At 64.3% G+C, this 190,694-nt stretch carries 152 protein-coding genes, 25 pseudogenes and 1 other annotated feature; of the genes and pseudogenes, 88 read left to right on the forward strand and 89 right to left on the reverse strand.

Features of this window, described 5'->3' with window-relative positions:
* From ACSYG9_RS27095 to ACSYG9_RS27115, 5 genes and pseudogenes are all read right to left on the reverse strand, one after another.
* Positions 1-528 (reverse strand): annotated as a pseudogene (locus ACSYG9_RS27095) (Fic/DOC family protein); the annotation flags it as partial.
* A gap of 1 nt (position 529) precedes the next feature.
* Entirely contained in the window at positions 530-718 is a 189-nt protein-coding gene (locus tag ACSYG9_RS27100) for a hypothetical protein (protein WP_064061716.1), read from the reverse strand.
* Between the two features lie 84 nt (positions 719-802).
* A complete protein-coding gene (locus ACSYG9_RS27105; RefSeq protein ID WP_432793416.1) occupies positions 803-9,898 on the reverse strand; it encodes a helicase-related protein in 9,096 nt (3,031 codons plus the stop codon).
* Between the two features lie 95 nt (positions 9,899-9,993).
* A complete protein-coding gene (locus tag ACSYG9_RS27110) occupies positions 9,994-10,623 on the reverse strand; it encodes a hypothetical protein (RefSeq protein ID WP_220667247.1) in 630 nt (209 codons plus the stop codon).
* A 2,257-nt stretch (positions 10,624-12,880) separates the two neighbouring features.
* Positions 12,881-13,138 (reverse strand): hypothetical protein, encoded by a 258-nt coding sequence (locus tag ACSYG9_RS27115; protein WP_019287437.1) that lies wholly within the window; start codon positions 13,136-13,138, stop codon positions 12,881-12,883.
* Between the two features lie 737 nt (positions 13,139-13,875).
* Here ACSYG9_RS27115 and ACSYG9_RS27120 point away from each other — a divergent pair.
* Positions 13,876-14,373, forward strand: a complete 498-nt coding sequence (locus ACSYG9_RS27120) for a hypothetical protein (RefSeq protein ID WP_454843056.1) — start codon at positions 13,876-13,878, stop codon at positions 14,371-14,373.
* Between the two features lie 405 nt (positions 14,374-14,778).
* Complete coding sequence (locus tag ACSYG9_RS27125) at positions 14,779-17,793, forward strand: Tn3 family transposase (RefSeq protein WP_220667012.1); 3,015 nt, start codon at positions 14,779-14,781, stop codon at positions 17,791-17,793.
* Between the two features lie 395 nt (positions 17,794-18,188).
* On the opposite strand, the pseudogene ACSYG9_RS27130 reads toward ACSYG9_RS27125, so the two are convergent.
* From ACSYG9_RS27130 to ACSYG9_RS27140, 3 genes and pseudogenes are all read right to left on the reverse strand, one after another.
* Positions 18,189-19,710 (reverse strand): annotated as a pseudogene (locus ACSYG9_RS27130) (acyl-CoA synthetase).
* 119 nt (positions 19,711-19,829) lie between these two features.
* Positions 19,830-20,339, reverse strand: a complete 510-nt coding sequence (locus ACSYG9_RS27135) for a flavin reductase family protein (protein ID WP_220667014.1) — start codon at positions 20,337-20,339, stop codon at positions 19,830-19,832.
* Positions 20,336-21,649, reverse strand: coding sequence for a bifunctional 3,4-dihydroxy-2-butanone-4-phosphate synthase/GTP cyclohydrolase II (locus tag ACSYG9_RS27140; RefSeq protein WP_220667015.1), 1,314 nt, complete (start codon positions 21,647-21,649; stop codon positions 20,336-20,338). Before ACSYG9_RS27140 ends, ACSYG9_RS27135 begins: the two co-directional genes overlap by 4 nt.
* Before the next feature lie 324 nt (positions 21,650-21,973).
* On the opposite strand from ACSYG9_RS27140, the gene ACSYG9_RS27145 reads away from it, so the two are divergent.
* Positions 21,974-22,177: a hypothetical protein gene (locus ACSYG9_RS27145; protein ID WP_454843057.1), complete on the forward strand. Its 204-nt coding sequence runs from the start codon at positions 21,974-21,976 to the stop codon at positions 22,175-22,177.
* An 11-nt stretch (positions 22,178-22,188) separates the two neighbouring features.
* Here the strand turns inward: ACSYG9_RS27145 and ACSYG9_RS27150 are convergent, their stop codons facing one another.
* The 8 genes from ACSYG9_RS27150 to ACSYG9_RS27185 form a co-directional block, all read right to left on the reverse strand.
* Positions 22,189-22,812, reverse strand: a complete 624-nt coding sequence (locus ACSYG9_RS27150) for a TetR/AcrR family transcriptional regulator (protein WP_454843058.1) — start codon at positions 22,810-22,812, stop codon at positions 22,189-22,191.
* Positions 22,813-22,919: 107 nt separating this feature from the next.
* Complete coding sequence (locus tag ACSYG9_RS27155; RefSeq protein ID WP_220667017.1) at positions 22,920-23,297, reverse strand: nuclear transport factor 2 family protein; 378 nt, start codon at positions 23,295-23,297, stop codon at positions 22,920-22,922.
* Between the two features lie 198 nt (positions 23,298-23,495).
* Positions 23,496-23,846 carry a hypothetical protein gene (locus ACSYG9_RS27160; protein WP_432793417.1) on the reverse strand — a complete coding sequence of 117 codons (351 nt, stop codon included), beginning with the start codon at positions 23,844-23,846 and terminating at the stop codon, positions 23,496-23,498.
* Positions 23,847-23,955: 109 nt separating this feature from the next.
* Positions 23,956-25,107: an acyl-CoA dehydrogenase family protein gene (locus ACSYG9_RS27165; protein ID WP_432793418.1), complete on the reverse strand. Its 1,152-nt coding sequence runs from the start codon at positions 25,105-25,107 to the stop codon at positions 23,956-23,958.
* A 554-nt stretch (positions 25,108-25,661) separates the two neighbouring features.
* On the reverse strand, positions 25,662-26,864 hold the full coding sequence (locus ACSYG9_RS27170; protein ID WP_220667020.1) for an acyl-CoA dehydrogenase family protein: 1,203 nt from the start codon (positions 26,862-26,864) through the stop codon (positions 25,662-25,664).
* An 8-nt stretch (positions 26,865-26,872) separates the two neighbouring features.
* Positions 26,873-27,607, reverse strand: a complete 735-nt coding sequence (locus ACSYG9_RS27175) for an SDR family NAD(P)-dependent oxidoreductase (protein WP_220667021.1) — start codon at positions 27,605-27,607, stop codon at positions 26,873-26,875.
* The gene (locus tag ACSYG9_RS27180) at positions 27,595-28,626 is read right to left on the reverse strand and encodes a phosphotransferase family protein (RefSeq protein WP_220667022.1); all 1,032 of its coding nucleotides are present in this window, start codon (positions 28,624-28,626) and stop codon (positions 27,595-27,597) included. Before ACSYG9_RS27180 ends, ACSYG9_RS27175 begins: the two co-directional genes overlap by 13 nt.
* A 296-nt stretch (positions 28,627-28,922) precedes the next feature.
* The gene (locus ACSYG9_RS27185) at positions 28,923-29,678 is read right to left on the reverse strand and encodes a FadR/GntR family transcriptional regulator (protein ID WP_220667023.1); all 756 of its coding nucleotides are present in this window, start codon (positions 29,676-29,678) and stop codon (positions 28,923-28,925) included.
* A gap of 292 nt (positions 29,679-29,970) precedes the next feature.
* Here ACSYG9_RS27185 and ACSYG9_RS27190 point away from each other — a divergent pair, with 292 nt between their 5' ends.
* The 3 genes from ACSYG9_RS27190 (at position 29,971) to ACSYG9_RS27200 (ending at position 34,165) form a co-directional block, all read left to right on the forward strand.
* The gene (locus ACSYG9_RS27190; protein ID WP_220667024.1) at positions 29,971-31,209 is read left to right on the forward strand and encodes an iron-containing alcohol dehydrogenase; all 1,239 of its coding nucleotides are present in this window, start codon (positions 29,971-29,973) and stop codon (positions 31,207-31,209) included.
* Positions 31,209-32,813 (forward strand): acyl-CoA synthetase, encoded by a 1,605-nt coding sequence (locus tag ACSYG9_RS27195; protein ID WP_220667025.1) that lies wholly within the window; start codon positions 31,209-31,211, stop codon positions 32,811-32,813. Before ACSYG9_RS27190 ends, ACSYG9_RS27195 begins: the two co-directional genes overlap by 1 nt.
* A gap of 374 nt (positions 32,814-33,187) precedes the next feature.
* On the forward strand, positions 33,188-34,165 hold the full coding sequence (locus ACSYG9_RS27200; RefSeq protein ID WP_220667026.1) for an NADPH:quinone oxidoreductase family protein: 978 nt from the start codon (positions 33,188-33,190) through the stop codon (positions 34,163-34,165).
* A 7-nt stretch (positions 34,166-34,172) separates the two neighbouring features.
* Here the strand turns inward: ACSYG9_RS27200 and ACSYG9_RS27205 are convergent.
* A pseudogene (locus ACSYG9_RS27205) lies at positions 34,173-34,426 on the reverse strand (IS5/IS1182 family transposase); the annotation flags it as partial.
* 122 nt (positions 34,427-34,548) lie between these two features.
* Here ACSYG9_RS27205 and ACSYG9_RS27210 point away from each other — a divergent pair.
* From ACSYG9_RS27210 to ACSYG9_RS27225, 4 genes and pseudogenes are all read left to right on the forward strand, one after another.
* Positions 34,549-35,514 carry a recombinase family protein gene (locus ACSYG9_RS27210; protein WP_220667027.1) on the forward strand — a complete coding sequence of 322 codons (966 nt, stop codon included), beginning with the start codon at positions 34,549-34,551 and terminating at the stop codon, positions 35,512-35,514.
* Positions 35,515-35,692: 178 nt separating this feature from the next.
* Entirely contained in the window at positions 35,693-36,124 is a 432-nt protein-coding gene (locus ACSYG9_RS27215) for a MarR family winged helix-turn-helix transcriptional regulator (protein ID WP_432677216.1), read from the forward strand.
* Complete coding sequence (locus ACSYG9_RS27220) at positions 36,111-37,553, forward strand: MFS transporter (protein ID WP_432793421.1); 1,443 nt, start codon at positions 36,111-36,113, stop codon at positions 37,551-37,553. Before ACSYG9_RS27215 ends, ACSYG9_RS27220 begins: the two co-directional genes overlap by 14 nt.
* Positions 37,554-37,694: 141 nt before the next feature.
* A pseudogene (locus ACSYG9_RS27225) lies at positions 37,695-38,366 on the forward strand (IS701 family transposase); the annotation flags it as partial.
* Between the two features lie 82 nt (positions 38,367-38,448).
* Here the strand turns inward: ACSYG9_RS27225 and ACSYG9_RS27230 are convergent.
* Entirely contained in the window at positions 38,449-39,147 is a 699-nt protein-coding gene (locus tag ACSYG9_RS27230; RefSeq protein WP_220667229.1) for an IS6 family transposase, read from the reverse strand.
* Positions 39,148-39,308: 161 nt separating this feature from the next.
* Between ACSYG9_RS27230 and ACSYG9_RS27235 the strand changes: the two genes are divergently transcribed.
* Together ACSYG9_RS27235 and ACSYG9_RS27240 are read left to right on the forward strand one after the other, a co-directional pair.
* The gene (locus tag ACSYG9_RS27235; protein ID WP_192379002.1) at positions 39,309-40,463 is read left to right on the forward strand and encodes an acyl-CoA dehydrogenase family protein; all 1,155 of its coding nucleotides are present in this window, start codon (positions 39,309-39,311) and stop codon (positions 40,461-40,463) included.
* Positions 40,464-40,491: 28 nt separating this feature from the next.
* Complete coding sequence (locus tag ACSYG9_RS27240) at positions 40,492-41,259, forward strand: GntR family transcriptional regulator (protein WP_454843059.1); 768 nt, start codon at positions 40,492-40,494, stop codon at positions 41,257-41,259.
* Positions 41,260-41,360: 101 nt separating this feature from the next.
* On the opposite strand, the gene ACSYG9_RS27245 is transcribed toward ACSYG9_RS27240, so the two are convergent.
* Complete coding sequence (locus ACSYG9_RS27245; RefSeq protein ID WP_192379169.1) at positions 41,361-42,590, reverse strand: integrase catalytic domain-containing protein; 1,230 nt, start codon at positions 42,588-42,590, stop codon at positions 41,361-41,363.
* A 166-nt stretch (positions 42,591-42,756) separates the two neighbouring features.
* Here ACSYG9_RS27245 and ACSYG9_RS27250 point away from each other — a divergent pair, with 166 nt between their 5' ends.
* Entirely contained in the window at positions 42,757-43,977 is a 1,221-nt protein-coding gene (locus ACSYG9_RS27250) for a CaiB/BaiF CoA transferase family protein (protein ID WP_432677220.1), read from the forward strand.
* A 129-nt stretch (positions 43,978-44,106) separates the two neighbouring features.
* Positions 44,107-45,141: an AraC family transcriptional regulator gene (locus tag ACSYG9_RS27255; RefSeq protein ID WP_220667271.1), complete on the forward strand. Its 1,035-nt coding sequence runs from the start codon at positions 44,107-44,109 to the stop codon at positions 45,139-45,141.
* A 69-nt stretch (positions 45,142-45,210) separates the two neighbouring features.
* Here ACSYG9_RS27255 and ACSYG9_RS27260 read toward each other — a convergent pair.
* A protein-coding gene (locus ACSYG9_RS27260; protein ID WP_112320133.1) for an IS3 family transposase occupies positions 45,211-46,376 on the reverse strand; the annotation gives its coding sequence in 2 pieces (ribosomal slippage) (positions 45,211-46,101 and positions 46,104-46,376; 1,164 coding nt in all).
* 50 nt (positions 46,377-46,426) lie between these two features.
* Positions 46,427-46,618 (reverse strand): AMP-binding enzyme, encoded by a 192-nt coding sequence (locus ACSYG9_RS27265; RefSeq protein ID WP_454843060.1) that lies wholly within the window; start codon positions 46,616-46,618, stop codon positions 46,427-46,429.
* Between the two features lie 112 nt (positions 46,619-46,730).
* Between ACSYG9_RS27265 and ACSYG9_RS27270 the strand changes: the two genes are divergently transcribed.
* Together ACSYG9_RS27270 and ACSYG9_RS27275 are read left to right on the forward strand one after the other, a co-directional pair.
* Positions 46,731-47,869 (forward strand): IS3 family transposase gene (locus ACSYG9_RS27270; protein WP_085948638.1). Its coding sequence is split into 2 segments (ribosomal slippage): positions 46,731-47,001 and positions 47,001-47,869, totalling 1,140 coding nucleotides; the frame shifts between segments, so codons are not numbered across the junction.
* 30 nt (positions 47,870-47,899) lie between these two features.
* Positions 47,900-48,058, forward strand: a pseudogene (locus ACSYG9_RS27275) (transposase); the annotation flags it as partial.
* Between the two features lie 41 nt (positions 48,059-48,099).
* Here ACSYG9_RS27275 and ACSYG9_RS27280 read toward each other — a convergent pair.
* The gene (locus tag ACSYG9_RS27280) at positions 48,100-49,350 is read right to left on the reverse strand and encodes an IS256 family transposase (RefSeq protein ID WP_432793422.1); all 1,251 of its coding nucleotides are present in this window, start codon (positions 49,348-49,350) and stop codon (positions 48,100-48,102) included.
* 95 nt (positions 49,351-49,445) lie between these two features.
* Here ACSYG9_RS27280 and ACSYG9_RS27285 point away from each other — a divergent pair.
* The 5 genes and pseudogenes from ACSYG9_RS27285 to ACSYG9_RS27305 all read left to right on the forward strand — a co-directional run.
* Positions 49,446-49,976: pseudogene (locus ACSYG9_RS27285) on the forward strand (IS256 family transposase); the annotation flags it as partial.
* Positions 49,977-50,044: 68 nt separating this feature from the next.
* Positions 50,045-51,100: a tyrosine-type recombinase/integrase gene (locus ACSYG9_RS27290; RefSeq protein ID WP_064257805.1), complete on the forward strand. Its 1,056-nt coding sequence runs from the start codon at positions 50,045-50,047 to the stop codon at positions 51,098-51,100.
* Complete coding sequence (locus ACSYG9_RS27295) at positions 51,097-53,052, forward strand: tyrosine-type recombinase/integrase (protein ID WP_064257806.1); 1,956 nt, start codon at positions 51,097-51,099, stop codon at positions 53,050-53,052. Before ACSYG9_RS27290 ends, ACSYG9_RS27295 begins: the two co-directional genes overlap by 4 nt.
* Positions 53,053-53,099: 47 nt before the next feature.
* Positions 53,100-53,333, forward strand: a pseudogene (locus ACSYG9_RS27300) (transposase); the annotation flags it as partial.
* 204 nt (positions 53,334-53,537) lie between these two features.
* Positions 53,538-53,733: pseudogene (locus ACSYG9_RS27305) on the forward strand (transposase); the annotation flags it as partial.
* Between the two features lie 361 nt (positions 53,734-54,094).
* Here ACSYG9_RS27305 and ACSYG9_RS27310 read toward each other — a convergent pair.
* On the reverse strand, positions 54,095-54,889 hold the full coding sequence (locus tag ACSYG9_RS27310) for a citryl-CoA lyase (protein WP_220667252.1): 795 nt from the start codon (positions 54,887-54,889) through the stop codon (positions 54,095-54,097).
* A gap of 6 nt (positions 54,890-54,895) precedes the next feature.
* Complete coding sequence (locus ACSYG9_RS27315) at positions 54,896-55,474, reverse strand: VOC family protein (RefSeq protein ID WP_432677226.1); 579 nt, start codon at positions 55,472-55,474, stop codon at positions 54,896-54,898.
* A 162-nt stretch (positions 55,475-55,636) separates the two neighbouring features.
* Between ACSYG9_RS27315 and ACSYG9_RS27320 the strand changes: the two genes are divergently transcribed.
* On the forward strand, positions 55,637-56,866 hold the full coding sequence (locus ACSYG9_RS27320) for an integrase catalytic domain-containing protein (protein ID WP_192379169.1): 1,230 nt from the start codon (positions 55,637-55,639) through the stop codon (positions 56,864-56,866).
* A gap of 365 nt (positions 56,867-57,231) precedes the next feature.
* On the opposite strand, the gene ACSYG9_RS27325 is transcribed toward ACSYG9_RS27320, so the two are convergent.
* Together ACSYG9_RS27325 and ACSYG9_RS27330 are read right to left on the reverse strand one after the other, a co-directional pair.
* Positions 57,232-58,722 carry an IS1634 family transposase gene (locus ACSYG9_RS27325; protein WP_432677230.1) on the reverse strand — a complete coding sequence of 497 codons (1,491 nt, stop codon included), beginning with the start codon at positions 58,720-58,722 and terminating at the stop codon, positions 57,232-57,234.
* 109 nt (positions 58,723-58,831) lie between these two features.
* Positions 58,832-59,888 (reverse strand): annotated as a pseudogene (locus ACSYG9_RS27330) (ISL3 family transposase); the annotation flags it as partial.
* A gap of 34 nt (positions 59,889-59,922) precedes the next feature.
* On the opposite strand from ACSYG9_RS27330, the pseudogene ACSYG9_RS27335 reads away from it, so the two are divergent.
* Positions 59,923-60,186: pseudogene (locus ACSYG9_RS27335) on the forward strand (IS1634 family transposase); the annotation flags it as partial.
* Positions 60,187-60,207: 21 nt separating this feature from the next.
* On the opposite strand, the gene ACSYG9_RS27340 reads toward ACSYG9_RS27335, so the two are convergent.
* The 3 genes from ACSYG9_RS27340 to ACSYG9_RS27350 all read right to left on the reverse strand — a co-directional run bounded on the left by ACSYG9_RS27340 (position 60,208) and on the right by ACSYG9_RS27350 (position 62,542).
* The gene (locus ACSYG9_RS27340; RefSeq protein ID WP_220667149.1) at positions 60,208-60,858 is read right to left on the reverse strand and encodes a GntR family transcriptional regulator; all 651 of its coding nucleotides are present in this window, start codon (positions 60,856-60,858) and stop codon (positions 60,208-60,210) included.
* A 195-nt stretch (positions 60,859-61,053) separates the two neighbouring features.
* Positions 61,054-61,734 (reverse strand): 3,4-dihydroxy-2-butanone-4-phosphate synthase, encoded by a 681-nt coding sequence (locus tag ACSYG9_RS27345; RefSeq protein WP_454843061.1) that lies wholly within the window; start codon positions 61,732-61,734, stop codon positions 61,054-61,056.
* A gap of 151 nt (positions 61,735-61,885) precedes the next feature.
* Complete coding sequence (locus ACSYG9_RS27350) at positions 61,886-62,542, reverse strand: MBL fold metallo-hydrolase (RefSeq protein WP_432793391.1); 657 nt, start codon at positions 62,540-62,542, stop codon at positions 61,886-61,888.
* A gap of 451 nt (positions 62,543-62,993) precedes the next feature.
* Here ACSYG9_RS27350 and ACSYG9_RS27355 point away from each other — a divergent pair, with 451 nt between their 5' ends.
* The 8 genes and pseudogenes from ACSYG9_RS27355 (at position 62,994) to ACSYG9_RS27390 (ending at position 71,769) form a co-directional block, all read left to right on the forward strand.
* Complete coding sequence (locus ACSYG9_RS27355; RefSeq protein WP_220667147.1) at positions 62,994-63,548, forward strand: hypothetical protein; 555 nt, start codon at positions 62,994-62,996, stop codon at positions 63,546-63,548.
* Between the two features lie 72 nt (positions 63,549-63,620).
* On the forward strand, positions 63,621-64,469 hold the full coding sequence (locus tag ACSYG9_RS27360) for a maleylpyruvate isomerase family mycothiol-dependent enzyme (protein ID WP_220667146.1): 849 nt from the start codon (positions 63,621-63,623) through the stop codon (positions 64,467-64,469).
* Positions 64,470-64,581: 112 nt separating this feature from the next.
* Positions 64,582-66,078 (forward strand): AMP-binding protein, encoded by a 1,497-nt coding sequence (locus ACSYG9_RS27365; protein ID WP_220667145.1) that lies wholly within the window; start codon positions 64,582-64,584, stop codon positions 66,076-66,078.
* A 64-nt stretch (positions 66,079-66,142) separates the two neighbouring features.
* Positions 66,143-66,906 (forward strand): annotated as a pseudogene (locus ACSYG9_RS27370) (SDR family NAD(P)-dependent oxidoreductase).
* Positions 66,891-67,436 carry a flavin reductase family protein gene (locus tag ACSYG9_RS27375; RefSeq protein WP_374107784.1) on the forward strand — a complete coding sequence of 182 codons (546 nt, stop codon included), beginning with the start codon at positions 66,891-66,893 and terminating at the stop codon, positions 67,434-67,436. Before ACSYG9_RS27370 ends, ACSYG9_RS27375 begins: the two are co-directional and overlap by 16 nt.
* A gap of 205 nt (positions 67,437-67,641) precedes the next feature.
* Positions 67,642-69,585 (forward strand): aconitate hydratase, encoded by a 1,944-nt coding sequence (locus ACSYG9_RS27380; protein WP_220667141.1) that lies wholly within the window; start codon positions 67,642-67,644, stop codon positions 69,583-69,585.
* 64 nt (positions 69,586-69,649) lie between these two features.
* Positions 69,650-70,840 carry a CaiB/BaiF CoA transferase family protein gene (locus ACSYG9_RS27385; protein ID WP_374107783.1) on the forward strand — a complete coding sequence of 397 codons (1,191 nt, stop codon included), beginning with the start codon at positions 69,650-69,652 and terminating at the stop codon, positions 70,838-70,840.
* A complete protein-coding gene (locus ACSYG9_RS27390; protein WP_220667140.1) occupies positions 70,840-71,769 on the forward strand; it encodes a beta/alpha barrel domain-containing protein in 930 nt (309 codons plus the stop codon). Before ACSYG9_RS27385 ends, ACSYG9_RS27390 begins: the two co-directional genes overlap by 1 nt.
* Positions 71,770-71,837: 68 nt before the next feature.
* Here the strand turns inward: ACSYG9_RS27390 and ACSYG9_RS27395 are convergent.
* Positions 71,838-72,468 (reverse strand): annotated as a pseudogene (locus tag ACSYG9_RS27395) (transposase); the annotation flags it as partial.
* A 102-nt stretch (positions 72,469-72,570) separates the two neighbouring features.
* On the opposite strand from ACSYG9_RS27395, the pseudogene ACSYG9_RS27400 reads away from it, so the two are divergent.
* From ACSYG9_RS27400 to ACSYG9_RS27410, 3 genes and pseudogenes are all read left to right on the forward strand, one after another.
* A pseudogene (locus ACSYG9_RS27400) lies at positions 72,571-73,853 on the forward strand (IS3 family transposase).
* Positions 72,849-72,977, forward strand: a sequence feature (AL1L pseudoknot). It overlaps the preceding pseudogene by 129 nt.
* Positions 73,854-73,877: 24 nt before the next feature.
* Positions 73,878-74,447: pseudogene (locus tag ACSYG9_RS27405) on the forward strand (ISL3 family transposase); the annotation flags it as partial.
* Positions 74,447-74,668, forward strand: a complete 222-nt coding sequence (locus tag ACSYG9_RS27410; protein ID WP_432679646.1) for an integrase core domain-containing protein — start codon at positions 74,447-74,449, stop codon at positions 74,666-74,668. The pseudogene ACSYG9_RS27405 and the gene ACSYG9_RS27410, both read left to right, overlap by 1 nt.
* A gap of 98 nt (positions 74,669-74,766) precedes the next feature.
* Here ACSYG9_RS27410 and ACSYG9_RS27415 read toward each other — a convergent pair whose 3' ends face one another.
* Genes ACSYG9_RS27415 through ACSYG9_RS27425 form a run of 3 tightly spaced genes read right to left on the reverse strand, consistent with a single transcriptional unit; the run spans position 74,767 to position 75,649 of the window.
* Positions 74,767-75,045, reverse strand: a complete 279-nt coding sequence (locus ACSYG9_RS27415) for a hypothetical protein (RefSeq protein ID WP_220667262.1) — start codon at positions 75,043-75,045, stop codon at positions 74,767-74,769.
* Positions 75,046-75,086: 41 nt separating this feature from the next.
* Positions 75,087-75,377: a type II toxin-antitoxin system RelE family toxin gene (locus ACSYG9_RS27420; protein WP_220667261.1), complete on the reverse strand. Its 291-nt coding sequence runs from the start codon at positions 75,375-75,377 to the stop codon at positions 75,087-75,089.
* Positions 75,374-75,649 carry a type II toxin-antitoxin system Phd/YefM family antitoxin gene (locus ACSYG9_RS27425; protein WP_220667260.1) on the reverse strand — a complete coding sequence of 92 codons (276 nt, stop codon included), beginning with the start codon at positions 75,647-75,649 and terminating at the stop codon, positions 75,374-75,376. Before ACSYG9_RS27425 ends, ACSYG9_RS27420 begins: the two co-directional genes overlap by 4 nt.
* A gap of 316 nt (positions 75,650-75,965) precedes the next feature.
* On the opposite strand from ACSYG9_RS27425, the gene ACSYG9_RS27430 reads away from it, so the two are divergent.
* The gene (locus ACSYG9_RS27430; protein ID WP_259444483.1) at positions 75,966-77,069 is read left to right on the forward strand and encodes a tyrosine-type recombinase/integrase; all 1,104 of its coding nucleotides are present in this window, start codon (positions 75,966-75,968) and stop codon (positions 77,067-77,069) included.
* Here ACSYG9_RS27430 and ACSYG9_RS27435 read toward each other — a convergent pair.
* The 4 genes and pseudogenes from ACSYG9_RS27435 to ACSYG9_RS27450 form a co-directional block, all read right to left on the reverse strand.
* A protein-coding gene (locus ACSYG9_RS27435) for an IS3 family transposase (RefSeq protein WP_220667282.1) occupies positions 77,038-78,215 on the reverse strand; the annotation gives its coding sequence in 2 pieces (ribosomal slippage) (positions 77,038-77,928 and positions 77,931-78,215; 1,176 coding nt in all). The two genes, ACSYG9_RS27430 and ACSYG9_RS27435, sit on opposite strands and share 32 nt — an antisense overlap.
* 39 nt (positions 78,216-78,254) lie before the next feature.
* Positions 78,255-78,656, reverse strand: coding sequence for a 4-hydroxyphenylacetate 3-hydroxylase N-terminal domain-containing protein (locus ACSYG9_RS27440; RefSeq protein WP_432677237.1), 402 nt, complete (start codon positions 78,654-78,656; stop codon positions 78,255-78,257).
* Between the two features lie 50 nt (positions 78,657-78,706).
* Positions 78,707-79,216, reverse strand: coding sequence for a flavin reductase family protein (locus tag ACSYG9_RS27445; RefSeq protein WP_220667273.1), 510 nt, complete (start codon positions 79,214-79,216; stop codon positions 78,707-78,709).
* Positions 79,217-79,499: 283 nt separating this feature from the next.
* A pseudogene (locus ACSYG9_RS27450) lies at positions 79,500-80,835 on the reverse strand (IS1380 family transposase).
* Between the two features lie 186 nt (positions 80,836-81,021).
* On the opposite strand from ACSYG9_RS27450, the gene ACSYG9_RS27455 reads away from it, so the two are divergent.
* Both ACSYG9_RS27455 and ACSYG9_RS27460 read left to right on the forward strand, forming a co-directional pair.
* Entirely contained in the window at positions 81,022-82,422 is a 1,401-nt protein-coding gene (locus ACSYG9_RS27455) for an IS1380 family transposase (protein ID WP_308257126.1), read from the forward strand.
* Positions 82,423-82,607: 185 nt separating this feature from the next.
* Positions 82,608-83,371: pseudogene (locus ACSYG9_RS27460) on the forward strand (IS5 family transposase).
* Between the two features lie 43 nt (positions 83,372-83,414).
* On the opposite strand, the gene ACSYG9_RS27465 reads toward ACSYG9_RS27460, so the two are convergent.
* A protein-coding gene (locus ACSYG9_RS27465) for an IS3 family transposase (RefSeq protein ID WP_432793392.1) occupies positions 83,415-84,652 on the reverse strand; the annotation gives its coding sequence in 2 pieces (ribosomal slippage) (positions 83,415-84,340 and positions 84,340-84,652; 1,239 coding nt in all).
* Between the two features lie 254 nt (positions 84,653-84,906).
* On the opposite strand from ACSYG9_RS27465, the gene ACSYG9_RS27470 reads away from it, so the two are divergent.
* Positions 84,907-85,533 (forward strand): malonic semialdehyde reductase, encoded by a 627-nt coding sequence (locus tag ACSYG9_RS27470; protein ID WP_220667275.1) that lies wholly within the window; start codon positions 84,907-84,909, stop codon positions 85,531-85,533.
* Between the two features lie 11 nt (positions 85,534-85,544).
* Here the strand turns inward: ACSYG9_RS27470 and ACSYG9_RS27475 are convergent, their stop codons facing one another.
* The gene (locus ACSYG9_RS27475; protein WP_432679648.1) at positions 85,545-86,021 is read right to left on the reverse strand and encodes an Lrp/AsnC family transcriptional regulator; all 477 of its coding nucleotides are present in this window, start codon (positions 86,019-86,021) and stop codon (positions 85,545-85,547) included.
* A 269-nt stretch (positions 86,022-86,290) separates the two neighbouring features.
* Here ACSYG9_RS27475 and ACSYG9_RS27480 point away from each other — a divergent pair, with 269 nt between their 5' ends.
* From ACSYG9_RS27480 to ACSYG9_RS27510, 7 genes are all read left to right on the forward strand, one after another.
* Positions 86,291-88,642, forward strand: a complete 2,352-nt coding sequence (locus ACSYG9_RS27480; RefSeq protein WP_220667219.1) for a transketolase-like TK C-terminal-containing protein — start codon at positions 86,291-86,293, stop codon at positions 88,640-88,642.
* Between the two features lie 41 nt (positions 88,643-88,683).
* Positions 88,684-89,829: a 2-oxo acid dehydrogenase subunit E2 gene (locus tag ACSYG9_RS27485; protein WP_220667218.1), complete on the forward strand. Its 1,146-nt coding sequence runs from the start codon at positions 88,684-88,686 to the stop codon at positions 89,827-89,829.
* A gap of 32 nt (positions 89,830-89,861) precedes the next feature.
* Positions 89,862-90,158 (forward strand): DUF3263 domain-containing protein, encoded by a 297-nt coding sequence (locus ACSYG9_RS27490; protein WP_432793393.1) that lies wholly within the window; start codon positions 89,862-89,864, stop codon positions 90,156-90,158.
* A gap of 125 nt (positions 90,159-90,283) precedes the next feature.
* Complete coding sequence (locus ACSYG9_RS27495; RefSeq protein WP_308257122.1) at positions 90,284-92,002, forward strand: acetolactate synthase large subunit; 1,719 nt, start codon at positions 90,284-90,286, stop codon at positions 92,000-92,002.
* Between the two features lie 381 nt (positions 92,003-92,383).
* Entirely contained in the window at positions 92,384-94,006 is a 1,623-nt protein-coding gene (locus ACSYG9_RS27500) for an acyl-CoA carboxylase subunit beta (RefSeq protein ID WP_432677242.1), read from the forward strand.
* Positions 94,003-94,278, forward strand: coding sequence for an acyl-CoA carboxylase subunit epsilon (locus tag ACSYG9_RS27505; RefSeq protein WP_220667294.1), 276 nt, complete (start codon positions 94,003-94,005; stop codon positions 94,276-94,278). Before ACSYG9_RS27500 ends, ACSYG9_RS27505 begins: the two co-directional genes overlap by 4 nt.
* Before the next feature lie 10 nt (positions 94,279-94,288).
* Complete coding sequence (locus ACSYG9_RS27510) at positions 94,289-96,088, forward strand: acetyl/propionyl/methylcrotonyl-CoA carboxylase subunit alpha (RefSeq protein ID WP_432677245.1); 1,800 nt, start codon at positions 94,289-94,291, stop codon at positions 96,086-96,088.
* Positions 96,089-96,533: 445 nt separating this feature from the next.
* Here ACSYG9_RS27510 and catA read toward each other — a convergent pair whose 3' ends face one another.
* The 4 genes from catA to ACSYG9_RS27530 form a co-directional block, all read right to left on the reverse strand.
* Complete coding sequence (gene catA, locus ACSYG9_RS27515; RefSeq protein ID WP_432677247.1) at positions 96,534-97,385, reverse strand: catechol 1,2-dioxygenase; 852 nt, start codon at positions 97,383-97,385, stop codon at positions 96,534-96,536.
* 322 nt (positions 97,386-97,707) lie between these two features.
* A complete protein-coding gene (locus ACSYG9_RS27520) occupies positions 97,708-98,187 on the reverse strand; it encodes a flavin reductase family protein (protein WP_454843062.1) in 480 nt (159 codons plus the stop codon).
* A gap of 114 nt (positions 98,188-98,301) precedes the next feature.
* Positions 98,302-99,102 carry an alpha/beta fold hydrolase gene (locus ACSYG9_RS27525; RefSeq protein ID WP_220667249.1) on the reverse strand — a complete coding sequence of 267 codons (801 nt, stop codon included), beginning with the start codon at positions 99,100-99,102 and terminating at the stop codon, positions 98,302-98,304.
* Positions 99,099-100,364: an LLM class flavin-dependent oxidoreductase gene (locus ACSYG9_RS27530; protein WP_220667250.1), complete on the reverse strand. Its 1,266-nt coding sequence runs from the start codon at positions 100,362-100,364 to the stop codon at positions 99,099-99,101. Before ACSYG9_RS27530 ends, ACSYG9_RS27525 begins: the two co-directional genes overlap by 4 nt.
* Before the next feature lie 191 nt (positions 100,365-100,555).
* On the opposite strand from ACSYG9_RS27530, the gene ACSYG9_RS27535 reads away from it, so the two are divergent.
* The 4 genes and pseudogenes from ACSYG9_RS27535 to ACSYG9_RS27550 form a co-directional block, all read left to right on the forward strand.
* Positions 100,556-101,482, forward strand: a complete 927-nt coding sequence (locus tag ACSYG9_RS27535; RefSeq protein WP_245687711.1) for a LysR family transcriptional regulator — start codon at positions 100,556-100,558, stop codon at positions 101,480-101,482.
* 115 nt (positions 101,483-101,597) lie between these two features.
* Positions 101,598-102,314: pseudogene (locus tag ACSYG9_RS27540) on the forward strand (IS256 family transposase); the annotation flags it as partial.
* Between the two features lie 51 nt (positions 102,315-102,365).
* Positions 102,366-103,531 (forward strand): IS3 family transposase gene (locus ACSYG9_RS27545; protein ID WP_112320133.1). Its coding sequence is split into 2 segments (ribosomal slippage): positions 102,366-102,638 and positions 102,641-103,531, totalling 1,164 coding nucleotides; the frame shifts between segments, so codons are not numbered across the junction.
* Positions 103,532-103,563: 32 nt separating this feature from the next.
* A pseudogene (locus tag ACSYG9_RS27550) lies at positions 103,564-104,151 on the forward strand (IS256 family transposase); the annotation flags it as partial.
* A gap of 292 nt (positions 104,152-104,443) precedes the next feature.
* Here the strand turns inward: ACSYG9_RS27550 and ACSYG9_RS27555 are convergent.
* Both ACSYG9_RS27555 and ACSYG9_RS27560 read right to left on the reverse strand, forming a co-directional pair.
* Complete coding sequence (locus tag ACSYG9_RS27555; RefSeq protein ID WP_220667175.1) at positions 104,444-105,565, reverse strand: helix-turn-helix transcriptional regulator; 1,122 nt, start codon at positions 105,563-105,565, stop codon at positions 104,444-104,446.
* Positions 105,562-105,873: a hypothetical protein gene (locus tag ACSYG9_RS27560; protein ID WP_220667174.1), complete on the reverse strand. Its 312-nt coding sequence runs from the start codon at positions 105,871-105,873 to the stop codon at positions 105,562-105,564. Before ACSYG9_RS27560 ends, ACSYG9_RS27555 begins: the two co-directional genes overlap by 4 nt.
* Before the next feature lie 182 nt (positions 105,874-106,055).
* On the opposite strand from ACSYG9_RS27560, the gene ACSYG9_RS27565 reads away from it, so the two are divergent.
* The 6 genes and pseudogenes from ACSYG9_RS27565 to ACSYG9_RS27590 all read left to right on the forward strand — a co-directional run bounded on the left by ACSYG9_RS27565 (position 106,056) and on the right by ACSYG9_RS27590 (position 109,266).
* Positions 106,056-106,340: a multiubiquitin domain-containing protein gene (locus ACSYG9_RS27565; protein WP_220667173.1), complete on the forward strand. Its 285-nt coding sequence runs from the start codon at positions 106,056-106,058 to the stop codon at positions 106,338-106,340.
* The gene (locus ACSYG9_RS27570; protein WP_220667172.1) at positions 106,315-107,574 is read left to right on the forward strand and encodes a ThiF family adenylyltransferase; all 1,260 of its coding nucleotides are present in this window, start codon (positions 106,315-106,317) and stop codon (positions 107,572-107,574) included. Before ACSYG9_RS27565 ends, ACSYG9_RS27570 begins: the two co-directional genes overlap by 26 nt.
* A 38-nt stretch (positions 107,575-107,612) precedes the next feature.
* Positions 107,613-107,957, forward strand: a complete 345-nt coding sequence (locus ACSYG9_RS27575; protein WP_454843063.1) for a DUF6527 family protein — start codon at positions 107,613-107,615, stop codon at positions 107,955-107,957.
* Between the two features lie 25 nt (positions 107,958-107,982).
* Positions 107,983-108,154: pseudogene (locus tag ACSYG9_RS27580) on the forward strand (ATP-binding protein); the annotation flags it as partial.
* Between the two features lie 248 nt (positions 108,155-108,402).
* The gene (locus ACSYG9_RS27585; RefSeq protein WP_064060139.1) at positions 108,403-108,849 is read left to right on the forward strand and encodes a type II toxin-antitoxin system RelE/ParE family toxin; all 447 of its coding nucleotides are present in this window, start codon (positions 108,403-108,405) and stop codon (positions 108,847-108,849) included.
* A 90-nt stretch (positions 108,850-108,939) separates the two neighbouring features.
* On the forward strand, positions 108,940-109,266 hold the full coding sequence (locus ACSYG9_RS27590; RefSeq protein WP_064060138.1) for a helix-turn-helix domain-containing protein: 327 nt from the start codon (positions 108,940-108,942) through the stop codon (positions 109,264-109,266).
* A 13-nt stretch (positions 109,267-109,279) separates the two neighbouring features.
* Here the strand turns inward: ACSYG9_RS27590 and ACSYG9_RS27595 are convergent, their stop codons facing one another.
* The 3 genes and pseudogenes from ACSYG9_RS27595 to ACSYG9_RS27605 all read right to left on the reverse strand — a co-directional run.
* Positions 109,280-110,305: a hypothetical protein gene (locus ACSYG9_RS27595; protein ID WP_220667170.1), complete on the reverse strand. Its 1,026-nt coding sequence runs from the start codon at positions 110,303-110,305 to the stop codon at positions 109,280-109,282.
* A gap of 5 nt (positions 110,306-110,310) precedes the next feature.
* Complete coding sequence (locus ACSYG9_RS27600) at positions 110,311-111,489, reverse strand: site-specific integrase (protein WP_432793395.1); 1,179 nt, start codon at positions 111,487-111,489, stop codon at positions 110,311-110,313.
* Between the two features lie 660 nt (positions 111,490-112,149).
* Positions 112,150-112,580, reverse strand: a pseudogene (locus tag ACSYG9_RS27605) (DDE-type integrase/transposase/recombinase); the annotation flags it as partial.
* A gap of 215 nt (positions 112,581-112,795) precedes the next feature.
* Here ACSYG9_RS27605 and ACSYG9_RS27610 point away from each other — a divergent pair.
* From ACSYG9_RS27610 to ACSYG9_RS27630, 5 genes and pseudogenes are all read left to right on the forward strand, one after another.
* Positions 112,796-113,812: pseudogene (locus tag ACSYG9_RS27610) on the forward strand (IS256 family transposase); the annotation flags it as partial.
* A 116-nt stretch (positions 113,813-113,928) separates the two neighbouring features.
* A complete protein-coding gene (locus tag ACSYG9_RS27615) occupies positions 113,929-114,984 on the forward strand; it encodes a tyrosine-type recombinase/integrase (RefSeq protein WP_064257805.1) in 1,056 nt (351 codons plus the stop codon).
* A complete protein-coding gene (locus tag ACSYG9_RS27620) occupies positions 114,981-116,936 on the forward strand; it encodes a tyrosine-type recombinase/integrase (protein WP_064257806.1) in 1,956 nt (651 codons plus the stop codon). The genes ACSYG9_RS27615 and ACSYG9_RS27620 overlap by 4 nt, the downstream gene beginning before the upstream one ends.
* 47 nt (positions 116,937-116,983) lie before the next feature.
* Positions 116,984-117,217 (forward strand): annotated as a pseudogene (locus ACSYG9_RS27625) (transposase); the annotation flags it as partial.
* Between the two features lie 93 nt (positions 117,218-117,310).
* Entirely contained in the window at positions 117,311-118,276 is a 966-nt protein-coding gene (locus ACSYG9_RS27630) for a ScbA/BarX family gamma-butyrolactone biosynthesis protein (protein WP_121209511.1), read from the forward strand.
* A gap of 7 nt (positions 118,277-118,283) precedes the next feature.
* Here ACSYG9_RS27630 and ACSYG9_RS27635 read toward each other — a convergent pair whose 3' ends face one another.
* Positions 118,284-118,940 (reverse strand): ScbR family autoregulator-binding transcription factor, encoded by a 657-nt coding sequence (locus ACSYG9_RS27635; protein WP_033098746.1) that lies wholly within the window; start codon positions 118,938-118,940, stop codon positions 118,284-118,286.
* A gap of 42 nt (positions 118,941-118,982) precedes the next feature.
* Between ACSYG9_RS27635 and ACSYG9_RS27640 the strand changes: the two genes are divergently transcribed.
* Positions 118,983-119,975, forward strand: a complete 993-nt coding sequence (locus ACSYG9_RS27640) for an NAD-dependent epimerase/dehydratase family protein (protein ID WP_454843064.1) — start codon at positions 118,983-118,985, stop codon at positions 119,973-119,975.
* 637 nt (positions 119,976-120,612) lie between these two features.
* On the opposite strand, the gene ACSYG9_RS27645 is transcribed toward ACSYG9_RS27640, so the two are convergent.
* Positions 120,613-120,807 carry a hypothetical protein gene (locus tag ACSYG9_RS27645; RefSeq protein ID WP_121209512.1) on the reverse strand — a complete coding sequence of 65 codons (195 nt, stop codon included), beginning with the start codon at positions 120,805-120,807 and terminating at the stop codon, positions 120,613-120,615.
* 413 nt (positions 120,808-121,220) lie between these two features.
* Here ACSYG9_RS27645 and ACSYG9_RS27650 point away from each other — a divergent pair, with 413 nt between their 5' ends.
* A complete protein-coding gene (locus ACSYG9_RS27650; RefSeq protein ID WP_033098748.1) occupies positions 121,221-121,880 on the forward strand; it encodes a ScbR family autoregulator-binding transcription factor in 660 nt (219 codons plus the stop codon).
* A gap of 152 nt (positions 121,881-122,032) precedes the next feature.
* Here ACSYG9_RS27650 and ACSYG9_RS27655 read toward each other — a convergent pair whose 3' ends face one another.
* Positions 122,033-122,359: an LGFP repeat-containing protein gene (locus ACSYG9_RS27655; RefSeq protein ID WP_454843065.1), complete on the reverse strand. Its 327-nt coding sequence runs from the start codon at positions 122,357-122,359 to the stop codon at positions 122,033-122,035.
* A 225-nt stretch (positions 122,360-122,584) separates the two neighbouring features.
* Entirely contained in the window at positions 122,585-122,932 is a 348-nt protein-coding gene (locus tag ACSYG9_RS27660; protein ID WP_454843066.1) for a hypothetical protein, read from the reverse strand.
* A 166-nt stretch (positions 122,933-123,098) separates the two neighbouring features.
* Here ACSYG9_RS27660 and ACSYG9_RS27665 point away from each other — a divergent pair, with 166 nt between their 5' ends.
* From ACSYG9_RS27665 to ACSYG9_RS27685, 5 genes and pseudogenes are all read left to right on the forward strand, one after another.
* Positions 123,099-124,391 (forward strand): LGFP repeat-containing protein, encoded by a 1,293-nt coding sequence (locus ACSYG9_RS27665; RefSeq protein WP_454843067.1) that lies wholly within the window; start codon positions 123,099-123,101, stop codon positions 124,389-124,391.
* 47 nt (positions 124,392-124,438) lie between these two features.
* Complete coding sequence (locus ACSYG9_RS27670; protein WP_033098750.1) at positions 124,439-124,660, forward strand: cold-shock protein; 222 nt, start codon at positions 124,439-124,441, stop codon at positions 124,658-124,660.
* 806 nt (positions 124,661-125,466) lie between these two features.
* Complete coding sequence (locus ACSYG9_RS27675; RefSeq protein ID WP_147430477.1) at positions 125,467-125,670, forward strand: hypothetical protein; 204 nt, start codon at positions 125,467-125,469, stop codon at positions 125,668-125,670.
* Positions 125,671-125,956: 286 nt separating this feature from the next.
* A pseudogene (locus ACSYG9_RS27680) lies at positions 125,957-126,073 on the forward strand (recombinase family protein); the annotation flags it as partial.
* A gap of 838 nt (positions 126,074-126,911) precedes the next feature.
* Entirely contained in the window at positions 126,912-127,916 is a 1,005-nt protein-coding gene (locus tag ACSYG9_RS27685) for a DUF4192 domain-containing protein (protein WP_432793397.1), read from the forward strand.
* A 137-nt stretch (positions 127,917-128,053) separates the two neighbouring features.
* Here ACSYG9_RS27685 and ACSYG9_RS27690 read toward each other — a convergent pair whose 3' ends face one another.
* The 4 genes from ACSYG9_RS27690 to ACSYG9_RS27705 all read right to left on the reverse strand — a co-directional run bounded on the left by ACSYG9_RS27690 (position 128,054) and on the right by ACSYG9_RS27705 (position 130,188).
* Positions 128,054-128,224 carry a hypothetical protein gene (locus tag ACSYG9_RS27690; protein ID WP_432793398.1) on the reverse strand — a complete coding sequence of 57 codons (171 nt, stop codon included), beginning with the start codon at positions 128,222-128,224 and terminating at the stop codon, positions 128,054-128,056.
* A 227-nt stretch (positions 128,225-128,451) separates the two neighbouring features.
* Entirely contained in the window at positions 128,452-128,760 is a 309-nt protein-coding gene (locus ACSYG9_RS27695; RefSeq protein WP_229580932.1) for a hypothetical protein, read from the reverse strand.
* 284 nt (positions 128,761-129,044) lie between these two features.
* Positions 129,045-129,614, reverse strand: a complete 570-nt coding sequence (locus ACSYG9_RS27700; protein WP_432793399.1) for an HNH endonuclease — start codon at positions 129,612-129,614, stop codon at positions 129,045-129,047.
* A gap of 10 nt (positions 129,615-129,624) precedes the next feature.
* The gene (locus ACSYG9_RS27705; protein ID WP_432793401.1) at positions 129,625-130,188 is read right to left on the reverse strand and encodes a hypothetical protein; all 564 of its coding nucleotides are present in this window, start codon (positions 130,186-130,188) and stop codon (positions 129,625-129,627) included.
* A 249-nt stretch (positions 130,189-130,437) separates the two neighbouring features.
* Here ACSYG9_RS27705 and mobF point away from each other — a divergent pair, with 249 nt between their 5' ends.
* Together mobF and ACSYG9_RS27715 are read left to right on the forward strand one after the other, a co-directional pair.
* Positions 130,438-134,715, forward strand: coding sequence for a MobF family relaxase (gene mobF, locus ACSYG9_RS27710; protein WP_432793423.1), 4,278 nt, complete (start codon positions 130,438-130,440; stop codon positions 134,713-134,715).
* A 47-nt stretch (positions 134,716-134,762) separates the two neighbouring features.
* Positions 134,763-135,899: a hypothetical protein gene (locus ACSYG9_RS27715; RefSeq protein ID WP_454843068.1), complete on the forward strand. Its 1,137-nt coding sequence runs from the start codon at positions 134,763-134,765 to the stop codon at positions 135,897-135,899.
* 55 nt (positions 135,900-135,954) lie between these two features.
* Here the strand turns inward: ACSYG9_RS27715 and ACSYG9_RS27720 are convergent, their stop codons facing one another.
* From ACSYG9_RS27720 to ACSYG9_RS27810, 19 genes are all read right to left on the reverse strand, one after another.
* The gene (locus ACSYG9_RS27720; protein WP_033098637.1) at positions 135,955-136,548 is read right to left on the reverse strand and encodes a hypothetical protein; all 594 of its coding nucleotides are present in this window, start codon (positions 136,546-136,548) and stop codon (positions 135,955-135,957) included.
* Between the two features lie 77 nt (positions 136,549-136,625).
* Positions 136,626-137,096, reverse strand: coding sequence for a hypothetical protein (locus ACSYG9_RS27725; protein ID WP_247849818.1), 471 nt, complete (start codon positions 137,094-137,096; stop codon positions 136,626-136,628).
* A 9-nt stretch (positions 137,097-137,105) separates the two neighbouring features.
* A complete protein-coding gene (locus tag ACSYG9_RS27730) occupies positions 137,106-137,603 on the reverse strand; it encodes a DUF4913 domain-containing protein (protein WP_193904099.1) in 498 nt (165 codons plus the stop codon).
* Between the two features lie 2 nt (positions 137,604-137,605).
* On the reverse strand, positions 137,606-139,570 hold the full coding sequence (locus tag ACSYG9_RS27735) for a type IV secretory system conjugative DNA transfer family protein (protein WP_432793402.1): 1,965 nt from the start codon (positions 139,568-139,570) through the stop codon (positions 137,606-137,608).
* A 17-nt stretch (positions 139,571-139,587) separates the two neighbouring features.
* Positions 139,588-140,139, reverse strand: a complete 552-nt coding sequence (locus ACSYG9_RS27740) for a hypothetical protein (protein WP_432793403.1) — start codon at positions 140,137-140,139, stop codon at positions 139,588-139,590.
* Between the two features lie 14 nt (positions 140,140-140,153).
* Entirely contained in the window at positions 140,154-141,785 is a 1,632-nt protein-coding gene (locus tag ACSYG9_RS27745; RefSeq protein WP_432793404.1) for a peptidoglycan DD-metalloendopeptidase family protein, read from the reverse strand.
* Entirely contained in the window at positions 141,782-142,096 is a 315-nt protein-coding gene (locus tag ACSYG9_RS27750) for a hypothetical protein (protein WP_432793405.1), read from the reverse strand. Before ACSYG9_RS27750 ends, ACSYG9_RS27745 begins: the two co-directional genes overlap by 4 nt.
* Complete coding sequence (locus ACSYG9_RS27755) at positions 142,093-143,844, reverse strand: ATP-binding protein (RefSeq protein ID WP_432793408.1); 1,752 nt, start codon at positions 143,842-143,844, stop codon at positions 142,093-142,095. Before ACSYG9_RS27755 ends, ACSYG9_RS27750 begins: the two co-directional genes overlap by 4 nt.
* A 15-nt stretch (positions 143,845-143,859) precedes the next feature.
* Positions 143,860-145,365 carry an SCO6880 family protein gene (locus ACSYG9_RS27760; RefSeq protein WP_432793409.1) on the reverse strand — a complete coding sequence of 502 codons (1,506 nt, stop codon included), beginning with the start codon at positions 145,363-145,365 and terminating at the stop codon, positions 143,860-143,862.
* Positions 145,362-146,600: a hypothetical protein gene (locus tag ACSYG9_RS27765; protein WP_432793410.1), complete on the reverse strand. Its 1,239-nt coding sequence runs from the start codon at positions 146,598-146,600 to the stop codon at positions 145,362-145,364. Before ACSYG9_RS27765 ends, ACSYG9_RS27760 begins: the two co-directional genes overlap by 4 nt.
* A 299-nt stretch (positions 146,601-146,899) precedes the next feature.
* Entirely contained in the window at positions 146,900-147,745 is an 846-nt protein-coding gene (locus tag ACSYG9_RS27770; RefSeq protein ID WP_268965813.1) for a hypothetical protein, read from the reverse strand.
* Positions 147,742-148,347, reverse strand: a complete 606-nt coding sequence (locus ACSYG9_RS27775) for a hypothetical protein (protein WP_268965812.1) — start codon at positions 148,345-148,347, stop codon at positions 147,742-147,744. Before ACSYG9_RS27775 ends, ACSYG9_RS27770 begins: the two co-directional genes overlap by 4 nt.
* Positions 148,344-148,718 carry a hypothetical protein gene (locus tag ACSYG9_RS27780; RefSeq protein ID WP_006553222.1) on the reverse strand — a complete coding sequence of 125 codons (375 nt, stop codon included), beginning with the start codon at positions 148,716-148,718 and terminating at the stop codon, positions 148,344-148,346. Before ACSYG9_RS27780 ends, ACSYG9_RS27775 begins: the two co-directional genes overlap by 4 nt.
* Before the next feature lie 16 nt (positions 148,719-148,734).
* Positions 148,735-149,028, reverse strand: coding sequence for a hypothetical protein (locus ACSYG9_RS27785; protein ID WP_006553223.1), 294 nt, complete (start codon positions 149,026-149,028; stop codon positions 148,735-148,737).
* 18 nt (positions 149,029-149,046) lie between these two features.
* On the reverse strand, positions 149,047-149,619 hold the full coding sequence (locus ACSYG9_RS27790; RefSeq protein WP_268965811.1) for a hypothetical protein: 573 nt from the start codon (positions 149,617-149,619) through the stop codon (positions 149,047-149,049).
* Positions 149,616-150,389 carry a hypothetical protein gene (locus tag ACSYG9_RS27795; RefSeq protein ID WP_268965810.1) on the reverse strand — a complete coding sequence of 258 codons (774 nt, stop codon included), beginning with the start codon at positions 150,387-150,389 and terminating at the stop codon, positions 149,616-149,618. Before ACSYG9_RS27795 ends, ACSYG9_RS27790 begins: the two co-directional genes overlap by 4 nt.
* The gene (locus ACSYG9_RS27800; RefSeq protein WP_268965809.1) at positions 150,386-151,426 is read right to left on the reverse strand and encodes a hypothetical protein; all 1,041 of its coding nucleotides are present in this window, start codon (positions 151,424-151,426) and stop codon (positions 150,386-150,388) included. The genes ACSYG9_RS27795 and ACSYG9_RS27800 overlap by 4 nt, the downstream gene beginning before the upstream one ends.
* A gap of 105 nt (positions 151,427-151,531) precedes the next feature.
* On the reverse strand, positions 151,532-152,644 hold the full coding sequence (locus ACSYG9_RS27805) for an insoluble domain protein (RefSeq protein ID WP_432793411.1): 1,113 nt from the start codon (positions 152,642-152,644) through the stop codon (positions 151,532-151,534).
* Between the two features lie 33 nt (positions 152,645-152,677).
* A complete protein-coding gene (locus ACSYG9_RS27810) occupies positions 152,678-154,327 on the reverse strand; it encodes a cutinase family protein (protein WP_220667190.1) in 1,650 nt (549 codons plus the stop codon).
* A gap of 154 nt (positions 154,328-154,481) precedes the next feature.
* Between ACSYG9_RS27810 and ACSYG9_RS27815 the strand changes: the two genes are divergently transcribed.
* Together ACSYG9_RS27815 and ACSYG9_RS27820 are read left to right on the forward strand one after the other, a co-directional pair.
* Positions 154,482-154,928: a helix-turn-helix domain-containing protein gene (locus ACSYG9_RS27815; protein WP_432793413.1), complete on the forward strand. Its 447-nt coding sequence runs from the start codon at positions 154,482-154,484 to the stop codon at positions 154,926-154,928.
* Between the two features lie 218 nt (positions 154,929-155,146).
* Positions 155,147-155,494, forward strand: a complete 348-nt coding sequence (locus ACSYG9_RS27820) for a helix-turn-helix domain-containing protein (RefSeq protein ID WP_220667188.1) — start codon at positions 155,147-155,149, stop codon at positions 155,492-155,494.
* Here ACSYG9_RS27820 and ACSYG9_RS27825 read toward each other — a convergent pair.
* From ACSYG9_RS27825 to ACSYG9_RS27840, 4 genes are all read right to left on the reverse strand, one after another.
* On the reverse strand, positions 155,491-156,072 hold the full coding sequence (locus ACSYG9_RS27825; protein WP_308257119.1) for a hypothetical protein: 582 nt from the start codon (positions 156,070-156,072) through the stop codon (positions 155,491-155,493). The genes ACSYG9_RS27820 and ACSYG9_RS27825 overlap by 4 nt on opposite strands.
* Positions 156,069-157,151: a hypothetical protein gene (locus ACSYG9_RS27830; protein WP_220667187.1), complete on the reverse strand. Its 1,083-nt coding sequence runs from the start codon at positions 157,149-157,151 to the stop codon at positions 156,069-156,071. The genes ACSYG9_RS27825 and ACSYG9_RS27830 overlap by 4 nt, the downstream gene beginning before the upstream one ends.
* A 2-nt stretch (positions 157,152-157,153) precedes the next feature.
* Positions 157,154-157,642, reverse strand: a complete 489-nt coding sequence (locus tag ACSYG9_RS27835) for an ImmA/IrrE family metallo-endopeptidase (RefSeq protein WP_220667186.1) — start codon at positions 157,640-157,642, stop codon at positions 157,154-157,156.
* A 267-nt stretch (positions 157,643-157,909) separates the two neighbouring features.
* A complete protein-coding gene (locus ACSYG9_RS27840; RefSeq protein ID WP_454843069.1) occupies positions 157,910-158,854 on the reverse strand; it encodes a hypothetical protein in 945 nt (314 codons plus the stop codon).
* A gap of 30 nt (positions 158,855-158,884) precedes the next feature.
* Here ACSYG9_RS27840 and ACSYG9_RS27845 point away from each other — a divergent pair, with 30 nt between their 5' ends.
* From ACSYG9_RS27845 to ACSYG9_RS27870, 6 genes and pseudogenes are all read left to right on the forward strand, one after another.
* The gene (locus ACSYG9_RS27845; RefSeq protein WP_220667185.1) at positions 158,885-159,667 is read left to right on the forward strand and encodes a ParA family protein; all 783 of its coding nucleotides are present in this window, start codon (positions 158,885-158,887) and stop codon (positions 159,665-159,667) included.
* Complete coding sequence (locus ACSYG9_RS27850; RefSeq protein WP_006553234.1) at positions 159,664-159,984, forward strand: hypothetical protein; 321 nt, start codon at positions 159,664-159,666, stop codon at positions 159,982-159,984. Before ACSYG9_RS27845 ends, ACSYG9_RS27850 begins: the two co-directional genes overlap by 4 nt.
* A 135-nt stretch (positions 159,985-160,119) precedes the next feature.
* The gene (locus ACSYG9_RS27855) at positions 160,120-161,172 is read left to right on the forward strand and encodes a DUF2637 domain-containing protein (protein WP_454843070.1); all 1,053 of its coding nucleotides are present in this window, start codon (positions 160,120-160,122) and stop codon (positions 161,170-161,172) included.
* A 586-nt stretch (positions 161,173-161,758) separates the two neighbouring features.
* On the forward strand, positions 161,759-161,959 hold the full coding sequence (locus tag ACSYG9_RS27860) for a hypothetical protein (RefSeq protein ID WP_220667183.1): 201 nt from the start codon (positions 161,759-161,761) through the stop codon (positions 161,957-161,959).
* A 100-nt stretch (positions 161,960-162,059) separates the two neighbouring features.
* Positions 162,060-162,839 (forward strand): annotated as a pseudogene (locus ACSYG9_RS27865) (IS256 family transposase); the annotation flags it as partial.
* Positions 162,840-163,269: 430 nt separating this feature from the next.
* Positions 163,270-163,764 carry a MarR family transcriptional regulator gene (locus ACSYG9_RS27870; protein WP_138846301.1) on the forward strand — a complete coding sequence of 165 codons (495 nt, stop codon included), beginning with the start codon at positions 163,270-163,272 and terminating at the stop codon, positions 163,762-163,764.
* Between the two features lie 114 nt (positions 163,765-163,878).
* Here the strand turns inward: ACSYG9_RS27870 and ACSYG9_RS27875 are convergent, their stop codons facing one another.
* Positions 163,879-164,736 carry an IS5 family transposase gene (locus ACSYG9_RS27875; RefSeq protein ID WP_060655371.1) on the reverse strand — a complete coding sequence of 286 codons (858 nt, stop codon included), beginning with the start codon at positions 164,734-164,736 and terminating at the stop codon, positions 163,879-163,881.
* Positions 164,737-164,859: 123 nt separating this feature from the next.
* The gene (locus ACSYG9_RS27880; protein WP_220667115.1) at positions 164,860-165,858 is read right to left on the reverse strand and encodes a PIN domain-containing protein; all 999 of its coding nucleotides are present in this window, start codon (positions 165,856-165,858) and stop codon (positions 164,860-164,862) included.
* Between the two features lie 344 nt (positions 165,859-166,202).
* On the opposite strand from ACSYG9_RS27880, the gene ACSYG9_RS27885 reads away from it, so the two are divergent.
* Together ACSYG9_RS27885 and ACSYG9_RS27890 are read left to right on the forward strand one after the other, a co-directional pair.
* Positions 166,203-166,562: a hypothetical protein gene (locus ACSYG9_RS27885; RefSeq protein ID WP_039584627.1), complete on the forward strand. Its 360-nt coding sequence runs from the start codon at positions 166,203-166,205 to the stop codon at positions 166,560-166,562.
* Positions 166,563-166,648: 86 nt separating this feature from the next.
* The gene (locus ACSYG9_RS27890; RefSeq protein ID WP_308257117.1) at positions 166,649-167,104 is read left to right on the forward strand and encodes a hypothetical protein; all 456 of its coding nucleotides are present in this window, start codon (positions 166,649-166,651) and stop codon (positions 167,102-167,104) included.
* A 239-nt stretch (positions 167,105-167,343) separates the two neighbouring features.
* Here ACSYG9_RS27890 and ACSYG9_RS27895 read toward each other — a convergent pair whose 3' ends face one another.
* The 3 genes from ACSYG9_RS27895 to ACSYG9_RS27905 all read right to left on the reverse strand — a co-directional run bounded on the left by ACSYG9_RS27895 (position 167,344) and on the right by ACSYG9_RS27905 (position 177,171).
* Positions 167,344-170,772 carry a Swt1 family HEPN domain-containing protein gene (locus tag ACSYG9_RS27895; protein WP_220667114.1) on the reverse strand — a complete coding sequence of 1,143 codons (3,429 nt, stop codon included), beginning with the start codon at positions 170,770-170,772 and terminating at the stop codon, positions 167,344-167,346.
* Positions 170,773-170,784: 12 nt separating this feature from the next.
* Positions 170,785-173,577 (reverse strand): DUF1156 domain-containing protein, encoded by a 2,793-nt coding sequence (locus ACSYG9_RS27900; protein WP_220667113.1) that lies wholly within the window; start codon positions 173,575-173,577, stop codon positions 170,785-170,787.
* Between the two features lie 114 nt (positions 173,578-173,691).
* Entirely contained in the window at positions 173,692-177,171 is a 3,480-nt protein-coding gene (locus ACSYG9_RS27905) for a helicase-related protein (RefSeq protein WP_220667118.1), read from the reverse strand.
* 656 nt (positions 177,172-177,827) lie between these two features.
* Between ACSYG9_RS27905 and ACSYG9_RS27910 the strand changes: the two genes are divergently transcribed.
* The 7 genes from ACSYG9_RS27910 (at position 177,828) to ACSYG9_RS27940 (ending at position 184,476) form a co-directional block, all read left to right on the forward strand.
* Positions 177,828-179,300 carry an SIR2 family protein gene (locus tag ACSYG9_RS27910; protein ID WP_454843071.1) on the forward strand — a complete coding sequence of 491 codons (1,473 nt, stop codon included), beginning with the start codon at positions 177,828-177,830 and terminating at the stop codon, positions 179,298-179,300.
* A 33-nt stretch (positions 179,301-179,333) separates the two neighbouring features.
* Positions 179,334-180,242: a DNA-processing protein DprA gene (locus tag ACSYG9_RS27915; RefSeq protein ID WP_220667112.1), complete on the forward strand. Its 909-nt coding sequence runs from the start codon at positions 179,334-179,336 to the stop codon at positions 180,240-180,242.
* Between the two features lie 167 nt (positions 180,243-180,409).
* Complete coding sequence (locus tag ACSYG9_RS27920) at positions 180,410-181,012, forward strand: ComF family protein (RefSeq protein ID WP_454843072.1); 603 nt, start codon at positions 180,410-180,412, stop codon at positions 181,010-181,012.
* An 89-nt stretch (positions 181,013-181,101) separates the two neighbouring features.
* Positions 181,102-181,638: a hypothetical protein gene (locus tag ACSYG9_RS27925; protein WP_220667110.1), complete on the forward strand. Its 537-nt coding sequence runs from the start codon at positions 181,102-181,104 to the stop codon at positions 181,636-181,638.
* Positions 181,639-181,784: 146 nt separating this feature from the next.
* Positions 181,785-182,498 carry a DUF2510 domain-containing protein gene (locus ACSYG9_RS27930; protein WP_454843073.1) on the forward strand — a complete coding sequence of 238 codons (714 nt, stop codon included), beginning with the start codon at positions 181,785-181,787 and terminating at the stop codon, positions 182,496-182,498.
* Positions 182,499-182,806: 308 nt separating this feature from the next.
* Positions 182,807-183,439 (forward strand): BTB/POZ domain-containing protein, encoded by a 633-nt coding sequence (locus tag ACSYG9_RS27935; RefSeq protein WP_220667109.1) that lies wholly within the window; start codon positions 182,807-182,809, stop codon positions 183,437-183,439.
* A 263-nt stretch (positions 183,440-183,702) separates the two neighbouring features.
* A complete protein-coding gene (locus ACSYG9_RS27940; protein WP_220667108.1) occupies positions 183,703-184,476 on the forward strand; it encodes a hypothetical protein in 774 nt (257 codons plus the stop codon).
* 826 nt (positions 184,477-185,302) lie between these two features.
* Here the strand turns inward: ACSYG9_RS27940 and ACSYG9_RS27945 are convergent.
* Positions 185,303-186,468 (reverse strand): IS3 family transposase gene (locus tag ACSYG9_RS27945; RefSeq protein ID WP_112320133.1). Its coding sequence is split into 2 segments (ribosomal slippage): positions 185,303-186,193 and positions 186,196-186,468, totalling 1,164 coding nucleotides; the frame shifts between segments, so codons are not numbered across the junction.
* A gap of 119 nt (positions 186,469-186,587) precedes the next feature.
* Positions 186,588-187,409: a hypothetical protein gene (locus ACSYG9_RS27950; protein ID WP_220667221.1), complete on the reverse strand. Its 822-nt coding sequence runs from the start codon at positions 187,407-187,409 to the stop codon at positions 186,588-186,590.
* A 777-nt stretch (positions 187,410-188,186) separates the two neighbouring features.
* Between ACSYG9_RS27950 and ACSYG9_RS27955 the strand changes: the two genes are divergently transcribed.
* The gene (locus ACSYG9_RS27955) at positions 188,187-188,375 is read left to right on the forward strand and encodes a hypothetical protein (protein ID WP_220667224.1); all 189 of its coding nucleotides are present in this window, start codon (positions 188,187-188,189) and stop codon (positions 188,373-188,375) included.
* Between the two features lie 221 nt (positions 188,376-188,596).
* The gene (locus tag ACSYG9_RS27960; protein WP_220667225.1) at positions 188,597-188,785 is read left to right on the forward strand and encodes a hypothetical protein; all 189 of its coding nucleotides are present in this window, start codon (positions 188,597-188,599) and stop codon (positions 188,783-188,785) included.
* A gap of 88 nt (positions 188,786-188,873) precedes the next feature.
* On the opposite strand, the gene ACSYG9_RS27965 is transcribed toward ACSYG9_RS27960, so the two are convergent.
* The 3 genes and pseudogenes from ACSYG9_RS27965 to ACSYG9_RS27975 all read right to left on the reverse strand — a co-directional run.
* Positions 188,874-189,662 carry a hypothetical protein gene (locus ACSYG9_RS27965; protein ID WP_220667222.1) on the reverse strand — a complete coding sequence of 263 codons (789 nt, stop codon included), beginning with the start codon at positions 189,660-189,662 and terminating at the stop codon, positions 188,874-188,876.
* A complete protein-coding gene (locus ACSYG9_RS27970) occupies positions 189,659-190,009 on the reverse strand; it encodes a hypothetical protein (RefSeq protein ID WP_065996590.1) in 351 nt (116 codons plus the stop codon). Before ACSYG9_RS27970 ends, ACSYG9_RS27965 begins: the two co-directional genes overlap by 4 nt.
* Positions 190,010-190,268: 259 nt before the next feature.
* Positions 190,269-190,694: pseudogene (locus tag ACSYG9_RS27975) on the reverse strand (Fic/DOC family protein); the annotation flags it as partial.

Here is a 190,694-nt window from a genome sequence, read left to right on the forward strand (position 1 = left end):
GTTTATCCGCAGCCACACTGTGGCCAGTTCTCCGATGAAGTCGCTGCGGGCAAGTCCGCGCAAATTGTCTTTAACAGCGATGCGGTCGAGAACGACTTTAGCGGCCTGAGGGACTTCGCGGGCCTTGAAATACTTGTGCGGAATTTCGGTGACGTGGTTTTGCCCGTTGCGGATGGCGGCGACGTCCGGCCCCCACTTGACCATCGGCCAGTCCTGCGGGGCAGTGCGTAGTTGCCCGGCCCAAGGGTAGACGTCCTGAAACAGCTGGTAGTGAGTGCGCTGGAAGTGAGCCAGGTCGTAGCGGCCCGGAAGGGGTCGTTCGGTCAGTTCCCGCATTCGCTGGTAAGACGCGATGCCTTCGGCGCGGTGCACGGTCTGGGCGTCCGGGAAGCCGTGCGGCCACCGGTCTGATTGCAGGACCAGGTTCTTCATCACGGCGCGGCTGATGTCGGGCATCTCGTCCGGGGTCCATTCGATCGTGTCGGGAATGAAGTAGTCCAGCCACTCTTGTGAATATCGCGGGGTCATTTCAGTCGATCTCGTAGCCGGCTTCGCGGGCGAGTATTTTGCTGATCTCTTCGAAGGTCTTGGTTCCCCGGATCAGATCGACCAACAGTTCCTTGTCGCCGTCGCTCATCTGGCGACCTTCGATCGCCATGATCGGTTCCATGTCGGCAATATCTGCGCGGGCTTCAGCTTCGGTGATGTGCGGGTCCACGGTGCCTTCCCTGGGGTGTGCGGTGATGGGGCAGGACCGGGATCGGTCCCGCCCCATCTGTGGTGTCGAGTGTGACGGTCGTGGTCAGACGGCGCGACCGTCGTCGTAGCCGCCCTCGTAACCGGCCTCGTACTGCCGCATCGGGTCGGTGTACTGCGGGCGCTCCGTCCCGGTGCGCGGATCGACGGGACGTAGCGGTCGAATGTCACTGGCCGCCCTCAATCCCTCTTCGAGGGTCTCGTCGAGCACATAGGTGCCCTCGGTGGCTGTCACCGCGTCGGTCGGTTCCACCACGGCATCTATCGGTTGGATAACCGCCTCGGTCGGCTCGACGACAGCATTGACTTTCTCGGAGATCTTCCCAGGAGTCACTTCGTCAACCATGCTGGCGGTCCCGGTGACCGCTGTGACGTCGAGGCTGTCACGGCGGGCGAAGCCGGCCCGGTGGATGGCTTCGCGGCCGATGTTCTGCTCGGCGGCGAACTTCTCGACCGCCCGTGCAGCGATACCGAATGCTTCGCTGCGGGTGTTCACGGCGTCACGTTCGACGTTGCCGCCCCCGTCCCAGACTTCGAGGTGCCATTGCCGATCGTCCCAGCGCACTCGCGCACCGGGCCGGCCGCTGCCCGAGTCGAAGCCGTACTCCCAGATCGCTTCGGTGTCGTCGAGGGCCACCCACGGATCGGCCTTGCGGTTCTGTTCGCGCATCTCGGCGCCGCCCCGCCATGCTTGCCGGGCTGCGGCCATGCGCTCGGGTACCGAGACGATGAGCTCGGCCTTGCTCATGTTCCGGTGTTCGGCCCAGGCATCGGTCGGGTTCAGATCCAGAGTCCACTGCGGGTACTGCCCGTCCGCAGCCCGGCGCTGCTGGTCTTCGCGGGCACGGCGCAGTGCTTCGGGAGAGTTCTCGCGGGCGTTGACTTCGAGCCGCAGTTCCTCGGCCCGCAGCTTCGCGGTCTCGAGTTCGGCCGTGTGGGTGAAGTCGAGTTCCGGTTCGGCCTCGGCCTCGGCGAGTCGGCGACGGTTGTGTTCGATCCGCGACTCGATGGTGGTGGGGTGCCGGTCGGCGCGGTCGGCGATCTTGCGGATCGTGGACAGCATTCCCTGTGCTCCGGTGGAGCGTTCGAGGACGTTGAAGAACCGATCCCGCTCGTACCAGGCGGTTTCCTCACCGACGGTGACGGAGAACTGGCCGAGGGTCTGGCTGTAGCCCAGAGTCAGTGGCACCCCGCCGATGACACCGAAGACCTGCTCGTCGCTGCTGCGGGTCACCTCGTCTTTGAGCCGGATCAACGACCCTCGCAGGGCATCGGCCAGCTCCGCGGTCTGTGAGTCGGGGATCGTCCCGTCGGGGAAGGCCCACATCTTCCGGGCACGGTCCTCGACGGCGCTCCAGGCTGCGAGCTTGCCGGCGACCTCCCGGACCTCGGGCAGCCGTTTCTCGTCGGCGGTGATGGACCGGCTCAGTGCCCGGATCGCAGCGTTGCGGGCCGCGTTGGCACCCCGCACCGCATCGCGGCGGGCTTCGAGTTCGGCGACCTTCTGGTCGGCTTCGACCTGTTCGACGAAGACCGGATCACCGGTGGCGGCGGCCTTGCTCTGCGCCCAGGAGACCGTCAGGTCCCCGCCGAGGTCTTCCATCGTGGGCGGCACATCGGCCTTGCGGATCATCGCCACGAAGTTCGATTTGCGTGCCACGTACTGGTACATCATCGCGTCGTAGGAGCGGCGGGCGACCATGTTGACCACGCTGACGGTCTCGTGGACGTTGCCCTGGCGGATGATGCGGCCGAGGCGTTGTTCCATGTCCGCAGCCGTCCACGCCGGGTCGAGGTTGATCATCTGCTTGAGTGCCCGTTGGACGTTCAGGCCGGTGCCGCCCTTCTTGGTGGAGGTGATCAGCACCCTGATCCGCCCGTCGGCGCAGGCTTGCACCAGGCGGGCCTTGGCCTTGGGGTTGTCGTAGTCGTGCATGAACGCGATCTGCTCGGGTTTCATGCCTCGGGCCACCAGGGCGTCGCGCAGCTCGGTGTAGAGATTGCGGGTCTTGGGGCCGGCACCGGCTTTGGGGGTGCCGCGGTCGCAGAACACCAGCTGGAACACCCCGGTCATCTCGGGGCCGTACTTGTCGGCCGGGATGCGCAGGTCGGCGTGGTCGCGGTGGACCTGCCAGATCAGGTCGGCGGCGTGTTCGACCCGGCTGTGCTGCGGGTCCGGTGCGCCCAGGTTCGCCAGCGCGGGGTACATCGTCAGGTTCCGCCCGTCGGTGGCGATCTTGAGGCTGTTGTCCAGGTCCATCCGATCGCCCTGGATCTGGGACATGCGCACATCGAGGTCGGCCATCGCGTCGATCGCGTCCTGGCCCATGTCGAATTCCACGATCTTCGGGGATCCGCCGTCGAGGACGGGCAGGCGCACCGGGATCCGGTCGGAGGTCACCACGTCGCGGAACTGGTCGAGCATCGCCACCAACTGCGGCACGTTGGCGTATTCGGCCATGCGGGTTTTCATCTGGATGCGGGTGGCGGTGGTGTTCATCTCCGGCACCGACACCGGCTTGGCGAAGGTGCCCGCCCAGTTGTCGATCCGTCCCAGGCCGGCATTGTGCAGCAGGTCCGGGCGCAGGTACTTGGTCATCACCCAGATTTCCGACAGGGAGTTGCTGATCGGGGTGCCGGTGGCGAACGCGATCGCCTTGGCCGGCGCGTGCGCCATGCCCTGCTCGGCGCCCAGGGCGCGGGCCTTCTCCCGCAGGTACTTGGCCTTCATCTCCAGGTCGGTGGACCGCTGGGAGCCATTGGTGACCGCCAGATCGGCGCTGTTGGAGGGGCGGGTGAGGTTCTTGTAGTCGTGCGCCTCGTCGATGAACAGGAAGTCGGCCCCGGACTGTTCGAAGGTCAGTCCCTCGTCGGTGGCCTTGGCCGCGATGATCTTCTCGATACGTCCCTCGGCGTTTTTGATCGCCTGCTCGATCTGCTTGACCGTGAACTCCGCGCCCTGGCTGTTGGCGGCGTCGAGGGCTTCGCGCAGCTCACCGAGTTCGCCTTCGAGGTACTCGATCTGTGCTTCGCGGCGCATGGGGATGCGGCTGAACACACTCTGCGGCACGATCACCAGGTCCCAGTCCCCGACGGCGGTCTGTCCGACGAAGCGTTGCCGGTCGTCGCGCCCGTCGAGGTCGGCGGCGACGAGGATGTTCGCGTTCGGGTAGGCGTCGCGGGCCTCGACCGCCCACTGCCCGAGCAGATGGTTCGGGACCACGATCCACGGCTGGCGGATCTGCCCGAGCCGTGTGGCTTCCATGCACGAGGCGGTGATCGTCAAGGTCTTGCCGGCTCCGACGACGTGGTCGAGCAGGATCGTCTCGTCGTGCAGGAACCGCTGCACGGCGGCGGCCTGATAGTCGTACGGCACGTATTTGGGGTTCATGCCGGGAAACGCCTTGCCGGTCGCGTCGTGGACGGGTTTGACGTAGGAGTTGTAGCGCTCGTTGAAGGTCCGGGCCAGGCGCACATAGCGGTCGCCGTCCTCCCACAGCCATTTTTCGAACCGCTCCTGCAGGGCTGCGGCCGAGGCTTGGGCCTGCTCGGTGAGCTTGACGTGGAACCGCGGCTTCGGGGAGCGTTCGAGCTCGTCGCCGGTCTTGTTGACCTGGATCGGCTTGTTGTTGGCGAGCAGCTCGACCATCTTCACGCCCGGCAGCCGGGCACTGCCGTACTTGTCCGGGTAGCCACCGGAGAATTCGTGGCGGCTTTTCTGATCGGTTTTGATCTGCCAGCTTCCGCTGACCTGATCGTGTTCGACGGTCAGCCGGTCCGGGCGCAGCCCGAACTCCTCGACCAGGAACGCGCGGTAGTCCTCGATCGGCACCCAGGTCGCGCCGATGCGCACCCCGATCTCGGCGGGATCCACATCCGGCGGCACCACCTCGGTCAGCGCCTCCACCAGCGGCGCGTAGCGAGGATCGTCGCCGGCTGTGATCGTCGCCCGCGCCAGCTTGTCGCGCACCTGCCCGGACAGGGCCACGGTGGCCAATTCCCACCGGTCGGCGTCGTGCAGAGACGGATAGATCTTCCCCTGAGCCTGCTCGAGCGCGTCCTCGACGGACACCTTCAGCAGCTCGGCGACTCGCTGCGGCGAGATGTGCCCGAGCTCGTCGAAGCTGATCGCCAACGCTTCGTCGACGTCGGCGGCGCTGGCGGCCTTGTCCTTGAACGGGGTGGTGTCCTCGGTGAAGATCGCCGTCTTGGTCGCCACCGCATCGCTACCGTCGAAGCGCGACTGGAAGTTCTCGATGGCCAGCACCATGCCCAGGCGTGGATCCCGGGCGATCGCGCCTTGCAGATGCGCAGAATAGCGGCGCGGTTGCGGCTGCGCCGATGCCTGCTCGTACAGCTCCTCGTACACCTCGTCGGGGATCGACCCGGTATACGGGCCGGCCTCGGCCGGATCGAGACCATCAGCGAGCGCGTCCTCGCGGCCGGTCTTGATCCGCCACTCGGCGATCGCCTTGTCGAGGCGGGCGGCGATCTTGTCTTCCGACAGCGGGGTCGGTTCGGTGAGCTTGAAGCGGTTCAGCGGCCCCCATGTGCCGACGTAGCGGTCGTAGAGGCCGCCCAGGCGGGCGCGGATGACGTCGCGGTCGGCGACGGTGGCGGTGCGCGAGCGGCTGGCCTCGGCCAGCTCCATCACCGTCTCACCCAGAGCGATGAGGACCTTCCACTGCTCGGCCAGGTCCTTGCCGCGGCAGCCGGCCTCCGCCCAGCCGCGACCGAGGGTGAACTGCTCGAAGCGATCCTCGGCCTCGTTGAAGCGCATCGCACCGGGCAGCACCTCGTGGGAATCGAGGTCGGCTCCGGTGCGCAGCCCCGGCGTGGTGAACGCTTCGACCTGCGCCGGAGCGGGGGCCGGGGCGGTGAATCCGAGTCCGCGACCGAGGGCCTGGTCGATGATCGGGTCGAGCTGCTCGCGCAGCTGCGTCGCCAGCGGCTTTGTGGTGGTGGGGACAACGCGCAGCGACGACCCGGCGTACATGCCGTTGCCCACCGTCAGGGTGCCCAGCACCCGCTGCGGGTACTTCTTGAAGTATGGGTTGATCCAGGTGTGGGCGGCTTCGCCGGTCTTGGCGTCGATCGCTTCGACCTGGACGGCGGGCTGTGCCCATTCGAGAGTGTCCTCGGTGGGGGTGGCACCGTCGTCGCGGCGGCGGAACACCAGCACGTCGGTGACCACGTCGGTGCCGGCCTGCCGGTCGAATGCCCCGGTGGGCAGGCGCACCGCCCCGATCAGATCTCCCTTGGCGACGATCGCGGCGCGTTCTTCGGCGCGGCGGGCATCGGAGGTGAACATCGAGGTGACCACCGCGACGTAGCCACCGGGAACGGTCAACGCCAGCGATTTGGCGATGAAGTGGTTGTGGATGGACAGACCGTCCGCGTTGTGGATCGGGTCGACGGGTGCGAACTTGCCGAACGGGACGTTGCCGATAGCGCCGGTGAAGGTGTTCTCGGGGGCGAAGTTGCGCTCGAAGCCGTGGTTGCGGATCTGCTGCGAGGGATACAGGTAGTGCGCGATCTTCGCGCTGATCGGCTCGATCTCGACGCCGACCATGCGCACCGACTGAGGTGCGGTGCCGACGAAGTGGCCGGCCCCGCAGCCCGGCTCGAGCACCACGGCACCGTCGGGCAACCCCGCCCGCGCCGCCGCCCGCCACAGTTCCGCCACCACCGCAGGGTCGGTGTAGTGCGCGTTCAGGGTGGTCTGACGGGCCTGAGCGAAGCCCTTGTCCCCGAGCAGGTCGAGCAGTTCGTCGTGCTCGGTACCCCACTGGTGGCGAATCTTCGTCCGGTTGTCGAAGACCTCCGGGATCGCACCCCAGCCGGACCACTGCGCCAGCACCGCCTGCTCGTCGGCGGTGGCCGGTCGCTGCTGCTGGTCGAGGTGCTGCACCAGACGCAGAGCGGCGATGTTCGCCCGTGCCCGGGCCTTCGCCCCGCTGGGGACGAGCACCTCGGTTCCGAGGGCGAAGTCCTGCACCGCCGCGGCTGGGGCGGCAGGGCGGGCCACCGCGGCGTCGGCACCGTGTTCGGCGGCCGGCGCGCTTTCCTCGAGGCCGGTCTCCGCGACCATCTCGGGCGCGGTCGGCTGGTCCGCGGCCGCGGTGGCCGGTAGCTCGCTGCTGGCTGCGGCGGTGTACTTGGCGGCGGCGGTGCGGGAAACCCAGATGTGTGCGCCGGATTTCTTACGGACACGCACCAGCTGGCGCTTGTCCCGCCACAGGGGACTCGACAGCGCCTCGCCGTACTCGGTCTCGGGAACAACCAGCTCGTCGGTGTCCACAGGCCGGGTCCTGGGCGCCGCCTCATCGGTCGAGGCGGCAGCCTCCGGCTCGACGGTCGCCGCCGGAGGGGTCGCGGCGGGCGCGGCAGGTTCTTCCTGCTCCAGAACCGGCTCGGGGGCCGGATCGGTGATCGGCCTGGCGTGGCCGACCATCAGGTGTTCGGTGAGCACCCACGAGGTTGCGGACGTCTCGAGGGCAGGGTCGGTGACGGTCGGGGTCGACGGCTCGGTGGGAGCGGGGTCGACCTCGTCGAAGATCACCGCGCCTGCGTCGTCGATCGCAGGCGCTACGACTCGGGGGGACGGCGGTTCGGCCTCCTCGCGCTGCGGTTCTGCTCCCGCGTCGACATCGGCCTCGGCCTGTGGGCCGATCTCGGCGGTGTTCTGCGGGTCGAGCTGCTCGCCGTCGTGTTCGGCGGCGAGCACGGTGCGGGCTTCGGCGATCGCGTCCCGCAGGGTCAGCTCGGGTCGGGGCCGGCCGTCGACGGTGGTGATGCGTTCTTTGCTGCCCGGTGTCCGCCCCAAGCGGATCGTCACGTGCCGGCCGTCCGGGTCGCCGATGACCACATCTCCGGCCCCGGCGAAGGTCAGATCGGCCGGGGTGAGGCTGTAGAGGTCGTCCCCGGCTGCCCGAAGCTCGCGCAGAACCTTCGGGTCCACATCGTGATCGAGGGTCCAGTCCAGGTCGATGCCGTAGCGGTCGAGCAGGACGGTTTCGGCGGGGAAGTCGCTGCGCAGCTGGTCGATGATGCCGCGCCGCACATCCTTGATCAGTGCGTGGTCGGCAACCGCGGAACCGGATTGGCTGTAGCGCCACAGCAGGTCCGCATGGGCGGCAGCGTGGTAGAACTCGTTGTTGCGGGCGTAGGCGATCGCCCTGGTCAGCACGGTGGCGCGGGCCTGGGCGTAGGGCCGGTAGGCCCGCTCGATCCACTCCGGGAGCGCGATGTTGCGGGCTTCGAGCAGCGCACCGATTGCCGCCCGTGCGTTGCGGCCGCAGGTTACGGAGCTGCTATCGCCGCCGAGGGTGTAGTCCCAGCCCCGCATCGGGAAGTAGGCGACCTTGCTGTTCGGGCGGTCCTTCAACGTCAGGGCGCAGTAGGCCGCCCCGTCCTGGAACTGGGCGGACAGCTCCGACGGGTCGGGTGCGGGCAGGTTCGGGATGATGTTCCCGCGCATCTCCGCAGCGAGACGCTCGGTGGGAATGTCCGCGGTGGCGGCGATCAGATCGGGGCGCTCTTCGGCCATGACCTCGAAGGCGGTCTCGATACCGATCTCGATGATCGGGGTGCGCGGGTACATCGGCAGCCCGACCCACGATCCGAGCAGCGGGTCCCGTCTGGCGTGCATGGTCATCCATGCCGTCCACTGCGCGGCGGTGTCCTGATCCCAGGTCAGCTCGGGACCGTGCACACGTTCCCATTCGGTGTAGGCCCGCTCGTACAGCTCGTCCGGCAACCGGTGCTCGAGCAGTACCTTCGCTGCGGCCTGGCGCAGCGGGGGCGCTTCGCGGGCGGCCTCGGCGATCAGGCTCTTGACCTCGGAACGGGTCACGGCCGGCAGGTAGTCCGGGCGCCGGCCTTCGACCTGGGCGATCAGCCGAGGATCGACGGCGACCTCGGCGATCAGAGCCTGCCGTTCGCCAGCAGTGGCCTCGCGACGTGCCTGCTCGACACCGGCGAACCACTGGTGGCGGATCTCATCGCGGCCCGTGCGGCTGCGCACCTTGCCGATCGCGGCGGCGACCTGCGGATCGGTGTCCGGCTGCGGCAGCGTCAGCGGATCGGCCGGGTCATAGGCGGCGCGGCCTCGTGCCCACCACTGATCGACCTCGACCGTGGCGGCCTGGTCGATCCCGTCCTGCACTGCGGCGACGTGCTCGCCGCGCTGCTCGGCGGTGGCCGGTTCGGCCGGCTCCTGGGTGTCGAGTACAGCCTGGGTGGTGTCGAGGAAGTCCTCGGTGAACGGACGCTCGACGTCGGCGCGGGCCTCGACGATCGCGTCGGCGACCTCGGTGGTGACCGGATGCTGTGTCGGCTCGCCGGTGCGGGCCTGCCAGTACGCCTCGGCAGCGCGGTGCCCGAGTTCGCCCCAGCGTTTCGGGTCGGACAGCATCACTCGGCACACCAGGAACTGCTCGTCGGTGAGCGAGTCGCGATCGGCCATCAGATCCGCGAGGGCGACCTGGGCTTTGACCGTGAAATGCCCGTCGGCCCACGACAGGAACTGCGCTGCGGTGTTGACCTGCGGGTTGGCGGCAGTGTCGGCGTCGGTGTCCGGTTCGGCGAGGCGTTCGAGCACCCGGCGCTCGACGTCGGCCAGGGGGTCGATCCGCGGTCGCGGCCGCGGCTGCTCGACCTGCGGTTCTTCGTCCTGGGATGTCTCGGCAGCGGCTGGGGCAGGTGGTGTGGCCGGCTCGGCCGGTGTCGCGGCCGGGATGAACATCGGCCCTGCGGGACGGTCGGTGAACTGGGCGTTGGGCAGGTTGCCGGCGAGCATCGCCGCGATCAGATCGTGGGCTTGGCCTTTGGTGATGTCGTCGTCGAGGACGAACGGCACGTTCGTCTCCGCGGCCAGGCGCTCGAGGGTGCGCAACTGCCGCTCGGTTGCGGGATGCTCCCGCCAGGCCGGTTGTGCGGCGGCGACCTCGCGCACCGTCTGCTTGGGGACGGCCTCCGGGTCGATGCCCCAGGTGTGCAGCTCGGTGCGCAGCTGGTTTTCCTGCGCCCGCAGCTCACGCCAGCGTCCCCGCAGACGGTCGAGCCGTTCGGTCAGCGTGGTGACATGCTCGCTATTGGCCTCGATGCCACGCTCGAGACCACGTTCCTGCGCAGTCGCCAAGGCTCGATGCGCCGACTTGAGTGCACGTGCGACTGCCTTACCTTGTTTGCGCAGGTCAACCAGATCATCGCGGGTCTGCGCCCACTGTGCCTGGATCAGAACGGCAGATCCGGGTCCTCCGGCGGGTTGCGCCGCATCTCGTCCTCGATCAGCTCCGTCAGCTCCTCGGTCAGCCGGTCGCGGGAGGTCGCCGGCACCGGCTGGTTGTCCTCGATCCGCTGTGCGATCAGAGCTTCCGCCAGCGACAGGAACCATCCCGGCTTCGACACCCACACCCGCTCCACGACCCGCACCGCGGTCGGGTTCGGCCTGACGTTCTGCGTCCGCCACCGGTCGGGGTCCTGCGCTACCCGAGCCGCTTCCCAGTCCTTCTCGGCTTCCTGCTCGGCCCACTGCTCGAACTGCTCCCAGTCCTGTCGGATCTCGGGGGTCACCTGCGGATACAGTTCGTTCTCGAGCACCATCTCCCGTGCTGCCCGCCACGCCGTTTCCTTCGCGCGGACCGCGTCCTGGTACGTCGCGTCCGATGCCGGCGGGTTCGCCTGCTCGAACTGTTCGGCCGCGTCCTCGGTCAGCTGCTGCAGGCGCAGGGCCTGCCGGTCGATCCGTTCCTGCTCGGTCGCCGGATCGACGCCTAGCCACTCGGCCAGAATCCGCCTGGTCTCGGCCGCGATCGTCAGGTCGATCCCCTCGACCTGTGTCGTGAATTCCTCGCTCTGCGCCATTGCCCTGCCCTCCCTGATCCTCGGAACCGAATGCACCCTGCTGGGCGTTTTCGTCTGCCACGCGACCTCCTCGACTGCGCCCTTTCGGGCGTAGCGCCCTTCTCATCCGCAGGACTGTCGGGGATATTACAATAGTAATAGGAGAATCCGTTGCGGGGGAAAGCTCGGCTTCTCCAAGACTTATGCGGCCTTTCTGTTGGACGACGTCGCAGCAAGCGCTTCTGTGACGACCAGGCGCGCCGACCGGTAGTCCGCATGGCCATTGGCCCTGGCAGGAAATCGTCCGTATCGCATCCGAGCGCTTGCGTCCAGGGGGAGGGCCAGATTCGATGGGGGAGTCCTAGGGACGCCGTGCTTCTTACCGCGGCGGCTTCTCCACTCAAGTTCTTCGAGCCACCACCGATGCAGTTCACGGTCGACAAGGTGCCGATGAGCTCTCTGTGCTGCCACGCCTCTAACTCCGAGCGCGGCAGCCGCTCGGTCCATCTGTTGCGAATTTCTTGAAGTCGACAACTCCGGAAGCAGCCCCTTCTCATAGAGTTTTCCTACGATCCGGGACACTGTGCTCCGGGTGTAGCCGGTAAAGGACACAACCCAGGAAATCATGTCATTTCCGAGGGAAGCGGAAGTTGAGGTTTCCCCGAACTTGAGAACTGCCCAGTGGACACGAGCACCTGCACCACCGAGCCCTGCTCCATTCGACCAGACATCATGAGTGTGGTGATCCAACAGTTCTAGGGATAACCCCGAACAGGAGCCGGGGGCGGGTTCCCCTTGTGTTGCAGTAGAACACCGAATGTTCAGCTCCCAGGTGGAGGCTCGAGTCCCTGCTCCTGCTCGGACTCTGAAAATCCAGCCTTCCTGTGCAAGCACTCGCAGGCGTCGAGACACCGTGGAGGCATCAACGGCGGCTGCTTCGGCCAATCGGCGTACGTCTATGTCCAGCGTCCGCGTGCGGGCCGTACGGGCCAGGACGACTAGGGCATGCAGGATTCGTTCGTCGCTCGCTCCGCCGGCGCGTGCCCAACGGGTCGGGTCTGTTGTAATAGCGGCTTCGATTTGGTCGAGCTCGTCATCGATAACTTCGCGTTCGGTGACACTGGGCGGAGTAAACCGAGCGGCGGTATCGAGGGCGCGCCGCCACTGGCGGGCCGTCTCATCTCGTCCCCGGTCACGGTCTTCGCGTAAGCGGACAAGACCCGGGGCTGAACCGACAACTGCTTCGACATCTGCGAGGGTATGACCAGCTTTCGCCATCCCGAGCAGGATGCTGTGTGCGAGGGCCGATCTGTCGGTGCCTGGAGGGGGAGTCGTAGACAGAAGAGCGCTAGTTCGGGCGGTAAGTGGTCGGCGCGGGCGATCGAGATGCGGTCCGGCCTGGTCCTTGACAATGCGGACCATCTGAAGACGGGGGTCTCGCACATGAGATTCGGCGTGAGGATGCTGGGCGAGAAGCCATTGCACCACTTCGGGAGAAGCACCTGCATCCATGCGCACCAACGTGTCGAGCAGTGCTTTCCCACGAAGATGGGGGAGGGAACAGCCACCGTGACGATGGGGAGCGCCCGGAGGTCGCACCGCGCCAGTGGCGGAGTTGGTGAGCGGGGACGGATCGAGACTTGGGTAGTGCTGGCGTAATACGTGCGCTAGTCGGCGCACACTATCCGCAGAAGTGCCCGGTTCGGCGAGCCGGACCCATATGTGCTGGCCCTTTGTGGGACCGGAGACTGTCCGCAGATGTGCGACTCCCAGGTCATCGAGCACATTGCACAGGCGATCTGCATCACTGACGGCAGTCTCAGTACCGTGCCGACTGCTATCGAAGTCGAACGCGAGTAGCTGGAATCGTCGCTGTGTATCAGTGAGGTGAATAGCCCACGGCACGGCCGGTGCGGTCGCAGGCATCGCTGATGTGGCCAGGTAGTCATGCGTTTGCTGCACGTCGAGACGTACTCGGGATCGCGGTGACCATTTACGAGTACACACCTCGAACAAGCGCTCTATGAGACGCAGGTCACTTATCTGTGACGTGTTCGAACCGCAGCATTTAGTGGTTGTACTTAAATCGCTGGCGACACGCGGTGATTTGATTGAACCTTCTTCAGGGTGTGCGATACCCTGAGACCACTCAGGCAAGAGTGTCCCTTCGGGGAGGTAGAGGAACAAGAAGTTGGCGCTTCTCCTCTACGTGACTTATTTCGAAGCCCCTGGCCGGCACGCCGGGGGTTTCGTTTTTGTATAGGCCTGCTCTACGCGGTCAGGCGCTTCGTTGGATCTGGGTGTCCTCCTCTTCCTGCAGCCCTGCGGCGGTCAGGTCGGCGACTGTCGTCCCCATAGCGTCCGCAACGATCTCCATTAGCAGCGTGTTGGCGTTGAGCCCACGCCGTTCCGCTTCGGTATGAAGGAACCGACGCACGCTTGGGTGCACACGAAGGTTCATCTGCACAGGCGTATACGGCAGCGCGGGGCGGCCCACTCTGCGGCGACGGACACAATCGGACATGCCGACGATCATGACAGTTCGTCTTGTTCTTTCACTCTAGACACGCCGGACTTGCAGAAATTTTCTGCTACCTACGAAGTAGAGAGTTAGGTGCACGAGCTAAGCGTGCGCGGGCAGTGATCTTGCCATCGGACGCCGAAGCGACGGGAAACCGTCGAGTGGATGCTATGACAGTGCGTCATTGATACCAGATTCCACATCGAGGATTGCTGCGTATACCCGTCGCACGACAGCCTGTGTAGAACAGGTCCCAAGCGACATCACCGCAAGCCTGCGAGATTCCCTCGCAGCGAGAGTCCCGCAAATCTAGAGATAACAGCAAAGGCGCAGGTCACAGGATTGCCGATAACCTTCGTTATGTTAACTAGCAACGTTTCGGTGTTGCATGCGATGACCGATCCGCCTGTCCGTTCGTCGATATTCAGCGCGACGGCCGGTCCGACCCAGCCGCGGCCATGACTCCGCGAAGCCATCAGCGAGGGCGGCTTGAGCCACCGGTCCGATCACCGCGCATCCGCCGGCACTGAGGCGCAGCGACACGCGAATGCCGTGTCCGTTGCAGCAACGCCACACTGCCGAGGGCAACCGCGCCCATGCGCCACCATTGTCGTCCGACAGTGCGTTGGGCGGCGCGAATGGAGCGCGTCCCCGGCGGGTTCCTACGGCCCACCGGCCGCCACCACCCCATTCATTTTTGATGAATAATCGGGGTTATCCATCAATTTTGCAGCGGGAAGCCGCGGAGGCCGGTGCCAATCGCCGATGCCGGTATGGAGACCGTCGCTGCGGCCGACGCCACTTTCCACACCGCGCTGCTCGCCCGTGGTTATCGGCTGGTGACCGGCAACCACTACGAGGCACCCTCCGGAAATGACACTCCCTTGTCCGGGGATCTACTGGTTCCCGGCACCGGCGGTCACCGTCTCGAACGCATCGAATACGCCCGGGTGCGGCTTCGACGCCATCCCCACCTGACCCTCGCGCTCGCCTCCGATTCGGGTGCGGGTGCAGGCCCCCGACCACAGTCCCCAGGCCGCCCCGGCTTGGGGCTGGGAGCCCCGGCCATCCTCATTCGAGAGGAACCTCCGACCTCGCACGCTGTCCGCAACCCACTGTGCATGCGTGGCTCGCAATGCGTGCACGCATTGCGCCCATCGGCGACGACAGGGGGTTGTGTAGTCCAAGATCCGGGCGCTTATGCGGTCACCCTGTCATGCCTACTACAACTCACGACGGGAATAGCCTGAGGCTGGGTTGCGTTGCCGCTGGCTGGATCAGGTGCGTTTTCGTGTCCCCCGGGCTCAACCCTTTGCCTTCATGGAGTTCCGTTCGGCTGGAGCCGTGCTGCGCCTTTCGCCGAGAGGCGACCGAAGGCATCCGATCCTTCTTCGTCCACTCCGCGCCGGCATGCTGCGACGGCGTGGCCCTACCCACCTGCCTCGCGCAGCATTCGGCTGCCTCAGTAGAACCGGGCGGCCCGCGGACACCATTGACAGCACCGCGTCGAAAAGTCCCCGGGACCCAGCCCGCTGCTGCACATGCATGGACGGCGCCATACGGGGTCCCGGTAGTAATCGCCGAATTTCGGGCGGATTCGGCTGGGTAGGCTTCTGAGCTGCGGGGTTTCAGGTCCGGGCTGGGAGGTTGGTGGGTTGGCGACTCGGGTGTTCGCGGAGGAGGAACTCAAGGCGCTGCGACGGTTCCCGGAGATCTCCAGGGAGGAGTTGTTCCGGTTCTTCACGCTGACTCCGGCGGATGTGGCGTTCGTCGACCCGGGGCGTGGCCGCGGCCGGGCCGACCGGCTGGGGCTGGCGGTGGCGATGTGTTCACTGCCGTGGCTGGGGTTCGTGCCCGACGACGTCGCGTCCGCGCCGCGGGCGGCGGTGGCGCGTCTGGCCGAGCAGCTTCGGGTGAACCCGGACGTGATCGGCGCGTACGGCCGTAGGGCGAAAACCCGGACGGAGCATCTGCGGTTGGCGGCTCGCTATCTGGGATGGCGGGCCCCGACGTCGTTGGAACTCAAGGAACTCGACGAGTTTCTGTTGGCGCGGGCGCTCGAACACGACTCGCCGACGCTGCTGTTCCGGCTCGCCTGCGAATACCTGATCTCGGCGCGGGTGATCCGCCCCGGACCGGTGACGGTCGTCGAACGCGTCGCCCACGCCCGCGAAGAAGCCCGCAGGGAAACGTACGACCGGCTCGCCCACCTGCTCACCGAGCAGCGGCGGGCCGGGCTGGACGCGCTGCTCGAGGTCGACCCCGAGATCGGGATGACCCGGTTGCGGTGGCTGGGCACCGGACCGGTGGAGGCCTCCCCGGCGGCGGTCAAGGCCGAGGTCGCGAAGCTGGAGTTCCTCCGCACACTCGGCGCGGACAGCCTGGATTTGTCGATGCTGCCGGCCGAGCGGCGCCGGTTTCTGGCCACGCTGGGCCGACGCCTGACAGGACAGGCACTGTCGCGGCGTGGGCCGCAGCGCCGCTATCCGATCCTGTTGACCCTGCTGACGCAGTCGGTGACCGAGGTCCTCGACGAGGTCGTGCAACTGTTCGACCAGGCGATCTCGGCGCGCGAGTCGAAGTCGGCGTTCAAGATGCGCGACGCGCTGGCGGAGCGTGCGCGAGCCGGGGAGGACCGGCAAGCCCTGCTCGATGCGATCTTGGCGATCGCCGCCGACCCCGACGTCGCCGACGAGAACGTGGGTGCGTTGATCCGCGGCGAGACGATCGGCTGGGAACGGCTGCGCGCCGCCCAATCGACCGCGCCGCCGCGGCTGCCGCGCGATCACGGCCACCTCGCGGCTCTCGACGGCTCCTACGGGTATCTGCGCCAGTTCACCCCGCACGTGATCGCGGCGGTGCCGTTCGCCGGCGGCACCGCCGCGGCCGAACTGGTTGAGGCGGTGGGGATCCTGCGGGAACTCAACGCGACCGGTGCCCGCAAGGTCCCCGCCGGCGCCCCGACCGGCTTCGTCCCCGCCCGCTGGCGCGGCTATCTCGATGCCGCTACGAAGGCGGGTGATCACACCGGGTATCGGCACTATTGGGAGCTGTGCACGCTGCTCGCGTTGCGCGACGGGCTGCGCAGCGGGGACGTGTTCGTGCCGGGCTCGCGCCGCTACGCCGACCCTGCCGCCTACCTGCTCACCCCGGACTCGTGGCGCGATCAGCGGGCCGAGTACTGCCGTCTGGTCGGCAAACCCGCCGATCCTGCTGCCGCGTTGGGCCAGCTCGAGGCCGAGTTGACCGAGGCGCTCGGCGAGCTCGAGCGGGTGCTCGCCGAGGCCGGCGGGCCGGTGCGGCTCGACGCGGCCGGCGAGTTGGTGATCTCCCCGCTCACCGCGGAGGACCTGCCGGTGGAGGTGGCCGACCTCAAGGCCGAGCTGACCGAGATGCTGCCGTTCGCGCCGATCGTGTCACTGCTGATCGAGCTGGACACACGCACCGGATTCCTGGACTGCTTCACCCACGCCGGCGGCAAACAGGCCCGCCCCGGGGAGGTGAAACGCAACCTCATCGCGGTGCTGCTGGCGTATGCGACGAACCTCGGCCTGACCCGGATGGCTGGCGCCTGCGGCATCTCCTATGACGTGCTGTCCTGGACCAGCGAATGGTATGTACGGGAGGAGACGCTGCGGGCGGCGAACCTGACCCTGATCGACCACCACCACACGCTGCCGCTGGCCGCGGTGTTCGGCACCGGCACCCTGTCCTCGAGCGATGGGCAACGGTTCCCGACCCGCGGCAAATCGGTCACCGCCCGGGCACTCAGCCGCTACTTCGCCAGCGAGGGCCTGTCGACATACACGCACGTGACCGATCAGCACGCCACCTACGGCACGAAGATCATCGTCGCCACCCGGCGCGAGGCCCACTATGTGCTCGACGAGATCCTCGGCAACGCCGCCGACATCCCGATCACCGAACACGCCACCGACACCCACGGGGTCACCCTCGTCAATTTTGCGCTGTTCGACCTGCTCGGCCTGCAGCTCTCCCCGCGGATCCGGGATCTGGGCAAGATCACCCTGTACCGGACGGGGTCGAAAACCGCGGTGCAGGCGGAATTTCCGCTCGCCGGCCCGCTGCTGACGCGGCGGGCGAACCTCGAGTTGATCGCCGCACACTGGGATGACCTGCTGCGTTTGGCAGGGTCGCTGAAGTTCGGGCACGCCACCGCCTCCCTGCTGGTCGGCAAACTCTCCGCCTCCAGCCGGCAGAACACCCTCGCCGCGGCGCTGAAAGAGTACGGGGCGCTACGGCGCACGGTCTACGCCGCCCGCTACCTGACCGATGCGGCGTATCGCCGCCGGATCGCCCGGCAACTGAACAAGGGCGAATCGTTGCACGCGCTCAAACGCGACCTGCTCTACGCCCACGAGGGCACCATCGGCGCCCGGCACCTGCAGCAACAAACCGAACAGGCCTGGTGTCTGACGCTGGTCACCAACGCCGTCGTCGCGTGGACCACCGAGTACTACGGGCTCGCCGTCGACTCGATGCGCGCCGTCGGCCGGCGGATCGATGACGAAGTCCTCGCCCACATCTCCCCGGCGCACAGCGAGAACATCAACTTCTTCGGCTCCATCGACCTCGACATCGACGCCGAACTCGCCGCGCTCGGTCCCACCGGCTACCGACCGCTACGAGTGAGCGACACCCTCTTCTGAGTGGTCCCCAGGCGGAGCGGACGGGTCGGATGATCGCCGTGTCGGTTGCGAGCGGCGCGATGTCGCTGCGTGAACGAGCCACGCTCGTAGCCGTGACTTCTGGGGGCGTATCACCTCGGCGCTGCCCGATTGCCGATTTTGCCGCGACCACGAACCTCACCCGGACTGTGACTTTCAGTCTCGTTGGCAGGATCCTCGGGGAGGCAGGGTGCGGAGCGTTGCCGGAACCGGGAATGGTGTAGCGGTTGTTGTGGCCCGGACTTGATCGTCCTCGTCGCAGACGCGCCCCAGCCTGCTGGGTCGTCCGGGCTGGGGCGTTGGGAGTCTTCGGCATCGCGATGTGCTCCCGGGGGTCTTCCGCAGTGGTGCCGTGCCAGTGTCCCTTCTTGGTTCGGTCATGCCGTGCGCAGTTCGCGCTTGAGTAGCTTGCCGCTCTGGTTCCGTGGCAGCGTCTCGACGAACCGGATGGCTTTGGGCACCTTGAATGGCGCGAGCCGTTGTTTGACGTGGTCGATCAGCTCACCCTCGGTGACGGCCTGCCCGTCCTTGAGCACCACGACGGCGGTGACGGCTTCGATCCACTTCTCGTCCGGGGTTCCGATCACCGCGACCTCGGCCACCGCGGCGTGCGTGTAGAGGGCGTCTTCGACCTCCCGCGAGGCGACGAGAATGCCACCGGTGTTGATGACGTCCTTGATACGGTCGACGACGGTGATGTACCCCTCGGCGTCCCGTGTGACAAGGTCGCCGGAATGGAACCACCCGTCGCGAAACGCCTCCTCGGTGGCTTCCGGGTTGTCCCAGTAGCCCAGGCACAGTTGCGGCGACCGGTACAGCACCTCACCGGGTTCACCCTCGGGCACGTCGTTGCCCTCGTCGTCGACCACGCGGGTTTCGACGAACAGGATCGCCTTGCCGCACGACGACGGCCGCTCCTGATGTTCCTCGGGGCGCAGAACGCATGCGAGCGGCCCGATCTCGGATTGCCCGAAGCAGTTGTAGAACTGCAGATCCGGGTAGCGCTCGCGCAACCGGTTCAGCACCGTCACCGGCATGATCGATGCCCCGTACTGGGCCTTTCGCAGCGACGACAGGTCACGGGTGTCCAGGTCCGGGTGGTTCGCGAGCGGCACCCATACCGTCGGTGCAAGGAACAACGATCCGATGTGCTCGGCCTCGACGAGCCGCAGAATCTCCGGGATATCAGGAGCGGGCAGCAGCGTGATCGTCGCACCCACCGCGAGGTACGGAAGCATAAACACGTGCATGCCGGCCGAGTGATACAGCGGCATGCAGATCAACGGGTTGTCGTCCGCCGCGAGATCGAGAGCCACGATCGACGAGGTGTACTCGAACACCAGGGCACGATGGGTCATCATGGCGCCCTTGGGCTTCGATGTCGTCCCCGAGGTGTAGAGGAGCTGGACGAGTTCGGTGTCGGTCACGTCGAGTTCGAGCGTGGGCACCTCGCCGGTTGTGGCGATCGCCTGTAACGAGTCGTCGGTGTCGCGGAGCGGGAGCACGACCTCGGCGGGCACATCGGCGCGTACCTGATCGACGTTGCCTTGCAGGGCGGGGTCGACGAGCACCGCACGGGCGCCGGACTGCGCGAGCAGATAGCTCAGTTCCTCGCCGCGCAGCGCGTAGTTGATCGGCACGTGCACCAGGCCGGCGCGGGCCGCGGCGAGGTAGCCGATGACGTAGGCGTCGGAGTTGGTGCCGTATGCCGCGACGCGATCGCCCTGGTGCAGGCCGAATGAGCGCAGCCGCGCGGCCGCGCGGGTGACCGCGTCGTCGAGTTCGCGGTAGGTGAGGGTGCGGTCGCCGAACCGCAGGGCGGTGCGGTGGGGGAAGCCGGGCGGCGCTGCGGTGCAGCACGCCGTCGACGGTGTTCACCCGCGGGTTCGAGGTAGTCATGGCGCTCTCACTTTTCGGTCATTCGGATTGGTCACGATGCTGTGGGATCGGTTGCTGCGGACCCGAGTCGAAGCAGGTATTGCGCCGATCCCTTCCGATATACGCGGTGGGTGTGGTCACTAGGCGAGCATCCGGAAGGCGCGCTGGAAGTAGATCGCCGGTTCGGCCTCGCGCACACTGGTGTGCTCGACCCGGCCGACCAGGATGGTGTGGTCTCCGCCGGCGTGTCGAGCGGAGGCGGTGCAGTCCAAGGTGACACAGGCGTCGGTGAGGACGGGCAGACCGCGTTCGTCGGGGACGAACCCGGCATGGGTGAACTTGTCGGCACCGCGGGTGGCGAATCGTGTGGCGAGTTCGGCGTGGTCGGGGTGGATGACGTGGATCATCCATCGTTGCGCTGCGGTGAAGACAGGGTGGCACTCGGCGGTGTCGGCCAGGCACACCAGAACCAGAGGCGGGTCCATCGATACGGAGCAGAACGAGCTCGCCGTGAAGCCCCACCAGCGGCCGTCGGCATCGGTGGTCGTGACGATCGTGACGCCGCTGGGGAAGGACGCCATCGCGCTGCGGAACAGTTGTGTTTCGGTGGGCTGCGTCGGCGCGGAGGCAGTCGAGGTGTTCACGGTCATGACGCCTCAATCTCGGCTACCATGCGGCGCTCGCGCCCCTCGTGCGCGCCGTCGAGGGCGTGCCCCATGCGTGCGCGTTTGGTCTTCAGATACTCGAAGTTGTCGGCGTTGCCTTCCACGATAATCGGCTCCCTGTCGGTGATTTCGATTCCGTACCCGGCCAGGCCTCGATACTTGGCCGGGTTGTTGGTCATCAGCGTGATGGTCTGCACTCCGAGATCGCGCAAGATCTGGGCGCCGATCCCGTACTCGCGGCTGTCCACAGGCAGTCCCTGGGCCAGGTTGGCATCGACGGTGTCGAGTCCGGTGTCCTGCAGCGCGTAGGCCCGAAGTTTGTGGCTCAATCCGATCCCGCGCCCCTCGTGGCCGCGTAGATAGACGACGACTCCGCGGCCGGCCGCACCGATCCGCCGCATCGCCGCGTCGAGCTGTTCACCGCAGTCGCAGCGGCGTGAACCGAACACGTCACCGGTCAGGCACTCCGAATGCACGCGCACGAGAACGGGCTCCTCGTTCGGGTCCGCTCCGCTCTGGTCAACGTTGCCCGCAACCAGAGCTACATGCTCGGTGCCGTCGAGCGTCGATCGGTACGCGATAGCGGTGAAGTCGCCTGCGCACGCGGGAAGCCGGCCTTCCCCGTCCCGTGCCACCAGTGTTTCGGTGCGCTGGCGGTACCGCACGATGTCCGCCACCGTGACGACGGCGAGGCCGTGCTGGTGGGCGAAGCGGTGCAGCTGGGGTGCCCGCGCCATCGTGCCGTCGTCGTTGGTGACCTCGACCAGGACACCCGCCGGGGTCAGACCGGCCAGCCGGCACAGATCGACGGTGCTTTCGGTGTGGCCGGCACGCTGTAGGACTCCGCCGGGGCGCGCACGGAGGGGGAACACGTGCCCCGGTCGGCTCAGATCTTCCGGTTTTGTTGTGTTGTCGGCGAGCGCCCGGATCGTCAGCGTACGGTCCGCTGCGGATACTCCGGTGGTGGTCCCGGCCTTGAGGTCCACCGAGACGGTGAATGCGGTGCCGCGGGGGTCGTCGCTTGCGGCGACCATCAGCGGTAACCGCAGCGCGTCGGCCCGCTCGTCGGTCACGGCTACGCACAGCAGGCCGGTGCTGTGCCGGATCATGAACGCGATCGTTTCCGCAGTGGCGAATTGCGCGGCCATGACCAGGTCGCCTTCGTTTTCCCGATCCTCGTCATCGATGACCAGGACGGGGCGACCCCGTCGTAGTTCCTCGAACGCTGCTTCCACAGTCGAACCCGCGGAGGCATCGACTGGGTCTGGTGTCCACGGGTCTCGTTGCTGGACCATGACATCTCCTGTTTGTGTAGCGCGCCCACGAGGGACGTAATCACCATGGATCGGTAGGCGGGAGTACGGGCGACCTGCCGAATCGTTCGCGGTCGTGAGCGTCGATTTCCAAAGGACTGGTCGAAATCGTCTTTCTCGGCCCGGTCTAGTTGCTGTGGTGCGCGACACATACAGTCTGACACGTGTCAGATGATTCTGACAACTGTCAGTTCGAGTTTTTGATGCCTGTCCTCCCGCAACAGTGCGGATCGAATCGAGTGTGTACGCGTGAATATCGCGCTGTGAGGTCCGCAGAGCCTGATGGCCGGCGCGATGGTTGTGCGTGTGAATGGGGGACTATCGCTGTCCGCTCCCGTCGGTGCCCTCGTCGCGATCGGATGGTTCAGCACCTTGATCGTCGCTCCGCCCGGCATGGCTTCAGCGACGATGGATGGCGCCCACTTCGGGGAACTGATGACGCTTGCGGCCGTTCGGTTACCCGCAGGCTCGCTGCACTCGGCGGGGTTCTCTCCGGTGGCGCAATGTTGACCGCCGCCGCCCTACGGTCGGCGCTCTCCGAACAGGCCGGCGATCACCGTGTCCGCGAGTTGGTCGGCATATCGTTCGAGTTCGGCGATGTTCGGGGTGTCCGGACGGCCGAGCCGACGTGCCAGTGGGGTATGGGTCATCGCCATGGTGGGTCCGATGAAAGTGAAGAACAGCAGATTGCGTTGCATATCAGGGATGGCTCTCGCGGCGATCAGACGGTCTATCGGTCCCTGAATCTGCTCCAGGGTCGGCTCGATGTATCTGTCGAACAGGTAGTCCAGTCGCTCGGACTCGTGTGCAGCCTCGTCGGCAAGCAGTCGGTGCAAGTGCGGGCTGTGCACTGTCGTCCTGTAGAACGCCCGCAGCCACGCCATCAGCAATTCGTCGTCGGTGAGTTGTCCGTCCGGGATGGACGTCAACCCCGACTCCGCCCAGGCGAAGTCGACCACCGCGAACCAGAACGACAGCTTCGAACCGAACCGATCACCGATGAAGTTGTGGTTGACACCGACCCTGCGTGCGAGTTCTCGAACTGTCGTGTTGTCGTAGCCCAGCTCCGCGAACGCGGCCAGACCGCGGCGCAACACCTCCAGGTTCGACAGATCGATTCTGGTTGCCGACGCTGGTGTACTCACGGCCTTTACCGTAGGGGCCGTTCGAGGCGGCCGCCAATTGCCCCATCGATTGCTGGTGTACCGCATCACGGCCGCCTCCGGGGCCATCAGGCCGGCGGTGCCCGCGATCAGGACGCCGTCACGACGGGCGTCGGATCCATGTAGATCTGGTATTCGACGACCTTGCCGTGCTCGACTCGGGACCGACCGACTGCCGGTATCGTGAACGACGTTCCGCTGGCCATGGTGTAGGTCACATTCAGGCAGAGCACCGCGGTGTCTGCACCGGAGAACTCGTCGAGCACCTCGTGTCGCAAGCCGACCACCGAGCGCAGGTACCGGCTCGCCCACTCGATGATGTTGTCGCGGCCAATGACCGTCTCGTTGTTCCCCAGACGGAACACCGTCTCGTCGGTGAAGAAATCGAAGAACGCCGCGAGATCGGTGTCCGAGGCCTCGATCAATCGGCGAGCCACGGTCTGCGCTGGCGGGGTCGCGGTAGACACTCTTGTGCACCTTTCAAGTTGGGTCGAGCGCACGATCTGCCGATCGACGGGAGAGCTGGAACCGAGCCCCGGGACGGAACTCCGCGGCAGGTAGGCGGCTGTGTTGCCGCCTGCCTACCGGGCGGGAGTTCCGTCCCCGGGCATCGGAAGGATCGGGCCGGGGGTGCCGACTTGTCTGGCGAGGCCAGGGCCGAGCAGTCAGTCTTCGACCTTGACGGGCGGTTCGGGCCAGCTCACCTTCTCCCAGACCTCCTCATCGGTCATGGCCACCATGGCGTGCAGCAGCATCGAATCCTGGGCCAGGTGCATGTGCGGCTTCTCGAGATCCAACGGGGGCTGCGGTATGGCCCCGTTCCGGGACACGAACGCCGCGGGGCTCTTCATCGCGGCCAGTTCGGATTCCTTGATACCGCACACCGCAACCACTTCCGGATCGATCCAGGCGCGCTCGTCGATCGGCACGGCCGAGTGCGCCACTTCGAGGCTCAGATTCTCCGGGCCGCCGAAGTAGATCGAGTGACACATGCCGTGGTCGATCGGGCCGAGCACGCTGTATTGCCGAGAATGTGCTCTTCGCGTATCACTGAACCGCTCCTTCGCTGTGAGGTTTCCGGGACCTCACTGGTGTGTTCATCTTTGGGTGCCCTGCACAGAAGCCTCAGAGCATCGGGGTGTTCGGCTCGAGACCGAGAGCATGCCGTCCGCCAAGTTCGCGGACGCCTTCCCAGCTCCAGAACGCGTGGGTGGACAGCACGTTGATATCCCGGAAGAACCGCTGCAACGGCACATCGAGCGCGAAGCTCGAGGCCCCACCGTTGTGGGCCATGTCGTTGATCGCGTTGCGACAGTGCTCGACGATGCCGGCCGCCTGGGTCTTGAGCCGGATGCGGTCGTCGATACCGAAGGTGGTGCCGATCAGCGCCTGGGTCTGGCGGATCTGATCGGCGACCAGTCGCTCCGCGATGAGGGCATCGATGCCGGCCTCGCCGAGCTTGATGTGTGCATACCGGTTGTCTTTCATCGCCGCGCCGGAATGGGTGCTGACCCGGCGGCGGGTGATCGCCTCGAAGGCATCGGTCGCGCCCCGCAGTGCACCGGAGAACACCGGCATCGTCTCGCAGCAAATGAACGGCGCCAACGGAACATGGTAGAGCGGGTTGTCGTGCAGCAACGCACCCTCGGTCTCGCCGGCCCACACCTGTGCGCCCGCGACCGCCCGGTAGTCCGGCACGAACACGTCCTCGAACACGATGTCGTTGCTTCCGGTGCCGGCCACGCCGGCCATGTGCCAGACGTCGTTGACGACGGCATCCTCGATGGGGATCGCGAAGAACTGCATCTGGCCGTCGGTGTCGATCCCGGTGCACATGATCCAGTCCGCGTGCATGATGCCCGTACCCCACGGCACCCTGCCGGAGACGGTCCATCCGCCGTCAACCTGGGTGACGCGCAGGGTGGGGGCGGTCGTCGCCGGCGCGAGGATGTACGGCCGTTCGGCGAAGAATTCGGCTTGCGCCTTCTCGGAGTATTTCGTCGCGAACAGGCAATGCCCCATGTAGAAAGCGACCGTCCAGCCGGTGGACATGCATGCGCCGCTGATGATTTCGACCACGGCGCGGTGGGTGTCCAGGCCCAGTTCGTGTCCGCCCCAGCGTTTCGGGGTGAGAATCGACAGCAGTTCGGCGTCGATGATTTCCTTGATCGTCTCGTCGTGCGGGCGGCGTAGCTGTTCGGTTTCCTGTGCGCGGGCGGCGATCTTCGGGGCCAGGCTGTGTGCCCGTGCGACGGCTTCCTCGTGGGTCAGCGACATCTCGATTTCCTTTCGTTGGGGTCGGGGTCGTTTGTGCCCGGATCTGCACTTCCGGTGCGCAGGTGCCCGACCGACATGGGCGACTGCAGAACGGCGAAGGCGGCAGTGACCTCTCACGACCGACGCAGGTAGCGGGGTGTCCTCGCGTCGTCCAACATCCGATGTGGGGCAATTCCCGTCGTGGACTCTTACCCGCGGTGAGCTGTAAAAATCCCTGGTACCACTTCGCATTTGTGGTGTGCGACGCACTCAGTCTGACAGACGTCAGAACGTCTGACAAGTGTCAGTTTCAAGATTTTCGGTACAGCCGGGATGTCGGCGCCCACCCCGTTCCGGGTGCCGACCGCGCAGGCGAGGAAGAGTCATCAGCTGGTGCTCGGCGTCCAGGTGAGAGGCGTAGCAATGGAACGGGCCGAGGCCGGCTGCAGTGAAACGGCCGGCCTCGGCCGAGCACGAAAAGAGGCCCTCATGGGGTCCGTAAGTGGGGCAGTGCGTACCGCGCGGCCTCAAGTCTCACTGTCGAGTGCGACGTAGGCGCGGTGGGTGTTGCCCGGTCAGTTGCGGTGCGCCGCGAATTCCATGCGTGCGACGGTGCGAGCGTGAACTTCGTCGGGACCGTCGGCGATGCTGACCCATCGGGCCGTCCGGTACATCTCCGGTAGGCGGAAGTCGTCGGTGAGCCCGGCGGCACCGAACGCTTGAATGGCCTGGTCGATCACGCGGCGCGCCATCCGGGGGACGGCGACCTTGATCATCGCCACCTTCGCCATGGCGGCCTTGATGCCGGCGTTGTCGATGGTGTCCGCGGCATCGAGAGTGAGCAGGCGCGCCATGTCGATGTCGATTCGCGCCTCGGCAACCTTCTGTTGCCAGTGCTCGTTGTCGGCGAGCGTCCTGCCGAAGGCCGACCGTGAGAGCAACCGGTCGCACATCGCGTCGAGGGCGCGTTCGGCGAGCCCGATCGTACGCATGCAGTGGTGGATACGCCCCGGTCCCAGTCGGCCTTGGGCAATCTCGAAGCCGCGGCCTTCGCCGAGGATCACGTTCTCCGCGGGCACCCGCACGTGGTCGAATTCGACTTCGGCGTGTCCGGCATAGCCCTCGATCACACCCAGGACCGGCAGGGGCCGCACGATCGTGACTCCGGGTGTGCCGGGCTCGACGAGGATCTGGGTGTGTTGAGTGTGCCGGGGACCGTCACTGCTCGAGCGCCCCATCACGATCCAGATGGTGCACGCGGGGTTGAGCACCCCGGTGGCGAACCACTTGCGGCCGTTGACCACGTAGTGGTCGCCGTCCCGTTCGATCGTGGTCTCGATATTGGTGGCATCCGACGATGCCACGCCCGGCTCGGTCATCAGGTATGCCGACCGGATCTCTCCGGCGAGCAGCGGAGTCAGCCACTGCTGCTTCTGTTCGGGTGTGCCGTATTTCCACAGCAGTTCCATATTGCCGGTGTCGGGGGCGCTGCAGTTGAAGATTTCCGAGGCCCACGGGATGCGTCCCATTTCCTCGGCGAGCGGCGCGTACTGCCGGTTCGTCAGTCCGGCACCGGCAATGGGGTCGGGAAGGAAAAGGTTCCAGAGTCCGGCCTCGCGGGCCTGTGCTTTGAGCTCGGTGATGATCGGCGGGGTGGTGTTGCCGAATTCTCGGATCTGCTGGTCCCACTGCGATTCACGATCACGAACATGTTCGTCGATGAACGTGCGCAGGCGGGGCAGGAGAACCTCGGTGGAGGGAAGGTACTGTGTGGTCATGTCTGTCCTCAGCGAAGGGTTGTGCCACCGTCGACAAGGAGCATCTGGCCGGTGACGTAGGAGGATTGGGAGGAGGCGAGGAACAGGGCTGTAGCTCCCATATCCTCGGGGGTCCCCCACCGGCGGAGGGGGATCGCGGCGAGTGAGGCGGCGTAGACGTCGTCGCGTTCGCGGCTGGGCCGCGTCAGCCGGGTCTCCACAAGTCCGGGAGCGATGCCGTTCACGCGGATTCCGTCGCGGGCCCAGGCATCGGCGAGGGACTTGGTCAGGGTAACCAATGCGCCCTTGCTGGCACTGTAGGCGGGTTGTCCCGGGGTGGCGATGAACGAGGAGGTCGAGCCGACGTTGACGATGGTGCCGCCGGCCTCGGCGAGGTCGCCGTGGAATCGTACGCAGCACCGCATGACGCCGTTGAGGTTCACATCGACCACGCGCGCGAACGTGGCCGGTTCGTACTCGGCCCGGTTGTAGGCAACCGTGCCGACGCTGTTGACCAGGATCTCGACCGGTACACCCGGCGAAAAGCCTGCCACCGCTTCGGGATCGCCGACGTCGAGGCGATGGTAGGTCATGCCGTCGAGGTCGGCCCCGTCGACGTCGGTGTACTCCCCGGCATCGGACCGGGTGCCGGTCACGTGCACGGATGCACCCTGAGCGAGGAACGCGCGGGCAATGCCGTTGCCGATGCCGCTCGAACCGCCGGTTACCAGCACAGTCCGCCCGTCGAGGCCTAGATCGAGCATGCCGCCGCCTCGCGGTGTGCCTGTTCGATCAGTCCCACGGACGCCCGGTGGAACTGCCGACCGGCATCGGCGGGGGCCTCACCGCGGCTCGCCCGCACCGAGGTTCCCTCGAGCAGTACCCCCAGCCGGAACGCCGCCAACACCTTGTACCAGGGCAGCGCCTCGAGGTCCCGGCCGGTTCTTTCTGCGTAGTGCATGATGATCTCCTTCTCGGTGGCCAGTCCGGCAGTCGGTGCGACCGGCATGATTTCGGCGAAGGCGCTGTTGTCTTCGGCGCCGGGCCAACACACCAGAAACTGCGCGAGGTCGAGCAGGGGATCACCGATGGTGACCAGTTCCCAGTCGACAATCGCGGCAACCTCACCGGTGCCGTCCGCCAGCATGATGTTGCCCAGGTGGTAGTCGCCGTGCACGATGCCCGTCGACTCGGATGTCGGTCGATTGGCCTCGAGCCACTGCGCCACCGCCGCGACCCGGTGTTCCGGCAAGCCCGCGTAGTTCGGACCGGGCCGGTAGGAGTCGAGCTGCCACCGCCACCGGGAGACTTGGCGCTCGAGAAAGCTGCCGGGTCGCGCCAGGTCCGCGAGACCGAGTTTCTCGTGGTCCACCGCGGCGAGCACGGCCAGTGCCTCCGCCGCAGCCAGCCCGACACGCCGCATGCCGGAGGGTTCGGCCGCGAATCCGCGCGGCCACCCGGAGGGGGCGACGAAACCATCGACGGCCTCCATCAGGTAGAACGCACTGCCCATCACGGCGGTGTCGGTTTCGGCGGCGATGACGTGCGGGTGCGGCACCGGGGTCGTGCCCAGCGCCGTGAGCACCCGAGCTTCTCGCCGCATCGTGTCGTCACTGTTGGGTCGCTTGACCGGCGGAGGCATCCGCAAGACGTAACGGCGCCCCGCCCGCGAGAAGCTCATCAACACGTTCTGTGTCCCGCCGGTGAGCGACCTCATTTCGGTGACCGGGCCGGCGCCCACGCCGCGCTCGTCCATCCAGCGAGGTAACCAGTCGAAGTGCATTGTTATACAATAGTACATTACTGGAAGTGAGGAAACTCCGAGCCGAAGGAAGTCGTGCGCGGTGAGCATGAGAACGCCAGAACGCACAGGTCGCGGGGGCGGCAATCTCCGTCTGATCGGGGCGAATGGTCCGCAGCGCGATCCGTGGTACGAATCCGGGGGCATGCGAGCGGCCCGGATCGATCGGGCCAGCGGAGGTCCGGACGAGGCGTACGGGCTGCGGGCGCGCCGAAGGTGGGGCCGGTCGGGCCTGGGTGCCGCTGCCGTAGAGATAATCGCCGGCAGAACGGCCGTTCTCAGTCGGAGTGGGGCTTCTGTGGCGACGATGCCTTCACCGGAGTGGCCAGATCGAGCCCGGCCAACTCGAGGCCACGACGGAAGTCGACCAAGTGCTTGCTCATCCACTCCTCGGCGGTGGCCGCGTCACCGTCGCGCACGGCACTGAAGATTCGGCTGTGCGCCTCGAACAATCGACGACCTGGTCCGATTCTGCGAATTACCATCTCATATGCGGGAATCAATAAGTCCGCCAAGGGCTCTCGTGCAAGAAGCAGAGCATGATTACCGGCCGCTTGTGCCACCAGGTCGTGGAATTCGATGTCGGCCGAGACGAGGGCGCTCGGATCGTCGAGACAATCGGCGGTGCGCTGCAGATTCTCTCCGATCCGCGCGATCAGTGCAGCCCCGGCGTGCTCAGCGGCCAGTTTGGCGGCGAGCGGTTCCAAGGTGGAGTTGACCTCCCATAGCTCCCGATACGAGATGCCGTGCAGCACGATTGCCTCGTGCATCGCATTGGTGGTGACTTTCGCGTCGGGTGCAGTGATTGCCATCCGCCGACGGGGGCCCCGGGCGAGCAACCCGGAACTTTCGAGTGCGCGCAAGGCTTCGCGAACCGTCGGTCGCGTGACGCCGAGCTGCTCGGCCAGGTCGTGCTCCGGAGGAAGCAGTGATCCCGGGGCGAGGGTGCCGTCGAGGATCTTGGCCCGAATCGCCAGCTCGGCCGTCCGGTAGGCAGGTGGCCTCTTGAGTTCTTCGAACACGGCGCGTGGCATGTCGTCCCCTCCTCTTTGTCACACAAGATTACCTTTTCGGCGTATGGCATACGAGGGGCGCAGCGCCACCCGGCACGCCATCGCATTCATTCCACAGCCAATGTCTACCGGTGTGCAAATCCACACTTTAGTAGTATTGTATGACAATGCTTGACTGCTGCGCGAGGACAACTCCGCGTGCTAGAACCCCGGTCGGCGCAAGACGCGATTCGCTGGAAGCAGTCACCCGCAGGTGTCGGAAGGAGAAGCTGATGATTACGCGACGAGGGGCATTCCGCGTCGAGGGGATCGCATGACGGCCGAGGCTCAGACGTCGTCGAGGCAGCGAACCGGGTCGAGCGCGTATGAGTTCCTGCAGATCGACCGGGTGCGCTGGGCGAACCCGACTCATGGCGAGCCCCTCGCCGAGATGGTCGGCACCGAACTCGGCCGGCGATCGGCGCAGCGACCGCTCATCGTGACCTCCCGCAGTCTCAGGCGGGTCAGCCCCGTCATCGACGAATTGGTCGAGGCGCTGGGCGGGCGTTCGGCGGTCCGAGTGTTCGACGGTACCGAGCCGCACGTACCCCGACCTACGGTCCTCGCTTGCGTCGACGCGATTCGCGAGGCCGACGCCGACGTGGTGGTCACCGTCGGCGGTGGGACTCCCATCGACACGGTGAAAACAGCGCTGCTCGCACTCAGTGCCGGGATCGTCGATGACGCGGGCTTCGATCGTTACGCGGTGCGTACCGAGGCCGACGGCACACGCATCGTGCCGAGCTCGCCACCGCCGGCGCTACGGCAGATCGTGGTACCGACGACGTTGTCCGGGGCCGAGTTCAGCGATCTGGCCGGCTGCGTCGACCCGGCCACGCGGGTCAAGCAGCTGTTCACAGCCCCCTACATCGGAAGCGCCGCCGTGGTGCTCGATCCGGCTCTCACCGTGGCAACACCGGACGAGCTGTGGTTCTCCACCGGTATCCGCGCACTCGACCACGCGGTCGAATCGCTGTGCTCGACGGCGCCGAATCCGTTCACCGATGCCACAGCCGTGCACGCGGTGCAGATGCTCGCCCGCTCGCTGCGGCGCACCACACAGGTGCGCGACGATCTCGCCGCCCGACTCGAAAGCCAGCAGGCGGTGTGGTTGGCCTGCACGGGCCTCAACCGGGTCCCCTGGGGTGGCAGTCACGGCATCGCCCATCAGATCGGTGCGGTGGCGGCAGTTCCCCATGGATTCTGCTCCTGCATCATGCTTCCGCATGTAATGGCCTACAACGAGATAGCGACCACACAGCAGCAACACCAGCTTCGTGCCGTGCTCGGCGCCGAACTCGGCGACGCAACAGGTGCAGAGCTTTCCGCCGCTGAACTCGTTGCGCGGTTGGTAGCGGACCTCGGACTTCCCTCCCGCCTGCGCGACGTGGGTGTCAGCCGTGCTCAACTGCCACAGATCGCCGAATTGAGTGTGTCGAACATGTTCGTACGCCAAAACCCTCGGCCCCTGGACAGCGCAACTATTCTCGGCCTTCTCGAGGGGGCATTCTGATGAGCAAACTGCAGCAGCGTAGCTACCCGTCGATCTACCAATCCTTCTCGCTCAAGGTGCCGCCCCAGTTCAACTTCGGTACCGACGTCGTCGACCGCTGGGCCGAGGATCCCGACCGGCAAGCGCTGATCACCGTCGACGCGCACGGACACGAGCGCCGATACAGCTACCGCGATATTTCCCGGGCCTCGAACCGAGTCGCCGGCCTGCTGCGTGATCTCGGGGTCACCCAAGGCGACCGGGTGCTCGTCATGCTGCCCCGCATCGCCGAGTGGCAGATCGCGATCGTGGCGTGTCTCAAGCTGGGTGCAGTGGCGATCCCGTGCGTGACCATGCTCACCGCACACGACCTCGAATACCGCATCACCCATGCCGGCGTCCGCGCGGTCATCACCACGACCGAGCAGACCGGCAAGTTCGACGGCCTCGACATCGACGTACCGATCGCCGTGGGCGACGCACCACCGGGATGGACCCCCCTGGCTGCGGCGGACCGTGGAGACGAGCGCTTCGCCGCGGCGATCGTCGCAGCGGAGGACCCGGCCATCCTCTACTACACCTCCGGCTCGACCGGCATGCCCAAGGGCGTAACCCATGCCTCCCGCGCGTTGTACGCCTGGCGCACCTCGGCCGAGTATTGGCTCTCGCTCGATGAGGGCGACATCATGTGGTGCACCGCAGATACCGGGTGGTCGAAAGCCGGAACCAGCATCCTCTTCGGCCCGTGGAGCCGTGGCGCGACGGTGGTGTTCTACGACGGTCCTTTCGATCCCGAGGGTCGGCTCGATCTGCTCGAGCGGTACCGCGTCAACGTCTTCTGCGCGGCCGCCACCGAATTCCGCCAGCTCGTGCACCTGGACACCGGATCGCGAGACTTCAGTGCCTTGCGCCTGTCCGTCTCGGCGGGCGAATCCGTGAACCCGGACATCGTGGTGCGCTGGCAGGAACTCACCGGGTCGTTGCTACTGGACGGCTACGGCCAAACCGAGACCCTCATGACCGTGGTCAACTATCCGTTCCTACAGGTCAAGCCGGGATCGATGGGAAAACCGCTACCCGGAGTGGTGATGGGGGTCCGTACCGACACGGGCATCGGTATAGCCGGGCCGCTGAGCGGGGAACTGGTATTGCAGGCACCGAACCCACAATTGATGCTCGGCTATTGGAACGATCCGGACCGCACGGCAGCGAGTTTCGAACGCCACGACGGCGCGTTGTGGTTTCGTACCGGGGACCTGGTGACCATCGACGAAGAGGGGTACTTCACCTTCCAAGGGCGAGATGACGATGTGATCAACTCTTCCGGCTACCGGATCGGTCCGCAGGAAGTCGAGAACGCCTTGATCGAGCATCCCGCCGTCGCGGAGGCCGCGGTCGTCGGCGTCCCTGATACGTTGCGCGGTGAAGTCGTGAAAGCATTCGTAGTACTGCGTGCCGGACACGAGCCATCCGACGCTCTCGCCGCAATGTTGCAGCAGCACACCAAAGAACACACCGCGCCATACAAGTATCCGCGAGTCATCGAGTTCCTCGACGAACTACCGAAGACGGCCACCGGCAAGATCAGACGTAACTCGCTGCGCGACCGATCCTCCGGCAACTGAAGGGCAAACCCCACCCGCGAGGTCGCGGACCCACCAAGCTATCTCCGGCACGGTTCGGAAATGAGATCTGCTGGTACGAAGAACCCAGCGCAGAGTTTTTCTCCGGTGACGAACTCGCCGAGTGACTCGGAGCGATTCGACACCCCACGGGACACCCCCGGTACTCGACCGAATCCACGCCGCCCGCGATTCCGGTCCATGCTCCACGTTCGCGACTATCGCGGAGGAATCGGCCAGGTCAGCCGGACGGACGGAGAGTGCCATATCCATGCTCGTTGCCGACAGCCAGGATCGGCATCGATCTACCTCGCGGATGCCACACAGGACCACTGACAGGCCTCGGACATCATTCGAGACGGCACCAGGAGAGAAGAATGCAGGCATTTCAACTGAATGACTACACCGGCCCGAACGGACTCGTTCTCGCCGACATCGACACACCGCGCCCGAGCGAAGACGAAATCCTACTCCGTGTGAGCGCCGTGGGAATCAACTTTCCCGACCTGTTGATGACGAAGGGCCAATACCAGAACAAGCCCACACTCCCGGTGGTTCCCGGCTGCGAAGTGGCAGGCACGATCATCAGCGCACCGGCCAATTCGGATTGGCAGCCCGGCGACCGGGCCGCAGCCTTCGTCTGGCAAGGCGGATTCGCCGAGCAGGTCGCAGTACCGCTCAACTCCATTGTTCCGATCCCCGACTCGATCGACTTCGAATCCGCCGCCGCGATGGTCGTCAACTATCACACGGTGCATTTCGCCCTGGCCCGGCGCGGCGGTGTGCGCCCGGGGGAAACGGTGCTGGTCTTGGGCGCCGCAGGCGGAATCGGCACCGCAGCAGTCCAAGTCGCGAAGGGGCTCGGTGCACAAGTCATCGCCGGCGTCCGAACATTCGGTCAGGCAGATATCGCAACCGCGGCCGGGGCCCCCGAAACCATTATTTTGCAAGAGGGATTCGCCGAAACCGTCCGGGAGATGACAGGCGGGCGTGGTGTCGATGTCGTCCTCGACCCGCTCGGTGATTGGCTCTTCGACGAGGCGGTCCGCACGCTCGCTCCCGAAGGTCGACTTCTTGTCGTGGGCTTCGCCGCGGGCACGATCCCCCAGCTGAAGGTCAACCGCCTGCTACTCCGCAATATCAGCGTCGTCGGGGTCGCGTTCGGGGCATTTCTGGCACTCGACCACAAGCTCATGACACAGCAAGCAGCCTCGCTCGAGCAGATGGTTGCCGAGGGCGACATCAACCCTCAGATTGGTGCGCGATTCGGATTCGAAGAGTTGCCTCGAGCCCTCCACCGCCTCGACAAGGGTGAAATCAAGGGCAAGGCAGTCGTCGTCCCCCGCTGGACTTGAGTGCACCGACCACCCAGCGTCTTCCGGCCTGGATCGGCGCCGGTACCCCCTTGCGGGCAATCTCGTAGTCATAGCCCAACTCCTCGAGCAACGCCCTCGTCTTTGCCGAGTCGTAGCCACGATCGAGAGGCACACACGGCTGCTGCGGCAACGGCCCGACCATGTCCGGGACTGCCCGCAAAGTCGGTTCAAGCGACGGCGAATCGTGCCGGTCGACACCAATACCAACGGAATGCCGCCGCCGTCGCACACCGGCCGTCTGTCGAAAATCGACCGATTCTCGACACGCCGGTCGAAACAGCAAAACCGCAGTTGCAACCCTGTCGATAACCCGTGTCGTGAATCAATGTCGGATAACTTTCCTGGTTGGGTATTGTCGACACATGTTGATCGGGTATGCGCGGGTGTCCACGGCGGAACAGAACCCGGACCACCAAGTTGATGCACTGCGCCACGCTGGGGTTGCATCGGAGAACATTCACGTCGACCGTGCGTCCGGCGCGAAAGCCTCACGCCCGCAGTTGGACCTGGTGCTGGCGTTGCTGCGCGAGGGCGATCAGCTGGTCATCACACGGCTCGACCGCTTGGGTCGGTCAGTGCTGCACCTGATCACCCTCGGCGCCCAACTGCGCGAACGCGGGGTGGGGCTCAAGGTGCTCGAGCAGGGCATCGACACCGCCACCGCCGAGGGCCGGGCGATGTTCGGGATGCTCTCGGTGCTCGCCGAGCTGCAGCGGGAGATCACCGTCGCGAACACCCGCGACGGGCTCGCCGCCGCCCGGGCCCGCGGCCGCAAGGGCGGGCGCCCGCCGAAGCTCACCGGCGAGCAGATCGCGCTGGCCCAACGCCTCTACGATGCCGGCGAGCACACCGTCGCCCAGATCGCCGGCCTGCTCGGCGTCCGGCGCACCACGCTCTACGGGCACCTCAACAAACCCGCCAAACCGGCTGCAACGAGACATGATTCGACACCGAATCCCGCAGAATCCGCCCCTGACCGTGAGCCCGTTCCGGCGCCGCCGCGATCGTCGCGCGCCTGCCCGGTCTGTGGGCACGAGCCCACGACTCGGGTCGAGGCGGCCCACCAGCGTGCCGACCTCGCCGCCGTCTGGCTGGTCTCGGATCCGGCACACCGCGGCCGGCTGGTCGCCGAACACCACTGCCGCCAATGCGAACCCGACGGCCCCACCGCCGACATCGCATGCGAGGTGTGCGGTGACGGACCACTGCTCACCGGGAAACTGGCCCAGCAGGTCGGCACGGGAAACCTGCCGCAGCCAGTCAAACAGTGGCTCACCGACAACGGATGGACAACCGAGCCCAAACTCAGCTGCCCCGACCACCCCTGAGATCGGCTCCACACCTCACGACTTGACCAGGGCATTCAGGCCAAATCCGCCCGAAAGTCGGCGAAAACTACCGGGACCCCCATACCCGAGTTCAGCTCGGCTGCGCGGTGGCGCAACGAACATATCCTTCACGTAGGTAATCAGCAAAATTGATAAACTTAGTTGTATATTCGATCGGGTGGACACGATCGAAACAACCCTCGCCCACTCCCTGCGGGAATCCCTGCGCCCGCTGTGGAGACAGCTCAACGCACACAAGACGCTTTCCACGGGCAAGCTCGACGTCCTCGTCCACCTCGCCGACCGCGGCCGCGCAACATCGGCGGAACTCGCGACCGCCGCGAAGATCAGCCCGCAGGCGATCGCCACCGCCGTCCGCGAACTCGAAGGCCTCGGCCTGATCACCCGCACGCCCGACGACCGCGACCGGCGACGGGTGTGGATCGAACTCACCGACGCCGGCCGGCAACGGCTCGCCCACGAACGCTCGATCGGCAACGCATGGCTCGAACGGGCGATCGCAGAGCAGCTGACCGACGACGAGAGAGACCTGCTCGGCGCCGCCGTTCCCCTCCTGCGGAAGCTGACGGGCGGTGCTGCCGTTGAGTGAGCGCACCGAACGATCCCTGCTGCTTCCCGCCCTCGTCTACACCGCTCTGACCAGTGCGATCGTCAGTTCCCTGGGCATGCTGCTCGTGCCGACCATCGCCGAGGAGTTGTCGGTGTCCGTCAGCTCCGCACAGTGGATGCTCACGATCAATCTGCTCGTCGGCGCCGTCGCCACCCCGATCATGGGGCGGCTCAGCGACGGCCCGCACAAGAAGCGGCTGCTGTTGGTGTCCCTGGCGACCATCCTGGTGGGCTCCGTCCTGGCGGCGTGCGCCCCGAACTTCACCGTCTTCCTCATCGGCCGGGCCCTGCAGGGGCTGTCCTACGGCATCGTGCCCGTGACCATCGCCCTCGCCCGCCGATATCTGGCGGAGGACAAGGTGCGTGTGGGCATCTCGAGCCTGTCGGTTACCGTCTCCACCGGTCTCGGAATCGGCTATCCGCTCACCGGCATCCTGGCCAGTGCCGCCGGTTTCCGCGCCGCCTTCGCGTTCGCCGCCGTCTTCCTCGTGACCGCCTCGATCGTGGTGTGGCGCATCGTTCCGAACGGACCGGACGAGCGTGGCCTCCGCACGAGGTTCGACACCGTCGGCGCCCTCCTCCTCGGTGCGGGGCTCGCGGCCCTGCTCGTCGCGGTCAGCGAAGGCGCCAACTGGGGTTGGTCCTCAGGGTGGACCCTCTCCTGCTTCCTCATCGCGGCGGTCCTGCTGGCCGGGTGGTCGTTCGTCGAACTGCGCATCCCGAATCCGCTCGTCAACCTGCGGGTGGTCCGCAACAAGGACGTGCTGCTCGCCAACGGCACCGCCATCGGCCTCGGCGCCGCGATGTACATCGGGCTCCCGGTGAGCAGCCTCGTCGCGCAGTCACCCACATCCACGGGCTACGGCATCGCCCTGCCGCTGTTCTGGGCCGGCTTCGTCATGCTCCCGCTGTCGGTGGGTAGCTTCGGCGCCAACCGTATCGTGCGGGCACTCGCGCGCCGCATCAGCCTTCCCACGCTGCTCCCCCTCGGTGCCGGGGTCATGACGGTCTCGGCCTTCCTGCTGTGGTTCGAACACGACCGGCTGTGGGAGATCCTCGTCGGGATGTTCCTGTTCGGCGTCGGCATGGGCACGACCTACGCCGCGATGCCCGCGCTCATCGCACGCAGCGTGGCCGACACCGAGCTCGGCAGCGCCGTCAGTTTCAACCAGGTCCTCCGCACCGTCGGCGGCGCCTTCGGCAGTGCCCTGTCCGGAGCCGTCCTCGCCGCACACATGGGCGCCGACCTGCATCCGACCGACGGAGGCATCACGCTCGCGTTCGCCCTCGGGGCGTGCGGCAGCGTGATCGTGTTCGCCGCGCTCGCGGTCAACCATGTCCGGTCGCTCCGTCGATCCGATACCTCGGTGAGCACGCCGGCCCTCCACGGTGCCGATCTACGCCGTTGACTGGACACCGCCGATACACGGAGGCCGCGTTCAGGTAGTGACGTGAACGCGGCCCCCGTGTTCTTGCGTCGGACTTGGCCCGGGACTCACTACTGCAACGACAGTTTGTGACCGAGGTTGTACCTATGGTGATTGATCTTGGTGCAGTCGGAGGTGTTGGAGTGGTCAGCCGGGTTCACGGCGTTCTGCAGTCGGTTCGCGCATCGGTTCTCGCGGGTGGAGTCGCGGCGGCGGATGGTGGCGTATGTCCGTGGATTGCTCGCGGAGGTCGAACGGAAGAACGGCTGGACGTTGGCCGAGGCGGCGGGTGACGTCGGCCCGGAGCGCATGCAACGACTGCTGAACTTCTATGCCTGGGACTGCGACGGGCTGCGCGATGACGTGCGAGACGTGGTGGTCGAGGCGATCGGCGACGAGCAGACCGGGGTGTTGATCGTCGACGAGACCGGATTTCTGAAGAAAGGCAACAGCTCCGCGGGCGTCGCCCGGCAGTATTCCGGCACCGCCCGACGGATCGAGAACAGCCAGGTCGGGGTGTTCCTCGCCTATGTCTCCGACCGCGGTCGGGCGTTGATCGACCGGGAGCTGTATCTGCCCAAGGCCTGGACCGACGACCGGCAGCGGTGCCGGGACGCCGGCATCGACGACGACATCGGATTCGCAACGAAACCCGGACTGGCACAGTTGATGATCGAACGTGCACTCGATGCCCGTATCCCGTTCGGGTGGGTCACCGCCGACGAGGCCTACGGACAGGTCGGCCGGCTGCGGATGTGGCTCGAATCGCGCGGCGTGGCGCACATGCTGGCGGTGGCACTGTCACGTTATTCGAAAAGTCCAGCAGCGCCGCCTATTTAAGAAAGGCTGCTACAGGGCACCGCCGGGCCGTTCACTTTCAGGCGGCGGCATCGGTCGCGGTGACTTCCTGCCAGACCGCGAAGCGGTCGGCCATCTCGGTACGCCATTCGGGCGCCGAGAGTCTGTGCCGGTTGGGCCGGAAATGCGGTGAGATGCCCGAGAAAGCGGACAGGAATCGTTGCGCGTGCCCGGGCGATGTGAAGCGCTTCATCGCATGTTCCCGCTGCCTGGTGGGTTGATGCGAGTTCTCGGCTCGATTGTTCACATACTTCGATCGGCGATGCTCGACCGAGACCAGCATCTCGCGGTGCGCCACCTGGTAGCTGGCGAGCTTGTCGGTGACCAGCACCCGCGGCACGTATCGCAGGCCCTTGAGCAGCTTGCGGAAGAATTTCTTGGCTGCCTGGGTGTTTCGGCGGGACTGGACCAGCACGTCGAGGACGTTGCCGTCCTGGTCGACCGCGCGCCACAGGTAGTGCTGGGTGCCGTTGATGCGGATGAAAACCTCGTCGAGATGCCATTTGTCACCGGTCCGCGCCCGCCGTCGGCGCAGCTGGTTGGCGTAGGCCTGCCCGAACTTGGCGCACCACCGCCGGATGGTCTCGTAGCTGACCAGGACACCGCGTTCGAGCATCATCTCCTCGACCTCACGGAAGCTGAGCGGGAAGCGGAAGTACAACCACACGCAGTGGTTGATGATCTCGACCGGGTAGCGGTGGCCTTTGTACGACGGCATCGGGGTGGTCACGCCACATTCTCCCAGCTCCCAGTTTGCAGCGTTCAACAACGTGACAGTGCCGACTCTCGTCGGTTGACGCACAAATAACAAATCAAGATAATGGCCGTACAAATGCTCTCTTTCGGCTCGTCGAGCTCCGCTGCAGTGAGGACACCCACGTGAGTTACCACCTGAACGACGAAGAGGCCTTCCTGGTCAAGACAGTGCGCGAGTTCATCGATCGGGAGGTCAAACCATCGGTGCAGGAAGTCGAGCACGCCAACGACTATCCCGAGAAGTGGATCGAACAGATGAAGCAGATCGGGATCTACGGACTGGCGGTGCCGGAGGAATACGGTGGAACACCGGTCTCGATGCCCTGCTACGTCCAGGTGACCGAGGAACTCGCCCGCGGATGGATGTCGCTGTCCGGCGCAATGGGCGGGCACACCGTCGTCGCCAAACTGGTCGGACTGTTCGGCACCGAGGAACAGAAGCAGCGGTACCTGCCGAAGCTCGCAACCGGGGAGATCCGGGCGACGATGGCGCTCACGGAACCGGGCGGGGGTTCCGACCTGCAGGCCATGACCACCACCGCGAAGACCGACGGCGACGATCTGGTGATCAACGGAGCGAAAACGTGGATCACCAACGCCCGGCGGGCGGGCCTGATCGCGCTGCTGTGCAAGACGGACCCGTCGGCGACGCCACGACACAAGGGCATCTCGGTGGTGCTGGTGGAGCACGGACCGGGACTCACCGTCTCACGAGACCTCCCCAAGCTCGGCTACAAGGGCGTGGAGAGCTGCGAGTTGTCGTTCGACAACTACCGCATTCCCGCGACCGCGATCCTCGGCGGCGAAGCTGGCCGAGGATTCGGGCAGATGATGAAGGGGTTGGAGACCGGCCGGATCCAGGTGGCTTCCCGTGCGCTCGGTGTCGCGGCGGCGGCGCTGGAGGACTCCCTCGCGTACGCGCAGCAGCGTGAGAGCTTCGGACAGCCGATCTGGAAGCACCAGTCGATCGGGAACTACCTGGCGGACATGGCCACGAAGCTGACGGCGGCGCGGCAGCTGACCCGGTTCGCGGCCGAGAAGTACGACGCCGGTGACCGGTGTGACATGGAGGCAGGGATGGCGAAGCTGTACGCCTCCGAGGTCGCCATGGACATCGCGCTCAATGCCGTCCGCATCCACGGCGGCTACGGCTACTCCACGGAGTACGACGTGGAACGGTACTTCCGGGACGCGCCCCTGATGATCGTCGGCGAGGGCACCAACGAGATCCAGCGCAACGTCATCGCATCCCAGCTGGTGGCCCGCGGCGGTCTCTGACCTCGTCCACCACTAGGCTCGTCGTGCCATGGACGGACCGCCCGCCGTCCGACGACGTCGAAGGGAGCAGGCGGTGACGGAACCGGCCTATGCGCGGTTGTCGCGCCGCCTGAGGGAGGACATCGAAGCGGGTGTGTACCGCGATGGTGTCCGACTGCCGACGGAGGCCGAGCTCACCGAACAGCACGGCGTCAGCAGGCAGACGGTGCGACGGGCGTTCCAGGACCTGGTGGCCGACGGCATCGTGTACCGGGTACCCGGACGTGGCACCTTCGCCCGTGAGTCCACCGGACGGTATTTGCGCCAGCTCGGTTCGATCGAAGACCTGATGAACCTGTCGACGGACACGATGATGGAGATCGTCACGCCGCTGCGGCGTCAGGTCGACATCGAGGCGGCCAGCAGGTTACGGCTCGACACCGACCTGCTCTACACGGTGTCGTTCCGTCGCCTGTACGACGTGGTGCCGTTCGTGTTCACCACGGTCTACCTGCCCGAGTCCGTGGGCCGGGCGGTGCTGGAGGCACCCGAGGTCGCGGCGGGGGCCTCCAGCACGTACACGATGATCGGCCTCGTCGAACCGCATCTCGACCTCCCGATCGTGCAGGCCGATCAGTCCATCACCGTCGCGGCGGCGCCCGCAGCGGCCGCCGCCGCGGTGGGGTGCGAGCCGGGGCATCCGATGCTGCGGGTCGATCGGTTGTACTCGAACGAGCGCGAGGAGCCGACGGAACTCGCGATCAGCTACTTCCTGCCGGAGCACTACACCTACCGGGTCACCCTCCGGCGTCGGTGACGCGCAGGGCCACAGGCGTCGGTGACGCCGCGCGGCCACGTGCCGCCGTCCGACGGTCCGGGGTGACCGAACTCGCGCGTTGGGCTGCCTATTGCCTCACGTCAAGATGCGCGCGAGGTTTGCTTCGTTGCCTCATCCGATGATGCGCGCGTGGCGACTGCCGTGACGGCGGGGACGCGGGCCGGACCGGCCTTGGCGATGGTCAGGGTCAGCAGCTCGGCGGTCAACGCCTGGATCTGCCGCTGGATCGCCGCCGGGTTCAGGCGCACGTAGGTGTCGGCGAGGATCGCCTTGTCCTCGACGGTGACCGTCTCGTGCTGCTCGGCGCGGCGTTTCGGGGTGGTAGCCGTGTCGTACTTCTTGATCACCTTCGCCCCGTCCCGCACCTTCGAGATCAGTTTCTGCTGCGGACAGAAGTAGTTCGACAGACTCGACTGCAGAACCCAGATCCTGTTCAGTAGCAACAACTCTGCCGGGGTGTCGTAACGGTGGTAGCCGACGACGGTCCGCACGATCGCCCAGTTCTTCTGCTCGACGTGCGCGCCGTCGTTGGAGTTGCCGGGTCGGGACCGGGTGAAGGTGATCTGCCGCTGCTCGCACCAGGCGAGCAGGTGGTGGTTGATGAATTCGCTGCCGTTGTCGGAGTCGACACCGCGGATCGGGAACGGCAGGATGCCGGCAATCTCCTCGAGCGCGGCGAGCACCCACTTGCGGGCCTTGTTCGGCACCGACCGGTTCTCGGTCCAGCCAGTGGCGATGTCGGTCACCGTCAGGGTGTAGGCGTGGTCGCCGACCGCGTTGCCGCCCTCGTGCCCGACCAGGTCGATCTCCACGAACCCCGGGACTGCGTCGTCCCACTGCGCCCACGTGCGGATCGGGATCTGCGACTTGAGCAACGACCCCGGTTTGGTGTGTGCCCGGCCCTTCGGATCGAGCCTGCGCCGGTCTTCGGCCAGCCGACGGTCGATGGTCGCCGCCGACATCGACACCAACAACTCCGCAGTGGCGTCGTCGATGCTCAACTCGCCGAACCGACGTAGCGTCGGCACCAGGTCCGGCAGCACCGCCGCCAGCCGTTTACCGGCCGGCGCACCGAGCACTGCCCAGCAGAATCGTAGTGCCGCAATCACGTCCGAGCCGTACTTCGGTGGTCTCGGGGTGCGTCCCCTGACCGTCGTGGGGTGCAACGCCTGCGTCAACGCCTTACGGGCGTGATTGCGATGCCAGCCGGTCGTGGCACACAATTCGTCGAGGATGACACCCTTGGCGGCCTTGTTGGCCCGGGCGTACCGCGTCGCGATCGTCTTGGTCACGGCCTTGCGTTGACTCATCGACAGCCCCATCGTTCGGGCCTACCGCCCGGCCCGAGCCGGACACGGCAGGCGCACCGCACGCGCGCATTCTCAGTTGAGGCAACGACTACCTCTATGCGCGCATTTTGGATGAGTCAACGCGGGCTCTTGGAAAGTCGATACAAGCAACGTACAATTCCGCAATATGGCCGTACATTTTGATGCCGGCGCAGCCGCCACTCCCTCGAACACCCTTCCCCTCGCGGGCATCACCGTCGTGAGCATCGAGCAGGCCGTGGCCGCCCCGTTCGCCACCCGGCAACTCGCCGACCTCGGCGCCCGCGTCATCAAGATCGAACGACCCGACGGCGGCGACTTCGCCCGCCGCTACGACGAGACCGTCCACGGCCAGTCCAGCTACTTCGTCTGGCTCAATCGCTCCAAGGAATCCGTCACGCTCGACCTGAAATCCGCCGAGGGACGCGACATCCTCGAGCGCCTGCTGGCCACCGCGGACGTGTTCGTGCAGAACCTCGCGCCGGGCGCCGCAGCTCGCATGCATCTCGACGCCGACTCGCTCCGGCAACGCCACCCGGCGCTGATACCCTGCGACATCTCCGGATACGGCAACACCGGCCCCTGGTCGGACCGCAAGGCCTACGACATGCTGGTGCAGGGCGAAACCGGCCTGATCTCGCTGACCGGCCCGGCCGACTGCCCGTCGAAGACCGGCGTCTCGATAGCGGACATCGCCGCGGGCATGTACGCCTACAGCGGCATCCTGACCGCCCTGTACACCCGTGCGACCACCGGCACCGTCCGCGCGGTCGAGGTCGCCCTGTTCGAGGCACTCGGCGAGTGGATGGGATCACCCGCCTACTACACGGAGTACGGCGAAAACCAACCCGAGCGCGTCGGCGCCGCGCATGCCACGATCGTCCCCTACGGTCCCTTCCCGACTGCCGACGGCGAGGTTCTGCTCGCGGTCCAGAACGACCGGGAGTGGGTCTCACTCTGCACGAAGGTGCTCGGCGACCCGGACCTGGCCACCGATGAACGCTTCCACAGCAATTCGACGCGCGTCGAGCACCGCGCGGAGTGCAACGAGGTGATCGCCCAGCGGACCCGCCTGCTGAGCACCGCCGAACTCCTCGCGCAGCTCGACGCCGCGGCGATCGCCAACGGCCGCCTCGGCTCGGTGTCCGACTTCCTCGACCACCCCTCGCTCGCGGGCCGGGACCGCTGGCGGCAGGTCGACACCCCCGGCGGCGTCGTCCGCGCACTGCTGCCGCCCGCCACCCTGAGCGGGATCGAACCGCGCTTCGACCCCGTCCCGGCGCACGGCGCCCACACGGACGCCGTCCTGACCGAACTCGGCTATTCGCCCGACGCGATCACCGCACTGCGCACCGCCGCCACGGTCTGACGGACCCTTCGCGGCGCCCGTTCCCACTTCCCCCGAGTTCCCCGACCCGACAAGGTGACCCATGCCCGATCACTCGCCCCACCGGAGGCGCGCGGCGCTCGTCGCGCCCGGATTCCCCGGTAGGCTCGTTTGGGCTTCTACATCAAGAAAGTGGTTGTGATGCAAGACACACTCTTGAAGACCGTGGGCAAAGTTGTCCCGTGTGGAGTGATTCAGCACAGTGCGTCGCATCTGGACGAGGCGCGCGTGGCTGTGGCCGAGAATTTTTATCCCCATCATTTGGAGGCCTTGGCTACCGACTCGGGTCTGAATATGTCGCTAAAGACTGTTCAGCTCGGAGGCGTCACCTTAGGCCGTCTCGCCTACGGCGCCGAAGTGAGCCTTGACTTCGGTGAGCTGAGCAATGCCTACCACATCAGCATCCCGCTGTCCGGGCGCGTGGAGGCCGTAGTTGGCCGACAGGTTAGTGTTTCCATGCCCGGGCTGGCTTCTGTTTATCTCCCGGTGGGACCGACGAAGATTTCCCGGTGGAGCGCCGATTGCGCACAGTACGGCGTAAAAATCGACCGCGAATATCTCGAAGCTGAACTGACGACTTTGGTCGGGCACCCCGTTCGTACTCCCGTAAAGTTCGATCCGCTGGTGGACCTGACCCGAGGACCAGCGGAAAGCTGGATCTCGCTGATCCTCACGCTTGCCGCCGATCTCGACCGCGAGGCGGGAGTGCTTTATGACCCGCTGATGTCGAGTTCGCTCGCGCAAGCGGTGACGACCGGCTTTCTCCTTGCCTCGGGCCACGACCATCAAGAATCACTGCAGGAACCTCGTCGTCCCGTCCGTCCTCGCATCGTCAAACGCGCCGTCGACGCGATACATGCCAGTCCTGAAAAACCGTTCACGGTCAATGACCTGGCCGAAGTGGCCGGCGCAAGTGTGCGCAGCCTGCAGGACGGTTTCCAACAGCACCTCGGAGTTCCACCGATGACCTATCTCCGGAGCGTCCGACTCGAGCGCGTCCACGAGGAGCTGAGCCGAAATGATGCCGACAAGTCCACAGTGGCCGACGTGGCACATCGCTGGGGCTTCGGGCACCTAGGCAGATTCGCTGCGGAGTACCGCAGACGCTACGGCGAGACACCGTCCCGTACCCTCAACGGCGCCTGAAGGCATCTGACCCACGACAGCCCGGCCACGAACGCACGGGACTGCTGCACGATCCGGTGACAGATTCGGTCACGCAGCCTGTGTGGCTGGTGTGGTCATGATGGTCTCGAACTCGACAGGCGTCAATCTGCCGAGCCGGAGCTGACGTCGCCGGCGGTGATAGGTCCGCTCGATCCAAGTCACGATCGCGATGCGCAACTGCTCGCGTGTGGCCCATCTCTGCCGGTCGAGGACGTTCTTCTGGAGCAGCGCAAAGAACGATTCCATCGCGGCATTGTCGCCGGCCGCACCCACCCGACCCATCGATCCGACCAGGTCGTGGCGGGCGAGGGCGCGGACAAATTTCCGGCTGCGAAATTGCGATCCACGGTCGGAATGAACCACACATCCGGCAACCGAGTCCCGCCGTGCCACTGCCGATTCGAGGGCCGTGACAGCCAGACGGGATTTCATCCGATCGCTGATCGAGTAGCCGACGATCCGGTTCGAGTACACGTCCTTGACCGCACACAGGTAGAGCTTGCCTTCCTCGGTTCTGTGTTCGGTGATATCGGTGAGCCACAAAGTGTTTGGAGCATCCGCGGTGAAGACGCGGCCGACGAGATCATCGTGCACCGGCGGCCCGGAGCGGCCCTTCTTCGAGCCACGTTTCTTGCCGAACACACTCCACCACCTGTTGGTCGAACAGATCCGCCACGCCGTGCGGTCCGACATCGACTCGCCCGCATCGCGGGCTTCGTCGGCGAGGAACCGGTAGCCGAACTCCGGGTCCTCGCGGTGGGCGTCGAACAGGGCGTTCGCCCGGTACGCCTCCTCGAGTTCGGCGTCGGTGACCGGGTCGGCGAGCCACCGGTAGTACGGCTGGCGCGCGATCCCCAGAACCCGGCACGTCACCGCGACGGGAATCCCGCCGGCGGCCAGCTCGCGGACGAGCGGGTACATCATTTTCCCGGAAGATTCGCCTGTGATAGATACGCCGCGGCCCGCCGCAGCACTTCGTTCTCCTGCTCAAGCAACCGGATCCGCTTTCTCAGCTCGCGGTTCTCTCTGGACTCCTCGTTCGTCGTCCCTGGCTTGGTGCCGTCCTCGACGTCGGCATTCCTGAGCCAGTTGGTCAGGCAGGATTCGCTGATGCCGAAGTCGGCGGCGATCTGCCGCAGGTGCTGACCTGGTTCGCGGTTGCGGGCCACGCGGACGACGTCGTCGCGGAACTCTTTCGGATAGGGCTTGGGCACGGGGTCCATCCTTCCAGCAGTGCCTCACGGCACCACAGTTCAGATGTCACCTATCCGTGCAGCAGTCCCAGCTCCTGCGGTAATTCGTCGCTACCGTCCACGAGTCGGACGTACGCCTTGATCTCCTCTTCGGACTGACCGGCGTTCACTCCAACGACGGCGCATTCGTCGACATCCGGGTGCGCGAGCAAGGCTTCCTCGACCTCGGCGGGGGACAGGTTTTCACCTCGCCGCCGAATCACTTCTTTCTGGCGGGCAACAAACGTGTATGTGCTGAGGTGGGCCCTTCGTAGTGGTCCAGTTGTTGTGCGACTCTGTTGCCCGAGTGTTTGGGCAGGAAGAATCGACGACGACATGGCAGGTAGCAAGCGCCGGCGGCATACGCCGGATCAGATCATCCGCAAGCTGGCCGAGGGCAACAAGCTCCTCGGGACCGGGCAGGAGTTGGCTGAGGTGTGCCGGCATCTGGAGGTCACAGAGTCGACCTGGCATCGCTGGGTGGCCCAGTACGGGGGCATGAAGGCCAATGACGTCAAACGCCTCAAAGAACTCGAAGCTGAGAACGCTCGGCTCAAGAAGTTGGTCGCCAACCAGGCCCTCGATATCGACATGCTCAAGGAGATTTCGTCGGGAAACTTCTGACCCCGAACCGCAAGCGCAGCGCCGTGACGATGCTGCGTGAGCGGTTCGGGGTATCTGAGCGGCGAGCATGTGCTGTGGTGGGCATCCACCGCTCCACGATGCGACTGCACCCAGCGCCGATCACCGCGGAGGAAGCCGAGCTGCGGTCCTGGCTACGTGGGTTTTCCACCGACCGGCCCCGCTGGGGCTGGCGACGCGCCGCGATCGCCGCGCGCAAAGCGGGCTTCACGGTCAACAACAAACGCATCCGCCGCCTGTGGCGCGAGGAGGGGCTGCGAGTTCCCCAGCGCCGCAGGAAGAAACGGCTCACCGGAATCGGGACCGCGGTTGGGGCGATGTGCCCAATCCGGCCGAACGTGATCTGGGCGATGGACTTCCAATTCGACACCACCGCCGACGGCCGAACCATCAAAATGCTCAACGTGATCGACGAGTTCACCCGCGAAGCCCTGGCGATCCACGTCGACCGCGTCATCAACGCCGATGGCGTGGTTGACGTTCTCGACCGCCTGGCCCTGATACATGGTCCACCGTGCTACGTGCGGTTCGACAACGGACCGGAATTCGTCGCTCACGCCGTCAACGACTGGTGCCGATTCAACGGCACCGGATCACTATTCATCGACCCCGGCTCCCCGTGGCAGAACGCCTGGATCGAATCGTTCAACGGCCGCCTGCGCGACGAGCTGCTCAACTCCTGGCGCTTTGACTCCCTGCGCGAAGCCCGGGTCATCATCGAAGACTGGAGGATCGACTACAACGCCAACCGACCCCATTCGGCCCACCACGGACTCACCCCCGCCGAGTTCGCCCTACAGTGGACCACGACCCACCAACCCCAAGCCGCATAGCGACTGGACCATCGAATGGGTCCCCCTCAACTCGGCATCGACTCACTGTCGAAGTCGCAGGTCTCACGCATGGCCGAAGACCTCGACGAGCAGGTCGCCGCATTCCGGCACCGCCGCCTCGACGAAGCCGGACCGTTCACCTTCGTCACCGCCGATGCGTTGACGATCAAAGTTCGTGAGAACAAGCAGGGTCTGTCCGTTAAACGGTGTGTGGGGCCCGGCGGTTCTCATTAGTGGATGGTTCTTTCGAGCCGTCCAGCGAAGGTGATCGCGAACGCGTTCAACGCAGGCTTCCACCTCATCACCCAGCGTGCGCGGCCCCCGCCCGTGGGGTCAAGGGACCGCGTCACCAAGTACAGGCACTTGAGCGCCGATGCCTCGTTGGGAAAGTGTCCTCGGGCGCGGACTGCCCGCCGATAGCGAGCATTGATCGACTCGATCGCGTTCGTCGTGCAGATCACCCGCCGGATCTCGACGTCGTACTCGAGGAACGGAACGAACTCCGCCCAGGCGTTCTCCCACAACTGCACGATCGCCGGATAACGCTCGCCCCACTCGGCGGCAAACTCGCTGAATCGATCCTTCGCGGCCTGCTCACTCGGAGCCGTGTAGACCGGCTTGAGGGACTTGACGATCGCATCGCGATGCTGCCGGCCGGCGTACCGGAAGCTGTTGCGGATCAGGTGCACGATGCACTGCTGAACCACCGTGTGCTCCCAGGTGGTGTTGATCGCCTCGGGAAGCCCTTTCAGCCCGTCACACACGGCGATGAACACGTCCTCGACGCCGCGGTTTTTCAACTCGCTGAACACCTGCAACCAGAACCGGGCGCCTTCAGCACCGTCGCCGGCCCAGATGCCGAGAATGTCGCGCTCACCGCTGACGGTCACGCCCATCACGACGTAGAACGGGGTGTTGCGCACCTGCCCGTCACGGACCTTCACCACGATCGCGTCGACGAAGATGACCGGGTAGATCGGATCCAGTGGCCGGGAGGACCACTCGGCAAGTTCGGCGGTCACCTTCTCGGTGATCCTGCTGATGGTGTCCTTGGAGACCTTCGCCCCGTAGACCTCGTCGAAGTGCGCGGCGATCTCACCGGTGGTCAACCCACGGGCGGTCAACGAGAGCACGATCTGATCGATCCCGTCCAGCCGGCGTTTGCGTTTCGGGACGATGACCGGTTCGAACGAGCCGTCCCGGTCCCGGGGAACTTCGATCTCGACCGGCCCGATCTCGGTCAGTACGGTCTTGGTGCGGGTCCCGTTGCGCATGTTCTCCGCGATCGGTGTTCCGCCGTGTTCGTGACCGAGATGCTCGGTCAGTTCTGCTTCCAGAGCGGTCTCGAGCACGCTCTTCGTGAGCTGGCTCAGCAGGCCTCCCGGCCCGACCAGGCTCACGCCCTGCTCCTTCGCCTGCGCGAGCAAACGCTCCGCGAACTCCTTCTGATCGATGATCTCCCCGGTCACGGGATCAATGATCGCCTCGCCCAGCACTTCTGTCGTGTCAGTCACGGTCATTTCCTTTCGGGTCAGACCGGACCTTCACACACCGTTTTCCGGACAGTCCCAACAAGCAGGTCGTCAAGGCCGTCGTGCTGCTGGCGACCGGCGTCAATGGCGACGGCCACCGCGAGGTGTTGGGCATGCAGGTGGCCACCAGTGAGACCAAGGCATCGTGGAACACCTTCTTCGCCGACCTGGTGGCCCGCGGCCTGGGCGGGGTGCGCTTGGTGACCTCCGATGCTCATGCCGGGCTCATCGAGGCGATCGCAGCGAACCTGCCCGGCGCGGTATGGCAGCGCTGCCGCACCCACTACGCCGCCAACCTCATGGCAGTGTGCCCCAAGTCCATGTGGCCGGCGGTAAAAGCGATGCTGCACAGCGTCTATGACCAGCCCACCGCCACCGCGGTGCACGAGCAGTTCGACCGACTCCTCGAATACACCGACGGCCGATTGTCCGAGGTCGCCGACCACCTCGGCGACGCCCGCGAGGACCTGCTCGCCTTCACCGGGTTCCCCGACGACGTGTGGCGCCAGATCTGGTCCAACAACCCCATATCGGTTAACCGGCCCTCCCACGACACGATCACGGTTGCAGCGTGAGGTCCTGAGCCGACGACCGGTTGAGGCGCATGCTGGCGGTGTCGGCTCCGATCGAAAGGCGGCGGACAATGACCGTTCGGGTGCGCATCAGCAGCAACGGGCATGTGATCGACGGCCAATGGGAAGGATGCGCAGCAGCAAACGCGTTCCTGACGCATCTGGCCGGACGCGGATTCAGTTCGGCAACGGTGCGGGCATATGCGTTCGACGTGCTCAATCTGGCCCGATTCCTGCTCGATCGCGACCTCACGGTGGCTGCGGTGACGCCGGTGACGGTGTTCGAGTGGGTCGACTGGCAGAACGTGCACCGCAAACCCCGCCCAGGCATGGCGACACGAGGTGATCGGGGCACTGCGGCATCGACGATCAACCGACGAGTCGCGGCGATACGCGCATTGTTCGAATACCTGGTGATGACCGGGATACGCACCGAAAATCCGGTGCCCTCACCGCGGCGCGGACAGGGACTGCGACCACCAGCGCGAGGACTGCTCGGACACCTCGGGCCGGGCCGACCCCGAGCCGGAGGCAGGCTGGTACGCCAACCGCGGCTACTGCCCGAGTCCCTCGACGCCGACGCGATCGAGCAGTTTGCGGCGTCGCTGCGCACCCATCGGGATCGAGCGATGTTGTGGGCGATGCTGTTCGGCGGGCTGCGCAACGCCGAGGTGCGATCCCTGCGGTTGGCAGACGTCGATTTCGGCCAGCGACGACTCCGGGTGCTCGGCAAAGGCTGCAAGGAACGGGTGGTGCCGGTCGATGCGGTGTTCTTCACCGAACTGTCGGCCTATCTGCGCCTCGAACGGCCACCGGGGTTGGCGACCGAGGAGTGTTTCGTGGTGCTGCGCGGCCCCACCGCGGGGGCGCCGGTGACCGAGGCGGGACTGCGGTCGCTGTTCCGGCGGCACCGGGACCTCTCCGGTGCGACGAGGGTGCGTCCGCACCGATTGCGCCACACCTACGGCACCGAACTCGCTGCCGCCGGAATCGATCTGATGGTGCTGCGAGAATTGATGGGGCATGTGTCTCCGGACACCACTGCCGAATATGTGCATTTGTCGGTCGAGCAGCTCGCCGCCGAATACGGCGCGGCCCGCGCCAGTCTCGCCGGAACACGACAATGAGCACCGCGGTGGTTGCGACGGTCGTCCTGCCGGCCGGACCGGGTGCGGTGCTCACCGACTACCTCGAGCACGTCGCCAGCCTCGGGCTCAGCGACAGGTCGGTGCGCGCTCGCACCCTCATCGCGACCACCTTCCTCACCACGCATCCGGACTTGCGGGACTGGATGACCCGACCCGCTGCCGACCGGCTGGCCGAACTACGCCGCACCGGGGCCTGGCCACTGCTGTGTCACCTCATCGGACGCGGCAACCTGCGGCTCGACCTCGAACTCGCGGCCGTCAAGAACCTCACCGGACTCGGCCGGGCCGTCGAGGACCGCGACCCGGACGGGTTCGCCGCGGTCCGGGCCGCCGGCCTGGTTTTGGGGTGGACACCGCAATGGGTCGAGACCGTCCTCGGCGAGTGCCTGGCGGTGCTGCTCGCCTGGCACGGCGGTTCCGTCAGCGGTGTGAGCGCCGAGACCGTCGGCGAGTTCGACGCCGCATTGGCTGCCACACAGTCAATCCCGGATACATCGAAACGCGCCTACCGCAACCGTATCGCGGGACTGCGACAAATGCTGTTTCAGGCCCGCATCGTCGACACCCCACCACGGCGCCGACCGTGGGCCCGCACCTACGCCCAACGCTTCGCCGACGCCCCGATGGCCGATCCGATCCGCGAGGCCCTGTTGCGTTACGTCACCGTCCGGGCATCGGTGCTCCGCCCGAAATCGGCCGAATCGCTGATCAACGACCTGCTGCCGTTCGCGGACTACCTCACCACCAACCATCCCGAGGTCACCTCCCTCGAGGATCTCGACCGCAGTCACATCGAGGGCTTCCTCGTCTGGAATCGCACCCGCACCTGGCGTGGGCAACGCGCCGCTGCCGGGGCCGGGCGCATCATCTCCAAGGCCGTGATCCAATCGACGGTACTGAGCGTGCGCAACCTGCTCGAGGACATCACCGAATGGGGCTGGGAGCAGGCCCCACCGCGCCGTCTGGTCTTCGCCGCCGACGTCCCGAAACTCGACCAACCGCTTCCGCGGGCATTGCCGCCCGACATCGATGCTGCGGTGATGAATGCGGTTTCCCAGCTGGATGATTCGTTCGCTCGTATCGGGTTGACGGTGCTGCGCGGAGCCGGTCTGCGGGTCGGGGAGCTACTGGATCTCGAGCTCGGCAGCGTCATCGATTACGGCCCGGCCGGGACCTGGCTCAAGGTTCCGTTGGGCAAGCTCGCCACCGAACGCATGGTCCCGCTCTCGGCGACCACTATCGCCGCGTTGGACGAGTGGACCGGCGGGCGTGGTATCTGTCGGCCATTGCCGCATCCCCGCACCGGAGAGTTGACCGATTTCCTGTTCGTCGCACACGGCCGCCGTCTCAGCCAGACCCGGCTGCGCAACGGTCTGCTCGCTGCCGTCGAGGCTTGCGGACTGCGTGGGGCCGGGGGTGCGCCGTTGGTGGTGACCCCGCATCAGCTGCGGCATACTTGGGCCACCGAACTCGCCAACGCCGGGATGAGCCTGCAGGCGTTGATGGCGTTGCTCGGGCATGTCACTCCGCAGATGACTTTGCGTTACGCCACTTTGGCTTCACCGACGTTGCGGGATGCCTATGACCAGGCGATGGGCAAGATGCGGCGGCGGTTCACGCTCACTCCGGTCGGCAAACCGATCGTCCCCGACGCGGTGAGTTGGCTCGGCAGTGAGATGCTCAAAACGCGTGTTGCCCACGGTTACTGTTCCCGTCACGAGAGCGCGGGTGCGTGTCCCTATGCCAACATCTGCGAGACCTGCGACAACTTCGTCACCGGACCTGAGTTCCGCGGCGCGCTCGAGGCGCAACGCACCGACATCCAGGCTCTCGAGGTCGATGCTCGTGACCGTGGATGGCCCGATGAAGCTGCCCGGCATCATCGTGTCGCTGAGGCGTTGACCGACCACTTGCAGCGTCTCGATCGCTGATTCGATGTGAGATCAGGGTTGATCTCATCCCTGAGGGCCGGATAACCGAACGGCTCAACCGCGAGATCCGCCGCCGCACCGACGTTGTGGGCATCTTCCCCAACCGCGACGCCATCATCCGCCTCATCGGCGCCGTCCTGGCCGAACAGACCGACGAATGGGCCGAAGGCCGCCGCTACCTCGGACTCGAAGTCCTCAGCCGCTGCCGACTTACCCTGACCACCGACACCCCAACACCGACGGAGGCGACCACCGATCCACTGATGCAACTACCCGCCTGACCCCCCCGAAGGATCAGAAACGAGTTACACCACTACCTGGGACTTGACCACCACCAACGCCCTGTTCCCTGAGTTAGGCGATGAATCGACGACCCTGGCCGTCATGTTGACATCCGCCGCGATCACCGCCCGACCTGACTGCAGGCCGATGTAGATTCAGCAAACGCGCAGCCAACGGTGAGGCCAAGTGAGATCGCCAAACACGGTTCGTTGTGGGCCCGACGTGCCGAGATCCTGGCGTACTTCGACACCGGTGCCTCCAACGGGCCGGTCGAAGCGATCAACGGACGCTTGGAACACCTGCGCGGGATCGCGCTCGGCTTCCGCAACCTCAACCACTACATCTTGCGGTCACCTCATCCACTCCGGCGGCCTGGCAGAACGCCTACACGCACTCTGAATCAGGAAGAGCCGGTTAAGGGAAGGCCTTCAATATTTGTGATTCAAGATATTCGCTTGGCATCGACGATGTTCTAGCCGCTCACGTAAGTATCCGCTATCATATCGTTCTATAGCGGGTATGCTAGCGGTGGAATCCAGCCGTCCCACCTCACGTTCCGCGGTCGGGCTGCGTACCAATGACGAAGACGCCATCTATTGTGTTCTCGCGTCCGCTAGCGGCGCGCAGTCGTCATATTGTTTCTTGATGTGGTGCCCAATGATGTGGTGCCTGAAATCATTCAGGCACCACATCATTGTGATTAGTTGCGTCCGGGCTGATTGAGTCCAGCCTGGGCTATGTTGCGCCGGGTATTCGTCGACTACTGTTTGGCTTCCGCTGGCGTTACATAGACCGATTCTCGCTCGGCTATCTGCCAAAGTTGGATTCCCATGGGGTCGCGAACTTCCTCTGCCAGGTGCCCTACGATGCCGGCGGCTCGCGCGACTACGGCGATGCCACGCATGATCCCTGGGTCGATTCCCATATCGCAGAGCAGAGCGCCGGATGCACCTGCGGCGTTGAGCGGTAGCTCCCGGCCGCTGGTTGACGCTACTTTCTGTGCCTGGATCATTAGTTGGGTGTGAGGGCCGATTAGGTGATGGGCTCGTGCGAGTTCGAGGAGCCGAGCGGTACGCGGGTCGCCTTGCTTGTGGACGGGATGCCCCAGCCCAGGGATGCGTCCTGTGGCTTTTTGCTGAATAGCGACAGTCTGGCTCGCCAGTTTCTGGAGATCCTCGTCCTTCATTCGCTTCGTCGGCGCGGCACTACGGAGCATTCGGCCAGAGCCTTCGAGCACGCCGAGAAAGACGGAACCGGCACCTAGTATTCCTGATGCGACGGCGCCCTGAATCGCGTCTGGAGCGCCAGTGTATGTCAGCCTTGCAGCGAGTGCAGTGGGAGTCAAACCATGATCTGCAAGCGCAACCAGGATCGCGTTGAAGACCCGTGCCTCGCCAGTTTCTGGTAGTCGTCCGGTGACGAGTAGGAAGAACATCTCCCCAAAATCGACGTTACCCATCAGTTCATCGGCTAGCGGATAACCCTGTACCCAAATATTGTCGCTGGTGGACCGGCCGATTGAGGTTCTCATACCTGGCTGACTGTCGATTGTCATTTCGAATTACTTAATGCTTTCGAGCGCGGCCGGAACGGGGTCAGCATCGTCGAACCAAGGCTCTGCATCAAGGTCGCGTACCGTGACAGAGAACTCAATCGAGATTCCATTGGGATCGGTGGCGTAGATAGATCGGACAAGGCCGTGATCGACAATCTCGCTGATGTCTGATCCGTTATCGCGAAGTTTCTTCTGAAGAGTCAGGAGATCGTCGTCAGATTCTACTCCGATTGACACGTGGTCGAACTGAATTCCGGATGCGGGAATCCCGGAGTCCTTTCGAGCGGGAAGCTCGGCTTCAGGCCATTCGAAGAATGCAATTGATGCGCCGCGGTTGATGCTGAGGAAGTAGTGGCGATAAGGATACCCCGCATCTTTGTTTCCGGTGGTTCCGACAAGCGGCATGCCAAGCACGTCGCGGTAGAACCGGATGGTATTTTCCATGTCGTTTGTGACCAACGCGAGATGATTCAGCCCAGCGTATGAAACTTCGGTCATTTTTGGTTCCCTGCTTTCTTGGTGTGGTTCGAAATCGGTTGAGTGTGCCATGGCCGCCGAACCCTGGGGCAGTGTTGGCTCGCTCACAGCAATTGTATGCGATCTTAGGGTGCCCTGCAAGGCCGCGCGTTGACTCATCCAAAATGCGCGCATAGAGGTAGTCGTTGCCTCAACTGAGAATGCGCGCGTGCGGTGCGCCTGCCGTGTCCGGCTCGGGCCGGGCGGTAGGCCCGAACGATGGGGCTGTCGATGAGTCAACGCAAGGCCGTGACCAAGACGATCGCGACGCGGTACGCCCGGGCCAACAAGGCCGCCAAGGGTGTCATCCTCGACGAATTGTGTGCCACGACCGGCTGGCATCGCAATCACGCCCGTAAGGCGTTGACGCAGGCGTTGCACCCCACGACGGTCAGGGGACGCACCCCGAGACCACCGAAGTACGGCTCGGACGTGATTGCGGCACTACGATTCTGCTGGGCAGTGCTCGGTGCGCCGGCCGGTAAACGGCTGGCGGCGGTGCTGCCGGACCTGGTGCCGACGCTACGTCGGTTCGGCGAGTTGAGCATCGACGACGCCACTGCGGAGTTGTTGGTGTCGATGTCGGCGGCGACCATCGACCGTCGGCTGGCCGAAGACCGGCGCAGGCTCGATCCGAAGGGCCGGGCACACACCAAACCGGGGTCGTTGCTCAAGTCGCAGATCCCGATCCGCACGTGGGCGCAGTGGGACGACGCAGTCCCGGGGTTCGTGGAGATCGACCTGGTCGGACACGAAGGCGGCAACGCGGTCGGCGACCACGCCTACACCCTGACGGTGACCGACATCGCCACTGGCTGGACCGAGAACCGGTCGGTGCCGAACAAGGCCCGCAAGTGGGTGCTCGCCGCGCTCGAGGAGATTGCCGGCATCCTGCCGTTCCCGATCCGCGGTGTCGACTCCGACAACGGCAGCGAATTCATCAACCACCACCTGCTCGCCTGGTGCGAGCAGCGGCAGATCACCTTCACCCGGTCCCGACCCGGCAACTCCAACGACGGCGCGCACGTCGAGCAGAAGAACTGGGCGATCGTGCGGACCGTCGTCGGCTACCACCGTTACGACACCCCGGCAGAGTTGTTGCTACTGAACAGGATCTGGGTTCTGCAGTCGAGTCTGTCGAACTACTTCTGTCCGCAGCAGAAACTGATCTCGAAGGTGCGGGACGGGGCGAAGGTGATCAAGAAGTACGACACGGCTACCACCCCGAAACGCCGCGCCGAGCAGCACGAGACGGTCACCGTCGAGGACAAGGCGATCCTCGCCGACACCTACGTGCGCCTGAACCCGGCGGCGATCCAGCGGCAGATCCAGGCGTTGACCGCCGAGCTGCTGACCCTGACCATCGCCAAGGCCGGTCCGGCCCGCGTCCCCGCCGTCACGGCAGTCGCCACGCGCGCATCATCGGATGAGGCAACGAAGCAAACCTCGCGCGCATCTTGACGTGAGGCAATAGGGGCCGTGTGGGGATGTGCTCAGTTCACTGAGCGGAGGGGAGGTTGGATTGAATCAGTTCAAGAAGGCGATGCGTGGCAGGTACTGCCTGGGGAGGATCTACGCGCGCGGTTCTAACCTGAGGCCCGGCGACCCGTAGAGTGCCCTAGGTCACTTGCTGTCACCTCTGATTGGTGGCAATGGTGGTCCTGTCGCGATGCACGGGATTGTCGTATTGTGTACAAAGGGCGGTCGGTCGTTGAGGGACGTGTTCTGTTTCGGTACGCCAACGGCCGAGTTGGGCAAGTTCGGCGAGTTCTTTCGGCACGCCGGTGTGGATGCGTTTGAGCAGCTTGTACCTGAGTTAGGTCAGATTAGTGCGCACCGCGGATCGCGTTGATGAGTTTCTGCAGGTCGTCGGGTAGTGGGTCGGCGGCGGTGATGGTGTGGATGCCGGCTTTGATCTGCACGGTGCGATAGCGGCGAGCGGTCGTGACGAACTTCTTGATCGACCAGCCGGAGCGTTCCTCGATGACGCGGGTGATCGCGAGGGCGGCGAACACGATGCTCAGGTGGGCTTCGATGGAATCGCGGGTGTGATGGAAGATCGGGCGGGCGGCCAGGTCGCTCTTGGACATCCGGAAGCTCTTCTCGATCCGCCACAGCTGGTGGTAGGACCCGATGACGAATTCCGGTGTGGGAGCGGTGATATTGGTGGCGTAAGCCTTCCAGCCAGCCAATGTGCGAGCCTTGGTTTCCAGTTCGCGGTTGACGCTTTTGTCCGCGCCTTTGAGCGTGACGAACCGATTGCGTTTGACCGGTGCTTTGCCGGCGACCGCGTTCTCGGCCTTGGCGACTTGCTCGTTGATGCCGCGTACACTGCGCCGCGCCCGGTCGGCACTGTATGTGTAGTAGACGACCTGGTCACGGCGCTTGTTCTTCGACCCCGCCGGAAACGGCTGGGTCAACACCAGCCCGTCCGGTGGTATGGAGTCGGGATTGTTCGTGTGCCACTGCGCAATCAGATACGGGATTGTCGGGATCCTCTCACCCAGAATGAACGACAGACCGGCGGCCTCGATGGCTTTCTTGGTGGCAGCGGAGATCATCCCGGCATCAGCGACCACGGTGATGTCGTCGAGCTGGTGGGCGGCCATGAACGCCCGCAGCGTGGGCAGCATGGTGGCGGTCTCGGCCCGGTTGCCCTCGAACGCCTCGATCATCAGCGGAAACCCGGTCGAGTCGGTGAGCAGGCCGACCGTGATCTGCGGCTCAAGACGACGTTCCTTGGAGAATCCGGGCTCCCGGAACCCGTCGGCCTTGTCGGTCTCGAAGTACAGGGTGGTGACGTCGTACAAAATGAGGCTCGCCGGGCCCACCCCGGCGCGCGCTGCGCACGCCGCGGCCAGCCCGCGACGGAACTCGACCGTGGCGTACTGCGGTAGGCGACGGGTCAGGCTGCGATAGGACATGGTGTCGACGCCGACTTCGGTGAGGACTCGCAGCGAGTCCAGTTTGCTGGTGTGTTCGATGATTCGGGCGAGTACAAGATCTCGAAACACGCTGTCTCGGTTGGCTGCTGACTCGAATCCGAGGTCGGTGTAGACCGCGGCCAGGGTGCCCCACAGCACCTGCATCCGCGAGGACTGGATTGGCAGCGGCCCTGCCGCGGCGGCGAGGCCGAGGTCGAGTTCGGTCTGCCCGGCGGCCAGCCGCTTGGCGGCGACTTCTTTCAGCGCCGCCAGTTCGTCCTCGGTGTGTGCCGAGCCGATGTGCTCGATGTTGCGCGATCCGCACCGGTTCGAGTGCACGATTTGCACCGCTGTCGCTCCGGACGCGGTCTTCACCGTGCGCACATAGGCCACCCAGGCAGCTCACGACCCCTCACTCAGTGCACAAATTCTGACCACAGGACACCGATCGCCGCAGGTCAGAACTTCCCGAATTCCTCGGATCCTCCAACTTGTCCTAAGTCAGGTTGTACATCGCGATCTTCCCGTCACGCTTGTGCGGTTGGCCGTAGGCGTCGATCAGGTCTTGATAGACGGCGTAGGTGACCGCGACCGCCAGATGTTCCTCACGCGCTTCGAGGCCGTTGGTGATGCGGGTCTTCTGCCTGTCGGTCAACAAGCCGATTCGGGTGAGCAGAGGGCTGCGGATGCCGTAGAGCGGGTCCCCGGTGCGGCCGCGGTGTCCGCACGTATCCTGTTGCACGCGTTGACGACACACCGTGAGCTTGTCCGCGGCCAAGTGCACCACATGAAACGGATCCATCACCGCACGCGCCTTGTCCAGGGTTTCAGCGGTCGCGGTGCGATACCCGGAGAACCCGTCCATGGTGACGACCTTGATCCGGTCACGAAATGCAGGATCGCGCGCGGTCAGCCAATCCTTCAACGCCGCCTTGGAACGGTCGGCGACCATGTCCAGCAAGCGTGCCGGGCCGGTACCATCGACGATCGGTGTCAGGTCGACGAGCACGGTCACGAAACTCGAATCCCCCTTGCCGCGAACGTGTCTCCACTTGTGCTCATCCACCCCAAGGACCCACACCGTCCAGGCGGGCCGGTGCGGACGCCAGCATGCGGACCTCCTCGAGTGCGAGCGTGTTGACGGTGTTCCAGCCCAACCCGACCGCCGCGGCGACCACCTTGACCGACATTTTGTCGACGATCATCGCCCGCAGAATCCACGTGGTGGTGCAGCGGGTGACGTGGGCCCGTGGCGCCACGAGGGTCGAGATGTCGGCACGAAAGATCATGGTGGCACAGTCCGGGTTCTCGCACAGGTAGCGCGGCACCGCGATACGCAGCCGAGTCGGATGTCCCACGATCGGCAGATCAGCGACCTCACGATCGATGTGGTCACGCAGCCGACCGGCCTGCCCGCACCTGGGACACCCATCCTGAGGGGCCAGGACCTGGCAGAACACGTGGGTGCGGTCCTCGCCGTCGAGGGCGGCATCGGTGATCGTCACCCCGAGCTCGATGGTGCGGCAAATGGTGTCGGCAATAGCGCTACGCTGCAACATGGGTACTGTCGGTGCCGGGCTGATGGTGTGAGAACTTTCATCCTCACACCGCAGGACCCGCCCGATCTTCCATCACACCCGCGATTCCATCGAAGCCCACCTGAGCATCGTGTTCGCCGCCCTCGCGATCACCCGCGTCATCGAGGAACGCTCCGGCTGGTCGATCAAGAAGTTCGTCACGACCGCTCGCCGCTATCGCACCGTGCAGATCAAAGCCGGCATCCACACCATCACCGCCGCCGACCCACTACCCGACGACCTGCAGAAACTCATCAACGCGATCCGCGGTGCGCACTAATCTGACCTAACTCAGGTTACATCAAATCGACGAAGACGACCATTCCATGCTCTTGAGTGAGTTACGTCCCGCTCGTAGATGGGCGCGCATAATGCTCTCAGCCCAACCACCATCAGCCGCTTCGATAGCTTCGACAATTTCTCGATGAGCAGCGTGAGCACGCCGAAGATCGTCACCCGAGTGATGGCGAAACGCCTCAGCGACCATCGGCGCCGAAATCAATGTAGGAAGAAAAGCTACCAGTTGGCGGTTCCCGCCCATCTGATGCAATTCCGTGTGAAATTGGCGAGCCAGCCTGCTTAGCTCATCCCGGTTCGATTCTAATCCTTGGCTAGAAAGACGGTCTGTTTCATCGCATATTTCGTATAGCCGCTTTACGTCAGAAATGCTGCCGGCAGCCCTGCGTGCACCGTATCCTTCAAGCATTACCCTAAGTTCGAAAATATCGTCGAGGTCTTCTGCCGTCCAGCCGACAACAACTGCGCCGCGGTTCCTCAGAATCTTGACGAGTCCTTCTGCCTGAAGGCGATTCAGAGCCTCCCGAACTGGCGTCCGACTCACACCGACAGTTGAAGCAACGTCTTCTTCAGGAAGGCGGCTGCCCGGAAGGTACGTACCACCGATTATTCCATCACGGAGAACAGCGTAAACTGACTCCGCAGCGCCCGGCACGGCCTTACCATCGAGAGCCCTTTTCTCCAAATTAATTCACCAAATTCGCCATCTTTAGAGCCCCCTAAACTCAGCAATTCTAGCCATTTCACTAAAATTATACATGAGTCCATGCAGTAACGCACGCACAGCTCATCGTTAGAATGACATCTAATTGGCGGAAACAGCTAATCGGCAAAGCCGGTATGCGATGTATCACCGGCATTTCAGAGCAGCGATTTCGATCTCAAGCTCCTCAATACGGACGCGCGCAAGTTCTAGCAGATGATGCTCCGCCGTTGCCACTTCGGCCCCATGGAGAAACCCTGCAGTATCGTTGCTAAGGCGGTATGCAACCAGATCCGATATGTATACGTAGGTCAACCCATGGACATGGGCAAACTCAACAAGTTCCGCAGTCGTTGCCATACCATGAGGATCAATCTCAGACACTATCTCGCCCAGTGCTCCGACGGCACCAAGACCAGCTAAACGGGAAATATCTGATGCGGCTTCCACGCGCCCGGCCTTAGCCAGAACACCTCCCTCAGACGCTCTAATTGGAACGACGTGACCAGGCCTTGTAAAATCGTCTGAGTTCGACGTTGGATCGGCAAGCATTCTCATCGTCGCAGCGCGATCGTACGCCGAAATGCCGGTACCCGATTCATTACAGTCAACACTCACGCGGTAGGATGGATCATCCGCGTACATCGCAGGAAGATGCAATCGATCGCATTCGACATTCGGTAAGGCAACACAAATATAGCCGGAACTATGCCGGATCAAGAAAGAGACCACTGCCGTAGAAGCGGTACGAGCTGCACAAACCAGATCGCCTTCACCTGTGTTCTCTGAATCGATAACGACGATAGGCTTTCCTTCACGCACGTCCACGATGGCATTTTCCACACGCGTGAAGCGACCGTCCGGTGAACTCAGAAACGCAGGCGATGGGTCACCGCTACTGGTCACGGAATCCGTCGGTACCATAGCTCTCTCCTTGGATAACATCCAAATCCTCAATAAGAGGACCGGAGGACTCGGCCTACCAGCCGCGCCTTTCCCACTCCATTAGATTAGGCCGTTCGGAGCCTATAGTGGTGTCGTCGCCGTGACCGGGATAGACCCACGTATCATCCCCGTAAACATCGAATATCTTGGTAACGACCATTCCGTACAGAATCTCAAACAAGTCGGGCGTATCATACGAACTTCCGACACCGCCCGGAAAAAGGCAATCTCCGGTCCAAAGATGCGAAGACCCATCCGGCTCCTCGTACGCCAACACAATTGAACCTAACGTATGGCCCACGATGTGAATGGCCCTCAGCACCACATTGCCTACAACAACATCGTCGCCATCCCGAACCAATACGTCGGTAGGACAGGATATTGCCGGCGCATCGGCAGGATGGGCCAACGTCTGGGCTCCGGTACCAGCAACAACCGCCGAAAGCGCTTCCCAGTGATCCTTATGCGAGTGTGTCGTCAAGACCTTCGCAAGAGGCCGACTACCGAGATGACGCAACAGAGCCGGTGCATCAGTTGCAGCATCGATCAGCAGTCGCTCTCCAGTAGCAGTGCACTCGAGGATGTACGAATTGTTGCTGAACTCGCCCAACGCAATCTTGGTGATCCGAAGTCCTGGAACGTCTCTGACGCCGGGAAGCCCCCCGGGCACGACGCAGCCACTGTAGCTCATCGGACTAACAACCCCTCTCCACCTCATATCGGCGACATCGAACGCCGGACGTAACTCCGACAGCGACCGTTGCCCAGGCCGACCGGAACGCGCACTGTGTACATCATTGTATGCGGTCGTTGAACGCGTGCGCAAGACCTGCCTGGCGTGCATCACGCCGAACGGCGGATTCGAGCGTCTCTCTGCGCAGTCCATAGAGTCTTCTTCGGTGCACCCGGGGAGTCGACGCACTACTGCCCTGTAGACCACTCTTGACTTCCGATGTGAGGCCAGTTACATTCGTTGTATACAACCTCAGGCACTGTGGCGCCCTCGCATCATGCCTACAACCCCCACTCCTATTAGGGAGCTCACATGATGTCGAGCAGGCTCAACTATGTGAGATTCGGGACACCACTCAACGAGCCGCGGCTCACCACGAAAATCTGAAAGGGTACTGATGAGTACAGTCTTGACCCCCACCGACACAACCGACCCTACGAAATACATCGCCCGCGCGAAAGCTCTGGTTCCACTGCTCCGCGAGAACGCAACCGAACACCCCTTGGCTGTGAGCGAATCTACTTCGCCATCAAAAGGCGCTCGTTCAGAAGCGCTTTCGCTGTTCAACATTTGGTACCATGCACACCAGACATTTAATTACGAGAGTCTCGGAAATGTGCTATCTCCGGATGTTGAAATACATAGTCTATTCAGCCGTCGTCCGGTAGCTGGAAGAATCTCGGCCCTCAAGCATTTTCGCACGACGGTGTCCAGGTTCTCCGAGTTTGCAATGCCGCTTGTGTCACCTCCTGCAGCAAATGGCCACCAAACGGCTTTTGCCGAAGTAGATTTCACAGGCCGATTTAGCGGCGAACTGACATGGCGTGGCACCACTCACAAAGGCAAGCATCAACCCTTCCGTGTACCCGGAGTGATAATCCTTCATACGACTGAAACGAACGTTTCGTCCGTGAAGACATTGTTCGACCGAGACGACTGGTTATGCCAGATTGACATCGAATAGCCCGTCGACCTAGCTGTCCGCAGAGCAGCCCACTTTTAGTACCTTCCCCTCATCCTCTAAGAATGGAATACCATGACGACCAGCGGAATCGACGTCGCAGCTCGCATTGATGGTACAAGCTTCTCAAGCAAGGAACACTTCATTGGCCTTGTTAGAAAGGAGTTCCGTATCGCATTCGACATGCTCGTCGAGGCTACAGACGACGAATGGCATAAGCAAACCCCATGCGACATGTGGGAAGTTCGCGATATGGCCGGGCATCTTCTCGATACTGCATACGCGTACTTGGGGTACTTCAGCCAGGCCAGGAATTCTTTCCCGACCGAAGATCCCCTCGGTATGCAGGTCTACGGCGATTCACTTGGTTTGAGCGCCCTCGAGTACCGAAAAGTAGACCGTTGGGAAGTCCTCGGTCGGCTCGAGGCCTGTGTCGAGCAATTGCTCAACAACTTCGAGGAGCTCACCGAGGACGAATGGGGCGGGCTGTTCGTTCCTCACCGTTGGGTTGGTCCCGTACCTGCATACCTCATGGTGGCATTCCAACTCATCGATTACTCAATCCACAACTGGGACCTTCGGACTGCGCTCGGTAAGCCAGCATTTATCGACGAACCTTCCTCTGATCTTCTCGTACCGTTCCTCTTCGGCTTGATGCAGATCACTGTCCTGCCGGAACTCGCTGCCGAAGCAGATCTGACCGTCAAGATCGAGTTCACCAGCCCGCGATCTGAATACTGGACGGTACGGGTTGCCCACGGGGACCTCGCGTTCAACCCTGGCGCACCGGAGACATATGACGCCGAATTCAAGTTCACAACACCCGAATTCTCGTTGGACGTCTACCAGCGCGTGCGCGGCGGAATCGAAGGTGGAGACGCTGAGGCAATCGAACTCTTTAGAAAGATGTTTTTCACCATCTAAGTGCTTGCTGGGTCGCAACTGTTGTCCATCTACACCTTCTGATTCCCAGAAGACGGCAGGCTGCTGGCCAAAACACTCTGGTACTCACATTGAAACGAAAACGAACTAGATTATGACGCGCATCGTCAGCATCCCCGAGTTCCTCAAGGCAGGCGCAGACAAGTGGCCTGATACGCCTTGGTGCAGAACTCCAAGTGGGGGAGTCGTCACCAGATCAGAACTATATAATGATGCCCTGCGATGTGCCGGAGGCCTCAAGGAACTAGGCGTCAATCCCGGAGAACGTGTCGTAATTTGTCTACCCAACGGACACGATTTTCTCCGAGCGTGGTTCTCCATCGCACTAATCGGAGCGGTGAGCGTCGCGGTGAACCCTGCATCCGCGCCTGAACTGCCTACCGTGGTCCGCGACGTCAATGCTCGTTACATTATCGCGGAACCGCGGGCCGAGGTACCTACCACCACTGCACGGATCATCGGTGTATCTGACCTGATCGACTCTGAGCCCACCAAACCAGCAGAAGTTTCTCCTGACGAAATTGCGTCGCTAATCCAAAGTTCGGGAAGTAGCGGACATCCCAAGTTCGTAATTGAGAACCACAAAATGTACACGCTGGGCGCAGAGGGGTATCCGTACTGGCTTGGGATTGGCGAAGAGGACGTCCTCCTCACGACTCTTCCACTATCCCATCTGAACGCACAAGTATACTCAACCTTGGGCTCGTTCGGATGCGGAGCCGAGCTAATTCTTCTGCCTCGATTCTCAGCGCGCAACTTTTGGCGCTCGGTCAACGACTACGGAGTAACCGCATTCAATGCAATAGGCGCGATGCTTGAAATACTCATGAGTCGACCACCATCTCCGGAAGAATCCGCGCACAAGGTGCGTATCTGCTATAGCGCTCCTGCGCCGACACCTGAACGTCACGATGAAATCGAGAAACGTTTCGGCTTCCGATTGGTGATCGGATACGCGCTGTCAGAGACGCCTTACGGACTCGTTGCTTCACTCCAAGAACCGACTGTTTATGGTTCAATGGGACGACCGCGGCAACACCCAGTTCACGGGACGATAAACCAGGCGAGAATTGCAGACGAGTACGGGGAACGCGTTGCAACGGGCCAAACCGGAGAACTCCAGCTCTTTAACCCGGCAATCACGCCTGGATATGTTGGCTCAGGAGATGAGAAGCTATCATTGACTGACGACGGATGGTTGCGGACCGGCGACCTTGCCTACGCCGACAGCAGGAACAACTACTTCTTTGCGGGTCGAATCAAAGAAATGATCCGCCGGCGGGGAGAGAATCTATCTGCGGCTGAAGTCGAAAAGGTCCTCGACGATCATCCGAGTATCGCCTCATCAGCAGTCATCGGCGTACCCTCCCCGTTGGGTGAAGAGGATATTAAGGCATTCATTATGCTTCAGAGTGGCTCACAACTTGATGGCGCGCAAGTGGTTTCATGGTGTCAAGACAGACTTCCGCCATTCAAACAACCACGCTATGTAGAGTTTGTCGACACATGGCCATTGACATCTACGATGAAGATCGCCAAAAAGTCCCTTTCGAGAAGTCGAACTCAGAACGAAATTGATCTGGAACAATAGGAAGTCGCCAACCAAATCGCGCGGTCTATCTACGATCCATCACCACAAATAGAATTAAAGGAGAATCAACGTGATTCTACAGGACCGGACCATCATCGTAACTGGCGCTGCCAGCGGTATCGGAGAGACGACAGCCAGGCATTTGTCGAGTGTCGGCGCGAATGTCGTTATCGCCGATATCAACCCGGCCGGCGAGAGAATCGCGGCGGAGATTCGCGACTCCGGCAGATCGTCGCTTTTCGTCCGAACTGACGTTAGCGACGAGAGCAGCGTCGAATCGATGGTTTCAAAGGCAGTCAGCCAGTTTGGGAGCATCGAAGGAGCTTTAACAACGCCGGTCTCGAGCAGGCGAGTCTTCCGTTGCACGAGATCTCGGCGGACCAGTGGAACCGTGTCATCGGCGTTGACCTCACAGGTGTGTTTAACTGCCTCAAGCATGAGATTGCGGCAATGCTGACGACCGGTGGCGGCGCAATCGTCAATGTAGGTTCAGTGCTCGGCGCCACGGCAATGCCTAACGCATCCGAGTACACCGCCGCGAAGCATGGTGTCGTCGGTCTTACCCGTGCGGCAGCTTCTGACTATGCCACCAAGGGGATTCGGGTTAACGCAGTGATGCCCGGTGTCACCAGCACTCCGATGATTCAGCGAGCGTCTCAGGATCCTGTCTTCGCGGCGCACTTCGACGCAATCCGTCTACGTCACAGTATGGAGAGGTTCGCAGAACCGTCAGAAATCAGTGCCGCCGTTGTTTGGCTCCTTTCTGACGCAGCTTCATTCGTGACTGGAGCTGACTTGGCTGTCGACGGCGGATGGATGGCGACGTGACGATCCATGTTAGCCAGGCTGCAGTGAGTCCTAACCACCTCAATTTTGAACCTGTGGATCCCGAGCATTTCCGAGGGGTAATTGGACGATTCACCAGTGGTGTAACGATCGTTTCGACACGATCTGAAGATTTGGATTTCGGAACGACGGTGAGCGCGTGCACCTCGATCTCACTCGAACCGGCTATGATTGCTGTTTGTCTGAATCGCGAGAGCAGTACGCAGAAGGCTGTCCTTTCCCGAGGGTTCTTTGGCGTAAGTATCTTGTCGACCGCCCACACTGATTTGGCGGGACGGTTTGCCGGAAAGGGTGCTGGCAAGTTCAATTTCGAACCGTCCCGAGGGCCACTCGGAATGCCGCTAATTGGCGGCGCCCTCGCCCAGATCGAATGCGAGCTAGATGACGCCGTTAGTGTTGGCACCCATACACTTCTGATCGGCAGCGTTCGATATGCGGTCGCTTCAGATGCTGAACCACTCGCGTACTTTCGTGGTCGATTTGGGCGCTTCGATTCGAGCATAGGAGAGTAAGCGTCACCCTGGATTCTGGACCTGATGACAGGAGTGTAATTCGAGATTATCGATCGGCAACAGTAGAGTCACTCTGGTTAAATCCAGCCAGTAGCTTAAGAAGGGCTGTTGCCGATCGTTATTTCGGCAGCCCACAAGAGGTATTTGTTTCGGGCGTACATCCGCATTCTGATAATCGAATCCGCTTTAGTACGATTGAAAAATTATGGCTACGAATCTTACTTATCAAATCCTGGGTAGACACTTGACAGCAGGGGAACTTACGCCCGGTTCAGACATCACGGTCTCGCCCGATCAGATCCTTATCGAAGATGCGACCGGAACCATGGCGGCAATGCAGTATGAAGAGCTTGGTCTCGATTCAATCCATGTTTCTCTTGCGGTAATGTATGTCGATCACAATGTTTTGCAGATCGATGACAAGAACATGCAGGACCACCGCTACCTGAGATCGTTCTGTGAAAAGTATGGTCTCCGGTATTCGCCAGCCGGTCATGGAATCTCTCACTATATTCATCTGGAGAGGTTCACCAAGCCTGGGGAACTTCTTCTTGGTGCAGACTCGCACACGTCTACCGCTGGCGCTGTTGGAATGTTTGCGACCGGCGCGGGAGGCCTCGAAGTCGCGGTCGCCATGGGTGGCTATGGATTTGACTTCCCTTGTCCTCGGGTGATCGGCGTCGAGTTAATCGGCTATCTTGGCAATGCTGTCGAAGCAAAGGACATTGTCCTTGAGATTCTTCGCCGCTATGGTGTCCGCGGCGGACGCGGAGCCGTCTTTGAATTCTTTGGGCCCGCGGTTGAGTCAATACCAATCTCGGGTCGCGCCACAATCGCGAACATGATTATTGAGACGGGTGCAACCACAGCGGTGTTCCCTTCGGACTCTCAGACATTGCGCTGGCTTGTCGAGCAGAACAGAGCCCACGACTTTGTTCGGATGTCTGCCGATCCTGACGCGTTATACGATGACGTTATTCAGATTGACCTTACCGACCTCGTCCCGCTGGTTGCAGTTCCTCACTCGCCCGGTAATGTATTGCCGGTATCGGAGCTACCAGAGACTCGAGTGTCTCAGGTATGCGTCGGTTCGTCTGTCAACAGTTCCTACGATGATCTTGCCACTGTAGCGGCTTCAATTCGGGGCCACACGATTCATCCGCAGGTCGATTTAACAGTCACACCAGGTTCGCGTCAGATTCTCCGAACAATTATCGAAGGCGGCGTGTATGACGATCTCATGGACGCCGGGGCGCGGATGCTGGAACCCGTATGTGGTCCATGCGTTGGCATCGGTCAAGCCCCGCTGCAGGGAGCTGCTTCTTTAAGGACGTTCAACCGGAACTTTCCGGGTCGAAGCGGCACCGCCGAGGATCAAGTTTACCTGTGTAGTCCATCGACTGCTGCGGTGAGCGCTATAACCGGAAGGATCACGGATCCTTCTTCCCGGCCTGAGATCACGATACGTCCGACGCCAGCACCAGATCTGTCGCTTCATACGGCATTAATCACTGAGGTCCTTCCCGACCACGTTCGCGCAGCCGTGACCATTGAACGTGGGCCGAATCTTGTTCCTCCACCGTTACCATCGCCAGTTTCTAATGAGGTATCGGGGCGAGTTCTTATTTGTGTCGGTGATGACATTTCTACGGGTGATATGGCACCAGACGGTGCTATCGCGATGTCTGTCTGGTCGAATATCGCGCTATGTGCGAAGTTCATGTTCAACCGTCACAATTCGGAGTTCCACGATCGTGCGCTCGAATGGGGCGGCGGAGTGATCGTTGCAGGAGAGAACTATGGGCAAGGGTCAAGTCGAGAGCATGCGGCGTTGATACCCGTATATCTTGGCATTCGAACCATCGCCGCTAGAAGCTACGCTCGAATCCATCGCCGTAATCTCATCGCCGCGGGCGTAGTGCCACTTGTCCTGCCTGACGATGCGCCCGTATTCACGGTTGGCGAGGAGTGGAAATTGCACGGGCTTCGGGATGCGATTCTCGACGGTTCGCCATCGATCAGTGTATCCCTAAGCGGAAACAAATCAATCGATCTAGGAATTGATCTGACGGCAGGCGAACGGAAGGTCCTTGCCGATGGTGGCCTGCTTGCTCACATCAGAGCCGGTGGCCGTTCTCCGATAGTGTAGCGTTTCGTTACTTCATGTCTTTATATTATAGTCCATCATACGTACGTTGCAAGGAATCATGGTCATGACAAGCACACTACCCCTCGCAGGTATCCGGGTGCTGGAGCTCGGAAACTATATTGCCGCTCCCACTGCAGGCCGTCTGTTGGCAGATTTTGGTGCTGAAGTGATCAAGGTCGAGCGGCCCGGTACAGGCGATGAACTGCGTAATTGGCGTCTCTACGCGGGTTCAACTTCGATGCTTTTCCGCACAATCAATCGAAACAAGAAGTCGATTGTGCTTGATCTGCGCACCCAACAAGGTCGAGACGACGTCGTAGCTCTGGCGCGACATTGCGATATAGTGATTGAGAATTTTCGACCAGGTACTCTCGAGCGTTGGGGCATCGGACCTGAAGTCCTCAATAGTGCTAATCCGACAATAATAATTGCCCGGATATCTGCCTTCGGGCAATCAGGACCCATGTCCTCACGGCCCGGATTTGCAGCGGTTGCGGAAGCCTACGGCGGCCTCCGTGAACTTGTCGGAGAACCAGATCGGGCGCCTGCGCGCACCGGAGTTTCAATTGGTGACTCACTTGCTGGCATCTATGCCGCTTTTGGCGTGATGATGGGACTTTTCAGTCGGAGTAGAACTGGAGATAGTCCGGCACCACTACGAGATAGAATTGTCGACGTCGCCTTGAACGAGTCGGTTCTTTCAGTTATGGAATCGCTCGTGCCAGATTATCTCGCCTATGGGGTCGAACGGAAACGAATCGGCGGCCGTGTAGAAGGTATTGCTCCGTCAAACGCGTATATGTGTAGTGACGGAAAGTCGGTGGTAATTGCTGGCAACAGCGACGCAATTTTCTATCGGTACATGAATGCGATTGGCCGGCCTGACCTTGCCGACGACTCGAATCTTGCTACTAATGATCTTCGCTGGCAACGCAGGGACGAACTAGATATGGCAATTGAGTCCTGGACCGCGCAGCACTCCCGCGAAACAGTGCTCGCCATTCTCTCCGATGCCGACGTACCGTCCGGACCTATTGCGACAGCAGCTGATATCGTGGTCGACGACCAGTATCTGGCTCGAGATATGATCCAGCACTTTCCGGTTGATGTTGGCGAGGAGGATCCCAAGTTGGTGGGTTTCCCGGGGATCGTTCCCGTGATATCAGATAAGTCGTTACCGATCCGAAGTGTCGGCCCAGATCTCGGCGAACATACTGATTATATTAGGACTCATTACATCGAAGGTGGCTACTGATGACTACCGTACCTGCGCGGTCGGCGTCGCTCCGAGACGTTACGCTCCGTGATGGCCTGCAGTTGGTGGGCAAGGCTATCCCCCTTGAACGTAAACTGGAGATTGTCCGCGTCCTCCTTGATATTGGTGTGCCTGAGATTGAGATTGGGTCTTTAGCTCGTCCAGACCTTGTTCCGGCGATGGCGGATACATTGGATCTCGTCGCCGAACTCACTACGGAGGAGCGCAAACGATGCTGGCTCTGGGTCGCAACGCCGCGCCATGTCGAGCAAGCTGCCGCGGCAGGAGCGGTGAACTTTCAATACTGTCTGTCAGTGTCAAATAGCCACAATCAGGCTAACATTGGGCGCGATACAGAGGATTCTATAGCGGCTATGCCTGCGGCCATAGAAATTGCTGATTCAGTCGGGGGACGTATGCAATTGTGCTTGGCCACGGCGTTTACATGTCCGTTCGACGGGCCTGTAGATCCGTACTGCACATTGGACATCATCGCGGATCCCCGTACATATGGCAGTCACGACATCGTGTTGTGCGATACGCTTGGCCAGGCAATTCCGAGCGAGGTCGACTCTCTGGTACGAAAGTCTAGAGCGTTGGCACCCCAGCGACGGTTGGTATTCCATGGGCATGACACCTGGGGCATGGGGGTAGCGAATACGCTGGCCGCCATTAATGCCGGTGTTGACCTTGTGGATGGCGCTCTCGGAGGCCTCGGTGGTTGTCCTTTCGCTCCTGGAGCAAGCGGGAATACATCCACCGAGGATATCCTGTTTGCTACGCGTCCCGACTATCTTGATCCCTCTGCTTTTCAACGGCTCGTTGGCGTCTCGGAACAACTTCTCTCCGAACTTTCTGAGGAACCTAGGTCTCGGGCGGCACAAGGGGCTCGCTCTCGGGCGCATAGCTTTCCTTGGGTAATTGACTAATTGGTCATGCTAATGAAACTTGTGTGGACCGGGCAGAAGCAGCTTGTGCTTTGTCGGCTCTTCCGGATTCAGAGTGCATCGAGGCGTTTTGCCAGGCCGCCGGAGTGGATAAGCGACCGCAAGATGTAGTGGTTGAGGTTGCGGAAGCCCAGGGCGATGCCACGCAGGTGTTCGAGTCGTCCGTTGATCGCTTCAACGGGCCCGTTGGAGGCGCCGGTGTCGAAGTAGGCCAGGATCTCGGCACGTCGGGCCCACAACGAGCGGCCGAGCTGGGCGAGTTCGAGCAGACCGGCCGGCAGGCCGGTGTGGATCTTCTTGAGGACCTTGTACATCAAGATCTTCCCGTCCCGCTTGCGTTCCTGGTCGTAGGCCTCGATCAACTGTTGGTAGATCGCGTAGCTGATCGCGACGGCGAGATGGTCCTCGTGGGCTTCCTGACCCGAGCGCAGCCGAGTCTTCTGCTTGTCGGTGAGTAACCCGATGCGGGTCAGCAGGGTGCGGCGGACACCGAACAGCGGATCCATCACCGGCCGCGCCTGCTCGAGCGCTTCGGCGGTGGCGGTGCGATACCCAGTGAACCCATCCATCGCCACCACCCGGATGCGGTCACGAAACGACTGATCGCGGGCAACGAGCCAGTCGGTAAGGGCGGCCTTGGATCGGCCGGCGACCATGTCGCAACAACCTGGCTGGGCCAGTTCGTCACCCCCAGCTCGATCGTGCGGCAAATCGTGTCGGCAATAGCGCTATGAAACGCCCCGGGTTTGTCGGAGGCTCTCGAATCTGTGAAGGATGGAGAGCATGGCAGCACCACGGAAGTACAGCGTTGAGCTGAAGGAGCGGGCGACGCGGATGGCGGTGGAGGCCCGCAAGGACCCAGCCACGCGACCAGGGGCGCTCAAACGGATCGGCGATCAACTCGGTGTGCACCCGGAGGCGCTTCGCACCTGGGTCAAGCAGGCCGAGATCGATGGCGGGGACCGCCCGGGGACCACGACCAGCGAGGCTGAGCGGATCGCGCAGCTGGAACGGGAGAACCGGGAGTTGCGGCGGGCGAACACCATCTTGAAGCAGGCATCAGCTTTCTTTGCGGCGGAGATCGACCGCCCACAGCGTTGATCGTGGAGTTCGTCGCCGCTTTCCGCGACGAACACGGAGTCGATCCGATCTGCGCGGCCCTGCGCGACACGGCCGCCCAGATCGCTCCGTCCACAGTCCGAGCCCATCTGAGCTCTCGACGAGTCGAGGCGCCACGGGTGGTCCGTGACCGCGAGATCCTCGGTGAGATCCGCACCGTGCATGCCGACAATCTCGGCGTCTACGGTGCCCGCAAAGTCCACGCCGAACTACGTAGAAAGGGTATCGGCGTGGCCCGGTGCACCGTCGAGCGGTTGATGAAAGCTGATGGGCTGCAGGGGATAACGAGATCCAAGACGCGGAAGACCACGCACAGCGAGGGGGCCGAAACTCCGCAGCCGGCCGATCGTGTCGAACGGCAGTTCACCGCGGCGGCGCCCAACGCGCTGTGGGTGGCGGACCTGACCTACATCCGCACACACTCGGGGTGGGTGTATGCCGCGTTCATCCTCGACGTCTTCTCAAGGATGGTCGTGGGCTGGCAGGTCTCGACCACCATGCACACCGACCTCGCGCTCGACGCCTTGGATATGGGGTTGTGGGCGCGGTCGCGTGCCGGCCAGGGCGTGGCCGGGCTGATTCACCACTCCGACCGCGGAGTGCAGTATCGAGCCATCCGCTACACCGAACGTCTCGCCGAAGCAGACGCAGTGACTTCTGTTGGCTCCAAGGGTGATTCGTACGACAATGCGATGGCCGAGGCGTTCAACTCGTTGTTCAAGGCCGAGTGTATCCGTAACCCAGTCATGCGCCCTCGCGGTGGCTGGGGCGGTGTCGGCGAGGTCGAGATCGCCGTCGCCGAGTACATCGACTGGTTCAATCACCGCCGCCTGCACGGCGAGATCGGGCACGTCCCACCCGTCGAGTACGAGACCACCTACTGGTCGACCCACACAGTCACCAGCTACCGTGAGAACCCGGTCCCGGCAAACGCTGGAACCAAGTAACCGAGCCCCCAGCAAACCCGGGGCGATTCAGCACGCGCAGTGATGGACCCGTTCCACGTAGTCGCCCTGGCCGGGGAGAAACTCACCCTGTGCCGCCAACGCATCCAGCAGGACACCTGCGGGCACCGGGGCCGCACCGATGACCCGCTCTACGGCATCCGCCGCACCCTACTCACCCGGATCGAGCTGCTCACCGACAAACAGAAAACCAAGCTGCACAACGGTTTAGACGCCCGCGACGAACACCTGGCGGTCGCGGTCACCTACGCGTTCTATCAAGACCTCATCAACGCCTACGACCAACCCAACAAACGCGACGGCAAGATTCTGATGTTCAAGGCGCTGAAGAAGATTCGCACCGGCCTACCCGCCGGGCTGGCCGAACTCGCTCAACTCGGGCGTTCCCTGTGGGCCCGACGTGCCGAGATCCTGGCCTACTTCGTCACCGGCGCCTCCAACGGCCCCGTCGAAGCCATCAACGGACGCCTGGAACACCTCCGCGGAATCGCCCTCGGGTTCCGCAACCTCAACCACTACATCTTGCGATCACTTATCCACTCAGGCGGCCTGGGACAACACCTGGACGCACTCTGATTCCGGAAGAGCCGGATAACGCGTGGGCTGAATCGTTCAATGGTTCGTTGAAGAATGAACTGGTGAATCGGACGGTGTATCCGACTAGAAAGCACGCGATCGTTGATGTGACATCGTGGATTGAATTGCGTTACAATCGGATTCGTCTTCATTCCGGTCTGGGCTATCAAACCCCTGACGAAGTTGAAGCTGCGTGGTTCGAACAGACTCGGGCTGCGTGACCAGATAGTGGAGATCCCACCGTCCACGACTCACCGGGCATGTCATTGTTTGTCTCTAGCCGCGGATCACGATCCCTGAATTGAGGGTCTGACAGGGTCTAGCGGTCGATGTAGAGGCGTGCTGCGTGCCGTTTGGCGGCGGCTTGGTGTTCTTCGGCGGCGCGGAGTGTGTCGCGAAGGGATGCGAGGGCTTCGGTGATGCTGGCGATGGCTTCGGCGGGTGTGGTGGGTGCGCCGAGAGTGTCGACGGCTAGATCGTCGCGTTGGGCGAGGTCACGGTAGTCGCGCTCGATGTCGAGCGCCTGGCGTTGCAGAGCGATGATGGGGTCGTAGAGCTGGTCGATAGCGTGGTCGAGGGTGTTCCCGGGGTCGTTCACGACATTCTCTCCTTCGTCCAGGTATGCAGTGCCACAGTCAGTTAGGTGCGATAGGCGTGTGCACGGTGGTCGATTCTGACGACAACGATGGTGTGGTTGGGGTCGTCGATGCGGAGCAGGACGCGGTAGTCGCCGCGGCGGGCGCTGTGGAGGCCGGCGAGGTCGTCGCGCAGCGGCTTGCTGAGCCGGTGCGGGTTGCTAGCGAGAGGTCCGGAGACGAATTCGATGACGGCGTGGACGATCCGGGGCGGAAGGCGTTGAAGGTCGCGGCGAGCTGGGGATGCGACCTCGACCCGGTACGGGGCCGGCGAGTCTGTCGGAGCGTCGCTCATTTCGGCGGCATGCCGTGTTTGGCGCGCAGGTCGTCGATGGAGACGGTGTGGCCCGCGGCGTACTCGGCGTCGGCGGTAGCGACGTCGTCGCGGACACCGGCACGTGAGAGCCAGTAGATCGTCTCGTGCAGCGATTCGAGGTCGTCGGCCGACATCAGCACCGCAGCAGGTTTGCCGTGCTTGGTGATCGTGATGATGTCGTGCGTGCTCTCGGCGCTGTCGACCAGCGCGGAAAGCTTGTCCTTGGCTTCACCCAGTGGCACTGTCGTCATGCCGTCCAGTGTAGCCGTTTGACTGGCCTGTCAACAGCCACACTTTTAGCCGATAATATATCTTATGTCAACCCGAGCCCTGCATATTGCATCAGATGCATCAACTCGGGCACTCCTCCAACCGTGCCTCAGCAAGTGCCAACCCAACTGCTACACAGCGACATTCGGAGCATCGAAGGTTTCGCGAACGCCCCGAGAGCCTAAGCCTGTGACGTGGCAACCAACCAGTCCGCGATTCGTTGACCTGGGGTCTTGACTTGATGATGCATCAGATGAATCATTGATGCATCAGATGAGACACGGCCTGGAGGTGCCGATGGCGGTTGACGATGTTGGACGCGCCTATCTCGTCAGTGCTGTCCGGCCGCTGCACCCCGAGGAACAGACCATCGCAGAGATGCTGCAGGGATGGCGCAACCAGCAGCTCAGCCGCAACCTTCGGTTCGAGACCATCGATGCCCGCATCAAGCAGGTCGAACGGTTCATCGAGCACTCGAATGAGCACCCGTGGTCCTGGACAGTTGCAATGGTCGACGAGTTTTTCGGCGATCTCAGATCGATCCACAGTCTCTCCCAGTCCTCCATCCGCGCCTATCAGGTGGGCCTGCGGCAGTTCTGCTCATACATCAGCAACCCCGACTACGGCTGGGACCGCGTCTGCGAGGAGCTATTCGGCACCCATCCAACGCAGGTCTTCTTCGACTGGAACACGGCCCAGCACGTCCAAGAGAACGAGTCCAGGCCAGATAAGCGAGCCTTCACCAAGCGCGAGATTCAAGACTTCTTCGACCATGCCGACGACCAGGTCTCGGCGATCGCCGCATCGGGCCGCAAGGGGTGGCTGCCGGCCTATCGCGATTCCGTAATGTTCAAGCTCGCCTACTCCTACGGCCTTCGCTTCAACGAGCTCGCACACCTCCGAACCGTCGACTTCGCGCGAAACCCTCACGCCAAGGAGTTCGGCAAGTTCGGGGTCGTCAACGTGCGATACGGCAAGGCCAAGAAAGGGTCCCCTCCAAAGCGTCGTGGCGTACTTACTGTCTTCGACTGGACCCCCGACGTCATCACCGACTGGCTCGAAAACGGTCATGGCCACATGGACGACGGCATAGATCTCTTCCCCAGTGAACGCGGCAATCTGGTCTCTGAAACTACGCTGATCCGACGTTTCCGCCGATACTGCGACGATCTGGACCTGTCGCCAGGGCTCGACCTCCACTCCTTTCGACGGTCATACGCAACCCACCTGCTCGAGGACGGCTGGGACGCGATGTTCGTCCAGCACCAAATGGGTCATGAGCACGCATCCACCACCGCGATCTACAGCTGCGTGAGCAGCGATTACCGGACGCGAACGGGACTGCTGCACGATCAGGTGACAGGTTCGGTCACGCAGCCTGAGTGGCTGGTGTGGTCATGATGGTCTCGTATTCGACAGGGGTCAATCTGCCGAGCCTGGCTTGGCGTCGGCGGCGGTGGTAGGTCCGTTCGATCCAGGTGATGATCGCGATCCGGAGCTCGTTCCGGATCGCCCAGGGCTGGCGGTCGAGGACGTTCTTCTGCAGCAGTGAGAAGAACGATTCCATGGCGGCGTTGTCGCCGCAGGCGCCGACTCGGCCCATCGATCCGACCATCGCGTGCCGGCCGAGAGCGTGGACGAATTTCCTGGACCGGAATTGCGATCCGCGGTCGCTGTGGACGATGCAGCCGGCGACCTGATCTCCGGCCGCGGCCCGGCGGGCGACGGCGGAGTCGAGGGCGTCGACCGCGAGTCGGGCTTTCATTCTCGAGTCGATGGAGTAGCCGACGATCCGGTTCGAGTGCACGTCCTTGATCGCGCACAGGTAGAGCTTGCCCTCACCGGTGTGATGCTCGGTGATATCTGTGAGCCACAATCGATTCCGCTTATCGGCGGTGAAGTTGCGGGCGACGAGGTCGTCGTGGACCGGCGGCCCGGAACGGACGTGTTTGGTGCCGCGTTTCTTGCCGAACGAGCTCCACCACTTGTTGGCTGAGCAGATCCGCCACCCGGTGCGCTGCGCCATCGTCTGGCCGGCGTCGGCGGCCTCGTCGACGAGGAACCGGTACCCGAATTCGGGGTCGTCGCGGTGGGCGTCGAACAGGGCGTTGGCCCGGTAGGCCTCGTCGAGTTCGGCAGCGGTCACCGGTGTGGCAAGCCACCGGTAGTAGGGCTGGCGCGCGATTTTGAGGACCCGGCACGTCACCGCGACGGGGATGCCGTCAACGGCCAACTCACGGACGAGCGGGTACATCATTTTCCCGGCAGGTTCGCCTGCGACAGATATGCCGCGGCGCGACGCAGGACCTCGTTCTCCTGTTCGAGCAGCCGGATCCGTTTCCGGGCTTCGCGCAGCTCGGCGTTCTCACTGGCGGTGGTTCCGGGCTTGACGCCGTCCTCGACGTCGGCGGCCTTCATCCAGTTCGCCAGGCAGGACTCGCTGATCCCGAAATCGGCGGCGATCTGCTTCAGTTGCTGACCGGGCTCACGGCCACGGGCAACACGGACGACGTCGTCACGGAACTCTTTGGGATACGGCTTCGGCACAGGGCACATCCTTCCAGCAGTGCCTTGCGGCACCACAGATCAGATGTCACCTATCCGTGCAGCAGTCCCGGCCTTATAGTCGGGGCTGCGGCCCATCCAGCCGTAATTCAGGCGAGCGAAACTCGCAATGGCATCGGCGGATTCACGCAGGTCATTGCTCGTATAAGGGGACTTGAAGAACGGGTGGGTGTATCCGCCGCTACCGGTGTCGGTCGGAACCTGAAGGCTTGGATAGTTTTCCTTGTCGTGAAGGGCGTCGTATTGGCGGGCGACCATGCGCGCACTGTTGCGGAACGCCGGATGGGTCGTGACGTCCTTGACACGTTCACCATAGATCCACACCTCGCGCCCGTCGCGGATGCTCTCCAGGTATTCCTCGCCGTTGAGTGGTCGAGTAGTGGCACTGGCGGCGGTTGGCGGTGCCGTCTGTTCCGTCGTCATGATCTTCAAACTCCTTGCTGTAGAGGCGGATCTGGAGAGGCGTGTTGTATTCAGGTGGCTTGAAGTACATCGTCGGCGTATCCCCCCACCGTGCGGAACTTGCCGCCATAAAACAGCAGGGGCTCAACGTCTGGGGCGACCCCGAAGTCCTTGACCTCGCCGAGATACAAGATGTGATCGCCGCCGTCGTACGAATGCCACGGTGCGCATTCGAAATAGCCGGCACAGCCAGCCAATCTCGGCGGTTGGCCGGGGGTGCAGTCGTGCCAATCGATAATGCAGTCCTGCTGGGGTTTTCCCGCGAAGTTCATCGCGTGCTGCAGCTGAGCGCCGGAAAGGATGTTGACCACGAAGGGCCGGCCTTCCAGGTTCTTGCTGGCGTTGCTGCGCCGGTCTAGGGAGACCAGTATCAGCGGTGGGTCGAGGGACACGGCAGTGAAGGCGTTCAAAGTCAGCCCCAACTGTTCACCGTCGATTTCGTAAGTCACCACGGTGACACCGGTTGCAAAGTGTCCGAGAGAGTTCCGCAGAAGGCGGCCGTCAATAGTCACGAAGCTCATCACCTTTCCTGTCTTTGCATCGCCACACTCATTACATGAAAGTTAGGTGCGTCACATTCATCCGTCTATCCACTCGACGCTGCTTTCATCCGCTTTACGCAAGGAGTTCTAGCCTCAATCTTTCGCGAGTCCCGCGTGCCGGCCTGAGCGGCTTCGGATTGGGTGTGGAGACCGTGGATCCGGTGTGCATCTACGCTCGGTCGCCCGACACGGTCGGGTGACGCCGAGGTCCACGGCCCCGAGAACGGTTTCCTTTCGTCTCGATCGGACAGATAAGAACTGGTCACGCAGGCGCAGGAAGCGCTGCGAGCCGGTTCAGGCCGGCCATGAGAACATCGACATCCGGAGCTGTGACGGCCAGCCGCAGACGAACACGGCGGGCATGTCGGGCGATCCTCCCCGCGATCGACAGCAGCCGCAGCCGCACCCGTTTCGGTTCCCACCGCCGTGCCGGAAGCTCGGTCAACGCGAGCATCTGCATCCACGCGAGCAGCTCGCATGCGAGTTGCACGAGCGCCAACCAAATCCGGTTCTGATCGAAACGGTGCAACGGAAGATTCTGCAACCCGGTGACTTTCGCTGCTCGGATCCGGTCCTCGCACCGAGCCCTACGCCGGTGCCGCAGCTCCAGATCGGGCAGCTGGCCTCGGCGGGTGTTCGTCACGAACGCGGTCAGGCGCAGCCCGTCGCGGTCGGTGAACCGCAACTGTGCACCCGGATGCGGCCTCTCCTTCCGGACGATCACCCGCATGCCTTCCGGCCACGACGACAGATCGAGCAGGTCGGTGATCTCGGCGACCCAGGCCCCGTCGCGGACCTGGCCGTCGGAATCGTAGGCCGGGGTCCACGCCTGGTCAGGAACCAGGTCGATCGCTTCGGTGTGGGCGTCGGTCAACCCGAACCCCACCGAATACGAGAGCCGGCGCTTGGTCAGATACTCGATCAGGTGGTGGGTGCCGCCGGCGCCGTCGATACGCACCAGCACCTTCTTCCCGACCCGGTATCCCGGGTCGAACGGCAACTGTGCCAGTGCGTCCTGCACCACGGTGACGTGATCGGCAGCGGTATTCGACCCCGAATTCCCCGGCCGCAGCAGCATCGCGACGGGTTCACCGGTGCCGCCGGCGCCATGGTCGACGAACGCACACAACGAATGGAAACCGAAGCCTCGCTTGAACGTCGGGGCGGCCTGTTCCTTCTCGGAATGTGCGGTGACCTTCGGTGGCATCGATATCGAGGACCAGCGGATGGGCTTCGCCGATGGCATGGTCGGGAGCCGACGTACCGGCGGCAGTCCAGGCATGGGTGCGGGCGGTGGCGCGGGCCCGGTCGATCGCGGCGAGGGCGGTATCGGCGTCGGCGGCCAACCTGCTGATCAGGCGGGAGACAGTCGGGTCGGAAGCCACCTGTCCGAAGACTTCCGGGTGAGCACGCAGTTGCGCGTTGTCGGCGAGGCAGTCTCCGCCGAGTGCCAGTGCTGTCGCGAGATCGAGCACGATCTTGCCGGGATCGTGTCGGGCCAGCGGTTTTCGATATGGTGCGAGTTCGGTCGTCAACGCCGCAGCGAGGCCGGTCTTCTCCGCGGTGCGCAGCAGCAGGACCGCTCCGGCGTGCGACACGACACCGGTTCCGGTGGCCGATGCGGATAGATGGGGGTAGGGGGACGTAGACTTGGTGGGCCTTAGCCTCGCGGTTTCGTCTTCCGCGGGGTGAGTACGGCGTGTAAAGCACGGAAGTGCCTGTCCGGTGGTGGATTCTTGGCTTGTCGAAGGTCAAGATCCGTCATCGAGAGAGGCACTCCGCAGGTGAAGCCTAACCTCTACCCACCGCTGGTTCTCGATCGCGGCCGCGAGTCGCTGATCTCGTCGTCCGGGGCACTGCTGCTTCGCGAGACAATCCGGGTCTCGACCCTGGGGCGGGCCCTATCGCAGGTGTTGACGCCGTGGCGGTCGCCGCGATCGATCCACGATCCCGGCAAAGTACTCATCGACCTGGCCACGGCGGTCGCGCTCGGCGGTGACTGCGCCGCGGACCTGGCCGTGGTGCGGGCCCAACCGGCCCTGTTCGGACTGGTCGCCTCGGATCCGACGGTGTCCCGATTGGTCACCACACTCGCCGGTGACGTCGAGAACGTGCTGCCCGCGATCCGGCAGGCCCGTGCCCAGGCGCGAGCTGCGGTGTGGACGCGCCGACGACCGTTGGCCGGCAGATCGGGCAGTCGTGACGGTGGCCAGGTGATCGTCGACCTGGACTCGACATTGGTGACCGCGCACTCGGACAAGGAACTCGCGGAGCCAACCTACAAGCGGACCTTCGGGTTCGCACCGATGTGTGTGTTCGTCGACCACGGTGAGGACGGAACCGGGGAACCGCTGGTCCTGGAACTACGTTCGGGCAAGGCGTCCCCGTTCGACAAGCAGGATCACATCACCGCGCTCGATCACGCGCTCGCTCAGCTCCCGGCAGCGGAGCGGGGCCAGGTGCTGGTCCGCACGGACTCCGGTGGATGCTCGAAGGCGTTCCTGCATCACATCACCGACGCGGGCCTGGAGTATTCGATCGGGTTCCCCGCCCACGACACCGTCAAAGCTGCGATCGAGGCAATTCCTGTTCGGGCGTGGCGGGCCGCGATCGACAGCGACGGTGAATCCCGCGACGGTGCCCAGGTCGCCGAGTTGACCGCGTGGATGCCGGAACCGACCCGAGCCACCCGACCCGGACCGCAGGACTGGCCCGACGGGATGCGGGTCATCGTCCGCCGCGAACGCCCCCATCCCGGCGCCCAACTGCGGTTGACCGACGCGGACGGATGGCGGATCACCTGCTTCGCGACCAACACCCGCGGCCCCGGATGGACCCTGCCGGTCCTCGAGGTCCGGCACCGGCAACGCGCCCGCGCCGAAGACCGCATCCGCGCACTCAAGGACACCGGGATGCGGAACTTGCCGTTCCACGGCTTCGCCCAGAACCAGATCTGGCTCGAAATCGTCTCCCTCGCAGCCGAACTACTCGCCTGGACCCAAACCCTCGCCTGGGACGAGCGTGCGCAGGTTCGCAGGTGGGAACCCAAATGGCTACGCCTACGGATCCTTGCCGTCGCCGGACGCATCGTCCACACCGGTCGAAGGTGGTTGCTGCGGCTCCCGAGAGGATGGCCCCACAACCAGCTCATCGACACCGCCTGGACCGCCCTGCGCGCCGCCTAACCAGACACATCAGACCCGACGACCAGCCACGGAGGACCGGCGATCACAGCGCCGGCGATCCCGCACGCCTGCCCCACGAACGCGGCAACCACCTGATCAATCCGAAGTGATTCCGACGAGACGAAATCTTGAGGTTAGAGCGTGTCTCATGTGGACGAAGCGGGTTGTGGTACATGATGTGATCCGTGGTCGACGAGCTGTCTCTACGTTTGGTGCCGGATGCGTTGTGGGAGATCGCCGAACCGCTCATTCCACGCTTCGCGTCCCGACCACAGGGCGGTGGCAGTGCACCGATCGACGACCGGGCAGTGTTCACGGCGATTGTGTTCGTGTTGACGAGCGGCTGCGCTTGGCGGCACCTGCCACCGTCGTTCGGGGTGACCGTCCCGACCGCCCATCGCCGCTTCACGGCCTGGGTGCGCGCCGGGGTGTTCGAGAACCTGCACCGTGAGGTGCTCGATCGACTCGGAGGCTCAGGCGAGCTGGACTGGTCGGCAGCGATCCTGGATGCGGCGAGCGTCCGGGCAAAAAGGGGGGATCTCTGACCGGTCCCAGCCCGGTCGACCGCGGCAAGAAGGGGTCGAAGATCCACGTCCTGTCCGAAGCCGAGGGAATTCCGCTGGTCGTCGGCGTCTCGGCAGCGAACACCCACGACAGCACCATGCTGCGCCCGATGCTCGACGCCATTCCCGCGGTCAAGTCCCGCCGTGGACCGCGACGACGCAAACCGGGTCGCCTGCGCGAGCGCCGGATCGTGCCGCGGATCGCTCGCCGCGGCATCGACCGCAACGATCGTCTCGGCCGGCACCGATGGAAGATCGAACGCACCCTCGCCTGGCTCACCGGTTACCGAAGGCTCACGATCCGCTAAGAACGACATGCCGAACACTTCGCTGGCTTCCTCCAGCTTGCCGCGGCCATCACCTGTTTCAAGAAACTCTCCACATGAGACACGCTCTTAGCCCCTGATCTTGGACACGGTGTCATTTCGGTTATGCCGCTTCCGCGAGGGTAGCGGAGGCAGCGGCTTCGTAGGCGTTCGGGCTGATATTGCCGATCGCGGAGTGGCGGCGCCGGGTGTTGTAGCGGTTCGCCCAGCGGAACACGGCGCGGTAGGCAGTGGCCGCGTCGGGAAACGCAGAACGGCCTTCGAGGAGTTCACGTTTGAGGGTCGCGTTGAACGACTCGGCGAGGGCATTGTCGGCGGACGATCCGATCGCCCCCATCGACTGGGTCACCCCGAGTTGCTCGCAGAGGGCGGCGTATGCCTTCGAGGTGTAGACCGACCCGTGGTCTGAGTGGAACACCGAACCGGTAAGGGAACCGCGCTCGCGCCGGGCGGCTTCGAGCGCGCCCCCGACGAGTTCGGTGCGCATGTGGTCGGCCATCGCCCACCCGGTGAGCTTCCGCGAGCCGAGGTCGATGCACGAGGCGAAGTACAGGTTCGTGCCGCCCCCGACGGGTAGGTAGGTGATGTCGCCGACGTAGCGGCGGTTCGGTTCGCCGGCGGAGAAGTCGCGGCCGATCAGATCGGGGAAACGCCGTCCCGACTGGTCGGGGATCGTGGTGCGCACGCGACGGCGCAGCCGGACGCCGGCTAGGCCGTGCTCGCGCATCACGCGGGCCACCCGCTTGTGGTTGACCCGCCCGTCCGCGGCCGCACCCTCGTTCAGGTCGGCGGTGATCCTGGGTGCCCCCGAGGCACGGTCCCCGCCCAGCGCCGGGTCCTGCAGCACCCGGATCCGCTCAGCCAGCGCCGCATCCTCGGCTTGCCTCGCGGCACGTCCCGGCGCAGCGGCCAGCCACGCATAGAACGACGACCGGGCGATCTCGATGACCTCGCACAACCGCTTCACGCCCCAGGCGTCCTTGTGGTCCTCGACGAACTGGAAGCGGTTCACCAGTTCGTCTCCCCGGCGAAATACTTCGCCGCCTGGCGAAGGATGTCCCGCTCCTCAGCGAGCTTGGCCTGCTCGACCCTCAACGCGGCGTTCTCCGACTCCAGCCGCGCGATCCTCGCCGTCTGTGACTCGGGCCGGCCTCGGCTCGGCGCGACCGGCGCTGCACCCGCCGTCATGGTCCCCGAGCCCAGCTTGTCGACCCACTCCTTCAACGCGCCCCGAGACACGCCCAGATCCGCCGCGATCCCCTTGAGCGTCGCGCCCGGCGTGGACTCATACAAGTCCACCGCCCGACGGCGGAACTCGTCGGTGTAGTTCTTTCTGGCCATCCTTGGATTCTCGCTTCCCCCAGCAGTGTGCTGGATTCCACGTGTCCAAGATCAGGGGTCAAGCTCCCTCTGCGGGTACATCCTCCTCGAGCACCCGGCGATGTACCCGCAGAACTCGTCTTCGACCAATCTTGATGTGAGCGTTCACCATCGCAGCTGATCCAGGCCACGTCGTCACCACGGACCGAGGTCTGCCAGCACCTCGAACCTCGGCATCGCAACGTTCCGACCACACCACGACAACAAGGACGATCGTGACCAACGATGTTGAAAACGCCGCGTGTCCTCATCTGGACGCGGTCGACGAGCAAGCGCTCGAGGCACTGTTCTTCTCTGCGCGCACAGCGAACACCTTCGCTCCTATTCCGGTGTCCGACCAGCAACTCGCCGACATCTGGGAACTGGCGCGATGGGCACCGACCGGGGCGAATACGCAACCGCTGCGAGTGGTGTTCGTGCGAACAGATGCCGGACGCGCCCGACTCACTGCTCACATGTACGAGGGGAACAAGGCCAAGACCGCGTCGGCTCCTGCGGTCGCAATCCTGGCCATTGACACTCGTTTCCACGAATACATGAGCGCACTGCTGCCATTCAAACCGGAAGTCGCTCAGCTCTACGCCTCGAACGAGGCACTCCGTGATGCCAGCGCACGGCTCAATGCTGCTCTGCAGGCCGGCTATTTTATCCTTGCAGTCCGAGCCCGGGGTTTGGCTGCGGGTCCGATGAGCGGTTTCGACGCATCGTCCCTGGACGCCGACTTCTTCCCCGACGGCCGGTGGCGGTCGCTGCTGGTGGTCAACATCGGCCGTCCGGGTAAGAATGCATGGTTGGGAAGACTTCCACGTCTCGACCACACCGAGTGTCTGCGCTGGGAATGATCGACGACCCGTTACTCGGCGAGAAAGTCGAGTAACGGGCGGATCCGATAGTCCACCATCTCCCGCATCACCAGCGCCGTCGTGGTGCGTTTGACGCCTTTGATGTTCAGGATGTCCCCAGCGATGCGATACAGATCGTCTGCGTCCTTGGCTGCCACGTGCACAAGCAGATCCGCCACGCCGCTGAGGCCGTGCACCTCCAACACTTCCGGTATCGCATCGAGCGCCGCGCCGACCCGGTCGAGTTTGCGTTGCGTGACATTGGTGAGCACATACGCCTGCAACGGGTATCCGAGAATCGCCGGGTCGACCCGGCGTTCGAACGAGCGCAGCGCCCCTGCCTCGTCGAGCTTGCTCAATCGTGCCTGAACGGTATTGCGAGACAGACCGGTTCGCTCGGCTATCGCCATCACGGTGGCGCGAGGGTCATCGGCCAGTGCGGTCAGGATTCGAGCGTCGATCCGGTCGGCCCGGTGTGTGCTTGGCAAAGTGCCCACCTCGCTTCCCTCCGCACCCCGGATCGAAGTGCATATTGTTCATTTTCAGAGTCCAGTATTGCGCACACAGACACCCCCTGGTGGACTGGATGCACACCCCGCAGATCGGGAAAGCCTCCGCAGACACAATCCGATTGGCATTCCTGTTCCTTTGGCCGCTCGGCCGCGACGCATCCGTCGCCGGCCGAGCCGGCTCCTCAGCACCCGATGCAGTCGACCTGCCCGGTTCCGCGTGGTTGTCTTCGAAAGAGAGTTTCCCGATGTCCCAGCCTGTCTCCCATGACTCCGCCATTTCCCACTCGAGCGTTGACGCTGCGGTGTCGGAGGATCTCGCCGCACTCGAGGCGATCCGGCAGCGGGTGCTGTGGCTGTCGACCTCGATGATCCACCACGCCAATCGCGTGCGCCCGAACCCCACCGGCTTGAAGGTCGGGGGCCATCAGGCCTCGTGCGCCTCGATGGTCTCGATCATGACGTCGCTGTGGTTCGAGCACCTGCGCCCCGGAGACCGAGTGTCGGTCAAACCCCACGCTTCGCCGGTGCTGCACTCGATCAACTACCTGCTCGGCGACCTCGACGAGAAGTATCTGACGACCCTGCGTGAATTCGGTGGTCTGCAGTCGTATCCGAGCCGGTTGAAGGACCCCGACACCGTCGACTACTCCACCGGCTCGGTCGGTATCGGCGCCACCGCCCCGATCTGGGGCGCGATGGCCCGCCGCTACGTCGACACCCATCTCGGCGCCACCGGCCGCGGGCGGCAGTACTCGCTGGTCGGCGATGCCGAACTCGACGAAGGCGCCGTCTGGGAAGCCATCCTCGATCCGGGCATCGCCGACCTCGGCGAGGTGGTGTGGATCGTCGACCTCAACCGCCAGTCCCTGGACCGGGTCATCCCGAACATCGCCGCCCGGCGCCTGGAGAAGATGTTCGACGCCGCCGGCTGGCAGGTCATCACCGTCAAATTCGGCAAGCTCCTCGAAGAACTGTTCGCCCGCCCCGGCGGTGACGCGCTGCGCACCCGCATCCTCGACATGCCCAACCCGGAATATCAGCGGCTGCTGCGCTGCACCGCCACCGAGATTCGTGACCGACTGCCCGGCACCGGCCCCGACAGCACCCGGATCACCGAACTCGTCGCCACCCTGGACGACGCGACGCTCACCGCAGCGGTCCGCAATCTCGGTGGTCACGACCTGCAAGCGCTGTCGCAGGCGTACCGGCAGATCGACGATACCCGGCCCACCGTGATCATCGCCTACACCATCAAGGGCTACGGGCTGCCCACCGAAGGTCATCCGCAGAACCACTCGGCTCTGCTGACGGTGGACGAATACTCCCAGCTCGCCGCGACCCTCGACATGGATGCCCAGAATCCGTGGGGTCGTTTTACCGCCGATACCGGCGCGGGTCGGCTGTGCCAAGCGACCGCCGACCGACTTCACCGAGAGCCGGTGCCGGCGCTGCCCGACGTGACCATTCCCACCGATATCGGCCGAACCCCGAAGGGCACCGCCACCACCCAGGCCGCACTCGGCCGGGTGCTGCTGGACCTGACCCGTGAATCCCCCGACGCCGCACAGCGGGTGGTCACCGTCAGCCCCGATGTCAGCTCCACCACCAACCTCGGCGGTTGGGTGAACAAGGTCGGCGTGTGGTCGGCAGCCGAGCGGCACAACTGGTTCGCCGACGATCCCGAGACGATCATGCACTGGAACGAACGCCCCACCGGTCAGCACATGGAACTGGGCATCGCCGAAACCAACCTGGTCGGGCTGATCGGCGAACTCGGCGCCACCTGGAGCCGCTGGGGCCAGCCCCTGCTGCCCATCGGCGTGCTCTACGACCCCTTCGTCGAACGCGCCCTCGAGCCGTGGTCCTACGGCATCTACGCCGGCGGACAATCCATCCTCGTCGGCACCCCCTCCGGAGTCACCCTCGCCGCCGAAGGCGGAGCCCACCAGTCCATCAAGACCCCCTCGATCGGACTCGAACAACCCGGCTGCATCAGCTACGAACCCGCCTTCGCCATCGACGTCGAATGGACCCTGCTGGCATCGCTCGCCAAGCTCGGCCGCCCCGACGGCACCTCCGCCTATCTGCGGCTGTCCACCCGCCCGGTCGATCAGACCCTCGCCGCAGTGCCCACCGATCCGGCCGCCCGCGAACGCCGCCGCCGCCAGGTCGTCGCCGGCGGCTATCCGATCCGGCGCCATAACGACGCGCAGGTGACCATCGTGGCGATGGGCGCGATGATCACCGAAGCCCTCGCCGCCGCCGACCGACTCGAGACCACCGGGGTGCGCGCTGACGTGCTGTGCATCACCAGCCCCGGTCTGCTGTTCGAAGCCTGGCAGGCCCGCCAGGGCCGCACCTCGGCAGACAGCTGGATCCTCGACCAGCTCTTCCCCACCGACCGGGCCACCCCGATGGTCACCGTCCTCGACGGTCACCCGCACACCCTGGCCTTCCTCGCCGGCATCAACCGGGTGCGCAGCACCCACCTCGGGGTCTCACGCTTCGGGCAGGTCGGCTCGCTCGACGATGTCTACCGCTACCACGGCATCGACGCCGACAGCATCGTCACCGCCGCCCTCGACATCCTTCCCTGACCGGTTATCGGTCGAGCAACACCAGGAACTGAGAGACCACTATGAGCACCGAACAACTCGCCGGCACCATCGTGCACATGCCGGCCCTCGGGGAAAGTGTCGACGAGGGCACCGTCACCCGCTGGCTGAAACAACCCGGTGATCACGTCACCGCCGAAGAACCCCTGCTCGAGGTGGCCACCGACAAGGTCGACACCGAAATCCCCTCCCCGGTCACCGGTATCCTGCACCGCATCCTCGCCGAGGAGAACGATGTCGTCTCCGTGGGCGCCGACCTAGCCGTCATCACCGAAGCCGGCGCCGAGTCGACCCAGATCTTTTCTGCTCCTCCTGAATCGGCACCCGCTGCGCAACCTGCGTCTCCTCCCGCAGCGGTGCCCCCGGTTCCGGTGACGACTCCCCCTGCTGTTCGGTCGTCACCGGAACCGGACCCCACCTCTCCGGTCGCTGCACAACCCACGCCGGATTCGGGTGGCAGCGTGGTGGAGAAGCTTCCCCGGATCCGGCAGACCATCGCTCGCCGCATGGTCGAATCTCTGCAGGTGGCAGCGCAATTGACGTCGGTGGTGGAGGTCGATTTGACCGCGATCGCCACTTTGCGGACGGCACACAAGGATGACTTTCATGCGCGGACCGGCATCAAACTGTCGTTCCTGCCGTTCTTCGCCAAGGCCGCGATTGCAGCGTTGGCGCAGCACCGCGTGCTCAATGCCGCGCTGAACCCGGCGGTCACCGAGGTGAGCTACTTCGCGCACTGCCACCTCGGTATGGCCGTCGACAGCGACCGCGGGTTGATGGTGCCGGTCATTCGCGATGCCCACCTCATGAGCATCGAACAACTTGCCCGCGCGATCGCCGACAAGGCCGAACGCGTCCGCACCGGCCGGATCTCCCCCGACGAGTTGTCCGGCGGCACCTTCACCCTCACCAACACCGGCAGTCGCGGCGCTCTGTTCGACACCCCGATCATCAACCAACCCCAGACCGGCATCCTCGGCACCGGGACCGTCGTCGAACGCCTCGTCCCCACCCGCCACGACGGTGGGCTGCGCATCGACGTGCGCTCGATGGCCCACCTGTCGCTGAGCTACGACCACCGCATCGTCGACGGCGCCGACGCAGCCCGCTTCCTCACCACGGTCAAACACACCCTCGAACACGGATTCACCGCAGCCGACCTGTCGTAACACCCTGGCACCTTCGCCGGAGAGGAGACACAATGACACCCGACGCACGGGCCATGGTCGACTTCGTGCTCCGCTGGTCATCCTTCGACGACGGAGACGAATACATCCTGCCCGAGTTCGGCCTGACCCCCACCACGTTCTACCGCCGTGTCCTAGCCCTACTCGCAGCCCCCACAGACGAGCTCGACATCTCGACGTGTTCGTTGCTCCGAGAAATCTGCATAGCCAAGCTGCCCGGCCCGACGCGACGCGCACATACCGGCACCACGAACACGACGAACCGAACCGACCTTCCTTCTCTTCCGGCGACCGCAAAGAAAAACTCGTGAACCCACCCACCGCCCTCATCCCACTCGCACCGGCCGACACCAACCCGGCCGGGCCTCCTGCGGAACCTGCCCGCGCGACAACAAATCCGCCCTCCACACCGGTCCCGGTCACCGGCGCACAATCGGTGGTGCGGTCCCTGGAAGCACTCGATGTCGAGATCGTCTTCGGCATCCCCGGCGGAGCGATCCTGCCGGTCTACGACCCCCTGCTCGACTCCCCCCAGGTCCGGCACGTCCTCGTCCGCCACGAACAAGGCGGCGGCCACGCCGCAACCGGCTACGCCCAGGCCACCGGCAAGGTCGGCGTGTGCATGGCCACCTCCGGGCCCGGCGCGACGAACCTGGTCACCGCGCTGGCCGACGCCCAGATGGACTCGGTGCCCGTCGTCGCGATCACCGGCCAGGTCGGACGGCCCCTCATCGGCACCGACGCCTTCCAGGAAGTCGACATCTGCGGCGTCACCATGCCGATCACCAAGCACAACATGCTCGTCACCGACCCGTCCGAGATCCCGAAAGCTTTCGCCGACGCCTTCCACATCGCCGCCACCGGGCGGCCCGGCGTGGTGCTGGTCGACATCCCCAAAGACGTCCTACAAGCCCGCACCACTTTCTCCTGGCCTCCGGAACGCGCACTGCCCGGATACCGCGTCGTCACCCGGCCCCACCCCAGACCGATCCGGGCCGCCGCCGACCTGATCGCCGCAGCCGAACGCCCGGTGCTCTACGTCGGCGGTGGAGTCATCAAATCCGGTGCAGCACCGAAGCTGCGTGAACTCGTCGAGTTGACCGGCATCCCCGTCGTGACCACCCTCATGGCGCGCGGAGCGTTCCCCGACAGCCACCGGCTGCACTACGGCATGCCCGGTATGCACGGCACCGTCGCCGCCGTGGCCGCCCTGCAACGCAGCGACCTGCTCATCGCCCTCGGCGCCCGCTTCGACGACCGGGTCACCGGCGAGCCGACATCGTTCGCCCCTCGAGCCAAAGTCATCCACGTCGACATCGACCCCGCCGAGATCGGCAAGAACCGACACGCGGACGTCCCGGTCGTCGGAGACTGCACGAACGTGCTCAACGCCCTGATGAATCAGATCCGCACCAACTGCTCAGACGCTGGCGGTTTCGGTCTGGCCGACTGGCATAACGAGCTCGACCGGATACGCGACAGTTACCCGCTCGGCTACACCCGCCCGTCCACCGGCGCTCTTGCGCCCGAACGCGTGATCGAGGCGATCGGGCAGGCTGCCGGTCCGGAGGCCATCTATGCCGCCGGGGTCGGACAACACCAGATGTGGGCCGCACACTTCATCACCTACGACAAACCCCGCACCTGGCTCAACTCCGGCGGCCTCGGCACCATGGGCTACGCCGTCCCCGCCGCGCTCGGCGCCAAACTTGGCGCTCCCGACCGCGAAGTGTGGGCGATCGACGGCGACGGCTGCTTCCAGATGACCAACCAGGAACTGGCCACCGCCGCCATCGAAGGTGTCCCGATCAAGGTCGCCGTCATCAACAACGGCAACCTCGGCATGGTCCGGCAGCTCCAGCACGTTCATTACGAAGGTCGCTATTCGAGCGTCGACCTCGCCACCCACACCCGACGCATCCCCGACTTCGCCCTGCTCGCCGAAGCACTCGGCTGCGTGGCCCTGCGCTGCGACCACGAAGACGACCTCGAAACCACCATCGCCCAGGCCCGAGCCATCACCGATCGTCCCGTCGTCATCGACTTCATCGTCGACGACACCGCCCTGGTGTGGCCGATGATCGCAGCCGGCACCAGCAACAACCACATCATGCTCGCCGAAGGGATCCGGCCGTTGTTCGACGAATCCGATTAGCGGCTCACAGACAAGGGCAGGGACCGGGCGAAGCCAAGCAGTGCGCAATTCGACCTGCTTACAACGCCGAATATCACGCTGGCGGTTGCCTATCCAACGGTGACGATGACGTTGATGAGGTGATGGATCCAGTGCACGGACTACTCCTAGGAGCGCACACGTGCTGGGTCGATGTTCTATGCGGTCCCTCGAAAGGGACCGGTTCCGGTCCGGAACACCGATGCGCAGTATCGGCACACTGTTGTCCCGCCCGGATGGGATGGCGTCCGACGCACTCATGACATACCCGAACACATAGCAGCGATCCGCTTTCTGTCGCCACCTGCGCATACATAGGAACACCGGCGCGGCGTCGACACCTGAGGACAAGAACGGCTACCGATGACAGCGACAGATTCTTTCGCACTTCCCGATATCCACACCACCGTCGGCAAACTGGCCGACCTGCGCAACCGTCAAGCACAGGCCAAGGTCCCGGTCGGTGAGGCCGCAGTCGAGAAGGTTCACGCCAAGGGCAAGCTGACCGCTCGCGAGCGCATCCAGGCGCTCCTCGACGAAGGATCGTTCGTCGAGCTCGACGCCCTCGCTCGCCACCGCAGCACCAACTTCGGCCTGGCCGACAACCGTCCGCTCGGCGACGGCGTCGTCACCGGCTACGGCACGATCGACGGCCGCGACGTCTGCGTCTTCTCGCAGGACGCCACCGTCTTCGGCGGCAGCCTCGGCGAGGTCTACGGCGAGAAGATCGTCAAGGTCATGGACCTGGCCCTCAAGACCGGCCGTCCGCTGATCGGCATCAACGAAGGCGCCGGCGCGCGCATCCAGGAAGGTGTCGTCTCCCTCGGCCTCTACGGTGAGATCTTCCACCGCAACGTGCAGGCCTCCGGTGTCATCCCGCAGATCTCGCTGATCATGGGCCCCGCGGCCGGTGGTCACGTCTACTCCCCCGCGCTCACCGACTTCGTCGTGATGGTCGACCAGACCAGCCAGATGTTCGTCACCGGCCCCGACGTCATCAAGACCGTCACCGGCGAGGACGTCACGATGGAGGACCTCGGCGGCGCCCACACCCACATGGTCAAGTCGGGTGTCGCGCACTACGTCGCCGACGGCGAGCAGGACGCCCTGGACTACGTCAAGGATCTGCTGTCCTACCTGCCGAGCAACAACCAGGCCGCTGCACCGCGCCTCGCGCCGAGCGACCCGATCGAGGGTGCGATCGAGGACTCCCTCACCGCCGAGGACATCGAGCTCGACACGCTCATCCCGGATTCGCCGAACCAGCCGTACGACATGCACGAGGTCATCCGTCGCCTGCTCGACGACGACGAGTTCCTCGAGGTCCAGGCCGAGCGCGCGAAGAACATCATCGTCGGCTTCGGGCGCGTCGACGGCCGCAGCGTCGGCATCGTCGCCAACCAGCCCACGCAGTTCGCCGGCTGCCTCGACATCGACGCGTCCGAGAAGGCCGCGCGCTTCGTCCGCACCTGCGACGCGTTCAACGTGCCGATCATCACGCTCGTCGACGTTCCCGGCTTCCTGCCCGGCACCGAGCAGGAGTACAACGGCATCATCCGCCGCGGCGCCAAGCTGCTCTACGCCTACGGCGAGGCGACCGTCGGCAAGATCACGGTCATCACCCGTAAGGCCTACGGCGGCGCGTACGACGTCATGGGTTCCAAGCACATGGGTGCCGACGTCAACCTCGCGTGGCCGACCGCGCAGATCGCCGTCATGGGTGCCTCCGGCGCCGTCGGCTTCGTCTACCGCAAGCGCCTGCTCGAGGCCGCCAAGAACGGTCAGGACGTCGACGCGCTGCGCCTCGAGCTGCAGAACGAGTACGAAGACACCCTGGTGAACCCGTACGTCGCCGCCGAGCGCGGTTACGTCGACGCGGTGATCCCGCCGTCGCACACGCGCGGACAGATCGTCTCCGCGCTGCGCCTGCTCGAGCGGAAGATGGTTTCGCTCCCGCCGAAGAAGCATGGAAACATTCCGCTGTGACCGCGGTGACGGAACGGGCCGACGTCGACGCTCAGTCGGACGAGGCCGTACTGCTCGGCACACCTGTGCTGCACCACGATCCGATCGTGTTCTCCGGCAACCCCTCCGCTGAGGAGATCGCGGCGGTGCTCATCGTGTTCGCCGCGGCGGGCGCTGCCCCTGCCCCCATGGCACCCGTCGACGAGGAGGCGTGGGGGGCTCCCTCTCAGATGATGCGGTACGGGTTGTCTACGGCGCCCACCACTTTCGTCAATGCTCGCTGTGTTCGATGAAGGAAAATCGATGACTTACTCTCACAAGCATTCTTATAGTCAGATCACGAAGGTGCTCGTCGCGAATCGCGGCGAGATCGCTGTGCGGGTCATCCGAGCCGCCAAGGACGCGGGCTACGGCAGTGTCGCCGTCTACGCCGAACCGGACGCAGACGCACAGTTCGTGAAGCTCGCCGACGAGGCGTTCGCGCTGGGCGGCACCACCTCGGCCGAGTCCTACCTGGTGTTCGACAAGATCCTCGACGCCGCCGCCAAGTCCGGCGCCGACGCCATCCACCCCGGCTACGGCTTCCTCTCCGAGAACGCCGACTTCGCCCAGGCCGTGATCGACGCCGGCCTCATCTGGATCGGCCCCTCGCCGCAGTCCATCCGCGACCTCGGCGACAAGGTCACCGCCCGCCACATCGCCGAGCGCGCCAAGGCTCCGATGGCGGCCGGCACCAAGGACCCGGTCAAGAACGCCGACGAGGTCGTCGAGTTCGCCGAGAAGTACGGCGTGCCGGTCGCGATCAAGGCCGCTTTCGGCGGTGGTGGACGCGGCATGAAGGTCGCGCAGACCATCGAGGAGATCCCCGAGCTGTTCGAGTCGGCCACTCGTGAGGCCGTCGCCGCCTTCGGTCGCGGCGAGTGCTTCGTCGAGCAGTACCTCGACAAGGCCCGCCACGTCGAGGCCCAGGTCATCGCCGACCAGCACGGCAACGTCATCGTCGCCGGCACCCGCGACTGCTCGCTGCAGCGCCGCTTCCAGAAGCTCGTCGAGGAGGCCCCCGCGCCGTTCCTGACCGACGAGCAGCGCAAGCGCATCCACGACTCCGCCAAGGCCATCTGCCGCGAGGCCGGTTACTACGGCGCCGGCACGGTCGAGTACCTCGTGCAGGGCGACACCGTCTCCTTCCTCGAGGTCAACACCCGCCTGCAGGTCGAGCACCCGGTCACCGAGGAGACCGCCGGCATCGACCTCGTGCGTCAGCAGTTCCGCATCGCCAACGGCGAGAAGCTCGAGCTCACCGAGGACCCGACCCCGCGCGGCCACAGCTTCGAGTTCCGCATCAACGGTGAGGACGCCGGTCGCGGCTTCCTCCCCGCTCCCGGCCCGATCACCGTCTACAAGGAGCCCACGGGCCCCGGCGTGCGTGTCGACTCGGGTGTCGTCGCCGGCGACGTCATCGGCGGTCAGTTCGACTCGATGCTCGCCAAGCTGATCGTCACCGGTGAGACCCGCGAGCAGGCGCTGCAGCGTGCTGCCCGCGCGCTGGCCGAGTTCGAGGTCGAGGGCCTGGCCACGGTGATCCCGTTCCACCGCCACATCGTCGAGAACCCGGCGTTCGTGGGCGACGGCGAGAAGTTCGACGTCTACACCAAGTGGATCGAGAACGAGTGGGACAACACCATCGAGCCGTACACCGGTGGTGCCCCGATCGAGGACGAGGACGAGGCCCTGCCGCGGCAGAACGTCGTCGTCGAGGTCGGCGGACGTCGCGTCGAGGTGTCGCTGCCCGGGCAGTTCTCGCTCGGCGGTAACGGCGGCGGTGCCGGCGCGATCCGCAAGAAGCCCAAGCCCCGCAAGCGCGGTGGCGGCGGCGCCGGCAAGGCGTCGGGCGACGCGGTGACCGCACCCATGCAGGGCACCGTCGTCAAGGTCGCGGTTGCCGAGGGCCAGGAGGTCGCCGAGGGCGAGCTCATCGCCGTGCTCGAGGCCATGAAGATGGAGAACCCGGTCAACGCCCACAAGGCGGGCGTCGTCACCGGCCTCGCGGTCGAGCCGGGTGCCGCGGTCACCCAGGGCACCGTGCTCACCGAGATCAAGTAACACGGAGATCAAGGCGATGTCGCGCCTGCGGGACCGAGGTGCCTGCACCTGGGCACCTCGGTTCCCACAGAGGTTGTGGTGGGTCGGATCTCGGTACTTGCTCAAAGGATGTCGCACGGCAGGTGGGCACGCCACGAGGTTGACCAGCCACCAAGAAGACGGCCGCTGAATCCGCATTGCTGCTGTCGGCTGCGAGAGCTGCGGTCCTCCCATCTCGCCGTACCTCTTGCGGCGGGGATGCCTCAGTGGAGGCGATCACTGTTCGGGGTGAGGAACCCCAGCGAGGAGCCCCAGCGAGGAGCCATCTGCCAAACCGCGAAACGGCGATGCACGCGATGCTCGTAATGCACGCTGTGCGTGACATGCGTGCGATGCATGCCCTGCGTGCACCGCTCCCAACCCGCACTCTCGTTCGGATGTGATCAGGCCGCAGCCGCGGTCCGGATCACGCTTCCGGGTCGAGCACGAAGTTGTAGGTCACCTCGGCGATGCCGTCGGCGTTGGGCTGCGGATCCAGAATGAGCTCGGGCTTGACGGCCGTGGCGACGTCGTCCTCGACCCACTCGCCGCCCTTGAAGTACAGCTGGGTGGTGATGGCGCGCTTGCCGGGAGCCTTCACCATGAGGTGCAGGTGGGCCGGACGCCAGGGGTGTCCGCCGTAGGAGCTGATGAACCAGCCGGTCGGTCCGTCGGCCGGGATCTTGTAGGGAGCCGGCTTGAGCGTGGTGATCTCGAAGTTGCCGTTCTCGTCGACCTCGACGGTGCCGCGCAGGTTCCACTCGGGGATGCCGGGGGCGAATTGCGAGTAGAAGCCCTCTTCGTCGGCGTGCCACAGCTCGACGGTGGCGCCGTGCAGGCCTTTGCCCTCGAGGTCGGTGACCTGGCCCTTGAAGACCAGCGGCGGCGCGACCTTGTCCTTCTCGCGCATCGGCATCGTGCACTTGGCCGGGAGCTTCGGGCTGTCCGGGACGTAGTAGGGGCCTTCGATGGAGCCCTTGGTGCCGGTGAAGCCCTTGCGGTTGTAGTGCACCTTCTCGATCTCGTGCTCGACGAAGACGTCCAGCCACAGCGGCCACTCGCCGTACTCACCCACGTCGATGAGCCACTGCTTGAGCACCCGGTACTCGTCGTAGGTCACCTGGTGCTTGTCGACGATGCCGGCGAGAGCGTCCAGCAGGTCCTTGTAGATCGCCGACGCGCGCTCGACCGAGGTGTCGGACGTGACCCGCTCGGACTTGAACTTGTCGGTCGCAGCGTTGCCGGACCCGTGGGCGGTGGGGTTCTCCATGGTGGTCATGGCTCTCCTCGTGAAGGACTGAACTGTACGAAATGAATCCATCCGAGACATGGAGGCGTAGTGCCACTATCCTGCGTTCGAACGGAGAGTGAACTACCCGTCTCTTGCCCGGGGTGAAGAGGTATCGTCCAAACCTGCTGCAGTACATCAGCATTAGTGAGTCCAGGAACACTCGACACCGATGCATAGCTGGGCTTGGCCCGAACCGTTGCGCTGCGCCGTGCAGGACCATGCATCGCTTTCGCTAGCTAAAGGGTATGGGCGTCATACCAAAAATCGTCTTCAATGACGGCGGGCAGCGGATGCCGAACGGACGGGTTGTTCAGTCCGGTGTGCCGCTCCCGTGCAATTGGGAAGTTTGTCCGCGGTAGTACACCAGGGGCCGGTTGTCGCTGAAGTCGACGTGGGTGACGCGGCCGATCATGCCGAGATGGTCGCCGGCTTCGAAAACATGGTCCTGTTCGCACAGGATCGTGGTCACTGCGTCCTTGATGGTGGGGATGCCGTGGTGGTATTCCCATTCGCCGACTTCGAATTTCGCTCCGTCGATCCGGGCAAATCCGTGGCAGATCTCGGCTTGGTCCTCGGCAAGGACGTTGATGCAGAAGCATTCGCTGCGGCGCAGTTGGGCGAATGTCGATGAGCCGGAAAAGGCGAAGAATGCCACCAGAGGCGGGTCGAGGGAAACCGAGGTCAAAGAGCCGATGGTCATCCCGACCGGTTCCCCGTCACAGAGAGCAGTCACCACTGCGACCGAGGTCGGTACACGGCCCATGGCCCGGCGAATCGTTGCCGCATCCACGTCTTGGTCCTTGTCCTGTGGAAGAGCGCGCATTGAATGTTGCACTGCGGTGGTCATAGTTGGTCTCCTGGTCTCTCGGGGACCCGGCAGGGATGACATCGGCATCTGCTCGGGTCAGAGGAGGAACTTGTCGACGGCCTCAAGGGTTTCGTCGAGCTTTTCCACCTGAGGAATGTGCCCACAGTCCTCGATGATGGTCACGGTGCTGTCGGCGATGAGTTTGTGGAACTGTTCGGCGTAGATCGCGGAGACGAGTCGGTCCTCACGGCCCCACACGATCAAAGTTGGTGCGACGACGCGGTGCAGTCGGTGACGCAGACCCCGGTCGGGGATGGGCCAGGCAAACTTGCCGGTGCACCCGAAGGCCCACACCATGGCGGCCGCGGCAGCCTGCTGTTGTTCGATGTCATCAGATGGTGCAAGCATCGCCTGGGCTGCCGGGCTGGTGGGGTCGTGGAACAGCAAGGCCGGGAGCTGCTCGGGCGGGGTGGCGATCCAGTTCGCAGTCGGGGCAGCCTCGCTCCACAGTCCGATCGGATCGAGCAGAATCAGTTTCTCCGGCAACGCCGGGAACGCGGCAGCGAGTTCGGCCGCGAGCATGCCGCCGAAGGACTGCCCGACCACCACGGGGCGATCGAGTCCGAGCGCGCGGATCAGTTCCTCGTAAGCGAGCACCATGTCGCTGAGGGTGTCGATGGTATGGATGGCATATGGATTACCGTCGGTGGTTCCAGGGAACTCCGGAGCGTAGACGGTGTATCGCGAGGCCAAGTGGGACAGGAATGGATCCCATGCCAGGCCTGCAGCTGGGTGCAGATACAGCAGCGGCGTTCCGGCGCCGGCGATCTTGACGGTGATGGTCAGTCGGCCGCCCCAGACGTCGACGGTCTGTTCGGTGATGGAGGGGGTGCTCATCGGGCGTTCGCTCCTGCCTGCGTCGCGGTGGTGTAGGAGATGGGGGTGCCGCCGAGCCGGCGCGGCCACCAGTGATGCTGATGATCGGTATCGGTCCACAAGGTGCGCAGTCGGGGCAGCACTTCTTCGGCGAACAGTTGGATGTTCTTCATCACCAGGTGGCGAGGGAGGGAGCCGAAGCCCAGCATGGCGTGGAGGTTGCCGATGCCGTATTCGCGGCAGAAGTCGAGTAGTTGCTCGGCGACGGTGTCGGGGCTGCCGACTACGACTACTCCCGCGTCGACCAGGTCGTGGAAGGCGGCGGTGCGCATGCGGTGGTACAGACCGAAGTCGCCGGGATCCTTGATCAGAGCTTTGACGCCGTTGATGTCGATAGCTCCGGGCAGACCGAGCTTCTCGATCGGAATCGAACCCAAACCTTTCCGGAACGCGTATTCGGCGTGCGGGCCGTACTCGATCTCGGCACGCTCGTCCGTTTCGGAGACGGCAATGGTCTGCAAGAACCCGATACGGTAGGGATTTCGGGCCACCCCCGCCTCGTCGGCTTGTTCCCACATCCGGTCGAAGATGCGCTTACCGGTCAGTTTGGCACCGAACCAGCTCAGATAATTGAACCCGAAGCCACGATCGAAACACATCCGCATGGTGCGGGGGTTGCCGATCCCGGTGATCCACACCGGGACGTTCTCCTGCAGCGGCCGTGGCCACATGTTCACCATCGGGTACTGCGAGTAGCGACCGTTCCAAGCGAACGGATCCTGCTCGCGCCAGGCACGCAGCACCAATTCGAGGTTCTCGTCGAAGCGGGGGCGGACCTCGATGGGCGGGACACCGTTGTTGATGTTGGCGTCGTAGCTCAACCCCACGGTCAGCCCGGCCACCAGGCGACCGCCGCTCATCACGTCGATCATGGCGTACTCTTCCGCGGCGCGGAGCGGCTCGCGGGCCTTGCCCAACGACCGGCCCATCGGGTACACCGCCACCTCGAGCCCCTCAGCCTCGGTCATGTAGGCCAGTGCACTCGAGATCAGATCCGGATTCGGGATCATGTCGTAGCTGCTTTGACCATGCTCGGTGACCGCCACACCATCGAAACCACTGCGCGCACCGTGCATCAGCTCGTCCATGAAGTCCCGAATCGACGAGTACATCCCGTCCCGGGTGACGAGCGAGTACGGAATGCTGCACACCGACTCGTACTTGCTCTCGAAATCATCCGGAAGGTACCGGTACGGCGCCTGCAGGAACAGGTTGACTTTCACGTTTTCTCCTTCGCCAGAGGGACGGGCCGATAGTTGTCCCGGAACCGAGAGCGTTTCCTTGCTTGTCCGCTCTGTGATCCACCTCTCATGTCGAAGGCTATGGACAGGCCATCTAGATGTCCAACACTTGTTTTGTGAGCCATTGAGATTTTCTGTGTCTGAATACAGAATTCGGTATGGAGATGCGCCACATGAGGTACTTCAGCGCGGTCGTCGAGGAGGGTAACTTCACTCGGGCCGCCGAACGGTTGTCCATGGCTCAGTCGCCGCTGTCCCAGCAGATCCGTGCACTCGAACGCGAACTCGGCGTGCAGTTGCTCGAACGCACCACCCGCTCGATCACGCTCACCGCAGCGGGCCGGGTGTTCTACGACCGGTGCGTTGCGCTGCTCGACGACGCCGAAGACGCCATGGAATCCGCACGAAAAGCCGATCGCGGGGAAATGGGCGCACTGTCATTGGGATTCACCGGATCGGCCACCTACGATCTGATGCCCAATCTGGTGCGGGCCTACCGTGAGCGCAATCCCCTCGTCGAACTCACCCTGCGCAGCGAAATGCTCACTCCAGCTCAGGTCGATGCGCTGCTCGACGGCACCTTGTCCGTCGGCCTGCTGCGCCCTCCGGTGAAAAGTCCCGGCATCATCGTCGAGCTGCTCCGTCATGAACCACTCTTGGTCGCCTTACCGGTACAACATCCTCGTGCCATCGCCACTGCGATGGACCTGCGCGACCTCACCGCGGAGGCCTTCATCGGCTACTGCGACCCCTCCACCATGCACGACACCCTGATCGCCGCGTGCGAACAGGTAGGCTTCGTCCCTTCCGTTCGCCAACAGGTAGCCGAGACCTCCACCCTGGTTGCCCTCGTCGCTGCAGGCCTCGGCGTCGCACTCGTACCGGAATCGGTACGCCATCTACGCATGAACGGAGTTACCTACCGTCCATTGAGGACCCCGACGATGACCGTGCCCCTGGCGTTGGCCTACCGCGAAGACACCATCGCCCCCCTCATCCGCCGCTACCTCGACACCGCTCGCACAGTCCTGCGCAGTAAGAAGCTCCTCGACCCGATCCCTCACGTCGACACCTTCGGCCAGTACATCGACACGCTCTGAAATCGACTCGACGCTCCGGTGGTGCCTTTACGGCATTGCGACGCCCGCTCCCCCGGCCGATAGGTGATCGGGACTGTAAGAACAACGGTGTAACTCTGAAAGGAGATGCACCACCATGACCGATGTGATTGATCGTGAGGACGAATCGAACTCGGCACCTGTGGGTGTCAGCGATGCCCGGCTGCAGGAACTGGTGGATCAGGCGCGGGCCGAAGGCCTCCAGCTCACCGGCGAGGGCGGGTTGCTGGCGAAGTTGACCAAGCTGGTGGTGGAGTCCGCCCTCGAGGGCGAGATGGACGACCACCCCGGCTACGGCAAGAATGACCCGGCCGGCAGGGGCAGCGGCAACTCCCGCAACGGCAGACGCGCCAAGACCGTGCTGACCGAGGCCGGCCCGGTCGAGCTCGACGTACCCCGGGACCGGGAGTCCTCGTTCGAGCCGAAGATCGTGGCCAAGCGGCAGCGGCGGCTGACCGGGGTGCAGGACATGGTGATCTCGCTGTCGGCCAAGGGACTGACCACCGGTGAGATCTCTGCGCACCTGGCCGAGGTCTACGGCGCCGAGGTGTCCAAGCAGACGATCTCGACGATCACCGAACGGGTGATGGACGGCATGGCCGAGTGGCAGAACCGGCCGCTGGACCCGGTGTATCCGGTGCTGTTCATCGACTGCATCCACGTCAAGATCCGCGACGGCAACGTGGCCAACCGGCCGATCTACGTCGTGATGGGGGTGACTGTGGACGGCACCCGCGACATCCTCGGATTATGGGCCGGCGAGCACGGCGACGGGGAGGGGGCGAAGTATTGGCTTGGGACTGCTGCACGGATAGGTGACATCTGAACTGTGGTGCCGTGAGGCACTGCTGGAAGGATGGACCCCGTGCCCAAGCCCTATCCGAAAGAGTTCCGCGACGACGTCGTCCGCGTGGCCCGCAACCGCGAACCAGGTCAGCACCTGCGGCAGATCGCCGCCGACTTCGGCATCAGCGAATCCTGCCTGACCAACTGGCTCAGGAATGCCGACGTCGAGGACGGCACCAAGCCAGGGACGACGAACGAGGAGTCCAGAGAGAACCGCGAGCTGAGAAAGCGGATCCGGTTGCTTGAGCAGGAGAACGAAGTGCTGCGGCGGGCCGCGGCGTATCTATCACAGGCGAATCTTCCGGGAAAATGATGTACCCGCTCGTCCGCGAGCTGGCCGCCGGCGGGATTCCCGTCGCGGTGACGTGCCGGGTTCTGGGGATCGCGCGCCAGCCGTACTACCGGTGGCTCGCCGACCCGGTCACCGACGCCGAACTCGAGGAGGCGTACCGGGCGAACGCCCTGTTCGACGCCCACCGCGAGGACCCGGAGTTCGGCTACCGGTTCCTCGCCGACGAAGCCCGCGATGCGGGCGAGTCGATGTCGGACCGCACGGCGTGGCGGATCTGTTCGACCAACAGGTGGTGGAGTGTGTTCGGCAAGAAACGTGGCTCGAAGAAGGGCCGCTCCGGGCCGCCGGTGCACGATGATCTCGTCGGCCGCGTCTTCACCGCGGATGCTCCAAACACTTTGTGGCTCACCGATATCACCGAACACAGAACCGAGGAAGGCAAGCTCTACCTGTGTGCGGTCAAGGACGTGTACTCGAACCGGATCGTCGGCTACTCGATCAGCGATCGGATGAAATCCCGTCTGGCTGTCACGGCCCTCGAATCGGCAGTGGCACGGCGGGACTCGGTTGCCGGATGTGTGGTTCATTCCGACCGTGGATCGCAATTTCGCAGCCGGAAATTTGTCCGCGCCCTCGCCCGCCACGACCTGGTCGGATCGATGGGTCGGGTGGGTGCGGCCGGCGACAATGCCGCGATGGAATCGTTCTTTGCGCTGCTCCAGAAGAACGTCCTCGACCGGCAGAGATGGGCCACACGCGAGCAGTTGCGCATCGCGATCGTGACTTGGATCGAGCGGACCTATCACCGCCGGCGACGTCAGCTCCGGCTCGGCAGATTGACGCCTGTCGAGTTCGAGACCATCATGACCACACCAGCCACACAGGCTGCGTGACCGAATCTGTCACCGGATCGTGCAGCAGTCCCCTTCGGGTGTTGTCGGAGCTGAAGAATCGTGGTGTGCAGGATGTGCTGATCGTCGTGTGCGACGGTCTGAAGCATCTGCCCGACTCGATCGGGCAGGTGTGGCCGCAGACCATCGTGCAAACCTGCGTGGTCCACCTCCTCCGCAATACCTACGCCTACGCCTCCCGCACGGACTGGGCCGAGATCGCCAAGGACCTCAAACCGGTGTACACCGCGCCGTCGGAGCAGGCCGCGCTGGACCGGTTCGCCGAGTTCAGCGACAAATGGGAGAAACGCTATCCCGCGATCATCCGGCTCTGGACCAACACCTGGGCCGAGTTCGTGCCGTTCCTGCAGTTCGACAACGCCATCAGACAGGTCATCTACACGACCAACGCCATCGAAAGTGTCAACGCCCGAATCCGCAGGGCCGTCAAGGCCCGCGGTCATTTCCCGACCGAGGTCGCGGCCCTGAAATGCGTGTACCTGGCCATCATGAGCCTCGATCCCAAAGGCACCGCCCGCCAACGCTGGTCCAACCGCTGGAAGGCAGCACTGAACGCCTTCGAGATCACCTTCGACGGACGCCTGTCCGCTGGACGAAAGTAGCTACAGTTCAACCAGTTACACCGTTAACTTGACAGACCCTTCCTGGTGCTGGACTGACAGCACACGTGCTCTCGGTTCGATGCCGCTGTTCACACCGCCACCCCTGACATGGGAGTGGCGACTTCCGGTCTACCTCAACGGCGAGTACTAAAGCCCTTTTCGGGACGATCTGAGCGAGGGCACATTCGGACATCCATGGGAGCAAACCGTGTGTATATACGGCGAACGTCTTCTGAGGTCGTTGGGCCGGACCCTCGCGACGTGGCTGCCAATGAGATATCTGCCTGGCTGGTCACCAGGCCTCAAGGATGTGGGTCACAGTGGGTGCCTTTCGGGCGAGGGTGGTTCTCCAGTCGAGCCGCTTGAGATGCTGCAGGTGGCCGACCAGGACTATTGGCGCAATGCCTTCTCTAGCGGCGGTGTTCGCGATCCAAGGGGCACCGATGCGATGGGGAACCGTAGTTAGTCCGTTGGGAAAGACCCAGCTGCTTGCTTGGGTGTTCGCTGCCCGCTCCAGGTCGTTCTCCTCCTCATGCTGGTCCGCGGGGTCGTTTTGAGCGCCGTCGTCGAGCGACTCGACGATCAGTGTGTTTGCATCGACATGACCGAGTGCGATGTGTGCGATCTCGTGGAGCAAGGTAAACAGGACTTTGTCGAGGCGTTTGCCGCGTCCGGACAGGCCGATCACGGGGAAGCCGTCGACAAACATTGCACAGCCGTCGATCTTTGCGCCGGGCAGCGCTTCAACGTAGACGAGGTGCACACCCACTTCGGCCAGACGTTGCGGTAGGTCCGCGAACGCTTCGGGTGAGGTCAGGATTCGCGGCAGTGCCGCACCAAGTGACTTGAGAGGCTCAGGTGAGAACTTCTGCGGGGGCTGCTCTTCGCGAGCTTTCCTTCGAACACACGCGACCCACGCCATCTGTAAGGGAGCGATCGGTTCGTTCTCGTTCGACCGCTTGGCCGCCGCAACGAAACTGGGCTCGTCATCGAACGTGCGGATTTCGAAGAGCTCCAGGACCTCTGCTTCGAGTTCGTCGAGAGTGGCTCCCTTGAGAATGCCGCGCTTTTGCAGCAAAGAGACGGGGCCTTTGGTGTTGAGTCGTGCACGTCGGCGTACGTCGTTGAGCCGATGCTGCGTGACGTCGTTCTTTGCTTGCTCCGCCAACAGGTACTGGTCCTGGAGGGCAAGCCAATACTCGGGAGTGTGCCCGAGGGCCGCAGCTATCTGGGCCGCGGATTCTCGCGTGATTTCCTTCTTTCCAGTCACGATTTCGGAGACGAACTGTGTCGGTCGGTCGAGAACGGCCGCGAAGTCGGTTTGTGTCCATCCGCGGGCGTCGAGTTCGCGGCCAAGTATTTCGCCTACCGGTAAGAGAGCTGTCGGGGTCGGGGATGGTTTCGTGGTGCTCATCGGGGCGTTTCCGTTTCTGGGGTCAAGAGCTCGAAGGCCACTGTTATGTGGTTGTCCGAGGACTTGAAGGTGAGGGTGATCTGACGGCTCTCACCCAGTGGGGCCAGGGCGGTTTCAGGGCCGCCGCCCGGGCAGGGCCGTAGCCGCAGCAGGCGCATGTTTCGCAAGTCGGTGTCGAGCTTGGCGGCGCGTGCGCATTGGACCAGTAGATGGAAATCCGCGATCTCCTTTGGCGTCCATCCTGCGGGCCGGTAGTCGGCTTCGTGGGCCAGGCGCTGCAAGACCCTGTCGACGTACTGGCTGTCCATGTCGTCTTGTCTACATCACCGATGGGCTGATGGCGCACTGACGGTAACGCAATTCTATTACTTGCCGGTTACAGCTTGGTCGTTACTCGTAAGCGCGCCATCACCTAAGGGGTGAACGTCTATATGTTAGCATTCGAGTAGTGATCGGGATCCGGTCACATCGATGTGAAGAGGTGTGAGACATGACTACACAGGACCGGCCCCGTCAGTCGGAGGGCAACAAGAAGGACAAGGACTACGAGGTGGTGATCAACGGAACCCCCTTGAACCTCGACGAGGAGCGCGTCACCTTCGAGCAGCTGGCAGCTCTCGCCTTCCCGGGCCACGACCCTCAAGCGATGTTTACCGTCGCCTACCGCAACGCAATTGCTGCTCATGGCGGCAACGGCACCTTGGTGGCGGGGGAGTCAGTCAAAGTCAAGAAGAAGGGGACGAGCTTCGATGTCCGGCTCACGACTCGTTCGTAACAGCCCCGACCTGGCACGGCTCGTCGACGAGGGCTACACCGTCCGCATCCTCAACGGCCACCTCGTCATCGACGACATCCCGTACGTCGACGCCGACAAGACCATTCAGTGGGGTTCTTTCCTCTGCCCCCTGGACCTTGCCGGCGACCGGACAGCCAAACCGAGCAGTCACGTTATGGGCTTCGTCGGTACCAGCCCATGTGACAAGGATGGCCGGCCGATCTCCGACGGCTTCGCCAATCCGGGCCTGAACTCCGGATGGTCGGCTAGCCCGGAGCTGACCGCGTCGTTGGGATTCTCCCAGAAACCGCGACCCGACGGCTACTTGGATTACCACGAAAAAGTCACGACCTACGCTGCCATCCTGCTCGGCCCCGCCCAAGCCCTCGACCCGACGGTCACGCCGTGGAAGTTCAAGCCGCTCGCGAGCGACGAGGACGACGGGGTCTTTGTCTACCTCGACACCTTCTCCAGCCGTGCCGGAATTACCGACCGCAACCAAGCTCTTGCGCTGAAGAAGGTGGTCATCGTGGGTCTGGGTGGCACCGGTGGCTACCTCCTTGACCTCCTTGCCAAGACCCCGATCCTCGAGATCCACCTCTATGACGGCGACATCTTCGGCACCCACAACGCGTTCCGCGCCCCGGGTGCTGCGAGCCTTGCCCAACTGCAGGAAGGGATGAAGAAGGTCGACTACTACGCCACCACCTACGCGGCCATGCGGCGCGGGATCCAGCCGCACCGGGTGAATGTCACGCGCGAGAACGTCGGCGAAGTGCTCGACGCAGACTTCGTGTTTCTCGCCATGGACTCCGGTCCGGCTAAACAGATCATCATTGAGGCTCTAATCGCTGCCGAGGTGCCCTTCGTCGACACTGGCGTCGGGGTGAGCAACGATCCGGGCGGAATCGCCGGACAGATCCGCCTCACGACTTCCACCCCAGGTCGCAGCGATCATATTGTCCGTGACCGGCTCATCTCGACCGTGGCCGGTGACGATGCCGAGTACGACACCAACCTGCAGGTTGCGGAACTTAACATGGCGGCGGCCGTATTCGCGGTCCTCCGGTTCAAGAAGTTGCTGGGGTTCTACGCCGACGAGGAAGACGAGCGTCACTCGGTCTTCCGCATCGACACCAATGAGAACTTCAATCGCTACGGCACCTCGGATCGGGATCGCGCCGAGGCAGCGGAGGCAGACTTGAAGGCTGCCAGCGGGGAGGGCGCCGCATGAGGACCAAGCTGCGTCCTGTTTTTACTGACTACGTACCAGTGGACCTCGAAGAGGGATTGCTCTACGTCTCGATGCCGTACGCCACCGCAGTGCACCTATGCGCCTGCGGGTGCGGCGGTAAGACCGTCACCCCGTTGGCGCCATCGGGGTGGAAGCTCACCTTCGACGGGACCATCACACTGCGCCCCTCCATCGGCAACGGCCAGTTTCGGTGCCGATCCCACTACCTGATCACCGGCGATACCATCAGTTGGCTCTCGCCCATCGGTACGCTCGCCACACAGGCTGCCGCCGGCCGAGACCGACAAGCCGTCGCCGAGGAACATGCTCAGGCCATCCCGATCTGGCGCCGCTGGTGGCGCTGGTTCCGGAAGGGCACCTGATATAAGGACTTAACAGTAAATCAGGTGGGGTGAGGTCCTCGGCGATACGACCGTCGCCGCCGCGATGCTCGATCGGCTCCTACATCGGTCGGTGGTACTCAACCTCGACGGGGATTCCTACCGGCTGCGTGACCACCACGCCCGGTCGGAAAAACTCCGTCAAGCCACCCACCGGCACCCGGCAACCGCTACAGTGAACCCGCCCGCGAGTGGGCACTTTCGTCGAGCGCAAGTGAGCACCTTCGCTGAGCCTCATCACGACCATGTCCGGGTCCGTGACATGACCGTCACGCGTGTTCCTCGCCTACTCAATCCCACCCCGAGCACTCCATTCCCGAACGGAACTCGTGAAGGATCAAGCATCGAGCAGAAGTGGCAGAAATAGCGCGTCACTCGCAACGAGTGCTGCGGTCGAGTCGGCAAGCGCATCGATAGCATCCTGCACATGGCGGATCAGCGACCGACGGAGTGGACGATTGACGTCTGGGTGGACCCCAAAACTGGGCAGGCGCCCTTCGAGACATGGCTGATGAAGGCTGATCCGTACGACCAGGCCGTTGCGATCAAGGTGCTTGAGAAGGTCGTCCAGCCACTCGGTATGGACATTTGCAGCACAGAATGGGGTAAGGCTCTCGGCGGCGGACTCTACGAGATCCGCATCCGGACGTCATTGCATGGGGCCGAAACCTGGGGAGAGACCGACCCGGAGCCCGCTGACGACTCCAACCATAATCGCACGGTCCTTCTTCGGATCTTCACGACCTTCCATGGCTCCAAGATCGTGTTGTTGTTCAACGCGTACAACAAGGGCAAGGATCCTAGCGAGAAGCGTCAAGGCAAAGAGATCAAAAAGGCGCGTAAGTACCTGAAGGCCTGGAAGGAAGAAGGGTAAGTGAGCGCGGCCTCTTTGACGAATATGTGTTTTAGCACATACGCTGTGTAGTGCTAACTACTATCCGAGCCACGCGACAGGGAGGCGATCATGGGTACGCGACCATTCAGCGAGATCGCGAACACCGTCAAGTCAGAGTGGACTCCCGAGGTCAAGGAGTTTGCCGATCGTTTTGGCGCTGAACTCGAGGAGCAAGTACGCGATCAGGTCAAACTGGGCAAACAGCTAGCTGAGGCGAGGATTGCGGCCCGTCTCACCCAGGGCCAGCTGGCCACCCTTTCGCACATTGGGCAATCCGAGATCAGTCGAATCGAACGTGGTCTCGGTAACCCGACGCGAGACACTCTCATCCGCCTCACCGCAGCTATGGGGGCCGAACTCGCTATCGTCCCCTCTAAGCAGCTCGAGAACGCGTAGGCCACGGGCCCGACTATAAGGGATCTGCCAGTCCCTCCAGCACTTCCATCAGGTCCGCGAGGAGCGCATCGGCACGGACTTCGATCTCGTCGAAGACGTCGGTGAAATCCTCGAGTGCCTTGTGGTCGCGGCGGCGGGCGGCGGTGCCACGGTCGTAGTAGTCGGGGTCGAGATCGATGTCGGACTCCATCCAGGTTCCGGTGTCGTCCGGCTGGGGATCGGGCAGCGCCTTACGCACCGGGACACGCCCCGACAGATGCGCCCGGACCAGCGTCGAGACCGACTGCGGGGTCATCGATTGCGCGTGTGGGAGGTGCCCCCACCGGTCGATCGGACACAGCAACGGTTGCCGGGCCTGCTCCGCGTCGAGTGGATCGGTCACGATCTCAGTGGGGTCGGTGAAGTGGTGACGCAGCAGGTGCGTGCCCGGATACTGGTCGAGGAACGTCTGGATCTGCGCCCATCGCCGGTAGATCGTGACGGCCGAGGTGTCCCCGGTCGCAGGATCCGCTGCGAGACGGAAGCACTCACCGGCCCGGGTCGTAGCCACCAGGGTGTCGTCGGCCAGTCGGATGTCGCTGCGACGCAGCCGGGTGATGTCGGTGAAGCTCATGCCGGTAGCAGCCAGGACCAGCAGCAGGGCGTCGCGGCGGCCAAACAGCCCGCTCGGCCAGCCGGTGGTGGGCAACTCAACGGCTCGCTGCAGCAGTAACCGGCCGAGCCGATCGAGGCGCTGAGCACGAGTGGCATCGAGGTGCCGGCGCACCGTCTCGGTCCGCCCCGGGGCCGGGTAGCCGTGCCCGGTGTGGACGGCGTTGATCGCTGAGAGCCGGCGTCGCTGCGTCGCGACCGCGGCCGGGTGCTCGTGCAGGAACAACGCCAGAGTTTCGGGCGCGGCAGGGATGGGCCGGTGGTCGACTGCGGCGCACCAGTCGGCGAAGAGCGCCCAATCGTGCCGGTAGCGGGCGGGGATCCGCAGGCCCAACTGGGCATCGTGAATCTCGTCGTGGCCGTGGTTCTTCCGATCGGTGTGGGTCATCACGGTCACAATCCGAGATTCGTCACAGCGTTGCCGATGAGCGGGGCGTGTTCGCGGGCGTAGGTTTCGAGCATTGCCGGGGTGCTGTGCCCGGTCTGGCGCATGATCGCGTGCGCGGACGCGCCGTTGCGGAAGGCCTGGGTGACGAACCCGGCCCGCAGCGAATGCCCACCCAACTGTTGGACGATTTCGGGGTCGTAGCCGGCCTGCTCCGCGCGGCGACGGATCGCTTTGTGCACCGCCGCCCCCGACAGGGGTGTGTCGGAGAGGTTGCCGTTCTTGCGGATCGACCGCAACAGTGGTGCTGCCGGGACCATCCGGGGCCGGGTTCCCCGGCACACGTGCGCCTCGAACGGTTCGGCGGTGCGCAGCAGGCGGATGACGGCGGGGCGGCCCCCGGTGTCGAAGGCGGCGACGACCTGTGCCCACCGCAGCCACGCACACGGCGGGCAACTCACATGGCTGTGGGTGAACGGCAGTGCCCGGACACTCCCCCGTCCTTCCTGATCGGTCTTCGATTTCCGGAGGCGGATGTGCAGGCCGTCGAGCCGGTGCAGCGAGACGTCACTGCAGGCCAGCGCGACGAGTTCGCTGCGCCGGAACGCCCCGGCGAACCCCACCAAGAAGATGGCGGAGTCGCGGCGTTCCAACACCTCCGCGGCCCAACTGCCGGTAGCGGCGCGCATCTTCTCGACGATGGTGACGACGTCGGCGGTCAGCAACGGCGCCCGCGGACTGCGGGGCCGCTCCCCCGCCGCCGCGTAATCCCGGCGGATCCCCGACAAGGTCGCAGTGACCAACTCGTCGCTGCCGGGCGCGGGATGCCCGGCACGGCGATGGTGGAAGCCGATCCCGGCCACCCACCGCGCCAGCGTGGCCGGGGAGTAGGCCCGCTCCCCCGCCTCCGTCACCGTCGACGCCGCGTCGAGCAGGTAGGCGGCGACGGTGAGGGGATGCGCCGGCAACATGGCATGCCCTTCGCGCTGGCACCAGGCGGTGAACCGGTCCCAGTCGGCGGCATAGTTGCGGCGGGTCGACTCCGAGCGGGCCCGGGTGACGGTGCCAGCGACCTGAGTGAGGGTCTCTTCCGGCAACACCGGCACGGACGGCGCAGCTGGGTCCGACGCGGTCCGGACAGGCGTCGAAAGGTCGTCCGGACGGCGGCTGATCAGGTCATCGGGCACGAACACAGAGCCTACCGGCCCGCACCGACACTCTCGAGCAGGAAAACGCGCTCATCAGGGTTTTCGGGCGAGATGGTGCGCTAATGGCAATTAGCAGCATCGATCCCTTGTAAACCACGACTGACATAACACCAGGTCGAGAATTCGCCCGATTTATTCGGTTTGTGTAGGTTCCACGATTTGGTGTCGGTTTCCAGATTTCATGTCGGTAGCGTGTCGGTTTCCACGTTTCATGTCGGTCGGCACCGTGCTGGATGGACACTCGAAAGTGCCCCGGACCAGTGAGGTTGAGGTCAGGTACGTGTAGGAACCAGGTGCTCCTGTCGCAATGGCCCCTCACTCCGGCGAATCCGTGTCGGATGATCCAGGGACTACTTGTACGGAAAGTCCGTAGCCATCCCCGTCAGCGGCACTATTCCGGGATGTTCTGCGGTTACAACCATGGTCATGTCGGGCCTGACGCGAACCTCCAGCGCCACCGATCAGCGCAATCGGACGATGCGACCCCAGTTGCTTCACGCCGCATCACGCCGGCCATCAGCCGGCCTTTCCTATGATGCGCGGGGGGCACGGACCACCGGGACGTACGGTCGGTCCTCTGCCGATCGACTGCTCCGGTTGCCGAAAGGGGACTGCTGCACGATGGGGTGACAGATACGGTCACGCAGCCTGTGCGGCCGGTGTGGTCATGGTTGTTTCGAACTCGACTGGCGTCAATCTGCCGAGTCTGAGCTAACGGCGTCGGCGGCGGTAGGTTCGCTCAAGCGAGGTGACGATCGCAATGCGCGACTGCTCGCGTGTGACCCAACGCTGTCGGCCGAGGACGTTGCGTTGGAGCAGCGCAAAGAACGATTTCCATCGCGGCGTTGTCGACAGTCGCCGGCCGCCCCGACCCATCGACCCGACCAGGCCGTGGCGGCCCAGGGCGCGGACGAGTTTCCGGCTGCGAAATTGCGACCCATGATCGGAATGAACACGCACCCGGCAACCGAACCCCACCGAGCCACTGCGGATTCGAGGGTGGCCACGGTGAGCCTGGACTTCATCCGGTCACTGATGCACCACAGTTCGATGTCACCTGCTCCGACATCAGTCCCGTTCGGGATCTCTGTGGGGCGCGCAAAATGCTGTACATATGCCCTGCAATCGACATCCGGTCGTTCGATGACCGGGGAGTAGTGCCCCATAGAGTGGTGTAACTCGGTGGCCGAGATCGTGTCTGACGCTGTGTCGTTGACCGACGTAAAGCGGCCACCGCGTGATCCTTCGAGTCAACCTTCCACAGAATCCTCGAGGAGTCATCGCGATGACCGCACCCCATATTGTCGACCCTGCCGGCCTACTCGGCCAAGCCCTCGCAGACGCGTCACCGGATCTGATGCGCGAACTGCTGCAGACCATGATCAACGCCCTGCTCTCTGCGGATGCCGACGCCGTATGCGGGGCCGAATGGAACGCACGCTCTGCCGAACGCACCAACCGCCGCAACGGCTACCGTCACCGACCCCTCGACACCCGGGTCGGCACCGTCGACGTCGCGGTTCCGAAGCTACGCTCGGGCAGCTACTTTCCCGAGTGGCTCCTCGAACGCCGCAAGCGGGCCGAGTCAGCGCTGATCACCGTCGTGGCCGACTGCTACCTGGCCGGTGTGTCGACCCGCCGGATGGACAAACTGGTCAAGACACTCGGCATCGACTCACTGTCGAAGTCACAGGTCTCACGCATGGCCGAAGACCTCGACGAGCAGGTCGCCGCATTCCGGCACCGCCGCCTCGACGAAGCCGGACCGTTCACCTTCGTCACCGCCGACGCGTTGACGATCAAGGTTCGTGAGAACAAGCAGGTCGTCAAGGCCGTCGTGCTGCTGGCGACCGGCGTCAACGGCGACGGCCACCGCGAGGTGTTGGGCATGCAGGTGGCCACCAGTGAGACCAAGGCATCGTGGAACACCTTCTTCGCCGACCTGGTGGCCCGCGGCCTGGGCGGGGTGCGCTTGGTTACCTCCGATGCTCATGCCGGGCTCGTCGAGGCAATCGCGGCGAACCTGCCCGGCGCGGTGTGGCAGCGCTGCCGCACCCACTACGCCGCCAACCTCATGGCAGTGTGCCCCAAGTCCATGTGGCCGGCGGTAAAAGCGATGCTGCACAGCGTCTATGACCAGCCCACCGCCACCGCGGTGCACGAGCAGTTCGACCGACTCCTCGAATACACCGACGGCCGATTGTCCGAGGTCGCCGACCACCTCGGCGACGCCCGCGAGGACCTGCTCGCCTTCACCGGGTTCCCCGACGACGTGTGGCGCCAGATCTGGTCCAACAACCCCATATCGGTTAACCGGCCCTCCCACGACACGATCACGGTTGCAGCGTGAGGTCCTGAGCCGACGACCGGTTGAGGCGCATGCTGGCGGTGTCGGCTCCGATCGAAAGGCGGCGGACAATGACCGTTCGGGTGCGCATCAGCAGCAACGGGCATGTGATCGACGGCCAATGGGAAGGATGCGCAGCAGCAAACGCGTTCCTGACGCATCTGGCCGGACGCGGATTCAGTTCGGCAACGGTGCGGGCATATGCGTTCGACGTGCTCAATCTGGCCCGATTCCTGCTCGATCGCGACCTCACGGTGGCTGCGGTGACGCCGGTGACGGTGTTCGAGTGGGTCGACTGGCAGAACGTGCACCGCAAACCCCGCCCAGGCATGGCGACACGAGGTGATCGGGGCACTGCGGCATCGACGATCAACCGACGAGTCGCGGCGATACGCGCATTGTTCGAATACCTGGTGATGACCGGGATACGCACCGAAAATCCGGTGCCCTCACCGCGGCGCGGACAGGGACTGCGACCACCAGCGCGAGGACTGCTCGGACACCTCGGGCCGGGCCGACCCCGAGCCGGAGGCAGGCTGGTACGCCAACCGCGGCTACTGCCCGAGTCCCTCGACGCCGACGCGATCGAGCAGTTTGCGGCGTCGCTGCGCACCCATCGGGATCGAGCGATGTTGTGGGCGATGCTGTTCGGCGGGCTGCGCAACGCCGAGGTGCGATCCCTGCGGTTGGCAGACGTCGATTTCGGCCAGCGACGACTCCGGGTGCTCGGCAAAGGCTGCAAGGAACGGGTGGTGCCGGTCGATGCGGTGTTCTTCACCGAACTGTCGGCCTATCTGCGCCTCGAACGGCCACCGGGGTTGGCGACCGAGGAGTGTTTCGTGGTGCTGCGCGGCCCCACCGCGGGGGCGCCGGTGACCGAGGCGGGACTGCGGTCGCTGTTCCGGCGGCACCGGGACCTCTCCGGTGCGACGAGGGTGCGTCCGCACCGATTGCGCCACACCTACGGCACCGAACTCGCTGCCGCCGGAATCGATCTGATGGTGCTGCGAGAATTGATGGGGCATGTGTCTCCGGACACCACTGCCGAATATGTGCATTTGTCGGTCGAGCAGCTCGCCGCCGAATACGGCGCGGCCCGCGCCAGTCTCGCCGGAACACGACAATGAGCACCGCGGTGGTTGCGACGGTCGTCCTGCCGGCCGGACCGGGTGCGGTGCTCACCGACTACCTCGAGCACGTCGCCAGCCTCGGGCTCAGCGACAGGTCGGTGCGCGCTCGCACCCTCATCGCGACCACCTTCCTCACCACGCATCCGGACTTGCGGGACTGGATGACCCGACCCGCTGCCGACCGGCTGGCCGAACTACGCCGCACCGGGGCCTGGCCACTGCTGTGTCACCTCATCGGACGCGGCAACCTGCGGCTCGACCTCGAACTCGCGGCCGTCAAGAACCTCACCGGACTCGGCCGGGCCGTCGAGGACCGCGACCCGGACGGGTTCGCCGCGGTCCGGGCCGCCGGCCTGGTTTTGGGGTGGACACCGCAATGGGTCGAGACCGTCCTCGGCGAGTGCCTGGCGGTGCTGCTCGCCTGGCACGGCGGTTCCGTCAGCGGTGTGAGCGCCGAGACCGTCGGCGAGTTCGACGCCGCATTGGCTGCCACACAGTCAATCCCGGATACATCGAAACGCGCCTACCGCAACCGTATCGCGGGACTGCGACAAATGCTGTTTCAGGCCCGCATCGTCGACACCCCACCACGGCGCCGACCGTGGGCCCGCACCTACGCCCAACGCTTCGCCGACGCCCCGATGGCCGATCCGATCCGCGAGGCCCTGTTGCGTTACGTCACCGTCCGGGCATCGGTGCTCCGCCCGAAATCGGCCGAATCGCTGATCAACGACCTGCTGCCGTTCGCGGACTACCTCACCACCAACCATCCCGAGGTCACCTCCCTCGAGGATCTCGACCGCAGTCACATCGAGGGCTTCCTCGTCTGGAATCGCACCCGCACCTGGCGTGGGCAACGCGCCGCTGCCGGGGCCGGGCGCATCATCTCCAAGGCCGTGATCCAATCGACGGTACTGAGCGTGCGCAACCTGCTCGAGGACATCACCGAATGGGGCTGGGAGCAGGCCCCACCGCGCCGTCTGGTCTTCGCCGCCGACGTCCCGAAACTCGACCAACCGCTTCCGCGGGCATTGCCGCCCGACATCGATGCTGCGGTGATGAATGCGGTTTCCCAGCTGGATGATTCGTTCGCTCGTATCGGGTTGACGGTGCTGCGCGGAGCCGGTCTGCGGGTCGGGGAGCTACTGGATCTCGAGCTCGGCAGCGTCATCGATTACGGCCCGGCCGGGACCTGGCTCAAGGTTCCGTTGGGCAAGCTCGCCACCGAACGCATGGTCCCGCTCTCGGCGACCACTATCGCCGCGTTGGACGAGTGGACCGGCGGGCGTGGTATCTGTCGGCCATTGCCGCATCCCCGCACCGGAGAGTTGACCGATTTCCTGTTCGTCGCACACGGCCGCCGTCTCAGCCAGACCCGGCTGCGCAACGGTCTGCTCGCTGCCGTCGAGGCTTGCGGACTGCGTGGGGCCGGGGGTGCGCCGTTGGTGGTGACCCCGCATCAGCTGCGGCATACTTGGGCCACCGAACTCGCCAACGCCGGGATGAGCCTGCAGGCGTTGATGGCGTTGCTCGGGCATGTCACTCCGCAGATGACTTTGCGTTACGCCACTTTGGCTTCACCGACGTTGCGGGATGCCTATGACCAGGCGATGGGCAAGATGCGGCGGCGGTTCACGCTCACTCCGGTCGGCAAACCGATCGTCCCCGACGCGGTGAGTTGGCTCGGCAGTGAGATGCTCAAAACGCGTGTTGCCCACGGTTACTGTTCCCGTCACGAGAGCGCGGGTGCGTGTCCCTATGCCAACATCTGCGAGACCTGCGACAACTTCGTCACCGGACCTGAGTTCCGCGGCGCGCTCGAGGCGCAACGCACCGACATCCAGGCTCTCGAGGTCGATGCTCGTGACCGTGGATGGCCCGATGAAGCTGCCCGGCATCATCGTGTCGCTGAGGCGTTGACCGACCACTTGCAGCGTCTCGATCGCTGATTCGATGTGAGATCAGGGTTGATCTCATCCCTGAGGGCCGGATAACCGAGCGACTCAACCGCGAGATTCGCCGCCGCACCGACGCTGTCGGCATCTTCCCCAACCGCGACGCCATCATCCGCCTCGTCGGCGCCGTCTTGGCCGAACAGACCGACGAATGGGCCGAAGGCCGCCGCTACCTCGGCCTCGAAGTCCTCAGCCGCTGCCGACTGACCCTGACCACCGACACCCCCACACCGACGGAGGTGACCACCGATCCACTGATGCAACTACCCGCCTGAACCTCCGAAGGATCAGAAACGAATTACACCACTACTCGCGACTTGACCGACCGGGGTGCGATCACGTCCCACCCGCAAGGTGATACTTGCGGTATGGAGGTAGTGAACGGTTCGTCCGGTTTGGAGGATGATCTCGCGGTGTTGTCGTTCGAGTCGACGGTGCCGCGCAGGCATGTCCACCGCCAGGCGATATCCGAAGTCTTCCTCACCGATTGCGTTCGCGGTCCCGGACCGGACCGATTCGTCCTGGGCGCGCAATGGCCGCGTCTACACGGTTTCTATCGCAGCCGGGCCGGTCGCTACGACCCGATGCTGCTCGCAGAGACGCTGCGCCAATGCGTGATCTATCTGGCGCACACCCGGTATCGGGTCTCGCTCGGTCAGCGGTTCGTGATGCAGACGATCGAGATCACCGCAGAGCTGGAACGTCTAGTGATCGGTGCCGGCGCCGCGGAGGTCACCATCACCGCGGCGGTATCGGATGTGCGACGTCGTGGCTCGCAGGTCACCGCTTTGAGCGCGGCACTCGAATTCACCATCGCCGGCCGCCGTGTGGGGTCCGGCAGAGGCCGAACTGCCGTTCTGACGGCCGAGGAGTACGACACCGTGCGTTGGGGTGCCGGTGGGCCGCGGACGCTGGGCCCTGTACCAAGGGGAACGCCGGTCGATCCGACCGCGGTGGGGGTGCCGGTGGTCGGGGATGTGGTGGTCGGTGCCACGGCGCGGCCGGGTCGCTGGCGGGTGTTGCCGGATCTGTCGCATCCGGTGTTGTTCGACCATCCGTCCGATCACCTGCCGGGCATGCTCGTTCTCGAGGCTGCCCGGCAGGCGGTACGAGCGGAATGCGGGGCCCCGGAGGCGGATCCGGTGTCGATAAGCGCGCAATTTCATCGATTCGTCGAACTCGACGTTCCGGCGGAGATGGTGGTCTCGGGTGTCGAGAAAGAGCCTGCGGGTGCGCATGTCGTGCTCGAGCAGCGTGGAATGGCGATGGCTACGGCGACGCTGAGGTGGCCCGCCGGCGCATCTCGTGCGCCGGGGCCCGGGTCCGGCGGATAGCGGCGTGTCAGGCCGGCTGGTGTGTCTCGCTCCAGCGAGCCCGACGGATCTTGTCGCTGTCGGGGCGGCAGTCGGAGGTCAGGATGCCGTTGAGCAGGAACTGCAGCATCTGGTCGATGCGGTGTTCGAGATCGATGCGTCGATCGAGGACATTCGAGACCATCTGAACCCCGGTGAACGCCGAGATCACAAACCGCGCCAGCTCGGAGGGATCGATCGTAGGGAGCAGGTCGCCCTCGGCGATCGCGGTCTCGACGAGGTGCCGGCAGGCTTCGATCCAGTCCTGGTACGGTCCCGGCTGGTCCGGTTCGGCGCCCGCACTGAATTCGAGGGTCAACCGGATGCCGGCCCGGACGATCGGATCCTCGACGATCTGTCGCCCCATTTCGTGGCAGAGCATCACGATCTGCTCGAGCGCCGAGGCCTGTGTGGCGGCGATCGCGTCGACCGCGGCGATGGAGATGGCGTGTTGCTGTTCGACGACGGCGTGTGCGAGTTCGTCCTTCGATTTGAAGTGGAAGTACAGGGCACCTTTGGTGAGCCCGCTGCTCGCCTCGACGATCGCCCCGAGGCTGGCACCGTCGAATCCCAGCCGATCGAAGGTGGCGGCCGCTGCTGCCACGATCTGCTGCCGGGTCGCTACTGCCCGAGCTTGTTTGGCCACACCCCGTGTCCTTTTACTCGATGATCTACCGAAAGGCGAGTCGTGGAGAACCTCGACCCTCTGCCTCCCCCGAGGCGAACCGTACCACCGGACCGGAACGGCATCGCGGACCACGGATCGGCGCCGTCGACACCTGCATGGCGCGTCGCGGTCGTGGGTTCGAGCGGTTTCCTCGGTGGGGCGGTGCTCGACGCCCTGCTGAACATGGGGGTGGCATGCACGTCGATAGCGCGCCGTCCGCTCACATCCTCGAGACCGCCGATGCTGGTCGCGGCGGCAGATCTACTCGATGTGAAGGCTTTGACCGACGCGCTGGCCGGTGTCGACGCGATTGTGCATGCAGCGTCTTATACGGGCTCCGACGCAGCCCGATGTGAGGAGGTCAACGCTCTCGGTACCGAGAATCTGGTGACGGCCGCTGCCGACCACGGTATTGAGCACATCGTGTACCTGAGCACGATCGGCGTCTACGGCCCCGGACCGCATCGCAACGTCGTCGAGGGTGAGTTTGCTCCGGCTCCGGTCACTGCGCTGAGCGCGAGTCGTCTGACTGCCGAAAACCATGTGCGCGGGCACGGCGGTCTGGTGCTGCGACCCGGATTCGTGTACGGGCCCGGCGATCGATGGTTCCTGCCCGGGTTGGCACACATCGTCTCGACGCTCGGGGTGTGGATCGACGACGGCGCCGCACGTCAATCGGTGATTTCACGCGGCGACGTCGGCCGGCTCACCGCCGCACTCGCGGCGCGCGCCCTGCCCGCGGCGTGGCGTGGGGGCATGCGTCATCTCGCCCATCCGACCGCGGTGACCGTCCGCAAACTCGTCCACACCGCCACCGCACAGGGTCTGCTCACACCACCGGCCGACTCCGTCGACTACGAGCAGGCACTGCGGATAGGCCAAGAGCGGGGACTGTCCGCACGTCACATCGATCTGATCGGGCACGATCATCACTACGCCAGCGACCGAATCTGGGCCGAGACTGCCCTGGAGCCCTCACCGAATGCCCTTCCGGCGAGTCCCACCTCGCCGTGAGGGAGCTGCGGGAGTCACGTAGTAGATCGTGTTCGCGAGGTTTCCGGGACGGATCGACCATGCAGCGGGTATGTGTCGGTGAGGCGTTCCCTATGCGGTGCACATGCGGTACCCTCGAACGCAACGGGCAATACCGGTCGAATGGTATTGTTTGTCTGGGATGGCGCCGATACGTGTGGATATCGGGAGTGTCCGGACGCATCGGCGGGTGTTGTGTCGGGAGTTGCCGACAGGCCAGTGACGGCGAGATTTACGAGGGGTACTCACCATCACTGGCCTGCGAGGTTCCGTCGGCATACGGCGCCGACGGACCTTCGTCCGCGCGCCGGGGGGAAAGCGCGCGAACTGTGCCCTCACGTAGGGAGCATGGGGGCACCGCACAGACTATTCGAGACCGCGACCGTGTGCACGCTCACCCCACATACGTGGTTGTCGATGTAAGGGTCGTTTTCAAAACAAGATCAATTTCGCGGACCGATCCATCAACGAGACAGGAAGGTTTGGCTGCCGCTGGTCGAGACCGGCACCTACCATCTGGTCCCGGCTTTGGTCACCGCGCTCGTCGGCGTGTGCGCTACAGCGGTCGGGGTGGGGCTGCTGCTATGCCACCTTCAGGACACACATGGTCCGGTGCCGCTCAGTGCTCGGTGACCGCCTCGCAGGTGATCACCCCGCGCACGGTCAGCGGCGCCGGATCGATATCGCCTCCGGAGCCGGTCGCGGTCAGCGCGAACACCACCTGCCGGCCCTCGTCGTGCACCTCGAGGTCGAGGTCGTCGGCGCTGTGGAACTGCACGTGTGCACCCGAGGAATCGACGAGGATGCCGGTCACCGCGTGTCGGGTTTGAGGGTCCGTTCCAGGGGAGGGTCGGGTCCCGCTCCCCGGACGCGATTGCATGGGCGGCTGCCACTGCGCGGTGAGTCGAGTGATCGACGAGGGTGACAGATCGTCTTCGCCGGCGAGGACCCGCTCCCGGGCCGGTCCGGCGGGCGTGTCGGTGGTCGGCGAGTGCCGACGTCGACGACGACAACCCGGTCGTCATCGAGTCGGTCGACCGAATCCCTGCCGGGTGTCGGTTCCCGATGGTGCTCCCACCACCGCACGGCGGGAACCGGTCACACTGCTGGCGACCAGGCCGGATTCCCGTCGACTGCTACGGTCTTCCCCGGCACGGGCGCAGGTCGCGATTCGTCAGGGCGGGCCCTCACACCGGGGCTTCGAGAGTTCGAGACAAGGACACGGGATTGGTCAAGCAGGCTCGGGCAGTGGCGACGCGGCACCAGCTCGTGGCAGCGGCCGCGGCCGCCTTCGACCAGCGGGGCTTCGAGGGCGCCTCCCTCGGCGACATCATCGAGGCGGGCACGGGCCTGAGCAAAGGTGCCTTGTACTTCCACTTCAAATCGAAGGAGGAACTCGCCGACGCTGTCGTGCAGCGACAACACGAGATCTCCCTCGCCGCGGTCGAGGCGATCGCCGCAACCCACGCCTCGGCACTCGAGCAGATCGTGATGCTCTGCCACGAGATGGGCCGACAGATCGTGCAGGACCCGATCGTCCGGGCCGGGATCCGGCTGACCCTCGAATTCAGCGGCGGAGGAGGACCGCCGGATCCGGCCGGTCCCTACCGGGACTGGATCGAGGCGTGCCGGCAGCTCGCCGAGACCGCCATCGCCGAAGGCGATCTGCCCGGCACGGTCGATGCGCCGGAACTGGCCCGGTTCGTGATCTCGGCGTTCACCGGGGTGCAGATGGTCTCGAACGTGCTCGATCGACGGGTCGATCTCGAACAGCGGATCGATCAGATGTGGCGGTTCCTGCTTCCGGGCATCATGGTTCCTGCCCGTCGCCGTAAATGCGAGCGCATCCGGCACGCCCGCTGGAATCGTCCACAGACCTCGACCTGACAATTGCTTTGGGCCCGCGCGTGATTCCGGATCGCCGAGACCGCGCAGGCCGCGCTGTTGCCGGCTGCCGCCGCGGGTGAGCCGACCCGGATCGTTCAGGTCCGGAAGATTCCGTTTCTGATCTTCGGTCGCTCACCCGCCGGCCGCACGGTTTATTCGATGTAGGCGCCGGTCGAGGGGGTCCAGACGATCGCCCCGCCGGTGAAGGTCTGGCGGAGTCCGTCGGTGCCGTACGCCTGCGCGGCCGAGGACGGGAAGCCGAGCGGGCTCGCCGCTCCGCCGAGGCTGTTGTACAGGTCCTTGATCTGATCGCACACCTGGAACGGCGACGGCCAATAGATCTGGCAGTCAGCGGTCACCTCGGCCGGCGCAGCGGTGGCCACACCACCGCCGGTCAAGGCCAGGACCGCCAGCCCGGCCGCGGCCACCGCGGTCGCCATCCGCCGCCGCGTCCTCGCCGCTTTGTCGCGCACGTGCATATACCGCTCCTTCACCTGTTTTCGGGGTCACTGCTCCCCGGGGGAACCATCGCTCGAGCCGAGCGATGATCTTGTTTGTCTAGCACCGAATGTCGGGTTTCTTCTGGACTTTTGTAAAAAAACAGGTCGAACGGTATCTGTGACCTAAGTGTTACCTGTTCCATTTGTGCAAATTGAGAAACCGTTTAGGTTGCTCACTAGCGATGGCGCCACCGCTGTACCTATTCACCCGAGAAGAATTAGGTCACAGATGGATTCGCATCCCCAGCGGGGCTCCGTCCTGTCCCGGCACAGATGGATGAGCCAGTGCCTGATCGCGAGCACCACGGTGCTGATGGTTGCCGTCGGAGGGTCGGCAGCCATGGCCCAGCCGATCGAGACGACACCGGCCGTCCCCACCACGACACAGTCCACACCGGCAATAACATCCCCGGACCTGGTGCCGCTCGACGCCCCGGCCGACACCACCGCGGTCGATCCGTGCGCGGTACCGACCACCACACCCCCGGCCACCACCACGACTCCGCCGCCCACAACCACGACTACCTCGGTGGTCCCGGCAGACTGCGTCACCACCCCGGCATCGCAAACGGTCCCGGACCCGGCCGCACCGCCGGTGACAGCCGCGCAAGAGCCGGAACCCGCCCCGCCGTCCGAGGACACCCTTGAACCGTTGCCGACGGAACTACGACCCGCTGCACCGACTTCCGATCAGCCTGTCACCCCGGATAGTCCGGAATTGTCGTCCAAGACCGCCGAACCTGACCTGGACTGGGCGCCGACGGAGAACCCGAACGCCACGCTCGTACCGGGGCAGATGCGTTCGGATCGGGAGGAGATCCCGGCGCCGTTTACCAAGGAAGATGCCGACAAAGCCGAGATGATGGAGGCGCAGGAGCGCTCCGCTCTTTCCCGTATGTCGATCGCGGCGGTGACCTGCCAAACCTACTGGCCCGCTCCTCATCAGTTGTGTGGCGCGATCCGCGACAAGTACAACTCCCTCGGCGGGCCGGCCAGCTTTCTGTCGTTCCCGACGAGCGGCAACATCACCAATCCCGACGGTACTGGCCAGCGCGTGACCTTCCTTAACGGACCGATCTACTGGCACCCCAATGCCGGCGCGCATCCGGTGGTCAACAGCTTCCTCAACCGCTGGGGCATCCACGGCTACGAAGCTGGGTGGCTCGGCTACCCCACCACCGACGAAATTGTCCACGCCGACGCGATCGGCCGACGTCAGGAATTTCAGCACGGCGCGATTTACGTCGCGTTCGTCAACGCCATCGGCTCCGCCATCCCGAACGGTCCGATCCGTGACAAATGGAACGCTGTCGGCGCCGAAACCTCCGGTAGCTTGCTCGGATACCCGATCCAGGACCAAATCCCGCTCCCGGACGGGCAGGGCCAGATGGACCGCTTCGAACGTGGCGTCATCTACTGGCACCCCAATACCGGCGCTCATCCGCTTACAGGAGTATTTGAGTGGGAATACTCCATTAGCGGGTATGAGGGTGGTCAGTACGGATATCCGATCACTGATGAGGAAGCAACGCCTTCTGGAGGGCGGACTCAAAGCTTCCAGAATAAGAAGATGAGCCTTTTTGAACCCGTTAATGTAGATTCGGGAGTCTATGGCTTCAACTTCCATCCGGCATCTGACGTATTCGACGACGAGGATGAGGTAGGTAAGTTTAATGCAAGAGTTAATTATTCTCTTGCTCCCAGTAAGTACCCTATGGGCTGGAGTATGGTTTTTTCTCCCGGAGTTAAAGCAGTTGGACTAAACGGTGGGGCGACTGTTTCAAGATGCCAGGCACGTGTTCAAGAGAACGGGAAAACGACCAGCTACAATTGGGATCACTACAGTCCAGGAAGGGAAATAACGCTCGATTTTATTATGCACTCAACTGTGCCAAATCATAAGATCGGTGCGGTTGAACTCCTGTACGGGTGGTGCACCTTCCCCGATAAATACGGACAGACGACAGCGACAACTTGGACCTTTGACTACACCGTGCTGGATTTCAACTAGTCAACGGGGAAATTCGAATGTCTGAGCACAGAACGAAGGGATCGAATATGAGTGTAGGGGTGGTGACCTCCTGGGATGACTACGAGGGCTGGGGTGTTATCGAGTCCGACGACACGCCGGGTGGCTGCTGGGTGCATTTCGGTAGCTTGGATCAATCCAGGTTCCGGAATCTTGAGGTCGGCGCCACTGTGGAGTTTGCTTGGAGACCCACTACAAATCAGGAGGGCTACTTTTATGTGGCTACGTCCGCCGAGCCGGTAAAGAGCTGACAGGCAGTCAGGGGTCGGAGCGGTCAGGGATCGGAGCGTTCCGACCCCTGACCGCTTTACGCACTGCAACGCGCTTGTAGCGCTCTCACTGCTGGGGAACTCTTGTTTGAATGATCGGCTCGGCGTGGGGTCGAACCCCTGACCGCGGTATCAATATACTCGGTCAAGGTTCTATTTCATCTGCTGCTCCATTGGAATTCAATCTCCATAGTCGCGCCCTAAAAGGGCTGCGAGGGGCTGATTCCAACTCCATTTTGGTTTCAGCTAACCAAACTCGGCTGGTTTCATATCGAAATCCAAACAAGGGCGCTTCTCTGTGGGACCACTCAAAATAGACGTGTTGGCCTGCGGTCAAAGCCGGAAATCCTGGGAGTAAAACTGCAGGGAACGGAGTGTAGCTGCCGCCTGGAGTGTCTTCGGATTCGATGACTCCATGCATTTGATCAATATCCCAGCTGCGGACGATTCCTTGACTGACCATCTTCCAATTGTGCAGTAGTCGAGGCTGGTTGGCCACATGCTGACTTGTTTCCAGGCTACTGCCGGCGACGCTCGAGAACGATGCCGCCCGGACAGATTGGATGGGTGATATCAGTGGAGGATTGGGTGTTGATCCGGTGACTGGTCGCGGACGGAGTTTGGCGACGGCAGGTGGCGGGATCTGGGGATCGGCAAGGCTACCGTCGAGCGGGCGGGAGCCTCGGACCTGCCACCGAAGTACGAACGTACACCAGCCCCGACCTCGCTCACACCGTTCGATCCCCAGGTGCGGGCGTTGTTGCGTGAGTATGCCCAGGAGGCTCACCATGGTGCGGCACACGCTCGACTTCGGTAGTCCGCTGCCGCCCGGCTGGACCACACTCGACGAGAAGCACCGGTCTCAGTACTGGGACCGGTTCACCGACCGGTTCGGGTTCCGGCCCCGGTGCCGCAGCGACGTGGCTGATGCCTGCCGATCGGTACGAGAGATGGATCTGATCGTTCGCCGCCACTGTTGTGCCCGCGTGTAGTCCGGGGCACAGTTGTGCGCCGAGGCAATGCCATTTTCACCGTCAGAATCGTGCCCCTACCGCCGAAGTTCACAGGTCGTCCGATTCAGTCGTCGATTTTTCATATACGTTCGTTTTCGGAACAAGATCAAGTTTGCGGACGGATCCCCAAACAGCACACCCCGAAACGGCCCGGCACTCGATCGTGTCCTGCGGAAGACGGCCGTCCGACCGTCCTGTTTAACCGTCCTGCATATCGGTCTCGTATCGCTGACCCAAACAGTGCGGTGGTCGCCTCAGGGTTGGAATCCTGATCGGATATGCCCGATGCAGCACCGCGGGCCAAGATCTGCGAGCCCAACGCACGGCCCTCAAACGCCTCGGAGCCCGCGACGACCGGATCTACACCGACAAGGGCTACACCGTCGCCGACGCCCACACCTACGCCGTCCGCAATTAGAGTCACGGCGTCGAAGGGGCCGCGACTGCTCGAACCCGGTGATCCCCCAGGTCACCGAGTTCGGGCCGAGGCCCCGCGAGGGATCTTCGGACCGAGAGTTGGGCAGTAGCGGCCCCCCGGACTCGCTGGACGGGACTGTAGCGCATCCACCAGACACCACCGACCATGATCACGAAGGTGGACTTCGGTGTTGTTGGGCCACCTCCGCCGCGCTGCCTCTACGGGCCACCGAGCGGGCTCCGATCCCATCCCCAACCCGGTCATTCGAAGGCAAGCCGGCGCGCAGCGGTGGCGCAGAACCGCGGCCAGGACGAACAGTGATGCGATCGCCGCAAACCGAGACCTGGGCCGGGTGAGCCGGCCGCAAGAAACCACGCCGCCAACAATGCGTCGAGCACCGCCAAGAGCAGACAGGTACCGAATCCCGCACGACCGAGCAGCATCTTCTGTACACCCCCATCACTCCCCCATCCTGTGGCCCGTGTCCAGCACCTCGATGCCGGACACGGGCCACCTTCGGTGTCCACCGAAACGAGCGTCGCTGCCGCGCCGCCCAGCACAACAACCCCGAGAAGGTGCCCTTCTGGCCATCCGATTTTGACCTGCGGTCCGCTTCGCACAACCCCCGGCGCTACGCGGCCTGACGGCCCCGAAAATTCTTTCCCCCGCTTCGCTCCTCGAAAGATTTTTCCGTCCGGGGGTTGCACTCCCGCGGCCCTGCGCAGGTCGTCATCTCCTTGCCAGAAGGGCACCAAGAACAGGCGGGCCGCGCAGGTCCGCCCCGACACTGAGGAGGCGGCTCATGACCGAGCCCATCAAGATTGACAACACCGGCGAGATGATCGCTGCCATCCCCGCCATGCTGAGCTTCGTGCCGTCGCAGTCGGTCGTGCTGGTCTTCCTCGCGGGCGACCGACTCTCCCACATCGCCCGGATGGACTTCGGTGATGTGGACCATCCGCTCGTCACCGCTGCGATCAACCGCTCCAATGACACCGAGGGTGTGTACGTCATCGTGGTCGCCGAAAACCGCACCTTCCATGAGGTGCTCGACGAGTCCGAGCGCGTGATCGCCATGCTGCTCGGCGCCGGAGCCGATGTGTGGGGCAGCTTCTACACCCCGAGCATTCGCGGCGGCGAGACCTGGACCGACATGCGCGGACTGTTCGAGACCGGCACGGTCCCCGACCCCGCCACCACCCAGGTGGGCGCCGCGACCGTCCTCAACGGCCGCACCATCGCCCGCGACCGCTCCGAGCTCACCGCCCGCTACCGCCGCAAGGACTCGATGACCGTCACCGATCGTCGACGCGCCCGCGCCGCGAAAGAGACGATGGGCGAGGAGTTCGCGAGCAGCATCATCCGCGAGCTGGCCGAACTGGTGAGCACCCGCACCACCCCCGACTCGGCTCTCGCCGCACGAGTCGGATTGCTGCTCACCACCGACATCCACGCCCGTGACGCCATCTTGGGACTGGCGGTGATCGACCCGAACGTCGCCTCCGAAACGATGGAAGCGATCGCCAGCAAGCTGCGCACCCGCGAGCGTGTGGCCGCGTTGACCGTCGCCGGGTTCTTCGCCTACGTGAACTTCCAGGGACCGGCCGCCGGAAGCGCGTTCACCGCTGCCCGTGAGGAAGCGACCCAGCATCCGCTGTGCGACACTCGGATGCTCGGATTGCTCGAGCAAGCCCTCACCGCAGGGCTGCACCCGACGATGATCCGCAAGCTCGCAGGCACAGGAGTCCGTATCGCCCGCGAGAAGTTCCGCGTCGAGCTCCCCGCGCCCAGCGGCGACTGGATCTGACACCACAACACAGGCGAGGCCCCCGGAATCCCTAGTTCCGGGGGCCTCGCCCGTTGCGCTAGAGCGTCGATCAGGCATCGAGCCTGACCGACGCTTGCGCACGTCCTACAGCGCACAGCATAACCACGCGCACGCCATCAGAGACCGTCGCGCTCCGCATCGTCGGGGAACACGAAATCGACCGCCGACGACTGCGACCGGGACACACTCTCACCGCTCACGATCGCTTCGAGCTCGCTCTCACTCGGCCGGATGCCGTGCTTGATTGCGTCGTACAACTGCTTCTCGACGTGTGACCGTTCCACCATGTCGTTCCTGTCGCTCGTCCTTAGACCCAGTGGCCGGCCTCGCCGTTAGATCCCCATCATTGCCATTGGTCTGCGGAACCCGGGGAACACTCCGAGCCTTACACCGATCAGGACTGTCACGGACATTGCGCTCCGGTTGTTGGTGCCGGTGCTGCTCGCGTTGGCGGTGTTGGCGATTCGTGGACGTACCAAACGCTGACACGCGAGTCTCGCCACCGTGGCTCGGTTCAGAGGTTGTCCACGATGCTTTTCACAGTCTCTCCGTCCTGCGTGGAGAGCCCCTCGTTGATCTGAACAAAGACAAGCGCCTCTTCGTTGCCGTACCGGTGGGGTCCTGCGAGGCTGGCCATCTCTGCGTACGCCTCCACTGTCTTTTCATAAGTGTTGGCGTCGTCGAAAATCAGCACCTGTCCACCCTCACCCGGAACGGACGGAAGGTCAAACGCGTACTTCTCTGTTGCTCCGATGCCAAGTCCGGCCGGCTCCTCTTGGCTGCAATTGGCGCCTACTCCCGACTCCTCAATCTTCGCGCACACCGACGAAGCACTTTTGGTATCCGAGCTTCCGCACGCCACCAGAGTTATCGAGCACCCGAGGCCCAGCATTGCAAACGCTACTCGCCGCACTTGTTACCCCCTCATGCGTCGTTCGACGCAGTGTCATTGGCATCCCGGAAACAGGCCGCAAAGCAAGAGGTTACGGGAACCTTCTACGGACGGGGCGTAGATCATTTTTCGGGAGGCATTGGGCCTGTGCAATGTTCGGTCGGCTCGGGGACGGCGACTAGGATCGGTCCAGTGCTGTACAGGCGGAACTACTCTCAGAACAACGTGCCTTGCCAGTCACCGGGATCGGTCTTGGCATGGAACAGTGCGGCTTCGTCGTAGCCGTTGCGCAACGCCTCGCGGATCGCGAGTGACCGCTCGTAGCGCGAGCGGCCTTGCCCGTCGAGGAGGGCATGACCGGACAGCCGGCCGAGGGCGATCGCGTAGCGCACGTTCTCGCTGTGCGTGGACTCCACCAGATGCTCCGGTCCGACGCGTACACATAGCGGCTCGTTGCACTTGTGCTCACACACCACATCCGGTGCTAAAGGACCGTGCACCAGCTCCACCGAGAAACGATGCGCAAGCATCGTGCGTTGCCGGTTCTCACGCTGGAAGTTGAACCGCCCGTACCCGTCGGGCGCACTGATCGCGCCGACCCAGTACCAACACGTCGGGGACTTGACGACCTTCGACCAGAACGCCTCGATGTTCGTCTTCGAGGGCCGCAGCGAGTTGTCCACCACTCGGACCCGCCGCGGCCGCTCCTCCGAATCCTCGGTGACGAATTCGACGTCGAGATCCGGGAACCCAATGTCGAGCGCGGGCTCCACGTCGTCACTCATGACCGCAGCATCACGATGCTGCAGGCACCGTCTGCTTGTCGTCCTGCTTGTCCTCGGACGACGGCGCATCCGACTTGGCGACATCGGCGGCACCGAGATCCGCCTTGGCTTGCAGGATGAGCGTCTTCGCCTCGCGGGTGCTCACGCCGAGAAACGGTGCCAGCTCCGACGGCGAGGCACTGCGACTGAACGTCACGATCGCTTCCGCGTACTCGCGCAGCAGCGACGATTCCTGCTCGCGCTCCTGCGGAGTCAACGTCTCCGTGCCGGCTTCCATCTCCCGCTGGATCTCGGCGATCTTTGCCGCGTATTCCTCTTGGATCTTCTTGATGCGACGATCCCGGGTCTGCTCGAGCCGCTCGATCTTCTTCAGCGGAGCCTGTGCCCGCGAGGCGACCGTTGCTTCGAGCTTGGACAGCTTGTCCGTCGCTTCGTGGATAGGGCTGGCCAACGCTTCGAGTTCCGCCTGACGAGCGAGTAGTCGCTCCCGCTGACGGCGGGCGTTTTCCCGAACGTTCGGCGTCGTGTGCGGACGAAGTGAGCGGCGAGATGCCGAGTGGGACGTCGAGGCCATAGGCCGGAAGTGTAGCGGCTCGCGTCGGTCGCGGGGAGGTCGACGACCGGAACTGAAGCCACTCCGATGTCGTCCGGATCAGATCATCCCACCGACAAACCGTGACGCTCACGCGCCTAACACACGCAGCTCCGCTGCTCTGACAGGACCATCGAGGTCCTGTCAGACCTTGGACCGAACGCCGTTCGCCCCAAGAATCTCTACACACCTCATGCACTAAAGGTGCGACGTGGCATAATCGGCGCCGTGATGACCGTCCATAAGCTCAATGCTGGGGACGGCTATGTCTATCTCACCAAGCATGTCGCCAAGGGCGACGCCACCGAGTCCCGCAAGCCCGATGCGGTCGATTACTACGTCGCCAAGGGCACCCCGCCCGGCGTGTGGTGCGGGAAACTGGCGGAGAGGGTCGGTGTCGAGATCGGCACCGAAGTCACCGAATCCGCGATGCGGTCGGTGTTCGGTGCAGCGCGTACTCCGACCGCCTTGGACACCAAGCCCGGACCCGGCGCCTCGGCCGAGGACCATCTGAACTGGTCACAGAGCACCGCCCTCGGTCGGGCGTTTTCGTGGTTTCAGAACAGTCAGGAGTACGTCCACGACGTCGAGGAACTGTGCAGCGCCTACAAGGCGAAGCACGGCGAGTACCCGACCACCGAGGCGAAGAAGGAGATTCAGTTCGTCACCGCCCGCAAGCACCTGAGCCGCGAAAGTGGTGAGCAGGCCGGGCTGCTCAGCGATGAAGGTGTGTGGAAGTTCGTCAACGAGCAGTACAACAAGGCGCGTCAGCCGGTGGCCGGCTACGACCTGGTGTTCACCCCGATGAAGTCCGTCTCGTTGCTGTGGGGCCTGGGCGACGATCAGGTCAAGGCCGCGGTCGAGCAAGCACACAAGCAGGCCGTGGACGAAGCGTTGGAGTGGATCGAAGATCAGGTGATCTACACCCGCCGCGGTAAAGGTGGGGAGCGCAAGGTCAAGGCCGACGGGCTGTTGATCGCCCGGTTCGATCACTTCGACAATCGCGCTGCGGACCCGAACCTGCACACCCACAGCGCCGTGGTCAATCGTGTCTATGCCGAAGGCCGATGGACCACCATCGACGGGTCGATTCTCTACAAGGCGAACGTGTCGGCGTCGGAGAAGTACAACACCCGGGTGGCCGATCTGGTGGCCCGCAAGCTCGGTGTCACCTTCGCTCCGAGGCCGGATACGCCGGTCGGCAAGCAACCGGTCTACGAGGTCGAAGGCATCCCGTTGTCGCTGATCGAGGAGTTCTCCCGCCGCGCCGCGATCGAGGCACGTCAGGAAGAACTGGCCCGCGACTACAAGACCCGCTACGGCAAGAACCCCCCGAAGAAGGTGCAGTACGCCCAAGCGCAGCAGGCCACTCTGGACACCCGCAACGCGAAGAATCCCCCACGGTCACTGGCCGAGTTGCGGGCCGAATGGCGTGAGCGTGCTGAGGCAATTCTTGCGGGGAATGATCCCGCAGAGCTGGTCGACGCTGTCCGTGGGGAGCGGGATCGCCGTCCGGTGCTGACTCCGCAGCAGGTGCCGGCTCTCGTCGACGAGGTCGTCGATACGCTCTCGCACAAGGTCGGTTCGTGGACGGTGTTCTCGGTGACCGCCGAGATCGAGAGGCGACTGCGAGAGTTCAGTTTCACCGACGACGAGCAGCTACGCGCCATCCACGATGACGCACTCGAACTCGCCCTGCGCGACTACTGCCTGCCCATCGACGTCGAGGAATACCACCTGCCCGAGCGGATCAGCGACCGCGTCGAACGGGGACGTCGGCGCAGTCTGCTCGTCGATCGCGCGCAGATGCGGTATACCGCGCAATCGGTTCTCGACGCCGAGGACTTCATGCGTCAGCAGGCTCAGATGGACGACGAGCACACCGTGGACGATCGGATCATTCGCCGCACGATCCGCGCCGTCGAGGAGGCGAACGGCCACGAGCTCGGTGCCGATCAGCTCGCGATGATCACCCACTTCCTCACCGCCGGCACACGGGTTGCCGTGGCGGTCGGTGCGGCCGGTGCCGGCAAGACCACCGCGGCCACCGTGATCGCACGGGCCTGGGAGGCCGTCAACGGAAACGTCATCGCCCTGGGTCCGTCGGCCCGTGCCGCCGAAGTGCTCGGTGAGGAAATTTCGGTTCAGGGACGCACCATCGCCGACGTGCTCACCCGCGATCGCGTCGGTATCGCGACCGGGATCGGCCGCGGTGATCTTCTGCTGGTGGACGAGGCCGGTATGGCCTCGGCCCGCGACCTGGCCGACCTGACCCGCATCGCCACCGAGGCCGGTGCGGTGGTGCGGTTGTTGGGCGATCCGCAGCAGCTCGCTTCTGTCGAAGCCGGTGGCGTTCTGCGTGATCTGGCCGATCGCACCAACGCCCCGTTCCTGCGTAAGGTCCACCGTTTCGCCACCGTCGGTGAGGCCGAGGCGAGCCTGCACTTGCGCACGGGTGATGTGACGGTGCTCGAGTGGTACGAGCAGAACAGTCGCATCCGGCAGGGCATGGCGCACGAGCTGGCCGATCTGGTTTTTGACGCCTACGTCGCCGACGTCGAGGCCGGGCAGGTTGCGTTGATGGTCGCTCCGACCAACGATTTGGTGCGCGAGCTCAACGAGAAGGCCGCTGCGTACTACCGCGCCAACGGCACCGTCACCGGACCCGGCATCGTTCTGGCCGACGGTCTCGAAGCCGCTGTCGGGGATGTGGTGGTCACCCGGAAGAACAACTCCAAGTACGTCGTCAAGGACTCCGACGGCAACACCTCGGGCCGGGTGAAGAACGGCGACCTGTGGACCGTCGCCGAGATCGGCGACGACGGATCGCTGCGGCTGCGCAACAACATCAGCGGCGGCCAGGTCACCGTCGCCGCCGACTACATCACCGACAACGTGCAACTCGGATATGCGACCACCGTGCACCGCTCGCAGGGCATGACGGTGGGAAGCTGCCACGTGCTCGCCGGGGCGAACATGGATCGTCAGTCGTTGTACGTCGCGCTCACCCGCGGCAAACACGCCAATATCGTCTACGCTGCCAACGACGAGCTGCCCGACTGGGACTTCGAACATCGCCCGGATGAGCATCCCGGCGCGATCGGTCTGCTCGCGAAGATCATCGCCCGCGACGGTTCCCAGCGCACCGTGCACCAGATGATCGAGGACGAACAACGCAAGGCCGCGTCCTGGTCGACGATCACCAATACCTACATGCTTGCCGTCGGGGAGCTGTACGAGGACTACACCGAAGAGCTACTGAACCTGATTCTCACCGACGAACAGTTCGGCTGGGTGCACAGCCTCGGCGGGTGGGATCAGATCGTCACCTACGTCGCCCAGTCGGAAACCTTCGGCTGGGACACCGAGACTCTGCTGCGCGAGGCCGCCGCCGTGATGAGCTCCGAAGGCAGGGCCGGCCGGATCGACACCGAGGCCAATTCCCCCGGCCAGGTCATCGCCCGCGCCCTGAAGACCCGCATCGACAACTCCGACGGAGCGCAACTGCCACGCCGCCGTACCGACGCGATGGCCGCCTACCGCGTGCCCGCACTGACCGACGCCGCGGCCCAAACGGATCCCATCCTCGCCGCCTACGCCCGCTCGTGCGAGCAGCAGATGCACGCGTTCATCGACTCGTACACCACCACCGCACTCGAGCAGAACGCGCCGTGGATCACCGCCGTCGGCGAGCGGGGAACCGATCCCCGGCGGGTGCGGCTGTGGGAGTCCACGGTGCGGGAGATCGCGATCTCGCGAGTGCTTGCCGACGCCCCCGCCGACGAAAACGACCCGATGGCGCATCTGCGTGAGGCACGCAAGACGACGATCGCGGCGAACATCGAGCGACTGAACCGGCCCGCACCGGCCACCGACGAGGTGGTCGGTCCGTACGCCCGCTACACCGACGCCGAACTGAGTTCGGCACGGATGGTCAGCCGGGGTCGGCTCACCGAAGACGCCATGCTGCTGTCGTTGGCACACGAAGAACTGGACCGGGCACGAGGCGAGATGTCCGCCACCGCAGCGGTGGAGAGGTCCCTGGCACAGGTCGAGATCGACGAACGCAACATCGCGGCCGTGCGCGCCGCCCGCGCCCGACTCGATGCCCTGACCCGGTCCCCGCACGTGACCGAACAGCAGATCACCGCCGCTCGTGCTGCGGTGACCGCCGCCGAGCAGGCAGCACCCCCGGAGCGTCGCTGGCCCGTGATCGAACGCGGGGCACAGCACTACCGCGCTGCCGAGGCGGCCAAGGCCCGCGCCCGCGCCACGGACGGTCAGGCCATCGGCCGGATCACCGACCGCATCACCCGACTCGAAGAATCGATCACCGCCGAACGCACCATCATCGGCCAGATCGACGCCGAGATCACCCGCCGCAAGGCCGGAGGAACCGACTTCACCACCGGCCACACGAGGACGCCGACACAGACGGACTCTGCGGTGAACCATCAGATCGACCGTGACCCGCTCGAACCCGACCACGGGCCAGAACGGGACCTGTAATCCCGGCGCTGCGACCCCTGAACCCGAACGGCACAAGGAGAAGGACTATGGCGGACAACGACGAGAAGCGACCGTTTTTGCGCAACCGCGGACGGTCGGCCCCCGCACCGAAGCCCACGAATCCCGCAGCCTCGGACACTTCTGCCGGAGCCGGAGTGCAAGCGGTGCCACAGGCAAGGCCGGCCACGGCACAAGCCAGTCAGGACGTCGTCGACCTCGTCGGGTTCCTCCGCGAAGCGGAGAATCGACGCGCTCAGGGCCAGCCGGCACCGACACCGAAGGGCATGAACGACGTTCTCGGAGCGTTCCGGGGACAGCCCGCCCAGCAGACCACGATCCAGGTTCTGGCCGCAGCAGCGACCACACGCCACCTGGGTGCACCGACACACAACACCCGCAAGTGGGAACAGCTGGCGCAGCAGAACGCGGAACGACTCCAGGCCCTGCGCGCACAGCAATACCGCCAAGAACAGCACCGCTACGTACAAGTTCAGATGCCCCCGGACGAGATCCAGCGACGCATCGCCGGGAAAGAAGCTGCCGACCGGGACAACGACAAGCGGGCCTTCGACGCGGCCGCAGCCTTGGCATTGAGCTACGTCGCAGCCAAGAGCGTGCCCTCGATCGACAAGCTCGCCGACCTGTCCGCTCAGCACCTCGCAGTGGTCGAACCCACCGCGGTCGTTCCCGCCTCCGTGGCCGGATCCTTCGCTCACGCCGCCGACGCCGACACCGTAGAGATGAACTTCGAGAACTTCGAGAAGGACGCGGACAGTTCGCCTGCGGCCGACAGCCCCGATCCCCGCAGCGAACCGGCCGCTGCGGTCGAAGAAGATAACGAAGCGGATGTGTCCGACCAGCTCGAACGGATCGCAGAGACGGCACCGACGAGCAGTGGTGACCTGGGCAAGATCGGAGCTGCCCTCGAGTCCGCCGGCCGGGGTCTGGCCGCCGCGGTCGGCCCGGTCAACGGTGACGACGAGGTCGCTCCTCCCCTGTCACCCGTCAACCTGAACCAGCTCAGTCAGGAACTACTCGATGCGGTCGGTGCTGCGATGAGCAGTCATCCCCGGTCGGTGACCGAGATGCTCAACATCGAACGCACGCCCGACCACACCAACGAGGCCGCGTTCGTCCCTGACACCGGCGTCGAACACAGTCACGAAGCAACGCTCGGGTACTGACCGAAGACAGCACTGTGGGGACCACCGGACGGTGGCCCCCACAGGTGTCTTTCGATCAGCTGGAGTAGGTGTACAGCACGCAGATCGTGGCAGCGAGGACGAACACGCCGGTGCCCAGAGCACACAGCGCCATTGCGAGGGCCGTCAGCCAGTATTGGGCGGCTTTTTCCTTGAAGCCGCTGAACCACATCACCCCAGCAAGGCCGAAGACGGACACCAGTACCGCGCCCACCGCTACCACGGTGGCCCACCGCCCGTATCCCACGGCTTGCGCCACCAGGTCGGTGGTGTCGCCGGCCGGGACGTAATCCCACAGGACCACCAGGTCCCGGTCGAGATAGAACCAGCCGGCCACCACGATGAACACCAGGGTCGGGGCCGCGTACCGGACCCACCACCACCGGCTGCGAGGTGCGTAGCGGGACAGTGCATCGAATGCTCTGCCCTGCACGTGAAGGGCGGACACTCGAGGATCACGCTCGCGTAGTTCCTCGACCGCGGCCGCAGCCTGATAGAACGCCAGCTCCCGTTGATCGTCGCTCAACGACACTTCCCACTCGTCGAGCCATCGCTGCTGTTCGTCACGGATCATCTGACGCCACTGGTCACCGGCCGGTGTCAGATCCGGCTTGGGCAAAGTCAGTTTCATGCCATTTCTTCCCATGTCTCGTCCCGGACCGTCCCGGCCCAGGGTCGTCGTGTCGTCGCTCGGATCACTGCTGTCTCTTAGCTGTGCTCGCTGACGATCTGCGTCTCCCGTTGTTCGGCTCGGGCGCTCGAACCATCCACGAACCGGCCTGTTCGTCTACGAACCATCGACGCGATCGCGTCGAGCACCAGGGTCGCCACCAGCGGAGCAACGATTACGCTGACGAACACCGTCGGGGGGACGGTGCGGAATATCAGGGTCTGACTTAGGTCCGGAATCATGGACACGCCTCCCAGTCCGATCAGCCAGCACACGATCGAAAGAGTCGTCGGGGCGAGGTGTCGATCACGGATGTAGTGTTCGCCGACGATTTCCTGACACCGGACTACGCGCAGGGCAACGACCCCGAGCTTCACCAGCAGGACGGTCGGTGCGAGCAGCAGGACTGCCCCGAGCATGAAACCGATGACGGGGTACGCCGGTGGTCCGGTCGGCGGGAGGACAGGGTCGATGGGCACGAGGGCGGGCGCGACGGTCTGGAGGATCATCGCTGTCTCCTAGTTGTATTGGTCGAGGATTTTGTCAAGAACGTTGGACGGAACCGGGTCGGCAGGCAGGGCGGGCCAGCCCATGAAGCTGCGGTCGGCTTTGGCGTTGGCCATCGGTCCGGTGTCGCCGTCGAGGATGACCTTCAGATGTGGTTCGAGGTGCTGTATCCACCAGGAGGACATCGCGGACATCGAATCCGAGGCGCGGGCTTCTTCCCAGGCTTGGTGTAGCGCGGTCAGGCGGGCGACGACCTCCGGGTAGGCCCACCACCTCGCATCCCAGGACAGGCCGCCGTCGTTGTCGCTGATCCGCCGGCGGATCACCGGCAGGAAGAAACCGTTCACCCAGGCGATGACATTCGCGTACTTCGGCTCTTTCTTCTCCTGCGGTTCCGGAGTGGAGCCGACTGCTGCGGCCTGTTCCGGGGTCCACTCGTCGGCGGTGCCGTCTCCGGACTCGTTGCCGGTGTCCCAGCGATCGTCGGTCGTGCGGGGCAGATTCACCATGTTCATTCCTTCGACATGAACTCGGACGTAAACAGGGCAGTGGTGCGGGAGGACTCCACGACAGGCGCGTCCACGGTGCGTGGTTGCTGCGGACCCTCACTGCCTAGGCGATCGGACTCCCCCATCGGCAGCGCTTTTTGTTGGGCAGGGCCGAGCTGCTTGCTGTCCTTCGTCGACTGACGGATCGCCTCGGCGAACGGCGAGTTCCCCCAGAACGCCTTGCGGACCAGGATCGGGGTGGAGCCACCGATCGTCACCAGCGCCCGGGTTTTCGGCAGCGCCCGCAAGTCCCGCTTTTCGAAGATGGTTTCCTTCTGCCAGCTGCTCGACACACTCGCCTGACCGCTGGAGAAGAAGCCGGTAGGGCGGCTGCGGGACTCGGTATCGACGTAGTGGGTGCCGACGGCATCGACCAGACCCGACAGGAACGCATCGTCTTCGACATTGCCGCCGTACCAGACGACACTGCACGCATCGACCATGGACTTGAAGGCTTCGCGGCCCCAGACCTTTTCTCCCTGGGAGGGGGACTGGAAGAAGGTGATGAGGATGATGCCGCGGCCACCGAAGTGCGAGTACCAGCGGGGCAGGTCCTCGATCTTGCAGATATTGGCGGCCTCGTCGAGCACCGCAGTGAACGGGATCGGCATCCGTTCCGATTCCTGCTGCTCGGAGTATTCCTCGGCGCAGGTGAGGATCTGCCCGACCAGGGCACTGGAGATCGCCGAGGATGAACCAGGACCGTCTTTGGACAGCGCATACATCGTGTCGGTGCGGCGGGCGAACTCGGCGGAGATGAACTCCGGTAGGTCGTGGACGTGCTCCCCTTCTGTGACGGTGACCCTGCCGGACTGATCAGTGCCGATGACGACCCGGCGGTTCGGCAGAACTGCTTCGGCATAGCGAGGCTCGTCCAACGGGGACAAGAAGCGCCGGGCCATGTCGTAGAAGCCGTCACGCTGCTTGGCGTTGACGGCCTGCTTACCGCGCATCGTGCGGGCCAGCTCCGGGTAGCCGTACTGCTCGAGCACGGCCGGGGGAATCTGCGACTGGGTGTTGGTCAGCCACTCGACCACATGCCGGATGTCTCCGCCGGCCAGGGCGGCGGCGAGCAGGTAGGAGGCGAACAGATCGCGGGCGTTGCCGTCGAAGTAGGCATCGACACGGGCACCAGCGTCGGTGGCAGCGGAGATGAAGTAGCCGCATACCGCCGCGGCAGAAGGCAGGTCGGTGACGGTGCGCAGCGGGTTGAACCAGAAGCTCGCACGTTCTTGTCGGTTGCCGGTAGACACGCCTTGCAGGTCGAATACCCAGACCCGTCCTGATTCGCGGCGGATACCGACGGTGTGCGAGTACACATCCCCGCGGTTCGACGCCACCAGCGCCGCCCCCGGGGCGTGACAGATCGCCGGGATAGCGAACGAGGCGGATTTACCCATGCGGGCGCCGGCGAAGGCGATCGCCACGAATTCCCAGGTCATGCGCAGGGTACGATCCCCGACCACGGTGTGTCCGAGGGGGATGCCGAGGTAGCCGGGATGAGTCTGCGAGATGGCGGGGGCGAGCCGGTCGGTGGAGGCGGCGAGGTACTTCGGGTCGGCCTCGTCGACTTCTCGCGGATCGACCATCGTGCGGGCGAGGCGGTCGATGCGCTGTTCGAACTGCTTGCCCTTGACGGTCTCGAGCACCCCGAACCGGCGCAGCGCCCACCACCCGGCCCCGGCGAGAGCAGCGAGCAGGACCAGCTCGACGCCGAGGACGAGCGTCGCGCCCGCCGGCCAGCTCGTCGAGCCGAACCCCAGAGCGAAGAACAAGCCGATCGGATTCCAGGTGGGGTCTGCTCCCCCACCGGTGTTGTAGGCGATCGTCGGCAGATACGCCGCCACCAGCAGGGCCGGGAACGCCTTGAGGAACACCTCGTCGGCGGCCGAGGAGCTGCGCGGTCGCTCGCGTCTGGTGTGTGCCATCGTTTGTGTGTCCCCTTCTACTGCTGGAATCGGTAGTCGGTCAGTCGCCAGCCGCCGTCGGTGCGGACGATGGTGGTGCGCCACAGCTGCGGGGTCAGGCGGGTGCTGCGCCCGCTGGCGTGCAGCACCGACTGGGTGCAGATCACGTCGATGACCACGGTGCGCATCCCGGCCGGGGCTGTCGGGGTGGTATCCGAGTGAGCGCAGACCGCCGTCACGGCGTCTTTCGCCGCTGCCCACTGCTGCCAATCGGCGTCCGGACGTACCTCGGCACGGCTGCCGGATTCGGCGACGGCGAGCAGGTCCCCGCCGAGATACGGTGTGGCTCGGATCAGGGCGTCGGCCTTGCTCTCGTCGATCGCGGGCTGCCAGGACAAGATCATCTGCATCGCGGTGATCGCGGTGTCGTCGGCGTCGATCTGCTGGGGTGAGAGCGGCTCGATCACCTGATGGTCGTCGCTGCCCTCATGGACGTGCTGCTCACCTGCGGGGTCGCTGCTGCCGCAGCCCGCCACAGCGACGGCGGCCGCGGTGCATACCGCCGCGGCGGTGACTCGTGTGATCCTCACGGGTTTGCCTTCTTTCACTGGTTGCTCATCGCCCGGTACTGCGGCTGCGCGGCGATGATCTTGTCGGCATAGGGGCGGGTCTGGACCACGTAGTCGGTGTGCCCGGTAGGGAATCCCCCGGAGTTCAGGACGGCGCCTTCGCCGGCGTTGTAGCCGGCCAGATACAGCTCGGTGCGCCCATTGGGGGCGGAGACCACCCCGTCGCCGATCCAGCCGTCGATGGTGTCGGCGATAGTGCACATGTAGTGGCCCTGGGCCATGACGGCATCGCCGATGCTGTTGACATCGACCCGGCCGTCGCCGTCGTAGTCGCGGCCATAGGACGCCCAGGTGCCCGGCATGAACTGCGCCGGTCCCATCGCCCCGGTGACCGACACCGGAGCGGAGTCTCCGTGGCGGAAACCGTTCTCGGCGGCGAGCTGAGCGGCGAGCAACGAGGGTCTGATCTGCGGACAGATCGACCCGGCCCGCTCGATCCACGGAACGAACTCCGGTGGCACGGTGCCGTCGGCGAGCCGGTCGCCGATACCCTCACCGGAGATGAGGCAGTCGGCGGCCGCGGCGGTGGCGTTGCCGCTGCCACCGGGCAGCGACCCCCACGACACCAACCTCTCGTCGGTGCCCTGACCGTGGACGCTGATGTGCACGTGGTCGTAGTGGTTCTCGGTCTCGCTGCCGCGGTCTTCCATCAGACTCGGGGCACCGCCGACCGGGTAGTAGGTCTGCCGCCAGATCACGTACTCGACATTGAAGAACTCCGCATTGGCCAGCACGTAATCGGTGATCTCGTCCCCGAGAGCCACCCCGTCACCGGAGCGATAGTTCGCGATCATCAGATCCACAGCCCGACCTTCGGTGTGATCGCTGGCGTAGCCGCCGTCGGCGCGCCACCCCCCGATGCTCGCGATCCGGTCCCCGAACTTCAGGTGGGCAGCGCGAGCGAGTTTCTTCGCATCGACCTGCAGGCCCTGCTCGGAGCCGGCCGACGGCGGCAACGGCTGCGCCAAGTTCCCCTCCGGCGGGGCGGACGGCACCGCGGTGGGCGGCCCGGCCGGGGTCTGTCCCGGTGCGGGAGCGGAGTCGTAGTAGGGCAACGGGTCCACCGCTGCGGTGCCCCAGCCGCCGGGCCAGACTTCCCAGTGCAGATGCGGGCCGGTCGATTCCCCGCGATTGCCCACGGTGGCGATCTGCTGACCGGCGCGGACCTGCTCGCCGACGGCGACGGTGTAGGTGTCGATGTGCCCGTACACGGTGGACACGAGCTGCCCGTCGATCACGTGGTCGAGCACCACCCACTGCCCGAACCCGCTGGCGGGGCCGGCATTGCGCACCACCCCGTCGGCCGAGGCGTAGATCGGGGTGCCGATGGCTCCGGCCAGGTCGATGCCCTGATGCTCGGTGCCCCAACGCGGGCCGAATCCGGAGGTGAAGGTGACGGTGGAGGGATCGACCGGCTTGATGAACGAACCCGTCGGTGCGAGCTTGTCGCCGGATCCGAGACCGGTGCCGGGTCCGAGGCAGCTCGTGCCGTTCTCGCGATCTTCCTCGTCCGCAATTCCCATCACCAGGACGAGGAGCAGGAAGAACGGAATGAGTGTGAGCGCCAGGATCAGCGCGATCAGGCCGGTGCCCCCCTTGCCGTTCACCGCAGGCTCAGATCCTCGGCTGCGATGCCGTGCTTGCGTGCCAGCGCCCGGTTCAGCTCCTGTGCCAGTGCCAGTTCCGCTTCCAACGCGGCGACTTCCTGCGGGGTGCGGCGAGGGCGCCGGCCGGAGCGGTTGACCCAGCCCCGCACCGTCGTCTCCGCGACGTCGAGCTGCGTAGCGGCGGCTCGCGTAGCGGCGGTGAAGCTGACCCCGGCCTTCATGCGCCCCAGGACCGTCTCGATCGCGGCCTCACGGGTGAGGTCATCGACCAGGGTGTACCGGCGACGGCCGGACCGCTCCCGCCGGCTCACGCTGCACGCCCCGTGGCTCGGTCCTCGTCGGCCGCCCGCAGACGGGCATCGGTGTCGTGAATCCCGGAATCCTTTTCTGCCTGGGGCACCCACACCTTGAACGGGGTGCCCGGTGTTGCGCCTTCGCCGAGCTTGAGCAGGAAATGTCCGACACCGGCGGCGGTGCGCTTACTGCCCGCCGAGACGGTGCCATCGCCGTCTCCGGTGACCTTGCGGCGTGCTTGGCGCAGTGCCTTCTTCTCCTCCACCGAGGAGGTGGTGTCGTTGGCCCAGCCGGTCACCATCGCCCGCTCAGCGCGGGAAAACTTCATGAACCGGCCGAGCCGGTCGAGTTCGGCCTCGGGGACCGGGCCGACGATCCGGGCGCGGGAGCGTTCGATCATGCCCAGCGCCCCGACCTTTTCGAAGTCGGCGAGCGAGTGCGTGACCATCGTCATCGCCACGCCCATCGACCGCTGCAACCGCTGCACCGCATCCAACCGGGCCACCGCCGAGCTGCCGGTCTGGATCACCTGCCAGACCTCGTCCAAGATGATGTGGGCGGCAATCGACTTCGCTCCGGGCACCTTGTTGTCGGCCAGGATGTGCGCCGCCTCCACCGCCGCGAACGCTTCGTTCCACCCGGCGAGAAGCACCGCAGCGCGCATCAACTCATCGCCGGGCGGGACCGAGGACATGTCCAGGTCCACCATCGGCTTGGTGATATCGATCCGAACCGTGCTGTGCCGGTTGAAGGTCTCCCCGAACCGACCCTTGACCAGCGCGCGCAGCGAGCGCAGCAGCGGCTTGATCTGACCCCGGTATTCGTCCTCGGTGTCGGCCACCGCGTCGTCCATCAGCTCCTCGGGACCGGCCGCGATCAGCGTCAGCAGGTCCTCGAGGCGGGCTGCATGGTCGTTGTCGAACCGTGAGCCCGGGGCGTAGAGCAACCGGATCGCCGAGGCGAGCAGGGTTTCCTCGAAGTCCTTCAGGGGGCCGCGGCGGACGATCTCGAGCAGCGCGCAGATCATGTTGAGCTGGCGAGCGTGCAGCGCGAACTCGGCCTTTTCCCGTTCGAGCGAACCTGCGGGCAACTGCTCGATCGCATCGCCGATCGGGCCGCGATCGAGGGGGTTGATCGCGCCGGTGCCGTAGCCGACCTCGCTGACCTGCCCGCCGACCTGCTCGGTGAGCACCCGCAGGTCCGGCTTGACGTCACCGGGCACGAGCACCAATGTGCCTCGCGCAATGTCGCCGAGGGCGATCCGGCGCAGCAGCGTCGACTTGCCGAAGCCGTTGAGGGCGCAGATGAAGCAGGACGGGGCGGTGATCGCCTTCATCTTCCAGGCGTAGAGCGGATCGAAGCCGACGGCCGCGCCGGTGGTCAGATGCCGACCCAGCGGGGTGCCCAGCAGCGGGGCCTTCGCGCCGACGATCCACGGGTAGATCCCAGCGACCTGGACCGAGGTGCCCCGGTATTCGACCGGCGGCATCACCGTGGACATCCGGCCCCCACCGACCCCGTCGAATCCGCGATCGTCGAGCTCGGCGAGCGGGCGGTCGAAGCCGTCGGAATTGATCCGGGTCAACCGCTCCACCGTCGCCCGGCGACTGTACTGGCGGTTGACCAGGCTTTTCTTCCATGCCTTCGTGATGCCGGTGGCCGAGGCCGCTTGCTCCTCGAGAGCGGACAACTCGTCGTCCGACAGCAGGGTCTTGGCGATCTTCTCGGCTTGCGCGATCCGGGTCGAGGTCGTGGCTTTACCCATGACAGCGTCCTCCTCCTAGTTGCTCAGGAACGACGGGATAGTGGTGTGGTCGGGCGCGATGACTCCGACACCGAGGGAGGCCGCGAACGCGGCGGCCTGCCAGCACCACGAGCGGCGGATCGTCAGCCGGCTCTGCCGCGAGAGGTCCTCGACCAGGGCGTCGATCTTCGGCACATCGGAGCTGCCGGCCGGTTCGGTCACGGTCACCAGCACGCCGAAGCGCACCATCCCGGCACCGCGGGCCTGTTCCATGCGGGCCTGGGCCGTGGCCGCCAGCTCGATCTGCGACTTCGCCGAACCGATCGATCCGTTCTTGAGCGACCCACCGTGCGCTTCGGCCATCGCGTTGCGGTAGTCGCTATCAGCGATGTCGGTGGCTTCCCCGGCCGAATGCGGGCGGTAGATCACCGAGACCCGCTTGAGCGGCACCGCCTCGTTCGGGGCCAGCAGTCGTTGCAGTACCCGTTCGGTCACTGCTCCCTTGGGGGCTTCGCGCATCTCCCAGGTCACCGACACCGCACCGTCGTGGACGTATTTGCCGCCGTCGGCGCTCTCCAGCGCGGTCCGCGGACCGCAGTCCTCCCAGGTCAGCCCGGTGCCCTCGCCGGAGTACACGCCGGCTTCGACATCGACGAGCGAGGCCGGGTCGTAGGAGCGGCGCACGAACGCCATGATGTCGTCGGCATCCATCGGCGAGCAGGGCACACCGGAGCGGGCCGCGGCCGCTGTCAGGGCGGGCAGACGCCGGCCGAGTTCGACAGCCTGCTCGGAAGGGTCCTGTTTGCGTTCGGTGGTCTTGGCTTCGAAGGTGATCGCGATCCTTGCTGCGAGGCGGATACCGCCGGAGGTCAAGCCGGTGGCGAGCTGGTAGGCCGCATCGCGGGCCAGCTGCGGGGCGTCGGCGCGGGTGTTCTGGTGCACCGTTTCGTACAGTTCGATGCCGGTCTCGGGCAGCGTCTCGACGGTGGTGACCACCGCGAGGATGTCCGAGGTCTCACCGGCCCCGGACAAAAACTGTGCCCAGTTGCCGACATAGTGGTCGATCACGTCCTGGTCGACGGCTTCGGCGCCTTGGGGGTAGGCGTCGAAGACGACGGTGTAGGCGCCCCGGCTGGGCATGTGGATCATGCCGAAGGTGCGCCCGTCGGAGTCGATGCCTTCGTAGAGCTCGGTGTCGCCGAGCACGCCGGGAAGTCGGTAGGCCCGCCCGGGAACGCGGGAGAACGTGCCCGAGGCGTAGGCGTGTTCACCGCGGCGGCGGCCGCGCCAGAACTGGAATCGCATCAGTGCCCTTTCGTAGCCGGAGCGGCCGTCACGGGAGATGACCAAGGGGATAAAGCAGACGATCACCGGGATGGCCAGCAGTAATGCGACCCTCATGCCGAGGAACAGGCCCGCGATGATGACGACGGCTGCGGCGGCGATCCCTGCGATCGAGGTGCCGAAGGTGGCTCCGAGCAGGCCGGTGCTGCGGGGTCGGCGCCAGTTGCCGTAGGTGTTGAATGTCGGCTCGTTGCTCACTGTTCGAAGCCCCCTCGGTTGAACTGGTGGCCGGCTCCTGTGGCCACAGGCGCATCGGAGCCGGAGTGACCGGAACCGCCCGCGCCGGAGCTGCCGGATGCAGCGGCGCCGGGGGTGCCCGAGTCGTTGCCCTGCGGGCCACTACTGCCGACGGTGGCGCTGCCGCCGGCGGACGGAGTTCCGTTCTGATTGCCGTCTGCCTGTCCATCCCCGGCACCTCCTGCGGCACCGAAACCGGACGGGGTAGCCCCACTCGGAGAATTCGAGATGCTCGTCGAGGTGGTGCTGGTGGTCGCCGCGCCGGATGCTGCGCCGCTGGCACCGCCGGTGGCGATCATTCCGCCGACCTTCGCGCCGACTGCGGCCGCGCCGGCGGCTGCGGCCAGGCCGCTGCCGCCGCCTCCGAGTGCGCCGATGTTCGGGACGATCAGGCGCATCAGGGCGGGCAGCACCAGCGCCGCGGCGGACAAGGTGATGACCCCGGACAGGGCCATGAACCCGTCGCCGTTCTCGGGGTCGGTGATGGTCGGGGTGGCTTCGAGGAACAGGATCGCCGAGACCCCGATCACGAACGCTCCGACCGGTTTGACCAGCAGGAATGCGATCGTCCAGGCCAGCATCTTCTCGTATGCCTGGCTGCCGACCTTGGTGCCTCCGGCGGCGCCGGCGATCGGCAGCGCCGCTGCCATGAGCACGAGGATGCCGGTGCGCAGCAGCATCAAGAACGCCATCATCAACCCGCCGAGCATGCCGATGATGCCGATCAGGAACAGCAGGCCCACACCGGCCGGACCGGAGTACAGAGTGATCGAGACCATCGCTTCGGCCAGGCGGGACGGGTCGGAGCCGACCGCACTGTCCATGAACCACGCCGAAATCTGGTCCGACAGTTCGGTGCCGAGCACGATCAGCGTCGATGCTCCCCCGGCGAGCACCGCCGCACGGGCCATCTGTTTGAGGCCCTCTTCCGAGGTGTCGCGGATCGCGCCGGAGCGGGCCAGTGCCAGCCGGCCGCCGAGCAGGATCAGCGACAACGACAGAGCCGCGACCTGGATGTAGAAGGTGTAGTCGTTGACCGTCGCTACCGTGGCCTGGAAGGTGTCCCCGTCCATCTCGGTGCCGGTGATCCACCATCCGAGCGCGAACTCGAGCACCGCGACACCGGCGTTGCCGATCCACAGCGCCGTCTTCTCGACCGCACCCGTAGCAACTTCGCCGAGTTTCTCCTCTGCCATGTCCACGCCTGCATCGAGAGCGCCGCTCACGCCCTCTTTGCAGGTCGGGAGATTGACTCCCAGAGCGTCATTAGCCCATGAGGTCAGATCCGACATCGCGGCAGTAGTGGGTAGTGCGCACGCGACCAGATCGGTGACGACTTCCGTGCCGCTGGGGGCGGAATCGTCTACGTAGTCCTCGAAGGTCCCGCTCGTGGTGCCTTCGGTCGAGTCGGTTTCCTGCGCAGATGCCGTGGTGGCGACCGACAGAGCAACGAACAGAGCCAGGAGCGTGAGGACAGCACTGCGTAGGAAGTGCTTCACCACCACGACGACCACCCGGCCGCGTCGATGGGTTCGGTGCCCTCTCCCATTGCCACCGGATCGATCTTGAGAACCCATCCGGACCCATCACGCCAGACCAGAGGAAGCTTCGAGTAGGAGATCGCGGTCGAACCGTCGCTCTTCTGTACGGGGCGGCCGAATTGCACGAGCGTCAGGTCCGGGTTGAACAGAACTTTGACCATTGGCAACGCCGAGGCCGGCGAACTGTCTGGGATGCCCAGACTGGCCTTAGCCGCCTCACCATTCGGGTCCGACAGCAGAGCGGCTTCCACGAGCATGTTCGTTCGGTCTGTGCCCGAGGCGAAGTAACCGCCGTAATGAGCGGCGGCCAGCGCAGCTCCCTGCGCAGTACGCGAGAACCCGATGGCGACACCGTTGTCGGTGAACCCGGTAGGTCCATCGGACGTCGAGAACGGCAGGTCCATGTTGCCGTGGATGCGCTGGAGCATCACCCCGCTGGGGGCCTGGTTCGCCGGGCGGTTCCCGCTGGCGAGGGTCTCGGACAGGATCACGCCGTTCGGGTCGAGCGGCACGTAGATGACACGGTTTGCTTTGTCGAAGACCGGGTCCGGTTCGAACAGTCCGTCCGTGTCCTGGGCCGTGGCGCTACTGCCGGTGGTCGGATCGAGAGAGACCAACGGCTCTGCGTCCTCGCCCCGGAAGACCATCACCAGGCTGACCACGACACCGACGACGACGATGACGGCCACCGCCGCCAAGCCGATGGTGAGTTTGGTGGCCGACGATGCGCGTTCGTTCTCGGCGTCGAGCGAGCGAGTGTTCTTCTCGTGGGTCGAGTCGGTGGTGTTCTGCTCGGTCACTTGCGGGTCTCCTCGAGATCGACCAGCTTCGACGGCACTGCGTCGAGAGCGGTGATGGTGGTAGCGGTCTCGTTGGCCAGGTTCAGTCGCCAGTCGTCGTCGATCCACACCACCTCGGTGGTCGCAGAGGCGAGCGAGCCATCGGAGAAGCGCTGCACGACACCGACGGTGGCGGCGGTGTCGCTGTAGTCGGTGATGGTGTAGCCGACGATGGTCGGCACCATCTCGGGGTCGGTTCCCGAAATCTCCACCAGCCCCCGGTGGGCGGCGTACAGGTCGCGGCCGTCGCCGGGTGCGGCGACACCGGCCAGGATCTGGGGCCAGGTGCGATCGGAAGCGGTGGCCAGCTGCACCGACTGGGTGATCGCCGCCAGCGCCGCTCCCTGTGGGGTGTGGCTGAATCCGGCGAAGGGTTCCCATTCACCGTTGCTGGGGCCGTCGGTGGTGCCGATCGGAACCTCGATCCCGCCGACGGTGATCCACCGGTTGATCTGCGGTGGATCGGTGATCGACAGCTCGGACTCGGGGGTGTTCGATCCTCCGCAGCTGGTGGCAACCAGCGCCACCGCGACCATTGCTGCTCGCGCCCACCGACGCTTCATCGTTCGTTCTCCTCGTTGCCGGATTGCTGTTGTTGTTGCATCTGTTCGAGCTGGTCGATGACCGTCGGGGAATGGCCGCTTCCGATCTGCTGGGCTTGGGGCCCTTGGGCGGTGGCCAGCAGGATCGTGGCGATGGTCGCGGCCACGCCGCCGGCGAGGATCGCACCGATGTTCGCTGCGACGAACTCTGCGGCGGTGGGGGATTCGATGCCGGCACCGTGCTTGTGGTCCCAGGCCAGGCGTCCGCCGACGAAGATCACTTTGGCCACGCACAGGATGAACACGATCCCGGCCGCATAGCCCAGCAGCGTTTGGAAGCCGTCGACGACCTCGCCGGGAAGGGGAACGACCCCTTGAGCGGATACCTGCATCGCTTGACCCCCGCCCTTACGCCGCAGAGGTGACGGCGGAAAGGATCTGGTTCGCCGAGATCGCCACGATCGCACCGACAAGCGAGCCGACGAGCATCTTCGGTGAGTCCCCCGAGCCGTGCTGCCACTTCTCCCACGCGAATTTGCCGCCCGAGAAGATCAGGGCCGCCACGCAGGCGAGCGTGACGCCCCACAGCAGCCAGTTCAGCAGTTTGAGCAGGCCGTTCGCGCCGGGAGGCACTTCCGGGTTGATGTCGAAATTGACGGCACCCTGTGCGAGATACGCGGTATCTACAACCGTCTGGAGCATGAGTTGTCCTCCGTGTGATTACTGCACCGACCACAAGGTCGGCAGACTCGATTGGATTGCCGTGACGATGCCGACCCCGGCAGCGATCACGTCCTCGGGAACGTCGATGACCGCTCCCTTGGTCTGGATGGGCACGCCGTCGAGGGCGCGCCAGGTGGGAAGGCTCGATCGGGCAGCCGAGGCCAGGAAGCGGTGCCAGCCGATCGACCAGTGCGCCTGCACTGCGCCGGTAACGATCGAACGCAGTTGGCGCACATCCTTCGGCAGCGGACCGGCAGCGTTGGCCACGGTGACCAGCCCGAGCAACTCGCAGGGCAGATCGCGGGTGCGGTGTTCGAGGATCAGATCGTGGGCGCTGGACAGACCCTGGATGGTTTCGCGGCAGACCACCACGACATACGGTGATTCGACCTCACGGTCGGTGCCGCACGGCCACTGGTGCTTCGCGTCGTCGGCGAAGCTCCAGTATTGGGCCAAGGTGGAGACGCCGGATCCGCCGTGTGCGCCGAGCAGCCACACCGCCGGGCCGGGAGCCGGAACCGGGTACGGCTCGACCCGAGCGTCGAAACTGATGCGTTCTCTGCTGCTCATGCCAGCTCCTCCGTCCCGGTCCGGTGGTCGGTGTCGTGGTGGTCGGCCTCGATGCGGCCGAGGGCGTCGAGCACGTCGGTCCAGGCATCGATCGACTCGATCGACAGATGCCGGTGATCGACGGTGCCGGGGCGAGCCAGGCTCGCATCGAAGGGCACTTCGACGAACCCGGCGGTCAACGGGGTCAACGCCTCCCGGATCGGGGTCAGATCGACCAGGCGCTGTGGAAGCTGATGCGCAATCGACACCACCGTGCGGGAAAGCACGTGCGGTCCGTAGGTGCGCATCAGCCATTCGAGGCCGTCGCGCATCCGGCTCAGCGGTTCGGATCGAGCCGGGGCGACGACGACGATCGCGGCACCGGCCTCGATCAGCGGAGCCAGACGGCGCGAGCGCAACGCCGTTCCGACATCGTGGATACGGGCGAGATGACGATCGGCGAGCAGGCTGTCCACCAGCACCGAATCGGAGGATTCTCCGTGACCGACGACCACGGCACCGGCCGTGCTCAGAGCCATACGTGAACCGAGCTGACGGATCGCCCGGGATGGGTCGATCGGTTCGACCCCGACACGATCGAGCAGGTTCCCGCCGCCGAAGGTGCCGTCGATCGCCGCGACCTGAACATCGGTTCCCAGACGCAGGGCAGTGGCCAGGCCGAAACAGGTCGTGGTCGCGGCCGCTCCCCCGGATCCGGCCACCACCACGGCCGAGACCTGTTCGGGCTGCTCGATTTTCGGGCTACGCCGAAATGCAACAACGTTGTTCATCGGTTCTCCACGTTCGCGATCTTCACGCCGCCGTCGGCGGGCATGGTGGTGATCCACTGCTTGTGGATGCCTTCGTCTCCCACAGGCGGGAACTTCAGCAGCACATCGACCGACCAGCGGTTGGGGTCCTCGGTCGGCAGCACGGTCACGCAGTGCTCGGTCCCGGCCGGGACAGCGTCGATGAAGCTCTGAATATCGTTGCCGGGCAGGACCATCAGCTCTGCGACGGCCTCGCCGTCCCGCTGGACGTAGTAGGCGTGCTCGAACGCCTGGATCACCGCCGGACCGGAATCACGTCCACCGGGTCCGTTGCCGACGATCCGGCCGGGTTCGTCGACCGGGGCGCACCACGCCGGTGCCGCCGCGGTCGCGGTCGTCGAGGGGGTGGTCGAGGGCGAGGCCACCACCGAAGAGGACGGCAGCGGCGGCGCCTGTGGTTCGTCGGTGCTCCCGGCCATCGTGGTCACCACCGCAGCGGAGACCACTGCCAGCACAGCGACACCGCCGCCGACGAGCATCCAAGTGCGGGACCGATCGCCGCCCCGCTTCGCGGGAGCAGCGGCAGCGGTATCGGTGACCGGCACGGCGGGGGCGCTGGTGGGGGCCTCGGCCGACTCGGGGGCCGGAGTCGGCCGGGGAGGACGGGCTCGGCCGATCGCGGACTTGAGACCCCCACGGCTGCGCTGCGAGATCACCAGCGGACCTCGCGGAATGTGGACGCGCACCCAGTCCGGGGCGGTGGCATACGGGTCGTCGCCGGCGTCGGTGTCAGGGTGTGGGGCGGCGCCGTCCGGGTCCTGTGGGATCGGGGCCGGTGCAGTGTCGGCGACGGGGGTCTCAGCAGTGCCGATCGGCTCCAGGTCGGTCTGGATGACCGCATCGTCGTCGGATTCCCAGGTCGTCTCGGCAGCGACCGGTTCGAGGTCCGAGGAGGCGACCGCCGCGTCGGCGATCGTCTCGTCCGGGATCGGGAAGTGCACCGATCCGGTGTCGGAGTCTTCGATGGGAGTCGGTTGCGGCCCGTAGTGCTCGGTCACGTCCGGGAAGAGTGTGCCTCGATTGTCGGTCGACAATTGTGTTCCCCCTCGTCGAGTGGTGGGGGCGGGGCGTGCCCGCCCCCACCGGAAAACTGTTCAGGCAGCTCAGGCAGGCACGATGCCGTCGCCGATCGCGGTGGAGATCATCTCGGCGGCAGTGCCGGCCGAACCGCCGAAGAAGGTGTCCAGTGCGTTGTCCACACCGGCGATCACGCCTTCACCACCGGGCTGGACCTTGACCCACTCACGGACCTGGGAATCGACCTGCGGAGCGGTCTGCACGACGTTGCGGACTGCGTCGGCGGCCGCCTGTCCGACCGGGCCGGAGGACTGCCACTGCTCGACCGTGGAGTCGGCCTGCTCGGTGAGCACGTCCTCCCCTACGTCCGGCAGTTCCACCTCGATGGGCTGACCTTCGTCGTCACCGGCACCAAAGGCGGTTCCGGCAGCCAGGCCGGCCGCGCCACCGAGCACTGCGCCGGGAACCGCACCGACCGCAGCGCCGATCGCTGCTCCGGCTGCGGTCCCGGCGACCCCGGTGGTGACCTCGGGCAGCACCGGAATCGGCAGCGGCACCACACCACCGGCGGTGGCACCGGCGATACCGCCGATGGTGCCGCCGATCAGAGCACCAGGAACGGCACCGGCCGCAGCACCGGCTGCCGCACCGGCCACCGTCGCGCCGATCTGAGCAGCAGCGACACGATCGGCACGGCTGGCTTCGATACCGACCGACTTGTAGAACGTCGCCACATCCGAGCGGATCAGACCGGCGGTGTTGTTGGTGCGCTCCCGGTCGTCGTCGGTGACCCAGTTCGGCTGGTTGAAGTGAATGTCCCCGACCATGATCTTCTCGGGCGGAGCGATGTAGATCGGCTCCGGGGTGACCGGCTGCGGAGCACGCAGCTCCAGCGGGTCGATCGGCGGCGGAGAGGACTGCCGCTCGTAGCGGTTGGTGTCGTAGTTGTAGTCCGGCAGCGGCGCATACTCGCGCTGCTGCGCCGGCGGCGGGGTCCAGTAGATCTGCTTGGCCGGAGGCTTCGGCGCGCTGGTGGTACCGCCCTGAGTGGACGGTGCCGGGGTAGTGACCCCGCCCTGCGAGGGCAGGTCGACCGGATCGGCCGAGGCCAGGCCGGTGCCCGCTGCCACGATCGCGGCGGCTGTGGCGGGCACGACGCTCGCCTTGGCGATCCGTGACGGCCTGTGATGCTTGCTCATACTCGCTTCTCTTTCTTGTGTGTCAGGCGTGAATCAGTTGAGTTCGGCGGCCGAGATGCCGCCTTGATCGAGCACCGTCGGTCCCGCGTCGACCACAGTCGTGGTGGTCACGGCCGGTTCCGAGGTGGTGGTGGTGGTGGACGTCGCCGTCTGTGACGACGGGGTGGTCGAGGTGGTCGCCGACGGCCGGACCGTCGTGGTGGTCGGAGTCGTCGAGGTGGAGGTCACCGTCGTGGACGTGGTGGAGTCGGCCGCAGCGCTGAGATCGGAGGCCACCGCAGCGAGCCAGGACGCAGCGAACCGGGTCGGAGCCTGCCCGCTGGCCGTGGCCGGGACCGACCCGTAGGAGCCGTGTTCGGCGGCGACATTGCGCACCGTCGTCATCGCCACCAGGTCGAACGCGTCCCGGTTGGCCTTGACCTCGTTCTGCACGACCTGAAACGCCTGGCGCACCAATCGCTGCGAGGTCGCCGGCGGGACCAGCTCGGGCAGCACACTGACCGTCTTGGCCGCGAGCACACCGAAGGCCGCCGCCGGATTGGCCAGCCCAGCCGCCGCGACCGCCGCGATCGTCTCCGGGGTCAGCACCTTCTTGACGACCGTGACCGCCGCGTTGATGCCGATCAGCCCGACCTTCATCAACGCTGCGGTGACTTCCTGCCCCGTCGGCGGCGTCGCCCGAGGATCGGATGCCTCGGCCAGACGCTGCGAGATGGTCTTCTTCGGCTGGACCGAGATCGCCGACAACGCGCTCCTCGGCGCCTGAATGTCCTGGTTGACCACATCGACGGCGGTCTTGAGCGCCGTCGACGCCAGTGCCCGTCCGACCGTGGAGATCGCGACGAACGGATCCCCGCCGACCTCGACCTGACCGGCGACGTTGACCACCGCCCGCACGACCGGGGCGTTCGCCGGCGCATCACAGGCCAGATCCCCACCCTGGCACCAGGACGACACCCGCCCCGACAGGCTGCCGTAGCTGCTGGTCAGATCGGCCACCGGCCCGATGCCACCCCCCTCGGGGGCGGTGAACGACACCGACGACAGCGCCTTGACCGCCTCTCCCCTGGTACCGGGAACCGGTGAGGGGGCCGTCTGCGAGGTCCCGGGGAACAATCCCGATCCGGGGCTGCGGGTCGGCGCGCCGAACAAGGCACCGGCTGCGACCGAGCGGGCCGGAACGACCCCGGTGCCCTTGCCGACCGACCGCAGGAAGTTCGACGCGGCATGGGCGCCCTGGGAGAAGCCGACGACGGCGAGCTTGGCCGAGGGGCACTGCGAGAGCACCTTCTGCGCCGCCAGCGACAGGTTCTCCTCCCCCGCGGTCACCGACTCGACATACGACTCGGTGCCGCCGGGCGTCAGACCACCGAACGAACCGGGATACGGCACATACGCCCGGTCCACGCTCGCGCCCAGCTGGCGGGCCTGATCGAGCAGCGGACCCATGATGTTCGAGAGCATTCCGGTATCGACCTTCACCGGCGCATCGGGCGAGGTCTCGGTGGTGCCCTGCATCCCGAGCACGTACAGATCCGGGCAGTCCGAGACCAGCTCACCGAGCCAGTGCGGTTCATCGCCCGTGCTCGACTGGGCATAGGCCGGGGCGGTACCCAGGCCGGCAGTAGCCAGCACAGCCGCCGAAAATGATACGGCCGCAAAGCGTTTGGGCCACGCGCTCATATTCCCCTCCTTCACGGCTACGACCTTACTCCAGATCGAAGTTATTTCCCACAGTTATTTCCTACAGAATGTCGGCGGTGATTTCCACCTAGCTGCGCATATGCGGCAAAGTTGGTGCGAGAGCTACCGGAGTGGACCCGAGACGGAGGTGAGTGTGCCGCGCCGCGCCCTGTACGGGTTCGATCCCACCCGGCTCACCGAGGTGCGCCGCGAACGGGGCCTGTCCCGCTCCGACCTCGGACGCTTGTCCGGGGTCACGTACAACACCATCCGCAGCTGGGAGACCGGCGAGGGAGCACCGAGCCCGAGCGCGCTCGAACGCGTGGCCTCAGTCCTCGACGTCGCAGTGAGCGAACTCGCTGTCGTCCCCGACGATGTGCAGACCCTGGCGAGCTGGCGGACCCGACAGGGCCTGGCGCAGGCCGACATTGCTCACGAACTGGGGTTGTCGAAGTCCACCTACTCCCGCCTCGAACGGGGCGAGCGCCCGTTGACCGATGCCGAATGCCTGAAGTTGGCACGCATCTTCGACACGACCGAGGAACAGGTGAGAGCGCTGTGGATGCGCGCTCACCGACGGTCGGGCAGACCGACGCGGTGACCCCGCCAGCACATTCACCCACACTCCTGCGTTTCGCCGACCATCCGATCGGAAACCCCCCGAAGGCCAAAATCACGATCGTAATATTACCGTGGTGATAGACGATGTACGTGGTGGAGTCCCCCACGGCGGCGAGTCGGTTCACGCATTGGGGGTGGTTGTAGATTTGACAAGCCCGGTTCACCTGGCCGTTGTCGAGATTCACGAGGAGGTCCACCGTGGCGACGTTCGCCGAAAAGCTCCGCTATCTGATCGACAATGTCCATCCCAAGGACCGGGGGCCGTTCACCATGAACGAGATCGTCGATGGCATCCGCAGCAACGGCGGATCCATCACCCAGGGCTACATCTCGATGCTGCTCAACGGGCAACGCCCCAATCCGGGACTGAAAGTCGTCCAGGATCTCGCCGACTTCTTCCGCGTCCCGCTGCAGTACTTCGCAGACGACGACTCGTTCGAAAAAGCTGTGCGGTACATCTCGTGGGTGCAATCCCTGCGAACCGAGGACGTCGAAGCGGCTGCTCGCACCTACAACCCCTACGACGACGAACCCACCCGGCCCTAATAGGGGAAGTTCACGATCGCGAGATACGTCAACGGCGCAATGACCAGGCCGGTGACGGCACCGACCGCGATTTCTTTCCTCGTGTGATGCTTCAACCTCATCCGGGACCATGCGATCGCCGGCGCGAGGACCAATCCGGTCCACCACCAAGCAGACAGTGCGAGCGCGAGGACAGCGACAACGCCGCACCACACCCCCAAGTGCACCGACGCCTTGACGCCGACCCCACTGGTCCAGACTCCGATCCCCACCAGGGTCACCAAGCCCGCGCACGTCAGGGCGATCATCTCTTTCGGCCCCTGAGCTACGAGCTGCACGACGAGCGCCACAAGCACCAGGACGAGGATCGCCCCGATCAACCCATGACGTTCCGAATGCTCCGTCACGTGATGGTTCCCGATCCGATCACGCACCATCCCCCACACGATCAACGCCATCGGCAACACCCCGGCGAAGAGCGCAACGAAGGCGCCCCAGGCCGGATGACCGATCGCGAAACCGAGAATCAAGCACGACGCGATATTGACCGTCCACGGCGCAGCGATCTCGGTCAGCACCCTGGCCACCAGGTCTTTCACTTTCGCATCTCCGCCTTATCGCAGAGGTGAATATCCTGGAACGCCCTACCGACGGCGCGCACCCACTTCACCGCATCGAACCCAACCGGGGGCCGCAACCCATCGACCCCGATGCCTCCGGATTCCCCTGTATGCACCCATCGCGCGACCGACTCCGGAGTGGCCGGCAAGCCATGTTCGGGCAACTTGTCCACATCGGCCTGCATCGACAGCGCATCAAGCACCTCATTCGCCCGGTCCGCGGTACGCCGGGACGGATCGAACGAAGCCCACGACCCCCGGATCACCCCCGGCCAGCGTTCCTTCACTACCACCATGTACAGCTCCGCGAAGTCCCGACGCTGCTTCTGACTCCGGAAGACCCCCTCGATAGAAGACCACAGCAGCCCGAACGTGGTCAGAACCGCTCCGATCAGAGCCAGTTGGGTCGTCAGATCCAGCGCATACGTCGAGGTCTCGACCCACCCCAGGCGCGCCGCGACGATGTAGCCGCCCCGAATCCACGCATACGATGCCAGCACAGCAACCCCACAGGCCAGGATCGCCAGCCCCCGCCCTGAGGGCGTGCCCAAGTCCCAACCCAGCAACACGACCACAGTGATGACGGTGCACAGCACCGCTGCCACCCCCATCACGAAGGCCGCGGAGTCGGCATAGCCCGGCAGATGCACGTAGAGCTCGTCGAACTGGTAGCCATCGGTCGCCTGAGGAGCGTCCTCCGCCGAGAAGAACAACGCGACCGCCACCGCGGTTGCAGCCGTCGCTCCTGCCGACAGAGGTGCGATCCACCGCCGCTGGCGATCCACGTCGGGCACCCGAAGCGCCACGATGATGATCGACGCGCCGAGACAGATTCCGAAGAAGATCCCGTGCTTGACCGCCGACGTTGCGTTCGCAACCCCCACTGCCTCGCTGATGAGCCGATCGACCGCACCGACATTCACCGTCGTGTGCAGCGCCATAAAGATGAACACCACAGCGGTACCGAGCGTCAGAACCGAGCGCGAAGTGCGCCAACGCCACCACCGAGTGAGAGCCACCCACCACAACAAGACCGACACGACGATCGAAGCCAACACCGCTACAACGCCTCGTTCAGCAACGATCGAATCCGAGCCGACCGAGCCCCACCTGCCCCGGCAATCCGCCGACACAACTCCGATGCGAACGCCTCCGCCTCCACCTCGAGGCGCCGCCGAGGCTCGTCGAGACCGTCGAGCTGGCCACACTCGCGCAGCATCAAACTGGCCATGTCATGCCACTCCGGGGGAAGCGTCCGTTTTGCAGTCTCCAACGCGGGCACCCCCCTGTGCCCCAGCAGCATGTGCCCGAATTCATGAGCAACGGTCCGATCGGGAGTCGCGACCCACGGGGCGTAGTGAATCTCGTCCCGTTCCGGATAACTGCGCCAGAGCCCGAAGACGCCAGGGGCGAGATCGTCACTACGGACCACCTGCAAGGGACGGTCACGGAGCCGCTCGATCGTCGGAATCAGCCCGAAGACGGACGCTGCTTCATGCCCCCGCGCATGTGCAAGTAGTTCGCTCACTGCACCCACTACCGGGTCCATAGACGCCCTCCCACTCCTCGGCGCCTCACATCGCTCTATAAGAACTCGGCACACAACAAGTCGAGGGGTCGCAGCGATCGCGTCGACAGCCGACATCCCCCCGACGGAACATCGGCGAATCCGGAGATTCGACCGTGGGCATCGTACCGAGTTCTACGGGTTCAACATGTGATATGTGGCACCACGTATGCAGATGCGCGCACGACGATCGCCCCTCCCCCGCCACCCGTCGTAGTAAGCGGCCCTACCCATCCATCCCGGAGAAGGTCAGCAATGCTGGCCTACCTTTTCGTTTCTTCTGTTGGCCGGCCTTGTCGGCAATGCCATCGACCCTCTCCCCATGAAGGATCGGGAGGAGCGGGTGATCAGGCCCCTTTCAGATAAGCATTCCGCGTCTCGTGCATGCACTGCGTGCAATGCGTGTACGTCACGCAAGTGGGCTGCGCGTGCAGAGCGATCATTGCGTGCATTGCATGTCTCGCGCGCATTGCGTGCATTGCGTGCACGCGATGCATATGTTGCGTATGTTGCACGGCGTGTCTGCAACGCAAGCCACGCGAGATACGCAAGGATTGCACTGTCGGCACGCCACGCACGGCACGCCTGCAACGCAAGCCACGCGAGAAACGCAAGGATTGCACTGTCGGCACGCCACGCACGGCACGCCTGCAACGCAAGCCACGCGAGAAACGCAAGGATTGCACTGTCGGCACGCCACGCACGGCACGCCTGCAACGCAAGCCACGCGAGAAACGCAAGGATTGCACTGTCGGCACGCCACGCACGGCACGCCTGCAACGCAAGCCACGCGAGAAACGCAAGGATTGCACTGTCGGCACGCCACGCACGGCACGCCTGCAACGCAAGCCACGCGAGAAACGCAAGGATTGCACTGTCGGCACGCCACGCACGGCACGCCTGCAACGCAAGCCACGCGAGAAACGCAAGGATTGCACTGTCGGCACGCCACGCACGGCACGCCTGCAACGCAAGCCACGCGAGAAACGCAAGGATTGCACTGTCGGCACGCCACGCACGGCACGCCTGCAACGCAAGCCACGCGAGAAACGCAAGGATTGCACTGTCGGCACGCCACGCACGGCACGCCTGCAACGCAAGCCACGCGAGAAACGCAAGGATTGCACTGTCGGCACGCCACGCACGGCACGCCTGCAACGCAAGCCACGCGAGAAACGCGCCGTGATGCAACACGGACTCGGATCATCGACTGAAAGGTGCGCAATGCAACCACGCAAGATCGCCATTGCCAATCAGAAGGGCGGCGTGGGCAAGACTGCAACAGCACTCGGCCTGGCCAGTGCTGTGTCAGCGAATGGGGGCAAGGTCCTTGTCGTCGATGCCGACTCTCAGGGCAATGCCACCAACGGCCTCGGTGTGACCGTCGAAGGCGACATGCTCACCACCTACCACCTGATGAACCAGACCGTCGAAGGTGGCGCGGCAAATGCCGTCATAGCGACCGACTGGGGCGGAGTCGACCTGATTCCCGCAGACGAGGAGCTCGGCAAAATCGAGTCCGATGGCTCAAACGACCTGGTTTTCCGCCTCGATGTCGCCTTCGAAGGCCTGGATCTGAGTCCCTACGACGTCGTGCTGTTCGACTGTCCACCAAGCTTGGGCAAGGTCCTGTTCGCCGTCCTCATCGCTTGTGACGGGGTGGTAGCTGTCACCGAACCGACGATCGACAGTGTGCATGGCGTCGAACGCCTCGACGAAACCATCCGTACGGTGCGCAAACGTGCCAACCCTCGCCTCAACTTCGACAAGATCGTTCTCAGCCGCCGCCGCGGCACCGCCGAGCACAACTTCCGGGAGACCGAGCTGCGGGAGGTCTATGGCGATCTCGTAGCCCGCACGATCATTCCGGAACTGGCGACTCGTCAGGACGCGCACAGCGCACGGACACCGATCCATCAATTCCGAGGTGGTCGCGCGATTTCTCTTCAAACCGCCTACAGCGATCTTCTTGCCGAACTGTCTCTCACCACTGGAGGTGCATCGTGACCGCACAACGTCAGCCGGCGATCCGCAAGACCCACCCCGCCGAAGAACTGCCCGAACGCCCCACGCGCATCGAGCAATCAACGCCCGCGCCGACCCCAGTACCTGCACGTTCGGTCACGCCGTCAGTGACGGGAAGCGACACCGATCCGGCAGAGGGCCTGTCGGCGACGCACAACACGCGAATCCGTCCGAGCATCAAGGCGCGGCTGCGTAGGGGAGTGGACAAACTTCGCTACGAGACGGGAGACCGAACCATCAGCGAGGCGTCGATTACCGACAAGGCGCTGCAGGAGTATCTCGACAAGCACGGACTCTGACGTAGCACTACGAGACCCCCAGCACTGCGTGCGTTGCAGGCCCGCGACGCACGCAGTGCAGGTCCCTACGCGGCTGCAACCGCAAGGGGACCGTTGACCAGGACTACCCCCCGTCAGGAAGGACACCATCCGGTCATGCCCGACGATACAACCCCGCCCGCAACCGCGTTGCGAACCGAGCTGCCCGTGAGTCGACAGATGACACTGGCGTTGGTGACTGTGGCCGCCATGACCCTGTTCATCGCAGCGCTGTCCTTCATCCTGTCGTTTGATGCACTTCGAGCCTTGGCGATCGAGGTCGGTGTGCAACCGGGACGAGCATGGATGGCGCCGGTTGCCATCGACGTTGCCCAAGCTGCTGCAACCGCCGGCTATGTCATCTTCCGCATCTCCGGCCGCGGCCGATACACCCTTGCGTACTGCGCCACGTTGGCCGTGGTGACGGTGTTGTTGAGTGTGGTCGGCAACGCCTTCCATGCCTGGCAGACAGCTGAGCGCAACCTTGCCCGAGTTGCAGCAGGGGAGGACCTCGGGTTCGTTCCGCAGGCTCCCTGGATCGGAGCGCTGTTTGCCGCGATTTTCCCGCTGCTGTGGTTGGCGTTGTTCCACTTGTTCGTGATGATGATCCAGCGCAACCAACCCTCTCCCGGTACTCCGGCGCTTACCAACACCGTGGCGCCCGCTTCGACTGTCTCTGCCACCGCGCCTCGGACCGCGGTGCGTCCCGAGCCTCGTGCTCCCGGAGACGGCGCAACCGCTGACGGCGGTCTGGCAACCCCTCACAGCGCCGCGCACGCACCGTTGCAGGGCGGGCCCGTGACCGAACAGAGCGATGCAACTGCTTCGGGAACACCCGCCTTCGCCTGCAACTCGGTTGTCGAGCCGACAACAATGGGACAACCGGCGGTGTCCGTCACGCGCAACGGATATGCGCAGACCCAGGAGGGATTGCTTCGATTCCTCGCTGACTCCGGGTTCCACGAGACCGTGCAAGTCGTGGCATCGATGATGATCAAGTCCCCGCAACTGCGGCAGATCGATGTTGCTCACCGATTGCAGATCGACAAGTCCACCGTCAGCCGGCGGTGGCGGCAGTTCTGTCAGGCGGCCGAAACCGAAGGGTTTCTGGTCCCGCCATTGCCTGCAATCGAGACCGCTGATCCGGTGAAAGAGCCCTCCCTCGTCTAGACCTCCGTATCGGAACCTTGCCCCAAGCGGCGGCGGAGAACGCTGTCCGCCGCCGCCTATGTACTGCGACCGGCAGATTGTGCGGAAGGTCGGGGCGGTGACGATGAGGATGGAGCTGGAATGCCGAAGAGAGATGCCGTGTACTTCATTGACGGCCGTCGCATTCGGTCGCTTGAGGATTTTCTCCCTGTTGTGGGCGAAGCAGTATCGGGGCCCGGTGGGTATTTTGGTCGCGGCAGTCTCGGCGGCACAGGCCACTTCCTTCGAGAGTCCGCCGCGGTCTGCAAGCTGACGCTCCCAGAGCGCCATCGGTGGGACACGCAGTGGCTGTCCCCATGGCCACCGCGTATCCGTACGACAGCTCCTGAGGCACCTACTGACATTCCGTGCGGTCTGCCGCTGACATCGAGTGACGTATCGCCAGGTCGACCCGCTGACAAGTTCGTGCGGCCTCTCAGCATCGGTCAATCCGAAGGGGGTCCGGGGCGGATCGCCCCCCGGGAAACAGGACACTCCTTCGATCTCGGGCGCACCCACCGGGATAGAGCAGAGAGCGTGTCGGAGACTTCTCGTAATCTCTTTGAGCATGGCCGCCATACCGGAGACGTTGCATCACTACACGACGGCTGCGGGTTTGATGGGAATCTTTGAACCTCGCGATTTCCGCGGTTGGGAGGTTCCCACCACCTGCTCGCTCACCCTGTGGGCGACGGATGCGCGGTATTTGAATGATGCCCAAGAGTTGACGTTCGCGGCCAAGGACCTCGCGGAGTTGAGTCCCCGATGATGGTGTAACGCGGTTGCCGGCCTCGTCGTAGTAGACGTGGAGCGGCCACCGCGTGATCTTCGAGTGAACCCTTCACAGCACTCTCGAACGGAGCATCACGGTGACCGCACCTCACATTGTCGACCCTGCCGGCCTGCTTGGCGAGGCCCTGGCGGAAGCCTCCCCGGACCTCATGCGCAACCTGCTGCAGACGGTGATCAACGCGCTGCTGTCCGCCGACGCCGACGCGGTGGTCGGTGCCGAGTGGGGCCAACGCAGCCCGGACCGGACCGCGCAGCGCAACGGCTACCGGCACCGCGACCTGGACACCCGGGTCGGCACGATCGACGTCGCGATCCCCAAGCTGCGCACCGGGACGTACTTCCCCGAGTGGCTGCTCGAGCGGCGCAAGCGGGCCGAGTCGGCGCTGATCACGGTGGTGGCGGACTGTTATCTGGCCGGGGTGAGCACCCGCCGGATGGACAAGCTCGTCAAGCAGCTGGGCATCAACAGCCTGTCGAAGTCGCAGGTGTCCCGGATGGCCGCCGACCTCGACGCCCAGGTCGAGGCCTTCCGCCACCGGCCCCTCGACGAGGCCGGACCCTTCACGTTCGTCGCCGCCGACGCCCTGACCATGAAGGTGCGCGAGGGCGGGCGGGTCATCAACGCCGTGGTCCTGATCGCGACCGGTGTCAACGGTGACGGGCACCGCGAGGTCCTGGGCATGCGGGTGGCCACGGCCGAGACCGGGGCGGCGTGGAACGAGTTCTTCGCCGACCTCGTGGCCCGCGGCCTGGCTGGGGTCCGGCTCGTGACCTCAGACGCGCACGCCGGCCTCGTCGAGGCCATCGCGGCCAACCTTCCCGGCGCCACCTGGCAGCGCTGCCGCACCCACTACGCCGTGGCCGGTGGCGGAGTAGTAGATGATCGACAGCTTGGTCATGTCGGTCCTTTCCTGGTCGGTGATCGTGTCCTGGTGAACAGGGTCGGTGGCCGGGGCGCGTTTCCTGCGCATCAGGCGGCGAAAACTGAACTTCATGGCACTTTCCATCGGTTTCGTCCGGATCCCCGCAGACACACGAGGTGCGGGAGTCGCCCGGTGGTCACTGTAATGGAGGTGGTTGAACTGTCAACCTCTTTCCTTCGGTTACCGGCTTTTCGCGGGGCGACACTAAGGTTCGAGCCGGCAGACCCGGCCGCACCCCGGGCCCGGCGTCTGCGCCCCCAGGGGGATACCCCGGAGCGATCGACCAAAACTGATTGCGCGAGCAACTGCACGAAGTGGTGGAAAATATAGTTGCCCAGTCAGCTACATTGGGTAAACTGGACATATGACCGACACACGATGGCTCTCCGACACCGAACACGACCTGTGGCGCACCTACCTCGACGCCACCCGCCTGCTGCTCCAGCAGCTCGATCGCCAACTCGTCCGCGATACCGGAATCTCGTTCACCGACTACGAAATCCTGGTGGTGCTCTCCGAAGCACCGCAGCAACGGCTGCGGATGCGCGAGCTGGCCGAGGCGAGCACGGTCACCCGCAGCGGCATCACTCGGGCGGTCACCCGCCTCGAGAACGCCGGATGGGTGCGGCGCGTGCACTGCGAATCCGACAAGCGCGGCGCCTGGGCCGAGTTGACCGACTGCGGCGCGGCCACGCTCGCCGCCGCTGCTCCCGGACATGTCGCAGCCGTGCGCGCGAACATGCTCGACCTGCTCAGCCCCCGCGACATCACGACGATGACCTACCGATTCGATGAGATACGCCGGCACATTCTCGACGACCACGACCCTCGGGACGCACCCGACGCCACGGTCGCCTGACAGGCCGTCGTACCCAACAGTGCGGAATACCTGCCCGCCACACCGCACGTCAGATCAACATCGTGGCGAGCGCCACGCAGACGAACGCCACTAAGAGCGACCGGCAATTGATGCTCACTTGAGTCGGCGGGTAGTAGGCCGGGTCGGCCACCGGTAATGGGTACGTGCACGGTTGATCAGACGCCGGAGCACGGTCAGTGCCGCGGCCAACGCGAGATAGAAGTCGACGATCGCGGCGCGTTTGTCTGTGCACCGCCGGAGCTTGCCGAATCCGTTCATCCACGAATGCGTGCGCTCAACGACCCAGCGTTTGCCGGCCTGGATCGGAGCCGGGATGCCCTTACGGGCGATGTCGTAGTCGTAACCCAATTCGTCGAGCAGGTCCCTCGTCCTGGCCGAGTCGTAGCCGCGATCGAGGTGCACGCACGAGTGCTGCGGCAGCGGGCCGACCATGTCCGGTACCGCCCGGATCGTCGGTTCGAGCAGCGGCGAGTCGTGCCGGTTCGCGCCCGCCGACACCATCGCCAGCGGGATCCCTCCGCCGTCGCACACCACCGAGCGTTTCGTGCCCCGCTTACCGCGATCGACCGGGGAACGGCCCGAAACCTCGCCACCACACGGTGCTTTCGTGATCGACCCGTCGACCGACAAGTGATCGAGGTCGAGGCCGAGCATCCGGTCGTACGCGGTCAGGGCGGCGCGGAGCACCTCGACGCCGATTCCTTTCGCGGACCATTCGGTCAGTCGCCTGCGGATGGTGCGGTCCGAGCATCCGACGGTGGCGATGCGTTCGTAGCCGCTACCGTGCACCAGTGCGGCGAGGATGTGCTCGAACACGACCCGGTCCGACACACGGCGGCGGTGGCAGCCCCAGGGATGTTTCGGATCGAACTCGGGACGTTCGTCGGTAGCGAGCTGGGCGGAGAACTCGACCCATAGGGGTTCGATGAGACAGACTGGCAGCAGAGGCACGGGTACTCCGGGTGATCGTGGGACTTCAGCAATCACATGATCGACTCGGTACCCGTGCCTCTACCTGTATCGACACGCCGGAACGTTCCCTGCGTTGGGCGGGCTCATCATTTGCCGGACGCTCTAAGTGTCCAGAAAATCCCATTCACTGCCGAGGACCCACCTCAGGGCGGAGAGCTTGCCATTCAACATCCCAAGCTCAAAATCACTGTAGGGCCCGAGCATGTCCTTGCCTTCAAACTTCTCTTCAATCCGCGTGCGCGCTGGCCCTGCAATTTCCTGCTCACGTTTCAGTTTGGCGGCATTTCCGTCTCTTCGCCACCTGATATCCGCTTGAAGACTGCGATGGTACCAAATTCGATCAAAGAGATCATTTTCTGCCGATATAATCTCGTCCAATCGCCGGGGGTCTTCATGAAATTCATAGTGTTGGTTAATATCGGATAGATGGTCCTCACCGAAATAATCAGAAAGAGCTTCAAGCAAACCGTCTACCCCAAGTCGATAATCCGAGCCTTCGGTTGCAAACATTCCAGCCAGGTCTGGGTGGGGCAGTCTTCGGTCACCGTTGGAGACTGAAAAATCTTCATGATTGGTGGTCACGAATGCGTGCGGGTCTTGCAATAGGTCTACTTCTGCCACAGCAGTTGCGTAACCTTCAATGATAAGCGCGTCTGCGACACTATTCTTGCCTTTATGGAATGGCGCGCGTTTTTCAAGCCCTCGTTGGACGACATTCATTCGTTCGTTATCAGTGGAGTTCAAAGTAACTCCGGCCTTTAGAATCTCCTCGATATCGTCAAAATTGCGGGTCGTCATCGCGCCTATGAGCGGAGCGTGATGTGCAAGTTCACCAAGTGCGTCATGCGTCTCAGCGTGAGCGCCACCACCGTACTCCCTAACCTCCCTTCGTAACGAACGGAGTCTGTCGGCCAGGCTAGTTGTAATCGAAGACTCCACCCGAGGACGGTTTCTGGAGAACTCTTCAATAACCACAGGCGGGACCAGAAGCCGAAGCTCACCGTCACGGATTAGCTCCGTCATGGTGTAGATCATCTTTTGTCCGTCGCGGCGCTTGGCGAGGTCCAGCCAGGTTGAGGTGTCAACGAGGAGCTTAAGCACGTGGTGAGCCTACGAGACGTTGACGGCGACGAGAACACCGTCAAACCTAATCAGATGGTGCTCGGCTGGCTGGCCGCTGCGGTACCGATATCGATGCCGCCTTCGCCCACACCCTGCTCATCGAGCTCGCGACCAGGATCAGTGGTGTCAGATCGTCCACGAGCTGACTGGTGCAGAGAACAGAGACCTCTATCCCGGTGCGATGGGGTGGCACCGCCGCTCTGGGTCCTGCGCTCGAAACCATGCTGGTTGGGGATCGTCAAACAGCACACCCCTCCCGTCCCCGCCAGCTTCCGCTATCATGGGATTAGTTTGGATTGTTGTTTAATCATTAGGACTAAATCATGGACAGTTATAGCGAGTTGCGAGCGGCGGTGGTGGACGCCGGCGTCTACACCACGACGATGGAAACGCTGAAGCGGATCCAGGACGCGGGACGACTAGGGATCCACGTCCGGTCCGCCATCAGCCGAGCCCTGGCCTCCCACGGGATCGGGCACCTTCCTGCCGAGTTGCCGCCCAATCAGGACGACGAAGTCCGCCTCTACCTGCTCGGCACCCCCATCGCCGATGTGGTGAGCGCTGTCCTGACTCCCAGTGAACGTGGGGATGCGATGTTGCGTTCCGTGGGCTCGTCCGATGCTCAGGAAAAGCTCGCGGTCATCCGCGATATCGTGTGCGGTTCCTCCACTGAAGGAGCCTGACGTGATGGCACCTTCCGAGGATGTGGGGGCGGGCCGTGCATGTCTTTGTTGACGAGTCCAAGCGCGACGACTACATCCTCTGCGCTGTGACCGTCGTACCGTCCGGCGTCGACGAGATGCGCAAACGGATGAGAGAGCTGTGTCCCAAGGGGAGCAGTCGAATCCACATGAAGTCCGTGGACAGAAAGACAGCGCCCAAGATCGTGACCGAGGTCGCGAAGTTGAACGCCAACAGTCGCCTGTATGTGGTCAAGTCACGCAAGCTTTCCGAACGCGAGGCGCGGGACCTCACGCTCACTGCAGCGGCTCACGATTTGGTGGAGCTGTCGGCAAGTCGTGTGGTCATCGAGTCATGCGATCAAGATCGGGAAGACAATCGGGTGATCCGGCAGGCGGTAGGTCCGCAGGCCCCGTTCGAGTACCTTCACGATCGTCCGAACAATCCGTTGCTGTGGCTTCCCGACGTCCACGCGTGGGCATGGGGTCGGGGTGGGTCCATCCGCCGCAAGATCGAGCACCGCATCGAGGTCATTACCCTCTGAGATACGCGAAGGCCCTCTCCGGATGGAGAGGGCCTTCGCTACGTGTGATGGGCGCGCAAGGCTGGAAACCACCTGATGGAGCTGCCCCGAGGGGTACTTACGCTCCGGAGACCTCCTACACGAACCGCTTCCCTCGACTACTGTCTCGGGCACCACGAACTGTACCACTTCCGTACCGTTCCAGTACTACTCCTGTACTAGTGCAGCGCTACCTCGACAGCATCGCTGTAGGCGATTGATCAGTCCGTTTCGAATCCGGCCTGGTCGAATTTGAGGACGGTGGCGTTCTCGCTGACCGTGCGGATTTTGTTCTCGTCGAATCCGTTCGGGGTGGTGGCGGTGATTTCGACCCGCACTTCGAGGTGGACACCCTCGGCGGCGGCTAGGTGTTGAATGATCTCGTTGGTGATCTTGTTGAAGTCACGGGCGTAGAAGTCCGGATGCAGCTCGGTAGAACCGAAGAATCGTGTCTTCGGAACGGCAATGCCTTCACCCGCCCCCGACGATCCGCCGGTGCGTGTACCTGAGGTGGGCTGAACCCTGGCACCGCTTGTCGAGGACAAGGGATCGCCGCCGCCAGTATGGTCATTGCCACCATGCTGAGAGGTGATTTCGTCCTGATTCGCCTGGTACTCGGCCAGTTCGCGTTCGCGTTGAGCCTCAGCACGGGCAGGCTGCACCAGCAACAGCGCGTCCGTGACCTGAGGCGGGGTCACCTGGTCTGAGGGCAGCAACAGTCCGAGGTAATTCTGCCCGTCCCAATCTGCAGCCAGCGCGAATCCTGTTTGCTGCCAGTGCAGCTCGTCAACTACCGACAGCACACCGTTCTCAAGAACGGTGCGATCACGCAATCGTCCCAGATACGGGTAGGTAGTGTAGTAGTTCCACAACTGGCCGAAGCTGATGTGCCCGTCACGATCCCACGCCGCCTTTAATCTGCCAGCCAAGTCGTGGCGGATCAGGCTGGCGCTGCGCTGCAAGGCGAGCAGCGATTCGTTGCGTAGCTTCGCTGCTGCTCTAGCGGCCAGATCGGTGGTTGTTCCGTCGGCTTTGAACGCTTCGATTTCGAGCGGCCTGGTGGGATCGTCTTGAGTGGGGACGAGTACCCAGTGGTAGGTCTGCAGAAGTCGGTCGGCGACGGCCTGATTGTGGGTGGCGACTCGATCGACAGCCTGCTGACGCTGGGTGGCGGTCAGGTTCAGATCTTTGTCGGCATTGTCGCGGATGTAAGACCAGGCCAGAAAGTCACGAACGGCACTGTCGAGTTCGCCCCAGCGAGCGTCGTCGGCAGCGAGGAAGGCAACCATGTTGCGGTGCGTCCGAGCGGCGCTACCTCGGTACTCCACAACCTCTCGCGCCCAGATCGCCGCCGGCGAGTCTGCTTTTGCTTTGCGGTTATGCAGATACGCAGGTGGCACGATCACGAGCCGTGCTTCCTGTACATCCGGCACGTCCGCCGAGGACTCGGGGGCGACGTGCACGCCGACGAAGCCATCCGTGGCCGTCCTGCGATGATCCTGGAGCCTGCGCACTACTTCGGCCCATACCTCCTCTTTGTGGAGGCGTTCGGCATGATCCCGAGCGGTGCGGGTGGTGTTCGCCTGGGTGTCGTACCAGTACAACGACCCCGAATTGTAGAAGTAGGTGGCGGTATTGGCCAGGTGGTTGAGCGCCGAATGGAAGTTGCCCGGTACATCCCCCGGCAGGGCCGTACCGAGGAAAATCCGCTGCTTGTCCAGACCCTTGTGCGCTGAGGTCAACGTCGGCGTGGCACCCATGAAGACGGTGCGGGCCAGTCGTTGGGTGGTCAGACGCTGACCGAGTAGCTGGTTGGTGTTGTCGACCTGGGCAGGAGCGGAGTTCGGACCGTCGACGTCGGTATCGATCAGAGCCTTCCACTGGTCGTCGAGGTACTGGGTCAGTTCGGTGACGACTTTGTCGGCCCGCAACGGGACCGAACCGGGCATGATCAGCGGTGCGGTGTCGTTCTCGCGCCAGAGCTGACCGACTATGACGTTCATGAGCCGAAGCACACCGCGGGTGCGCTGGAAGCGTTCGAGTGTGGACCAGTCCTGGTAGAGCCGGTCGAACAACTCGGGGTGGATGGGGTAGCTGCGGCGGATCCGTTCTTCGTAGTCGAGTTCGCGGACTTCGCGGGGGAAGTCGTTGCTGTTCTTGACGTAGAACGCCACCATCGCCTTGGCGGTGGCGTTGATCTTCGCCAGAGCGATGCTGTCGGGGGTTTCGAACAACCGTCGGCGAACGATGTGGAAACTTTCCTCGGCATTGGCGGCGCGCCACTGGTCGGCAACGCGGCCGATGGCCTTGCGCAGCATCTTCAGTGCTTCACGGCCGTTCTGTCCGCCGACTTCTTCTTCGTCGCCGACGTACTCGCCGTCCTTCATCTCCGCCGAGGCTGGAATGGAGATGAGCACCAGGGTGCCGGGAACAGCCTTGGCTGCCTCGGTCAGAGCTTGGGCGAAGGTGAACTGGGCGTCGAAGGTGCCGTCGGGTAGTTCGTCGTGGCCGAACAGCAGGCGCGCGTAGGCGACCCACTCGTCGATGAGGATCACCGCGGGTCCGAATCGGGTGAACAGTTCACGCAGCGCTTCCCCGCCGGGGTTGAGACGGTTGGCGTCGGACTCGGCGACCATGGCATAGCCTTCGGCGCCGCCGAGGTGCCAGGCCAGCAGTCCGCCGATGGTGTTGATTCGGGTGCCGTCGGGCATCATCTTCACCGCGCCGGCCTTGATCTGGGTACCGACTAGGGCGACGCGGCGGGCGGTGGGGAGCTCGGTGCCTGCGAGCAGATCCTGTACTTCCTGCGGATAGTCGACCAAGGGTCGACCGGAAGCCAGATGCCACACGGCCAGCATGGAGTGGGTTTTTCCACCACCGAAGTTGGTCTGAAGGTTGATGATCGGGGCCTCGTTCGGATCGCCGGACAGGCGCCGCATCGCCGGGATCAGGAGGTCCTTCAGACCCTCGGTCAGATAGGTGCGGGCGAAGAACTCCACCGGATCGGTGTATTCGGGGTCGCCCTCCCCGCGGGAGACCATTGCCAGGTCGGCGGCGAACTCGGCGGCATGGAAGTTGCCGCTCTGCACATCCTCGTGAGGGCTCAGTACCAGCCGCCACGGTTCGAGACCGTCGGCGCCGATCTCAGCGGCCGCAGAGGTCTTGACGACCTTGCGGTCCTGCTTTTCTGAGCTCAGACGCATCAGCTCGATCCTTGAGCGGCGGGTTTCTTCAGCCTGATCCGGGGCGCCGATCGCCCGCAGAAAACGCTCGGCGGTGTCCAGAGCGCGGTAGGCGTCGTCGGCGGTGAAAGATCCGTTGTGCGCCCACGTATTGCGCACGTCCTTGAGTTCTGTCGCCCAGGATTGTTCGGTGCGTGAGAGATGGTCGGTGAACGGGTACCAGCCTTTGCGGACCTGGTTGGGGATCTGTTCGGTGATCATCCGCAGGCCGTTCTGCGGGTCGGTGCGTACATAGGTATAGGTCTTGGACACACCAGAACTCTTGGTCTTGTCCCGCAGCGCTAACAGGGCCGTCCAATCCCCGCCTTCCGGGAGTTGCTTTCCCAGCACGTAGGTGTGGAACTCATCGAGCGCGGGGCCCAGGAGCTCAAAGACCCGTCCGATCCGGTCGCGATTGCTCACAGCCATAACGATGTTCTCCTAGGCGTCCAGCATCAGCTGGGTCGAAGCGGTGCGGGACTCGGCAACGATGTCGTTCCACGCCGTACCGAGGGAGTTGAACTCGATCGCAACCTGGGTGCGCTTGATGTCTTCTGCGATGGTGAACAGCAAGAACGCTAACTCCTTGCACAGGTCTCGATCGATCGACTCCGGCACCCTGGATAACAGTGCCGCGGCAGCAGGCACGCCTTTTTCCGTGAGTGCACGAGACAAATGCATCACGACTTCCCATGCGCTTATATGCAGGTCGGTAGCAGGGTCGTACTCTTTGTCCGCATACATCTCGGCTAGCGCAACAGGAGACAGCAGCGCGACCTTTCCTGCACGACTGGTGAGGATTCCGGATCGCTCAAGATGCTCAAGGGAGGCATTGCGGGCTCGGGCCATGTTATCGGCATCACCGAACGCACCGGCGTCGAAACCGTACTGCCGAAACCATGCGATCGCGAAACGCGTGTCGGGATCGAAGTCGCCTTCCTGCTCGACAAGCACCTCGTCGAGAATTTCATTGATACGCGCCAATGCAGCGCGAACCGTCATCTTCGAACCGTCATCAGCCAGCACCCCCGAGAAGCGGGAAAAGACTGCCATCCCGGGACCGATGGCAGCTTGTGGAAGATCAACGGGGGCAATCGCGCCCTGCTGCAATTCACGCAAGGCGCCGGGTAGTTCGGCTTTCAAGGCATTGATGAATCCCCGACGATCGGTGGTCGAGGCATCCACTGGCCGAGGCTTCAACGCAAGGACAATCGACGAAGCAAGCGCGTTGGTCCCCACGCTGATCATTCGGCCACCTCGTTCGCTGCGCAATGGCCAGGTTGCGACGATGGACCAACCGGAACGGATCATTCCCTCCAACAGAGTTTCCCAGCCTGTCGATGCTTCACCATGGTCATCGCTGCTCTGCTGTTTGAACGCGTAGTAGACGGCGGTAGGATAATCCGGAAGAGCCGTTTCTCGAGCACGGCGAAATACTTCCCGGAATCCTTCCTCAAAGAATTTATGAGCACCAGATTTACCATTGTGCCGGTACGGGTTGGCGACCAACTCCTCCGACTTGGGAACCAACATCGTCGATAATACTTCAGGATGAATAGATTTAATAGATCGACGCAGCCATACGTAAAAGAAATCAGACAAATCTGAGTAACCAATGTTGTCGTAGTACGGCGGATCTGTGGAAATTAGAAAGTTATTGTATTCCCGGTCTGCTGCGTTGCGCTGTAGCGCAGATCCAGAGTGGGAACGCGTGACAGCAACATCCAGCGTGCGCCCGATCCCTCGGATCATAAACCAAAAATTTCCAGATGCACTGCTCAGTGGGTTCGCCTCAGCAAAGTCCCAAGTCATCGGAATTGCCTGCCGGGCAAAGGTATTCCGAATTCCTTCGTTCTTTGGATCCGGCATCCAGGTCGAGATAGAAGATCCGTAGTCTGCGAGACGACTGACCGAGAACCCTAAGTAGGTTGCTACCGCATCCGCATATGCTGCTGCTCCAATTCCTCCCTTTTCCAGAGTCTCACCCTCGGGCATCCCTGCAGCAAGTGCATCTTCTAGAACACGTTCGCGAGCTTCGCCGACAAGATCGCTGAAGGTAGCGAGCGCGGTGAGCTGACGGGACGTGAACAGGTCGACGAATGACGTAATCCCATAGTTAGGTGTCTTAAAATCTCGCGTGTTCTTGGCCAAGTCCCCGTCAGGCACATCGATAGGGCGGTCTACCTGGGCCGCCTCCTCATGCTCTGACGTTGGTTCCAGGTAGATTCGGGTGCGTTCTCCCTCTGCTACGGTCGCCATGAGCTTCGTGCCCATTCGTCCGGCGCGTCCTTCTGCACGGATATATTTCAGTTCGACTGCCGCACCACATCCGACGCATACGGCACCAGTGCGCCCAACTGTGCCGTCCGTGTCCTTGGTGGGTGCCTTCTTCGGATCATGACCGATGCTGAATTCGACCTTGCCGTTGAGGACAGAGGGAACAACGTAGGCTTCCTTATTCTTCTTCTTGCCGAGCCACCATGATCGGACGAGTGGCATCGCAATGCTGCATGCAGGGTTGGGACAGGTGACGGTGCGAGCCCAGATCCACGCGATGACTGTCGCTTCCGATCCGTCCGGCAACTGCGCCTTCGGATAGAGACGCCCGATACGTTTTTCGGCTTCGTCGCGCATCCACTGTCCGTAGCGGCGAACGTCCTCGGCAAGTCCCGTTGCCCGGGGCCAGGTGTTGATCTGAGCATCCGCAGCCCCGGGAAACACCGGGGGCCGTCCGGCAAACTTCGGCGGGATCTCGATCAGAGCTTTGTTAATCAACACTGCGACCGGATTGAGGTCCGAGGCGTGGGCTTCGAGACCGAGGCGCTGGGCCTCCAAGGGGATGGTGCCGCCACCCGCAAAAGGGTCGAGGATGGGCGGCGGGTTCCCGTCGGTGGAGGCGAGGATCTCCTCACGAGCACGTCGCAGCAGATTTTCGTCACCGGCGTTCTCCCACACCACCAACTGTTCGATGATCTCGTGGAGGCGTTTGCGTTCCTTGGCGACGGCCTCATCAGTAGGGAACCGGTCGGGAAATGAGGACGGGTCGTCGACGAGTTGGGCGAAGAGCACGGCTCGGGCGGCGGCCAAGGGGCGGCGCGCCCACCACAGGTGCAGGGTGGAGGGGTGGCCGTGGCGGATTGATTTCTCGCGGGCCGATTCGGCGTTGATCTTTTCGAGCGGGAGCGCGACCTCGATGAGCTTGCGACGAGGAACTGCGGTGGTGTCGGCGGTCACGAGGTGGGTCCTTCTCTATTTACGCGGTGCTGCTGGAGTGCGGTACGACAAACAGTAGTGGTCGATGCTGTTGGGATTCGGTGCTGGTGCCGACCCGATCTGGTGTGAGGTCTGCTAGGCGGGCGGTCCACCTTTTGCCCAGGTCTTCGCCCAGTCCAGACGTACCTCGGTGGCGGCGAGGTCACCGAGTTCGATGCGGCGGAACGGTTCGTGCACATACCGCAGCTGGTCGTGGTCGGGACCGCGGTCGCTGACCGAGACCATGGCCAGGCGGTGGCGGTCGGGGACGTTCTTTCCGTAGAGGACTTCGTTGAAGGTGACGGTGAAGTCCTCGGCGCCTTCGATGCGGCCTTTGACCTCGATGAACACGTAGTGTCCGTCCTGCGGGTCGATGGAGCGGATGTCGTAGCCCTTGTTGTTGTGCGGCATCTCCTCCGGGATACGTCCCAGGGCGTGTTCGGCGGCGAGGACCTTGTCGACAGCGCGGCGCTCGATCCGGGCGGTGTCCTTCGCATGCTGGGCGGGGGTACCGGGCAGCATCCCAGCAGGAATGACCAGCACCGCGCCGGCGATCTGCGGGGGTTTGGCTGCCAGGCGGGATTGCAGGTCGAGTTCGGTGGTGCGGGCGGTGAGGCGGGCTTCGAGGTCACGGGCACGGGCCTCGAGTCGCTCGGGACTGTGCCGGGGTTTGGCGTGCCGGCCCTGGGTGCGGGTGGCCAGGACATCGCGTAGGCGGGCCGCTTCGCTGTCGAGATAGTTGATCTGCTGGGTGAGGCGTTTGTGGACTGCGCTACGGGTTTTGTCCAGCAGCGGCAGGACGCGGTCTTTGACCTGGCCGAGATGTTCGGGTTGGGCGTGGGTGATCGCCCAGGTGGCGGCGAGTTGCTCGACCCCGCCGGCGAGCCAGCTGTGGCCGAGGGCCTCGTCGGCGATGGTGCGTGCCTCGGCGGGAAGAGGCTGTAGGTCCAGATAGGGCGCCGGCCCGCACAGGGTGGCGGTGCCGTCGGGGGTGAGGGTGATGAAGTCGAAGCGTTTGGACACCACTACGCCGGTGCCGTTGCTGATCTCGCCGGTCACGGCCACGATCAGCCGGGGGTGTTCGGCCGGGTCGTGCGGGTCGAACAGCACGGTTCCGGTTTCCAGTGCCTGCTGGTGGGTTTCGATGGTGGCGTCGAGGACTGTGTCGAGCAGCGGGTGGCCGGGGGCGAGGAGTTCGGCGCGTGGTGCGGTGGGCTCGCCCAGGTCGATGCGGTCGGGATCGAAGGTGACCCGCTGATAGCGGGAGACGATCGGCACCGCCGCGCCGGGGCGTTGCCGGGCTCGCACCGTCGCGGGGACGTGGGTGATTTCGAACCGTCCGGCTTCCCGGCGAGGCAGGCGGCCTCCGAGCCGGGGGAACGCGTCGTGGAAGAACGCGGCGATGTAGTGCGGTTGCAGCCGGCGGGCGCGGGCTTCGTCCATTTCGCGGCGGAGCCGGTCGAGTTCGTGGGGAGCCAGGGCTTCGTGGGCAAGGGCGCGTTCTTCGAGCAGGGTGTCCAGGCCGCGGGAGACTTCGGTGTCGACGACCTGGTCGAGGGCGGCAAGGCGGGCCGGGTCGTCGCCGTAGCGGATCGCGTCGAGCAGCAAGGTGCGTAGCGGTCGGTCGGTGAAGGCGTCGCCGAGGACGTCGAACAGCCGGCCGCCGTAGGCGCGACGCTGGGTTTCCATCTTCTCGAGCAGCCGGGTGAACACGTGGCCTTCGCGGGTGCCGTCGGCGACGAGATTCCACAGTCGGCAGGTGTGGCGTTGGCCGATGCGGTGGATCCGGCCGAAGCGCTGCTCGAGCCGGTTGGGGTTCCACGGCAGGTCGTAGTTGATCATCAGGTGGGCGGCCTGCAGGTTCAGCCCTTCCCCGGCGGCATCGGTGGCGATGAGCACCTGGGTGTCGGGGTTGTGGGTGAACTGTTCGCGGATCGTACGGCGGTCTTCGCGGCGGGTGCCGCCATGAATGGTGACCACCGCGTCTTCGCGGCCGAGGATGTTGCGGATCTGGGCGGTGAGATAGTCCAGGGTGTCGCGGTGTTCGGTGAACACGATCAGTTTGCGCGGGGCACCTCGGGCGTCGCGCAGCAGATTCCGGTCCAGCAGCAGCGAGCGTAGTTCGGCCCATTTGCGGTCCTCACCGGAGTCGCGGACCTGCTCGGCAAGGGCGACGAGCACCCCGAGGCGGGCGATTTCGATGTCGAGTTCGGCGACGGTTTGCGCTGCGGTGGCGGCGTCGACGACCTGCTCTTCCATCTCTTCGCGTTCGCCGGCGTCGTACTCGTCCGGATCGTCGAAGTCGATCCCGGTCAGGGCGAGGTCATCGACCCGACTCGTCGGGGTGGGGGTGAGCAGGTCGCGGCGTTTGGTGCCGAGGCGTTCGCGGCGGCGTTGCAGCGACCGGACGATCGCGTGCGGGGAGGACGCCAGGCGCCGTTGCAGCACGGTCAGGGCGAATCCGACGGTGCGAGCGCGGGGGTTGTCGGCGCCGAGACGGTCGGCGCGGTTCATCTCCTCGCGGACGTAGCGGGTGACCTCGTCGTAGAGCTGGCGTTCGCCGGCGGAGAGGGTGTACGGCACGGTCTCGGCGATGCGTTCGGGGAACAGTGGGGTGCCGTCGAAGGTGAGCAGTTCTTCTTTGACCATGCGGCGCATCAGCCCGGAGGTGTCGGTGGTGTGCGCTCCGGAGCGGTATTCGCCTTCGAACCGGTCGGGATCGAGCAGCGCCATGAACGCCTGGAAGCTGGTTTCGTTGCCGTTGTGGGGGGTGGCGGTCATCAGCAGCAGGTGCCGGGTGATCTGCCCGAGGCGCTGGCCGAGCTGGTAGCGGCGGGTGACGTCGAGTTCGCCGCCGTACCAGGTCGCCGACATCCGGTGTGCCTCGTCGACGACCACCAGATCCCACTCGCTGGTGTCGAGCAAGGCGAGCAGGTCGTCGTTGCGGGCGAGCTGGTCCATCCGAGCGATCAGCAGCGGATACCGTTCGAAGGGGTTCGCGTCCGGGCTCGAGGCGATCATCTCGCGCGAGAGCAGCTGCGCGTCGATACCGAACTTGGTGGCCAGCTCGTCCTGCCACTGCTCGACCAGCGAACCGGGAGCGACGATCAACATGCGGGTCAGGTCCCCGCGCAGCATCAGTTCTTTCGCGTAGAGCCCGGCCATGATCGTCTTGCCGGCGCCGGGGTCGTCGGCAAGGACGAACCGCAGTGGGGTGCGGGGCAGCAGTTCGCCGTAGACGGCACGGATCTGGTGCGGCAACGGATCGACCGCGCTGGAGGAGACCGCCACCATCGGATCGTGCAGGCCGGCCATGCGGATGCGAAGTGCTTCGGCGGCGAGGCGGAACTCGGCCGGATCGGCATCGAACGACCACCGGGCCTGCGGTGTCTCGATCCGCAGCCGTTCCTCATCGGTCCGATAGAGCAATTGTTGACCCAGACCGCCAGCGGTGTCCTTGAAGGTCACCGTCACCGCGTCCGGGCCGTGCCGGTCGACATCGACCAAGGTGACGGGACCGGGTTGCACACCACGAAGCACCTGGCCACGGTCGAGATCCTCGAGCCGCACCGGCATCCCTACCGGTGATGAAGCTGCCACCGTCCTGTCACTCTCCCCTGCGTTGTCGCCTTACAGATGTGATCGTTTGCGGGGCGAAGAATGTCACACATCACTTTTATCGTTCTGGGCTCGGGAACCTTTGGGTAGCGGGCACGGCGTGCATGGAATGACGAGGTTCGTGACGTGGGCCGAGCGGATTCATCCGCCAGACGTGCAGGAGTCTGCATCCTGGAGGGCATATGTCGGAAGTGTCTGAGATGCTCCAGTTGCCGAGATGGTTCTGAAGGGATGAGCATGGCCATTTTCTATTTCGATATCGGTGGTTCACCGATTGCGTTCCGGCGGATGGAAGGGGACAAGTTCCTCTTTGACAAGCGCGGAAAGTGGATCGGATGGTTCCCCTGGGGGATGCCGATGCCGTCGACAAGAAGGGGAAGTACTTGGGGACGGTGGTAGGTAATCGGCTTCTGCACCGCACGTTTCAACCCTATCGCGGATACCCGGGATACCCCGGATACCCTGGGTACGCTGGTTATCCGGGGTATCCCGGTCACGCCGGTCATGCCGGGTACCAGAGCGGATTCAAAGATGTCGACCCCAGTCGACTGCAGGGATAGGGGTAAGTCCCGGAGAGTGGCGGGAATCGGGGACTGCCCCCGCCCCGGGATCTCGTGCGCACACGGGGCGCGCTCCCTCTGATTGGCACAATACGGGGTGTGACGATCACACGCGCCAAACTTGTCGAGACGTATGGACAGGCGATCCTGTCCGGGAATGCCGCCGTCTTTGTGGGCGCGGGCCTCTCGCGGGCTGCTGGGTATCCGGACTGGGGTTCACTACTGAAGCCGATGCAAGATCGCTGTGATATTCCGGGCCACGCCGATCTGCCGTTGGTCGCCGAGTACATCGCACTGGACCGTGGAAACGGCGGCCGCGACGCGCTGGAGACCCACATCCTCACTACCATGATCGAGATTCCACCCGAACCGACATCGAGCCACCGGGATCTGCGACGTCTCGACATCAAGGAGATTTGGACTACCAACTACGACCGATTGCTGGAAACTGCCATTCCCGAGGCCGTCGTCGTGGCTGGAGAGAACCACGTTCATAACATTGCCTCGCGCCGGCGAGCGATCATCAAGATGCACGGCAGCATCGACGACCGTAATAAGTGGGAACTCCAGCCTGTCATCACACGTACCGATTACGAACGCTACGAACTGGCGCATCCTCGCACTTGGACCGTGCTCCGATCGTCGTACATGAGCCGCACCATGCTCTTCCTGGGATTCAGTTTCACCGACCCCAACATCGAGATACTCCTCCGCCTTGCCCGCACCCTGGGGACCGCATCCGCCGACCGCCACATCGCCGTGATGAAACCCCCTAATGGTGCCGATGACACACCGGAAGACCTACGCCGGTATCGACTCCAGGCCGCCGACCTCGAGAACAGCGGCGTCACCGTCTGCGAGATCAACGATCACGACGAGATCCCTGATCTGCTCGCCGAGCTGGTGCTGCGTACCCGCCCGCCACACCTGTTCGTCTCGGGCAGCAGCAGAATCGAAAACGCAACGCCGGAGCAAGACGAAGAGATCTTGGGCCCCTGGTGCGCAGCGCTCGCTGCCACCCTCGTCGATGAATCGACATGGACAATCGCCAGCCTCGGTGGCCCGGCCGGCTGGTACACCTCGCGGGACGTCGCGCGGATGCGGCGGAAGGAAGGGACCTACGACCCCAGCAAACTTATGATCCATTTTCGTGGGAAGGACGAACCCCCTGTGGTGCCGCCAGAGAGAGTCGGGACCTCCATTTACTCCGATCTCCCGCGCAAGGAACTCGTCACAAGTGTCCTGGACGACTGTCGGGCGCTCGTTGCCATCCGTGGGGGCGCACGAACCGCCGAGGAGATCGGTTGGGCGGCAGATCGACGGGTCGCGGTGATTCCTATCGCCGCCGCCGGTGGCGCCGCACGTGAGTACTGGGAAGCTCACAGGGGCAACCCTCCAACTATCGGCAGCCGTGCCACCGAGCGCGCGACGTGGGAGAGGCTCAACGATGCCGACCCGACCATCACCGCCCGCGCCGCAAAATCCCTGATCAAGCAGGCCATGTACGAGTCACAATCCACTTCGTGATGCGTGTCGTACAGCCCTCGTACCATGACTGTCATGGAGGATGACAACCTGCGGCAGGCCGCGATCGTGGTGGCTTCTCTCGAGCTGCTCCCGGCACAGCCCAGCGATCTCACCTACATTTTGCGCGACCCCGCCCAGTTCCGCGCTCTGCTGGATCCGAGTCTCCTGGATCCGAGCAATAGATCGTCGGATTCTGAGCTGGTCCGATACCTCCATGACAGCCTAGATCACGCGCGAATCGAATACTGGCACAAGCAGATCGACATTTTGGCCAGGGATGGCGTCGCCCGGCCCCTCCTGTCCTCGGACACCTGCGATGCCCCGGGCTACCCGGCACGGCTTGCCGAGTGCTGGGACGCACCTCCGATATTGTTCGCCACCGCAGCCCTGGACCGTGAATCCTCCTCCGTAGCAATCATCGGTAGCAGATCCGCCGGTACAGAAGTCATCCGTGACACCCACGAGCTGGCCGCAGATCTCGCGGCCACCGGAACGACGATCGTGTCCGGTTTGGCCCTCGGCGTTGACGCCGCCGCACATGAAGGAGCACTGGCAGCGGACGGAGCCACCGTCGCTGTGATGGGGACCGGTATCACCCGCATCTACCCCGAGCAGAACATCGATCTGGCTCACCGGATACGCAAGAACGGGGTGTTGGTATCGCAGTTCGCGCCGTATGCCCCGAGAACTCGCACCTCGTTCCTGCGCCGCAATCACGTGATCGCCGGCCTCAGCGATATCAGCATCATCATGTCCGGTGAGTCCCGTAGCGGCAGCCGACACGAGATCGAGCAAGCCATCGGATACGGCCGACCAGTCCTGATGTGGTCACCCGCCCTCGAACACCAAGATTGGGCGCAGAAGCTCGCCGACGGCGGCAAAGCTTCCTTTATCACCAGCGCTGAGGAGGTTCGGCGCACGCTCGACGGGATCGACCAGTGATCGAGCACATCGATCCGCATCTTTGGGAATTGTCCGAGAAGGCAATCCCCGAATTGGTACCGCCTCCCACCGATGGTCAGCCTGAAACCTGCTGGCGCTGTCGCACGTGGACGGAATGGACGACTGGGGAATGCTGGAACTGCGCGAAGAATAGGAAGACCCTAGGCGTGCCAGCACCACCGCTGGACATGATCTCGTTGTACAACAAGCCATCACAGCTACGCGAATGGCTGACCTGCTACAAGGGCCGTATCGACGAAAGTGAACCCTTTATCCCCGAGTACGTCGACGTCGTCAAAGCACTGATCGCCAGGTTCCTGTACGAACACGGTGCGCGCATACAAGCACGAAGTTCGGTTGACGTGATCACGGTCGTCCCCTCGTCTAGTCGGACGGGCCCACACCCACTCGAGACCATCCTTCGAGACCTGCCACTGCAGGTTCCCGTAGTAACCCTGCTACGCCGTGGATCAGGAACGTTGTCGTTCAACAAGCCGTCCACTGACGGATTCGTCTCCGTGGACGGCCCCACCCGGCGGGTCCTACTCGTAGACGACGTGTGCACCACCGGTGCCCGTATCAACAGCGCCGCGTATGCACTCGACGCTGCCGGGCATCACCTTGCCGGTCACTTTGTGGTCGCCCGCCGTGTCAACGTCGGCTACAAGAACACCCCGGCATTCTGGGCAGGACAGAAGGCAAAACAGTTCTCCTGGGAACAGAGCCCGTTGGTCAACAGCCAGCATCCGGGTACACAGATCGAGGCATGACCGCTGACGCCACGATCGGACTGCGTCCGGCCAGGCATGTCAGAACATCAGATAGTCTCCTGCGCTATGCCCCGAGATAGTGAGTCGCGGTGAAACCTGCTCTCAGTCGCCGCGAGATGTATGAGCCGGTCAGTGCCCACATGCAGGACATGGGATTCGATCGGGTCAGCACCCGCCGAGGCAACACCGACGATCTGTTCCACATCGACGGCCACGATGTCGTCGGGCGCGGAACGACCACCCCGACACCGATCGACGAGCATCATCTCCGGCAGCTCCACGAGACGGTGTACCTGAAGAAGGGCAACGCTCAGTGGGTGCACTTCTCCTACGGCGGATACACCCGGGCTGCACGAGCATTCGCCGACAGCACAGGAATCGCGTTGTTCGAATTCAAACTCGGTGGGCGGATCGCACCTCGATCCGAGACAGCGACACAGTGGTACCGGCGCAGACCGCTCGACCGATGGAAGCGCCAGTTCATCTGGGCATTGATCGTCATGGCGGCCGCATCGTTGGTCGTCATCGCCGTCATCAAAGTTCCGACGGTGGGTTGGGTTCTTGCTGTTCTCGTCCTCGTCGCCATCGTCGGACCCGTCGTTCGCCTGGTGACCAGAACCGGGTAGCCGAGCAGGACATCACCTCGCGGGTGATGCGGCGCGGACGACTGCACCCAGCAGCAGCACCCGCTCAAGGACCACATGTATAGATGACCTGAAGATCATCGGTACTGCTCGTACATCGATCTCCATGGAAGAAAGGCACGCGCCCGATGAACGACTCGACTCCCGGGTGGCGGCCCGACCCTCACGACCCGACGGTATTGCGGTACTGGGACGGACAGCAATGGACGTCCAACACCCGCATCCGGACCGAACCGGTGCCGGAACCAGAGTCACCGACATTGCAGAACTCGACTTCGTCGTGGGGACGTGGGCACTCTCTTCTGCTAGGAGCGGTACTAGCGACCATTCTGGTCATCATGATCGGCGGCATCTTCGTCGAAGGCAGCGACGACACCGAAGCCTCTGTCCGCGCCGAGGACACCAGCAGTGAGCCTGCAGCCCCGCCCGAGACCACGGCGCCCCCCGTGCCGCCCGAGACCGTGGACACCTCGACCCTCGCGCCCCCGCCTGAGACCACGGCCGTCGAACCTGCCACCGATCTGGGTGTGCCGCTGCGCGACGGTAGTTTCGAGATCGTCGTGCACTCGTGGAACAACTCGACTGCCGAGATCACGGTGACCAATATCGGTACGGGTCCCCGGGTGTTCCGGTTCGGTGACCTCGATGCGTTCGACTCGCAGGAGCGTCGCTTCAGCCCGACTGTCAACACGCTCTCACCTCTTGCCTACCCGACCCTGAACCCTGGGGAAGCGGCCTCCGGGGAGCTCTACTTTGAGATGAGTGGAGCGGAACCGGACTATCTGTTGTTCGAGGATTCGTTGACGTTGTTCTCCGAAGGGGTCCGGATTCGGTTGCGGTGATCGGGCGGGCAGCATGAATCTCGTTCGTTTGTCCTCGTGTCCGGCAAGCCGAATCAGCGGATACACGAGTCCGGTCTTGTTCTCACGCTCTTCGAACCTGCGGATGTTCACTGTCGCTGCGGTCGGGTTGTTCGCTCACTGTCATTCCGGAGCGGAACGCGGAAGCGATCCGGGCCGGTAGGTGAGATGCCCGATCGCGGACATGACCCGCGTGCTGGCCTCATGCCCATCGCGCTCACTGGCACCTCCCACTGGATGCGCAGGAGGACGGGTAACGGGTAGCCGAAAGGGACTCTACGATCGCAGATGTGTCGACCCCTGAATCCCCATCTGCCGAAACGGTTCCGGATCCTGCTCTCGTCGAGGGCGACAAGGCCGATATTCTCGCTCGCACCGTGGCCGCGATCGATGCCGATGATCTCGAGCAGGGCCGGCAGATTCTGCGCAGCGAGTATCCCTTCACCCCGGTAGCGAAGAACTCACGGCAGTACACCGACCGTCAATGCCTGCGCGTGTTCTACCGGGACGGCTTCCTCGATCGCTACAGCGGCACCAAGCTCGTGCACCCAGCTGCCCTGCGCACGCTGTCACTGATCCTGCCGGACGAGTTCCCGGCGCATCCGAACTGGCAGATGTCGCAGTCGCACTTCGCGTTCTGGGAGCTGTTCCCGACCATCGACCATCTGGTGCCGGTCGCCCGCGGCGGCGTCGATGCGGAACCGAACTGGGTGAGCACCTCGATGTTGCGCAACTCCGCCAAAGCGCACTGGACCCTCGACGAGCTCGGCTGGAGCCTGACCGCTCCCGGGGACCACAGAATCTGGGACGGCCTGTCCGGCTGGTTCGTCGGCTACGTCGAAGCTCATTCGGAGTTGATGGCCGATAAGTACTTGGCCCGTTGGTTCCGCGCGACGGTAGATGTGCGCTCTACCCTGAGCTAACCCGTATGCGGTGATCACGACCTGCGGATAGTCCTGCGGGTGCTCGCGAGGCTCGGTTGATCGCGTGGTCCGACAGGTCCACCGGTCGTGGCCCCCTTATCCGGTGCGAGTCTGCGCCTGCTGCGCAGCGGTCGCTGCCAGTTCGACCGCCTGAGTTTTGAGCGAGTTCCGGTCGGGTTCGCTGCCGGTGATCGCGACGCCGGTGCAGGGTCGAAGGGCCGATGCACGCCTTGTATGTCGCCCAGATCGATTACGGTGCACTCATGTCCGCCGCTGCTGATCTGCCGCCGTTGATCGAGGCCGTGTGTGGTCTCGACCTGCGTCCGCGTCGGTGGCAGTGGCTGAGTCTGAGTCTGTGCATCGTCGATGCGGTCTACAGCATCGGTGCCCACTACGACCGTCACGTGCTGCCGGTGGTGCGCCGGGTCGCCGCCGATGCCGGCATCGAGACGCCGTCCGTGCCACCACCGGTCACCGATCTGGTCGACCCTTTGCCGCTCGAGGCGTTCCTGGATCGCTACGACAGCGTCGATGCGCTGCTGGCGGTGACGAACAATCGGCAGCGCACCTCATCGCGCGGGGGCATTCTCAAGGCCGAAGCGGTGCTGCAGTACGCGACAATCCTGCACGAGCACGGGATCCGGACACTCGACGATGCTCGTGTCCTGCTCGACGAACCGCAGCGGCTCGACACGGTGGAGACCGCGTTGCGGGCCGTTCCCGGTGAAGGTGGCTTCGGGGTGCGCCGCGGCTATCTGTGGATGCTCGTCGGCGACGAAGACACCATCAAACCCGACCGTATGGTGCTGCGATGGCTGGCCCGCCACGGCGCCGACGTCGAGGCTGTTACCGCCCGCACCCTGCTCTCCGAGCTCGCCACCAAGGTCACCAGCGTACTTGGCCGACGGGTCACCGCATGGGAGATCGACCATGCCATCTGGACGTCGGCGCGGTCGGTGCGCACCGAACTGCACACCGACCAGACCGACCAGGCAGAATCCCGATCGGAGGGTTCGTCGATAGGTCCGAATACTTGAGGGAATACGATGCTCGCCGATATCCGCGCCCGTTTGGACTCGGTCCGGTGGACACCGGAGTTGACCCGGCAACACCGAAAGTCCACCTTCGTGATCGTGGTCGGTAGGTTTCCGTCGGGTGCACTACAGTCCCCGTCCATCGGGTCCGGGGGCCGCTACTGCCCAACTCCGCGGTACGGATGAACCAGTCGCGTTGGGCGTGGCTGATGCGGGAACGCACCTTGTGGGTGCGGGCGATCTCGTCGGCGGTGATCACCGCGGCGGGTCCGGGTCCGGGCAGGTCGTAGCGGGCCACGGTCACTGCCGGATAGGCATGGGCCTTCGCGATCGCGGTGTCGATGTCGATGCTGCGGCCAGCAATCACCAACACCGTGGTCTCGACCTTACTGCCGGTGTGGTTCATGGCTTCTGCTGCCCCCGCCGCGCCCGGGTCGGCGTCGTGGTGGCTGCTTCCCGGATCGGTGCGTGGAGTCGAAGCGGACGTGCCTGCGGTTCGTCGCAGCCGGCGATTTCGGTCGAGACGCTGCCGCGGGCGGGTGGCTGTCCGCTGGAAGCAACGCAGCTCGACTTTGATAGCGCAGCGCCGATGCGACGCGATCACTCGGCGTGTCCTTCGAGAGAACGCGCGTGTCACTGGAGTGAACAGATTTTAGCGAACACTCCGCTGAATGCATGTACCGGAGCGTGGGCAGGATCGATCAGGCAGTGAGACGGAGCCGGCACGAAACCTGAGGTCTGGAGCGGCATTGCGTTAGGTTCATCCGATTGGCGTATATCGCCTCCTCCGATCGTCTGGGACTGCTGCACGATCCGGTGACAGATTCGGTCACGCAGCCTGTGTGGCTGGTGTGGTCATGATGGTCTCGAACTCGACAGGCGTCAATCTGCCGAGCCGGAGCTGACGTCGCCGGCGGTGATAGGTCCGCTCGATCCAAGTCACGATCGCGATGCGCAACTGCTCGCGTGTGGCCCATCTCTGCCGGTCGAGGACGTTCTTCTGGAGCAGCGCAAAGAACGATTCCATCGCGGCATTGTCGCCGGCCGCACCCACCCGACCCATCGATCCGACCAGGTCGTGGCGGGCGAGGGCGCGGACAAATTTCCGGCTGCGAAATTGCGATCCACGGTCGGAATGAACCACACATCCGGCAACCGAGTCCCGCCGTGCCACTGCCGATTCGAGGGCCGTGACAGCCAGACGGGATTTCATCCGATCGCTGATCGAGTAGCCGACGATCCGGTTCGAGTACACGTCCTTGACCGCACACAGGTAGAGCTTGCCTTCCTCGGTTCTGTGTTCGGTGATATCGGTGAGCCACAAAGTGTTTGGAGCATCCGCGGTGAAGACGCGGCCGACGAGATCATCGTGCACCGGCGGCCCGGAGCGGCCCTTCTTCGAGCCACGTTTCTTGCCGAACACACTCCACCACCTGTTGGTCGAACAGATCCGCCACGCCGTGCGGTCCGACATCGACTCGCCCGCATCGCGGGCTTCGTCGGCGAGGAACCGGTAGCCGAACTCCGGGTCCTCGCGGTGGGCGTCGAACAGGGCGTTCGCCCGGTACGCCTCCTCGAGTTCGGCGTCGGTGACCGGGTCGGCGAGCCACCGGTAGTACGGCTGGCGCGCGATCCCCAGAACCCGGCACGTCACCGCGACGGGAATCCCGCCGGCGGCCAGCTCGCGGACGAGCGGGTACATCATTTTCCCGGAAGATTCGCCTGTGATAGATACGCCGCGGCCCGCCGCAGCACTTCGTTCTCCTGCTCAAGCAACCGGATCCGCTTTCTCAGCTCGCGGTTCTCTCTGGACTCCTCGTTCGTCGTCCCTGGCTTGGTGCCGTCCTCGACGTCGGCATTCCTGAGCCAGTTGGTCAGGCAGGATTCGCTGATGCCGAAGTCGGCGGCGATCTGCCGCAGGTGCTGACCTGGTTCGCGGTTGCGGGCCACGCGGACGACGTCGTCGCGGAACTCTTTCGGATAGGGCTTGGGCACGGGGTCCATCCTTCCAGCAGTGCCTCACGGCACCACAGTTCAGATGTCACCTATCCGTGCAGCAGTCCCGCCCGTCCGCTGCTGTGGCAGCCAGCAGTACGGGGAGCCGGCTGGGGGGTTTACGGGCCTGCCGGGGGTGTGCGCAGGTCCTGGAGTTCGGCGCGCAGTTCGGCAACTCGTTCGCGGGCGGCTTCGGCTTGCGCGTGTGCGGCGGCGGCGTCGGCGCGGGCGGTGGAGGCGCGGTCGCGTTCGGCTGCCGCCGCGGTGCGGGCGGCGGTGAGTTCGGCGTCGAGCCGGCGGGTGTGGTCGGCTGCGGTGGCCGCCGCGGCGTCTTTTTCGGCGATCGCTCGGGTCAGCTGCTCGCGGTGTTCGTCGAGCTGCCCGGTGAGCAGCTCGATCCGGTGCTCGAGGCCGGCGATCTGCTCGCGGTGGGTCGCGGCGGCCTGATCGAGCTGCTGCTGCCAGCGGTCCTGTGCCGCGGCGTGGTCGGCCCGGGCTGCGGTGAGCTGGGCGAGGGCCTCGGTGGCGTCGGCGTCGGCGGCCGTGGCGGCGGCATCGGCGTCGGCGCGTTCGGTGCGCGCGGTGTCGAGTTCGTCCCGCAGTGCCGCGATCTCGGCTGCGGCGTCGGCCCGGACCTTGTCGGCCTCGGCGCGTACGCGCCGCAGCTGTGCATCGATCGCCGCCGGATCTGCGAGCAGATCGGTCGCGGTGGTGATCGACGACGCGATCGTCGTCAGCGTCTCGAGCGCCGCCTGGGTTTCGCGGCGCAGCAGTGGTACCGCCTCGGCGAGGGTGCCGATCGCCGAGGTCGGATCGGTCGGCAGCGCATCCTGGTGTTGCTGGGCGCGGGCCTTGTCTTTCTGGCGCTGCCGCCAGGCCCGTACCCGGTCGGCGTCGGTGGCGTATTCGCGGCGCCGTCCCCCTCTGGCTTCCTCGGCCATGACCTCGCCCTCCCGACCCGATGACGTTCCGTATCCAGCATCGTAACATCATTCGTAACGTACGTATCATGATACGTACGTTACGAATGGTAGGGATCGGCGCTATGCCATCGAGGGGCGCGGTAGCGGGGCGTGGTCCACCCCGGATCGTTCGAGGTGGCATGAGGGTGCCCGGCGGAACCCACATCCCCCCGGTTCGCGCCGGCTCGGGGAGGGAGTGACCGGGTACCGAGGCGGGCATACGGGCCGGTGCGTGGGTGCCCGGCATCGGGGGTACTTCCGCTCTCGATGTCTGTTTCCTGCGGAAACGATGTGGCAGGCCGATGCTTCCCGAAGTCCGCCTCTCGCGTCCCTCCATCGACCTGCCGCCCTGACTATAAACGCCCTAATCGAACACATGTGCGAAAATGTGTGGTGTGGTGTCCTACGAGCGCCCGCCGAAGTTCTGCCCGAACGGGCACCGGCTGGGACCGCACCGGGTGGTCGTGGGCTGGACACCGTGCACCTGCGCAACGGCCCTGCGCTCCTCGGGAGCCACCGGACATCGCACCTATCTGTGCATCGTCTGCGATGCGCAGATCCTCATTCCCCCGCACACCGGGCCACCGTTCTCCGGGGTGCAGTGGCCGCCGAGACAGACACAGGAGCAACCAAGGCCCGACTCGGAAGGTGAGCGAGCCGGCCGGATCGCAGACGGGGCGACCCGCCGGGATCCAGAAAATTAGCTTCGCTGAATTTGTGGTGTGAACTGGGAAAACGACACGCCCCTCTTCTGTCGTGTCGATCGGAGACAGCACCCTGAAGCCCGGCGATCAGGTGACGGTCAGCGCACGCGGCACGTTCGTGTTCACCGTCAACGACATCGATGAGGACACCGGCACGGCGATGATCGAGGTCAACGCCGACAGCCCGCTCACGTATCCGTGGCCGGCGCGCGTAAGCGATCTGTACCCCGTCGAGGACTGACTGGCGAGAGTCCTTCCTCCTGCCGGTCGCTCTCGCTCCACCTGTTTGGTACCGATCCGTGCTTCCGCTACGGTGACCGCTGCAATCACCCGAGTTCCCCGACAGGTGAGTGATTCCCTGACGGGTCGAAGGATGGTCCCCGGCGCCCCCGCCGGGGACCATCGCCTTTTCCGCTGATGGGCTGCGCGTGCAGCGAACGGCACCATGGCTACCCTCGGCGCGTGGAAGAAGGGACGCGAGCCATCGGCGATGCCGCCGATGCGATGACCGACGATGAGCTCGAGACCGCGATTGCGGCGCTACACGCCCGCGAGCGGGAACTCCTCGTCGCCGGCGACAGCGAAGCGGCGTTCGATCTGATGGGCACGAAGTTCGTGTTGTTGTCCACGCTGGAAGGTCGGCGAGGGTAGCCGACTGGCGCACAAGTTCTGTTTTTCCATTATTTCCGTACGGTTCGGTATTCGCACACCGGTCTGGGGAGGCAGATTCGTACAGCACTCATTGAGAGAGGTCGGGTCCGGCTTCTCGGGTCGGTCCGGTGTCAGGAGAAGCAGCGGACGTCGAGGGGTTCTCACCTCGGTTCTTGCTGTTGAGCATCTGCTCGACCGAGCGGGGATGGCCGAGGAGAGCGGTGGCGATGTCGGTGGCCACCGACGCCGGAGCATTAGAGGCAGGATCTTCCTTGGCCGAGGTCGCGGTGGGGTCGGCAAGACTGCTCAGCCAGTTCCGCGCTCGATCGAGGGAGAGGTCCTTGTTCTCGGTGTAGGTCGGTGACCACTCGATTCCGCTGTCGATGCGGGCGCGGATGTCGGCGGCTCGCACGAGTTGTTCTGCGACCAGGGCGGCGACGAATTCGTAGTCTTTCTCGCGTCCGGCGATCGTTTTCGACACGCACAGATCCACTGGGTCCAGGCACAATCCGGTTCGGCCGTAGAGGGTGGAGGTGTCGTCGTCGACGATGAAGTGGACGAGGCGGTGTTCCCAGTGTCGGGGCAGGACTACGACGTCTTTGTGGATGCCTTCGACGTAGAAGCCGAAGGACATGTGGAAAGGGGAGCCCTCGCCGAGTCGGGCATCGAGGAGCAGCAGCTTGTCTTCGACGGCAGGTGGATCGGTGATCCCACTCAGGGGCAGGATGTCGACTTCTCGAGAGAGGAAGGCGGCCGGGGGCAGGGCGGTGGTGTCGAAGCTGCCGAGGATCGATTGGGAACCGAGCACGATCACGCGGGGTTCGTCGAGGTTGGCGCACGCGGCCTTGATCGCCCGTCCGAGTTCGTCCCGGTTCACCGCTGCGCAGTAGCTTTGAGTCTGGTGCTGAATTCGGTGAGGACGCGGCGACGTTCGTCATCGCTGAGCAGAACCGACAGGGGGGACAGGTTGCGCATTTCCCGGCTGGTGTCGTCGTCCGTCTCGACGATCCGGCGGATGTCGTCGATGTCGTTGGTGCGGACGATCATGTCCCATCGGTCCAGGTAGCGCTCCATCAGTGGGCTCCGGTTCACCTGACGGCGGATCGTTTGCAGGCTGCGGCGCACCGGTTCGGTGTCGACCGACAGACCGGTGGTGATGATCTTGTCGAGCACGGCGGACTGCACGAGCTGCTGACGCACAGTCTTCGGTGTGACCACGCTCATCTGTCCACCTCCTCGGCTCGAACCATCTGCGCCCTCTGCACGGATCGCTCTCATGATAGTGCGTGTATGCAGCAGTTTCACCCTGTTGTTGCTCGCTGCAACACTTTCGGGTGGTGCTCGGTGATGCACGTTGGCCAGGGACGGTCCGCTTTCCTCTGCAGGACCCTGACCGGCAGGTGCGGGGTGTGGATGCGCCATGTCGTAGGTGCGAGTGTCGGTGGCGATGCTGCGGCACCACCATCGCCAGTTACGTATCCGTCTAAAAGTCGAGGTCGAGGGTGGGTCGGCTGCGGGGCGGGTCCACGGGTGGAGTCACGGGGTCCGGGGTGGAGGTGTTGGCGGTGAAGTCGTGAACAGAGCGTGGGTGCGCGGACATGGCGGCGGTGATAGCGCGCAGATCGACACCGTGGTCGATGGCCGGACCGGCGGGAACAGGATCGGCCACCTCGGTGATCGCCATGTCCAGCACGTCGCGCATCAGGCCGGTGTCGCCGTTCTGCATGTACTCGAAACGTCCCCAGACGAACTGCTCACGCAGGTCCCCGACCAGGGGGTTCTGCTTCAGCTCGGTCTTGCTGACGACGTGGAAGCGATCGGTGTCGAGCCTGTAACCGGCCTCGACGGACAGTTGTCGGAAAAAGGCGAATTGAGTACGGGTGTTGCCCTCACGAAATGGATGGACGAA

It is taken from the genome of Rhodococcus sp. SJ-2 (assembly GCF_053750035.1).

Bases quoted from the DNA above. Each gene is read 5' to 3' on its own strand.
- ACSYG9_RS27110 (WP_220667247.1), bottom strand. From the start codon at position 10,623: ATGGCGCAGAGCGAGGAATTCACGACACAGGTCGAGGGGATCGACCTG.
- ACSYG9_RS27115 (WP_019287437.1), bottom strand. From the start codon at position 13,138: ATGATCGTCGGCATGTCCGATTGTGTCCGTCGCCGCAGAGTGGGCCGC.
- ACSYG9_RS27135 (WP_220667014.1), bottom strand. From the start codon at position 20,339: ATGACCGTGAACACCTCGACTGCCTCCGCGCCGACGCAGCCCACCGAA.
- ACSYG9_RS27140 (WP_220667015.1), bottom strand. From the start codon at position 21,649: ATGGTCCAGCAACGAGACCCGTGGACACCAGACCCAGTCGATGCCTCC.
- ACSYG9_RS27165 (WP_432793418.1), bottom strand. From the start codon at position 25,107: ATGTCGCTGACCCACGAGGAAGCCGTCGCACGGGCACACAGCCTGGCC.
- ACSYG9_RS27170 (WP_220667020.1), bottom strand. From the start codon at position 26,864: ATGACCACACAGTACCTTCCCTCCACCGAGGTTCTCCTGCCCCGCCTG.
- ACSYG9_RS27175 (WP_220667021.1), bottom strand. From the start codon at position 27,607: ATGCTCGATCTAGGCCTCGACGGGCGGACTGTGCTGGTAACCGGCGGT.
- ACSYG9_RS27180 (WP_220667022.1), bottom strand. From the start codon at position 28,626: ATGCACTTCGACTGGTTACCTCGCTGGATGGACGAGCGCGGCGTGGGC.
- ACSYG9_RS27185 (WP_220667023.1), bottom strand. From the start codon at position 29,678: ATGCCACGCGCCGTGTTCGAAGAACTCAAGAGGCCACCTGCCTACCGG.
- ACSYG9_RS27190 (WP_220667024.1), top strand. From the start codon at position 29,971: ATGACGGCCGAGGCTCAGACGTCGTCGAGGCAGCGAACCGGGTCGAGC.
- ACSYG9_RS27195 (WP_220667025.1), top strand. From the start codon at position 31,209: ATGAGCAAACTGCAGCAGCGTAGCTACCCGTCGATCTACCAATCCTTC.
- ACSYG9_RS27200 (WP_220667026.1), top strand. From the start codon at position 33,188: ATGCAGGCATTTCAACTGAATGACTACACCGGCCCGAACGGACTCGTT.
- ACSYG9_RS27210 (WP_220667027.1), top strand. From the start codon at position 34,549: ATGTTGATCGGGTATGCGCGGGTGTCCACGGCGGAACAGAACCCGGAC.
- ACSYG9_RS27230 (WP_220667229.1), bottom strand. From the start codon at position 39,147: ATGCCGTCGTACAAAGGCCACCGCTACCCGGTCGAGATCATCAACCAC.
- ACSYG9_RS27240 (WP_454843059.1), top strand. From the start codon at position 40,492: ATGGACGGACCGCCCGCCGTCCGACGACGTCGAAGGGAGCAGGCGGTG.
- ACSYG9_RS27245 (WP_192379169.1), bottom strand. From the start codon at position 42,590: ATGAGTCAACGCAAGGCCGTGACCAAGACGATCGCGACGCGGTACGCC.
- ACSYG9_RS27250 (WP_432677220.1), top strand. From the start codon at position 42,757: ATGGCCGTACATTTTGATGCCGGCGCAGCCGCCACTCCCTCGAACACC.
- ACSYG9_RS27290 (WP_064257805.1), top strand. From the start codon at position 50,045: ATGACCGTTCGGGTGCGCATCAGCAGCAACGGGCATGTGATCGACGGC.
- ACSYG9_RS27295 (WP_064257806.1), top strand. From the start codon at position 51,097: ATGAGCACCGCGGTGGTTGCGACGGTCGTCCTGCCGGCCGGACCGGGT.
- ACSYG9_RS27310 (WP_220667252.1), bottom strand. From the start codon at position 54,889: ATGACAATCGACAGTCAGCCAGGTATGAGAACCTCAATCGGCCGGTCC.
- ACSYG9_RS27320 (WP_192379169.1), top strand. From the start codon at position 55,637: ATGAGTCAACGCAAGGCCGTGACCAAGACGATCGCGACGCGGTACGCC.
- ACSYG9_RS27350 (WP_432793391.1), bottom strand. From the start codon at position 62,542: ATGAGCTACAGTGGCTGCGTCGTGCCCGGGGGGCTTCCCGGCGTCAGA.
- ACSYG9_RS27360 (WP_220667146.1), top strand. From the start codon at position 63,621: ATGACGACCAGCGGAATCGACGTCGCAGCTCGCATTGATGGTACAAGC.
- ACSYG9_RS27365 (WP_220667145.1), top strand. From the start codon at position 64,582: ATGACGCGCATCGTCAGCATCCCCGAGTTCCTCAAGGCAGGCGCAGAC.
- ACSYG9_RS27375 (WP_374107784.1), top strand. From the start codon at position 66,891: ATGGATGGCGACGTGACGATCCATGTTAGCCAGGCTGCAGTGAGTCCT.
- ACSYG9_RS27380 (WP_220667141.1), top strand. From the start codon at position 67,642: ATGGCTACGAATCTTACTTATCAAATCCTGGGTAGACACTTGACAGCA.
- ACSYG9_RS27385 (WP_374107783.1), top strand. From the start codon at position 69,650: ATGACAAGCACACTACCCCTCGCAGGTATCCGGGTGCTGGAGCTCGGA.
- ACSYG9_RS27390 (WP_220667140.1), top strand. From the start codon at position 70,840: ATGACTACCGTACCTGCGCGGTCGGCGTCGCTCCGAGACGTTACGCTC.
- ACSYG9_RS27420 (WP_220667261.1), bottom strand. From the start codon at position 75,377: ATGAGCGACGCTCCGACAGACTCGCCGGCCCCGTACCGGGTCGAGGTC.
- ACSYG9_RS27425 (WP_220667260.1), bottom strand. From the start codon at position 75,649: ATGACGACAGTGCCACTGGGTGAAGCCAAGGACAAGCTTTCCGCGCTG.
- ACSYG9_RS27430 (WP_259444483.1), top strand. From the start codon at position 75,966: ATGGCGGTTGACGATGTTGGACGCGCCTATCTCGTCAGTGCTGTCCGG.
- ACSYG9_RS27440 (WP_432677237.1), bottom strand. From the start codon at position 78,656: ATGACGACGGAACAGACGGCACCGCCAACCGCCGCCAGTGCCACTACT.
- ACSYG9_RS27445 (WP_220667273.1), bottom strand. From the start codon at position 79,216: ATGAGCTTCGTGACTATTGACGGCCGCCTTCTGCGGAACTCTCTCGGA.
- ACSYG9_RS27480 (WP_220667219.1), top strand. From the start codon at position 86,291: ATGTCCCAGCCTGTCTCCCATGACTCCGCCATTTCCCACTCGAGCGTT.
- ACSYG9_RS27485 (WP_220667218.1), top strand. From the start codon at position 88,684: ATGAGCACCGAACAACTCGCCGGCACCATCGTGCACATGCCGGCCCTC.
- ACSYG9_RS27490 (WP_432793393.1), top strand. From the start codon at position 89,862: ATGACACCCGACGCACGGGCCATGGTCGACTTCGTGCTCCGCTGGTCA.
- ACSYG9_RS27500 (WP_432677242.1), top strand. From the start codon at position 92,384: ATGACAGCGACAGATTCTTTCGCACTTCCCGATATCCACACCACCGTC.
- ACSYG9_RS27510 (WP_432677245.1), top strand. From the start codon at position 94,289: ATGACTTACTCTCACAAGCATTCTTATAGTCAGATCACGAAGGTGCTC.
- catA (WP_432677247.1), bottom strand. From the start codon at position 97,385: ATGACCACCATGGAGAACCCCACCGCCCACGGGTCCGGCAACGCTGCG.
- ACSYG9_RS27525 (WP_220667249.1), bottom strand. From the start codon at position 99,102: ATGAGCACCCCCTCCATCACCGAACAGACCGTCGACGTCTGGGGCGGC.
- ACSYG9_RS27535 (WP_245687711.1), top strand. From the start codon at position 100,556: ATGAGGTACTTCAGCGCGGTCGTCGAGGAGGGTAACTTCACTCGGGCC.
- ACSYG9_RS27555 (WP_220667175.1), bottom strand. From the start codon at position 105,565: ATGAGCACCACGAAACCATCCCCGACCCCGACAGCTCTCTTACCGGTA.
- ACSYG9_RS27560 (WP_220667174.1), bottom strand. From the start codon at position 105,873: ATGGACAGCCAGTACGTCGACAGGGTCTTGCAGCGCCTGGCCCACGAA.
- ACSYG9_RS27565 (WP_220667173.1), top strand. From the start codon at position 106,056: ATGACTACACAGGACCGGCCCCGTCAGTCGGAGGGCAACAAGAAGGAC.
- ACSYG9_RS27570 (WP_220667172.1), top strand. From the start codon at position 106,315: ATGTCCGGCTCACGACTCGTTCGTAACAGCCCCGACCTGGCACGGCTC.
- ACSYG9_RS27585 (WP_064060139.1), top strand. From the start codon at position 108,403: ATGGCGGATCAGCGACCGACGGAGTGGACGATTGACGTCTGGGTGGAC.
- ACSYG9_RS27590 (WP_064060138.1), top strand. From the start codon at position 108,940: ATGGGTACGCGACCATTCAGCGAGATCGCGAACACCGTCAAGTCAGAG.
- ACSYG9_RS27595 (WP_220667170.1), bottom strand. From the start codon at position 110,305: ATGACCCACACCGATCGGAAGAACCACGGCCACGACGAGATTCACGAT.
- ACSYG9_RS27615 (WP_064257805.1), top strand. From the start codon at position 113,929: ATGACCGTTCGGGTGCGCATCAGCAGCAACGGGCATGTGATCGACGGC.
- ACSYG9_RS27620 (WP_064257806.1), top strand. From the start codon at position 114,981: ATGAGCACCGCGGTGGTTGCGACGGTCGTCCTGCCGGCCGGACCGGGT.
- ACSYG9_RS27630 (WP_121209511.1), top strand. From the start codon at position 117,311: ATGGAGGTAGTGAACGGTTCGTCCGGTTTGGAGGATGATCTCGCGGTG.
- ACSYG9_RS27655 (WP_454843065.1), bottom strand. From the start codon at position 122,359: ATGCACGTGCGCGACAAAGCGGCGAGGACGCGGCGGCGGATGGCGACC.
- ACSYG9_RS27670 (WP_033098750.1), top strand. From the start codon at position 124,439: ATGAGTGTAGGGGTGGTGACCTCCTGGGATGACTACGAGGGCTGGGGT.
- ACSYG9_RS27675 (WP_147430477.1), top strand. From the start codon at position 125,467: ATGGTGCGGCACACGCTCGACTTCGGTAGTCCGCTGCCGCCCGGCTGG.
- ACSYG9_RS27685 (WP_432793397.1), top strand. From the start codon at position 126,912: ATGACCGAGCCCATCAAGATTGACAACACCGGCGAGATGATCGCTGCC.
- ACSYG9_RS27690 (WP_432793398.1), bottom strand. From the start codon at position 128,224: ATGGTGGAACGGTCACACGTCGAGAAGCAGTTGTACGACGCAATCAAG.
- ACSYG9_RS27700 (WP_432793399.1), bottom strand. From the start codon at position 129,614: ATGAGTGACGACGTGGAGCCCGCGCTCGACATTGGGTTCCCGGATCTC.
- ACSYG9_RS27705 (WP_432793401.1), bottom strand. From the start codon at position 130,188: ATGGCCTCGACGTCCCACTCGGCATCTCGCCGCTCACTTCGTCCGCAC.
- mobF (WP_432793423.1), top strand. From the start codon at position 130,438: ATGACCGTCCATAAGCTCAATGCTGGGGACGGCTATGTCTATCTCACC.
- ACSYG9_RS27715 (WP_454843068.1), top strand. From the start codon at position 134,763: ATGGCGGACAACGACGAGAAGCGACCGTTTTTGCGCAACCGCGGACGG.
- ACSYG9_RS27720 (WP_033098637.1), bottom strand. From the start codon at position 136,548: ATGAAACTGACTTTGCCCAAGCCGGATCTGACACCGGCCGGTGACCAG.
- ACSYG9_RS27725 (WP_247849818.1), bottom strand. From the start codon at position 137,096: ATGATCCTCCAGACCGTCGCGCCCGCCCTCGTGCCCATCGACCCTGTC.
- ACSYG9_RS27730 (WP_193904099.1), bottom strand. From the start codon at position 137,603: ATGGTGAATCTGCCCCGCACGACCGACGATCGCTGGGACACCGGCAAC.
- ACSYG9_RS27735 (WP_432793402.1), bottom strand. From the start codon at position 139,570: ATGGCACACACCAGACGCGAGCGACCGCGCAGCTCCTCGGCCGCCGAC.
- ACSYG9_RS27755 (WP_432793408.1), bottom strand. From the start codon at position 143,844: ATGGGTAAAGCCACGACCTCGACCCGGATCGCGCAAGCCGAGAAGATC.
- ACSYG9_RS27765 (WP_432793410.1), bottom strand. From the start codon at position 146,600: ATGGCAGAGGAGAAACTCGGCGAAGTTGCTACGGGTGCGGTCGAGAAG.
- ACSYG9_RS27775 (WP_268965812.1), bottom strand. From the start codon at position 148,347: ATGAAGCGTCGGTGGGCGCGAGCAGCAATGGTCGCGGTGGCGCTGGTT.
- ACSYG9_RS27780 (WP_006553222.1), bottom strand. From the start codon at position 148,718: ATGCAGGTATCCGCTCAAGGGGTCGTTCCCCTTCCCGGCGAGGTCGTC.
- ACSYG9_RS27785 (WP_006553223.1), bottom strand. From the start codon at position 149,028: ATGCTCCAGACGGTTGTAGATACCGCGTATCTCGCACAGGGTGCCGTC.
- ACSYG9_RS27790 (WP_268965811.1), bottom strand. From the start codon at position 149,619: ATGAGCAGCAGAGAACGCATCAGTTTCGACGCTCGGGTCGAGCCGTAC.
- ACSYG9_RS27795 (WP_268965810.1), bottom strand. From the start codon at position 150,389: ATGAACAACGTTGTTGCATTTCGGCGTAGCCCGAAAATCGAGCAGCCC.
- ACSYG9_RS27805 (WP_432793411.1), bottom strand. From the start codon at position 152,644: ATGAGCAAGCATCACAGGCCGTCACGGATCGCCAAGGCGAGCGTCGTG.
- ACSYG9_RS27810 (WP_220667190.1), bottom strand. From the start codon at position 154,327: ATGAGCGCGTGGCCCAAACGCTTTGCGGCCGTATCATTTTCGGCGGCT.
- ACSYG9_RS27835 (WP_220667186.1), bottom strand. From the start codon at position 157,642: ATGGACCCGGTAGTGGGTGCAGTGAGCGAACTACTTGCACATGCGCGG.
- ACSYG9_RS27845 (WP_220667185.1), top strand. From the start codon at position 158,885: ATGCAACCACGCAAGATCGCCATTGCCAATCAGAAGGGCGGCGTGGGC.
- ACSYG9_RS27855 (WP_454843070.1), top strand. From the start codon at position 160,120: ATGCCCGACGATACAACCCCGCCCGCAACCGCGTTGCGAACCGAGCTG.
- ACSYG9_RS27860 (WP_220667183.1), top strand. From the start codon at position 161,759: ATGGCCGCCATACCGGAGACGTTGCATCACTACACGACGGCTGCGGGT.
- ACSYG9_RS27870 (WP_138846301.1), top strand. From the start codon at position 163,270: ATGACCGACACACGATGGCTCTCCGACACCGAACACGACCTGTGGCGC.
- ACSYG9_RS27885 (WP_039584627.1), top strand. From the start codon at position 166,203: ATGGACAGTTATAGCGAGTTGCGAGCGGCGGTGGTGGACGCCGGCGTC.
- ACSYG9_RS27895 (WP_220667114.1), bottom strand. From the start codon at position 170,772: ATGGCTGTGAGCAATCGCGACCGGATCGGACGGGTCTTTGAGCTCCTG.
- ACSYG9_RS27905 (WP_220667118.1), bottom strand. From the start codon at position 177,171: ATGCCGGTGCGGCTCGAGGATCTCGACCGTGGCCAGGTGCTTCGTGGT.
- ACSYG9_RS27915 (WP_220667112.1), top strand. From the start codon at position 179,334: ATGGAGGATGACAACCTGCGGCAGGCCGCGATCGTGGTGGCTTCTCTC.
- ACSYG9_RS27930 (WP_454843073.1), top strand. From the start codon at position 181,785: ATGAACGACTCGACTCCCGGGTGGCGGCCCGACCCTCACGACCCGACG.
- ACSYG9_RS27940 (WP_220667108.1), top strand. From the start codon at position 183,703: ATGTCCGCCGCTGCTGATCTGCCGCCGTTGATCGAGGCCGTGTGTGGT.
- ACSYG9_RS27950 (WP_220667221.1), bottom strand. From the start codon at position 187,409: ATGGCCGAGGAAGCCAGAGGGGGACGGCGCCGCGAATACGCCACCGAC.
- ACSYG9_RS27970 (WP_065996590.1), bottom strand. From the start codon at position 190,009: ATGAGCGTGGTCACACCGAAGACTGTGCGTCAGCAGCTCGTGCAGTCC.